The organism is Streptomyces albofaciens JCM 4342 (genome assembly GCF_008634025.1).
Classification (GTDB): domain Bacteria; phylum Actinomycetota; class Actinomycetes; order Streptomycetales; family Streptomycetaceae; genus Streptomyces; species Streptomyces albofaciens.
The window spans coordinates 1345343-1571814 of the sequence record NZ_PDCM01000001.1 but is presented as its reverse complement, the minus strand read 5'-3'; the positions used below and the strand labels follow the sequence as shown (position 1 = coordinate 1571814).

The 226472-nt window shown below is 72.0% G+C and carries 217 protein-coding genes, 5 tRNA genes, 1 pseudogene and 2 riboswitches (2 of these 225 running past the window's edge); of the genes and pseudogenes, 129 read left to right on the top strand and 94 right to left on the bottom strand.

Annotated features, from left to right (window positions below):
• Positions 1 to 497 carry the start of a discoidin domain-containing protein gene (locus tag CP973_RS07300; RefSeq protein WP_150238629.1) on the bottom strand. 2347 nt of this gene lie to the left of the window's left edge, so the window shows 497 of its 2844 coding nt (coding positions 1–497); it begins with the start codon at positions 495 to 497; its stop codon lies beyond the left edge, outside the window.
• Between the two features lie 206 nt (positions 498 to 703).
• Here CP973_RS07300 and CP973_RS07295 point away from each other — a divergent pair, with 206 nt between their 5' ends.
• From CP973_RS07295 to CP973_RS07275, 5 genes are all read left to right on the top strand, one after another.
• Positions 704 to 1531, top strand: a complete 828-nt coding sequence (locus tag CP973_RS07295; RefSeq protein ID WP_150238627.1) for an ATP-binding cassette domain-containing protein — start codon at positions 704 to 706, stop codon at positions 1529 to 1531.
• Positions 1503 to 3746 (top strand): YhgE/Pip domain-containing protein, encoded by a 2244-nt coding sequence (locus tag CP973_RS07290; protein WP_150238625.1) that lies wholly within the window; start codon positions 1503 to 1505, stop codon positions 3744 to 3746. Before CP973_RS07295 ends, CP973_RS07290 begins: the two co-directional genes overlap by 29 nt.
• A gap of 179 nt (positions 3747 to 3925) precedes the next feature.
• On the top strand, positions 3926 to 4531 hold the full coding sequence (locus tag CP973_RS07285) for a TetR/AcrR family transcriptional regulator (protein ID WP_150243233.1): 606 nt from the start codon (positions 3926 to 3928) through the stop codon (positions 4529 to 4531).
• A gap of 138 nt (positions 4532 to 4669) precedes the next feature.
• Positions 4670 to 6415, top strand: a complete 1746-nt coding sequence (locus tag CP973_RS07280; protein WP_150238624.1) for an NAD-dependent malic enzyme — start codon at positions 4670 to 4672, stop codon at positions 6413 to 6415.
• A 512-nt stretch (positions 6416 to 6927) separates the two neighbouring features.
• Entirely contained in the window at positions 6928 to 7947 is a 1020-nt protein-coding gene (locus tag CP973_RS07275) for a nitroreductase/quinone reductase family protein (protein WP_244409313.1), read from the top strand.
• Positions 7948 to 8118: 171 nt separating this feature from the next.
• Here CP973_RS07275 and kdpB read toward each other — a convergent pair whose 3' ends face one another.
• Together kdpB and CP973_RS07260 are read right to left on the bottom strand one after the other, a co-directional pair.
• Positions 8119 to 10365: a potassium-transporting ATPase subunit KdpB gene (gene kdpB, locus CP973_RS07270; protein ID WP_425281942.1), complete on the bottom strand. Its 2247-nt coding sequence runs from the start codon at positions 10363 to 10365 to the stop codon at positions 8119 to 8121.
• 268 nt (positions 10366 to 10633) lie between these two features.
• Positions 10634 to 11617 (bottom strand): DMT family transporter, encoded by a 984-nt coding sequence (locus CP973_RS07260; RefSeq protein WP_244409312.1) that lies wholly within the window; start codon positions 11615 to 11617, stop codon positions 10634 to 10636.
• 401 nt (positions 11618 to 12018) lie between these two features.
• Here CP973_RS07260 and CP973_RS07255 point away from each other — a divergent pair, with 401 nt between their 5' ends.
• From CP973_RS07255 to CP973_RS07225, 7 genes are all read left to right on the top strand, one after another.
• Positions 12019 to 13029, top strand: a complete 1011-nt coding sequence (locus CP973_RS07255; protein ID WP_150238622.1) for a LysR family transcriptional regulator — start codon at positions 12019 to 12021, stop codon at positions 13027 to 13029.
• Between the two features lie 216 nt (positions 13030 to 13245).
• Complete coding sequence (locus CP973_RS07250; RefSeq protein ID WP_167538282.1) at positions 13246 to 13647, top strand: hypothetical protein; 402 nt, start codon at positions 13246 to 13248, stop codon at positions 13645 to 13647.
• 146 nt (positions 13648 to 13793) lie between these two features.
• Positions 13794 to 14291, top strand: a complete 498-nt coding sequence (locus CP973_RS07245) for a hypothetical protein (protein WP_244409311.1) — start codon at positions 13794 to 13796, stop codon at positions 14289 to 14291.
• A gap of 223 nt (positions 14292 to 14514) precedes the next feature.
• On the top strand, positions 14515 to 21069 hold the full coding sequence (locus CP973_RS41365) for a toxin glutamine deamidase domain-containing protein (RefSeq protein ID WP_280119014.1): 6555 nt from the start codon (positions 14515 to 14517) through the stop codon (positions 21067 to 21069).
• A gap of 78 nt (positions 21070 to 21147) precedes the next feature.
• Positions 21148 to 23343, top strand: coding sequence for an SUKH-4 family immunity protein (locus CP973_RS07235; protein ID WP_150238618.1), 2196 nt, complete (start codon positions 21148 to 21150; stop codon positions 23341 to 23343).
• Positions 23344 to 23624: 281 nt separating this feature from the next.
• Complete coding sequence (locus tag CP973_RS07230; protein ID WP_150238616.1) at positions 23625 to 23873, top strand: hypothetical protein; 249 nt, start codon at positions 23625 to 23627, stop codon at positions 23871 to 23873.
• Positions 23863 to 26217, top strand: coding sequence for an SUKH-4 family immunity protein (locus CP973_RS07225; RefSeq protein ID WP_150238614.1), 2355 nt, complete (start codon positions 23863 to 23865; stop codon positions 26215 to 26217). The genes CP973_RS07230 and CP973_RS07225 overlap by 11 nt, the downstream gene beginning before the upstream one ends.
• A 54-nt stretch (positions 26218 to 26271) precedes the next feature.
• Here CP973_RS07225 and speB read toward each other — a convergent pair whose 3' ends face one another.
• Positions 26272 to 27258, bottom strand: coding sequence for an agmatinase (gene speB, locus CP973_RS07220; protein WP_150238612.1), 987 nt, complete (start codon positions 27256 to 27258; stop codon positions 26272 to 26274).
• 112 nt (positions 27259 to 27370) lie between these two features.
• On the opposite strand from speB, the gene CP973_RS07215 reads away from it, so the two are divergent.
• Positions 27371 to 28165, top strand: a complete 795-nt coding sequence (locus tag CP973_RS07215) for a phosphatase (RefSeq protein WP_150238610.1) — start codon at positions 27371 to 27373, stop codon at positions 28163 to 28165.
• A 45-nt stretch (positions 28166 to 28210) separates the two neighbouring features.
• On the opposite strand, the gene CP973_RS07210 is transcribed toward CP973_RS07215, so the two are convergent.
• From CP973_RS07210 to CP973_RS07200, 3 genes are all read right to left on the bottom strand, one after another.
• On the bottom strand, positions 28211 to 29095 hold the full coding sequence (locus tag CP973_RS07210; protein WP_150238608.1) for an acyl-CoA thioesterase: 885 nt from the start codon (positions 29093 to 29095) through the stop codon (positions 28211 to 28213).
• A 70-nt stretch (positions 29096 to 29165) separates the two neighbouring features.
• The gene (locus CP973_RS07205; RefSeq protein WP_150238606.1) at positions 29166 to 30323 is read right to left on the bottom strand and encodes an acyl-CoA dehydrogenase family protein; all 1158 of its coding nucleotides are present in this window, start codon (positions 30321 to 30323) and stop codon (positions 29166 to 29168) included.
• An 80-nt stretch (positions 30324 to 30403) separates the two neighbouring features.
• A complete protein-coding gene (locus tag CP973_RS07200) occupies positions 30404 to 31177 on the bottom strand; it encodes an SACE_7040 family transcriptional regulator (RefSeq protein WP_150238604.1) in 774 nt (257 codons plus the stop codon).
• A 171-nt stretch (positions 31178 to 31348) separates the two neighbouring features.
• Here CP973_RS07200 and CP973_RS07195 point away from each other — a divergent pair, with 171 nt between their 5' ends.
• Genes CP973_RS07195 through CP973_RS07180 form a run of 4 tightly spaced genes read left to right on the top strand, consistent with a single transcriptional unit; the run spans position 31349 to position 37128 of the window.
• A complete protein-coding gene (locus tag CP973_RS07195; protein ID WP_150238602.1) occupies positions 31349 to 32989 on the top strand; it encodes a carboxyl transferase domain-containing protein in 1641 nt (546 codons plus the stop codon).
• Positions 32990 to 33019: 30 nt separating this feature from the next.
• The gene (locus CP973_RS07190) at positions 33020 to 35035 is read left to right on the top strand and encodes an acetyl-CoA carboxylase biotin carboxylase subunit (protein WP_244409310.1); all 2016 of its coding nucleotides are present in this window, start codon (positions 33020 to 33022) and stop codon (positions 35033 to 35035) included.
• Entirely contained in the window at positions 35032 to 35970 is a 939-nt protein-coding gene (locus tag CP973_RS07185; protein WP_150238597.1) for a hydroxymethylglutaryl-CoA lyase, read from the top strand. The genes CP973_RS07190 and CP973_RS07185 overlap by 4 nt, the downstream gene beginning before the upstream one ends.
• 3 nt (positions 35971 to 35973) lie before the next feature.
• Positions 35974 to 37128, top strand: coding sequence for an acyl-CoA dehydrogenase family protein (locus tag CP973_RS07180; RefSeq protein ID WP_150238595.1), 1155 nt, complete (start codon positions 35974 to 35976; stop codon positions 37126 to 37128).
• A gap of 143 nt (positions 37129 to 37271) precedes the next feature.
• Here the strand turns inward: CP973_RS07180 and CP973_RS07175 are convergent, their stop codons facing one another.
• On the bottom strand, positions 37272 to 38885 hold the full coding sequence (locus CP973_RS07175; RefSeq protein WP_167538281.1) for a beta-N-acetylhexosaminidase: 1614 nt from the start codon (positions 38883 to 38885) through the stop codon (positions 37272 to 37274).
• Positions 38886 to 39085: 200 nt separating this feature from the next.
• On the opposite strand from CP973_RS07175, the gene CP973_RS07170 reads away from it, so the two are divergent.
• Both CP973_RS07170 and glmS read left to right on the top strand, forming a co-directional pair.
• The gene (locus tag CP973_RS07170) at positions 39086 to 39361 is read left to right on the top strand and encodes a hypothetical protein (protein WP_003983277.1); all 276 of its coding nucleotides are present in this window, start codon (positions 39086 to 39088) and stop codon (positions 39359 to 39361) included.
• 71 nt (positions 39362 to 39432) lie between these two features.
• Positions 39433 to 41262: a glutamine--fructose-6-phosphate transaminase (isomerizing) gene (glmS, locus tag CP973_RS07165; RefSeq protein ID WP_150238590.1), complete on the top strand. Its 1830-nt coding sequence runs from the start codon at positions 39433 to 39435 to the stop codon at positions 41260 to 41262.
• Positions 41263 to 41953: 691 nt separating this feature from the next.
• On the opposite strand, the gene CP973_RS07160 is transcribed toward glmS, so the two are convergent.
• Complete coding sequence (locus CP973_RS07160; protein WP_030676396.1) at positions 41954 to 42475, bottom strand: universal stress protein; 522 nt, start codon at positions 42473 to 42475, stop codon at positions 41954 to 41956.
• 390 nt (positions 42476 to 42865) lie between these two features.
• Between CP973_RS07160 and CP973_RS07155 the strand changes: the two genes are divergently transcribed.
• From CP973_RS07155 to CP973_RS07135, 5 genes are all read left to right on the top strand, one after another.
• The gene (locus CP973_RS07155) at positions 42866 to 43171 is read left to right on the top strand and encodes a hypothetical protein (RefSeq protein ID WP_150238588.1); all 306 of its coding nucleotides are present in this window, start codon (positions 42866 to 42868) and stop codon (positions 43169 to 43171) included.
• Between the two features lie 348 nt (positions 43172 to 43519).
• Positions 43520 to 45001 carry a GlxA family transcriptional regulator gene (locus CP973_RS07150; protein WP_244409309.1) on the top strand — a complete coding sequence of 494 codons (1482 nt, stop codon included), beginning with the start codon at positions 43520 to 43522 and terminating at the stop codon, positions 44999 to 45001.
• A gap of 5 nt (positions 45002 to 45006) precedes the next feature.
• Positions 45007 to 45615: an oligoribonuclease gene (gene orn, locus CP973_RS07145; RefSeq protein WP_150238586.1), complete on the top strand. Its 609-nt coding sequence runs from the start codon at positions 45007 to 45009 to the stop codon at positions 45613 to 45615.
• A gap of 107 nt (positions 45616 to 45722) precedes the next feature.
• Positions 45723 to 45798, top strand: a tRNA-His gene (locus CP973_RS07140).
• Positions 45799 to 45904: 106 nt separating this feature from the next.
• Positions 45905 to 47176, top strand: coding sequence for a tyrosine-type recombinase/integrase (locus tag CP973_RS07135; protein WP_150238584.1), 1272 nt, complete (start codon positions 45905 to 45907; stop codon positions 47174 to 47176).
• Here CP973_RS07135 and CP973_RS07130 read toward each other — a convergent pair.
• On the bottom strand, positions 47173 to 47418 hold the full coding sequence (locus tag CP973_RS07130) for a hypothetical protein (protein WP_150238582.1): 246 nt from the start codon (positions 47416 to 47418) through the stop codon (positions 47173 to 47175). The genes CP973_RS07135 and CP973_RS07130 overlap by 4 nt on opposite strands.
• A gap of 179 nt (positions 47419 to 47597) precedes the next feature.
• Positions 47598 to 48017 (bottom strand): XRE family transcriptional regulator, encoded by a 420-nt coding sequence (locus CP973_RS07125; RefSeq protein ID WP_150238580.1) that lies wholly within the window; start codon positions 48015 to 48017, stop codon positions 47598 to 47600.
• Between the two features lie 258 nt (positions 48018 to 48275).
• Between CP973_RS07125 and CP973_RS07120 the strand changes: the two genes are divergently transcribed.
• The 18 genes from CP973_RS07120 to CP973_RS07035 all read left to right on the top strand — a co-directional run bounded on the left by CP973_RS07120 (position 48276) and on the right by CP973_RS07035 (position 58313).
• Positions 48276 to 48575 (top strand): XRE family transcriptional regulator, encoded by a 300-nt coding sequence (locus tag CP973_RS07120; RefSeq protein WP_150238578.1) that lies wholly within the window; start codon positions 48276 to 48278, stop codon positions 48573 to 48575.
• Positions 48572 to 48832 carry a helix-turn-helix domain-containing protein gene (locus CP973_RS07115; RefSeq protein WP_150238576.1) on the top strand — a complete coding sequence of 87 codons (261 nt, stop codon included), beginning with the start codon at positions 48572 to 48574 and terminating at the stop codon, positions 48830 to 48832. Before CP973_RS07120 ends, CP973_RS07115 begins: the two co-directional genes overlap by 4 nt.
• A gap of 131 nt (positions 48833 to 48963) precedes the next feature.
• The gene (locus CP973_RS07110; protein ID WP_150238574.1) at positions 48964 to 49581 is read left to right on the top strand and encodes a hypothetical protein; all 618 of its coding nucleotides are present in this window, start codon (positions 48964 to 48966) and stop codon (positions 49579 to 49581) included.
• Positions 49578 to 49847, top strand: coding sequence for a hypothetical protein (locus tag CP973_RS07105; RefSeq protein ID WP_150238572.1), 270 nt, complete (start codon positions 49578 to 49580; stop codon positions 49845 to 49847). The genes CP973_RS07110 and CP973_RS07105 overlap by 4 nt, the downstream gene beginning before the upstream one ends.
• Complete coding sequence (locus tag CP973_RS07100; RefSeq protein ID WP_150238570.1) at positions 49844 to 50041, top strand: hypothetical protein; 198 nt, start codon at positions 49844 to 49846, stop codon at positions 50039 to 50041. The genes CP973_RS07105 and CP973_RS07100 overlap by 4 nt, the downstream gene beginning before the upstream one ends.
• Positions 50038 to 50778, top strand: a complete 741-nt coding sequence (locus tag CP973_RS07095) for a hypothetical protein (protein ID WP_150238568.1) — start codon at positions 50038 to 50040, stop codon at positions 50776 to 50778. The genes CP973_RS07100 and CP973_RS07095 overlap by 4 nt, the downstream gene beginning before the upstream one ends.
• Positions 50771 to 51820 carry a YqaJ viral recombinase family nuclease gene (locus tag CP973_RS07090; RefSeq protein WP_150238566.1) on the top strand — a complete coding sequence of 350 codons (1050 nt, stop codon included), beginning with the start codon at positions 50771 to 50773 and terminating at the stop codon, positions 51818 to 51820. Before CP973_RS07095 ends, CP973_RS07090 begins: the two co-directional genes overlap by 8 nt.
• Complete coding sequence (locus CP973_RS07085) at positions 51817 to 52611, top strand: ERF family protein (protein ID WP_244409308.1); 795 nt, start codon at positions 51817 to 51819, stop codon at positions 52609 to 52611. The genes CP973_RS07090 and CP973_RS07085 overlap by 4 nt, the downstream gene beginning before the upstream one ends.
• A complete protein-coding gene (locus CP973_RS07080; protein WP_150238564.1) occupies positions 52608 to 53327 on the top strand; it encodes a 3'-5' exonuclease in 720 nt (239 codons plus the stop codon). Before CP973_RS07085 ends, CP973_RS07080 begins: the two co-directional genes overlap by 4 nt.
• A complete protein-coding gene (locus CP973_RS07075) occupies positions 53324 to 53590 on the top strand; it encodes a hypothetical protein (protein WP_150238562.1) in 267 nt (88 codons plus the stop codon). Before CP973_RS07080 ends, CP973_RS07075 begins: the two co-directional genes overlap by 4 nt.
• Entirely contained in the window at positions 53587 to 54177 is a 591-nt protein-coding gene (locus tag CP973_RS07070) for a hypothetical protein (RefSeq protein WP_150238560.1), read from the top strand. Before CP973_RS07075 ends, CP973_RS07070 begins: the two co-directional genes overlap by 4 nt.
• The gene (locus CP973_RS07065) at positions 54174 to 54407 is read left to right on the top strand and encodes a hypothetical protein (protein ID WP_150238558.1); all 234 of its coding nucleotides are present in this window, start codon (positions 54174 to 54176) and stop codon (positions 54405 to 54407) included. Before CP973_RS07070 ends, CP973_RS07065 begins: the two co-directional genes overlap by 4 nt.
• Positions 54404 to 54697, top strand: coding sequence for a hypothetical protein (locus CP973_RS07060; protein ID WP_208853142.1), 294 nt, complete (start codon positions 54404 to 54406; stop codon positions 54695 to 54697). The genes CP973_RS07065 and CP973_RS07060 overlap by 4 nt, the downstream gene beginning before the upstream one ends.
• Positions 54697 to 54999, top strand: coding sequence for a hypothetical protein (locus tag CP973_RS07055; protein WP_150238555.1), 303 nt, complete (start codon positions 54697 to 54699; stop codon positions 54997 to 54999). The genes CP973_RS07060 and CP973_RS07055 overlap by 1 nt, the downstream gene beginning before the upstream one ends.
• A gap of 17 nt (positions 55000 to 55016) precedes the next feature.
• A complete protein-coding gene (locus CP973_RS07050) occupies positions 55017 to 56519 on the top strand; it encodes a DnaB-like helicase N-terminal domain-containing protein (RefSeq protein WP_150238552.1) in 1503 nt (500 codons plus the stop codon).
• Between the two features lie 339 nt (positions 56520 to 56858).
• Positions 56859 to 57407: a WhiB family transcriptional regulator gene (locus tag CP973_RS41360; protein WP_150238550.1), complete on the top strand. Its 549-nt coding sequence runs from the start codon at positions 56859 to 56861 to the stop codon at positions 57405 to 57407.
• Between the two features lie 229 nt (positions 57408 to 57636).
• Positions 57637 to 58107: a hypothetical protein gene (locus tag CP973_RS07040; protein WP_150238548.1), complete on the top strand. Its 471-nt coding sequence runs from the start codon at positions 57637 to 57639 to the stop codon at positions 58105 to 58107.
• On the top strand, positions 58104 to 58313 hold the full coding sequence (locus tag CP973_RS07035; RefSeq protein WP_150238546.1) for a hypothetical protein: 210 nt from the start codon (positions 58104 to 58106) through the stop codon (positions 58311 to 58313). Before CP973_RS07040 ends, CP973_RS07035 begins: the two co-directional genes overlap by 4 nt.
• Before the next feature lie 64 nt (positions 58314 to 58377).
• Here CP973_RS07035 and CP973_RS07030 read toward each other — a convergent pair whose 3' ends face one another.
• Positions 58378 to 58821, bottom strand: a complete 444-nt coding sequence (locus CP973_RS07030) for an FxLYD domain-containing protein (protein WP_150238543.1) — start codon at positions 58819 to 58821, stop codon at positions 58378 to 58380.
• Between the two features lie 118 nt (positions 58822 to 58939).
• Here CP973_RS07030 and CP973_RS07025 point away from each other — a divergent pair, with 118 nt between their 5' ends.
• Both CP973_RS07025 and CP973_RS39895 read left to right on the top strand, forming a co-directional pair.
• Positions 58940 to 59242 (top strand): hypothetical protein, encoded by a 303-nt coding sequence (locus CP973_RS07025; RefSeq protein WP_150238541.1) that lies wholly within the window; start codon positions 58940 to 58942, stop codon positions 59240 to 59242.
• A 679-nt stretch (positions 59243 to 59921) separates the two neighbouring features.
• Positions 59922 to 60167 (top strand): helix-turn-helix transcriptional regulator, encoded by a 246-nt coding sequence (locus tag CP973_RS39895; protein WP_167538280.1) that lies wholly within the window; start codon positions 59922 to 59924, stop codon positions 60165 to 60167.
• 8 nt (positions 60168 to 60175) lie between these two features.
• Here CP973_RS39895 and CP973_RS07015 read toward each other — a convergent pair whose 3' ends face one another.
• Both CP973_RS07015 and CP973_RS07010 read right to left on the bottom strand, forming a co-directional pair.
• Complete coding sequence (locus tag CP973_RS07015) at positions 60176 to 60397, bottom strand: hypothetical protein (RefSeq protein ID WP_150238537.1); 222 nt, start codon at positions 60395 to 60397, stop codon at positions 60176 to 60178.
• Between the two features lie 367 nt (positions 60398 to 60764).
• The gene (locus tag CP973_RS07010; protein WP_150238536.1) at positions 60765 to 61010 is read right to left on the bottom strand and encodes a hypothetical protein; all 246 of its coding nucleotides are present in this window, start codon (positions 61008 to 61010) and stop codon (positions 60765 to 60767) included.
• 191 nt (positions 61011 to 61201) lie between these two features.
• Between CP973_RS07010 and CP973_RS07005 the strand changes: the two genes are divergently transcribed.
• The 32 genes from CP973_RS07005 to CP973_RS06850 all read left to right on the top strand — a co-directional run bounded on the left by CP973_RS07005 (position 61202) and on the right by CP973_RS06850 (position 87204).
• The gene (locus tag CP973_RS07005) at positions 61202 to 61381 is read left to right on the top strand and encodes a hypothetical protein (protein WP_150238534.1); all 180 of its coding nucleotides are present in this window, start codon (positions 61202 to 61204) and stop codon (positions 61379 to 61381) included.
• Positions 61378 to 61626, top strand: coding sequence for a hypothetical protein (locus CP973_RS07000; protein WP_150238532.1), 249 nt, complete (start codon positions 61378 to 61380; stop codon positions 61624 to 61626). Before CP973_RS07005 ends, CP973_RS07000 begins: the two co-directional genes overlap by 4 nt.
• A 63-nt stretch (positions 61627 to 61689) precedes the next feature.
• Positions 61690 to 62526: a hypothetical protein gene (locus CP973_RS06995; RefSeq protein ID WP_244409307.1), complete on the top strand. Its 837-nt coding sequence runs from the start codon at positions 61690 to 61692 to the stop codon at positions 62524 to 62526.
• Positions 62527 to 62530: 4 nt separating this feature from the next.
• Positions 62531 to 63208, top strand: coding sequence for a hypothetical protein (locus CP973_RS06990; protein WP_167538279.1), 678 nt, complete (start codon positions 62531 to 62533; stop codon positions 63206 to 63208).
• Entirely contained in the window at positions 63205 to 63717 is a 513-nt protein-coding gene (locus CP973_RS06985; RefSeq protein WP_150238528.1) for a hypothetical protein, read from the top strand. The genes CP973_RS06990 and CP973_RS06985 overlap by 4 nt, the downstream gene beginning before the upstream one ends.
• Positions 63718 to 65256: 1539 nt before the next feature.
• On the top strand, positions 65257 to 65670 hold the full coding sequence (locus CP973_RS06980) for a hypothetical protein (protein ID WP_150238526.1): 414 nt from the start codon (positions 65257 to 65259) through the stop codon (positions 65668 to 65670).
• Entirely contained in the window at positions 65667 to 67019 is a 1353-nt protein-coding gene (locus tag CP973_RS06975) for a phage terminase large subunit family protein (RefSeq protein WP_244409306.1), read from the top strand. The genes CP973_RS06980 and CP973_RS06975 overlap by 4 nt, the downstream gene beginning before the upstream one ends.
• A gap of 8 nt (positions 67020 to 67027) precedes the next feature.
• The gene (locus CP973_RS06970) at positions 67028 to 69334 is read left to right on the top strand and encodes a phage portal protein (RefSeq protein WP_150238524.1); all 2307 of its coding nucleotides are present in this window, start codon (positions 67028 to 67030) and stop codon (positions 69332 to 69334) included.
• 3 nt (positions 69335 to 69337) lie between these two features.
• Positions 69338 to 69634 carry a hypothetical protein gene (locus tag CP973_RS06965; protein WP_244409305.1) on the top strand — a complete coding sequence of 99 codons (297 nt, stop codon included), beginning with the start codon at positions 69338 to 69340 and terminating at the stop codon, positions 69632 to 69634.
• Between the two features lies 1 nt (position 69635).
• Positions 69636 to 69980, top strand: a complete 345-nt coding sequence (locus tag CP973_RS06960; protein ID WP_150238522.1) for a hypothetical protein — start codon at positions 69636 to 69638, stop codon at positions 69978 to 69980.
• On the top strand, positions 69980 to 70621 hold the full coding sequence (locus tag CP973_RS06955; RefSeq protein ID WP_150238520.1) for an HK97 family phage prohead protease: 642 nt from the start codon (positions 69980 to 69982) through the stop codon (positions 70619 to 70621). The genes CP973_RS06960 and CP973_RS06955 overlap by 1 nt, the downstream gene beginning before the upstream one ends.
• Positions 70622 to 70972: 351 nt before the next feature.
• Entirely contained in the window at positions 70973 to 72283 is a 1311-nt protein-coding gene (locus tag CP973_RS06950) for a phage major capsid protein (RefSeq protein WP_208853141.1), read from the top strand.
• Between the two features lie 42 nt (positions 72284 to 72325).
• On the top strand, positions 72326 to 72595 hold the full coding sequence (locus CP973_RS06945) for a hypothetical protein (protein ID WP_150238518.1): 270 nt from the start codon (positions 72326 to 72328) through the stop codon (positions 72593 to 72595).
• 15 nt (positions 72596 to 72610) lie between these two features.
• Entirely contained in the window at positions 72611 to 73279 is a 669-nt protein-coding gene (locus CP973_RS06940; RefSeq protein ID WP_208853140.1) for a hypothetical protein, read from the top strand.
• A complete protein-coding gene (locus tag CP973_RS06935; RefSeq protein WP_150238514.1) occupies positions 73279 to 73731 on the top strand; it encodes an HK97-gp10 family putative phage morphogenesis protein in 453 nt (150 codons plus the stop codon). The genes CP973_RS06940 and CP973_RS06935 overlap by 1 nt, the downstream gene beginning before the upstream one ends.
• Positions 73731 to 74183 (top strand): hypothetical protein, encoded by a 453-nt coding sequence (locus CP973_RS06930; RefSeq protein WP_150238512.1) that lies wholly within the window; start codon positions 73731 to 73733, stop codon positions 74181 to 74183. Before CP973_RS06935 ends, CP973_RS06930 begins: the two co-directional genes overlap by 1 nt.
• Entirely contained in the window at positions 74180 to 74542 is a 363-nt protein-coding gene (locus tag CP973_RS06925; protein WP_150238510.1) for a hypothetical protein, read from the top strand. The genes CP973_RS06930 and CP973_RS06925 overlap by 4 nt, the downstream gene beginning before the upstream one ends.
• A 34-nt stretch (positions 74543 to 74576) precedes the next feature.
• On the top strand, positions 74577 to 75155 hold the full coding sequence (locus tag CP973_RS06920) for a phage tail protein (RefSeq protein ID WP_150238508.1): 579 nt from the start codon (positions 74577 to 74579) through the stop codon (positions 75153 to 75155).
• A gap of 84 nt (positions 75156 to 75239) precedes the next feature.
• Positions 75240 to 75752: a hypothetical protein gene (locus tag CP973_RS06915; protein WP_150238506.1), complete on the top strand. Its 513-nt coding sequence runs from the start codon at positions 75240 to 75242 to the stop codon at positions 75750 to 75752.
• Entirely contained in the window at positions 75725 to 75874 is a 150-nt protein-coding gene (locus tag CP973_RS41355) for a hypothetical protein (RefSeq protein WP_425281992.1), read from the top strand. The genes CP973_RS06915 and CP973_RS41355 overlap by 28 nt, the downstream gene beginning before the upstream one ends.
• A 13-nt stretch (positions 75875 to 75887) precedes the next feature.
• Entirely contained in the window at positions 75888 to 79475 is a 3588-nt protein-coding gene (locus CP973_RS39885) for a hypothetical protein (RefSeq protein ID WP_167538278.1), read from the top strand.
• Between the two features lie 2 nt (positions 79476 to 79477).
• The gene (locus CP973_RS06905) at positions 79478 to 80335 is read left to right on the top strand and encodes a phage tail family protein (protein WP_167538277.1); all 858 of its coding nucleotides are present in this window, start codon (positions 79478 to 79480) and stop codon (positions 80333 to 80335) included.
• Between the two features lie 15 nt (positions 80336 to 80350).
• Positions 80351 to 81391, top strand: a complete 1041-nt coding sequence (locus tag CP973_RS06900; RefSeq protein WP_150238500.1) for a hypothetical protein — start codon at positions 80351 to 80353, stop codon at positions 81389 to 81391.
• Positions 81391 to 82587, top strand: coding sequence for a hypothetical protein (locus CP973_RS06895; RefSeq protein WP_150238498.1), 1197 nt, complete (start codon positions 81391 to 81393; stop codon positions 82585 to 82587). Before CP973_RS06900 ends, CP973_RS06895 begins: the two co-directional genes overlap by 1 nt.
• A gap of 1 nt (position 82588) precedes the next feature.
• Positions 82589 to 83074, top strand: coding sequence for a hypothetical protein (locus CP973_RS06890; RefSeq protein ID WP_150238496.1), 486 nt, complete (start codon positions 82589 to 82591; stop codon positions 83072 to 83074).
• A gap of 11 nt (positions 83075 to 83085) precedes the next feature.
• A complete protein-coding gene (locus CP973_RS06885) occupies positions 83086 to 84009 on the top strand; it encodes a hypothetical protein (RefSeq protein WP_150238494.1) in 924 nt (307 codons plus the stop codon).
• A gap of 62 nt (positions 84010 to 84071) precedes the next feature.
• Positions 84072 to 84320, top strand: coding sequence for a holin (locus CP973_RS06880; RefSeq protein ID WP_150238492.1), 249 nt, complete (start codon positions 84072 to 84074; stop codon positions 84318 to 84320).
• A 9-nt stretch (positions 84321 to 84329) separates the two neighbouring features.
• Positions 84330 to 84596 (top strand): hypothetical protein, encoded by a 267-nt coding sequence (locus CP973_RS06875; protein WP_150238490.1) that lies wholly within the window; start codon positions 84330 to 84332, stop codon positions 84594 to 84596.
• A 111-nt stretch (positions 84597 to 84707) separates the two neighbouring features.
• Entirely contained in the window at positions 84708 to 84914 is a 207-nt protein-coding gene (locus CP973_RS06870; protein ID WP_150238489.1) for a hypothetical protein, read from the top strand.
• A 1-nt stretch (position 84915) separates the two neighbouring features.
• Entirely contained in the window at positions 84916 to 85440 is a 525-nt protein-coding gene (locus tag CP973_RS06865; protein WP_150238486.1) for a DUF6879 family protein, read from the top strand.
• Between the two features lie 10 nt (positions 85441 to 85450).
• Complete coding sequence (locus tag CP973_RS06860; protein WP_150238484.1) at positions 85451 to 86293, top strand: helix-turn-helix domain-containing protein; 843 nt, start codon at positions 85451 to 85453, stop codon at positions 86291 to 86293.
• A 527-nt stretch (positions 86294 to 86820) separates the two neighbouring features.
• Positions 86821 to 87204, top strand: coding sequence for a recombinase family protein (locus CP973_RS06850; RefSeq protein WP_150238480.1), 384 nt, complete (start codon positions 86821 to 86823; stop codon positions 87202 to 87204).
• A gap of 753 nt (positions 87205 to 87957) precedes the next feature.
• Here the strand turns inward: CP973_RS06850 and CP973_RS06845 are convergent.
• Entirely contained in the window at positions 87958 to 88608 is a 651-nt protein-coding gene (locus CP973_RS06845; RefSeq protein WP_150238478.1) for an NAD(P)-dependent oxidoreductase, read from the bottom strand.
• A gap of 124 nt (positions 88609 to 88732) precedes the next feature.
• On the opposite strand from CP973_RS06845, the gene CP973_RS06840 reads away from it, so the two are divergent.
• The 3 genes from CP973_RS06840 (at position 88733) to CP973_RS06830 (ending at position 92616) form a co-directional block, all read left to right on the top strand.
• Complete coding sequence (locus CP973_RS06840) at positions 88733 to 89707, top strand: AraC family transcriptional regulator (RefSeq protein ID WP_150238477.1); 975 nt, start codon at positions 88733 to 88735, stop codon at positions 89705 to 89707.
• 285 nt (positions 89708 to 89992) lie between these two features.
• Positions 89993 to 91147 carry a glycoside hydrolase family 5 protein gene (locus tag CP973_RS06835; protein ID WP_150238475.1) on the top strand — a complete coding sequence of 385 codons (1155 nt, stop codon included), beginning with the start codon at positions 89993 to 89995 and terminating at the stop codon, positions 91145 to 91147.
• A gap of 56 nt (positions 91148 to 91203) precedes the next feature.
• Positions 91204 to 92616 (top strand): glycoside hydrolase family 6 protein, encoded by a 1413-nt coding sequence (locus tag CP973_RS06830; RefSeq protein WP_150238473.1) that lies wholly within the window; start codon positions 91204 to 91206, stop codon positions 92614 to 92616.
• 64 nt (positions 92617 to 92680) lie between these two features.
• Here CP973_RS06830 and CP973_RS06825 read toward each other — a convergent pair whose 3' ends face one another.
• A complete protein-coding gene (locus tag CP973_RS06825; protein ID WP_244409303.1) occupies positions 92681 to 93877 on the bottom strand; it encodes a LacI family DNA-binding transcriptional regulator in 1197 nt (398 codons plus the stop codon).
• A 190-nt stretch (positions 93878 to 94067) separates the two neighbouring features.
• Here CP973_RS06825 and CP973_RS06820 point away from each other — a divergent pair, with 190 nt between their 5' ends.
• The 5 genes from CP973_RS06820 to CP973_RS06800 are packed head-to-tail and all read left to right on the top strand — an operon-like array spanning position 94068 to position 99003.
• Positions 94068 to 95399: an ABC transporter substrate-binding protein gene (locus CP973_RS06820; RefSeq protein ID WP_150238470.1), complete on the top strand. Its 1332-nt coding sequence runs from the start codon at positions 94068 to 94070 to the stop codon at positions 95397 to 95399.
• A gap of 3 nt (positions 95400 to 95402) precedes the next feature.
• A complete protein-coding gene (locus CP973_RS06815; RefSeq protein WP_150238469.1) occupies positions 95403 to 96458 on the top strand; it encodes a carbohydrate ABC transporter permease in 1056 nt (351 codons plus the stop codon).
• Between the two features lie 9 nt (positions 96459 to 96467).
• The gene (locus tag CP973_RS06810) at positions 96468 to 97310 is read left to right on the top strand and encodes a carbohydrate ABC transporter permease (protein WP_150238467.1); all 843 of its coding nucleotides are present in this window, start codon (positions 96468 to 96470) and stop codon (positions 97308 to 97310) included.
• Complete coding sequence (locus tag CP973_RS06805) at positions 97310 to 97534, top strand: hypothetical protein (RefSeq protein ID WP_150238465.1); 225 nt, start codon at positions 97310 to 97312, stop codon at positions 97532 to 97534. The genes CP973_RS06810 and CP973_RS06805 overlap by 1 nt, the downstream gene beginning before the upstream one ends.
• Positions 97535 to 97548: 14 nt before the next feature.
• Positions 97549 to 99003 (top strand): GH1 family beta-glucosidase, encoded by a 1455-nt coding sequence (locus CP973_RS06800; protein WP_150238463.1) that lies wholly within the window; start codon positions 97549 to 97551, stop codon positions 99001 to 99003.
• A 146-nt stretch (positions 99004 to 99149) separates the two neighbouring features.
• On the opposite strand, the gene CP973_RS06795 is transcribed toward CP973_RS06800, so the two are convergent.
• The 3 genes from CP973_RS06795 to CP973_RS06785 all read right to left on the bottom strand — a co-directional run bounded on the left by CP973_RS06795 (position 99150) and on the right by CP973_RS06785 (position 102707).
• Positions 99150 to 100196, bottom strand: a complete 1047-nt coding sequence (locus CP973_RS06795) for a chitinase (protein WP_150238460.1) — start codon at positions 100194 to 100196, stop codon at positions 99150 to 99152.
• 281 nt (positions 100197 to 100477) lie between these two features.
• Positions 100478 to 101920: a sensor histidine kinase gene (locus CP973_RS06790; RefSeq protein ID WP_150238458.1), complete on the bottom strand. Its 1443-nt coding sequence runs from the start codon at positions 101918 to 101920 to the stop codon at positions 100478 to 100480.
• Positions 101921 to 102014: 94 nt separating this feature from the next.
• The gene (locus CP973_RS06785) at positions 102015 to 102707 is read right to left on the bottom strand and encodes a response regulator transcription factor (RefSeq protein WP_150238456.1); all 693 of its coding nucleotides are present in this window, start codon (positions 102705 to 102707) and stop codon (positions 102015 to 102017) included.
• Positions 102708 to 102905: 198 nt separating this feature from the next.
• Here CP973_RS06785 and CP973_RS06780 point away from each other — a divergent pair, with 198 nt between their 5' ends.
• Positions 102906 to 103487 carry a hypothetical protein gene (locus CP973_RS06780; RefSeq protein WP_150238454.1) on the top strand — a complete coding sequence of 194 codons (582 nt, stop codon included), beginning with the start codon at positions 102906 to 102908 and terminating at the stop codon, positions 103485 to 103487.
• Positions 103488 to 103600: 113 nt separating this feature from the next.
• Here CP973_RS06780 and CP973_RS06775 read toward each other — a convergent pair whose 3' ends face one another.
• Both CP973_RS06775 and CP973_RS06770 read right to left on the bottom strand, forming a co-directional pair.
• Positions 103601 to 104467 (bottom strand): spermidine synthase, encoded by an 867-nt coding sequence (locus CP973_RS06775; protein WP_150238452.1) that lies wholly within the window; start codon positions 104465 to 104467, stop codon positions 103601 to 103603.
• Between the two features lie 71 nt (positions 104468 to 104538).
• Positions 104539 to 105099, bottom strand: coding sequence for a hypothetical protein (locus CP973_RS06770; protein ID WP_167538276.1), 561 nt, complete (start codon positions 105097 to 105099; stop codon positions 104539 to 104541).
• A 232-nt stretch (positions 105100 to 105331) separates the two neighbouring features.
• Here CP973_RS06770 and CP973_RS06765 point away from each other — a divergent pair, with 232 nt between their 5' ends.
• Positions 105332 to 106876 (top strand): NsdA family TPR-like regulatory protein, encoded by a 1545-nt coding sequence (locus tag CP973_RS06765; RefSeq protein WP_244409302.1) that lies wholly within the window; start codon positions 105332 to 105334, stop codon positions 106874 to 106876.
• Positions 106877 to 106972: 96 nt separating this feature from the next.
• Here CP973_RS06765 and CP973_RS06760 read toward each other — a convergent pair whose 3' ends face one another.
• The gene (locus CP973_RS06760; RefSeq protein WP_150238450.1) at positions 106973 to 107566 is read right to left on the bottom strand and encodes a histidine phosphatase family protein; all 594 of its coding nucleotides are present in this window, start codon (positions 107564 to 107566) and stop codon (positions 106973 to 106975) included.
• Positions 107567 to 107886: 320 nt separating this feature from the next.
• Between CP973_RS06760 and CP973_RS06755 the strand changes: the two genes are divergently transcribed.
• The 4 genes and pseudogenes from CP973_RS06755 to CP973_RS06740 all read left to right on the top strand — a co-directional run bounded on the left by CP973_RS06755 (position 107887) and on the right by CP973_RS06740 (position 113354).
• Complete coding sequence (locus tag CP973_RS06755) at positions 107887 to 108828, top strand: phosphatase PAP2 family protein (protein ID WP_150238448.1); 942 nt, start codon at positions 107887 to 107889, stop codon at positions 108826 to 108828.
• Positions 108725 to 109906: pseudogene (locus CP973_RS06750) on the top strand (hypothetical protein); the annotation flags it as partial. The gene CP973_RS06755 and the pseudogene CP973_RS06750, both read left to right, overlap by 104 nt.
• Before the next feature lie 356 nt (positions 109907 to 110262).
• Entirely contained in the window at positions 110263 to 111918 is a 1656-nt protein-coding gene (locus CP973_RS39880; protein ID WP_167538275.1) for a hypothetical protein, read from the top strand.
• Positions 111919 to 111995: 77 nt separating this feature from the next.
• On the top strand, positions 111996 to 113354 hold the full coding sequence (locus CP973_RS06740) for an AAA domain-containing protein (RefSeq protein WP_150243210.1): 1359 nt from the start codon (positions 111996 to 111998) through the stop codon (positions 113352 to 113354).
• 95 nt (positions 113355 to 113449) lie between these two features.
• Here CP973_RS06740 and CP973_RS06735 read toward each other — a convergent pair whose 3' ends face one another.
• Positions 113450 to 114559 carry a hypothetical protein gene (locus CP973_RS06735; RefSeq protein WP_150238444.1) on the bottom strand — a complete coding sequence of 370 codons (1110 nt, stop codon included), beginning with the start codon at positions 114557 to 114559 and terminating at the stop codon, positions 113450 to 113452.
• Positions 114560 to 114939: 380 nt separating this feature from the next.
• On the opposite strand from CP973_RS06735, the gene CP973_RS06730 reads away from it, so the two are divergent.
• The 3 genes from CP973_RS06730 to CP973_RS06720 all read left to right on the top strand — a co-directional run bounded on the left by CP973_RS06730 (position 114940) and on the right by CP973_RS06720 (position 116720).
• Positions 114940 to 115326, top strand: a complete 387-nt coding sequence (locus CP973_RS06730) for a hypothetical protein (RefSeq protein WP_208853139.1) — start codon at positions 114940 to 114942, stop codon at positions 115324 to 115326.
• A 420-nt stretch (positions 115327 to 115746) separates the two neighbouring features.
• Positions 115747 to 116505 carry a hypothetical protein gene (locus CP973_RS06725; protein ID WP_150238442.1) on the top strand — a complete coding sequence of 253 codons (759 nt, stop codon included), beginning with the start codon at positions 115747 to 115749 and terminating at the stop codon, positions 116503 to 116505.
• 141 nt (positions 116506 to 116646) lie between these two features.
• Positions 116647 to 116720, top strand: a tRNA-Lys gene (locus tag CP973_RS06720).
• Positions 116721 to 116809: 89 nt separating this feature from the next.
• Here the strand turns inward: CP973_RS06720 and CP973_RS06715 are convergent.
• A complete protein-coding gene (locus CP973_RS06715; RefSeq protein ID WP_150238440.1) occupies positions 116810 to 118060 on the bottom strand; it encodes a M6 family metalloprotease domain-containing protein in 1251 nt (416 codons plus the stop codon).
• A gap of 292 nt (positions 118061 to 118352) precedes the next feature.
• On the opposite strand from CP973_RS06715, the gene CP973_RS06710 reads away from it, so the two are divergent.
• Positions 118353 to 120335 carry a putative bifunctional diguanylate cyclase/phosphodiesterase gene (locus CP973_RS06710; protein WP_425281941.1) on the top strand — a complete coding sequence of 661 codons (1983 nt, stop codon included), beginning with the start codon at positions 118353 to 118355 and terminating at the stop codon, positions 120333 to 120335.
• 114 nt (positions 120336 to 120449) lie between these two features.
• Here the strand turns inward: CP973_RS06710 and CP973_RS06705 are convergent, their stop codons facing one another.
• From CP973_RS06705 to CP973_RS06695, 3 genes are all read right to left on the bottom strand, one after another.
• The gene (locus CP973_RS06705) at positions 120450 to 121595 is read right to left on the bottom strand and encodes an LLM class flavin-dependent oxidoreductase (protein WP_150238438.1); all 1146 of its coding nucleotides are present in this window, start codon (positions 121593 to 121595) and stop codon (positions 120450 to 120452) included.
• Between the two features lie 100 nt (positions 121596 to 121695).
• Entirely contained in the window at positions 121696 to 122436 is a 741-nt protein-coding gene (locus CP973_RS06700) for a maleate cis-trans isomerase family protein (protein ID WP_150238436.1), read from the bottom strand.
• A 132-nt stretch (positions 122437 to 122568) separates the two neighbouring features.
• Positions 122569 to 123498 carry a maleate cis-trans isomerase family protein gene (locus CP973_RS06695; RefSeq protein ID WP_150238434.1) on the bottom strand — a complete coding sequence of 310 codons (930 nt, stop codon included), beginning with the start codon at positions 123496 to 123498 and terminating at the stop codon, positions 122569 to 122571.
• Positions 123499 to 123705: 207 nt separating this feature from the next.
• Here CP973_RS06695 and CP973_RS06690 point away from each other — a divergent pair, with 207 nt between their 5' ends.
• Positions 123706 to 124671 carry a D-2-hydroxyacid dehydrogenase gene (locus tag CP973_RS06690; RefSeq protein ID WP_150238432.1) on the top strand — a complete coding sequence of 322 codons (966 nt, stop codon included), beginning with the start codon at positions 123706 to 123708 and terminating at the stop codon, positions 124669 to 124671.
• Between the two features lie 46 nt (positions 124672 to 124717).
• A complete protein-coding gene (locus CP973_RS06685) occupies positions 124718 to 126142 on the top strand; it encodes an amidase (RefSeq protein WP_150238430.1) in 1425 nt (474 codons plus the stop codon).
• Here CP973_RS06685 and CP973_RS06680 read toward each other — a convergent pair.
• Positions 126123 to 126623 (bottom strand): DUF3830 family protein, encoded by a 501-nt coding sequence (locus CP973_RS06680; protein WP_150238428.1) that lies wholly within the window; start codon positions 126621 to 126623, stop codon positions 126123 to 126125. The genes CP973_RS06685 and CP973_RS06680 overlap by 20 nt on opposite strands.
• 257 nt (positions 126624 to 126880) lie before the next feature.
• On the opposite strand from CP973_RS06680, the gene ehuB reads away from it, so the two are divergent.
• The 6 genes from ehuB to CP973_RS06650 all read left to right on the top strand — a co-directional run bounded on the left by ehuB (position 126881) and on the right by CP973_RS06650 (position 131240).
• Complete coding sequence (ehuB, locus tag CP973_RS06675; RefSeq protein ID WP_150238426.1) at positions 126881 to 127813, top strand: ectoine/hydroxyectoine ABC transporter substrate-binding protein EhuB; 933 nt, start codon at positions 126881 to 126883, stop codon at positions 127811 to 127813.
• Positions 127810 to 128541, top strand: coding sequence for an ectoine/hydroxyectoine ABC transporter permease subunit EhuC (gene ehuC / locus CP973_RS06670; protein ID WP_150238424.1), 732 nt, complete (start codon positions 127810 to 127812; stop codon positions 128539 to 128541). Before ehuB ends, ehuC begins: the two co-directional genes overlap by 4 nt.
• Entirely contained in the window at positions 128538 to 129191 is a 654-nt protein-coding gene (ehuD, locus tag CP973_RS06665; RefSeq protein WP_150238422.1) for an ectoine/hydroxyectoine ABC transporter permease subunit EhuD, read from the top strand. The genes ehuC and ehuD overlap by 4 nt, the downstream gene beginning before the upstream one ends.
• The gene (gene ehuA, locus CP973_RS06660; protein ID WP_003986794.1) at positions 129181 to 129996 is read left to right on the top strand and encodes an ectoine/hydroxyectoine ABC transporter ATP-binding protein EhuA; all 816 of its coding nucleotides are present in this window, start codon (positions 129181 to 129183) and stop codon (positions 129994 to 129996) included. Before ehuD ends, ehuA begins: the two co-directional genes overlap by 11 nt.
• Before the next feature lie 299 nt (positions 129997 to 130295).
• On the top strand, positions 130296 to 131054 hold the full coding sequence (locus CP973_RS06655; protein WP_150238420.1) for an IclR family transcriptional regulator: 759 nt from the start codon (positions 130296 to 130298) through the stop codon (positions 131052 to 131054).
• Between the two features lie 112 nt (positions 131055 to 131166).
• Positions 131167 to 131240: transfer RNA gene (locus CP973_RS06650), tRNA-Lys, on the top strand.
• An 80-nt stretch (positions 131241 to 131320) separates the two neighbouring features.
• Here CP973_RS06650 and CP973_RS06645 read toward each other — a convergent pair.
• The 6 genes from CP973_RS06645 to CP973_RS06620 all read right to left on the bottom strand — a co-directional run bounded on the left by CP973_RS06645 (position 131321) and on the right by CP973_RS06620 (position 138295).
• Entirely contained in the window at positions 131321 to 131908 is a 588-nt protein-coding gene (locus CP973_RS06645) for a lytic polysaccharide monooxygenase auxiliary activity family 9 protein (protein ID WP_150238418.1), read from the bottom strand.
• A gap of 196 nt (positions 131909 to 132104) precedes the next feature.
• Positions 132105 to 132698 (bottom strand): lytic polysaccharide monooxygenase auxiliary activity family 9 protein, encoded by a 594-nt coding sequence (locus CP973_RS06640; protein WP_053695344.1) that lies wholly within the window; start codon positions 132696 to 132698, stop codon positions 132105 to 132107.
• Between the two features lie 246 nt (positions 132699 to 132944).
• The gene (locus CP973_RS41350) at positions 132945 to 134063 is read right to left on the bottom strand and encodes a hypothetical protein (RefSeq protein WP_150238416.1); all 1119 of its coding nucleotides are present in this window, start codon (positions 134061 to 134063) and stop codon (positions 132945 to 132947) included.
• Between the two features lie 45 nt (positions 134064 to 134108).
• Complete coding sequence (locus CP973_RS40360; protein WP_150238414.1) at positions 134109 to 135035, bottom strand: C40 family peptidase; 927 nt, start codon at positions 135033 to 135035, stop codon at positions 134109 to 134111.
• A 96-nt stretch (positions 135036 to 135131) separates the two neighbouring features.
• Positions 135132 to 136610, bottom strand: coding sequence for an SPFH domain-containing protein (locus tag CP973_RS06625; RefSeq protein ID WP_150238412.1), 1479 nt, complete (start codon positions 136608 to 136610; stop codon positions 135132 to 135134).
• 368 nt (positions 136611 to 136978) lie between these two features.
• Positions 136979 to 138295: a peptidoglycan-binding protein gene (locus CP973_RS06620; protein ID WP_150238410.1), complete on the bottom strand. Its 1317-nt coding sequence runs from the start codon at positions 138293 to 138295 to the stop codon at positions 136979 to 136981.
• 332 nt (positions 138296 to 138627) lie between these two features.
• On the opposite strand from CP973_RS06620, the gene CP973_RS06615 reads away from it, so the two are divergent.
• From CP973_RS06615 to glxA, 4 genes are all read left to right on the top strand, one after another.
• Positions 138628 to 138701: transfer RNA gene (locus tag CP973_RS06615), tRNA-Lys, on the top strand.
• A gap of 136 nt (positions 138702 to 138837) precedes the next feature.
• Positions 138838 to 139518 (top strand): FadR/GntR family transcriptional regulator, encoded by a 681-nt coding sequence (locus CP973_RS06610; RefSeq protein ID WP_150238408.1) that lies wholly within the window; start codon positions 138838 to 138840, stop codon positions 139516 to 139518.
• Positions 139519 to 139870: 352 nt separating this feature from the next.
• Positions 139871 to 141910 carry a glycosyltransferase family 2 protein gene (locus CP973_RS06605; RefSeq protein WP_150238406.1) on the top strand — a complete coding sequence of 680 codons (2040 nt, stop codon included), beginning with the start codon at positions 139871 to 139873 and terminating at the stop codon, positions 141908 to 141910.
• Positions 141907 to 143880: a radical copper oxidase GlxA gene (gene glxA, locus CP973_RS06600; protein ID WP_150238404.1), complete on the top strand. Its 1974-nt coding sequence runs from the start codon at positions 141907 to 141909 to the stop codon at positions 143878 to 143880. Before CP973_RS06605 ends, glxA begins: the two co-directional genes overlap by 4 nt.
• A gap of 59 nt (positions 143881 to 143939) precedes the next feature.
• Here glxA and CP973_RS06595 read toward each other — a convergent pair whose 3' ends face one another.
• The 13 genes from CP973_RS06595 to CP973_RS06535 all read right to left on the bottom strand — a co-directional run bounded on the left by CP973_RS06595 (position 143940) and on the right by CP973_RS06535 (position 156702).
• Complete coding sequence (locus CP973_RS06595; protein WP_150238402.1) at positions 143940 to 145007, bottom strand: glycoside hydrolase family 6 protein; 1068 nt, start codon at positions 145005 to 145007, stop codon at positions 143940 to 143942.
• Positions 145008 to 145406: 399 nt separating this feature from the next.
• Positions 145407 to 146120 (bottom strand): class F sortase, encoded by a 714-nt coding sequence (locus CP973_RS06590; RefSeq protein ID WP_150238400.1) that lies wholly within the window; start codon positions 146118 to 146120, stop codon positions 145407 to 145409.
• Positions 146104 to 146844, bottom strand: a complete 741-nt coding sequence (locus CP973_RS39870) for a hypothetical protein (RefSeq protein WP_167538274.1) — start codon at positions 146842 to 146844, stop codon at positions 146104 to 146106. The genes CP973_RS06590 and CP973_RS39870 overlap by 17 nt, the downstream gene beginning before the upstream one ends.
• A gap of 129 nt (positions 146845 to 146973) precedes the next feature.
• A complete protein-coding gene (locus CP973_RS06580) occupies positions 146974 to 147753 on the bottom strand; it encodes an HAD-IIA family hydrolase (protein ID WP_150238398.1) in 780 nt (259 codons plus the stop codon).
• A gap of 177 nt (positions 147754 to 147930) precedes the next feature.
• Positions 147931 to 148995, bottom strand: a complete 1065-nt coding sequence (locus tag CP973_RS06575; RefSeq protein ID WP_150238396.1) for a 2-aminoethylphosphonate ABC transporter substrate-binding protein — start codon at positions 148993 to 148995, stop codon at positions 147931 to 147933.
• A gap of 44 nt (positions 148996 to 149039) precedes the next feature.
• Positions 149040 to 149837 carry an ABC transporter permease gene (locus CP973_RS06570; protein ID WP_150238394.1) on the bottom strand — a complete coding sequence of 266 codons (798 nt, stop codon included), beginning with the start codon at positions 149835 to 149837 and terminating at the stop codon, positions 149040 to 149042.
• Positions 149824 to 150753: a 2-aminoethylphosphonate ABC transporter permease subunit gene (locus tag CP973_RS06565; protein ID WP_244409300.1), complete on the bottom strand. Its 930-nt coding sequence runs from the start codon at positions 150751 to 150753 to the stop codon at positions 149824 to 149826. Before CP973_RS06565 ends, CP973_RS06570 begins: the two co-directional genes overlap by 14 nt.
• Entirely contained in the window at positions 150746 to 151873 is a 1128-nt protein-coding gene (locus CP973_RS06560; protein ID WP_150238392.1) for an ABC transporter ATP-binding protein, read from the bottom strand. The genes CP973_RS06565 and CP973_RS06560 overlap by 8 nt, the downstream gene beginning before the upstream one ends.
• Positions 151870 to 152592, bottom strand: a complete 723-nt coding sequence (locus tag CP973_RS06555; RefSeq protein ID WP_150238390.1) for a phosphonatase-like hydrolase — start codon at positions 152590 to 152592, stop codon at positions 151870 to 151872. Before CP973_RS06555 ends, CP973_RS06560 begins: the two co-directional genes overlap by 4 nt.
• Positions 152593 to 152597: 5 nt before the next feature.
• The gene (locus tag CP973_RS06550) at positions 152598 to 153719 is read right to left on the bottom strand and encodes a TIGR03364 family FAD-dependent oxidoreductase (protein WP_150238388.1); all 1122 of its coding nucleotides are present in this window, start codon (positions 153717 to 153719) and stop codon (positions 152598 to 152600) included.
• Positions 153720 to 153860: 141 nt separating this feature from the next.
• Positions 153861 to 154619 (bottom strand): GntR family transcriptional regulator, encoded by a 759-nt coding sequence (locus CP973_RS06545; protein ID WP_150238386.1) that lies wholly within the window; start codon positions 154617 to 154619, stop codon positions 153861 to 153863.
• A gap of 178 nt (positions 154620 to 154797) precedes the next feature.
• Entirely contained in the window at positions 154798 to 155208 is a 411-nt protein-coding gene (locus CP973_RS06540) for a hypothetical protein (protein WP_150238384.1), read from the bottom strand.
• A 222-nt stretch (positions 155209 to 155430) separates the two neighbouring features.
• Complete coding sequence (locus tag CP973_RS06535) at positions 155431 to 156702, bottom strand: ROK family transcriptional regulator (protein WP_425281940.1); 1272 nt, start codon at positions 156700 to 156702, stop codon at positions 155431 to 155433.
• Between the two features lie 55 nt (positions 156703 to 156757).
• Here CP973_RS06535 and CP973_RS06530 point away from each other — a divergent pair, with 55 nt between their 5' ends.
• Positions 156758 to 157864 carry a Gfo/Idh/MocA family oxidoreductase gene (locus CP973_RS06530; protein WP_150238379.1) on the top strand — a complete coding sequence of 369 codons (1107 nt, stop codon included), beginning with the start codon at positions 156758 to 156760 and terminating at the stop codon, positions 157862 to 157864.
• 5 nt (positions 157865 to 157869) lie between these two features.
• Positions 157870 to 158388, top strand: coding sequence for a heme-degrading domain-containing protein (locus tag CP973_RS06525; RefSeq protein WP_167538422.1), 519 nt, complete (start codon positions 157870 to 157872; stop codon positions 158386 to 158388).
• 36 nt (positions 158389 to 158424) lie between these two features.
• Here CP973_RS06525 and CP973_RS06520 read toward each other — a convergent pair whose 3' ends face one another.
• The 5 genes from CP973_RS06520 to CP973_RS06500 form a co-directional block, all read right to left on the bottom strand.
• Positions 158425 to 160281 (bottom strand): choice-of-anchor A family protein, encoded by a 1857-nt coding sequence (locus tag CP973_RS06520; RefSeq protein ID WP_341874795.1) that lies wholly within the window; start codon positions 160279 to 160281, stop codon positions 158425 to 158427.
• Positions 160282 to 160446: 165 nt separating this feature from the next.
• Complete coding sequence (locus CP973_RS06515) at positions 160447 to 161304, bottom strand: fumarylacetoacetate hydrolase family protein (RefSeq protein WP_150238372.1); 858 nt, start codon at positions 161302 to 161304, stop codon at positions 160447 to 160449.
• A 137-nt stretch (positions 161305 to 161441) separates the two neighbouring features.
• Positions 161442 to 162209, bottom strand: a complete 768-nt coding sequence (locus CP973_RS06510; RefSeq protein ID WP_150238369.1) for a YidC/Oxa1 family membrane protein insertase — start codon at positions 162207 to 162209, stop codon at positions 161442 to 161444.
• Positions 162210 to 162305: 96 nt separating this feature from the next.
• Positions 162306 to 162611 carry a DUF6412 domain-containing protein gene (locus tag CP973_RS06505; RefSeq protein ID WP_150238367.1) on the bottom strand — a complete coding sequence of 102 codons (306 nt, stop codon included), beginning with the start codon at positions 162609 to 162611 and terminating at the stop codon, positions 162306 to 162308.
• Positions 162612 to 162793: 182 nt separating this feature from the next.
• Positions 162794 to 163849: a PucR family transcriptional regulator gene (locus CP973_RS06500; protein WP_150238366.1), complete on the bottom strand. Its 1056-nt coding sequence runs from the start codon at positions 163847 to 163849 to the stop codon at positions 162794 to 162796.
• A 430-nt stretch (positions 163850 to 164279) separates the two neighbouring features.
• Here CP973_RS06500 and CP973_RS06495 point away from each other — a divergent pair, with 430 nt between their 5' ends.
• The 3 genes from CP973_RS06495 (at position 164280) to CP973_RS06485 (ending at position 167825) form a co-directional block, all read left to right on the top strand.
• Positions 164280 to 164936, top strand: a complete 657-nt coding sequence (locus CP973_RS06495) for a hypothetical protein (RefSeq protein WP_150238364.1) — start codon at positions 164280 to 164282, stop codon at positions 164934 to 164936.
• The gene (locus CP973_RS06490) at positions 164933 to 166516 is read left to right on the top strand and encodes an NADH-quinone oxidoreductase subunit NuoF family protein (protein ID WP_150238362.1); all 1584 of its coding nucleotides are present in this window, start codon (positions 164933 to 164935) and stop codon (positions 166514 to 166516) included. Before CP973_RS06495 ends, CP973_RS06490 begins: the two co-directional genes overlap by 4 nt.
• A 217-nt stretch (positions 166517 to 166733) precedes the next feature.
• The gene (locus tag CP973_RS06485; RefSeq protein ID WP_425281991.1) at positions 166734 to 167825 is read left to right on the top strand and encodes an SCO0930 family lipoprotein; all 1092 of its coding nucleotides are present in this window, start codon (positions 166734 to 166736) and stop codon (positions 167823 to 167825) included.
• On the opposite strand, the gene CP973_RS06480 is transcribed toward CP973_RS06485, so the two are convergent.
• From CP973_RS06480 to CP973_RS06465, 4 genes are all read right to left on the bottom strand, one after another.
• Positions 167803 to 169356, bottom strand: coding sequence for a sodium:solute symporter family protein (locus CP973_RS06480; protein WP_150238360.1), 1554 nt, complete (start codon positions 169354 to 169356; stop codon positions 167803 to 167805). The genes CP973_RS06485 and CP973_RS06480 overlap by 23 nt on opposite strands.
• Positions 169353 to 169589: a DUF3311 domain-containing protein gene (locus CP973_RS06475; protein WP_208853138.1), complete on the bottom strand. Its 237-nt coding sequence runs from the start codon at positions 169587 to 169589 to the stop codon at positions 169353 to 169355. The genes CP973_RS06480 and CP973_RS06475 overlap by 4 nt, the downstream gene beginning before the upstream one ends.
• Before the next feature lie 11 nt (positions 169590 to 169600).
• A complete protein-coding gene (locus tag CP973_RS06470; RefSeq protein WP_244409299.1) occupies positions 169601 to 170431 on the bottom strand; it encodes a class E sortase in 831 nt (276 codons plus the stop codon).
• 97 nt (positions 170432 to 170528) lie between these two features.
• Positions 170529 to 171902, bottom strand: a complete 1374-nt coding sequence (locus CP973_RS06465; RefSeq protein WP_425281939.1) for a DUF445 domain-containing protein — start codon at positions 171900 to 171902, stop codon at positions 170529 to 170531.
• A 267-nt stretch (positions 171903 to 172169) separates the two neighbouring features.
• Between CP973_RS06465 and CP973_RS06460 the strand changes: the two genes are divergently transcribed.
• Positions 172170 to 173510 (top strand): SGNH/GDSL hydrolase family protein, encoded by a 1341-nt coding sequence (locus CP973_RS06460; RefSeq protein WP_150238355.1) that lies wholly within the window; start codon positions 172170 to 172172, stop codon positions 173508 to 173510.
• Positions 173511 to 173606: 96 nt separating this feature from the next.
• Here CP973_RS06460 and CP973_RS06455 read toward each other — a convergent pair whose 3' ends face one another.
• From CP973_RS06455 to CP973_RS06440, 4 genes are all read right to left on the bottom strand, one after another.
• Positions 173607 to 174332 carry a DUF1707 SHOCT-like domain-containing protein gene (locus tag CP973_RS06455; RefSeq protein ID WP_150238354.1) on the bottom strand — a complete coding sequence of 242 codons (726 nt, stop codon included), beginning with the start codon at positions 174330 to 174332 and terminating at the stop codon, positions 173607 to 173609.
• Between the two features lie 17 nt (positions 174333 to 174349).
• Positions 174350 to 175390: an ABC transporter ATP-binding protein gene (locus CP973_RS06450; RefSeq protein WP_244409298.1), complete on the bottom strand. Its 1041-nt coding sequence runs from the start codon at positions 175388 to 175390 to the stop codon at positions 174350 to 174352.
• Between the two features lie 8 nt (positions 175391 to 175398).
• A complete protein-coding gene (locus CP973_RS06445; protein ID WP_244409763.1) occupies positions 175399 to 176163 on the bottom strand; it encodes an ABC transporter permease in 765 nt (254 codons plus the stop codon).
• 97 nt (positions 176164 to 176260) lie between these two features.
• A complete protein-coding gene (locus CP973_RS06440) occupies positions 176261 to 177058 on the bottom strand; it encodes an ABC transporter permease (protein ID WP_150238351.1) in 798 nt (265 codons plus the stop codon).
• A gap of 293 nt (positions 177059 to 177351) precedes the next feature.
• On the opposite strand from CP973_RS06440, the gene CP973_RS06435 reads away from it, so the two are divergent.
• Positions 177352 to 179805, top strand: coding sequence for a transglycosylase domain-containing protein (locus CP973_RS06435; protein ID WP_150238349.1), 2454 nt, complete (start codon positions 177352 to 177354; stop codon positions 179803 to 179805).
• 53 nt (positions 179806 to 179858) lie between these two features.
• On the opposite strand, the gene CP973_RS06430 is transcribed toward CP973_RS06435, so the two are convergent.
• From CP973_RS06430 to CP973_RS06420, 3 genes are all read right to left on the bottom strand, one after another.
• The gene (locus tag CP973_RS06430) at positions 179859 to 180179 is read right to left on the bottom strand and encodes a DMT family transporter (RefSeq protein WP_003984882.1); all 321 of its coding nucleotides are present in this window, start codon (positions 180177 to 180179) and stop codon (positions 179859 to 179861) included.
• A gap of 33 nt (positions 180180 to 180212) precedes the next feature.
• Positions 180213 to 180278, bottom strand: a riboswitch (guanidine-III (ykkC-III) riboswitch).
• Between the two features lie 90 nt (positions 180279 to 180368).
• Positions 180369 to 180671: a GroES family chaperonin gene (locus tag CP973_RS06425; RefSeq protein WP_176564603.1), complete on the bottom strand. Its 303-nt coding sequence runs from the start codon at positions 180669 to 180671 to the stop codon at positions 180369 to 180371.
• A gap of 171 nt (positions 180672 to 180842) precedes the next feature.
• Positions 180843 to 181163, bottom strand: coding sequence for a DUF3618 domain-containing protein (locus CP973_RS06420; RefSeq protein ID WP_003984880.1), 321 nt, complete (start codon positions 181161 to 181163; stop codon positions 180843 to 180845).
• 198 nt (positions 181164 to 181361) lie between these two features.
• Here CP973_RS06420 and bcp point away from each other — a divergent pair, with 198 nt between their 5' ends.
• Complete coding sequence (gene bcp / locus CP973_RS06415; RefSeq protein WP_150238346.1) at positions 181362 to 181829, top strand: thioredoxin-dependent thiol peroxidase; 468 nt, start codon at positions 181362 to 181364, stop codon at positions 181827 to 181829.
• A gap of 258 nt (positions 181830 to 182087) precedes the next feature.
• Here bcp and CP973_RS06410 read toward each other — a convergent pair whose 3' ends face one another.
• Both CP973_RS06410 and CP973_RS06405 read right to left on the bottom strand, forming a co-directional pair.
• Positions 182088 to 183401 (bottom strand): sensor histidine kinase, encoded by a 1314-nt coding sequence (locus CP973_RS06410; protein WP_150238344.1) that lies wholly within the window; start codon positions 183399 to 183401, stop codon positions 182088 to 182090.
• A complete protein-coding gene (locus CP973_RS06405; protein ID WP_150238342.1) occupies positions 183401 to 183913 on the bottom strand; it encodes a hypothetical protein in 513 nt (170 codons plus the stop codon). The genes CP973_RS06410 and CP973_RS06405 overlap by 1 nt, the downstream gene beginning before the upstream one ends.
• Before the next feature lie 489 nt (positions 183914 to 184402).
• On the opposite strand from CP973_RS06405, the gene proP reads away from it, so the two are divergent.
• The 4 genes from proP (at position 184403) to CP973_RS06385 (ending at position 187692) form a co-directional block, all read left to right on the top strand.
• A complete protein-coding gene (gene proP / locus CP973_RS06400; RefSeq protein ID WP_150238340.1) occupies positions 184403 to 185941 on the top strand; it encodes a glycine betaine/L-proline transporter ProP in 1539 nt (512 codons plus the stop codon).
• A gap of 287 nt (positions 185942 to 186228) precedes the next feature.
• Positions 186229 to 186741, top strand: a complete 513-nt coding sequence (locus CP973_RS06395) for an HNH endonuclease (protein ID WP_341874794.1) — start codon at positions 186229 to 186231, stop codon at positions 186739 to 186741.
• On the top strand, positions 186738 to 187610 hold the full coding sequence (locus CP973_RS06390; protein ID WP_150238336.1) for an HNH endonuclease signature motif containing protein: 873 nt from the start codon (positions 186738 to 186740) through the stop codon (positions 187608 to 187610). The genes CP973_RS06395 and CP973_RS06390 overlap by 4 nt, the downstream gene beginning before the upstream one ends.
• A 7-nt stretch (positions 187611 to 187617) precedes the next feature.
• Positions 187618 to 187692, top strand: a tRNA-Leu gene (locus CP973_RS06385).
• A gap of 92 nt (positions 187693 to 187784) precedes the next feature.
• On the opposite strand, the gene rdgB is transcribed toward CP973_RS06385, so the two are convergent.
• The 5 genes from rdgB to CP973_RS06360 all read right to left on the bottom strand — a co-directional run bounded on the left by rdgB (position 187785) and on the right by CP973_RS06360 (position 190808).
• Entirely contained in the window at positions 187785 to 188387 is a 603-nt protein-coding gene (gene rdgB, locus CP973_RS06380; RefSeq protein ID WP_150238334.1) for an RdgB/HAM1 family non-canonical purine NTP pyrophosphatase, read from the bottom strand.
• A gap of 217 nt (positions 188388 to 188604) precedes the next feature.
• Positions 188605 to 189015: a hypothetical protein gene (locus tag CP973_RS06375; protein ID WP_150238332.1), complete on the bottom strand. Its 411-nt coding sequence runs from the start codon at positions 189013 to 189015 to the stop codon at positions 188605 to 188607.
• 125 nt (positions 189016 to 189140) lie between these two features.
• Positions 189141 to 189308 (bottom strand): SCO1431 family membrane protein, encoded by a 168-nt coding sequence (locus CP973_RS06370; RefSeq protein ID WP_150238330.1) that lies wholly within the window; start codon positions 189306 to 189308, stop codon positions 189141 to 189143.
• A gap of 135 nt (positions 189309 to 189443) precedes the next feature.
• Positions 189444 to 190175, bottom strand: coding sequence for a ribonuclease PH (gene rph / locus CP973_RS06365; protein ID WP_150238328.1), 732 nt, complete (start codon positions 190173 to 190175; stop codon positions 189444 to 189446).
• 399 nt (positions 190176 to 190574) lie between these two features.
• Positions 190575 to 190808: a PTS sugar transporter subunit IIB gene (locus CP973_RS06360; protein WP_003986022.1), complete on the bottom strand. Its 234-nt coding sequence runs from the start codon at positions 190806 to 190808 to the stop codon at positions 190575 to 190577.
• 225 nt (positions 190809 to 191033) lie between these two features.
• Here CP973_RS06360 and CP973_RS06355 point away from each other — a divergent pair, with 225 nt between their 5' ends.
• Complete coding sequence (locus CP973_RS06355; protein ID WP_150238326.1) at positions 191034 to 192344, top strand: PTS transporter subunit EIIC; 1311 nt, start codon at positions 191034 to 191036, stop codon at positions 192342 to 192344.
• Between the two features lie 240 nt (positions 192345 to 192584).
• Entirely contained in the window at positions 192585 to 193850 is a 1266-nt protein-coding gene (locus CP973_RS06350) for a PTS transporter subunit EIIC (protein WP_150238324.1), read from the top strand.
• Between the two features lie 345 nt (positions 193851 to 194195).
• Here the strand turns inward: CP973_RS06350 and CP973_RS06345 are convergent, their stop codons facing one another.
• The 12 genes from CP973_RS06345 to clpS all read right to left on the bottom strand — a co-directional run bounded on the left by CP973_RS06345 (position 194196) and on the right by clpS (position 204919).
• A complete protein-coding gene (locus tag CP973_RS06345; RefSeq protein ID WP_030602384.1) occupies positions 194196 to 194948 on the bottom strand; it encodes an MBL fold metallo-hydrolase in 753 nt (250 codons plus the stop codon).
• A 677-nt stretch (positions 194949 to 195625) separates the two neighbouring features.
• Complete coding sequence (locus tag CP973_RS06340; RefSeq protein WP_003986028.1) at positions 195626 to 196576, bottom strand: PLP-dependent cysteine synthase family protein; 951 nt, start codon at positions 196574 to 196576, stop codon at positions 195626 to 195628.
• Positions 196576 to 196881 carry a MoaD/ThiS family protein gene (locus tag CP973_RS06335; protein WP_150238322.1) on the bottom strand — a complete coding sequence of 102 codons (306 nt, stop codon included), beginning with the start codon at positions 196879 to 196881 and terminating at the stop codon, positions 196576 to 196578. The genes CP973_RS06340 and CP973_RS06335 overlap by 1 nt, the downstream gene beginning before the upstream one ends.
• Positions 196882 to 197042: 161 nt before the next feature.
• Positions 197043 to 197156 carry a putative leader peptide gene (locus tag CP973_RS41560; protein WP_341874793.1) on the bottom strand — a complete coding sequence of 38 codons (114 nt, stop codon included), beginning with the start codon at positions 197154 to 197156 and terminating at the stop codon, positions 197043 to 197045.
• A 101-nt stretch (positions 197157 to 197257) separates the two neighbouring features.
• Positions 197258 to 198046 carry a (2Fe-2S)-binding protein gene (locus CP973_RS06330; protein ID WP_150238321.1) on the bottom strand — a complete coding sequence of 263 codons (789 nt, stop codon included), beginning with the start codon at positions 198044 to 198046 and terminating at the stop codon, positions 197258 to 197260.
• Positions 198043 to 199035, bottom strand: a complete 993-nt coding sequence (locus tag CP973_RS06325; RefSeq protein ID WP_425281990.1) for an ABC transporter ATP-binding protein — start codon at positions 199033 to 199035, stop codon at positions 198043 to 198045. Before CP973_RS06325 ends, CP973_RS06330 begins: the two co-directional genes overlap by 4 nt.
• A gap of 41 nt (positions 199036 to 199076) precedes the next feature.
• Complete coding sequence (locus CP973_RS06320) at positions 199077 to 200123, bottom strand: FecCD family ABC transporter permease (RefSeq protein ID WP_150238319.1); 1047 nt, start codon at positions 200121 to 200123, stop codon at positions 199077 to 199079.
• A 6-nt stretch (positions 200124 to 200129) separates the two neighbouring features.
• Positions 200130 to 201125, bottom strand: a complete 996-nt coding sequence (locus tag CP973_RS06315; protein ID WP_150238317.1) for an ABC transporter substrate-binding protein — start codon at positions 201123 to 201125, stop codon at positions 200130 to 200132.
• 38 nt (positions 201126 to 201163) lie between these two features.
• Positions 201164 to 201281, bottom strand: a riboswitch (cobalamin riboswitch).
• Between the two features lie 70 nt (positions 201282 to 201351).
• Complete coding sequence (locus CP973_RS06310) at positions 201352 to 201774, bottom strand: M67 family metallopeptidase (RefSeq protein WP_150238315.1); 423 nt, start codon at positions 201772 to 201774, stop codon at positions 201352 to 201354.
• A 114-nt stretch (positions 201775 to 201888) separates the two neighbouring features.
• On the bottom strand, positions 201889 to 203388 hold the full coding sequence (locus CP973_RS06305; protein ID WP_150238313.1) for an amino acid permease: 1500 nt from the start codon (positions 203386 to 203388) through the stop codon (positions 201889 to 201891).
• Positions 203389 to 203948: 560 nt separating this feature from the next.
• Complete coding sequence (locus CP973_RS06300) at positions 203949 to 204560, bottom strand: DUF2017 domain-containing protein (protein ID WP_150238311.1); 612 nt, start codon at positions 204558 to 204560, stop codon at positions 203949 to 203951.
• Positions 204560 to 204919, bottom strand: a complete 360-nt coding sequence (gene clpS / locus CP973_RS06295) for an ATP-dependent Clp protease adapter ClpS (RefSeq protein WP_234317946.1) — start codon at positions 204917 to 204919, stop codon at positions 204560 to 204562. Before clpS ends, CP973_RS06300 begins: the two co-directional genes overlap by 1 nt.
• A gap of 80 nt (positions 204920 to 204999) precedes the next feature.
• On the opposite strand from clpS, the gene CP973_RS06290 reads away from it, so the two are divergent.
• Together CP973_RS06290 and CP973_RS06285 are read left to right on the top strand one after the other, a co-directional pair.
• A complete protein-coding gene (locus CP973_RS06290; RefSeq protein ID WP_150238309.1) occupies positions 205000 to 206328 on the top strand; it encodes a nicotinate phosphoribosyltransferase in 1329 nt (442 codons plus the stop codon).
• Between the two features lie 260 nt (positions 206329 to 206588).
• Positions 206589 to 207185, top strand: coding sequence for an isochorismatase family protein (locus tag CP973_RS06285; RefSeq protein ID WP_150238307.1), 597 nt, complete (start codon positions 206589 to 206591; stop codon positions 207183 to 207185).
• 528 nt (positions 207186 to 207713) lie between these two features.
• Here CP973_RS06285 and CP973_RS40720 read toward each other — a convergent pair.
• Both CP973_RS40720 and CP973_RS06275 read right to left on the bottom strand, forming a co-directional pair.
• Positions 207714 to 208019 carry a hypothetical protein gene (locus CP973_RS40720; protein WP_150238305.1) on the bottom strand — a complete coding sequence of 102 codons (306 nt, stop codon included), beginning with the start codon at positions 208017 to 208019 and terminating at the stop codon, positions 207714 to 207716.
• 121 nt (positions 208020 to 208140) lie between these two features.
• Entirely contained in the window at positions 208141 to 210540 is a 2400-nt protein-coding gene (locus CP973_RS06275; protein WP_150238303.1) for an immune inhibitor A domain-containing protein, read from the bottom strand.
• A gap of 389 nt (positions 210541 to 210929) precedes the next feature.
• On the opposite strand from CP973_RS06275, the gene CP973_RS06270 reads away from it, so the two are divergent.
• Positions 210930 to 211250, top strand: a complete 321-nt coding sequence (locus CP973_RS06270) for a hypothetical protein (protein WP_150238301.1) — start codon at positions 210930 to 210932, stop codon at positions 211248 to 211250.
• 206 nt (positions 211251 to 211456) lie between these two features.
• On the opposite strand, the gene CP973_RS06265 is transcribed toward CP973_RS06270, so the two are convergent.
• Together CP973_RS06265 and CP973_RS06260 are read right to left on the bottom strand one after the other, a co-directional pair.
• Entirely contained in the window at positions 211457 to 212254 is a 798-nt protein-coding gene (locus CP973_RS06265; RefSeq protein ID WP_150238299.1) for an RDD family protein, read from the bottom strand.
• 75 nt (positions 212255 to 212329) lie between these two features.
• Entirely contained in the window at positions 212330 to 213889 is a 1560-nt protein-coding gene (locus tag CP973_RS06260) for an RDD family protein (RefSeq protein ID WP_150238297.1), read from the bottom strand.
• 246 nt (positions 213890 to 214135) lie between these two features.
• Between CP973_RS06260 and CP973_RS06255 the strand changes: the two genes are divergently transcribed.
• On the top strand, positions 214136 to 214612 hold the full coding sequence (locus CP973_RS06255) for an SsgA family sporulation/cell division regulator (protein ID WP_150238295.1): 477 nt from the start codon (positions 214136 to 214138) through the stop codon (positions 214610 to 214612).
• Positions 214613 to 214648: 36 nt separating this feature from the next.
• Here CP973_RS06255 and CP973_RS06250 read toward each other — a convergent pair whose 3' ends face one another.
• The 5 genes from CP973_RS06250 to hppD form a co-directional block, all read right to left on the bottom strand.
• The gene (locus CP973_RS06250) at positions 214649 to 215059 is read right to left on the bottom strand and encodes a VOC family protein (protein ID WP_150238293.1); all 411 of its coding nucleotides are present in this window, start codon (positions 215057 to 215059) and stop codon (positions 214649 to 214651) included.
• A 267-nt stretch (positions 215060 to 215326) separates the two neighbouring features.
• Positions 215327 to 216784, bottom strand: a complete 1458-nt coding sequence (locus CP973_RS06245) for a dihydrolipoyl dehydrogenase family protein (RefSeq protein ID WP_150238291.1) — start codon at positions 216782 to 216784, stop codon at positions 215327 to 215329.
• A 101-nt stretch (positions 216785 to 216885) separates the two neighbouring features.
• Positions 216886 to 217179 carry a ribosomal protein L7/L12 gene (locus CP973_RS06240; protein ID WP_150238289.1) on the bottom strand — a complete coding sequence of 98 codons (294 nt, stop codon included), beginning with the start codon at positions 217177 to 217179 and terminating at the stop codon, positions 216886 to 216888.
• 57 nt (positions 217180 to 217236) lie between these two features.
• Complete coding sequence (locus tag CP973_RS06235; protein ID WP_150238288.1) at positions 217237 to 218601, bottom strand: FAD-binding oxidoreductase; 1365 nt, start codon at positions 218599 to 218601, stop codon at positions 217237 to 217239.
• 189 nt (positions 218602 to 218790) lie between these two features.
• The gene (gene hppD, locus CP973_RS06230) at positions 218791 to 219936 is read right to left on the bottom strand and encodes a 4-hydroxyphenylpyruvate dioxygenase (protein WP_150238286.1); all 1146 of its coding nucleotides are present in this window, start codon (positions 219934 to 219936) and stop codon (positions 218791 to 218793) included.
• Positions 219937 to 220065: 129 nt separating this feature from the next.
• Between hppD and CP973_RS06225 the strand changes: the two genes are divergently transcribed.
• The 5 genes from CP973_RS06225 to CP973_RS06205 are packed head-to-tail and all read left to right on the top strand — an operon-like array spanning position 220066 to position 224339.
• On the top strand, positions 220066 to 220533 hold the full coding sequence (locus CP973_RS06225) for an Lrp/AsnC family transcriptional regulator (protein ID WP_150238284.1): 468 nt from the start codon (positions 220066 to 220068) through the stop codon (positions 220531 to 220533).
• A 15-nt stretch (positions 220534 to 220548) separates the two neighbouring features.
• On the top strand, positions 220549 to 221196 hold the full coding sequence (locus CP973_RS06220; protein ID WP_150238282.1) for an ABC transporter permease: 648 nt from the start codon (positions 220549 to 220551) through the stop codon (positions 221194 to 221196).
• Positions 221189 to 222442 carry a betaine/proline/choline family ABC transporter ATP-binding protein gene (locus CP973_RS06215; RefSeq protein ID WP_150238280.1) on the top strand — a complete coding sequence of 418 codons (1254 nt, stop codon included), beginning with the start codon at positions 221189 to 221191 and terminating at the stop codon, positions 222440 to 222442. The genes CP973_RS06220 and CP973_RS06215 overlap by 8 nt, the downstream gene beginning before the upstream one ends.
• Positions 222439 to 223341 (top strand): ABC transporter permease, encoded by a 903-nt coding sequence (locus CP973_RS06210; protein ID WP_150238278.1) that lies wholly within the window; start codon positions 222439 to 222441, stop codon positions 223339 to 223341. Before CP973_RS06215 ends, CP973_RS06210 begins: the two co-directional genes overlap by 4 nt.
• The gene (locus tag CP973_RS06205) at positions 223338 to 224339 is read left to right on the top strand and encodes a glycine betaine ABC transporter substrate-binding protein (protein ID WP_150238276.1); all 1002 of its coding nucleotides are present in this window, start codon (positions 223338 to 223340) and stop codon (positions 224337 to 224339) included. Before CP973_RS06210 ends, CP973_RS06205 begins: the two co-directional genes overlap by 4 nt.
• Positions 224340 to 224372: 33 nt before the next feature.
• Here the strand turns inward: CP973_RS06205 and CP973_RS06200 are convergent, their stop codons facing one another.
• The 3 genes from CP973_RS06200 to CP973_RS06190 form a co-directional block, all read right to left on the bottom strand.
• Positions 224373 to 225152 (bottom strand): S16 family serine protease, encoded by a 780-nt coding sequence (locus tag CP973_RS06200; protein ID WP_150238274.1) that lies wholly within the window; start codon positions 225150 to 225152, stop codon positions 224373 to 224375.
• 91 nt (positions 225153 to 225243) lie between these two features.
• A complete protein-coding gene (locus tag CP973_RS06195; RefSeq protein WP_030376373.1) occupies positions 225244 to 225885 on the bottom strand; it encodes an IclR family transcriptional regulator in 642 nt (213 codons plus the stop codon).
• 481 nt (positions 225886 to 226366) lie between these two features.
• A protein-coding gene (locus tag CP973_RS06190; RefSeq protein ID WP_150238272.1) for a DEAD/DEAH box helicase crosses the window boundary here: on the bottom strand, positions 226367 to 226472 show its 3' portion. The gene runs 1691 nt beyond the window's last position; 106 of the gene's 1797 nt are visible here — the last part of the coding sequence; its start codon lies beyond the right edge, outside the window; the stop codon is at positions 226367 to 226369.

The window sequence follows — 226472 nt, the reverse complement described above, 5'->3', positions numbered from 1 at the left end:
AGGCCCGTCCAGGTGGGCAGCGCGGCGACGGCCTGGCGGCCCTCCAGCTTCTCGGGACCGCGCGCGTACAGGCCGGACACGAAGGAACCGTCGTAGCGGGGCGTCTTCAGCGGCCAGCCGGTCGTCTCGCCGGGGGCCGTGTATCCGGCGCCGTTGGGGGCTACGCGCTGGCCGAGGTAGCCGTTGCCGACGAAGGCGTGGTGGCCGTCCTTCGGGTCGATACGGGTGGCGGTGGGGGTCCAGCCGCCACCGTCGTCCGCGGCGCCGGGGTCTCCGGTGCCCTTTCCCCGGCCGCCGCTTCGGGACTTCTCCTTGCTGAAACGATCCAGCTCGCGCGGGGCGCAGGAGGCGGCATCCGCGGCGGCTCCGGAGGAGGCCGCAGCCGTGGCCGGGGAGGCATGCCGTACCGGTGTGGAAGCCGCGGCCGATACCGGGGGCAGCGTCGTGACGAGGGTCCCCGCGAGGAGCGGGGCGATCAGTTTGGCCGAGTGAGTCATCGGTCTCCGTCGCAAGTGTCCTCACGGCGCGGACCGGACGCACAGCACCACGGACCACACCGAGAACATCACCAACAAACGCCCCAAAAGCGCCAGGGCGCCCCACCCGCCACATGACGGAGTTCACAGGATCGTGTGCCGATTGGTCAATAGGCCCGTCCATGCGGCACACTTTTAGACTGACCAGTCAGATCAAAGGAGGGGCCGTGGACACCACCCGCCAGGGGGCGGCGGTCAACGCCAGGGGAATCGGAGTGAAGGGCCCACGGGGGTGGGCGTTCAGAGACGTCCACATCACCGCGGAACCGGGTTCACTGATCGCCGTCGAGGGCCCGTCGGGCTCCGGCCGCACCTGTCTCCTGCTGGCGCTCACCGGCCGCATGCAGCTCGCCGAGGGCCACGCCACGGTCGCCGGCTTCCCCCTCCCCAAGCGCATGGGAACGGTGCGCCGCCTGACCGCCATCGCGCACGTCCCCGGAGTCGCCGACCTGGAACCGGCCCTCACCGCGGGGGAACACCTGGAGGAACAGGCCCTGTTGGGCCACCGGGTGGCCGGCTCGCTGGGCGCCCGGCTGCCGTGGGGCCGCCGCTACAAGGAAGCGACACGGGCACGCGTCGACGCCGCGCTGGCGGCCGTCGGCCTCGACCCCACGACGCTGCCGAAGGGACTGCGTACGGCGGTACGCGACATGGAGCGCATCGAGGCGCTGCGGCTGTCCGTCGCGCTGGCCGTCATGCACGGCCCGCGCCTGGTGGCCATCGACGACGTCGACCTCAAACTGTCCGCGGACGAGCGTTCCCAGGTGTGGCAGATGCTGCGGGACCTGGCGCTGAACGGTACGACGGTGGTGGCCGCGGCCAGCACCGCTCCCGGCGACGCGATCGTCGTCCGTACGGCGCCGGCGGCCGCGAAGCCCGACGCCCAGGCGCCCGCCGCCGCGACCCCCACCACTTCGACCACCGGCCAGGCCGGTACGACCGACACCAACGAGGAGGAAGCAGCCCATGCGATCGCCGAAGCTCGCCGCGCTTGAGCTCAAGCGCTTCGGCAGGGGCAAGCTCCCCCGGCTGGGCCTCGTCGCCCTGATGCTGATCCCGCTGCTGTACGGCGCGCTGTACCTGTGCTCGTTCTGGGACCCGTACGCGAACCTGGACAAGATCCCGGTCGCGCTCGTCAACGACGACGAGGGCGCCACCGCCGGTGGCAAGAAGATCCAGGCGGGCGACGAACTCGTCAAGAACGTCAAGGACAGCAACACGTTCAACTGGGAGGAGGTCAGCGCCTCCGACGCCGCGAAGGGCGTCGAGAACGGTACGTACTACCTCTCCCTGACCGTCCCGAAGGACTTCAGCGAGCGGATCGCCTCCAGCTCCGGTGACCACCCGGAGACGGGCGCGCTCCAGGTCCGTACGAACGACGCGAACAACTACATCGTCGGCTCGATCTCCAAGACGATCTTCTCGGAGATCCGCGCGAAGACCTCGGCGAAGTCGTCGCGGGAGTTCTTCGACAAGATCTTCGTGTCGTTCTCGGATCTGCACGACAAGACGCAGCAGGCCGCGGACGGGGCCGGCAAGATCGACAAGGGCCTGGGCGACGCCAAGAAGGGGTCGGACGACCTGTCCGACGGCCTGGGCAAGCTGGACAAGGGTTCAGGTGACGTCAGCAAGGGCGCGGGCACGCTGCACGACAAGGCCGGCGAGCTGAGCAAGGGCGTCGGGGACGTGAACAAGGGTGCCGGGACCCTGAACCAGGGCCTCACCACGGCCAGGTCGAAGGCTCAGCAGCTCAGCGCCGGCGCCGGCCAGGTGGCCGACGGCACGCAGCAGCTCGCCGACAAGGTCAACGGCATCGCCAAGAAGGACCTGCCTTTCCTCAAGGAGCACGGCAAGGAGATCGGCGACAAGGCGAAGTTCGTGGCCGACCTCAGCCAGGCGCTCTACGACGACCTCGGCAAGCTGCCGGGCAACTCGGCCAAGGCCGCCACGCAGGCGCGGAAGAACGCCGACGAGGCCGCGGCCCTGTACCGGGAGCAGTGCGGCGGCGCCGGATCGGGCGCGGACTGCGCCCGGCTGAAGGGCCTGGCGGCCGGTAGCGCCGCAGGCGCCGACGCGGCGGAGAAGGTCAACGACATCATCGCCAGGACGGACCTCCAGCACCTCCGCGACAAACTGCGCGACCTCCACCAGGGGGCGACCCTGGTCGCGCAGAAGGCTCCTGGAATCGCCACCAACGCGGACGCGGCCATCCAGCAGATCAACGCGCTCAACGCCGGTGCGAAGAAGGTCTCCCAGGGCGCCGGTCAGTTCGCCGACGGCATCGGCACGCTGGCCAACGGCTCCGGGAAGCTCGCCGACGGGACCGGGAAGCTCGCCGACGGCAGCCAGAAGCTCACCGACGGCGCGGGCAAGGTCGCCGACGGCGCGGGCAAGGTCCACGAGGGTGTCGGCTCCGCCAAGGACGGCATCGACAAGCTCAGCGGCGGCATCTACAAGCTCAAGGACGGCTCCAACCAGCTCGCCGGCAAGCTGGACAGCGGTGTCGCGCAGATCCCCGACTACGACAAGAAGGACCGCGACGCCCGTACCGACGTCATGTCCAACCCGGTCGAGCTGGCCTCGAAGTCGATGCACAAGGCGCCGAACTACGGCACCGGGCTCGCCCCGTACTTCATTCCGCTGTCCCTGTGGGTCGGCGCGATGGTCGCGTACATGCTGCTCGCGCCGCTCGGCAAGCGGGCGCTCGCCGCGGGGGCGCCGGGCTGGCGGATCGCGCTGGGTTCCTGGCTGCCGGCCTTCGCCATCGGCGTCGTGCAGGTGCTGGCCCTGATGGCCGTCCTGCACTGGGGCCTCGGCCTGGAGATGGAGCGCGCGGGGGCCACCATCGGCTTCCTGCTGCTGGCGACGGCCGCGTTCACCGCGATCATCCAGTTCTTCGGCGCGCAGTTCGGCCCGGCGGGCCGCGTCCTGACGCTGGTCGTGCTGATGCTCCAGCTGACGTCGGCGGGCGGTACGTATCCGGTGCAGACCAGCCCCGGCTTCTTCGGCGCGATCCACCCGTTCCTGCCGATGAGTTACGTGGTGGACGGCCTGCGCCGGCTCATCACGGGCGGTGACCTCGGGATCGTGTGGCAGGGCTCCATCGTCCTGGCCGCGTTCACGGTGGGCGCGCTGGCGCTCACCGCGCTGACCGCGCGCAGCCGGCAGGTCGTACGGATGAAGGACCTGCACCCGGAACTGAGCCTGTGAGCGTGCGAACCGGGCACTCCCGCCGGCACGGGGGCGGCGCCACCAGCGGCGCCGTCCCCGGCCCCGGGGCGCGCGAAGCCGACCACGGGGCGCACGGGGCGGCCTCCGGGCCCCGCGGCACCGCGCACGCCTCCGCTTCCGCTTCCGCTTCCGCTTCCGCTTCCGCTTCCGGTACCGGTCTGCGCCGCGGCGCCACCCGGCGCAAGCTGTTCGACGCGGCGGTCACGCTCATCGCCGAACAGGGCTTCTCCGCCACCACGGTGGACGAGATCGCCGAGCGCGCCGGTGTCGCCAAGGGCACCGTCTACTACAACTTCGCCAGCAAGAACGTCCTCTACGAGGAGCTTCTGCGGGACGGCGTCGACCTGCTCGCCACCTCCCTCCAGGAGGCCGCCGACCGGGCCGTACGCGCGGAAGGCGGCACCCGGGTCGACGCGCTGGACGCGATGATCCGGGCCGGGCTGGACTTCATCGCCGGCTCACCCTCCCTGACCCAGCTGTACGTGGCCGAGCTGTGGCGTACGAACCGGGTCTGGCAGCCGACGCTCCAGTCCGTACGGGGCCGGGCGGTCGCCGTCGTCGAGTCCGTACTGCGGGACGCCGTCGCCGTCGGCGAACTGACCGAGGAACTCGACATCCCCCTGACGGCGTCCGCGCTGCTCGGCATGGTGCTGGTGGCGGCGCTGGACTGGCTGTCGTTCCAGCCGCACCGTTCGGTGGAGGACGTGCACGCCTCCCTGTCCCGTCTGCTCCAGGGCCGGGTCAGCCCCATGCTGCCGAACTAACGCCGCCGCCCGCGTAAGCGCTGGTCAGAGCCCCGTTCCCGTATCCACCGGATGCGGGGGCGGGGCTCTCGCGCGAGACTGGCGAGGAAACGGGGAGACACGTAACGGGGGCGCTGACGGGAAGGGACGTGCGGGCGTATGGGCAGACAACCGCGGCTGCCGTCGGTGATGAGCGATCCGCTGACCAATCGCGGAACGGCCTTCACCGCCGCGGAACGCGACCGCCTCGGCCTCGTCGGCCGACTTCCCGACGCGGTGCTCACTCTGGACCAGCAGGCGCGGCGCGCGTACGAACAGTTGCGGCGTCAGCCCGACGACCTGGCCGCGTACATCAACCTGGAGCAGCTGCACGACCGTAACGAGGTCCTGTACTACCGGCTGCTCACCGATCACCTGACCGAGCTGCTGCCCATCGTCTACGACCCGACCGTGGGCGAGGCGATCAAGACGTACAGCCACGAGTACCGGCGTCCGCGCGGCGTCTTCCTGTCCATCGACCGGCCGCGGGACCTGCGGCGCTCGTTCGAGGAGCTGGAGCTCGGGCCGGACGAGGTGGACCTGGTGGTGGTCACGGACGCCGAGCAGATCCTCGGCATCGGCGACTGGGGCGTGCACGGCATCCAGATCTCCGTGGGCAAGCTGGCGGTCTACACGGCCGCCGCGGGCATCGATCCGGCGCGCTGCCTGGCGGTGGTCCTCGACGTCGGCACGGACAACGAGACGCTGCTCAACGATCCGCTGTATCTGGGCGTACGGCACAGCCGGGCGCGCGGTGAACGCTACGACGCATTCGTCGCCGCGTACCTGGACACGGTATCGACGCTGTACCCGGACGCGCTGCTGCACTTCGAGGACTTCGGCGCGGGCAACGCCCGGCGTTTCCTGGAGCGGTACGGCGAGCGGTACCGGATGTTCAACGACGACATGCAGGGCACCGGCGCGATCACGCTCGCGGCCGTCCGGTCGGCGCTGGACGTCACCGGGGCGCGGTTCGGGGAGCAGCGCGTCGTGGTGTTCGGGGCCGGTACGGCCGGTGTGGGCATCGCCGACCAGCTGCGCGAGGCGATGATCCGCGACGGCCTGGACGAGGACGCGGCGACCCGCCGCTTCTGGCTCGTCGACCGTCCGGGCCTGCTGCTGGACGACATGGACGACCTGCGCGACTACCAGCGTGGTTACGCCCGCCCCAAGAGCGAGGTCGAGGGCTGGGCAGCCGGTGAGGCGGATGAGAGTGGCGAGGGGAGTGACGAGGAGAGTGGTGGAGGCGGGTCAGGCGGGGATACGGGCCGTGCCGCGGACCAGGGGATCGGTCTGCTGACGACCGTACGGAACGTGCGCCCCACCGTCCTCATCGGCACCTCGACCGTACGCGGTGCCTTCACCCGGCAGGTCGTGGAGGAGATGGCACAGCACGTCGAGAGGCCTGTCATTTTCCCACTTTCCAATCCCACCGAGAAGATCGAGGCGATGCCCGCCGACCTGCTGCGCTGGACCGGCGGCAAGGCGCTGACGACGGCGGGCATCCCGGTGGAACCCGTGGAGGTCGACGGCGTACGGCATGTCATCGGCCAGGCCAACAACGCCCTCGTCTACCCGGGGCTGGGGCTGGGCGTGGTGGTGTCGCGTGCCGAGCGGCTGACACCCGGCATGCTGCTGGCCGCCGCCGAAGCGGTGGCGGGTCAGGTGGAAGGCGGCGGCCCCGGGGCGCCGCTGCTGCCGCGGGTGGAGAATCTGCGCGCTTCTTCGGCGGCCGTCGCGGTGGCGGTGGTACGGGCAGCCGTCGGGGAAGGTGTGGCGCGCGTGGCTCCCGACGACGTCGTACAGGCGGTGCAGGACGCGATGTGGCAGCCGGCGTACGGGGAAGCCGCGCGGTCGTCCGGTTGACGGAGCCGTCCCGGTTGACGGAGCTATCCCGGTTAAGGGAACCATCCCGGTTGACGGAGCCATCGCCGAATGGGTCTAATGAGAACGCGTGTGCGCGTGACGTCGGCCAAAGAGAAGTGGGCCGGCCGGCAGTCGGGCGACACACCTTTCCTCAAGGACTTCGCATGAGTTCATATTTCGCGGACTTCCCAGGCCTGGCCTGACATCAGCGGCGGGCAGGCGTAGCGGGCAGGGCGTGATCGGCACGTCCGTATGCCGTTCCTCGTGTTGCTCCAAGGGTTGTTCCGAGTGTTGCGGGCTTTCCGAACGTTTCGGGCCTTGGTAGTTGCTGGTCGGCTGCGGCACAGTTTGCGCCTCTTTCACGTACCTCTTCGCACCTCTACGCGCCTCCACGCCCCTTCCCGCCTCTTCTGGCCTCTTCCCTCTTTCCTTTCACTTTTACCGCGGTGACGACGGCTGCGCCGCCTCGCGGCCGGTCACGCGGATGGCGCTTCACGGAGAGCGATATCAGCATGCCCAATTCCTTCAACCAATCGGTCATCGACGAGTTCCGGGCCAATGCGGGGAAGGTCGGCGGCCCGTTCGAGGGCGGTGACCTGCTCCTGCTGACCACCACCGGCGCGAAGTCGGGCAAGCCGTACACCGTGCCCCTCGGATACGTCCGCGACGGCGACCTCCTGCTGGTCGTCGGTTCCAACCTCGGCGGGCCCCGCCACCCCGACTGGTACCACAACCTGCTCGCGCACCCGCAGGTACGGGTGGAGGTGGGCACCGAGACGTACGAGTCGATCGCGGTGCCGGCTGAAGGCGAGCGCCGGGACCGGCTGTTCGCGCAGGTGGTACGGGCCGTCCCCGGGTACGCCGACTACCAGGCCAAGACCACGCGCACCTTGCCGGTCGTGGTGCTGGAGCCCGCCGAGCCGGAGTACGAGGAGGCGGACGGCGAGGTGCCGCACGAGGTCACCACGCTCGCCGGCAAACTCGTGCAGGTGCATACGTGGTTGCGCGCGCAGTTGCGGCACGTACGCGCCGAGGCCGAGGCCCACCTGGTGGCGCGGGCGGCGCACCAGGGACCGGGGGAACCACCGGCGCCGGGGCTCGGACTCCAGATCCGGCAGCATTGCCTGGCGTTCTGCCGGAGCCTGGAATTCCACCACACCGGCGAGGACGCGCATGTGTTTCCCGCCGTGGGCCGCTACCACCCCGAACTGCGCCCGGCGCTCGACCGGCTGGGGGAGGAACACCGGAAGATCACCCGTATCCAGAACGACTTGCTCGCTCTGCTCGCGGATATCGGAAATACCGACCCGGAACGCTTCCGCACCGAATTGGAGCGGATGTCCGAGGAGTTGCTGGCGCATCTCGCCTATGAGGAGGAGCAGGTGCTTCCGGCCCTGGCGGAGGTTCCCTGGCCGCCGGTGGCGCCGGCGTCGGTGGCGCCGGAGGCATCGGAGCCGTCGGTGGCGTCAGAGCCATCGGCGGCATCAGAGCCATCGGCGGCATCGGAGCCGTCGGCGGCATCGGAAGCGTAGGTCCCGCCGGGTGGGCGTATGCGGTTGAGCTGTGCCGGGCCGGGGCCCGACTGCCCCGGCCCGGCACGGCCGGCCTGGTATGGCCCGGCCTGATCTTGCTCGGTCCGCCCGCCCGATCCCGCTCGGTCCGGCCCCGCCCGATCCCGCTCGGTCCGGTCCGGCCCGGCCCCGTCACATTCCCGGCACCACTTGAAGAACCAAATCGATGAGCTTGATACCGATGAACGGAGCGATCAGCCCGCCCACCCCGTACAGCCCCAGGTTCCGGCGGAGCAGCGCGTGCGCGGAGGTCGGCTGGTAGCGGACGCCGCGCAGGGCCAGCGGGATCAGCGCCACGATGATCAGCGCGTTGAAGATGATGGCCGACGCGATGGCCGAAGTCGGGCTGTGCAGGCCCATGATGTTGAGCGCGCCGAGCCCCGGGTAGACGGCGGAGAACATGGCGGGCACGATCGCGAAGTACTTCGCCACGTCGTTGCAGATGGAGAAAGTCGTCAGCGCACCGCGCGTGATCAGCAGCTGTTTGCCGACGGCGACGATCTCGATGAGTTTGGTCGGGTTGGAGTCCAGGTCCACCATGTTCCCGGCCTCTTTCGCCGCCGAGGTGCCGGTGTTCATGGCCACGCCCACATCCGCCTGGGCGAGGGCGGGCGCGTCGTTCGTCCCGTCGCCCGTCATCGCGACGAGGTTGCCGCCCTCCTGTTCCTGCCGGATGCGCGCCAGCTTCTGTTCGGGCGTGGCCTCCGCGATGTAGTCGTCCACGCCGGCCTCCGCGGCGATGGACCGGGCGGTCAGCGGGTTGTCGCCGGTGACCATCACCGTCTTGATGCCCATGGCCCGCAGTTCTGCGAAGCGGCGCGCGATGCCGTCCTTGACCACGTCCTTGAGGTGTACGGCGCCGAGCACCCGTGCGCCGTGCCGGTCGGCGACCGCCACCAGCAGGGGCGTACCGCCGCCCGCCGCGATGGAGTCCACGATCCAGCCCGCCTCCGGCGGCACCTGACCGCCCAGCCGCGTCACCCAGTCCCGTACCGCTCCGGCCGCGCCCTTACGTACCAGACACCCGCCCGACCAGGCCAGATCGACCCCGCTCATCCGGGTCTGCGCGCTGAACGCCACCCAGCGCGCGGCCCCCATCTCCCCCTCCGTACGGACCCGTACCCCGTATTTCTCCTGCGCCAGCGCCACGATGGACCGGCCCTCCGGTGTTTCGTCGGCGAGGGAGGAGAGCTGGGCCGCGTCGGCGAGCTGGGCGTGCGGAACGCCGTCCAGCGGTACGAAGGAGTCGGCGCGGCGGTTGCCGTACGTGATCGTGCCGGTCTTGTCGAGGAGAAGCGTGTTCACGTCCCCGGCCGCCTCGACGGCCCGGCCGGACAAAGCCAGGACGTTGCGCTGGACGAGCCGGTCCATCCCGGCGATGCCGATCGCCGACAGCAGCGCGCCGATGGTCGTCGGGATGAGGGTGACGAGCAGCGCGACCAGTACGGTCAGCGGCTGGGCGGCGCCCGCGTAACCGGCCATCGGCTGGAGCGAGACCACGGCCAGCAGGAAAACGACGGTGAGCGCGGCAAGCAGGATGTTCAGTGCCAGCTCGTTCGGGGTCTTCTGCCGGGTCGTGCCCTCCACGAGCGCGATCATGCGGTCGAGGAAGGTCCGGCCGGGGCGGGAGGTGATGCGGACGACGATGCGGTCGGACAGCACCGTCGTCCCGCCCGTGACCCCGGAGCGATCACCGCCCGCCTCTCGGATGACCGGGGCCGATTCGCCCGTGATCGCCGACTCGTCGACGGACGCGGCGCCCTGCACCACTTCGCCGTCGCCGGGTACCGTCCCGCCCGCGTCCACGACGACGATGTCGTACGGCTGAAGGTCGGCCGCCGGTACCGTCTCCTCCTCGTACTCCCACTCCCCCATCCCCACGCGCCAGCTGCGCAGTCGGCGCGCGACGGTGTCGCCGCGCGTCCGCCGCAACGTTTCGGCCTGCGCCTTGCCGCGCCCTTCCGCGACCGCTTCGGCCAGGTTCGCGAAGACGACGGTGAGCCAGAGCCAGACGCTGATCGTCCAGGTGAAGACGCTCGCGTCGAGCACGGCCGAGAGCGTGGTGAGCAGCGCGCCGGCGGCCACGACGAGCATGACGGGGTTACGGACGAGCGTCTTCGGGTGCAGCTTGCGGAGGGCGTCCGGGAGGGAGGAGAGGAGGTGGGCGGGGGTTAGGTGGGTGGGGGTCAGGCCGGCGGGAGTGGGGGGCTGGGGGTGGTTTTGGTGGGGCTGGCGGGTGCGGTGGGTCCGGCGGGTTCGGCGGGTTCGGCGGGTTCTATGGGGGTGGTCCTGGTGAAGGGGGCTTCCGTGGGTGGGGGCGGCGGGGTCCGTGGGAGCGGCGGGGACGTTCTGCTGCTGGTCCGGAGCCAGAGGCTGCATCTCGGGGGCTTTCGGGGCGGCGGTCAGGGAGGGAGAGGTAAGGAGGGAGGCGGACTGAGGGAAGGGCACTGAAGGAAGGGGCGCCGAAGGGTGGTGCGCTGAGGGTTGAGAGCGCTGTGGTGAGGGGCCCCGGCGAAGGGCCCCGAGGGAAGAGACGTGGGTGTGCTTCTCCTGTGGATGAGCCCACTCAACCGTTCCTACGCGTCGCGCCGGGCGCCCCTGACACTTTTCTGTCGCCCAATCCGGGCTGTCTTACGGGGCCTTGACGTCAGCCGCGCTCATCGCCACCGCCCGGGCGGGTGTACGAGACGCTGCGCGCGCCCCGCTTCCGTACGGGCGTACGCTCCGCTCCGCGCGCCCGCCGCCTCGATCCACGCCCCACACCCCACACCACCAGGACCACCAGCACGCACCCCGCGAACTGGCTCGCCGTGGGCCGCTCACCGACCGCCATCCCCAGGCTGATGGCCATCACCGGTTGCAGGAGCAGCAGTGCCGCGCCGACGTTGGGCGCCAGGCGCGGGAGCGCCGGCGTCATCACCAACCAGGCCAGTACCTGCCCGACGAGTGCCAGTGTGGTCAGCCACCCCCAGGCGCGCGCGTCGAGGGCGAAGTCGATGCCGGTCCACGCCCCGCCGAGCAGCGCGGCGGCGCCCGCGGCCGCCGCGGTGGACGTGCACACCGGGCCGACCGTATGGCCCTGGCCGCCGCCGAGCCGCATCAGGAAGAGGTAACCCGCGTACCCGAAACCCGCGACCAGGCCGAACGTTGCGCCGGCCACCGGAGCGCTCCCCGTCGCCGGAGCGCCGACGGCTCCGCTGGCCAATGCCACGCCCAGCAGCATGACGGGCGTCGCGACAACGAAGCGTCGCGGTACGGGAGTACGGGTGAACACACGCGCCAGCAGCGGGAAGATCACCACCTGGATGTTGACGACCACGGTGGCGATGGACGCGCCCACGCTGTGGATCGCCGCTGCCCAGAAGACGTAATCGATGCCGAGCAGCACCCCGGCCGCGAGGTCCAGGCGCCGCAGACGCCAGGCCCGCGGCCCGGCCGTGCGCCTTTCCGCGAGCGCCAGCGGCACCAGGACCAGGAGCGCGATGGCGCAACGGAAGAACGCCGCCGTGCCCGCGCTCGTACCGGACAGCTTGACGAACACGGCGGAAGCGGAGATGCAGAGGCTGCCGACGAGCACCATGAGTACGGGCTTTCCGCGGGCGCCGGCGCGGGACGGATGCCCACCGCGCACGCCACCTCCGCGCGGAGCCTCCCCGCTCCCGTCGGCCTTACGTCGAGGATCTTCGCGTCCACCAGCCCTACGCCGGGGGTCACCGCCTCCACCAGCCCTACGCCCAGCGTCGCCGTGTCCACCGGCCCCACTTCGATCGTCGCCCGAAGCTTGCCCGTCGTCGTGGACTTCCTCACCGTCCTGAGCTTCCTCACCGTCCCGGAGTTCCCGGCTGCCCTGGGCGTCTCCACCGTCCCGGGCGTCCCGGGTCTCCCCCTCGCGCCAGGCTTCCCTTTCGTTCCCTCGCAGCATCATGCCTTCACCCTGACTACCCCCACCGCTGAACAAAAGCGACGATCTGTCATCACCATTCGGTGATTCTGCTTATGCGTCGCCGCCCGGTCCGTCGCTAGCCTGACCTGATGATCAACTTGGAACGGCTGCGCGCCCTGGCCGCGGTGGACACGCACGGTTCCATCGCTCGGGCTGCACAGGCCCTGCACATCACGCCGTCCGGCATGAGCCAGCAGCTGAGCAAGCTGGAACGGGAGTGCGGACACCGCCTCACGGAGCCGGAGGGGCGCAGCGTACGGCTGACCCACGCCGGTCGGGTGCTCGCGGAACACGCGGCCGCGGTCATGTCCCAGCTGGCCGCGGCCGAGGACGATCTCGCCGCCCTGAATGACGAAGTTCTCGGCCCGCTTCGAATAGGCGCCATCGGCAGCGCCATACGCACCTTGCTACCCGCCACGTTGGCCACACTGACCACACGTCATCCTCGGCTGGCCCCGACGGTGCGCGACGGCGAGGTGGCCGAACTGCTCCCCGCCCTCCTGCGCGGCGACCTCGACCTGCTCCTCATAGAGAACTGGTCGAACCGGCCGCGGCACCTGCCCGAAGGCGTGGCCGTACGCACGCTCGTCACGGAAGCAGCACGAGTGGCACTCCACGAGGCGCACCCGCTCGGCGACCGTCCCGCCCTCCGTCTCGCCGACCTCGACGGGGTCCCGTGGGCAGCCTGCCCGCCCGGGGCCGAGCCGCGCGAAGCGCTCGTACAGGCCCTGCGTACCTGCGGCGTCGAGCCGGACCTCCGCTACAGCGTCAGCGACCACGTCACCCAGCTCACCCTGGTGGCCGCCGGGCTGACCGCCGCACTCGTCCCCGCCACGGCCCGCCGCCAGGCCCCGCCCGGCGTCCGATTTCTGCCGACCGATCCACCGCTCCGGCGTGATGTCCAGGTGGCCTGGCGCCCGCGTACGGAAACCCCGCCTGTACGCGCGTGCCTGGACGCCCTCACGCACGCACCCGCCCGACTCGGCGATCCGGATCTCGGCCACCCCGCCCCCGCCGAACCACCGCGACCCGAGTCGGCCACCGAGCCCGCTGAATCCGCCGAGCCCGCTCAGCCCGCCGAGTCCGCCGAGCCCGCCTAGTCCGCCTAGCCCGCCTAGTCCGTTGAATACGCCGAGTCCGCTGCCCCCTGGAGCCCCCGACTTCCACGTCGTCGGCTCAGTCATATCCCCCACACAGCCCAAACCTCACCGCCGCCGAGAACCGAACGCACGGAAGCGACGTGGGTTAAGTTGGCCACTGCTGACGCAAACGCCAGCATGTGACCGGCACAACCAACACCTAAGGAGGGGCAATTCATGGCAGATTCCGACATCCCGGGCCATGTTTCCGGCCAGTCGCCCACACCTCCCCCTCCCCCGCCGCCACCTCCGCCCCCGCCGCACGCGGGCCCGGCGGACAACGGGCCGCGACCGATCCCGTCCACCCCGGAGGAAGCGCGGGAAATCGGCCGGCGCCACTTCCCCGAGGTCGGTTCGCCCGGCGGCCCGGCCGGTCTGTTCGTCCACGAATTCGACGTCGGCTACCTCGTACGCGCGAGCTGGCCGGCCCCGACGGACCCGCAGGCGCCACCGGCCGATCCGGGCGGTAGCAGCGTGGCCATCTCCAAGATCAACGGAGATGTGACCTTTCTGCCGAACCATCCCCCGGAGGAGGCCGTGAAGATCTACCACCGGTGGTATCGGCCCAGCACGTCGTGAGGGCAGCGGAGCCTGACAGGGCTGCTGCCGCCCTCCGGCGTCGCACCGTTGTCCGGCCTCGTACGGACCCTTGGCAACATCTAGACTTTGGCATGAACATCTCTTTGGGCAGCACCTGAAGAAGGCACGGACAACTCGGGGGCGTTGTGGGAGCAGGCGGTTTCCAGACCGAGGTGGAGTCCCTGAAGGCGGAGGGCACCAACTTCGTCAAGCTGGGTGAGGACTTCCAGGACTCGGTCAAGCGGCTGATGGACGGGCTGAGCGCGCTGGGCGCGGGCCCGCCGGGGACGCCGCCGGCGGGCGGTGGCCAAAAGGAGCCGGAGAAGTCGTTCGGTGAGCAGTTCATGAGCGGTTTGACGACGTTCGCCAGCAAGGCGGACATGCCGCCGTGGGGCGATGACGAGATCGGTGAGAAGTTCGGCGTCGTCTACGAGGGCGTACGCGACGGCATGTACGAGTCGATGGGCCACCTGTCCTCGAAGCTCCAGGAAATCGGCAAGGCGCTGAACTCCATGTCCCGCAATTACGCGGAGGGCGAGGACTTCAGCGAGTCGCTGATCAAGCAGCACGTGCCCAACCCGCAGGGCTCCGGCGCCTCGTCGGGCAAGCTCATCTCACACCTGGAAAGTCCCAGGACACACTGACCGGTGGGGCCAGCGGCCCCTGGGCGGCGGACGGTTGCGCACGCGCGGGCCACACTCCCGTACGCGGTCGGCCGCCCGCCACCGCCCGGCCGGCCGGCCGCAGCCGTACGGCAGGCGCCGCGCTCCGCCCGACCGCCGGCCACCCACACACCGTCACCACCACCGCCGCCGTCATCGGCGAGCCGTATACGCACGTTCACGGGGGAGTTGCGTCTTGTCTCTCATGCTGCCGGATCCGCTGGAGTGGGTCCTGGACATGCTGGGCTTCAACTGGCCGCATGCCGACGAGGACAAGCTGATCGAGTGCGCTCAGGTCTGGCGTCAGTTCGCCGGTGAGGTCGCCGGTCATCAGGCCCGGGGCGCGAGCGCGGCGGGCAATGTCCTGGCGGCCAACGCCGGGGATGCCGTCGAGGGCTTCAGCAAGACGTGGGAGAAGTTCGCCGACGGCTCCGGCTACTTCGACGATGCCCGTCAGGCCGCCGAGATCATTGCTTTCACCCTGGAGGCGGCCGCGGCGCTGGTCGTCGGCATGAAGATCGCTGTGATCACGCAGCTGGCGATCCTGGCCGCGGAGATCATCGCGGCGCAGGCGGCGGCGCCCTTCACTCTGGGCCTGTCCGAGATCGGGGCGGCGGCGGGCACGGTGGCCACCCGTGAGATCGTGCGGCGCATCCTCAAGGAGGTCGCCAAGCAGCTGCTGGACGCCATTATGGAGGCGGCTAAGGAACCGGTGATCTCCGCGCTGGAGGCCATGGCCTCCGACCTGATCGCCCAGACCGTCAACCAGAACTTCGGTGCCCAGAACGGCTACGACCTGGGCCGCACCACCAAGAAGGGCGTGGAGGCGGGCAAGGACGCCCTGAAGAACACCGGCGAGACCCTCGGCGAATCCCTGCGCGACGGCGCCGGCCACCGCGCCGGTCACCGTGCCCGCCAGGGCCTGGACTCCGCCGCCGGCCACGGCGACCACGGCGGAGGCGGTGGCGGTGGCGGGACGGGCGACGGGGGCGGCTCGGGAGACGGGGGCGGATCGGGCTCCGGCTCCGGTACGGGCACGGGCTCCGGCTCTGGTACGGGTACGGGCTCGGGTAACGGCTCCGGTACGGGCTCGGGTGGCGGCAGCGGCTCGCACTCCGGCGGCGGATCCGATGCGGGCGGCTCCGGCAACGGCGGCAGCGGAACCGGCTCGGGCTCTGGTTCCGGGGCTGGGGCTGGGGCCGACAGCGGTTCCGGTTCCACCTCGCACGCGGGCGCGGGCGCGGGTACCGGCGGAGGCGGCGGCTCCTCCCACACCCCCCGCGCAGGCGAAACCGGCACAGGCACAGGCACGAGTGCGAGTGCGAGTGCGAGTGCGAGTGCGAACGCCGGTACGGACGCGGGCTCCGGCCACACGCCCTCCGCCGCCCCCGACCACTCCACCCCGAGCCCGGACGGCAACCGCGACACCCCCCGCGCCCAGCCCCTGCCGCCCCCGGACCAGCGCTCCCCCTTCGACGCCGGCTTCCAGGGCGGCAACGACCACAACCCCTACAGCGGCACCGACGCCGGAACCCACGCCCCCGACGCCGGAACGTCCGGCTCCCACACCACCCCAGCCGCCGACCACAACACTCCGTCGGACCACATCGGCACCCAGCCGGCGCCGGACACCACCCCTGACTCAGCGCGCCCGAATCCGGACAACAACCCCAACAACATCACCACCCAGCCGACCCCCGATCACACCCCCGACGCGGCCCGTCCCAACCCGGACAACAACCCCAACAACGTCACCACCCAGCCCGCCCCGGACACGACCCCGGACCACGCGCGCCCCGCTCCTGAGTCCGCCAGCACCCACCCGACACCCGGCCCCGGCCCCGCCCCCAGTCCCAGCCCCAACCCCGGCCCGGATTCGATCAGTACTCAGCCGGCGCCCGACACCACCCCGGACTCGGCCCGCCCCGTGCCGGACAATGTCAGCACCCAGCCCGCCCCTGGCCCGTCCCCCGACGCTTCCGCCGCTCCCCAGCAGCACACACCGTCCGTGGACCCCGTGGCAGGCAACCCGCCCGGCAACACCAGCGACGGCACCAACAACGGCGGCAGTTCCGACAGTTCCAGCGGTAGCGGTAGTGGTGGCGGCCGCCCGTCCGTTCCGCATGTGGGCGTCCCCTCGCAGGGCGCACCCGTTCAGCATTCGCCGTCCTCGGGCCAGCCGATCCAGCAGCGCGATCCGGCCCCGGGCGACCCCATGCCGACGGTGGACGAGAGCGACACCTCCGTAAACACCCAGTCGGCCGCCACCATGACCGCGCCCCCGCCGACCCAGCACAGCGCGGACCCCAGCACCAGCACGCCCACCACTGCACAGCAGCCGCAACAGAACACTCCCCAGTCCGCAGGCCCGGCCATGGGCGCCCCAGCCATGCCCCCGCAAGGCGTCACCCCCGGACCGGCCACCACGCCTCCACGCGGCAACACTCCCTCCAACCCCAACCGCCCCACCAATGCCGGCCCCACCACCGGCACCAACCGTCGCCCCGACGGCTCACAGGCGATTCGCGACATCAGCCAGCAGCGTGACCCCGAGCGTCCGGCCTACAACCCGCGCCTGGACGGCCCGCGCCGCGACACGCCGAGCACGCCGCCCGCCGACACCCGCCGCCCGGACGGCTCACAGGCGATCCAGGACCACACACAGCAGCCCCGCCCCGAGCGTCCGCCGCACAACCCCCGCCTCGACGGCCCTGCGCGCCCCAACGACACCAACACCCCCACGCAGTCCCCGTCCCACCCGAACTCCCAGTCCCCCAGCGCCCCACACCCCCACCAGCCCGCTCCGCACCAGCCCGCTCCCCAGCAGCACCCTCACCCACAACAGACCCCGCAACACCAGCAGAACCCGCAACACCAGCAGCAAGTTCCACAACCACAGCCTCCGCACCAGCAGCATCCCTTCCCCCAACAAACCCCGCAGCACGCACAACCGCATACGCAACCGCAGCCTCAGCCGCACCAGCAGCAGAATCCATACGCCCAGCAGCCCGCTCCGCAAACCCAGCCGAACCCGTACCAGCAGCCAGCGCCCCAGCACCAGCCTTACCAGACCACTCCTCAGCACCAGCCACAGCCTCAGCCCCACCAGGCCCAGCCCAACCCGACCCAGCCAACCTTCCAAAACCACTCCACCACTCCCGCACCGCACCAATCCCCCCAAACAGCACAACCCCACCCGCAATCACAACCACACCCACAACCGCACCCTCAGCAGCAGCCGACCCACCAGGTTCCCCAACCGCACCCATTCCCCCACCAAAACCAGCAACAACCGCACCAGCAAGCTCCTCAGCACGCACCCAATCAGCCCCCTGTTCCCCACCAGCCCCCACACCAGGCTCCTGTCCCCCAGGACCCGAACCGCCCGAGCATCCAGCACGTCCGCGCGAGCCTGAATCACGCGCCGAGCGGGCTGTACTCGCCGTACCCGCACGACCAGCAAGCGCTGCTGAACGTGTTCCCGCGCAACCCCGACGGCACCCCGCGCGCGTTCAACGACCCGTTCCAGCCCTGGGCCCAGTACCAGAACGACGGCGGCCCCACCGTGCTCGGCCGCTCCAACAACTGCGCCGACTGCACCCGTTCCTTCATCGAGTCCTGGTACGGCAACCCGCAGGTGTCCGCGGTCCGTACGTACGACCCGGACGGCAAGGGCGGAATCGACCGCGCGTCCGGTGAGCGCGACGGCACCCACAACATCGAGCAGTGGGCGGGCACCCAGTTCCGCAACTCCGGCCCGAACTCCCACGACGCCTACTCCAACATCGCCGACGAACTGCGCCAGGCCGGCCACGGTGCGGCTGCCGCGGTCCTCGTCACCTGGCCCAAGAACCCCGACGGCTCAGGCGGCGGCGCCCACGTGTTCAACGCCGTCAACCACAACGGCCGCGTCATCTGGGTCGACAGCCAGACCGGCGAAATCAGCCAGCAGCCCATCAACACCGCCGCCAACGGCGTCTGGCACCTGACCCTCGACGCCAACCGCAATCCCTACGACCCCACCAAGGCCCAAACCCAAGCCCCACAGCAACAGCAACAGCAACAGCACCCCCAGCCCCAGCCCCAGAACCAGCCCCAGCCCCAGCCCCAGCCCACCCCCCAACAGCAGCCGCAGCCGCAGCCGCAAATCCACCCTCAGCCACAACCCCACCCGCAGCCTCAGCCGCCGCAGCCCAACCCGTACCAGCAGCAGAACCCCTACGCACAGCCCCAACCGAACCCATACCAGCAGCCTCACCAGCCCTATCAACCCCACCAGCCTGGCCCCCAGCACCAACCCCACCAGCCCGGCCCATACCAGCAGCAAGCCCCCTACGCACAGCCGCATCAGCCCAACCCGTACCAACAGCCGACCCCATACCAACAGCCGACCCCATACGCCCAGCCCCACCAACAGCCCGCCCCACAGCAGCACCAGCCCAACCCGTACAGCCAGCAACAGCCACCCCACCAGTACCCGGGCGCGCCCTCCTCCGACGCTCCCGGGCACAACGAGCACGGCGAAAACAACCAGGCTCACCACGACACCCAGCCGGACGCCCCGAACCAGAACGACGCCGACCCCCACCAGCACGCCGAACCCAACCACCACACCACTCCCGACCAACACGCCACTCCCGACCAACACGCCACTCCCGACCACCACACCGACCCAAACCACCAAGCCGGCCCGAATCACCAAGCCGACCCCGCCCACCAAGCCACTCCCGACCACCACACCCCCCCAGACCACGACCACCCCCCGACCCCCACCTCCGAAACCCGCAACCGCGAACGCCCCGGCGGGCTCGACGGTCCCTCCGACGAGCACCAGCAGCGGGTCGATGCGGCGATCCCCCGGGATGAGCACGGCAATCCGGAACCCCACCCGGACCCGAACAGCGGGGACTGGGTCAACCGCATCAACGAACCCGGGCCCGACGCCCCGGGCCGCAACAACAACTGCGTGGACGCCGCGCTCGCCACGGCCGACACGTATTCCGGCAACCCCACCGCCGCCGCTCACCGCACCCCGGACCTCAACTCGGACGGCACTCCGTCCGACCGCGGCGAGCGCAATGGCCGCGACCGTATCGAGAACACGCTCGGCGCGCGCTTCAGCGATTACGGCAACGGCCGCGACGCCTTCAACCGCCTGGAGAACACGCTCCGTCAGGCCGGTCACGGCTCGCAGGCGGTCATCATCACCCAGGACCGCCACGGCCGCGCCCACGCCTGGAACGCCGTCAACCACCAGGGCAAGATCACCTACGTCGACTCCCAGACCGGCCGCCGCAGCGACCAGCCCCTCCACAGCGGCGATCACGGCGTCCACGCCGTTCCCCTCGGCCGCGACCGGCGTCCTGTGAGCCCCGCGGGCGGTGTGCCCGGGAGCGACACGGCCGGTACCCATTCCGGTGGGATCGGGCGCCGGCCGCCGTATGAGCCTGCCGGTACCAAGCACCCCGCTGAGGACGACGGTGACCCGGGGGCCGCCAAGAAGGCGAAGAAGGAAACCGGGCCGCAGAGCGAAGCGGAAAAGCAGGCCGCTCGGGAAAAGCACGTTCAAGAGAACACGAAACCGGACGGTTCCGAGGGGCCCGATCTGGAAAGCCCCCAGGGGCTCGCGCCGGACGACTCGCAGCGGGCCCTGCGCTCCGACGGCAGAAATCCCGTCTTCCGTACCGACACCGAAACGACACACAACAATCTGTCACGGTGGGCCGACCCCGACCATCCGGGTACGGACGAGCACGGGCGCAGTCCGCTCGCCCAAGTCCTGGAACGGACGGCCAGGGAACACGGGCCGGAAGGCCGTACGACCTTCACGCTGGAGGAATTGAACAAGGTCCTGCGGGACCCTGATTTCGCCGACCTCGACCAGGGCCAGCGCACCGCGGTAGTGGCCGCGCTGGCCCGTATGAGCATCTCGTTCCACGAACAGCACGCGGCCACGGTCGACCCCCGGGACGACGACGGCAATCCCATCGGCGATCCGCACCAGCCAGGGCCCGCCATCCGCGAACGGTCGCAATGGCCGCCGGAGCACCGCCAGGGCCTGATGCCCGATATCCGCGGAGCCGGAAAGGGCATCGACGTGGAACGCGTGAACGAGGACAACGCCGAAAAGGGAATCAAGTCGCATTACAAACGTCCGGGCCTCAATGCCCTTCTGGACGCGGCGGGAGACCACCGTCCCGACTTCACCGGGAAGAACTACGCCGTCCTCGAAGTCCAGCGGCCGGACGGCGGCGTGGAGTACATCGTCGATTCCTCCGTACCCGCGGGCGGACACGGATTCGCGCCGGGCCACTCGGAAAAGGTGCTGCTGGAAGAGGTCGATCGCCGGAACGCGTCCGCCGACCCGAACGACCATGTCACGGTGAAAGGTCTGTACACCGAACGGGAGCCGTGCGGAAAGGGCGAGGGGCACGCGAACTGCTCGAACCGGCTGCGTACGCACAAGGCGATGGAAGGCGTTCCCGTCCACTACAGCACCACGTACCGGTCCGATCCGGTGGGTGTGGCCGAACGGCAGAAGATCCGGGACCTTTTCGAGCCTCGCATCCAGGAAATCCGGGACGACGCCTCACTGACGGACAAGCAACGGGAAGACAAGATCGAGCAGGTACGCAAGGAGCGTGACAAGCTGACCGACAAGAAGCGCACCGCACTGGAAAGGGATGTCGCCAATGAATTCAAGAACTACATGAAGGGAATCGGTGACACCTGGGTCAAGGTCATTCCCCAACTACTGTGAGAGTAGCCTGAGGCAGCAGCACGGAAAGCCGGTACGGACAGCTGCGTACCGGCCGGGACGACGACGCACGGAGGACGCATGCCACACGAAGTCACCACCGACACGGTCATCGCCGAGGTGATGTCCTGGTGGGAGGACGACGTGGCCTGGGAGCCGGGTGTGATCGAGGTCGTCGGCACCCGGCGGTCGGGCCGCACCGCGACGTTGCTGCGGCTGGCCGAGGAGGTGCCCGAGGCCGAGGTCGTGGACGCCGAGGGTCTGACGGCCGAGGAGTTGCACGCTGCCGTCCGCGAGGCGGGCGAAATCGACTGGGTGGCCGCGCAGGAGGGCGACTGGTCGGCCGAGGAGGACCGCGACGAGGAGCGGAAACTCGTCGTCATTCTGAACGGCCAGCGCGCGGGGCGTACGCGCTGCTCCTCGCACCCCCGTCGGATCATCGACGGCAACCTGGACGACCTCGCCGCGACCGGCGGGCTGGGCATCGTCATCGAAACGGACGCCGACGACTCGGCGCGATGGGCGGAGTACCTGCCGCGCACCCGGCACCTTCTCGCGCCCACGGCGCACGAGTCAGGTGCGGACTGCGGGCCGGTTGCCGGTTCCCTGGACGCGCCGGAGCTGCGAGCACTGGCTCACGCGGAAACACGTGCGGTGCCGGTAGCCGTCTGGCGCCGGTTGGTGCGCGCATGCGGCGCGGGCGACCGCACCACCGACGAACTGACCGGCTTCGCACAGGAACACGCAGCCCTGGAAGTGCTGACGTCCGGCCTCGTGCGCTTCCGCCAGGAGTCGGACGCAGAGGAATTGCGCGCTGCGCACAGCTCCGCGAGCACGGCCCCTGAACAGCTCGCCGCGGTGCACGGTGAGATCGTGCGGTGGCTGGTGGACGAGGACACGCTCCCCGCCCATCCGCTCGGCTGGCAGGCGGCCGGGGAGATCGGTCTGTACGCGGCGCGGGCACTGCCCGTCCATGCCGTACACGCGCAACGGTTCGGCCTGTTCATCGAGGACGGGAAGCTCGCAGCCAACGTCACTCAGGACGCGCTCCTCGACGCCAACAGCTGCCTGGAGGAGAAGGCGCCGGGCGACAGTGTCGTCTCCGATGCCTTCTTCGCGCATCTCAACGGGGTGACGCCACCCGGTCAGGGCGAGTGGGCGGCATGGCTGCATCTGATGGCCACCGCACGCGGTGACGATACGCTCGCGCACGCGATCGAGAATTCCGGTCTGGACCTTCCCTGGAAGGTACGGTGGGCGGACTGGCGACCGCCGGGCGGTTTCGGGGTCCGGTTCACCGAACCGGGATCGATCGTGAGTCTCGGGGTCGTCCATCGGCGGGACGAGCCGCTCATCGTGGGTTTCGGGCAGTACGACCGGACCCTGCAGGTGTGGCACGCGGCGACCGGCGAACGCGTATGGCCGCAATTCACCGAGGAATTCCCGCAGGAAGTCGCCGAAACCCTCTCCTGGCCGGACGGCCGATCGGCACCACTGACTGCGCAGGCGCTGCGCAAGGCATCACTGTCGTCCGCGCTGCGTGGCCTGAACGAGGACCTGCTCAGTTGCTCCGCCAAGGTCGGCGACCTCGTCGTCCTCGGCGGGCCCGGGGGCGTCATCGCCATCGATCCGGCTCCCGCCTCCGCGGCGCCAGCCGATTCCCTGCCCCTCTCGCCCCTCCGCGACCAACGCGAGGTCTGGGAGTACGACTCCACCGGTAATCCGTCCCCTGAAGCGCCTCTGTCGCGTGCCCTGTTGAACGATCTCTACGGTTCCGACTTCTCCCGGGCCGTTGCCGACGACCAGTTGCCGGACGGGCTGCGGTCGGACGTGGCGCGACGCGTACTGACGGAAATCGGGGTGCCGCCGGTCAACGTCGTAGGCCTACGGCTGGACGCCCTGGGGGACGGACCGCTGCCCTCTGTGCCTTGGCCCGCCGAAGCTCCTGCTCCGGGCCGTTCCGGCCCGTTCTTCCGCCTCGGCCAATGGTGGGGCGGCACGGTCGTCGTCGACGGCGCCGGCGGCGAGGTGCTGCGCACGCCCGCCGAAGACGAACCGGCCGGGTGGAGCCGGGACGTCCTGGTGGCCACCGACCTGGAACGCTTCCTGACCATGGTCCGTTTCTTCACCGTCGGAGCGCACATGCTGAGCCTGAACCGGAACCGTCTGGAGGGAATTCTGCTGCGCGCCCGGATTCAGGGCGGCCTGGAATCCCTGGATCCTGCCGGGGCCAACTCGCCCGCCTGGATGTACGGCATTACTTCGAACGCGTCCTGAGGGCACCCGCTTGCACGGCGCCCACACCGCCGAAGAAACTTTGGCCAATCTCGCATCGCCTACGCACACGGCCGACAAGGGCCCCACCCTTTGTAGGTCCACGAGTTCGACATCGGATTTCTCGTGTACGCCGTACCTCTACCCGGGCCGAAGACGGTGCCGGGGGGGGGAACGGCGGGAGCCCCCATGCCCCTGGGCGTGCGTGGTGGTGGCCAAGGGCACCGACCGCCGCCGACGAAGGGTTGCGGCAGCTCGATGGCCAGAGGTATCGGCGCAGTGCCATGTTCACCGGCTTCGAGCCCTGCGGCACCTCGGATGACCTGGGCGGCGCCGCCTGTGCTCACTACCTCAGTGAGGATCTCGACCGCCCGGACGGCGCCCCACGTATCCCGTGCGGCGAGATGAAGAAACAGGGACTGCTGACCGAGCCGGAAAAGAAGAGTGACATGGAGGTCTCGTATGGCGATGGCGTAATAGCGTTCCCGCGAACGCCCGAAGGAATGAACGGAGTCGAGCGCCGTGTCCCGTGAAGCTGTCACCGCCAGGTTGTCGGAGTGGCTGCGGGTGCCGGACCGGCGCCATCTGACGCTTCCCGTCGCCGGTCCGGTCGGTGCCGGGAAGACGGCGTGCGTGCAAGACGTGACGGAAGCGGCCGGCCGGAGTGAGTTCCCGGTCGTTTCCCATTACGTCGACTGCCGGGGCCGCACCGCGGACGCCGTGGCCACACAGCTCATCGCTTCCTGGGGTTTCGACGAGCGTTTCCTGCGGACGCGCAACGCCCCGCTGGCCGATGCGTTCCGGCAGCGGACCCACGGCGAGGACAGGGTGGTCATCGGGTTCGGCAATGTCCAGTGGGCAGGCGGCACGGCGACATCGACGGAACCTGAGCGGCTGCTGCGGCACGTCATCGTGCCGTTGCTGCGGAACGCCGCCTGCCCCGTCGCCGTACTCGTCGAGACCGACAACGCTCAGGAACGCGTGCCGTTGGCGGCCGTTCTGGGAGGGGAAGGTCTCCCTCCGTTCGAAATGCCGGGGAGCGCCCCATCCGGTCATCATGACCTTCTCGATGCCCTCACCCGCTTTCCGCAGCTGCGAGCCCTGGCCGCGGCCGAGATCCGGGACGTGCCGCTGCCTGCGTGGTCCACGCTGTGCGCGGCGCTCGGACTGCCGGACGAGTCGGCGGATTTGCGGGCCGTGGTGAGTGCCCTGCCCGGGCTCATCACGGTGACGCCCGCCACGGCGCGGACCGGCGACGCCGAAGGAACGGGCGAGAACGCCGCGGCGGAAACAGCCGGAGCGCCACAGGCCGGATTCGGCGCGGACCACGTCGCATCCGCCGTGGACCGCGTCGCATTCGTGACGGACGGCGTACGTCATCTCGTACGTGAGCACCGCCCGTTCAGCTCGGCGGAGCAGGTCCGTATCGCCGACGCTTTGCTGGACCGTTCGCTCCGCCTGCCCGGAGTGTCCACTCCCTGGCGGGGGCACGACTCCGTCGCCTGGTACGCCGCCCACGCGCTTCCTCTGCACTGCGCGGCCGCCGGTACGCTGCCCGACCTGGCCGAAGAACCCGCCTTTCTCGCGAATGCCGACCGGCACGCCCTGCTCACCGGACTGGCCTTCGCGTTTTCCGGCGGAATTCCGCCGAACACTCCCGCGGCCGATGCGCACTACCTGGAGGAAGCCGGCGTCGAACCGGACACTCACGAAGAGTGGGTTTCCTGGCTGCACTGGGCGTCGATGAATCGTGGCGCCACCGACTTCGCCGCCCGTCTTGCGCGTTCGGCCGGTGACCTGCCCTGGCTGACCCGCTGGTCGCGCTGGCGACCGTACGCCTTGTTCGGGCCTTCGGCGGAACACGACGCCGCGCGGGCCGACGAGGCCGTGGTCGGCACCGCGGACGGCACGGACGTGGTCGCCGGGCAACTGATGATCGACGAGGACGACTTCGACGACGAAGCGGACGCGGATGAGTGGGTCGAAGAGCGTCTGTGGAGGCTCGACGACGGCACGCCGGTCGGGGATGCCGTCCGGGTCGCGCTGTACTACGACGATGACGGCGACGTCGAGCACGCCGCCCACCGCGTTTTCGAACCGGTCCAGGTACCGGACGAACTCGACCGGAGCCCCGCGCCCCGGTCCCCTTCCTCTTCGTCCTGTCTGGCCGTGGCCACCGACGGAACGCTGGTCTACGGCGGCCATGGTGGCCTCTACGCCCTCGGCGCGCCCGATCCCCCGCGCGTGACATCAGCACCTCGCTGGCGCTCGCTTCCGCTGCTCAGCGCCCACAACCGGACGTCGGTGTGGCCGATGCCGGCCATCGTCCGCGCGGGACATGAGCCGTCACAGGGTTGGTATGAATCGGCGTTCGGGCAGGGAGCGTGCCGCGTCGTCCCCCGGGCCGGGCTGCCGGCGGGGATCACGCATCCGGACACCGTGCGATTCCTGACCGAGGTGGGACTCCCGGACCTCGGGGGGACGCTCCCGTACGTATCATTCCGCCCGCCCCATGCCCTCGCCGAGGTCACCGGCACCGCCGCACTCCCTCCGGACACGGGTCCGGGACCGCTCTTCACTCTGGGAAAGTGGGTGCGCGCGGGGCTGTTGCTGGACGGTACGTCCGGGCGGGTGCTTACGACGCACACCGAAGGCGCGGTCGCGGAGCATGTTCTCAGCAGCGGATTGCGGCAGCTGTGCACCCTACTGGCCCTGTCCCGGCTGCGGGCGGAGAGCGGTTTCACGGTGTGGGCGGAGGAGCTGGACGCGAAGCGCAGTCTGCGCGCATGGGCGGAGGACATCGACCCGGTCGCCGCTGCGCATCCGCACTGGGCCGCTGTCCTGTCGGGCCAGTGGGACGACCCCGACATGCTGTGAAGCGTGGTACGCCGTGACCGCCCGGCACCCGTCCGGGCGCCGGGCGGCCCGGTTTCACCCCCGCTTCTCCGCTATCTGCCGCGCCATGATCGTCGTAAGTTCGTACGCCGTGTGCGAGGCCGCCACCGAAGTGATCTCGGCGTGGTCGTAGGCGGGGGCCACCTCGACCAGGTCGGCGGAGACGAGGTTGCAGGTGGCGAGGCTGCGGAGAATTTCGAGGAGTTCTCGGGAGGTGAGGCCGCCGGCTTCGGGGGTGCCGGTGCCGGGGGCGTGGGCCGGGTCGAGGACGTCGATGTCGATGGAGATGTACAGGGGGCGGTCGCCGATGCGCTGGCGGAGCTGGTCGGCGATCTCGTCGACGCCGCGGCGCATGACGTCGGCGGACGTGACGATGCCGAAGCCCATCTTCTCGTCGTCGTCGAGGTCCTTCTTGCCGTACAGGGGGCCGCGGGTGCCGACGTGGGAGAGGGCGGAGGTGTCGAGGATGCCTTCCTCGACGGCGCGGCGGAACGGGGTGCCGTGGGTGTACTCGGCGCCGAAGTAGGTGTCCCAGGTGTCCAGGTGGGCGTCGAAGTGGAGCAGGGCGACCGGGCCGTGCTTCTTGGCCATGGAGCGCAGCAGGGGCAGCGCGATGGTGTGGTCGCCGCCGAGCGTCATCAGGCGGGCGCCGGTGTCCAGGAGGTCGTCGGCGGCGGCCTCGATGGTCTCGACGGCCTCGTTGATGTTGAAGGGGTTGGCGGCGATGTCGCCGGCGTCGGCGACCTGTGCGAGCGCGAAGGGGGACGCGTCCTGGGCGGGGTTGTACGGGCGCAGCAGGCGCGACGCCTCGCGGATGGCGTTGCCGCCGAAGCGGGCGCCGGGGCGGTAGGAGACGCCGGTGTCGAAGGGGACGCCGACCACCGCGACGTCGGCCGTGCCGACCTGGTCGAGGCGGGGCAGGCGGGCGAAGGTCGCCGGGCCCGCGTAGCGGGGGACGCGGGAGGAGTCGACGGGGCCGACGGGTTCCTGGGAGGCGCCGGGAGCGGCGGATGCGGTGGTCATGAGGGTGAAGGTAGGGAGCGGGGCCCGGCGTGGCCATGGACATTTGCGGTGATGTGCCGCCGGTCGATGGACATCACGTCCATCGCGGGGTGCTTCAAGGGACAATGACCTCATGCCGATACTGCCGCCTGCTCCCAGCCGCACCGAACTCGTCGACCATCTCGTACGGACCCGGATCGCCGGTGAGGTCGCCACGCCGCGCGAGAACAACCTCGACCACTACCGCAAGCTGGCCAACGGAGACCGTCACTACTGGCTCGGGCTGGAGCTCGGGGACCGCTGGACCGATGAGCAGGACGTGCTCGCGGTGATGGCGGAACGTTGCGGCGTCATTGACGACACCCGCCACCGGATGGGCCAGGACACCATCGACCCCGAGCTGACGGTGGACGCTCTGGAGCGCGCGGCCGCCCGGCTGCGGAAGGCCGCCGCCGGGCGGGAGCGGGTGCTGTTCGCGACCGGGCACCCGGGCGGGCTGCTGGATGTGCACCGGGCCACCGCCGAGGCGCTGCGGGCGCGGGGGTGCGACATCGTCGTCGTACCGGACGGGTTGCAGGCGGACGAGGGCATGGTGTTCCAGTTCGCCGACGTGGCGATGCTGGAGCGCGGCGCGACGCTGTGGCACACCCACTCCCCCGCGCCGATGGCCGCCGTACTGGACGGGCTGGAGCGGGCGGGCCAGGCGCTGCCGGATCTGGTCATGGCCGATCACGGCTGGGCCGGGTGCGCGGGCCAGCGCGGCCTGGACGCGATCGGGTTCGCGGACTGCAACGACCCGGCGCTGTTCCTCGGCGAGGCGGAGGGCACGCTGCAATTGACGATTCCGCTGGACGATCATGTACTGAGCCCGCGGTACTACGACCCGCTGACGGCGTACCTGCTGGACACGGCGGGGCTGCTGGGCTGAGGGCAGCGGCGGCGGCCCTCGGGACGCGCCCGCGCCGCCCCCGCATCACCCCCGCGGCACCCGGATGACCCCCTCCTGGATCACCGACACCACCAGCCGCCCGTCCGCCGTGAAGATACGCCCCTTGCCCAGCCCGCGCCCGCCCTGGGCGGTCGGTGACTCCTGGTCGTACAGGAGCCAGTCGTCGGCCCGGAACGGGCGGTGGAACCACATGGCGTGGTCCAGGCTCGCGCCGACCACGTCGCCGACCGCCCAGCCGCCGCGCCCGTGCGCGAGCAGTACGGAGTCCAGCAGGGTCATGTCGGAGACGTAGGTGACCAGGCAGATGTGCAGCAAGGGCTGGTCGATGGCGCCGTCCAGCTTGCCGTTCGTACGGAACCAGACCTGGGAGCGGGGTTCGCGCGGCTCGCCCGCGGTGCCGAACGGGGGCGCGTCCACGTAGCGCAGGTCGACGGCGGCGCGTGCTTCCAGAAGGCGCTGGACGACGCCCGGTTCGCGGAAGCGGTCGGCGTAGCGGGGCAGCATCTCGGCGGCGGTGGGCAGGGTCAGCGGGTCCGGTGCGTACGGCATCGGCTCCTGGTGTTCCATCCCCTCCTCGTCCACCTGGAAGGAGGCGGAGAGGTGGAAGATCGGCTGGCCGTGCTGGACGGCGACGACGCGGCGGGTGGTGAAGGAGCGGCCGTCGCGGATGCGGTCGACGGTGTAGACGATGGGCGCGCCGGGGTCGCCGGGGCGCAGGAAGTACGCGTGCAGGGAGTGCGGCGGCCGGTCCTCGGGGACCGTGCGCCCGGCGGCGACCAGGGCCTGGGCGGCGACCTGGCCGCCGAAGACCCGGGGCACGACGGACGGGCGGCTGGTGCCGCGGAAGATGTCCTGCTCGACGCGTTCCAGGTCGAGTTGTTCGAGGAGGGCGAGAAGGGCGTCGTTCACGCGCGTACGGCTTTCGTTCGGGCTGCGGCGCGCGGGGCGGGGCACCGGCGCGGCAGCGGGGCGCGAAGGCTCACAGCCCCATGGACTTGGCGATGATGGACCGCATGACCTCGCTGGTGCCGCCGTAGATGCGGGTGACGCGGGTGTCGGCGTACAGGCGGGAGATCGGGTACTCCTGCATGTAGCCGTAGCCGCCGTGCAGCTGGAGGCACTTGTCGATGACGACGGCGGCCCGTTCGGTGGTGAAGAGTTTGGCGGAGGCGGCGTCGGCGGGGGTCAGTTCGCCCGCGTCGTGGGCGTCGAGGGCGCGGTCGACGACGGCCTGCATGGCGTCGACCTCGGCCTTGCAGTCGGCGAGGACGAACTTGGTGTTCTGGAAGGAGGCGACGGACTTGCCGAAGACCTCGCGCTCCTGGACGTACGTGGTGGCGAAGCGGACCGCGGCGGCGGCCTGGGCGTAGGCGCCGACGGCGATGCCGAGACGTTCCTGCGGGAGGTTCCGGCCGAGGTAGGAGAACGCCTTGCCCTCTTCGCCGAGGCGGTCCTCGACGGGCACCTTGACGTCGGTGAAGGAGAGTTCGGCGGTGTCGGAGGTCTTGAGGCCGAGCTTGTCCAGCTTGCGGCCGACGGCGTAGCCCTCGGAGGCGGTGTCGACGACGAGGAGGGTGATGCCGGCCCGGCGGTCCTCGGGGGTGGGAGCAGCGGTACGGGCGCAGACGATGACGCGGTCGGCCAGGACGCCGCCGGTGATGAAGGTCTTGGCGCCGTTGAGGACGTAGTGGGTGCCGTCCTCGGAGAGCCTGGCGGTGGTCTTCATGCCGGCCAGGTCGGAGCCGGTGCCGGGTTCGGTCATGGCGATGGCGGTCATCATGTCGCCGGAGACGAAGGGCGGCAGCCAGCGCCGCTTCTGCTCCTCGGTCGCGTACTTGAGGAAGTACGGCAGGCACAGCGCCGTGTGGACGCCGGAACCGCCGAAGCTGACGCCGGCCCGGGCGCACTCCTCGGTGATGACGGCGTTGAACTTGAAGCTGGTCTGGCCGGCGCCGCCGTACTCCTCGGGGACCTCGATGCCGAAGACGCCCAGTTCGCCGAGCTTCTTGTAGAAGTCGCGGGGGACCTGGCCGGCCTGCATCCACTCGTCGTAGACGGGGACGACCTCGGCGGCGATGAAGGCGCGGATCGTCTCCCGGAACGCTTCGTGATCCTCGTTGAACACCGTACGGCGCATCCGCCGCCTCCTCAGGTCCGCCGGCCGGCCACCGCCGGCCCGTCGACTAAGCGCTTGCTCAGCCGAAAGCTACCCGGCGGTCAGCGAGACTGTCCAGGGGTGTCCGAGGGACCGGAGAAGGCCCCCGCGCCGTGCCGCGCACCGCTCGTGGCGCCCGCGTCGGCCGCCGCGCTCCCGTGCCGCGCACCGCCCGTGGCACCCGCGTCGCCCGCCGCACTCCCGCGCCGCGCACCGCCTGCGTCGCCCGCCGCGCCCCCGTCCCCCGCCAGCGTCGCGAACGCCCCGCGCGCCAACCGGTGCAGCAGCGCCGACATCTCCGTACGGCCCGGGAGCGCGCCGGGGCGGCTGAGGTGCGGGGTCGAGTTGAGCAGGCCGAAGACGGCGTGCACGGAGGCGCGGGCGTCCGCTTCGGCGCACGCCGGGTACACCTCGCGCACCACCTGCACCCACAGCTCCACGTACTCGCGCTGGAGGCGGCGCACCCGCTTGCGGTCGGCCTCGCGCAGCCGGTCCAGTTCGCGGTCGTGGACAGTGATCAGCGGCCGGTCGTCGAGCGCGAAGTCGATGTGCCCGTCGATCAGCGCGTCCAGGACCGCGGCGGGGCTGTCCCCGCCGGACGCGGCCCGGATGCGGCCGCCGTCCAGCAGCCGTTCACTGATGCCGACGAGCAGTTCGGCGAGCATCGCGTCCTTGCCCGCGAAGTGGCGGTACAGGCCCGGCCCGGAGATCCCGACGGCGGCCCCGATCTCGTCCACGCCGACGCCGTGGAACCCGCGCTCGGCGAAGAGCCGGGCGGCCTCCTTGAGGATCTGCTCGCGTCGGCTGGTGGCTGCCGGGGCGTGTGTGCTGCTCATACAACTAATTGTAGACAGGCGGGTTAGTGGTCGTTAACCTGGGAGAAATGAAGTTAACGCCCATTAACCGCGCCGCCGGGCGACCCCCGGCACGCGCGGCAGCCGGACGAGAAAGGCCCTAGCGATGCAGCCGGTGGCGATGGAGCCGACGGAGACGGAGGTCCGATGCTGATGGATCCGAGGGCGAAGGACCCGACGCAGCAGGCACCGGTGCTCGACAGCACGGCCGACCCGGCCTCGGACGCCTGGCGCGCCAACGAGGCCGCCCACCAGGAGCTGGCCGACGACCTGCGCGCCCGCCTCGCCGCGGCCCGCCTCGGCGGCGGCGAGAAGGCCCGCGCCCGGCACACGGCGCGCGGCAAGCTGCTGCCCCGCGACCGGGTGGACGCGCTGCTGGACCCCGGCTCGCCGTTCCTGGAGGTCGCGCCGCTGGCCGCGGAGGGGATGTACGGCGGTGCCGCGCCCGCCGCGGGCGTGATCGCGGGCGTCGGCCGGGTCTCCGGCCGCGAGACGGTGATCGTCGCCAACGACGCCACCGTCAAGGGCGGCACGTACTACCCGATGACCGTCAAGAAGCACCTGCGCGCCCAGGAGATCGCCCTGGAGAACCGCCTGCCGTGCCTCTACCTGGTCGACTCGGGCGGCGCCTTCCTGCCGATGCAGGACGAGGTCTTCCCCGACCGGGAGCACTTCGGGCGGATCTTCTACAACCAGGCGCGGATGTCCGGCGCCGGCATTCCGCAGATCGCGGCGGTGCTCGGCTCCTGCACGGCGGGCGGCGCGTACGTCCCGGCGATGAGCGACGAGGCCGTGATCGTACGGAACCAGGGCACGATCTTCCTGGGCGGGCCGCCGCTGGTGAAGGCCGCCACCGGCGAGGTCGTCACGGCCGAGGAGCTGGGCGGCGGCGAGGTGCACTCCCGTACGTCCGGCGTCACCGACCACCTCGCCGAGGACGACGAGCACGCGCTGCGCATCGTGCGCACGATCGTCTCCACGCTCGGCGGCCGCGGCCCGCTGCCCTGGACGGTGCGGCCCGCCGAGGAGCCCAAGCTCGACCCGGCCGGGCTGTACGGCGTGGTGCCCGTCGACTCCCGTACGCCCTACGACGTACGGGAGGTCATCGCGCGCGTCGTGGACGGCTCCCGCTTCGCCGAGTTCAAGGCCGAGTACGGCACGACGCTGGTCACCGGCTTCGCGCACATCCACGGCCACCCGGTCGGCATCGTCGCCAACAACGGCATCCTGTTCTCCGAGTCCGCCCAGAAGGGCGCCCACTTCATCGAGCTGTGCGACCAGCGCGGCATCCCGCTGGTGTTCCTCCAGAACATCTCCGGCTTCATGGTCGGCCGCGACTACGAGGCCGGCGGCATCGCCAAGCACGGCGCGAAGATGGTCACGGCGGTGGCGTGCACCCGGGTGCCCAAGCTGACCGTCGTCATCGGCGGCTCGTACGGCGCGGGCAACTACTCGATGTGCGGCCGGGCCTATTCGCCCCGCTTCCTGTGGATGTGGCCGAACGCCAAGATCTCGGTGATGGGCGGCGAGCAGGCCGCGTCCGTCCTCGCGACCGTCAAGCGCGACCAGTTGGAGGCGCGCGGCGAGGAGTGGAGCGCCGAGGAGGAGGCCGCCTTCAAGGCGCCGGTGCGCGAGCAGTACGAGACGCAGGGCAACGCCTACTACGCGACCGCGCGCCTGTGGGACGACGGGGTCATCGACCCGCTGGACACCCGCCGGGTGCTGGGCCTGGCGCTGACCGCCTGCGGCAACGCGCCGCTGGGCGAGCCGGGCTACGGCGTCTTCCGGATGTGAGGGGTGCGGGAAGTGAAGGAACAGATGAGCATGTTCGACACCGTGCTGGTCGCCAACCGGGGCGAGATCGCGGTCCGCGTCATCCGGACGCTGCGCGCGCTCGGCATCCGCTCGGTCGCCGTCTTCAGCGACGCGGACGCCGACGCCCGGCACGTCCGCGAGGCCGACACGGCCGTACGGATCGGCCCGCCGCCCGCCGCCGAGAGCTATCTGGACGCGAGCCGCCTGATCGAGGCGGCGCGGCGCAGCGGTGCGCAGGCCGTGCATCCGGGCTACGGCTTCCTCGCCGAGAACACCGGGTTCGCGGCGGCCTGCGCCGACGCCGGGCTGGTCTTCATCGGGCCGTCCGCCGAGGCCATCGAGCTGATGGGGGACAAGATCCGCGCCAAGGAGACGGTGCGGGCGGCCGGTGTGCCGGTCGTGCCCGGCTCCTCCGGGAGCGGACTGACCGATGCCCAACTGGCCGACGCGGCGCGCGAGATCGGGATGCCGGTGCTGTTGAAGCCGTCCGCGGGCGGCGGCGGCAAGGGCATGCGTCTGGTGCGGGACGAGGCGCTGCTCGCCGACGAGATCGCCGCCGCGCGGCGGGAGGCGCGGGGCTCGTTCGGCGACGACACGCTGCTGGTCGAGCGCTGGGTGGACCGCCCCCGGCACATCGAGATCCAGGTCCTCGCGGACGCGCACGGCAACGTCGTCCACCTCGGCGAGCGCGAGTGCTCGCTCCAGCGCCGCCACCAGAAGGTGATCGAGGAGGCGCCGTCCGTCCTGCTGGACGAGGCGACGCGGGCCGCGATGGGCGAGGCCGCCGTCCAGGCCGCGCGCTCGTGCGGCTACCGGGGCGCGGGCACGGTCGAGTTCATCGTGCCGGGCGACGACCCCGCCTCGTACTACTTCATGGAGATGAACACCCGCCTCCAGGTCGAGCACCCGGTCACCGAGTACGTCACCGGCCTCGACCTGGTCGAGTGGCAGCTGCGCATCGCCGCCGGGGAGCCGCTGGCGTTCGGGCAGGACGACGTCCGGCTGACCGGGCACGCCGTCGAGGCCCGGATCTGCGCCGAGACGGTGTCGGTGAAGGAGGGCGCGCGCGGCTTCCTGCCCTCCGGCGGCACGGTCCTGGCGCTCGCCGAGCCGCGGGGCGACGGGGTGCGCACGGACTCCGGCCTGTCCGAGGGCACGGAGGTCGGGAGCCTGTACGACCCGATGCTCTCGAAGGTGATCGCGTACGGCCCGGACCGCGCGACCGCCCTGCGCAAGCTGCGCGCCGCGCTCGCCGAAACGGTTGTGCTCGGCGTGCCGACCAACACCGGCTTCCTGCGCCGGCTGCTGGCCCACCCGGCCGTCGCGGCGGGCGAGCTGGACACCGGGCTGGTCGAGCGCGAGATGGACGCGCTGGTACCGCGGGAGGTGCCGGCCGAGGTGTACGCGGCGGCCGCGGCCGTACGGAACGCGGCGCTGGAGCCGGTGCCGGACGGCGGCTGGGTGGACCCGTTCTCCGTACCGGACGGCTGGCGGATCGGCGGCCGTACGGTGCCCACGGCGCACTGGGTCAAGGTCCCGGGTCACGACCCGGTGCGGGCCACCGGCACCGGACACGTCACGGCCGATGCGGTCCGCGTCACCGTGGACGGCGTCGTGCACACCTTCCGCCGGGCCGGCGACTGGCTCGGCCGGGACGGCGACGCCTGGCACGTGAGCGACCACGACCCGGTCGCGGACACCCTGCGCGGCGCCGCCGGGGCGCACGGCATGGACGCGCTGACCGCGCCGATGCCCGGCACCGTCACCGTCGTGAAGGTGGCCGTCGGCGACGAAGTGGCCGCCGGGCAGGGGCTGCTGGTCGTCGAGGCCATGAAGATGGAACACGTCATCTCCGCGCCGCACGCCGGCACGGTCAGCGAGCTGGGCGTGTCCCCCGGCAGCACGGTCGCCATGGACCAGGTGCTCGCCGTCGTCGATCCGGACGCGTCCGCCGGGCCGGACGCGTCCGGCCCGCAGGCCGCGGACGGGCAGGCGGCCGCCCCGACCGAGGAGGCAACGGCATGACCGCTTCCGGACTCCCCATGACCGTCCCGGCACCGGGCCTGCCCGCCCGGGTCCGTATCCATGAGGTCGGCGCCCGCGACGGCCTCCAGAACGAGTCGGCCGTCGTCCCCACCGAGGTCAAGGCCGAATTCATCCGGCGCCTCGCCGGGGCCGGGCTGGGCACCGTGGAGGCGACCAGCTTCGTGCACCCCAAGTGGGTGCCGCAGCTGGCCGACGCCGAACAGCTCTACCCGATGCTGGACGGCCTCGGCGTACATCTGCCGGTCCTGGTGCCCAACGACCGCGGACTGGACCGCGCGCTGGCCCTCGGCGCCCGCCGTATCGCGGTCTTCGGCAGCGCCACCGAGTCGTTCGCCAAGGCCAACCTCAACCGCACGGTCGAGGAATCGCTCGCCATGTTCACGCCCGTGGTCGCCCGCGCGAAGGAGGAGCGGGCGCACGTCCGCGGCTACCTCTCCATGTGCTTCGGCGACCCGTGGGAGGGCCCGGTGCCCGTCGCACAGGTCGTACGGGTCTGCCGCGCCCTGCTCGACATGGGCTGTGACGAACTGAGCCTCGGCGACACCATCGGCGTCGCCACCCCCGGGCACGTACAGGCGCTGCTCGCCGCGCTGAACGAGGCGGGCGTGCCCACCGACCGCCTCGGCGTGCACTTCCACGACACCTACGGCCAGGCGCTGGCCAACACCCTCGCCGCGCTCCAGCACGGCGTCACCACCGTCGACGCGTCGGCGGGCGGCCTCGGCGGCTGCCCGTACGCCAAGAGCGCCACCGGCAACCTCGCCACCGAAGACCTGGTGTGGATGCTGCACGGCCTCGGCATCGAGACCGGGGTCGACCTGGGCCGGCTCACCGCCACAAGCGTGTGGATGGCCGAACAGCTGGGCCGTCCGAGCCCGTCCCGCACCGTCCGCGCCCTCTCCCACAAGGAGTGAACGATGTCCCTGGATCACCGCCTGTCCCCCGAACTGGAAGAGCTGCGGCGCACGGTGGAGGCGTTCGCCCATGACGTCGTCGCCCCCAAGATCGGCGAGTTCTACGAGCACCACGAGTTCCCGTACGAGATCGTGCGGGAGATGGGCCGCATGGGCCTGTTCGGCCTGCCGTTCCCCGAGGAGTACGGCGGCATGGGCGGCGACTACCTCGCCCTCGGCATCGCCCTGGAGGAGCTGGCCCGGGTCGACTCGTCCGTGGCGATCACCCTGGAGGCGGCCGTCTCGCTCGGCGCCATGCCGATCTACCACTTCGGCACCGAGGAGCAGAAGCGCGAGTGGCTGCCCCGGATGTGTACCGGTGAGGTGCTGGGCGCTTTCGGCCTGACCGAGCCGGACGGCGGCTCGGACGCGGGCGCCACCCGCACCACCGCCGTACGGGACGGTGACGAGTGGGTGATCAACGGCACCAAGTGCTTCATCACGAACTCCGGCACCGACATCACCGGCCTGGTCACGGTCACCGCCGTCACCGGCCGCAAGGACGACGGCAGCCCGCTGATCTCCTCGATCATCGTGCCGTCCGGCACCCCGGGCTTCACCGTCGCCGCCCCGTACTCGAAGGTCGGCTGGAACGCCTCGGACACCCGGGAGCTGTCCTTCTCCGACGTACGGGTCCCGGTGGGCAACCTGGTCGGCACGGAGGGCCGCGGCTACGCCCAGTTCCTGCGCATCCTGGACGAGGGCCGGATCGCCATCGCGGCGCTGGCCACCGGCCTCGCGCAGGGCTGTGTGGACGAGTCCGTCCGGTACGCCAAGGAGCGGCACGCCTTCGGGCGGCCGATCGGCCACAACCAGGCCATCCAGTTCAAGCTGGCCGACATGGAGATGCGGGCGCACACCTCCCGGCTGGCCTGGCGCGACGCCGCGTCCCGGCTGGTGCACGGCGAGCCGTTCAAGAAGGTGGCGGCGCTCGCCAAGCTGTACTCCTCCGAGATCGCGGTGGACAACGCCCGCGAGGCCACCCAGATCCACGGCGGCTACGGCTTCATGAACGAGTACCCGGTCGCCCGTATGTGGCGCGACTCCAAGATCCTGGAGATCGGCGAGGGGACGAGCGAGGTGCAGCGGCTGCTGATCGCGCGGGAGCTGGGGGTGTAGGCGTCCGCGCCGGCCGTCGCGTACGGCGTTCCCGTATGCGCGCGGCCCTCTCGTACGGCGTTCCCGTACACGCACGGCCTTCCCGTACGGCACGGGGCGGGCCCGGGGATCCGGGCCCGCCCTTCTGTCGTGGCGCCGTCAGCTCACTTCTTTCCCCACGGCACCTGCGGGGACCTGTAGTAGTCGAAGCCCATGGCCTCCCAGCGGGGCGCCTGGGCGGCCAGCCGGTACTTGTAGGTGTCCCAGTCGTGGGTGGACCGCGGTGACCAGCCCAGCTCGGCGATGCCGGGCATCCGCGGGAAGGTCATGTAGTCCAGGTGCTGGTTGGTGGACAGGGTCTCCGTCCAGATGGGCGCCTCCACACCCATGATCGACTTCTGCGGCGCGCCCTTGAGGTACGTCCCGGGGTCCCAGTCGTAGGACCGCTGGACCTCGACGTACCCGGCCCACGCCTTACCCAGCTTGGTGTCCTTGGTGTACTTCATGTCGAGGTACGAGCGGTCGGCCGGCGACAGGATCAGACCGGTGCCCTTCCGGGCCGCCGCCACGACCTGCTCCCGCTCCTTGGCGGGGGTCTTGTCGTAGCCCCAGTACTGCACCGCGGCGCCCTTGGCCGGGGTCACGGCGGTCATCTGGTGCCACCCTATGACCTTCTTCTTGTACTTGGTCACCAGCGGCTGGACCTTGTTCATGAAGGTCACGTAGTCGGCGTGGCTGGTGGAGTAGGCCTCGTCACCGCCGATGTGCAGGTACCGGCCCGGGGTCAGCGCCGCGGTCTCGCGGAAGACGTCGTCCAGGAACTCGTACGTGATCTTCTTGGGCACGCACAGCGAGCTGAAGCCGACCTCGATGCCGGTGTAGATCGGAGGCGCGATGTTGTTGCAGTTCAGCTGTGCGTACGAGGCGAGCGCGGCCTGGGTGTGCCCCGGGGTGTCGATCTCGGGGATGACCTCCATGTAGCGGCTGGCGGCGTACCGCAGGATCTCGCGGTACTGGGCCTTCGTGTAGTAGCCGCCGGGGCCGCCGCCGACCTGCGTGCTGCCGCCGTAGGTGGCGAGCCGCGGCCAGGAGTTGATCTGGAGCCGCCAGCCCTGGTCGTCGGTGAGGTGCAGATGCAGCTTGTTGTACTTGTACAGCGCCAGCTGATCGATGTAACGCTTCAGCTGTTCGACCGTGAAGAAGTGCCGTCCGACATCGATCATTCCGCCGCGGTAGCCGTAGCGCGGGGTGTCGGTGATGGTGCCGCCGGCGACCTTCCAGGGGCTGTGCTGTGTGCTGCGCTTCTCGACGGACGGCGGCAGCAGCTGGCGCAGCGTCTGTACGCCGTGGAAGAGCCCGGCGGGCCGGGCCGCGGTGATCGTCACGGCGTGCCGGTCCGAGGTGAGGCGGTAGCCCTCGGCGCCCAGCTTCGCGGTGTCCTTGCCGCCGAGCCGCAGCACGATGCCGTCCCGGCCGTCCTTGCCCGTGACGGGCAGGGGGTAGCCGGTGGACGGCCGCAGCACGTCCGCCAGGTAGCCGGCCACCCGCCGGACCTCACCCGAGGCGCCGGGCACCCGGATCCGCGTCCGGTCACCGAGGGTGTAGGGCTCCTTACCCGGTTTGACCGAGGCGGGCGCCGGGATGACCTGGTCGAGGGCTATGGGCTTGGCATGGCGGGCGGCCTGGCCGTCGGGGCCGCCCGCGGGCCGCGCTCCGGCCGTGGACAGGCCGGCCGCCGCGACCAGCAGCAGCGAGCAGAACAGTCTGCGTCGTCTCACGAGGTTCCCTTCGGTGGGCTCGTCGTGCAGGGCCGTGCGTGGTCGTGCGTGGCATGGAGCAACCGAACGTCAACATTGAGTACCGCTGACCCCCGTGGTGGTCAAGGTGCGGACCACGTCTGGCGTCATCCGGCGTGTCGCTTGCCCGATATCGGGCAGATTTCTTGCTTTCATCGGAGCGACCCATCAGTATTCATCGGGTGCTCGATCGCCGTTCGCCTCATGAGGACCTCATCGACCACCTGGTGCGCAGCACGCCGCTACAGCGCGGCGAGGCCGCCCGGGTGGTGCTCGACGTCCTCGCGTACTTCGACGAGACGACCGAGGACTACGTCCGCAGACGCCATCGGGAGCTGCAGTCGCAGGGGCTGCGCAACGACGCGATCTTCGAACGGATCGGGCAGGAGCTGCCGCACCGCGCGGTGTGCCCGCCCACCCTCTCGGCGCGCCAGCTGCGCCGCCTCGTCTACGGCTGACCCGGCCGAGCACCCGGCACGTGCCGCATCGCGTGCCACCTGTCCAACTGCCTGACCGAAGGGGTCACTTCATGTGCGGGATCGTCGGCTACATCGGTAAGCGGGACGTGGCTCCGCTGCTCCTGGAAGGACTGCAGCGCCTGGAGTACCGCGGGTACGACTCCGCCGGTATCGCCATCCACGCCAAGGGCACCGGCAAGGCCGCCGGCGGCCTGAAGACCGCCAAGGCCAAGGGCCGCGTCCGCGAGCTGGAGTCCCGCCTGCCCAAGCGCTTCGCGGGCACCGCCGGCATCGCCCACACCCGCTGGGCCACCCACGGCGCGCCGACCGACGAGAACGCGCACCCGCACGTGGACACCGAGGGCAAGGTCGCCGTCGTCCACAACGGCATCATCGACAACGCCGACGAGCTGCGCGCCAAGCTCACCGCGGACGGCGTGGAGTTCGCCTCGGAGACCGACACCGAGGTGCTGGCCCACCTGATCGGCCGCTCCCAGGCGCCGACCCTGGAGGAGCAGGTCCGCGAGGCCCTGCGGGTCATCGAGGGCACGTACGGCATCGCCGTGCTGCACGCCGACTTCCCCGAGCGCATCGTCGTCGCCCGCAACGGCTCGCCGGTCGTCCTCGGCATCGGCGAGAAGGAGATGTTCGTCTCCTCCGACGTCGCCGCGCTGGTCTCGCACACCCGCCAGGTCGTCACCCTCGACGACGGCGAGATGGCCACCATCAAGGCCGACGACTACCGCACCTACACCACCGAGGGCTCGCACACCTCCGCGCAGCCGACCACGGTGGAGTGGGAGGCCGAGTCGTACGACATGGGCGGCCACGACACGTACATGCACAAGGAGATCTGCGAGCAGGCCGACGCCGTCGACCGCGTGCTGCGCGGCCGGATCGACGACCGCTTCTCCACCGTGCACCTGGGCGGCCTGAACCTGGACCCGCGCGAGGCGCGCGCCATCCGCCGGGTGAAGATCCTGGGCTGCGGCACCTCGTACCACGCGGGCCAGATCGGCGCGCAGATGATCGAGGAGCTGGCCCGTATCCCCTCGGACGCCGAGCCGGCCTCCGAGTTCCGCTACCGCAACCCGGTCGTGGACCCCGACACCCTCTACATCGCGGTCTCCCAGTCCGGTGAGACCTACGACGTGCTGGCGGCCGTGCAGGAGCTCAAGCGCAAGGGCGCGCGCGTCCTGGGCGTGGTGAACGTGGTCGGCTCGGCGATCGCCCGGGAGACCCACGGCGGTGTGTACGTGCACGCCGGGCCCGAGGTCTGCGTGGTCTCCACCAAGTGCTTCACCAACACCGTGGTCGCCTTCGGCCTGCTCGCGCTGCACCTGGGCCGCATCCGCGACCTGTCCGTCGCCGACGGCAAGCGGATCATCGAGGGCCTGCGCAAGCTGCCCGGCCAGATCCAGGAGATCCTGGAGCTGGAGGACGAGGTCAAGCAGCTGGCGGCGGAGTACGCGGACGCCAGGTCGATGATGTTCATCGGCCGGGTGCGCGGCTACCCGGTGGCCCGCGAGGCCTCCCTCAAGCTCAAGGAGATCTCCTACATCCACGCCGAGGCGTACCCGGCGTCCGAGCTCAAGCACGGTCCGCTGGCGCTGATCGAGCCGGCCATGCCGACCGTGGCGATCGTCCCGGACGACGACCTGCTGGAGAAGAACCGCGCCGCGATGGAGGAGATCAAGGCCCGCAGCGGCCGCATCCTCGCCGTCGCGCACCAGAAGCAGGACAAGGCCGACCACACCATCGTCGTGCCGAAGAACGAGAACGAGCTGGACCCGATCCTGATGGGCATCCCGCTCCAGCTGCTGGCCTACCACGTGGCCCTGGCCATGGGCCGGGACATCGACAAGCCGCGCAACCTGGCGAAGTCGGTCACGGTCGAGTAGGCGATCGACGGCGAGCGGATCGCTCATGGGCGGTGGTCGCCCTGGGCGGGAGCTCGCTCGGGCGAGCAGTCGCCCGACGGACCGCGGGGGTCCTGTCCACCTCCGCGGTCACGGGCGTTCGTCCGGGGGAACGGGCGGCCTACGGGGGGCTGCCCGGACGGACGGTACGTCCTTTCGAGGGGGCGGGAGGCGGGGCCCCGCGCGTGCCACCATACGCGCGGGGCCCCGCCTCCCCTGTTGCCGGCGTCGCCCTTACGCCGGCGGTGGCCGCCTTCCCGGGAACCGTCACCTCCCGGGCGGCAGCACGTGCTCGACGGGCGTCTCGGCGGGCGGTCGGTGACGCGGTGACCGCCCGGCCGTTCACGCTCCGTTCGCGTCCCACTTGATCGGATTTCTACCCTCCACAACCCCGCAATCCACCTCTACGGGCCAGTAGATATGCCGACTGCCCAGGAACACGCGGCTGGTGACGCTCCCTCACCTCACGTCTCACGAGGTCGCGCGCCCACGGGGGCGGGTGCGGCGCGTACGCCGCACGAACACGGAGCGCACAGGCCGGGGCGGGCGGGACGCGGCAGGGCCGCAGGCCGTACGGGGGCGCGCACGCCGCGCGCGGACGAGCCACACGGGCCGTGCGGGGACGGTACGCGCCGGGCGCCCGGTCCGGGGCCGGGCCGGGCAGGGGGTCCGGTCAGGGAATGACGACCACGGGCCGCTGCGCCCGCCGGGCCAGCCGGCCCGCCACCGAGCCGAAGATCCGGCCCACGATGCCGTGCGTCGAGCCGACCACGATCGCGTCGGCCTCGTACTCCTGCCCGACCTCCTCCAGCTCGTGGCAGATGTCGCCACCGCGCTCCACGAGGATCCAGGGGATCTCCGCGAGATGGTCGGCACAGGCCAGCTCCAGGCCCAGCACTTCTGTACGGTGGTCCGGCACGTCCACGAAGACCGGGGGCTCACAGCCCGCCCAGACCGTCGTGGGCAGCCGGTTGGCCACATGGACGATGATCAGGCCCGACGCCGAGCGCCGCGCCATACCGATTGCATACGCCAACGCCCGCTCACTCGACATCGAGCCGTCGAAGCCGACCACGACACCGTGCCGGAAGGCGGGATCGCAGGAATGACGTGTCTCTTCCGCCGCTCGGAGGTCCGCCATCGGATCGGCGACCTGCTTGCGGTCCGCGGGTTCGGGGATTTCGTGACCGGCCATGGCTGTCTCGGCGAAGGAGGTCCTTGCGGAGGGGCGGACGGGGAGCGGCGATTGACTTGATCCGGCAGTTGACTGAGCTGGCTTGATCGAGAGGTCGGCCCCATAGTTCAAAGGGGAACAACACGACCGGGAATCATCTTCCCAATGCCTTTCCCCAAGAGTACGGCGCCAGTCCCCCGCTGCACAGGGCCCGACGCGGACGGCGGACCCCGGTGACGGGGTGGGCCCCCGCGGCCACACGGGGCGGGGTGCCCCTCGAACGTGTCCCCGGAGCATGCCGGAGCGTGGCCCGGATGGCAATGCCCCGGCCTGCCCCCGTACGTACCCCTCGCGGTGACTCACGGGCCCCGCAGCCGTTGTAGTACCTGCCTTGCATGGAGGGAGCAGACCGTGCCCGGTCCGTCGAACACATCAGCCGATCCGGTGAGCGATCTCGTCCGCTGGGCGGCGTTCAGCTGCGCCCTGGTACCGCTCGTCCTCGTACTGTGCGGCGCGTCCGCCGCCGGGGCCGCCGGCGCCGCCGTGGGGCTGGGGACGGTGACCTGCGCGTGCCGGGCGCTGCTGCGCCAGTCCGAGCGCACCGCGGCCCGGCCGTCCTCGGACGAGATCGCCCCGCACCGCGGCCGGCACAGCCGTACCGGCACCGGAGCCCACCGGGGCGGGAGGCGCTCCGACGGGCGTACGCCGGAGGAATGACGCGCTCGCAAGCCTGCCCAGGGTCGTTTTCGGCCAACTTCGGGTTGAAGTGCATCCCTTGGCGAAAGCGACCCGCAACCTGGGCCTGAGCTGGGAGGAAAGGACCGCCGGGCACGGTTGTGCCCTACGGCTTACGGGCAGAGGCGAGAGGCGTACTTCCCAGCAGGCCCGACGAGTGGAACGCTTCGTGATCGAATGCTTCGCGCCAAGTTGCCATGTCGACATACGAGCGGGTGGTGAACTTGGCACTCCATCCTCACGGGACGCAGTAGATTCGATCTTGGCAATCACGGCGGGGGAACAGTGCAGGACCGAGAGGGCGAGACGACCGAGGGGGGCTTAAGTGCCATGAGCCAGGACTCCGCTGCCGTACCAGATGCCGCACGCAAGCTCGCCGCCCGACGACGCCGCGAAATAGTCGCGGTGCTCCTCTTCAGTGGCGGCCCGATTTTCGAGAGCTCCATTCCGCTCTCGGTCTTCGGCATCGACCGCCAGGACGCGGGTGTTCCGCGGTACCGACTACTTGTGTGCGCGGGCGAAGACGCGCCTTTGCGCACCACCGGGGGGCTCGAACTGTCGGCCCCCTACGGGCTGGAGGCGATCGCCCGCGCGGGCACGGTCGTCGTACCGGCCTGGCGGTCCATCACACAGGCACCACCCCCGGCCGCGCTGGACGCGCTGCGCCGGGCGCACGAAGAAGGGGCCCGCATCGTCGGACTCTGCACGGGGGCCTTCGTGCTCGCCGCCGCAGGGCTCCTCGACGGGCGGCCCGCGACCACCCACTGGATGTACGCGCCGACGCTCGCCAAGCGTTACCCGTCCGTCCATGTCGATCCCCGCGAGCTCTTCGTCGACGACGGCGACGTGCTGACCAGCGCGGGGACCGCCGCCGGCATCGACCTGTGCCTGCACATCGTCCGTACCGACCACGGGGCGGACGCGGCCAACGCGCTCGCCCGGCGGCTGGTGGTCCCGCCCCGGCGCACCGCGTCGGACCTGGGGCACCAGAGGTACCTGGACAGGTCATTACCGGAGGAGATCGGCGCGGACCCGCTCGCCGAGGTCGTGGCCTGGGCGCTGGAGCACCTCCACGAGCAGTTCGACGTGGAGACGCTGGCGGCCCGCGCGTACATGAGCCGCCGTACCTTCGACCGCCGCTTCCGGTCCCTGACCGGGAGCGCGCCCCTGCAATGGCTGATCACCCAGCGCGTCCTCCAGGCGCAGCGGCTGCTGGAGACCTCGGACTACTCCGTGGACGAGGTCGCCGGACGCTGCGGCTTCCGGTCGCCGGTCGCCCTGCGCGGCCACTTCCGGAGGCAGTTGGGTGCTTCACCCGCGGCCTACCGCGCGGCCTACCGCGCGCGCCGGCCGCAGAACGGGGTACCCGAGCAGGTCGGCCGGGCGGACCGGCCGGAGCGCGGTGAGCGGCCCGGTGCCGGCGCGGACCGGTTCGCCGCCGCCGCGGCGGGCCATCTGCAAGGGGGCCACGGCCAGCTGCACCACAGCCAGGCGTCGCACACGCAAGGGGGGCTCGGTCCCGGCGGTCACACGCAGGGGCATCCCCAGGGCGGGCACGGTCCGGGCGGTCACCCGCAAGGCGGTCACACGGGCGGGCTCGGCGGTCCGGGCGGGCACGGGTCGGGCGGCCAGCCGGGGCACAGTACGGCGGGCCACACCCAGCCGGTGCACAGCCAGGCCACCGCGCTCGCGCCGACGGAGCAGGGCAAACCGGAATCCGACGCCTACTCGCCCCGGCTTCCGGACCAGCCCGCCGGACGGCCCGGTGGCCGCCCGGTGCTGCCCAGCCAGCGGGAGCGCCCCGTAGGGTGAGACGTATGAACGATCGCATGGTGTGGATCGACTGCGAGATGACCGGGCTCTCGCTGGCGAACGACGCGCTCATCGAGGTGGCCGCCCTGGTCACCGACTCGGAGCTGAATGTCCTGGGCGACGGGGTGGACATCGTGATCCGCCCCCCGGCCGAGGCCCTGACCACCATGCCCGAGGTCGTGCGCCAGATGCACACCTCCTCCGGGCTGCTGGCCGAGCTGGACAGCGGCACCACCCTGGAGGACGCACAGGAACAGGTGCTCCAGTACATCAAGCAGCACGTACCGGAACCCGGCCGGGCACCCCTGTGCGGCAACTCCGTCGGCACCGACCGGGGCTTCCTGCTCCGCGACATGCCGAAGCTGGAGAGCCACCTGCACTACCGGATCGTGGATGTGTCGTCCGTGAAGGAGCTGGCCCGGCGCTGGTATCCGAGGGCGTACTTCAACAGTCCGGAGAAGAACGGGAACCACCGGGCGCTGGCGGACATCCGTGAATCCATCGCGGAACTCCGCTACTACCGGGAGGCGGTCTTCGTGCCGCAGCCCGGCCCGGACTCGGAGACCGCGAAGGAGATCGCGGCGCGGCACGTGCTGCCCGCGGACCAGGAGTGACGCAGCTCGCTCCCGGCTGAGCCGAAGCCGGGAGCGAGCACCCCTGAAGACCCTGTACACTTTTTCTCAGCCGGTGGGGAACAAGACACCACACAGCACCGGTCATGGTGGGTATAGCTCAGCTGGTAGAGCACCTGGTTGTGGTCCAGGATGTCGCGGGTTCAAGTCCCGTTACTCACCCCAAACGATCAAGGCCCGACCTGCGAAAGTAGGCCGGGCCTTGGTCGTTCTCGCATTCACGGGAACACCACGGGAACACAACCGCCCCGAACAGCCGTACATTCACCGCATGGCGAGCATCGTGGAACGCCCCAAGAAGGGCGGCACCATCACGTACCAGGTGAAGTGGCGCAAGGGCGGCGCACGCGGGGCCCCTGGCCAGTCGGAGAAGTTCAGCGACCCCGAGAGCGCCAAGACCTTCAAGAAGCTCGTAGACGCCCACGGGCAGCACTGGCCGCCCGGCTGGGTCCGCGGCAAGGGATTCGTCGAGCCAGACACCCACCCCAATGACGTGCCGTGGGTCACATGGGCGGAGCGGTACGTCGACCGTCTAACCGGGATCGACGATCGAACCCGGGACGACTACCGCCGCGAGATCCGTATCCACCTGTCGCTGCTACAGCACACGCAGCATTCCGGCGAGGTGGTGCCGGCGACGGTCTGCAACGTGACGGCGGACGACGTGGCCGACTGGGTCCGCGCCGAGGAGAAAGGCGCGCCGAACCCGGCCGACCTCTCAAAGTGGGAGCGGAGGCCGGCCGACCCGAAGAGTGTCCGGAATCGACACGGTCTGATGTTCTGCGCGTTCCAAGCTGCGGTAGGGGCGAAGCCTCCACTGCGCGCCGACAACCCATGCAAGGGCACCCGCCTCCCCAGGGTCGACGATCACGTCGACGAGGAGATGTGCTTCCTGGAGCGCGACGAGTACCAGCGCATAGCCGCGGAGATCACCGACCCGGACGCGCGGGACCTCGCCGACTGGCTCGTCGGCACGGGGATGCGGTGGGGTGAGGCGACCGCGCTACAGGTCCGCGATCTCAACCTGTCCTCCTCCCCGCCCACAGCCACGATCCACCGAGCGTGGAAGAAGGCAGAGAAGGGCAGCGGCAGGGGCAACGCGTTCTACCTCGGCCCGCCCAAGACCAAGAAGGCCCGCCGAGTCATCGCTCTCACGGCCGCGCAAGCGGAGACGGCCCGGCGGCTGACCGCGGGCCAGCCGCCCGAAGGGTTCGTGTTCCGGGCGGCGATGGGCGGCGCGTGGCGGCACGCCAATTTCTACAACCGGAAGTGGCTGCCGGCGGTGAAGGCTGCCGTTGCCAAGGGCCTGCCCCGGCGGCCCCGGTTGCACGACCTCCGGCATACGCACGTGGCGTGGCTGATCGCCGCGCGGATTCCGCTTCCGGCGATCCAGGTCCGGTTGGGGCATGAGTCGATCAGTACGACCGTGGACCGGTACGGGCACCTGGTGCGCGAACTGGACGACGAGATCACTGCCGCCGTCGAGGCTGCGCTCACGGTGCCGGCGCCCGCACCGGCTTTCACGGTCGTGCCTGCGGTTTAGGAAGCGGCCCGGTGGGGCGGTTCCTGTTGGTCGCCGCCCCACCGCTGCCCCCAGAGGCCGTGTCCGACGAGGTGCCGTAGCTGCTGGTTGGCCACCTCGACGGCTTCACTGGTGATGTGCCCGGGCGCGAAAGCCCAGATCAATTCGCCCTCGCGCTCGAAGAGGCAGACGATCTCCCCCTCGGGCACGAGGGGCGATATTACGACGCGCACGTTCGGATTACTGCTGACACGGTCAGTCACAAGACCCCCTACGCCGCGGGCACTACCGGCCAAAATGGATCACTAGTTCGATCGGGCCGGATGTGCAGGCTATCGAACCATCACGCCCCCCAGGCGAAAGAATCATGGTGCCATTTCGGACAGGACTCAACTAGTCCCCAGACCCGAACATGACTCTAAGTAGCGGCCGTGGCCAAAGATCACTGTTCGCCGCGTGGCGCGCTTTCGAACGCAGCGAGGAGCCGGGCAAGTTGATCACGCTGCTCGGGCGTCAACCGCTCGGCGTGCGCGATGAGCGCTCGCGCCTCACCTGACTCACTCCACACGGAAGTGATCCCGAGGAACTGCGCGCCGGCCGCATCCTGAAGGCGGCCGAGCGGAAGATCGAGGACGGCGGAGAGAGCGGTCAGTTCGGGAACTTGAGGGGGAATCACCGGCTTCCGCTTCTCAAGCCTGTCCAACCAGCCGCGCTTGATGACCGGCTTCCCGTCCGGGCCCACATTGCCGGGGTGCTCCTCGACGGCCCGCAGGCTCATCCGGAGTTCGGCACGGCGGTTCCGCACCAGGTCGGACAGATCCGTCCGCGTGTAGGTGTCGTCCTGTTCGACCATGGTGGTCATCCTGCCACTCCGTGTGGGGTCGGGTGTGCTCGGGGTGTCCATGTTGCCGCTGATGATTCCGTGACATTTTGGCAGGTCACCGCGCAGCGCTGACTCACCATCTGGACAGAGTGTCCACGCCGAAGGGCGGCGCATGGTAGGGCACGCCGGGAAATTGACCTGAAGAAAACACCTTGTCCATCTGCATGGACAAGATGTCCATGGTGTGCGATGCTCGTCATGTCCAAACAGATGGACACCACGCCCTAGGAGGTGGACATGACCTCGCGTGACCCCCTGTACCGGCTGCTGGACTCCGACCTGCTGCGGCGCCTCATGCAGCGCACCGGTAGCGGGCAGCGCATCACCGTCCGTGAGCTGGCTATGCGTAGCGGATGTGCCAGGGGCACCGTCGGCAACCTGCTGAGCGGCGTCCAGGGGTGCGTACCGGGCCCCGTGGCTCACGCGCTGAGCGCCGCGATCGGTGTGGACGTGCTCGTCCTCTTCGCGCCGGTCGGGCGGTCTGTCCCGGTACCGGCTACCGAGAACGCGCCATCGGCCGTACGAGCTGCGGTATGAGCAGGCGCCTTTACACGTACCCCGAGGCTGCGGAAGCGCTCCGCGTCTCGGAGCGCTGGCTGCGCCGCAACATCAACGACCTTCCGCACAGCCGCAAAGGCAGGGCCGTGACCTTCACGGACGACGACCTCGACCGCATCGACGCGATGTTCCACCACGAGCCCACGGCCGGCCCCCTCGCGGTCGTCCCGTCGGCTCCGTCGTCGCCCGCGGCGCACCCACTGGCCGCGTTGAAGCCGCTTCCGGCTCGTCGCTGATCTTTCCCGCGATGTGAGTCGGGGCCGCTCCGGATGCACCCCGGGCGCGACCCCTCCGGCTCACCTCACCACTCACAGAAATGAGGCTCCCCGTGAGCACACACCTTACTGATCGCCCGCCGATTTCCAGCTTGGCAGCGGCCCGCGACAACGAGATCGCCCTCGAAGCGCTGCTCTCGCGGTCGTCGCTGCCCGCTCCCACGATCGTGCCCTCCGCCGAGGCGGTGCGCGTGGTCGTGGCCGACCCCGATGACCTGTCGATGTGGCACGAGGAGTTGGGCGGCGAGATCCACATCGGTCCCTCGGTTGAGGGCTCCGCCGTGTGGACGCTGCACACGTCGCTGCCACGCCCGCACGCCCGGCCGGTCCCGGTGCTGGTGTCGGTCGTGGTGGTGGATGGCGAGGCCATCATGGACGACCTCCGCGCGGCGGTGGTGTCGGACGTGTCCCAGCCCGTGTCAGGGCCGTTCCGTATCTCCGTCGAGCGCATCCCCACCGGCGTGACGCTGGACCTGCGCCCCTTCGTCGAGGCCGTGCTCGTCGAGGTGTTCACCGAGCACCCCGACGCGGTCGCGGACATCCTCGACGAGCAGGCCGACGCCCGGCCGTACGACGGTCACCGGCCCGAGTCCCTGCTCGTCGAGCGGCTGCTCGCCGAGGTGTCCACGCGCGTCCCGGTGTACGGGCAGCAGTGCCTCGCGCTGGCGGAGAGCATCCGGGCTGCGGCCGGTCTGCGAGGTGCCGCATGAGCGACCTCAACGCCGTGCGGCGGGCAGCCCGCAAAGCCCTGCTCGCCGAGACCGGCACCGAAGCACCGAAGTGGCGGCAGGTACACACCGACGTGTGCGAGGAGCCGGACGCCATCGGCCCCGTTTGCACGGACGAGGGCCACGATGCGGATGACCCCAGTGCATACGGTTGCTGCCCCGAGCCTGTGATCGAAGTGGAGTCGCCCGCGATCGGCGCCTACCTCGTCGCGCTGCTCAACGCGGACCGTGAAGGTGGTGCCGCGTGAGTGCTCGTACCTACCGCGACGGTGAGCACACCATGTGCGGGCACTGCAACCTGATCTTCGAGACGCTGACGGCCGAGGACGCGCACGCGTACCCGGACCTGCGGGCGGAGTTCAAGGTCGGTGAGCCGTTGTGCTGCGAGCGTGCGGCGGCGGACTGGCGGGCCGAGCGTGGCCGGTCGGGCGGTGCCGAGTGAGCGCCCGTGACGAGATCCGCCGGTACGTATCCCTGCTCGGGGACTCGTGGACACCGCGCAAGACGACGGACGCGCGGGTGGAGCAGGTGTACGCCGCCGTCCGCGCTGAGGTGCTGCGCGATGTCGCCGCCCGGTTCAAGGCGGCGTGCCCGGACAGTGGGGCCGAAGTGGTCTTCGACCTGTGCCGGTGTGACAGCGCGGACATCCTCCGCCGCATGGCCGACGAGGCCGGGAAGGACACCCGCAAGGGCGAGTCCACCCGGCTGGCGCTCTGCACGTGCGGCCACTCCCGGCACGACGGTCCGTGCGGAGACCCCACGACGGCGTGCGGATGCCAGCACTTCGAAGCCGTCGGAAGCGAGGACACCCGCACGCCGGGCGAGTCCACCCGCGCCGCGATCGTCGCCGAGCGCGACGCGCAGATCATCGCGTGGCTCGTGAAGAAGGCGCGCGAGTGCCGGGCGACCCGCGGTCGCAAGTACGCAGAGCAGGCCGACGTGATCGCGCAGCTCGCATCCAAGGTCGCGCGGGGCGCGGTCCGGCCGAACAACCTCGGGCTGCCGTGGCAACGCGCCGTCGACGGCCTCAACGCCCTCGTCGACGCGGGCATCCCGGTGCACATCGATCCGGACGGCCACATCGCCAACCCCGCCGGGGACGAGCACATCGAGTGGGACCGCGAGGCCCGGCGGTGGCGGCTCGTGCACGATGACGAGGGTGGTGACGCGGATGCCTGAGACCGCGCAGGCCGGGGCCACCACGGCCCCGGCCGCCGGTCGGCGGATCACCCCGACCGGCCGCCTCATCCTCTCCGCCGACGCCGACCGCACCGCATGGCTTACCGCCCGCCGCGGCGGCCTCGGCTCCTCCGACATCGCCGCCATCCTCGGCATCTCCCGCCACGGCAACGCTCTGTCCGTCTACTACGACAAGACGGGCGGCCTGCCGCTGGAGAGCGACGACTCCGAAGCCGCGCTGTGGGGCCGGATCGACGAGGAGGGCATCGCCCGCGAGTGGGCCCGCCGCAACCGCAGCGTGGTCCGCCGCGTCGGCCTCGTCGCCAACATCGACCGCCCGTGGCAGATGTGCACCCTCGACCGCCGCGTCCTCGGATGCCCCATCGCCGACGGCCGCGAGCGGTGCGCCGTCGAGATCAAGTGCCGCGACAAGATGAAGGCCGGGCAGTTCCGCAAGGGCGTCGCGGACGACGTGCTCGCCCAAGTCCTGTGGCAGGCCGACGTGTGCGGCTTCGATCACATCCACGTGGCCGTACGCCTCGGTGGCAACGACTACCGGCAGTTCGTCGTGCGCACCGCCGACCACGGCGACCTGATCGACGACCTGCGCGCCGCCGGCGCCCGTGCCTGGGAGCAGATCCAGACCCGGCGCCCGCCGGTCCTCGCCGACGACGCCGACCCCGATGTCCTGCTCGACCTGTACGACCGGCTGCACCCGGACCGGTCCGGCGCCGTCGACATCACCCGCGATGTCGACACGCAGGACGCGGTGGCGGACTACCTCGACGCGCACAACGACGAGGTCGAGGCCAAGGCCCGGAAGAAGACGGCCAAGGCCCGCATCCTCGGCGCGCTCGGCGACGCCGCCGGGGCGGTCGTCCTCGACCGGACCTTCGTCCGCATCGACGAGACCAGCCGCCAGCACTGCAACTTCGAGCGGCTGGCCGAGCGCTGGCCCGAGGCGTACGCCGACTGCGTCGAGGACCGCGTCAGCCGCCGCCTGACCATCCCCCGCGTGATCCGTGAGGAGCACAACGCATGACCACTCTCGCTGAGCGCGCGGCGGCTGCGGCCGGCCGCGCCACCGACGCCCCGTCGGGCCCGTCCGACGACGCGTCGTCGACGCCCGTCGAGCCGTACGTCCCGGCGCCGGACCCGATGGCCGACTACGAACCGGGCGACGGCGATCCGGAGATGGTGCCCGTGCACATCGCGTGGCTCCGCGTCCGCCGCGAGATCCGCGCGATCGCCAAGAAGGAGCAGTACAACGGCGGCGGCACCCGCTTCAACTTCCGCGGCGTCGACACCGTCGTACAGCACTTCGGCCCCGTGACGCTGAAGCACGGCATCAACATCTTCCCCGTCGACGTGGACGCGGAGCACCGCGACACCACCTCGGCCAAGGGCAGCAAGATGCGGGAGTGCACCGTGACCGTGTCGTGGATGGTCATGGGCCCGAAGGGCGACACGCTGCCCGCTCTGTTGAAGACCCGCGGTGAGGCGCTGGACTCTGCGGACAAGGGCACCGCCAAGGCGCAGTCCGTCGCGTTGCGTGTGCTGCTTCTGACCGGCGGCCTCACGCCCACCCACGACAAGGACCCCGACGCCTCGTACGTCGAGCGCGGCAACGAGGCACCCGCCCGCTCCGCGGAGTCCTACCGCGACGAACTCCTCGACCCGAAGACCAGTCCTGCCCGCATCCAGCAGATCGGGTACGAGCTGTCCAACCTCCGCATGATGGGCGCCAAGGTCACCAACGAGACCGGCGAGAGCGAGACCCTCGACTCGCTCGGCCGCCGCGTCTACGCCGAGCGCACCGGCGGTGGCGCATGAGCTGGCACCTCTGCCGCATGTGCGGCTTCGACCTGGAGACCACCGGCCCCGACCCCGAGACCGCCCGCATCGTCACCGCCTGCGTCGTCCAGTGCGGCGCCGGCCTGCCCACCCAGTCCGCCACATGGCTGACCGACGTGGACGGGCACGAGATCCCCGACGAGGCCGCCGCCATCCACGGCGTCACCACCGAGAAGGCCCGCGCCGAGGGCATCGACCTGCGCGAGGCCGTCGAGCAGATCCTCGGCGCGCTCCGACAGGTGGTGCTCTCCGGCGTACCGGTCGTCGCGATGAACGCCCGTTATGACCTGACCGTGTTGGACCGCGAGGCGCGCCGGTACGGCATGGCGCCCCTGACCGACTGCGCAGCGGAAATACGGGTGGTCGACCCGTTCGTCATCGACAAGCAGGTCGACCGCTACCGCCGCGGCAGCCGCAAGTTGACCGCCCTGTGCGAGCACTACGAGGTACGCCTCGACGGAGCACACACCGCCGACGCCGACGCCATCGCCGCGTGCCGCGTCGCCTGGCGACAGGCCACCCGGTACGCACAGCTCACCGCCATGAGCCTCGACGAGCTGCACACGGCACAGATCGCGTGGGCCGCCGAACAGGCCGCGTCGCTGGAGGCGTACTTCCGCCGCAAGGACCCGGCCGCGGTCGTCGAGGGCGCGTGGCCCGTCGTCCCGCACCAGCGCGCGGGAGGCAACCAGTGATCACCGCCATCGCTGCTGGCCTCGCCGCGTTCCCGGGCGTGGTGTTCGCCGTCCTCGTCGACCGCGTCCTCCGGCCGGCGCCCGCCGCGCCGGTCCGGGCCGCGCACGCCCGCGCCATCGCGGCGCGGTTCGAGGAGATCCCGCCCGGCGCCCGGTGGCTCGCCTGCGACACCACTACCTGCGGCCACCTCGCCGTTCGGCACGTGCCGGATGGCGGCGGCTACCGCTGCACCGGGTGCGACACGTTCAAGGGGGCGCAGTGACCACGCTGTTCGAAGCCGCCCCGGCCGCCACCACGGCGGCCGGGCCCCGGCCACGCCTCTATCGCGTCGCCGGACTCGACATCAGCCTCACCGGCACCGGCATCGCCACCGCCGGCGGCACCGCCCGCGTCCCCACCAAGGGCCGCCGCCGCGACTCGATCGCCGACCGGCACGCCCGCCTGCGCTACATCACCACCCGCGTCCTCGACGAAGTCGGCACCGTCGACCTCGCGTGCGTCGAGGGCCCGTCCCACGCGTCCATGGGGCAGGCCGGGCACCACGACCTGTCCGGGCTGTGGTGGCGGATCGTCGGCGCGCTCGTCGAGCGGGAGATCCCTGTCGCGGTGATCCCGCCCATGTCCCGCGCCAAGTACGCGACCGGCAAGGGCAACAGCAGGAAGGCCGTCGTCCTCGACGCCGCGCAGCGCCGGTACGGCGCCATCCTCCCGAGCGACGACGAGGCCGACGCGCTCATCCTCCGCGCCATGGGCTTGCACCACCTCGGCCAGCCGTTGGCGGAGGTGCCGGACGGGCACCGCGCGGCGCTCGCCGGGTGCCAGTGGCCCGACCTCGGGCCGATCCCGTGAGCACGGTGATGGGCGCGCTGTTCGTCGACCTCGGCGAGGGCCGCGAGGACAAGCGCACCGGCCGCATCCGCTGGGCCCGGCCGCCGCGGGCCCGGTACGAGTGCCTGCTCTGCCACACCACCGAGGGCCCCGTCACCGGCCCCGCGGCCGCGGCCAGGTTCGTCGCCGCCATCCGCACCACCCACCCCACCCGATGCATCACCGCACACGAAGGAGCACGCGCCGCATGATCAGTATCAAGATCGACAGTAAAGTCCTCGCCGACGTAGAGCAGGCCATCCGCCCCCACGCCAAGGACCTGTTCGACAACCTCGGCACCGCCCGCATGGCCATCGTCGAACTCGCCTCCGTTGAGCGGACCGAGCAGGGGCCCGACGAGGACAAGGACGACATCGTCAAGGTCCGCATCGTCGACATCGAGATCGCGGGCGACGAGTTCACGGACGAGAAGTTGCGCCAGCAGGCCAGCGCGATGTACCGGCAGCGCAGCGCCGAGGGCACGCTCGACGAGGTCGCCTGATGGCCGGGCGCGCGGCAGCCGACGGCACCCCCCAGTGCCCCGCCTGCCGCGCGCCCATCCTCCGCCAGCTCGTCGGCCACCGAGCCGCGCTCACCGTCACCGCCGACCTGACGCCCCTCACCCCCGCCGAACAGGCCGCCGCCCGCACCCCGAACCGCCTGATCTGGTGTCTCGTCCAGCGCCCCCACACTCCGCCCCGGCTCCGCTGGATCGACCGCTGGCACCCCGCCGACTGCCCCCACCCGCACGTCACCGAGCACCACTGCCCCGGCACCCGCCCGGCCGCCGACACGCTGTTCTGAGCACAAGGAGAACGCCTGTGGACACCGTCCGCCACATCCCACGCCCCACGGCGGACGACCGCACGCCTCCGCACGCCCTAGAGGCCGAGGAGTACGTCACGGGCGTCATCATGCACTCCGCCGAGGCGTACAACGACTGCGCCGAGATCATCACCCGCGACGACCTGTACACGCAGGCACACCGGCTGATCTGGGACGTGGTCGGCGGCCTCGTCGCCGAGGGCAAGACGCCGCACCCCGTGCACGTCAAGGCCGAGATCGAACGACTCGGCAGGCTCCGGGAAGTCGGCGGCGGCCACATCATCGACCGCCTCGGCGTCAACACCATCACCGCACCGATGGCCCCCTCGTTCGCCGAGGAGATCCGCGAGGCCGCCCGCCTGCGCCGCATCGACGAGTTCGCGATCCGGCTGCGCTCCGGCGTCATCGAGCGCGCCGACCCCGACACCCTCGAACAGCAGATCGTCGGGTACCTCCAACAGCAACGCGCCACCACCAGCGACCCGCTCGGCGAACGCTTCCGCCCCGGCGGATCGTTCATCCTCGACCGGCCCGACACCGTCCCCGCCCTCTGGGGCGACGGCGAACAGGTCATATGGGCCGAGTCCGAGGCGCTGCTCATCGCGGGCCCGGCCGGCGTCGGAAAGACCACCCTCGCCCAACAGGTCATCCTCGCGGCCATCGGCGTCCATCACGGTCGCGTCCTCGGCCTGCCTGTACGCCGCTTCAAGCGGGTTCTCTACCTCGCGTCCGACCGGCCGCAGCAGGCCGCCCGGTCCATGGCCCGCATGGTCACGCCCGAGGACCGCGACGCCCTCGACGAACATCTCGTGTTCTGGCCCGGCCCGCCGCCGGCCGACTTCATCAAAGACCCCGGCATCCTGCTGCGCCTGTGCCAGGCCGCCGGAGCCGACGCCGTGTGCCTGGACTCCCTCAAGGACATGGCCGGTGAACTCGCCTCCGAGGAAGGCGGTCAGGCCATCAACACTGCGATCCAGCGGACCTTGGTCGAGGGCATCGAGGTCATCGGCCTGCACCACCACCGCAAGCAGAGCGGCGGTAAGGACTCCGGCAAGGAGCCGACCAGCCTTGACGAGCTGTACGGCTCCACCTGGATCACCGCGGGCGCCGGGTCCGTCATCAGCCTCCACGGCGCCGCAGGCGAGCCCATCGTCAGCCTGCGCCACCTGAAGCAACCCGCCGCCGAGTGCGGCCCGTGGAAGCTCAAGCACGACCACCCCCGCGGCCGTACCGAGGTCTGGCACCAGGTCGACGTACTCGGCATGCTCCGCGCCGCCGGGTCGGCCGGCGTGACCCCCGCCGCGCTCGCCGTGAACCTCTACCCCAACCCGAAGTCCAAGCCGACCACTTCGGAGATCGAGAAGGCCCGGCGCCGCCTCGACCAGTACGTCGAGCAGGGCCTCGCCGTCATGCGCAAGACCGGCAAAAGCCGCACCGCACCCGTCGCGTACTTCGCGGCGTTCAACGAGCAGGGAGAGCTGCCCGATGCCGACGAGTAAGGACCATCGCAGCTTCACGCACCTGTTCACGCGCTTCACGTTGATCATGCTGCGGAATGCTTCACGCCTGCTTCACGCACTTCACGTCGATCAAGACCCGCGCAGGTCACAGCTTCACGCCACCCTTCACGCCGCTTCACGCGATCACGCAAGTGCAAGCTTCACGCGCCGCTTCACGCTTCTCTTCACGCGCTTCACGTTGATCAAGGAAACCGCAGGTCACAGCTTCACGCTCGCTTCACGCACCGCTTCACGCTCCCCCTCCCCCCTACGGGGGGAGAGGGGGAGCACCCCAACCACCCCACCAACAACGCACCGCGCCCGAGGAGGACTGACCCCATGACCACCACCGCCCTCGGCCGCACCCGGCCCCTCTGCTCCTACGACGACCCCGAACTCTGGTACTCCCCCCACCCCGACGAGCGCGCCCTCGCCAAGTCCATGTGCCTGCGCTGCCCGCTTCGCCGCGCCTGCCTCGCCGCTGCCCTCGACCGCGCCGAGCGGTACGGCGTGTGGGGCGGCCTGGATGCGTCCGAGCGCCGGTGGCTCGCCGCGGATGACGCGCGGTGGGTGGACGACGAGGGCCGCCTCCGCCTCGCCTGCGGCACCGAGCCCGCCCTCCGCGCGCACGGCCGCTACGGCGAGACGTGCGAGACGTGCACGGCCGCCCATGCCGCACGCGTCGAGGCCCGGCGTCGGGCGCAGTTGGCCGCGGCGCACGCGGCCGGCGGGACCGAGACCGGCTACGTCGTCCACCGCCGCCTCGGCGAGACGGTGTGCCCCCGGTGTCTGGCCGCGCACCGGCGTGCGTCGGTGGAGCACCGTCGGCGGAAGGCCGCCCGCGCGGCGCTGGCCGCGGACCCGGCGCGGCTGGCGGTGGCGTCGTGAACGCCCTCCGCGCCGCTGTACGCGCCGTGGCGCGGCTCGGTGGACACAAGGCCCGTAGTGAGGCGCGTGAGGCCGCTGTGCGCGCCGAGAGAGACGCGCGCCCCCGCCGCCCCGCCGAGGCCGCGCCCATCTTCGCCGCGTGCTGCGAGACCTGGTGGCTCACCGCCGGCCGCGACCACGACCGGGCGTGCCGGAACGCACCCACTCGATCAGGCACCAGCCCACTGACATGAACCCCACCCAGACCGACGCAACCGCCACCGACTCACCCCACGGATCACCAGACACCCACCGCCGATACGCCACCACGGCCACCCAGCAGACGACCGCCGCGACCGCCGCGTACACCCACCGTCGAGACATACCCGCCGACTACCCGCGAAGGGACACCACCGTGCCCACTGACCCCGCCCGCGAGATTGCCCGCGCCGTCGACCGATTGACGACGCAGGTCAGACGCCTCGCCGACACTATGGCGACGCCCACCGACGACGGGCCGACGACGCCCGACCCGGGCCCGGACCCTGCCGGCCACGAGTTCCGCGACGCGCTGCTGGTGCTCCTGTCCCGCGCCGCCCGCGGCGTCCTCACCCCCGACGAGGGCCCGCTCCTCCGGCAGCACGTCGAGCACCTGCTCCGTGAGCGCGACCAACTCGCCGCCTCGGCCGCGGCCATCAGCACAGAAGGGCCTCATCGATGACCTACCGCCTGTCTACCTACCGCCCATCCACCGCCCGCATCCGTCGGGCCGAGCGTGAACGCGCCGAACTCGCCGCAGTCATCGACCGAGTACGCGCTCTGCTCCCCGAGGACCCAGCCGACGACGCCACCCACCTCGGCATCCGGCCCTCCCTTCTCCGCGCCGCCCTCGACGGACCCGCCGACGAGACCACTGACAAGCATTGACCGTGGGGCAGCACGGCGCCCCGCCAGCCACCCGGCCGACGGGGCGCAGCCACGCCCGCACGCATCACAGCGAGTACCGCTGCACGTCCGCCACACGGCACTTGACCGAGCCGGACGCCTTCACAAAGCCCTGCGCAGTCGCCCGCGCATTCTGCCCCGCGGCGAGCTTGTTCTCCGCCGCCACACCCGTACCGATCCGCGTACCGGACGCGTCCACGAACTCGACCGTGACCATGTAGCTGAACTGCCGCTCAGCCCGGTTCGTGATCAACAGCTTCGCCGACGGCCACCCCGTCGCGCCGTCCACCGAGCACCCGGTGACCTTCACGTCGTCCTCCGCCTCACCGCCCGACGCAGCCTTGCTCGGCGACTCCGCAGCCTCCGACGCTGCCTCCTTCGGCGCCGCACTCGCAGGCGCCGGCGTCGCCTCGTACCGCGGCACCCCCATGCAGCCGGTGAGCGCCACCGCGCCCACGATCAGACCGGCTGCGGCGAAACGTATGCGCATGATCCCCCCACGGGACGCTAGTTGAGGACGCAAACGTACGAGCCGGACACGCGCTCGTGGGAGTAGCGTGGCGATCCTGTGACCATTCCGCAGCCGACCACACGAGGAGAATGGGCGCATGGCTCAGGACGGCACCCGTAAGGCCACGGTCAACGCCTGGCAGGAGGAGAGCGGTGGCTGGCTGCGCGCCGCCGTTGAGCACGACAAGGGGTACGGGCGACTTTCGGCGGGCCCCCACTTCGCGGCCGGCGCCCACGCGGCAGGCACGGCAGCGGCCGTGCAGTGGGTCGAGGAACGATACGGCCCCGAGGCAGCCGAGGAGATCGCGGCCCACATCACGAAGGTGATGTCCGCCGCCGTGCAAGGGCCGCTGGACTGGATCCGCCTCAACAGGCAACTGAACCACCCACCCCAGAGCTGACGGCCGCGACCTTGCGCGGGTTCATCGTGCGCGTCCCCTCACGCCCGCAGCCTCAGTCTCGGCAGCAGCCAGCAGAGCAAGAACGGCATGCGTCTCCCCCGCCTCCGCATGATGCACAGCACGGTCGAGAACGGCCTGGAGGGCCGCGTCGGCCACACCACCGCGGGCAGCGATACGGAGACGAGCCTGCCAGTCATCGGCCGCCGGCCGCGGGACGCCGACGGGGATACCGCCGAGGCACATCCATCCGGTCAGGTGCGACACGATGATCTCGGCGTGCGGCCGGTAGTCGTGCACCGTCCCGCAGGCAGGGTGTTCCCCGTCGAGGGGCAGGCGGCGGAGACCGTCGGGGTAGTGCCAGTAGGTACGGTGCCGTCGGCACGTGTAGATCTGCCAGGTGGGAGCGCCCTTGCGGGGGCGGCGAGTGGTGTAGGTGGAGGGCTCGGAGCATGCGGTGACCTGTCGTAAGTGCATGACGGCAGCCTCTCAACGGGTCGGCCTGGCGTCCGTTCCGCAGGCCCACACCGAGCGTGACCTACCCCACAAGGTGCACGGCCTCGCCGCCTGGCGGAGAGGTCCGCGCCGCGTCAAGAAAGCCGCAGAAATGCCAGTCTCTAGGAGGGCGGGCCGCACTCCCGTACCGTCAGGCACGCCACACCTGACCGCAGAGGGGGAAGCCATGAGCGAAGATCAGGGCACCACATCGCCGGTCGCCCTGCTGACTCGTGGGCAGTGCAGCTACGTGAACCATTTCGCGCTCGGCGAGTCCGTAGAAGAGATCGCACAGGGGCGCGACGTATCCCGTGCCACGGTTCTGGAGATGCGCCGAAAGATCATGAAGCGCCTCGGCCTCACCTCTCTCGATCAGTTTGAGGCATTCGCACAGCGATACGGTGACGAGGCGTGGGAGAGGACGTATCAGTAGCCGCCTGCTCAGCTCGCCTCGTCGCCGCCCCAGTCGTCCGGGCCACCGCCGCGCCACTCGATCAGCTCCGGATCATCCGGCCGGACCGCACCCTCGTCGAGGCCCGCGCGGCGCAGGAACTCGACCACGTCACGCCAGCCGTACGCGAGCCCCAAGATCGTCCCCTCGACCGACACGCGCCGGCCGCCGGTCGGGGACGGTGGATGCACGATCACGGGCGGTACGGCCATGCATCCAGCGTGCGCCGGGAGCGCCGGAAGCGCATGCTGAGCATGGAGGCGAGGGACATGCCGACATATGCGTATGAGCAGACATGGAGCTTCCCTGAGACCAGCGAACTCGGTCCGCTGATGATCCGCAGTACGAGCGAAGCGTCCAGTCCGGATGCGCTCGCTGAGCGCCTACGCCAGGAAGAGGAGGACTGGCAGGCTAACCAAGCAGACGACGATGCGATCGCCGCGCAATATGGGTGGCCCGCACGTAGAAGAGCAACCGGAAGACTGACCCGGATTTGCGTCTGGTCAACAAGCACGTTCGAAGGTGCAGCGGACCTGCAACTCGCTCTTTAGCGACGGCGCGGGCAACCGTCGATGGCCGCTACTTGCCGCGCGCGATCTGCCCGGCCCGATCCCCGCTGGTCTCGATCTGCTCGCCGATCTCGTCGTACGTCCGGCCCTCCCGATGCGCGGCGATGACCGCGTGCTGACGAATCTCCCTGACGAGTGAGTGCAACTCCGGCCACTCCCGGAGCAGTTTCGATGTCTCGCGTGCCCGCTGGATCGGGTCACTGATCGCCTCCAGTGCCCGTACAGCTTCGCGCACCGCGTCCGCCTCACCCGCCATGATCAGCACCTCCCGACCGGAGAGTAAGGCTGCACAGCACGGCAAACGAGGGGTACCCTTCGGAAAACGAGGGGTACCCCTCGCCGCGTCATGACGGGCCTCCGACGCCCGTCGACGCCCCTAAAACAAGATCGGCCCCCGGCGGTGTGGCTGCACTACCGGGGGCCTGACCACAGGAGAGGTGAGTCTCCATGGCTGAGCAGCAGCCTACCCACGCCCCGGACGGCGAGGCAGAGGCCCGCGTCCGCCGCCTCCAGGCCGAGGCCGCCGAGGCTTACGCCCACCACCAGGACCCGGCCACGACCGCAGCGGCCCGCGACCAGTCCGCCATCGCCCGCGCCCACGGCAACGAGAGCGGCGGCAACCGATGATCCACGCCGTCTTCAGCCCCACTCGCCGCATCCTCCGCGCCTTCAACGACGACGACCACGACACCGACAGTCGCATCCTCGCCGAGCGGGCCCTGGCGAAGAGCTACGGACGCGTACCCGGCGCCTACGTCGACGCCGTCTGCCCGATGCATCGTGAGCCGCGCTCCGACTGCGAGCCGTGCGAAACGCAGATGACCTGCCCGGATTGTGACTGGCCCGAGTACACCTGCGCTCGCCACCGCTGACCTCCGAGAGGCCGGGCCTGCACGTTGTCTGCGCGCCCGGCCGCCCCGTGACTGGAGCACTTCGTGAAACTGCACCGCCGCATCTGGCGCCGCTTCCGCAACCGATGCACCACGCCGCTCGCCCCGTCCAGTGCCCGCATCCCTTGGTGGGCATCGCTGTTCACCGACGCCGGCCGCCCCATCGTCACCGTCCTCGTCATGGTCATGTGCGCCCCCGGCGAGCACCACCTCGGCGTACTCGCCGGATGGGACACCCGCCTCGCATGGGGCATGGCCTCCGTCCTCGCCGCCTACGCGGGCATCGCCGCGGTGGTCGCGTCGCGCCGGCCGAAGGGCGCGCCGGGCAAGACGAGCGCGGTCGTCGGGGCGTGGCTGGCGCTCGGCGCCGCCATGGCCGCACAGCCTGTGTCGCATCTGTTCGTGACCGGGCACTGGTCCGCCGAGCCCCACGCTCCCGCGTGGCTCGTCGTGGTCGTCTCATGCGTGCCGCCGCTCGTCCTCGGTCACCTGCTGCACCTCGCCGCGACGCCCGTCGCGGCCCCGTCGACCAGCGTCGACACCGAGCAGGACACCCCCGTCGTCGAGCGCACTGACGAGGAGACGACCACCCCGGCACCGGCCGTACCGTCGGCCGAAGCAGCGCCCGCGCCGCAGCTGCCGCCCGCCGAGCCGGTCCGGCCGCCGATCGCCTACCGCGACCCGCGGTGCGCCGCCATTCGACCGCTCTACGACGGCGGCACTCGGCCCGGCACCGCCGCCATGCGCGATGCGCTGGAGGCCGCCGGTTACGGACGCGTCGGCGACTCCACGATCCGCGGCGTGATCCGTGCCGAGGTCGAGGAGCACGAGCCGCAGCTCGCCACCTACCCGCCGGCGCTCCCCGCAGCGCACACCGCCTGACGCCGTGACCGCTCCCGGCGCCGACGAGCTGCGGATGCGCTACCTGCTTCGCCGCCTTGGCGTCGGGCCCGACGCTTCACCTGAGGACCCCATGCCCGAGAACACCTCCCAGTCGCGGCCGGTCACACCGACCCGCGTCATCCCGGCCGGGCAGCCGTGGCCGCCCGTCGCCCGGCCCTTACCGCCCGGACCGCCCGGCCCGGGCGCCGTACCGCCGTGGCGAACCGCGCCCGCGGCCCCTCCGCCACCGCCCCCGCCGGTCGTCCCGCCGCGCACGTACCCGTGGCCCGACCCGCCGCCGCCCGGCCCGATCGAGGTCCGCGTCACCGTCGACCTCGTACGGCCGCCCGAGCCCGAGCCGGAATCGCGGAGGTGGGACTGGCTCACCTCGCGCCTGCGCCCGTGGGCGTCGCTGATCTCCGGCGTCATCGTCCTCGGCCCGTGGTTCGACGGGCGCAGCATGACCGGCGCGTGGTCCGCGACGCTGCACGAAGCGCGCACCGAAGCCGGGCTCCTGCCCGCCTACCTGATCGCTCTCGCCGGCGGCGCCCTCGCCTTCCTCGCCGACTACCGTCGCCCGCGCTGGTGGACTCGCGGTGCACTCATGATCGGCCTCGTCGGCGGCACCGGCGCCATGGGCTGGTACGACCCCGTGACTCTGCTGACAGGGGTACGCCCGTGAACACCGCTACGTCCCTTAGCCTCGGCGGTCTGGCCCTTTCCCTTGTCATCGCCTACGCCAACTTGTGGCCCTGGTGGAAGTCGGGCCACGACCCGAAGAAACTGATCCCGTTCGGGGAAGGGCTCGCCCTCGGCAGCGTGTCGACCATCTGCGCCGGCGGCCTCCTCGGCTGGCTCGCCGGATGCTCCGCAGGCGCCGGCAACACCGTCGGCAACAAGACGCTCAGCGGCGTGACCGGCGTCCAGGGCGGTGCCGCGCTCGGCCGCGGCGACCTCGGCCACCTCACACCGGAAGGCGCCGTCGTCGTCCTGCTGATGACCGTGGGCGTCGTCATCGCGTGGAAGGCCGCGGGGAAGAACGACAAGAAGCGCATTGCCGGGGGCGCCTTCGTCGGCACCACCCTGTGCCTCACCGCCGGCGCGGCCAACCTGCTCGGCTTCCTGCCCGAAGCGATCAACGCCATCGGGCAGCAGGGCCGCGCCACGCTGGAGGGGGCGGGCATCCTGTGAAGCGCCTCCGTCTCCTCGGTGATCGACTCTGGTACGGGTCGATCATCGTCGCCCGACGCCGGGCCGTCGCCCTCGCCGCATGGGTTCGCGCCTCGCCCACCAGCCGTGGCCGCGGCGTACGCCTCGCGCTGCTGCTCGCCGCCGGATGGGTCGCGGTACGCACTGCCCGCGCCATGCCATCCCTGCTGTGGATCGCCACCGCCGCGTGGCTCTGGGCTGCCCACCGCGCCGGCCGCGGACGCCTCGTTGCCCCCGCCGAAGCACCTGTCGAGGAGGCCCCCGCAGACGCTTCCGAGGGGTCCGCGGAGGACGCCTTTCGCACCCTCGTCTGGGACGCCATCGGGGACCGCCAAGGAGTGCACCTGCGGGACCTCCTCGCCCTCCTGCACCGGGCCGGTCAGCACCCCGAGTGGGAGGTGTCCGATCTGCGGTCGGTGTGCACCCGGCTGGGCATCCCCGTGCGGGATCGCGTGAGGGTGCGTGGGCGGGGCGTCACGGTGGGCGTGCACCGGGCTGATCTGGCCCCGGCCGAGGCCCCTTCTAGCCCCTCTCCCGAGAGCGGCCCCGCAGGGGCGTCCGGGCCCGGACTACACGCGGCGTGACCTGCGGAACTACGCCTTAACCACACTCCAACTACGGGGCCGACTACGGGCCCAACTACAGCCCCGGGGCGGCCGTCTGCTGCCAGGCGACCCGGCCGCCCCGGGCCCATCCCGGTCACGAGACAGGAGCGCCAGCATGGCACTGAACCACGACATGCCCATCCGCGATGAGAAGCGCAGTAGCGAGGAACCACAGCATGCACGGCACTACGCGGCCAGTACAGGCGGATGGACTAAGCCAGTGAGTAACCCCAAAAGTGAAGGGGATAGTCAGCGCCAAAGCCTTAATTAAACAGTGGTGTTAAGTGGCAAGCAGTGCACTTCGGAGTGCGCTACGGTGATGTCACATGCGTTGTTGAACACCTAGGTAGTAGCCAACATGGGCACCAGTAGTCCAAAGGTGTAACTATCTGTGTTCACCAACGCAGGAAGCCCGCCTCCAGTGGGCAAACCGGAGACGGGCCGAGTAGTACAGCTCAGAGCCCGGCCGTCCTCAATCCGGCCGGGCTCTGTGAGCTACAGCCGACAACGGCGGGTTGCTGCCACCTACTGCTGGCAGCGCTGCACTACATCAACGACAAGCAGCGACAGTACGGGCCACCAATCCACGATGGCCTGCACCCACTTCTGTCGGCGCCGATGGCATCGACAATCGCAGTCGTCGTCCACTTACACCACCTCCTCGTCCCTGAGACCCGGTCGGGTCACGGTCGCCCGCGTTGGTGGCGCGGGCTCACCAGCCGTTTTGCGACTGGCTAGTTGAGGTGGGACGAGGCGGAGCAGGATCAGCATATGGGACCGGCCGGGTCACGGATGCACACTCTCGTATATCCGTGTCGCTCTGCGCGCCGAGGCCCTTGCTGTGCTGCGAATGACACCACCCAAGATCCCAGCCCGAAGAAAGTTCGTACCCTCCCCACCAGGGAGGCGAGTGGACATGGCCACGAAGATCAACACCGACATAGCAACGGCACGCGAACAGCAGGTCATCGACATGCGCGTCCGCCGCCGCATGCAGTTCCGCGAGATCGCCGCAGAGCTGGGCATCAACGTCAAGAGCGCCCACGAGGCGTGGAAGCGCGGGATGCGCCGCTGGGCCGAAGCCGCCGCCGAGCAGCGCGACGCCGAGATCGGCCGCCAACTCGCCACCCTGGAGGCGCTGCTCGACGGGCTCATGCCCAAGGCCGTCACCGGGGACGCCCGCGCCGCCGAGGTCATCATCAAGGCCCTCGACCGGCACGCCCGGCTCCTCGGCCTCGACGCCCCCGTCAAGGTCGACGCCAAGCTGACCGACGCGCTCACCGCGGAAGTCGAAGCGCTGGCCGACGAGATCGCCGAGCGGGCCCGGTGAGCAGCCTCACCGCCGAGCAGCGGGCGCGGCTGGAGCGCATGAGCCCGGCCGCGCTCCGTGCCCTGCGCGACCGCCTCGCCGCCCGCCTGTGGCAAGACCGGTGGGACTCGTGGACACCGTACGAGTGGCAGGTCCCCCCGGCCGAGATCGAGACGCACGGCATGTGGCTTCAGCTCGGCGGGCGCGGCACCGGCAAGACCGACGGCTGCGCCCGGTACGCCGTTGCGCACGTCAACGGCCCGCCGTGTGACGAGCGCGTCCCCGGCGGCCACCGGCTCAGCATCATCGCTCCGACGCAAGGTGACGCCGTCGAGTCCGCCGTCAACGGGCCCTCCGGCATTCGCGCGCACGACCCGCGCGTCGTCGTCCGTACGACCGTCGGCGGCACCCACGTGCGGTGGCCATCCGGCGCCGAAGCGAAGCTGTTCGGAGCCCACTCGCCGGACGACATCGAGCGCCTGCGCTCCGGCGGTAACAGGTGCTTGGTCTGGCTGGAGGAGGCTGCCGCGATGCGGCGCCTCGGCGACGCCCTCGTCCACTCCGCGATGGGCCTGCGCCTCGGGCCCCGGCCCCACTACATCGCGTCGACCACGCCGAAGCCGCGCCGGGAGATCCGCGACCTGATCGCCCGTGCCGACGTGCACCTGACCCGTGGCCGGACCCGCGACGCCATCCACCTGCCCGCCCTCATGCGGTCGAAGCTGATCGCGCAGTACGCCGGCACCCGATTGGAGCGCCAAGAGCTGGACGGTGAACTGATCAGCGACGTGGAAGGCGCGCTCTGGTCGTGGGGCCTGCTCGACGCGACCCGTGTCGGCGCGGTGCCGGACACCGCCCGCCTCGTCGTCGCCGTCGACCCGGCGGCCACCTCGCACGACGAGTCCGACGAGATGGGCATCATCGTGGCTGGCCTGTCCCGGCAATACATCCCGGACCTGAACGGAATGGTGAGGCCGCACGGGTACGTGATCGATGACCTGTCCGGCCGGATGCCGCCAATCGACGCTGCTCGACGGGCCGTCGAGGCGTACCACGCCCACCGGGCGGACGCGATCGTCGCCGAGGTGAACAACGGCGGCGAGTGGATCGGGACCGTGGTACGGCAGGTCGACCCGACGGTCAACTACCGCACGGTCACGGCCAGCCGTGGGAAGGCCACGCGCGCCGAGCCGGTCGCCGCCCTCTTCGAGCAGCGCGCCGCCCACATCGTCGGCAGCTTCCCTGAGCTGGAGGAACAGCTCACCACCTGGGTACCGGGCGACGACTCCCCGGACCGGCTCGACGCCCTCGTCTGGGCCCTCACCGATCTCATGCTCGCCCCCGCGGGCAACCTCGCCGCGGTCGCATAGGAGGACCAGTGGGACGACTCAGAGACGCGCTCGACGTGGCGCGCGGCCGGCGCTCCGTCAGCAGTCTCGACCAGCTGCGGGACCGCCGCCCCATCACCGTGGCCAGCATCGGCGGGCAGCAGTCCCTCACTCTCGACCTCGACGCCGAGGCTCGTGGGTACGCGCACAGCGCGGTGGCGTACCGATGCGTAGCGGCCATCGCTGACAACGGCAGCAGCGTGCCGCTGGTGGTGCGGCGCCCGGACGGCGAGGCCATCGAGGGCCACGAGGTCACGCACCTGTTCAACAAGCGGCCGAACCCGCAGATGAGTGCCCGCGCCTTCAAGTCGATCATCTTGCAGCAAGGGGAGTTGGCCGGGCAAAGCTTCGTGTGGCTCGACCGCGGCGAGACCGGGCTCGGCCCGATCGCCGAGGCGCACCCGGTATACGACGACGTGCAGGTCGTGGTGAACAAGCCCATCGCGCAGCGACCGACGACCGCCGACATCGTGGGCTTCGTGATCAACCGGGCCGACGGCGCCCGCGTCCCTGTGCTGCCCGACGAGATGCTGTGGCTCCGGTATCCGCACCCGTTCGACCCGCTCGGCTGCCTCGCCCCGTGGAAGGCCGCACGGCACGTGGTGGACATGGACGCGTACGCCCGCGAGTGGCAGCGCCGCTCCTACGCCAACGGCGCGTCCCCGTCGGGTGTGCTGTACCTCGGAGATCAGACAGAGCAGCAGTTCGCGCAGAGCCGCGCGTCGTGGCGGGCCTCGATGCAGGGGCCGGAGAATGCCGGCAAGACACTGCTCGTCGCCTCGCCGCCGGGGTCGCAGGGCAAGGGCATCGAGTACGTCCGGGTGGGCCTGACCACGGAGGAGATGGACTACCTCGAATCCCGCATGGCCAACAGTGCGGAAGTGATGTTGGCGTTCGGGGTGCCACACGACTACCTCGCCGCGGGTACGACGTACGAGAACCGCGCCGCGGCCCGCAGCACGCTGTGGTCCGACACGATCAAACCGAAGCTGGAGATCATCGGCTCCGAGATCGACCGCATCTTGCTGCCCTCGGACAGTGAAGAGGCCGAGTTCGATCTGTCCGGTGTCGAGGCTCTGCAAGAGGCGCAGGACTCGAAGGCGAACCGGGCTCGCGCGAGCATGTACGCGGACATCACGACCGTGGACGAGGCGCGGGCCGTCCTCGGTTACGACCCGCTCCCCGGCGGGATCGGCGGCCACACCCTGACGCCGTACCGTGCCCAGTTCGCGCCCGTGCAGGGGCAGACCAGCGGGGACGACGTACGGTCGTGGGACGCGGACTTCTCCCGCCTGCCCAGCCCGGACGTGGACACCATCGTCGCGCGGGCCGTCGAGACGACGCTCTCCCGCCTGCTGGGAAAGACGCAGGTAGACGACCCGTCGGCGCCCGTCCGGCGTGAGCTGACGCGCGCGGACGACGGCCCGTCGTCGCCGTCGCTAGCGGAGATCGCCGAGGCGTACGAGGCGCTGGAGGCGGCCGGCCGGTCGGCGGTGCGGGCCCTCGCGCGGGAGCAGCGGGAACGTGTGCTGCGGGACTTCGATCGGCTGATGAAGAAGCCGCAGCGCTCCACCGACTGGCTCGCCGAGGTGCGCGCGGAGGCGTGCGCGCTGGCCCGCGAGGACACCGTCCGCCTCGCGCCGCCGGACCCCGAGGCGACCACCGCGGACCGGATGACGGACCTCGATATCGCCGTCGGCCCGGAGGGCTGGGAGCAGCGGATCAAGGTCCGCGATCTGTTCGACGGCGGGTACTGGCGACGCCGGACGCGAGAGGTGCTGCGACCGTTCGTCGAGCGGGCATGGCGCCGCGGCGGCGCCACGATCACCGCCTCGTTCGACCTCGACGAACCCGCCGTCGCCGAAGCCCTGGACGACCGCATCGACGAGCTGGCCGGCCGCGTGACCGCGACGACCGAGGCCGTGCTCCGGTCGCAGCTCCTCGCGTACGGCGTGGCCGAGGGCGAGTCGGTGCCCGAGCTGCGGGCTCGGATTCAGAAGGTGTTCACCGACCTCAGCGACTACCGAGCGACGATGATCGCTCGGACCGAGTCGGTCGGCGGGTACAACGCCGCGTCGCACATGGCCGCGCTGGATGCCGGTGCTGTGCGTAAGACGTGGCTGGCCACGGCCGACGCGCGTACCCGCGAGACGCACCGCGAGGAGAACGGCCGCAGCGTCGCCCTGAACAAGCGCTTCGCCTTGACCAAGAGCAGGTGGCCTGCGGACCCGACGGCGCCCGCGTCGCAGGCGATCCAGTGCAGGTGTGCTCTCACCTTCCAGTTCGAGGAGGACTGACCTATGCCCCGACGCAAGAAGACACCGAAGCTGACGTTGGAAGACATCGGCTACATGGGGCCGCCGCCCGTCCCCGCCCCTCGCCTGTTCACGCTGGAGCGTGACCGAGACCTGAGCGGCATCTCAGGGACCGGCACCGTGGCCGATGGTGTCGTGTGGCCGGACGGCACCGTGTCGATCCGGTGGCGCGGCGACCGTCCGTCGACCGTGACCTGGGGTTCCCTTGAAGACGCCGAATACGTCCATGGGCATGGCGGCGCTACCCGCTTCGTGTGGGACGACCGCACCGAGGAGGATTGACGTGGCGACGCTGCTGCGTGGTGAGGTCCGCGCGATCCTCCAGCCCGCCGGACACGCCCAATACAGGGGCGCCTACTGCCCGCCCGGCGTGCCGTTCGCCCAGGTGCGAAGGGGCCCGTTCGACGGCAAGACAGACATCGCAGTCCGCCCGGACCCGGACGGCGAACTGCCCCGGCACATGACGTTCGGCGGCGGCTCCGTCGTCTACGAGTACGACGGCCGGGACAAGAGCGGCCGGGCGGTGTACCGGTACGCGCCGCGCCTCTCCCCGGCGCACCAGGAAGTCATGAAGGGCGTGGCCGAGGTCTACGCCGAGCACGCGCTCAAGCAGGCCGGAGGCCAGTGATGACCGAGATCGAATTCCGCGCGGCCGTCGACATCGACCTCCGCGCCGCCGACGCTGACGACGGCACGTTCGAGGGGCTGGCCTGCCGGTACGGCGTGGTCGATAGCTACGGCACCACCTTCCATCAGCGGGTGTTCCGTAAGGGCCTCAAGGGGCAGTACGCCATGCTGTTCATGCACTCCCCGATGCAGCCCGTCGGCACCTTCACCGCCGAGGAGCGCGACGACGGCCTGTACATCTCCGGCCGGTACGACGACACGGCCGCCGGCCGCGACGCACGCACCATGGCCCGCAGCGGCTCGGCGCCGGAGTTGTCCGTGGGTTTCGTGCGTACGGACCTGCCCGACTGGGACAAGCTCGCCGAGATGGATGACGACAAGCGCCGCGACGTGATGGAGAACATCCGGTCGGCCCGGCTCGTCGAGGTCAGCCAGATCACCGCGCGCATGGCCGCGGTGCCCGGCTCGAAGCTGAAGACGGTCCGCTCGGCGCTCGGCGCCTTGTACGAGGACATCGACGCCCCCGCTCCCTCTCTCGACGAGCAGGTCCGCGCCGACCGCGATCGGGTGGTCGAGGAGCAGCGCCGGGCCCGACAGCGGCGGGCGGCGGCGCTGCGTCTCGCCACGGTGGGAGGTGCGTGATGGCGCGGCGGTTCACGAGCAAGGCGCAGTGGCGCATGGCGTTTGCGAGGAAGCTGCCGTTCGCCCGGCGGTGGGCGCACCGCAACCAGCGCTCCGCCCCGTACCGGTCGCTGCCGCGGCACCACCGCGGGGCGCGACGACGCAGGTAGACGCCCGTCGTCGCCGCGAATGACACCACCCCCCACCGCGGTACGCGACATGTGATCTACCCTCGCCGCATTGATCCGGGCCGCCTGTACCGGACGTGAAAGCCACAGGCTTGCCGGGCGCGATCCACCGGCCGTGAAAGACGGACGCAGACCCCAGACATCTGGGCGGCTGCGACCCGCCCACGGACCGGAAGGCACCGCGATGAGCACACGCGCGAAGCCCATCGGTCGCCGCCGCGACGGACGACCGATCTACCCCATCAAGGGCGCGGCCCCGACCCTCACCGAACAGCGCGACGAGATCGTCCGCCTCCTCCAGGACGACTCGTACGAGGGCGACCTCGACGAGCTGATGAAGCGCGCCGACGACATCGCCGCGAAGATCGAGCAGGCCAACAACCGGGAGTCCCGGCTGCGGGCCCTGCGCGCCGCCGCTCTCCCCGCCGGCGACCCCGACCCGCAGCCGCAGCACCGCCGCACCGAGCCGGGCCAGCAGCCCGACGACCAAGGCCGCGAACACCCGGTCAGCGTGGCCGAGGCGTTCGTACGCTCCGAGGCGCTGCGCGCCTTCCGTGAGCGCGGCCTGCGCGGCGAGTCCAGCGCCGTCACCTACGACTACCGCGACGCACCGACCGGAACGGTCACCACCGGCAACGGCGTGCCAGCCGTCCCGCAGCGCGTCCCCGGCCAGATCCCGGTCAACCCCGACTTCCCGCTCCTGATCGCCAACCTGCTCGACCGGCAGACCAGCAGCGGCAACACGCTGGAGTACGTACGCGACACGACCGGACCGGTCGCCGGTACCGGCACGTGGAACAAGGCCACTGTCGTGCCCGAGGGGACGATGAAGCCTCAGTCGGGCCCGTTCTCCTGGGACCTGATCACCACGTCGCTCAAGACGTGTGCGCACTGGGTGCCGATCACCCGGCAGGCCGCGGACGACGACGGTCAGATGATGGGTTACATCCAGGGCCGGTTGACGTACGGCCTGGAGTACAACAGGGATCGCCAGATCCTCAACGGCAACGGCACCAGCGAGATGCAGGGCATTCTGACCACGCCCGGCATCGGCACGTACCGACCCGGCGTCGGGTCGACGGACGCCAAATTGATCACCGTCCGCAAGGCCAGGACTCAGGCCGAACTGGCGCTGTACCCGCCGGACTCGGTCGTGATGAACCCGCTCGACTGGCAGGACATCCAGCTGGACGAGGACCGCAACGGTCAGTTCCGGGTGATCACGTCCGTCACGGACCCGAGCGCGCCGCTGCGTCTGTGGGGGCTGACCGTCGTCACCTCCGTCTCGATGGCCGCCGGCACCGCGTTGCTTGGCGGCTTCCGCACCGGGGCCACGCTGTGGGAGCGGCAGGGGATCACGATCCTGATGTCCGACTCGCACGCGGACCTGTTCCTCGCGAACACGCTGGTCATCCTCGCCGAGTGCCGCGCGAACGTCGCCGTCCACACCCCGCGCGCGTTCGTGAAAATCACCTTCGCCGCCGCCACCGCCTGACGCGCTGGCCCCACCCACCACGACACCGTGAGGAGGCCAGCGATGGCCGCACGCAAGAACCCCGACGAGCAGCCGACCCCGGCGGCCGTCGTCCGCACGCAGGAGTACGCCGCCGGCGTCGGCTGGGAAGTCGGCCAGTCCGCGCCGGACGACGCGTACCGCGCGCTCGACGACCACAGTGCGCCGACCGGACCGGTCGTCCACTCCCACCCCGGTGGCCATGCCCGGCTGATCGTCGCCAAGGGCGCCACGGTCACCGAGGGCGCCCGGCGCGAGCTGGACGCCGCCGACACCGAGCAGGCCGAGGGCTGATCGGTGTACTGCTCCGTGGCACAGGCGCGCACCGCGGGGTGCACCGGGTCGGACCCGGAGGTCACCGCGTGGATCACGGCTGCCATGGAGCGGATCACCGCGTACACGCAGCAGGCGTTCGAGCCCACTGTGATGGCGGTGGTCGCGGACGTGGCGCCGGGAGGCTTGGTGCTCCTCCCGCGCCGCGTCCGCACGGTCACCACCGTGATGCCCGTCTGCGACGGGTACGAACGCCCGTCGATCCCGGCGTCGGCGTACCGCGTCACCTCATCTGACGTGCTCGGACAGGTCGACGCCGTACACCTGGCATGGGTCGGCTGGGACGACCTGATCGCCGGAGCCGAGTCGTGGTCCGGTGGGTGGTCCGCGCTGTTCGAGGGCTGGGGTGTGGAACAGGTCCGCGTCGAGGGGGAGTACGGCTACGCCTCCGTACCGCCCACGGTCATGCAAGCCACCGCGCTCCTCGCCGCGCACATCCAGGCGCAGGCCGCGCCGTCCGATGCCGACGCTGCCCGCGATCCGCGGCTCGATGTGGACGACGAGGGCAACAACGTCCACATCGAGGACGAGTCAGCGGCGGAGACGCCCGTCGTCTCGGCTGCCGCGTCGACCGGATCGACACAGGTAGACGCCCTCCTCGCGCCCTACCTCAACAGCGGCTCGCTGGTCTTGGGGGGCGTGTGATGGCCCGGTACTTCGACACGTCCGCGTCCGCCCGAATCAACACCCGTGCGTACGAGCGGGGACTCAGGCGCTACCTCGGCCGCATGTCCGACGACGTGCGGAAGGCTGTCGAGCGCACGGGCACCGATGTGCAGAACGAGGCCCGGCGCCTCGCGCCGGTCGACACCGGGCGGCTCCGCTCCTCCATCGTCGCGCGGCAGACCGGCGGCGGTCGCCGCGTCGGCTACGAGGTCGGCACGAACGTGGGCTACGCGGCGGCGGTCGAGTACGGGACAGCGCCGCACGTCATCGTGCCGAAGAACCGCAAGGCTCTGTACTGGCCTGGCGCGGCGCACCCGGTCGGCAAGGTCAACCACCCCGGCACCGCCGCCCGCCCCTTCCTGCGGCCGGCGATCGAGCGCACCGACTTCTTCTTCCGCTTCCACATGGCCGGCATCCGGGGAGGCCGCTGATGGCTGCGTCCACCTCCAGCGCCATCAAGGCGTACGTGGAATCGCTCGGCTCTGGCGTGCCCGTCTTCCGTGACGGGCCGCGGCCGGGGCAGGCCGAGCCGTACATCGTCGTCCAGGAGGCGGTGAGCGTGGGCCTCGACCCGGTGGCGCGCGGCGACTTCGGCGATCCGAACGCCGAGATCAACATCATCGAGATCGCGAGCGTCGATCTCATCCAGCGGGCCCGTGTCAAGACCGGCGCACGCACCGCCAAGGTCACCGAGCGGTACGGCCTCGCCGAATCCCTCGCCCACGCGCTGCACGGCTGCCGCCTCCCCGCCCACCCCGCACCCGTGCACGGCGTACGCGTGACCAGCCTCGACCGCTTCCCGATCTCCGACAACCGCGTCCGCCACTCGATCACCGTCGAGATCCGGCGCGGCCTGCTCTCCGCCGAGGTGACCCCCGCATGAGCGCCACCTACATCCCCCTCGACCGCGCCGAGGTCGTCCTCTGCCTCGACCGGCGCATCCCCGCGCAGCCCGGCCGGCCAATGGTCCGCGTCCCGGCGGACGCCGAGGTGCAGACCGGCGGCGTCGCCGTGCACCGCGTCGAGGGCCAGCCCGGATACCTCTACTACCTGCTCGACGGCTGCATCTACGAGCAGGACGCCGGCCGCCTGGACGACCTCCCCGAGCAGATCCCCGGCGCCGTGCTGACGGTCGTGCCGGGCGACATCCCGCCGGACCGGCCGCCGTCGACCACCCCGGATTTCCCGTGGGACCCGCCGGTGCCGCCGGAGGGCGACGCCACGACCACCCCCGCCGAGTAAGGGCCGGACCCCGGCACCAGGAAGGACACCCACCATGCCGATCAGCCGAGTGACCAAGCTCTACGCGGTCGAGGACGCAAAAATCTTCCCGCTGCTCTCCGACCCCGCTGGCGGCACGCCGTCGTACGGGGCAGGCATCGACGTGCCCGGCATCAAGGAGATGGAGATCTCCGGCGATGTCGAGGTCAAGGAACTGCGCGGCGACAACGGCCTGTTGGACAGCGACGCAGCGATCTCGAACGTTACGGTCAAGTACCCGCACGCGAAGCTCAGCTTCGATGTGCTGGTGGCGCTCATGTCCAGCACCGTCACCGACTCCGGGACCACCCCGTCGCAGAAGTCGCGGTGGCTGATGAAGCAGGGCGCCAAGCCCCTCCCGTACAAGATCGAGGGCAAGACGCCCGTAAGCGGCGGCGACATCATCGGCGGTGACGTGCACTTCAGCCTCTTCAAGTGCGTCATGTCGTCGTTCCCCGGCCTCGGGTTCGCCGAGGAGGACTACCGCGCCATCGAGAACGAGGCCCGGTGCGTGCCGCTGGCCAGCACGGGTGAGTGGGTCGACGCGGTGATCAACGAGACCGCGACGCCCATCGTCACCGCCGCCACCCCGTGACCGCCGGGCGGGCCGCTCCGTCGCCGCCCGCCCGGCCCCGCTCATCCGCAGGCCGAAACCCGGCACTGACCCCAGGGACCCACCATGACCACTGGCCTTGACCTGCTCGCCGAGGGCGGCACCATCACCCTCACCGACGGCACCACCGTCGGCCTGCGCTACAGCATGCGCGCCCTGGCCCTCCTCGAAGCCCGCTTTGGCAGCGTCGCCGCTGTACAGGGCGCCATCGACAGCACGGGCAAAGGCGCCGCGTTCGGTCCGCTCATCCAGATCATCGGCGCCGCAGCGATCGGCCCCGGCGGATTCGAGCCGCACATCCGGGAACACCAGGACGCCAAGGGCAACCGCAAGATCAGCGACATCGTGTTCCGTCGCCGCAGCGACGGCGTTGACCTCGCCGATCTGCTGCACCCCGGCCGTCTCGACGAGTACACGGCAGCATTCACGGCCGCCCTTGAAAAGGCCCTCCAGAGCCAGGGAAACGGCGGGGCGGCGCCAAGCGCCGCGACTCCGATGACGACCGTTTCCCCTGGGCTGACCTCTATTACCTCGCCGTCGGTGCCCTCCACATTCAGCCCGACGCCTTCTGGGACATGACGCTGCACCAGCTCCTGACGCTGGCCGACCAGCACCGCGCCGCGCACCGCGGCAGCGATGACCGTCCCACCCCGTCCGACGGCAGCTCCCTTGTGGGGCTGGCCATGATGCGCCGCGCCTGAGAGGAGGACCGCGATGGCGGCTGAGGAGATCAACCTCCCCAACTTGATCAGCCACCTGGAGGTGAACCTCCAGAACACCTCTGGCGTCATCGCGGACGCCGCCCGGCAAGGGTCCTCCGTCGGAGCCGCGCTCGGCTCCTCCCTGCAAGAGGTGCTGCGGGCGCAGCTCGCGGACCTGCCCGAGGTGGAACTCGACGCCGACTCCAGCGAGCTGGACCGGGACCTCGTCCGCGTGCGCCGCGATCTCCAGCGGCTTGCCGACGAGCGCATCGGCGTCGACATCTCCATCGAGGACGCGCTCCGGCGGATGGCCGAGTTGGAGCCGCACCTCGAACGCCTCTCGCAGCAGCACCCGAGCATCGTGGTCCGGGGCGTCATCGGCGGCGCCCTCGCCGATTTCGCCGAGGTCCGCGAGGCAGCGCGGGCGGTCGACGGCACCGACATTGAGATCGACGCCCACGTCGACACGCACAACAGCGAGGCGACCACTGAGCGGCTGCGCGGCGCGTTGTCCCGGCTCGGCGCCATGGGCAGCACCATCGCCGGTCTGGGCGCCTCGTTCTTCAAGGTCTCGGCGGCGGTGGGCGCCGTCATGCCGCTCGTCGGTGGTCTGGCCGCGACGCTGGCCAGCATCGCGCCGGCCGCCGGTGTCGGGGCGACGGGCCTGCTTGCGCTGGTGACCCTGGTGGGCACCATCAAGATCGCGTTGTCCGGTGTAGGCGAAGCGATCAAGGCCGCGTTCGACCCGTCGAAACCGGAGGCGTACGCCGAGGCGCTGAAGAAGCTCAGCCCCAATGCACGATCGTTTGTTCAGCAGATCCGGTCCATGTCGCCCGAGCTGGACAAGATCAAGCGCAGCGTGCAGGACCGCGTATTCGCGGGGCTGGATACGCAGCTCAAGGCGACGGCAGCGTCCACCCTGCCTGTGTTCCGGCAGGCGCTCACCTCGTCGGCCACGACGCTCAACCAGATGGCCAGCGGGGTCCTGACGACCGCGCGGCACCTCGGCCAGTCCGGCACGCTCGGCGCCGCACTCAAGGGCGCGACGGCTGGCCTCAGCGGATTCTCCAAGCTGCCGTCGGTGCTGGTGCAAGGGCTGGTGCAGGTCGGTGCTGCGGCGGCGCCCGCCTTCAAGCGCCTCGGTGCCGCTGCATCGTCCGGTCTCGGTTCCCTCTCGCAGAAGATGGACGCCGCGTTCAAGAGCGGCGCGATGCGGCAGGCCATCGAGCAGGCGATCAGCCTGGTCAAGCAGTTGATCCAGGTGGCGGGCAACATCGCGTCGATCTTCGCGAGTGTCTTCCAGGCTGCGCAGGTCAGCGGCGGCGGGTTCGTCGGGATGCTCCAGACGATCACCGGTCACATGCGGCAGGCGTTCGCGTCGCCGGAGATGCAGGCCGGTCTCCGGGCCCTGTTCACCACGATGGCGCAGCTCGCCCATACGGCCGGGCCGCTGCTCGCGCAGGCCCTCGGTGTCGTCGGGCAGGTGCTCGCCAAGCTCGGTCCGCCTGCACAGACCTTGATCCGCGCGCTCGGCACGGCGCTTCAGCCCGTGATCCGCGCGCTCGGCCCCGTGCTCACGCAGGCGGCGGGTGCGGTCGGCCAGCTCGTCGTCGCCTGCGCGCCGCTGATCACCGCCGTGGGGCAGATCGTCGCCGCGATCTTGCCTGCGCTCGGCCCGGTCTTCGGCGCCTTCAGCAAGATCTTCGCCGCGCTGGCCCCGATCATCACACAGATCGCGTCGGGCATCTCCGCGTACCTGTCACCAGTCCTCTCGGGTCTCGCACAGGTGATCGGTCAACTGATCAGCGGGTACGCCGATCAGCTCGTCGTCATCCTCCGAAGTCTCGCTCCCCTCGCGCCGCAGATCGCCGCGGCGATGGGCGCCATGGGTCAGGCCATAGGGCAGGTGCTCGTAGCCGTCGCTCCGCTGCTACCGGCGATCATGCAGCTCGGCACGCAACTGCTGGCCAGCCTGCTGCCCGCGGTGATCCCGCTGATCCAACCCCTGCTGCGCATCGCCACCGTGATGATCCAGTTCGCGGCGGTCGCCATCCGGCAGTACGCGATCCCCGCGATCCAAGGGCTCATTGGTTTCATCCGCGGCCTACAGGCAGGCTTCGCCCCCGGCATCGCCGCGGTGCGCTGGCTCGTCAACGGCATCAGCAAGCCGTTCGAGTGGCTGTACGACCACCTTGTCGGGCACAGCGTCATCCCCGACATGGTCCGCGGCATCGTCTCGTGGCTCGCCGGACTGCCCGGCAAGGCGATCAACGCGCTTGCCTCCCTCCCGGGCTCGCTGGGGCGGAAAGCGGCCGAGGCCGCCCGAAACTTCCGGTCCTCCATCGAGTCGGGCGTCAGCACCGCGGTGGGGTGGCTGCGGGGTCTGCCCGGCCGCGCGATCTCCGCGCTCGGTGACCTCGGCGGCGTCCTGCGCGGTGCTGGCGCGTCGCTCGTCGGTGGGCTGGTCCGTGGCATCGAGTCAGCGATTGGCCGCGTACGGTCGGTCCTTGGCCGCCTCACTGCGATGATCCCGGACTGGAAGGGGCCGAGGCGTCGGGATGCCTCGCTGCTGACGCCGGCCGGTAAGAGCATTATCGGCGGCCTCGTCTCCGGGATCACCGCGTCGACATCCTCCCTGAAGTCGAAGTTGGCGCAGGTCACGACGCTGATCGAGCGCGCGATCGACATCAACGCGAGCAACAGGCGCAAGCGGGGCGGCCTCTCGTCGCTGCTCTCGCGGGTCAAGAAGGACAACGCCGCACTAGTCAGCCTCGCTGCACGGCGTGACGCTGTAGCAAAGCGCCTGTCGGACGCGACGAAGAAGCTGAACGACCTCAAGGCCGAGCGGAACAAGGCAGCGACCGAGGCGGCGAACAAGGCACTCGGTGAGGCGAACATCGTCACCGGCCACGAGCAGACGAACAGCGTCGCAGCGATCACTGTCGGGCTTCAGCAGTCCCTCGCCAAGACGCAGCGCTTCGCCGACACCCTCGCCGCCCTGAAGAAGAAGGGTGTACGCGGCGACATCCTCCAGCAGATCGCCGATGCCGGAGTCGCCGGAGGATCGGCCACCGCCGACGCCCTCAACCGCGCCACCCCGGCCGAGTTGAAGCGGATCAACGACCTTCAGGCGAAGCTCACCAGCGCCGCGAACAAGGTCGGGTCGACCGTCGCCGACCAGATGTACGGCTCCGGCATCCGCGCTGCTCAGGGCCTCGTGAACGGTATCAAGATCTCACAGAAGGCCATCGAGGCGCAGATGATCCGCATCGCCAAAGGGATGCAGGGCGCCATCAAGAAGGCGCTCGGCATCCGGTCGCCCTCGAAGGTCTTCGCGGAGATCGGGCGGCAGACCGGCGAGGGCCTGCGCCGCGGCATGCTCGCCACGACCGGCGCCGTCGCGGCCGCATCCGCCGCGATGGCCGGTGCCGCGACCGGCGCCGCCCGCGCTGCGACGGCCGTTCCGGCGCCGGGCGCGCTGGCCGCCGCGGTGCCAGCCACCGGGCCGACGAACAACACCTTCAACCTCTACAGCACCGACGCCACGCCGGACGGCATCCTGCGCGCCCTGTCGTGGGCTGGCCTCGTAGGGAGGCGGTGACCGTGCCCTCGTCCGAGGCCATCGGCCGTATCCAGTGGGGCGACTTGGTGTTCGGCCCCGGCACGCCGTACGGCGTCGAGGCCCTGCTCGGCATCGACGACCTGCCGGACGTACGCGGCGACGACACCGACCGCCCGGCGCAGCACGGGACCTACTCGGGCCCGGACTTCACCGGGGCCCGTGTGATCCAACTCGGCCTGGCCATCCGCGGCGACGACCCGACGCACCTCCGCGCGCTGAAAGTCGCGTTGCGCGCCGCGACGCAGCCCGGCCAGACGCCGGCGCCGCTCCAGCTGCTCGACTGGGACCTCCTCGCGTACGGCAAGGTCAGGAAGCGCAGCATCCCGTACGACGCCCATTACCTGTGGCGTGTCGGTGAGGCCGCCATCGAGTGGTACTGCCCCGACCCTCGCCTGTACGGGCTGACAGAGCGGACCGCCGCGACGACCGCGTACAGCCCGTCGGCCGGCCGCCGGTACCCGCTGAAGTACCCGCGGTCGTACGGCGCCGCCGGGTCGGCGGGACGGATCACGGCGATCAACGGCGGCAGCAGCGACGCGTACCCGGTGCTGCGGATCGACGGGCCCGTCGCCGCTCCGGTCATCGAGCACGCCGGCGGGACCCTGACCTTCACGGCCGCGGCCGTGCTGCGGCAGGGCGAGTACTTGGTGATCGACACCCGTACCCGCGCGGTGCTGCTCATGGGCAGCGCGCCGCGCCGCGACTGGGTGCAGGGCAAGTCGCGGTGGCCGGTCCTGCCGCCTGGCCCGAGTGACATCGCCTTTCGTGGCGCGGCTCTGCCGGGCGCGCCTGGTCAGTCCGCTCTCCTCACCGTCACGTGGCGCGATACGAGCCTTTGAGAAAGGAGGCCAGCGATGGCCGAAGTGAATCCGCCCTCTTGGGCTCAGGCGGGCGAGTATCCGGCCCGCAATGACAGGCTGGGCGCCATCTCGGCGATGCTGTGCTATCCCGGTTTCGCCGCCGATGAGGCGGCGCCACTGCGCATTCGGCAGGGTGTGAAGCCGAGTTACCAGAACTACCAGTTGAAAGTCCGGCCAACTCCCACGCCCACCATGTCCGTCATTGTGAGCGCCGGGTACTGCTGGATCGACAACCACGACTTGAGCGGCTTCGGCGCGTACTGCTGCGTCAACGACGCCGACGAGACACTGACGATCGCGCCCGCCGGTGGCGCCGGGCAGTACCGCAAGGACGCCGTCATCGCGTCGGTGTACGACTCCGAGACGAGCGGCAGCGTCACGGAATGGCGACTGGAGGTAATCCAGGGTGCATACGCGGCATCGGCTGGAGCAGCACAGATCCCGTCGACTCCCGCCTCCGCGCTGATTCTCGGCGTGGTCTCGGTTGGTCCGGGCCAGACGACTGTGACGGCCGCGTCGATCTCCGACATCCGGAACTTCTCCGTGGCTGCGGGCGGCATTCTCCCGGTCGGATCGAGCATCAGCCTGCCGCGACCACATCCGGGTCAGGTCATGTACCACACGGATACCGACGCCTTCCAGTACGGCCGCGCCGATGGGTCCGTCGCCACCCTCCACAGGGACACCGGATGGCTCACGCTTCCACTCCCGAGCGGGTACACGTCTTTCTCCACCAACTCGTATCCGGTGCAGATCAGGAAGGTAAGGGATCAGGTTTTCTTGCGTGGTCGCATGACTCGCACGGCAGGCACGATCCCTGATCAGACAACGTTTGCTGCCTGGATTCCTGCCGATTACCGTCCGCGTCAGTCGGCCACCTCCTATCAAGATGTGACGGCCGTCTGCGGGGCGGGCGGCACGGCTCCGTCTGGTCTGCTGCGGTGCGAGATCGTGGGAAATGGCGACTTCCGCCTCTCGGGAGCCGTCAGCTCTTCGTGGGTGGGCTTCCCGTCTACGTCGTGGTGGGCCGACTGATGCCCGAGGAACTGACCGAATGGCTCAGCCCTGACGCTGCGGCCACGCACACGTACACGTACCTGTTCTGCGACCTGCGCACAGACACGGTGCTCGCCGAGCTGCCGCTCCGGGACGTGAAGCACAGTACGGAGCTGAACGGGATCGGCACCCTGTCGGCCGTCGTGCCGTACAACGCTGACACGTTTCCGCTTGACCCGGACACGGCCACCCGGCCCGGCCGGACGGCGGTGTATGTCGACCGGGACGGCGTCATCATGTGGGGCGGCATCATCTGGGTCCGGGATCGCGCCGAGGGCGGGAAGCAGATTCGAGCCGCCGAGTTCCTGTCTTACTACCAACGGCGCTTCGTGAAGAAGACCCTTTCGACTGACCCGTCGGTGCTGCTTGACGCGCGGTATGTGCCCGACGGGCAGAAGCTTTATCCCGATCAGCGGTTCATTGTCTGGTCCCTGCTGCGGTATGCCGAGACGCAGGTAGGGGGCAACATCGGGGTGGACATTCTCAGCATGGTGCCCGAGCCGAACACCGGAGTCTTCCCGACGGTCACGTATTTCGGGTACGAGCGTCCCGCCATCTACGACTGCATCGCCGCGTTGGCGAAAGCCGATAATGGCTTCGACTTCGGAATCGATGTGCGCTGGACGCAGCCCGGCAACAACGAACCACCGCAGAGAGTGCGGGAAATGAAGGTCTGGTACCCGCGGCGTGGCCGCCAGTCGGCGGCGGAGAGCGGGCTGGTGTTTTCCAACGGTGGGCCCCAGCCCAGCATCCTGAGCCACGACTGGCCGGAGAACGGCGTCGAGTTGGCCACCGAGGTGAGCGCGCTCGGCGCCGGGAACGGCGAGGCCAAGCTCGTAGCCGTGCAGCAGGCCGCCGACCTGATCGCGGCCGGGTACCCACTGATCGAAGCCGTCACGACGTACTCGGACGTGGTCGAACAAACGCGACTGGACGCGACGGCACGGGCCGACCTCGCGGCGCGGACACAGGCCGACGTGCAGCCGTCGTTCGAGGTGATGGCGGACGCCGACCCCGTATACGGGAGCTACGCCGTCGGCGACGTGGCGCGGTTCGTGATCGAGCCGGACGAGCAGAGCCCGGCCGGCCGGTCGGCGGAGCTGCGCATCTTGTCCATCGAGGCGACGGCCGGCGCGGGGGCCGAGCGCGTGACGCTGAAGTGCGGGGCGGTGTGAGATGCCGCAGTACGCGAAGCAGCGAGATCCGATGGAGCGGCTGGCGATCCTGGAGGAGCGGCTGGCGCAGCTCGAACGGGTAGGGCGGACCACGTCGGAGATTCCGTTCTTCCCGACCGCCGCGCATGGGCTGTTCTGGGAGGACACGACAGCGTTCTCCACCACGTGGGAGACGATCATCACCCCGCGCGCCGCCGTGGTGTCCCTCGGCTTGGTGTTCATCGGCGACCTTGTCGGCAGCACGTACACGGGCGGCGCGTGGCAGGTCGGCCTCAACGATGGCAGCGCCATCGTCGGCAGCGGCTCGATTCCCGCGTCCGCGACATACGCCCTGCCGACGGTGTCCATCGATCTCGGCCCGTACCGCGGCGCCCCCGATCTCAAGATCCAGATTCAGACGCGCCGGACTTCGGGCGCTACGACCGGCGGGCGGTACGGCGGCGGCGGGGCTATCGGGTCCGCGCCGCGCTTCGCCCGGCAGCTCTGAGAGGAATCACCATGGCCAAGTCGGGACCCCAGCGATACCCCGGCGCATCGACGGCGTACTGGTACCAGGGCCGGTACGGCGGCGACGCGATGGAGAGCAACACGGTCGTCTGGCACACGACCGAGGGCACCAGCGTGCCGACGTACGACGGTGGGTCGTCCGCCCCGAACTTCACCGCCGCGCCCGACTGGTCGGCGAAGCGGCTGCGGTGGTACCAGCACTTCGACTTCGACACGTCCTCTCGCGCGCTGGTCAACCGCCGTGGCGGGGTGGAGACGAACACCTTGAACGCCGCACAGGTGGAGATCGTCGGCACGTGCGACCCGGCCACCCACCGCAGGTGGGGCAGCACACCGCACCTCTACACGCCGGAGCTGCCCGCCTGGGTGATCCGGGACCTCGGCGCCTTCGCGCGGTGGGCGCACGACCAGCACGGCGTGCCCCTGACCTGCGGCGTGCAGTGGCGGGCGTACCCCGGCTCGTACGGCGCGAGCAGCGTCCGCATGAGCTACGCCGCGTGGAACGGCTACCGCGGGCACTGCGGGCACCAGCACGTGCCCGAGAACGATCACGGCGACCCGGGCGATTTCCCGATGGGCGCCATCCTCATCGCCGCCAAGGGCGGCCCGACCCCGGAGGACGACGTGTCCCTCACCCCCCAGCAGGCCCAGCAGCTCGCCGAGATCCATCGAGAGCGCGCGATAGCGCCGTGGACGTACAAGGGCACCGACGAGCCGCGCGACGCCTACGCCTACCTCCGCGACACCAGCGCCGCCGTCAAGGCGGTCGACGCCAAGGTCACCAACCTCAAGCCCATCGACCTCACCGACGAGCAGATGACCAAGCTCGCCGAGAAGGTGGCCAGTGCGCCCGGCCTCGCTGCCACGATCGCCGAGGCGGTCGCCCAGAAGATCGCGGACCGTCTCGCCGAGTGACCGTTTCGCGGCCGCTCTCAAGACCATCACCGACCAGCTCACCGTCCCCTGAGAGGAACACCATGAACACTGCCGCCTTCTGGCGCGCGACCTTCGAGCGCGTCATCAGGACGTTTGCTCAGTCCCTGCTCGCCGTCCTCGGCGCCGGCGCGACCGGTGTCATCGACGCCCCGTGGCTCGGTGCTCTGTCGGCCGCCGGCCTCGCCGCGGTCCTGGCCCTGCTCACCGCCGTAGCCGGTAGCGGCGGCAGCACGGTCGGGCCCGGCATCACGGAGTCCGCGGTCGACCGCACGCCGAGACTCATCCCGTAGGAGGTGCTGATGACGACGCATCCGTCGCCGTCCGATCCGGCGGCCGTGGCGGTCGAGCTGGAACGGCTGAGGTCGTCCGTCGACGTGGGGTTCGCCCGCGTCGACGGGTCGCTGGCTCTGCTGGTGCAGCGCTCCGACCAGACCGACCGGCAGCTCGCCGACCACGAGCAGCGCCTCGACGCGCTGGAGCGGAGCCGCTGGCCGCTGCCGTCGCTCGCGGTGCTGGTGTCGGTGGTCGGGGCAGCCGTGACGATCTGGACCGCGGCCGGCCGCTGACGATGCCCCGCCCCTGCTCAGGCTAGGGGCGGGGCACACTGTTGCCCTGTGGTGTTTCTCGTCGTTGCAGCTACGGTGCTCGGGTTGGCGCCCCTGCTACCAGGAGGACTCATGCGACAGTTGCGGTTCATCGGCAGCACCTCGGACAAGACCGGCTGTCCCGCGATTTTCGAGGACGAGCAGACCGGTGAGATCGTCATCCAAGGAGTCGAGGTCACGGACTCGGACACACGCACGCAGATGTACGGGTACAGCCCCGGCGAGACACTGATCGTCGTGCCGCGTGAACTGATCACGCGATTCGCCCCGAGGAGCTGAGTTGCCGGACCTCGTCCCATTCACCGAAGTAACGTCGCTATTCGACGACTTCGAGCACACAGCTTGGCGCCTCGAATCCCGTCGCAGCTACGACTCCGACCGCCAGACCGAGGAATACCGGGCCTTCTTCAAAGGGCAGCCGGTCGAGGAAGACCTCACCGATCCCTATTACGTGGCACGCCGTCAACAGGCAGACGAGGGGAAGCGATTCGAGCGCGTTCGGGTCGTGGACCAGCCGCCGACGGAAGGGCAGCGGTACCTGCTGCATCGGGCGCGCTTCAACATCGCTGCGGGAGAGGACATCCGCCACCTCACCCGTACGACCGCAGAGCGCATTGGCCTACCCGAGCAGGACTTCTGGCTGTTCGACTCGCGCGTCCTGATCATCATGCACTTCGACGAGTCGGACCGGATGCTCGGTGTTGAGCGGACGGAAGACCCGGCCAGAGTGGTGGAGGCGTGCCAGATACGCGATGCTGCGTGGCACCATGCGGTGCGTCACGCGGACTTCCACCCGGGCGGGTAGCTTCCAGTGTGTGAGCACTGACTACCAGCAAGCGCGAATCGTCCTCGGTGCGCGGCTGCGCGAGCTGCGCATCGAGGCCCGGCTCACCGTGCGGGAGCTGGCGGAACGCTGCGAGTGGGCACCGTCAAAAGTATCGAAGCTGGAGAACGGCAAGCAGACCGCCAAGGTCACCGACCTCGAACAGTGGGCCGAGGGGGTCGGCCAGCCCGCCGCGGCGGCCGAGCTGAAAGGCCGGCTGCGCGGACTGGAGTCAACGTACCGGTCGTGGCGCCGGCAACTGGCGGGCGGGCACCGGGCCGTGCAGGACTCCATCGGGCGCCAGCACGAGAAGACTCGCATGTTCCAGGGCTTCACCGGATCTGTGATCCCGGGACTTTTCCAGACGCCGGATTACGCACGCCACGTCCTCACGCGATACGCCCACCTTCACGGTGCGGTACGCGACATTGAGGCGGGGGTGCAATCCCGAATGCGTCGGCAAGAAGGCTTGTACCTCCCGGGGAAGAAATACCGCGTGCTGGTGTGGGAGGCGGCTCTGCATGTACGCATCTGTCCAATCGATGTACTGCGTGCCCAGCTTGACCGACTCATGTCGGTGAATGGATTGACTGGTGTATCGCTCGGGATCGTGCCGCTCGCTGCCAACGTGGACATAGCGGCCGGTGACGACTTCTGGATTCATGACGGGCGCCTGGTCATTGCCGAGTCGTGGCACGCCGAGATGTGGCTCGACTCGGCGGAGGATGTGGCCCTGTACCTCAAGGTGTGGGACACGCTCGATTCGGCTGCGGTGTACGGGCAGCCTGCGCACCGGCTCATCAGCCGTGCTCGTGCGTCACTCGACCTCAGATGAGAAACAGCGGGCAACTGGTCGGGGCAGGTTCGAAACAACGAGAAACACCGCCGACATCGAGAAACACACCTGCCTACTGTCCCTCGTATGGCAAAGACGGACCGTGCCGGAACCGCTTGGCTCGCGCAGAACAGTGATCGACCCGCAGCCGTACGGGCTCAGTGGGCAGCAGATGACCTGGCCCGTGTCCGCTCGGACGTGTGGCGCGTCGTCGAGGCTGACTTGATGCGGTCCATCGACGCCATGCGCCCGCTTGGCCGCACCGGGGCACTGGGCCCTGTCCTTGTCTGTACCGAGACCCGGCGGGCGTGGTGGCTCACTGGCCTTGGTGCCGAGGACCACCTCGACGACCTGCCCGCGCTCACCGTCCGGCCGGCTCGATGGCCGCTGCTCTGCCCTCAGGTGGGGCGCAGCGCGTACGGCCGCGGGTGGCTGGAGGCGCCAGACGGTAGCGGGACCCTCACCGACCCTGTCGCGCTCGGCGCCGCGTTCGGCCCCGGCAGCACACTCTCCGCGGAGGCATTCCGATGACCACCCCGCCGCCCCTTGCGTTCATCTACGACCGCAACGCCACGCGGTCCAGCGCCTACCTCGACATGCGCCTCGACGGCTGCCGCAACTACGCCACGGGGAAAGGCTGGACGATCGCCGACCATTGGGTCGACCGCGGAGACGACGCGCTCACCGACACCCGCCCGCAGCTCTCGGCCCTCTTGGAGATCATGCGCATGGAGGCTCGCATCCGGCCGGTGATCTGCCTCGTGCATTCGTGGGGGCGTCTCGCGGCCGACCCCGAGCAGCGTATTGCCTTTCAGCAGAGAGTCGCGCAGGCCGGCGGTTTCTGCGCGACGACGTTCGACGAGTCCGACGAGCGAGCCCACGCCGCGCTTGTCGGCCGCGGCGATGCGTGATCGTCGGCTCCTGGTGGCGTACGTCGTCGTGCTGGCCGCGCTGATGCTGACCCTCGCCGTCGGTATCAGCCTCGACTGCTGACCCACCCACAGCCCCCGTGCCGCTCACATCACCACGACGGCGGCACGGAAGGCGGGCGACGAGTCCGGGAACCGTCGGCCCGCGGCGGCTGCCCGGCACCGTCTCGCCGGGCAGCCGCCCCCCGCTCCCACGCCGAGTGAGTTCGCCCCATGGAACGGCGTGGGAAGGCGGGCCGGTCGTGAGTACGCGCGGCCGGCCCGCCGCCCCCCATGAGCGGCGCCTCCGAGGTACAGCCCCCCAGGCTCCTCGGTGGTTGCCGGTTGGGCCCTCGACTTCACAGTCGGGGGCCCTCCTCGTGCGCCCGCACATGGCGGATAGCGGCTTTGCTACTCGCCGCTGGAGTGGTTTCGGATGATCGTGCTCTCATGTGTTCCCGTGGGAGCACGGACCGGCATTCTGGAGTGTGCAACAGCGAGAAGTAGCGAGCATTGGTAAGGAGATGTCCTAGTTCGCGGTGTCACAGCAGGTCACAGTATGGTTAAAAAACTGGTTCAAGTCCCGTTACTCACCCCAACGAGTAGGGCCCCCGGACGTGAAAGCGTCCGGGGGCCCTAGTCGTTGGGGCGGTGGGCGCCGGCGGCTCCGCCGGGCGGGCGGCGGGCCGTGATGCCGGTGCGCGCCGCCCTGCGGGCCGCGCGGCCCCGTGCGGGCCCCCGCGGCCCTGTGTGGACTCAGTAGCCGACCGTGAAGCGCTCCCCGACGTGCCGCGGCCGCTCGGCCTCGTCCAGGAGGGCGACGGCGTAGTCCTCGGCGGAGATCCGGCTGGTGCCGTCCGCGTCGGCGACCAGGTCGTCCAGGGCGGTGCGGTAGCTGCCCGTACGCTCGCCGGGCTCGATCAGGGCGGCCGGGCTCAGGTTGGTCCAGCGCACGTCCGTGACGGTGCGGTAGAAGTCCAGCGCGTCGCCGTGCGCGTGCATGATCTGGAGCAGGAACTCCGGCAGCCCCTCCGCGTCCCAGACCTGCTTGCCGTCGGGCGTGCGCAGCGAGCCGGCGCCGCCCACCGCGATCAGCCGGGGCGCGGCCTCGCCGAGGGTGCGCAGCCCTGCGACCAGGGCCTCGGCGGCGGGCTTGATCGTGGCGATGTGACCGGGGCCGTCGCCCCCGCCCACCGCGCTGACCAGCACGTCCTGGCCCTGGGCCACGGCCGCGACGGAGCCGGGGTCGAGGATGTCGCCGGTGACCACGGTCAGGTTCGGGTCGGTCTTGGTGATCTTCGCGGGGTCGCGGACGACGGCGGTGACCTGGTGGCCGCGGCGCAGCGCCTCGTCGAGGACGCGGCTGCCGATGGTGCCGTTGGCTCCGAAAATGGCGATCTTGGACATGTCGGTACTCCCTGTGCCCCTGCCGGGGCCTGCTGTGGCTTTTCCTTTTCCGTCATCAGCCGCGCTGACGTCTTCTACGCTAGGGGTACTAGCGGGACATACCGGGGTAGGCACGGGACCGTCGATGGTGAAAAAACGACACGCTGCGCAGGACGCCGGGGAGAGCATCCCGGCGGTCGCTTTCACGGCGCCCGCCGGGCGGCCCGCCGGGGTGGAGGTGCTGACGCTCGCCGAGCTGCGCGGGCGCGCCGACGCCTGCGCCCTCGCCGTACCGCACCGCCCGGACTTCCACCATCTCCTCGTGGTGGACGAGGGGCGGCTCCGGCACACGGTGGACTTCCGAAAGTATGAGCTGTCCGTGAATGACTGGATGTGGGTGCGTCCAGGGCAGGTGCATCACTTCGGCGACCTGTCCGGGGTAGAGGGCCGGCTGGTGCTGTTCGAATCCGGCTTCCTCGATCCGGCGACGGCGGCCGCGGCCCGCCTGGAGGACTGGTTCGGCCCGGCGGTCCACCACCCGGAGGGCGAGCAGGCGCGCGCGGTGGACTGTGCGCTGCGTCACCTCCACCAGGAATTCGGGGCGCTGCGCGGGCTGCCTCTGGAGGTGCACATCGAGGTGCTGCGGCACCTGCTGGCCGTACTGGTCCTGCGGGCCTCCCGGCTGTCCGCGCCCGCCGGGGGCGGCGAGGCGCGGGGCGGCGCCGGGCGCGGCGGGGCCGTACGCGGTGGCGGCGGGGGCCGGGCGCCGGACGGGGACGGTGTCTGCGAGGCGAGCGAGACGTTCCTGCGCTTCCGTGACGCGGTGGAGCGCGGCTTCACCCGCAGCCGCCGCGTCGAGGACTACGCGCGACAGCTCGGCTACTCGCCCCGCACCCTCTCGCGCGCGACGGCCGCCGCCGCCGGCGTGGGCGCGAAGGAGTTCATCGACCGCCGCGTGGTGCTGGAGGCCAAGCGGCTGCTGGCGCACGGCGACCAGACCGCCGCCCGCATCGCCGTCCGCCTCGGCTTCGCCGACGCCGCGAACTTCGCCAAGTTCTTCCAGCACCGCACGGGCAGTACGCCGATCTCCTTCCGTACGGAGGTGCGCGGCCCGGCGTGACCGCGCGTCCGCAGGAGGGCCGGACGCGGAGGGGGCCGGATGCGCGGGCCGGGTGCGGGGGCGTTTCAGGGGAACCAGTGGGAGCGCTCCCAAGGATTGGGCCGGACGGGCACGCCGTCAAGAGGGGGCGCCCACGCGGCCGACGCGGCAGTTGAGGGACGAGATTCCGCAACTACGTTGTGAATCATGGGCAGTTGACACTAGCCTCCGTCAGACCAGTGGGAGCGATTCCATTCGTCGCGGGCCGCGCGAGCGGTCTCCGCGCACGCATCCGAGGAGTCGCTCATGCGCAGACCGTACGAGCCGGGCTTCGCACGCCGGCGCCTACGCCTGTACGCCCTGGCGGTGGCCGCGGTGCTCGCCCTTCCGGGCGCGTCACCGCCCGCTCCCGCCCCGGCCGCCGCTCCCGTGGCGGCGCCGCCGCAGCTGCACGTCGCGGGCAACCGCCTCGTCGACCGCGACGGCACGGCGCACCGCCTGCTCGGGGTGAACCGTTCCGGCGCCGAGTTCGCGTGCGTACAGGGCCGGGGCGTCTTCGACGGCCCGGCGGACGACGCGTCCGTCGCGGCCATCGCGGGCTGGCGGGCCAACGCCGTCCGCGTCCCGCTCAACGAGGAGTGCTGGCTGGGCACGCCCAACATCGACCCCCGCTACGGAGGCGCCGCCTACACCTCCGCGATCCGCGACTACGTCCGGCGGCTCACCGCCCACGGCCTGACACCCGTCCTCGAACTGCACTGGAGCCACGGCCGCTACACCGGCCCCTCGGCCGGCTGCGCCGACGAGCACGCGAGCTGCCAGAAACCCATGCCCGGCCGGCGCTACTCCCCCGCCTTCTGGTCCTCGGTCGCCGCCACCTTCAAGAACACGCCCGAGGTGGTCTTCGACCTGTTCAACGAGCCGTACCCGGACCGCGCGACGCCGGACACCGAGCGGGCCTGGGCATGCTGGCGGGACGGCGGGACCTGCCCCGGCATCGGCTACGAGGTCGCCGGGATGCAGACGCTGATGGACGCCGTACGGGCCACCGGCGCCCGCAACCTCGTCCTGGTGGGCGGCCTGGCGTACGCCAACGACCTCGGCCGGTGGACCGCGTACGCGCCGAGGGACCCGGCGGGCAACCTCGCCGCCGCCTGGCACGCGTACAACTTCAACGCCTGCGCCGACGAGGGCTGCTGGTCCCGCACGCTGGGGCCGGTCGCCGACCGCGTGCCGCTGGTCGCGGGCGAGATCGGCGAGAACACCTGCGCCCACGCCTTCTCCGACCGCGTCATGCGGTGGCTGGACGGCCGCGGCGCGTCATACCTGGGCTGGACCTGGAACACCTGGGACTGCGCCGCGGGGCCTGCCCTGATCCGGGACTACGGGGGGACGCCGACGGCGTACGGGGCGGGGCTGCGGGACCACCTGCGGGCGCTCAGCCGGCACGCGGCTTCCTGAACCTTCCCGAACCGGTACGGCACGTCATCTCACCACCGAGAAAGGACGACCTGCTCATGAGACGCACCGCTGAACAGCTTCCCGTACGAGAGCACGGGCACCACCGTTCCCGGACCGCCCGCCACCGCGGCCGTGCCGCCGCGCTCGCGGCGTGTGCGGTGCTGGCCGCCGCCGGGGCTGCCGGCACCTCGCCCGGCTCCGCCCACGCGGCGCCGGCCGCGCGCGTCGACAACCCGTACGCGGGCGCCGGGGTCTACGTGAACCCGGAGTGGTCGGCGAAGGCGGCGGCCGAGCCGGGCGGCGGCAAGGTCGCCGGGCAGCCGACCGGCATCTGGCTCGACCGGATCGCGGCGATCAACGGGACCGGCGGCACGATGGGGCTGCGCGGCCACCTGGACGCCGCGCTGCGCCAGGCGGCGGGCAGACCGTTCGTCGTCCAGCTGGTGATCTACAACCTGCCCGGCCGGGACTGCGCGGCGCTCGCCTCCAACGGCGAGCTGGGCCCGACGGAGATCGACGCGTACAAGACCCGCTACATCGACCCGATCGCGGCGGTCCTCGCCGACCCGAAGTACGCGTCGCTGCGGATCGTGACGACCATCGAGGTCGACTCGCTGCCCAACCTGGTCACCAACACCGGCGGGCGGCCCACCGCCACCCCGGAGTGCAACGCCATGCTCGCCAACGGCAACTACGTCAAGGGCGTCGGCTACGCGCTCAACAAGCTGGGCGCGGTGCCCAACGTCTACAACTACGTGGACGCCGGGCACCACGGCTGGATCGGCTGGGACGACAACTTCGGCGCCTCCGCGCGGCTGCTGCACCAGGCGGCCACGGCCGAGGGCAGCACGGTCGACAAGGTGCACGGGTTCATCACCAACACCGCCAACTACAGCGCCTTGAAGGAGGAGAACTTCGCGATCGGGGACAACGTGGCGGGCCGGTCGGTGCGGGAGTCGAAGTGGGTGGACTGGAACCGCTACACCGACGAGCTGTCGTTCGCCCAGGCGTTCCGGCAGGAGGCGGTGCGGGCCGGGTTCCGCCCGGACGTGGGGATGCTGATCGACACCTCGCGCAACGGCTGGGGCGGCAGCGCGCGGCCCGCCGGTCCCGGGCCGCGCACGAGCGTGGACGCGTATGTGGACGGGGGCCGGTACGACCGCCGTCTGCACGTCGGCAACTGGTGCAACCAGGCCGGGGCCGGGCTGGGCGAGCGCCCGAAGACGGCGCCGGCGGCGGGGATCGACGCGTACGTGTGGATGAAGCCGCCGGGCCAGTCGGACGGGTCGAGCACGGCGATCCCGAACAACGAGGGCAAGGGCTTCGACCGGATGTGCGACCCGACGTATGAGGGCAATCCGCGCAACAACTACCACCGCTCGGGGGCGCTGCCCGACGCGCCGCTGTCCGGGCACTGGTTCCCGGCGCAGTTCCGCGAGCTGCTGAAGAACGCGTATCCGGCGCTGTAGGAGCCGGGCGGCGCGGGGCGGGTACGTACGAGACCGTACGCGGGCGCCCCGCCCTGCGCCGCCTCTATGACGACGCCCGGCGCACCAGCTCCGTGGGGAGCACCAGATGGGCGCCGGACGGGGGCGCCGCGGCGCGCGGGCCCGGTACGCCACCGCTCGCGCTCTCACTGCTCGTGCTCCGTCTACTCGTGCTCCGTCTACTCGTGCTCCCGCTGCTCGCGCTCCGACTGTTCGCGCTCCCGCTGCTGATGCTCCGGCCGCCGGTGCCCTCGATGGTCTCGGTGCCCGCGCCCCCGGTGATCTGCGCCATCAGCAGCCGTGCCATCGCCCGCCCCATCTCCTCGATCGGCTGGCGCACGCTGGTCAGCGCGGGGTCCATGTGGCGGGCGATGGCGGAGTCGTCGAAGCCGACCAGGGCCACGTCGTCCGGGATGCGGCGGCCCGCCGCGCGCAGCTCCTGCCGGGCGCCGGCGGCCATCACGTCGGAGGCGCAGAAGACGGCGTCCAGCGCGGGGCGGCGGGCGAGGAGTTCGCGCATGGCGCGCCGTCCGCCCTCCTCGGTGAAGTCGCCGTGCGCGACGAGCGCGGCATCCTCGGGGTGGCCGGCGGCGCGTACGGCCCGACGGTAGCCGTCGAGGCGGCAGTGGGCCGCGTACATGTCTGGTGGCCCGGCGATGGTGGCGACCTGGCGCCGGCCGCGGCCGATGAGGTGCTCCAGCGCGCTCTGGGCGCCGCCGGTGTTGTCGGAATCCACGAACGGGACCGTTTCCCCGGCCGAGCGGCGGCCGCTGAGGACGGTCGGGATCGCCATCCGTTCCAGCAGGTCGGGCAGCGGGTCATCGCCGTGCACCGAGACCAGGAGCACGCCGTCCACGCGGTGCGCCGCGAGGTAGTCGGCGAAGCGGCGCCGCTCCTTGGACGTACGGATGAGAGTCAGCAGCAATTGCATGTCGTGGTCCGCGAGTCCGGCGCTGACGCCGCGGATGATGCCGGAGAAGTACGGTTCGGCGAAGAGCCGGGTCTCGGCCTCCGGGACGACCAGGGCGACCGTGTCGGCGCGGCGGCCCGCCAGGGCGCGGGCGGCGCGGTCGGGTACGTAGCCGAGGTCGGCGACGGCCTGCTGCACCAGGGTGCGGGTGCGTTCGCTGACCCGGGGCGAGCCGTTGATCACGCGGGAGGCCGTGCCGCGGCCGACGCCCGCGCGCGCGGCGACCTCTTCGAGCGTGGGCCGGCCGCCTCCGCGCCGTCCGCCTGGTGTCATGACCGCCTCCCCCTGCCGCCCTGGCCGTACATTCAACAACGAGGCGGGCCACCGGTGTTGATGCGCTATGCCTTGACACGCCCGCCGTGGAACGGCGACCCTTCACCTCATCACGTCTGGGAGCGCTCCCACAGTACTGGACACGCCACATCCCGCACGCACGGTCGGCAGGGCACCAGGAGGAGACGCCATGCGCACGACGATTCGCGGCACCCGGCACCGAGCGGTGGCCCTGCTGGCCGCCGCCGCACTCGGAGCCGTACTGCTCGGCGGCTGTGCCGAGGACAGCGAGCACCCCGGCGCGGCCGGGTCGCCGGGCGCGGACGCCGGGAAGACCACCCTGACGGTCGGTGTCTTCGGCGTCTTCGGATACAAGCAGGCCGGACTCTACGACGCGTACATGAAGCTGCACCCGGACATCCGGATCAAAGAGACCTCGATCGAGCGGAACGAGAACTACTACCCGCAGCTGCTCACCCACCTGAGCACCGGCAGCGGGCTCGCCGACATCCAGGCGGTCGAGGTCAACAACATCGCCGAGGTCACCGCGACACAGGCGGGCAAGCTCGTCGATCTCTCGAAGGCGCCGGGTGTACGGAAGGACGACTTCATTCCTTGGAAGTGGGCGCAGGCCACGGACAAGAACGGCAAGACCGTGGGCCTGGGGACGGATATCGGGCCGATGGCCGTCTGCTACCGCAAGGACCTCTTCGCCAAGGCCGGGCTCCCCACCGACCGCGACGCGGTGGCCGCGCTCTGGGCGGGTGACTGGGGCAAGTACCTCGACGTGGGCGAGCATTACCGGGCCAAGGCCCCGGCGGGCACGGCCTTCGTGGACTCCGCCTCCGGCGTCTACAACGCGGTGATCTCCAGCAGCGCCGAGCGCTACTACGACCGCGGCGGCAAGCTGGTCTACAAGGACAGCCCGTCGGTACGGCAGGCGTGGGACGCGGCGATGCGGGCGGCGACGGGCAAGCTGACCGCCCGGCTCCAGCAGTTCCAGAAGTCCTGGGACCAGGCGTTCGCCAACGGCCGCTTCGCGACCGTGTCCTGTCCGCCGTGGATGCTCGGCTACATCAAGGAGAAGTCCGGGGACCAGGGCCGCGATGTCTGGGACGTGGCCGCCGCGCCGAAGCCGGGCAACTGGGGCGGCTCCTTCCTGGCCGTGCCGGAAGCGGGGCGGCACAAGAGCGAGGCGGCCAAGCTGGCGGCCTGGCTGACCGCGCCCGAACAGCAGGCGAAGCTCTTCACGAAGCAGGCCAGCTTCCCGAGCGCGCGGGCGGCGTACGGCCTGCCGGCGGTGGCGGGCGCGAAACACCCGTACTTCGGTGACGCGCCGATCGGCAAGATCTTCGCCGCGGCGGCCGAGGGCATCCCGAACCAGGTGCTCGGCCCGAAGGACCTCACCGTCAACCAGAACATCACCGACGTCGGGGTGCTCCAGGTCGACCAGCAGGGCAAGACGCCCGAGCAGGGCTGGCGGGCCGCGGTCGAGTCGATCGACAACGCGCTGGACCAGTGAGCCGTGGCCGGCCGCACCCCACGCTCCGCGCCCTCGGCCGCGACACCGGCCCCGGACCCGGCGGCCACCGGCTCGTCCGGCCGGGCCGGTGCCGACCCCGGCCCCGGGCCCGCGGGCGGCACCGGCAGGACCGCCGCCGACCGCGCCCGGGAGCGGCGCAGCCGCCGTTACCGCCGGGACCTGCGCTGGAGCCCGTACGCCTTCATCGCCCCCTTCTTCCTCTTCTTCGCCGCCTTCGGGCTCTTCCCCCTGCTCTATACGGGGTGGGCCGCGCTGCACCGCGTGGAGCTGACCGCGCCCACCGACATGGAGTGGGCCGGGCTGCGCAACTTCACCCGGCTGCTCGGCGACGACTTCTTCTGGAACGCGCTGGGCAACACCTTCGTCATCGGGGTGATCTCCACCGTCCCGCAGCTGCTGATGGCGCTGGGCATCGCGCACCTGCTCAACTACCGGCTGCGCGGCTCCACGTTCTTCCGCGTCGCGCTGCTCACCCCCTACGCGACCTCGGTGGCCGCCGCGACGCTCGTGTTCGTGCTGCTCTTCGGGCGCGACTACGGGCTGGTCAACTGGCTGCTGAGCACGGTCGGCATCGACGGCCCGGACTGGGAGAACGGCTCCTGGAGCGCCAAGCTGGCGGTCTCCACCATCGTCATCTGGCGGTGGACGGGCTACAACGCGCTGATCTACCTCGCCGCCATGCAGGCCATCCCGCACGATCTGTACGAGTCCGCGGCGCTCGACGGGGCCTCGCGGTGGCAGCAGTTCCGGTACGTCACCGTACCGTCGCTGCGGCCGACGATCCTGTTCACCTGCGTCGTCTCGACGATCGGGGCCATGCAACTCTTCGGCGAGCCGCTGCTGTTCAGCGGCAGCGCCGGGGCCACCGGCGGCGCGGACCACCAGTACCAGACGCTGGGGCTGTATCTGTACGAGCAGGGGTGGGTGAACCTCCATCTCGGCCGGGCCTCGGCCATCGCCTGGACGATGTTCCTGATCCTGCTGGTCATCGCCGCGGTCAACGCGCTGATCGCCCGCCGGCTGCGGTCGGACGACTGAGGAGGAGCCATGACAGCCCGACGCGCCGGCCGGCAGCTGCACGGCGGCAAGGTGACCTACGCGGTGCTGATCCTTTTCACCGCGGGCTCGCTCTTCCCGCTGCTGTGGACCGCCGTCGCCGCCTCCCGCAACAACACCCGGCTCGCCCAGACGCCGCCGCCGTTCTGGTTCGGCGGGAACCTGCTGAAGAACCTGGGTACGGCATGGACCGACGCCAACATGGGCACCGCGCTGCTGAACACCACGGTGGTCGCGACGACGGTCGCGGCGGGCACGGTGATCTTCTCGACCGTGGCCGGGTTCGCGTTCGCCAAGCTGCGCTTCCGGGCGAAGCGGCTGCTGCTGTTGCTCGTGATCGGGACGATGATGGTGCCGCCGCAGCTCGGGGTCGTGCCGCTGTTCATGACCATCGCCGAGCTGGAGTGGACCGACCATCTCCAGGCCGTCATCCTGCCCACGCTCGTCAGCGCCTTCGGTGTCTTCTTCATGCGGCAGTACCTGCTCCAGGCGCTGCCCACCGAGCTGATCGAGGCGGCGCGCACGGACGGCGCGAACAGCTGGCGCGTCGTGTGGCACATCGTCTTCCCGGCCGCCCGGCCGGCGATGGCCGTCCTGGGGCTGCTCACCTTCGTCCAGGCGTGGAACGACTTCTTCTGGCCGATCATCGCGCTCACCCAGAACGGCAGCCCGACCGTGCAGGTCGCGCTCACCGGCCTGGGCCGCGGCTTCATCCCCGACCAGTCCGTGATCATGGCGGGCGCGCTGCTCGGCACGCTGCCGCTGCTCGTCGCGTTCGTCCTGTTCGGCAAGCAGATCGTCGGGGGGATCATGCAGGGAGCGGTCAAAGGCTGATGGGTGAACCGCCCTCGCCGCGCGCCCCGTGGCCTGTACGGGCCGCCGTACGCACCGCGGCACGGGACGCCGTACGCATCGCCGTACGGAAGTCCGTACGGCGACCCGTACGCATCGCCGTACGGTCCCGGCCGCCCCCGAGAACAGCTCGCACCGCACGCACCGCACGCACCACTCGCGCCACGCGCTCCGTACGGCCCGTGCCGTGCGCCGCGCCCTCGTGAACGGGAGTACCGCCATGTCCAGCCCCCTTCGTTTTCCGCCCGGCTTCCTCTGGGGCGCGGCCACCTCCGCCTACCAGGTCGAGGGCGCCGCCCGGGAGGGCGGCCGCACCCCGTCGATCTGGGACACCTTCAGCCACACCCCCGGCAAGGTCGCCGGCGGCGACACCGGTGATGTCGCCGTCGACCACTTCCACCGGCGCCACGAGGACGTGGAGCTGATGGCCGCCCTGGGTCTCGGCGCCTACCGCTTCTCCGTCTCGTGGTCGCGGGTGCAGCCGACCGGCCGCGGGCCCGCCGTGCAGCGCGGGCTCGACTTCTACCGCCGGCTCGTCGACGACCTGCTCGCCCACGGCATCCGGCCGGTGCTCACGCTCTACCACTGGGACCTGCCGCAGGAACTGGAGGCCGACATCCACGGCGGCTCCGCCTCGGGAGGCGGCTGGCCGCACCGGGACACCGCACAGCGCTTCGCCGACTACGCGGCGATCGTGGCGGAGGCGCTCGGCGACCGCGTCGAGTGGTGGACCACCCTCAACGAGCCGTGGTGCAGCGCGTTCCTCGGCTACGGATCAGGGGTGCACGCGCCCGGCCGCAGCGACCCGGTGGCCGCGCTGCGCGCCGCACACCACCTGAACCTCGCGCACGGTCTCGCCGCCCAGGCGCTGCGCGCCGCGCTGCCCGCCCGCGGCCAGGTCATGATCAGCCTCAACCCGGCGGCCGTGCGGGCCCGTTCCCGTACGCCCGAGGACCTGGACGCCCAGCGGCGGATCGACGCCCTGGCGACGCGTATCTTCACCGGGCCCCTGCTGCGCGGCGCGTACCCCGCCGATCTCCTCGCGGACACCGCGCACCTCACCGACTGGAGCTTCGTCCGCGATGGTGACCTCACCGTCATCAAGCACCCCCTCGACGCGCTGGGCATCAACTACTACACACCCACAGTGGTATCAGCCGGCACTGACAACGCCCCGCCGCCGCGGCACGACGGCCACGGCGCGGGCGCCCGTCCGCCCTGGCCGGGCGCCGAGCGGGTGGCCTTCCACCAGCCGCCCGGCGACCGGACGGCGATGGGCTGGTCCGTCGATCCGACCGGCCTGTACGACCTGCTCATGCGGATGCGCCGGGAGGCCCCCGGCCTGCCCCTGTACATCACCGAGAACGGCGCGGCGTACGAGGACCGGCCGGACGCCGAGGGCGCGGTGCACGACCCGGAGCGCATCGCCTACCTGCACGCCCACCTCGCCGCCGCGCACCGCGCCCTGACCGACGGCGCCGACCTGCGGGGCTACTTCCTGTGGTCGCTGATGGACAACTTCGAATGGGCGTACGGGTACGGCAAGCGCTTCGGCGCGGTGTACGTGGACTTCACGACCCAGGCCCGTACGCCCAAGGCCAGCGGCCACTGGTACGCGAACGTCGCGCGCACCAACGAACTGCCCGCCTTGAGCCCCGAGGTGGCCGCTCCGTGAAGCACGCGAACCGTCCGGTCCATGAGAGTGGCGAAACCGTCCCCTCCATGACAGCGACGAAACCAGCCGCTCCATGAGTACGGCGGGACACAGCGGTGGGGGGTGGCCGCTGTGTCCCGCCCGGGGGGTGGCTCGGTTGGTGCCGGTCAGCCCTGGTACGCGCCGAACGCCTTGGTGAAGTCGAGCGGGCTCTGCGCGATGGAGCTGCACGTCGGCTGGGCGGAGTTCTGCGGGCCGCCCGGGCACGCCTTGTCCCGCGTCGAGGACCACATCGACAGCCAGGCGAGGTGCTTGGACTGCGCGAACGCGACCAGTTCCCTGGCGTCCTCGACCTTGAAGATTTCCTTCTGCACGTCGTTGACGCCGATCATCGGGGTCACGGCGACGGCCTTCCAGGCGGCCGCGTCACCGAGGCCGAGCGTCTTCTTGAGCTGCCCCTGGGTGGCGGTGGCCGCCTGGATGGCGTACTTGCCCATGTCACCGTCGTACGAGGCGCCGTAGTCCATCGCCATGATGTTGACGGCGGAGATCTTCACGCCGTGCTTCCTGGCATCGGCCACCAGGTTCACGCCGTCCCGGGTGAGGCCCTCGGGCATGACCGGCAGCGTGAAGGAGACGTCCAGGCCCGGGTGCTTCTTCTGGAGCTGCGCGATGGCCTGCGCCCGGCGGGTGTTGGCGGCTGCGTCCGGCAGCGCGCCGCCCTCGATGTCGAAGTCGACCTTCTTCAGCGCGAACCGGTCGATGACCTTGCCGTACGCGGCGGCCAGCTCGTTCACCGACTTGCAGGCCAGGCCCAGCTCGGAGCCGTTGGCGCCGCCGAAGGAGACCCGCACGTCGCCGCCGGCCTTGCGCAGCGCGGGGATCTGCTTGGCCACCGCGTCGTCGCCCAGTCCGCCCGAGCCGCCCCACTTCGGGGTGCAGCCGCCGCCGGACGTGACGAAGGCCAGGGTGAAGGTCTTCACACCGGTCTTCTTCGCGGTGTCGGCCATGCCGTACGGGGGATACAGGGACGTGTCGATGTACGGCGAGAAGGCGGCGCCCGCCTTGGCCGCGGCGCCGGCCGCCGGGGCCTTGGTGGCCAGCGCCGAACCGGCGACCGCGAAACCGCCGCCCGCCGCCAGCGCGGCCGCCGCGACCGTACCGATCAGCTTGGCCTTGCGGCTCTTGCGACGGCGGTGTGCCGAGGAACTCATGTCGTGCCTGCCTGTTCGTCATGGGGGGGGACGGAGGTGCGGTGGTGCTGTGGTGCGTCCCGCACGCTAGCGATCAGGAAACGGACAAATGCCGGTTACAGTGCGGCAGATGGAAGCCTTATGGCGCTCTTAAGGGACCGAAAGGGAGCGGTTAAGCGCGAAAGCCGATCGGTCGCCCAACAGCCCGGTTCCGGCACCTCGCTCCCCGCCCCGCTCGCCGTCCTGCTTCTCGCCGCGCTCCCCTCTCACTCCCCGCACGCGCTCCCCGACTCGCTCCCGTCTCACTCCCCGCCCTGGCTCCCCGCGCGTCCCGCCGCCCGGCGTCCCCGCGAGCGGCCCAGGCGCCGTCCCAGCCGACGGCGCAACCGGTGCCCCGTGTGCCGTCGCCGCCCCCCGCGCGCCCTCCGGGCGCCGTCCAGCGCCAGCCACACCCGTACCTCCGTGCCGCCCAGTACGGACCGGCCGATGCGTACGTCACCGCCGGTCGTCTCCGCCAGCCGCCGCACGATGTCCAGGCCCAGCCCCGTGGAACCGTCCCCGCCGTCGCCGTGCCCGCGCCGCAGGGCCGCGTCCGGGTCGGCGATGCCCGGGCCGGCGTCCGAGACCAGCACGATCACCGCGTCCTCGGCGTTGTGCACGTCCACCGCGAAGGCGGTGCCCTCGGGGGTGTGGCGGAAGACGTTGCCGAGCATCGCGTCCAGCGCGGCGGCCAGATCGGGGCGCGCGACGGGGACGCGCACGGGACGGTCCGCGCCCGCGACGCGCACCGTGCGCCCCTCGTCCTCCGCGAGCGCCGACCAGAAGTCCATCCGCTCCCGGATCACCTCGGCCGCGTCGCAGCCGGCCGCGGCGGCGGCCTGCTGGGCGTGCGCCTTCTGCTGGCGCGCGGTCCGGATGATCTGGTCGACCTCGCGCTCCAGCTGGGCGACCGCCTCCCGGGTCTGCTCGGCCGCCGGGCCCTCGCCCAGCGAGGCGGCGTTCAGGCGCAGCACGGTCAGCGGGGTGCGCAGGCGGTGCGACAGGTCGGCGGCCAGCTCCCGTTCGTTGGCCAGGAGCTGGACGACCTGGTCCGCCATCGCGTTGAAAGCGGCGGCGGCCGAGCGCAGTTCCTTGGGGCCGTCCTCCCGTACGCGGACGCCCAGCTTGCCCCTGCCCAGGTCGTGGGCGGCACCGGCGAGCCGTTCGGCGGGCCGCACCATACGGGTGCCCAGGCGGTCGGCGACGGCGACCGAGCCGACGATCAGCGCCAGGCCCACGCCCGCGAGCAGCGCCCAGGACGTGCCGACGCCGTTGGTGAGCGCCGCGTCCGGCACATACACCTCGACCACCGCGATGCCCGAGGCCACGGCGGTGGGCTGGAGCAGCACGGAGCCGCCGGGCGCGGGCGCGATGGAGGCGCGGCCGAGGCCGACGGCGGCCTCGACGTCCGCGGGCCGGGCCCGCCGGGAGCCGATCTCGGCGGGCCGGCCGCCCTTCTCGGCCGCCGGTACGTGCACGCCGATGTACCCGCCGGACCCGCTCTCCGCGCTGGCGACGGCGCGTTCCAGCTGGGTGTGGTCGGTGGTGATGGCCAGGACGGGGCCGATGGTGGCCGCCTGCCGTTCGGCGTTGGAGAACGCGCGGTCCTTGGCCATCTCCTTGACGACGAGCCCGAGCGGTACGGCGAAGGCCACCACGACCATCACAGTGACGGCCAGACAGACCTTGACCAGGGCCCATCTCACGGTGCGAGCTCCCGCGAGTACGCCGGGCGGCCCCCGTTCCGCGCGGGTGGCTCCGGCGCGCGCGCCGCCCGGCCGCGCCCGCTCCGGGCGCGCGTCACAGCGGGGGCTCCAGCTTCACGCCGACTCCGCGCAGGGTGTGCAGGTACCGGGGCCGCGCGGCCGTTTCGCCCAGTTTGCGGCGCAGCCAGGAGAGGTGGACGTCGATGGTCTGGTCGTCGCCGTACGACTGCTGCCAGACCTCGGCGAGGAGTTCCCGGCGGGGTACGACGACGCCCGGGCGGCCCGCGAGGAAGGCGAGCAGGTCGAACTCGCGGCGCGTCAGGTCGAGGGCGACTCCGTCGAGTTCGGCCTGGCGGCGCAGCGGGTCGATGCTGAGGCCGCCCACCTGGAGCACCCGGGAGGGCGGTTCGCCGCCCGCGGCGGCGCCCCGGGAGCGGCGCAGCACGGCGGCCATCCGGGCGGAGAGGTGTTCCACCGAGAACGGCTTGGTCAGGTAGTCGTCGGCGCCGTCGTTCAGCAGCCGGACGATCTCGGCCTCGTCGTCCCGCGCCGTCGCGATGATCACGGGTACGTCGGTGATTCCGCGCAGCATCTTCAGGGCCTCGGCCCCGTCCAGGTCGGGCAGGCCGAGGTCCAGGATGACGACGTCGAAGCCGACGTGGGCCACCTCGCGCAGCGCCTCAAGAGCCGTACCGACGCTGCGTACCGTGTGGGACGCCTCGGTCAGGTGCCGGATGAGGGCCGAGCGCACGAACTGGTCGTCCTCGACCACGAGCACACTTGCCATGGGCGGCACCGTACGCCATCAGCGTGCTTTTCTTTACGCGAGGTTGACGCGGCAGGCGGCCGCTCCGGCCCTCTTTCGGCCGGTCTCGACCGCTGTCCCCGGCCCGTCCCGGATCGTCCCCGCCCCACCGGCTATGTCCCGCTCGTACCGGGCCCTCGCCCTCCGCCGGGTCCCGGCCGGTGGTGCAGTATGGGCCAGATGCGCAGAGGACTGGTTCACACGGCGGCCTGGACGATGGCGACGGGCGCCGCCGTCACACTGTCGTGGTTCGGCGTGCACACCGTGCTGGCCGGTACGGCGTACGACCCGCCGCGCGCGCTCCCGCTCTCCGACCACGCGCCGTCCGCACACCCCGAAACCGACGGCGGGATCTCGCCCCGCGCCTCCTCCACGCACCGGCCCAAGCCCTCCGGTTCGCCCTCCGCCCGCCCCGGATCCTCCGGAAAGCCGGCCGCCCCCTCCAAGGAGTCCGGCGGCAGCGGTACGGGAAGCGGCGGAAAAGGTACGGGCAGCGGCCCGCACCCGCCCGGCGGCGACACCCCGGCCACCACGAGCGGCACGGTCAAGAGCTTCGACACCGCGGGCGGCCGGGTGGTCCTCGACATGGGCACCCGCTCGGCCGAGTTGGTGTCGGCCACTCCGGACGCGGGCTGGCAGATGCAGGTGTGGCAGCAGAACGAGTGGATCCGGGTCGACTTCTCCGGCGGTACGGGGCGTACGTCGGTCTTCTGCACCTGGAACGGCCACCCGCCGCTGGTCCAGACGGACACCCACGCCTGAACCGCGCCGCGTTGGCCGCCGCCGTGAAGCAGGCCCACCTTGAGGCTGCCGGCAACGGGCTCCTCTGAAGGCTGCCGTAAGCAGGCCCGTCCGAAAGCCGGCGTAACGCGGGCTTACTTGAAGACGGCGGGCGGCGGGGACGGCGAGTCCACCGCGGTCGCGTCCGTCACCGGCTGCGCGCCACCGGTGAAGTCCAGCAGCGCGCGCCCGTGTTCGACGCGCCCCTGCTGCGGGTCGGTCGCGGCCCGCCGGGTCAGCTCGGCGACGGGGAGTTCCCCGGTGGCGGCGAGCAGGACGGCGTTGCCGAAGCGCTTGCCTCTCAGGACGGCCGGGTCAGCGGTCAGGCACAGTTCGGGGAAGACCGTACGGACGGTGGCGATCTGCGCCCGTACGAAGGCCAGCGGCGGACCGTCCGTGAGGTTGGCCGCGTACCAGCCGCCGGGCCGCAGCGCCCGCGCGACCTCTGCCGCGAACTCGGCACTGGTCAGGTGCGCCGGGGTGCGGGCGCCGCGGAAGACATCCGCGATCACGAGGTCCGCCCAGCCGTCCGCGATCTTCGCGAGCCCCGCGCGGGCGTCCGCGCCGCGCACCCTGATCCGCCACGCGCTGTCCAGCGGCAGCTCCCGGCGGACGAGTTGGACCAGGGGCGCGTCGATCTCCACGGCCTGCTGGGTCGAGCGGGGGCGGGTGGCCGCGACGTAGCGCGCCATGGTCAGCGCGCCGCCGCCCAGGTGCACGACCTGGAGGGGCCTGCCGGGCGGCGCGGCGAGGTCGACGATGTGGCCGAGCCGGCGCTGGTACGCGAAGTCCAGGTACGTCGGGTCGTCCAGGTCAACGTGCGACTGCGGGGCGCCGTCGAGGAGCAGCGTCCAGCCGCGCGGCCGGTCACGGTCGGGGCGCAGCTCGGCGACACCGCCGTCCACGGTTTCCACCACGGGCTCGGGACCCGTACGGGACCGGCCGCGCCTGCTCTTCGCCATGCCTCCAGTATGCCGCGTATGCGCAGGTCAGCATGGGGCCGGTGGGGACTGCGGGCGCACCGGCGGCAGGCTCAGCGGCAGCGGTCGACGGCCTCGATGGTGCGGGCCGCCTCGCCGAGGGCCTCACGCAGGACGACAGGGTCGGTGGCCGTGCCGCACGCGCCGTCCGGGGAGACCAGCCAGTCGGTGCCCGCGACGGGCGGCTCCACAGGGGCGCCGTCGGCGGGCCGTGCGCCGTCCGTGGGCACCTCGCGCCCGAACGTCTGCGTACACGCGCTGCCCGGCAGGTCCCAGCCGTCGGCCGTGCCCGGCGGCACCAGGAAGCCCAGGGTGTCGCACGCGCCGTCGTGCAGGACCGGGCCGACGCCGGCGCGCAGCCGCAGGATGTCGACCGCCTCCAGGCCCTGGCGGGCGGGCACGGTCACCAGATCGCAGGTCCGCGGCGCCTCGGGGAGCACGCTGCGCTCCGCGGAGGGCCAGCGCCGGTCCACGGCGGGTGAACCGTGGCCCGGCGCCCGGCCGTTCGGGTGCGCCGCGCGGCCGCTGCGCGCGCTGCCGCCGTGCGCCGCACCGGCGGCACCCGGCTCGCCGCCGACGGCAGTCCTGACCTTGGCCACGCCGGTCTCCCGCACGCAAACCCCTCCTCCGCACGCGCCGCTCCCTTTACGCGCTGTTCAACGTCCGGACACGTCGACGGCTACGGCGGCGGGACACCGCAATGAATGGCACTTCATGGCGGATCGTGCGTGAGATATCCGGTTTGTAGCCAAACTCTGCGTGTCGATGAGGTCACAGCTAGTACGGTTCGTTCCGCCGCACCGCCAGGCCGCGGCACCGCCACGGAGATGGCACGGAGGATCTGCCATGGCGCCGCAGCCAGCGGGACCAGCGTCGTCCCGGCCTGTCCCCGCTCAGCCGAACCACGCCTTCCGCCAGTTGCGCGGGCGCCTCTCACCGGGCGAGTTCGCGGCGGCGGTACGCCGCGCCGCCCGCGAGATCGGGGAACAGGTCGCGTGCGACGCCCGGTACGTGGGCCGTGTCGAGGCCGGGGAGATCCGCTGCCCGAACTACGCCTACGAACGGGTCTTCCGCCACATGTTCCCCGGGCTCACGCTCGCGGACATGGGGTTCGCGCCGCGCGAGACGGTGCGCGGGCGGCGGCCCCGTACGGCCGCGAACGGCGGCGCACCGGGATCCGGAGGCCCTACAGGCGCCGGGCCCGGCCCCGGCGCCTCCGACATGTGCACCGAGACCGGCAAGGAGAGCGACGTGCAGCGTCGCACGTTCATCACCGGCGGCCCGGCCGCCGCCCTGGGGCTCGCCGCGCTGCCCCCGTTCGCCCCGGAGGCCGCCGCCGGTCCCCGCGTACCGGCCGGCCGTCCGGCGGGCGGCCCCGGGCGGGCCGGTGCGGCCGAGGCCGCGGCGGTCGAGGAGGCGGTGCGCCGCATCCGGCTGCTGGACGACCGGCACGGCGGGGAGGGCCTGTACCGGCGCGCCGCGCAGCCGCTGCGCACCGCGTACGAACTGCTGGACGCCGAGGTGCACCGCCGGTCCGTGAGCGACCGCCTGCACGCGGGCGCGGGTGAGCTGGCCATCTCCGTCGGCTGGCTGGCGCACGACTCGGGCCGGTTCGGCGACGCGCGTTCGCACTACGCCGAGGCGCTGGCCACCGCCCGGGTCGCCGGCGACGCCGCCCTGGAGGCGCACGCGTTCTGCAACACGTCCTTCCTGGCGCGCGACGCGCACCGCCCCCGGGAGGCCGTCCGCGCGGCGCAGGCCGGACAACTGGCCGCCCGAGGCCTGGGATCGCCGCGTCTGCTGTCGCTCCTGGCGCTGCGCGAGGCGGGCGGCTGGGCGGGGCTGGGCGACCGCCGGAGCTGTGAGCGGGCGCTGCTGCGGGCACAGCGGCTGTTCGCCGAGGGCCCGTCCGACGACGATCCCGAGTGGATGTCCTTCTACGGTGAGGCGGAGCTGGCGGGCCTGGAGGCGCAGTGCTGGTCGGCGCTGGGCGAACAGGAGCGCGCGGCGACGCTCGCGCGCCGGGCGGTGGCGCTCCAGCACGCGCACTTCACGCGCAACATCGCCCTGTTCACCGCGGAGCTGGCGGGCGACCTGGCGCTCAGCCGGGCGCCCGAGGAGGCCGCGACGGCCGGGACGCGGGCGCTGGCACTCCTGGAGGACGTCCGGTCGGCCCGCATCCGGACGATGCTGGACGCGACGGCGCGGGCGCTGCGGCCGTACCGGGGCGCCTCGGGAAGCACGGCCGACAAGGTGGCCGCCTTCCTGGACCGGCACGCGGCCACCCGGTCGTCGGCCTCTCGGGAAACGGTCCGGCAGGGGGCGCGGCGGACGGGCGGTGCGCTGCCGGAACAGCGGGGGGACGGAGCGGCCGGGGCGTACACGGCGTGAGGGCGGGGCGTGCGGTGGGGCGGTCGCGCCCGGCCGCACGCCGCGCTCCGGCAGCTCGGCGGGGCCGGCCAGGTGGCCGGTGACCGCTCGGCCGGGTCAGCCCAGGTGGCCGGTGTCGTTCCAGCGCTCGATCGCCGGTTCCCCGTAGGCCCAGCCCAGCACCGACAGGGACGTCGGCTCCAGGCGGATGCGGGCGGCGAAGGAGACGTCCAGGCCGAGCCAGCGGGCGCCCAGGGAGCGCAGGATGTGGCCGTGCGCGAAGACCAGCACGTCGCGGTCGGCCGAGCGCGCCCACGCCACGATCTCGTCGGCCCGCGCCGCGACCTCGGCCAGCGTCTCGCCCTCGGGGACGCCGTCGCGCCAGATGAACCAGTCCGGGCGGCCGGCCTTGATCTCGGCGGGCGTCAGGCCCTCGTACGCGCCGTAGTCGACCTCCATCAGCGCGTCCCAGTCCTGTGCGCGGTCGCCGAAGCCGGCCAGCTGGCAGGTCTCCTTGGCGCGCACCAGGGGGCTGGTGCGGACCTCGACGTCCGGCAGGCCGTTCCAGGGGGCGCGGTGCAGCCGCTCGCCCAGGAGCTTGGCGCCGCGGCGGCCCTCCTCCAGGAGCGGAATGTCCGTACGGCCGGTGTGCTTGCCGGACAGGGACCATTCCGTCTGCCCGTGCCGGGCCAGCAGAATGCGCGGTGCCATGGGGATTACCTCTGGCCGATCGCTCGGCTCTTCCGTGCTCGGAGCCCCATCGGAGCTCGGTTTTGCTCGACTGTCGCTCGACTTTTTCGCGCTCGTTGATCGACTTTTGTCGCTTTCCGGCGCTCTCCGTCCGTTCCATCATCGCGCACCGGCCCGCGGCGCCGGTCCCGGCCCCTCCCGTTCCGCGACAGCGAGCTATACAGCGTACGGTGGAGGGTCGGCGTTTTCGCGCCGGCGGGTGCCGCACCGCACCGCGCACCCCTCGCACCCGGCCCGGTGACCGATCCGCCACGGGCCACGCACGTTGGAGATCGACCAGGATGGACGCCGCAGCGCGCCGCCCCGCGGCGGCCGGCAGCCGGCCGCGGTGGTGGACGGAACTGCCACTGCTCGCCCTCGTGTACGCGGCCTACTCCGCGGGCCGGCTCGTGGCCCGGGGTGACGTGCACGCCGCCACCGGGCACGGAGAGACGATCCTGCGGTGGGAGGAGCTGCTCCGGATCGATCCGGAGCGCGCGCTGAACCGTCTCTTCACCTCCACGCCCGCCCTCGGCATACCCGCCGACTTCGCGTACGCCTCGCTGCACTACCTGGTCACGCCCGCCGTCCTGATATGGCTGTGGCACCGGCGTCCCGCGCACTACCGGACGCTGCGGACGTGGCTCATGCTGGCCACGCTCATCGGGCTGATCGGTTTCACGCTGCTGCCGACCGCGCCGCCGCGCCTGCTGGACACGGGCAGCGGGTTCGCGGACACCATGGCGCGGTTCTCCTCGTACGGCTGGTGGGGCGACGACGCGAGCGCGCCGCGCGGGCTCGGCGGCATGACGAACCAGTTCGCGGCGATGCCCAGCCTCCACGTGGGGTGGGCGCTGTGGTGCGGGGCGGTCCTATGGAAGCACGGCCGGTCGCGGGCGACGCGGGCCCTCGCGGTGGCGTATCCGCTGGTCATCGTCCTGGTGGTGATGGGCACGGCCAACCACTACCTGCTCGACGCGCTCGCCGGTACGGCCGTGATGGGGCTGGGCCTGCTGCTGACGCGCCCGGCGCTGCGGCTCGCGGAACGGGTGCGCGGGACGGGGGCCGAGGGCGGTTCCGTGTCGGCCGGGGCGGCGGGCACGCCCGCGGATGTCAGTGGCGGATGCGAGACTTCCGCGGGTGAACGTATTCCGCGACAGCCGACCCGCCGCGGCCGACCGACCGCCGCGGCAGCCGCCTCCGCTGCCGCAGCCGACGACAGGGCTGCGGCAGCGGCTCGGTGAGCTGCGCGGCCCCGGCGTGCGGCCGCGGCCGCTGGACGCCCGGGCGCTCGCCGCGCTGGCCGCCAACCCGGGCTGCCGCCGCCGTTCCCTGCTGGACGGCGCCGGGATCGACAAGGCGGCGCTCGCGAGCGCCCTCGGTTCGCCGGCACCCTTCGGGCAGTCGCAGTTCGCCCTGGCCCGGGGCAATTCGTTCGAAGCCCGGGTGAAGGCGGACGACGGCGCGGACCTGATGCGCCTGCTGCACGAGCGCATGGATGCCGGCGCGGCGGCGCCCGAGCCCGGCGGGGTCGCCGTCCCCGACCTGTCCGCCGCCGGTCCCGAGGGGCGTGCCGCCCGTACGGCTCTGGCCCTGCGCGAGGCCACCACCGCCGGCGGCTGGACACTCCTGGACCACCCGATGCTCACCCTGGAGGTGGCCGGGTCGCCCGCCTACCTGGAGCCGGACGCGGTCGTGGTGCATCCGGACGGCGGCTGGACGGTCGTGGAGATCAAGTCGTTCCCGATGATCGACGGTGCCGCCGACCCCGCAAAGGTGGGCGCCGCGGCCCGGCAGTCCGCGGTGTACGTCCTGGCCCTGGAGCGGGTGGCCGCCCAGGTGGCCGCCGCGACCGGCCGTACGGTGCCGGTGCGCGACCGGGTGCTGCTGGTCTGCCCGAAGGACTTCGCGAACCTCCCCACCGCCGAGGCCGTCGACATCCGCAAACAACTGGCGACGACCAGGCGCCAGTTGCGGCGCCTGACCAGGGTCGAGGAGATCGCCGGACAGCTCCCGCCCGGCACCACCTTCGACCTCCGGCTCGCGGACGACGGCAGGACGGTGACGCGCTCCGCCGAAGAGCTGGCGGAGGCGGTGGACGCGGTCGACGCGGCGTACGCGCCGGAGTGCCTGGCCGCCTGCGAGCTGGCCTTCCACTGCCGTGGGCGGGCGCGCGCGGCAGGCGCGGTGGAGTCGCTGGGCCGCGGGGTGCGCGGCGAGCTGGGCGGGCTGCGTACGGTCGCGGAGGTGCTGGCGGCGGCGGGTGCGGAGTGCGGGGCGGGTGCGGACGGTCGTACGGGTGGGGGCGGTCGTGCGGGTGCGGATGGGCGTACGGGTGCGGACGGCCATACGGGTGCGGATGGGCGTACGGGTGCGGAGGGCCGTCCCGGCGCGGATGGCCATGCAAGTGCGGACGACCGTACGGATGACGAGCGTACGGGTGCGGATACGGGCGGCCAGGCGCGTACGGACGGCGGGGCGGGCACGCCCGGTCTCCCGAGTGCAGGCTCCCCGGGCTCCCCCGACGCCCCCGACGCTCCGGACGCATTCGATGCCCTCGGTGCCCTCGGTGCCCTCGACATCCTCGACGCCCCCGCCGCCGAGGCCCTGCGCCGTGCGGCCGCCCTCCGGGCCGAGGCCCTGGCCGCGGCCCGACGTACCCGCGCGGAGGAGGCCACATGTCGTTGATCGAAGTCCTCGCCAGGATGGAGGCCGCGGCGGCGGGTCGGGCGCAGCCGCTGGCCACGGTCCGGCACCGGCATCTGTCCGAACGGCCGCTGGTCTTCGTGCCGTTGACGACCGCGGGCGAGGCGGGCGCTCCGCTGGGCGCGCTGGTCGGCACCGACCGCGAGAAGCCGCTGCTGCTCGCCGTGCCCCAGCCGCGCGACCGCGACCTGCGGTTCGCCTTCCTCGCCGAGCTGGCCGAGACCGTCCTGCCGTACGTGGACGGTTACGCGGACACCGTCGAGCTGGAAGAGCGCAAGGAGACCGACCCCGAGACCGGCAAGAAGGTCCCGGTCGAGGTCGAGCTGTGCACGGACGCGCCGCAGGTGATCGTGCCGAGCGCGGCGGGCGTGGAGTACGTACGCCTGTTGGGCCGGTCCATGCGCTTCCGGCGGACCGCCGAGCAGGAGCCGGACACCCCGCATCCGGCACCGCCCCATGTGCCGCTGCTCGGCCGCTGGTTCACGCACTTCGGCGAGCGGGCCCGGGTGCCGGGCGCGAGCCTGCTGCTGCCGATGACCGGGCTGCTCGCGCGCCACTGGGCGACCGGCCAGAGCAACCTGGAAGATCAGCACCTGGGCGCGCTGCTGGCCTGGATAGACCCGCCGGAGGGCGAGCACGGCGCGGTGGCCGCGGAGCGCGCCGAGACCGCGCGGGACGCGGCCGGCCAGCTGCTGTGCCCGCCGGCCGGTCCCGCCACGGACCCGGCCTTCGACAACAAGCGCCTCGCCCCGGCGATGGCCCGTTACGACGCCGGGGTGCCCGGTGCCGAGGACGAGATCCGCGATCTGGTGGAGAGCCAGCTGCGCCCCACCTGGGACGCCGTGTGGCGGGGCGTCGACCTGCTGCGGGCCCTGCCGGAGGGTGCCCGGGTGGCCGGCCGCTGGAAGCGCGACCGCTGGTCGTACACCTCCCACCGCGACCGGGTACGGGCCGGTGAGCCGCCGCAGCCTAAACGGGACGACGCGATCACGGCCGCGCAGAAGCTGTCCTCCCGGGAGACCGCCCAGGCACAGCTGGACGCCCAGGAGGCGCTGGACGACCCGCTGGTCATGGCGGCGCGGCGGCTCGCCGGTGAGGCGCTGGTGGGCGAGGTGACCGGGGTCGAGATGGCGTATTCGCAGGGCAAGCGGCCGATGCCGCGCCCGCTGGTGACGCTGTGGACGGACGACCGGCCGCAGCTGGCCGAGGGCGACAAGCTGTACCGCCCGCTGCCGGACGGGAAGAGCCAGCCGGCGGAGTTCGTCGCGTACACGGCGGACGGGCCGCCGGGCGGTCCGAGCGAGTCGGGCGGTCCGAGCAAGCCGGGCGGTCCGAGCGAGCCGGGCAGGCCGGACGAGCCGAGCGAGCCGGGCAGGCCGGACGGGCCGATCGGGCTGGTCGTGCGGCTGACCGGTGGCATGGGGCGTGGCAAGACCCCGGAACCCGGGTCGGTTCCCGAGCCCGGTGACCAGGTGTGCTGGACCCTGTTCGAACACCAGCCGCGGGGCGGTCCGGAGCTGCCCGACCCCGAGGACACCCCGTGGACGCACGGCGGCCCGCCCGCCGCCGACGCCGGCGCCCCGCCCGTGGACCTGCCCGATCCCGTCACCGCGGAGGACTTCCTGTGACCGAGGCCCCTTCCGCCTCCGAGACCCCTTCCGCCCCCAAGGCCCCTTCCGCCTCCAAAGCGCCCGCCTCCCCCGAGGTGCCCGCCGCCCGGCGGCCGGACGGCGCCGCGGCCTTCGACCCCGGCGCGGCGGCGGCCGAGGCCACCGACGCGGTCGTGCACAGCACGCTGCACGGCTCGCACCGCGGCGTCGTCGTGGACTCGCCGCCCGGCGCGGGCAAGTCCACGCTGGTGGTGCGGGCGGCCCGCGAACTGGCCGCGGCCGGACGCCCGTTGATGATCGTCGCGCAGACCAACGCACAGGTGGACGACCTCGTCCTGCGCATCGCCGAGAAGGACCCGGAGCTGCCGGTGGGACGGCTGCACAGCAGTGAGCCGGGCGCGTTCGACCCGGCGCTCGCGGAGCTGCCCGCCGTCCGTACGTCCGCCAAGATCACCGATTTGGCCGGGCTGGACATCGTCGTCTCGACGGCCGCCAAGTGGGCGTACACGAAGGTGGACGAGCCGTGGCAGCACGCCATCGTGGACGAGGCGTACCAGATGCGCTCGGACGCGCTGCTCGCCGTGGGCGGGCTGTTCGAACGAGCGCTGTTCGTGGGCGATCCGGGGCAGCTGGACCCGTTCAGCGTAGTGGGCGCGGACCAGTGGGCCGGGCTGGCCTACGACCCGTCGGCCAGCGCCGTGACGACCCTGCTGGCGCACAACCCCGGCCTGCCGCAGCACCGGCTGCCGGTGTCGTGGCGGCTGCCCGCCTCCGCCGCGCGGCTGGTCTCCGACGCGTTCTACCCGTACACGCCGTTCCGCAGCGGCACGGACCACGGCGACCGCCGGCTGGCCTTCGGGGTGCCCTCGGACGGCTCGGGCGTGGACCGGGTCCTGGACGAGGCCGCCGAGTCCGGCTGGGGCCTGCTCGAACTGCCCGCCCGGCACACCCCGCGCACGGACCCGGAGGCGGTGCACGCCATCGCGCAGGTGGTACGGCGGCTGCTGGACCGGGGCGGCGCGGCGACCAGCGAGCGCTCCCCCGATCCCGCGCCGCTGACCGCCGACCGGATCGCGGTCGGCACGGCGCACCGCGACCAGGCGGCGGCGGTGCGGACCGCGCTGGCCGGACTCGGCGTCAACGGCGTGGCGGTGGACACCGCCAACCGCCTCCAGGGCCGGGAGTTCGACGTCACGGTCTTCCTCCACCCGCTCTCCGGCCGCCCCGACGCGACCGCCTTCCACCTGGAGACCGGCCGGCTGTGCGTCCTCGCCTCCCGGCACCGGCACGCCTGCATCGTCGTCTGCCGGGCGGGCGTCGCGGAGCTGCTGGACGAACACCCGTCGGCGGAACCGGTCCAACTGGGCGTCACGGTCAAGTTCCCGGACGGCTGGGAGGCCAACCACGCGGTGCTGGCGCACCTGAACGAGCATCGGGTGGCGTGGCGGCCGTGACCGGGGCGTTGTATCCCTCGCTTGGCCCGGCCGGTGGACGTTGCCCCGGCCGGCAGCCCTCGGCATGCCCGTCGTGACCGACGACGCGCCGCCGCCTAGGCGAGAACGCGGGATCCGTCCCGCGTGACGTTGTCGAGGATCGTGCGCATCCACGGGCTGCGTACGGCCGGTAGCCGGACCAAGGTGTGCTGGAACGTTCCCCGGTCGGCCTGGAACAGGTAATGGGGGCGCGGCGGGAGCGGGTCGTCGCGGAGGACGTCTTGAGGCAGGCCGCCTGACGTGGGAACCGGCGAGTAGGGCTGGGGAGAGACCAGCCACAGCCACACCCCCAGCGGCAGGGGCACCGGGTACGCCGCCGATGTGGCCGGGCCGGCGGGGGTCCAGGTCCGGCCCGTCTGGGGGTGGACCGGTACGAGGAGGATGTCAACGCCCGCCTCGGGGAGAGGTTGTCCCGGCCCGGCCAGGACGGCGCGCCGCGTCGGCGGGCCCGCGGGCAGCAGGGTGTCGAGGGCGCGTTGGAACACGTCCGCGGTGAGACCGTCGGGGACCTTCACCGGCTGCCCTTCGGAGGCCACCAGCAGGTGGGCGAGCGCCTGGCCGGCCGCCGCCTCCCAACGCGGACTCCACGACCAGAAGTGGCTCTGCCCGAGCCGTCCTCCCCATGTGGCAATCGGCTCGAACGGAGGCGTGCCCTCCCCCCGCTCTGCGAGCACCATCCAGGAGAACGGCGCGGCCTGGGCACCGTCGACGAGTACGCGGCGCACGGCGTCCGGACTGAGCAGTACCGCCTGCCAGAGCGAGCAGTCGTCGACCCTGGTCGCCACGGACAGGTCGCATGCTTCGCAGGCCATGTTGGGCCCGTCGGCTCCGTCGAGGCCACAGCAGGCACCGCTGCGCTTCTCGGGGACGATGCGGGTCCCGCGGATATCACCGGGCGCGGTGACGATCGCCCCGGGCGTGCCGTCGGACAGGCCGTGGACCGGCGCGTAGATGCCGCGCGCCGCCGCCTCGCCCGGCTCGATCTCGTCCCACATGCGCCACGGCCCTCCCCAGGGTTCCGGGTCCACGGCGAACGTCCCCGGCTCCATGAGCACCGGGAGCTGGATCCCGTTCCCGTACTTCTGACGGGCATGGGCCGGAAGGGACACCTGGGACAAGGGAACGGTCAGTTCGGCATCGCACCGCGCACAAACGAAAACGTACAAAGGCCCTCTCCATAGGGAACACCCGCATCGTCGCAGCTCGACGGCGGCCCACCAACGTGTTTTGGCATCCGTGACGGACTCCGGCACGGAGCCTGAACGCAGCGTGGGCGAAGGCCGGCCGCCGTTTCCGACGAACCCGAGCGGCTCGGTCCGGAAAGGCTGCCGTCGTCGCCGGAACCAGCCGACCCGGCAGCGCTCGCTGCCCAGCACGGCGCACTTTCGCCCTCGCGCGCGGCGTACGGTCGTACGGTGGCGGTGCAAGGCGCATCGTCAGGCGCGCGTCGGGTGATGCGCCGTGCCCGGCCGGACGGGCGCGTCCCCGGGCGCACTTGCGCGGCGCGGGACAATGGAACGCGGCACACGATCCAGGAGGTACGTACATGTCCGAGCCGCAACCGGCTCCCGACCCGCGCGGGACGGCCTCGGCGCCCCGGCGCCTGAAACCGGCTCCGCTGCTCTTCGAGCCTCCGGAGGCCACGTCCGACCCCGAGCACTTCTTCGACCTGGAGTCCATCGAGGACCCCAAGGAACTGCTCGCCCGCGCCACGGAGCTGACGCTCGCCTTCCGCGCGGCGGCGGACCGGGCCACGGAGTTCCAGGCGATGGCGGCGGCCCAGCTCGCCGACCCCAAGCGCTTCGACCGGCTGCCGCTCGCCGTGATCGCGGAGCGCGCCGACTGGACCGAGGACTACGCCGCGAAGATGGTCGAGTTCGGCCGCGGCCTGCTGCGCAGCAGCGGCGGCAACCGCCTCGACCCGACGGACTGAGAACCGGCAACCGGCCGGAACCGGGGAGCCGGCACCCGGCCGGAACCGAGAGCCGGCACCCGGCCGACTCCGAGCACCGGTACTCGACCGGGAGCTGGTATCCGACCGGGAGCTGGTATCCGATCGGGAGCCTGTACCCGATCGGTCGGAAACCGGTAGTGACCCGGAAGGGCCCGGAAGCCGGTACCGCCCCGGACGCGATACCGCCCCGGGCTCCCATACCGACCCGGACGCCCACACCGCCCCGAACGCCGATACCCCATCAACACACCCCCGGACCTGCCCGGCCCATGATCGCCCCTATTGATCATGGGCCACTGGCATATGCAGGCGCGGAAACATACCCCACACCGCCCCGTCCTGTCCCGATTTCAGCCATTCCGCAGAAACGGAACACCGCCTACCGGTAGACCTGGGCCCATGAGCGACTGGCCCTTCGAGCACCCCCGCCGTCCCGCCTCCGCCACGTTCCACGCCGCGTCGTACGTCACCCTCGCCGGCGCCGACTGGCTCGCCTCCGCCGACCCGTGCCCGGAGAGCGTGCACGCCCGCTGGGCGGCCTGCCCGGACGCGCCGAGCACGCTCCCGTGCGGCACCGTCTTCGACGTGATCAACGCGCCCGCGCTCTTCGGCCGCGACCTGGTGGACCGGTTATGGACCGCGGGGCCCGGGTCCGGGCCCGTCGCCACCCACCGCGGCCGCATCCTGCTGTTCGCCGAGCCCGGTACGGCCCGGCGGCTGCCCGCCCTGCTCGGCTGGGAGGAGTGGTCCGGCTCCGTACCGCCGCTGCTCTGCCACGGCGCCGGCGACGCGGTGACCGTCCCGCCCCTCTTCCCGTACCGCCCCCAGCGGCCCGACCCGCCGTACGACTCCCCCGACACCCTCTCCGGCGCCCTCTCCGGCACTCCCACCGGCACCGCCGCCCCGGAGACCGGTCACCTGGGAGCCGATCACCCGGAGACCGATGATCTGGCGGCCGACCCCCCGGAGGCCGATCCCCCACACCCCCTCCCCCCGGACGCCACCTCCCGCTGGCTGGTCGCCCCCGACGTACGCCATCCGTGGCTCCCCGGCCCCGGCACGCTGCTCTGGGCCTGCATACGCGCTGCCCGCCGCGTCCACACCGGCGGAACCGAACCCGCGGCCGACACGCCCGGCAGCTCCGCGCCGGCCCTGTGACCAGCGCCACCACCACCGTGGCGCCCCTCGGCACCGCCCCGGAGGGCCCGCCGCACCCCGCTCACGCCCGTACGGCACCGGCCCCGCTGAATCGATTTTTGCGCGACCCGATCAGGATGCTAATGTTTTCCACGTCAGCAGGCGCCGCTAGCTCAGTTGGTTAGAGCAGCTGACTCTTAATCAGCGGGTCCGGGGTTCGAGTCCCTGGCGGCGCACCGACAGAAGAAGGCCCCCACCTCGGTGGGGGCCTTCTTCGTGCGCTCGCGGGCCCGCGCTCGCGGGCCTGCGCTCGCGGGCCACGGCCTCAGCTCCGCCCGACCTTGACCGTCCAGTCCCCCGCGGACGACCGCCCGTACACCTGTACCCGCACCCCGTCCTCCGCGACCTCCAGGCTCTCCCCCTCGCCGAGCGGCGCATCAGCGAGCTGCGGGTAGACGGAAGTCCCCCAACACGCCTCGGTACCGGGGTGGCCGTCCAGGACCTCCACCGGACCGCTCCCGGACGCGGCCTCGCTGCGTACGCGGTAGACCAGCACGCCCTCGGCGCACACGTCGCGGTCGTTGCCCACCGCGCCGCGCGCCTCGACGGCCAGCGCGCTGCGCGGCCCGGTGCGCACCACCAGCAGCCGCGACCGCCGCTCGTCGCCCGGCTCCATGGGAGCCGACAGGGGCCGCAGCGCGTGGACGGCGTCGCGCCGCTCCCTGGTCAGGGAGACGCACGTCACCTGGCGGCCGCGCAGCCAGCCGAGCTTCCACTTGTGCCAGCCGAAGGGGTCGGGGGCCAGCCCGAACTGGCTGCCCATGAGATCCCAGTCGCCGACGTACGTGTCCCAGTCGCCCTTGCCGTCCCGGGGCCGGTGGTAGAGGTCCGGCAGGTCGAAGACGTGGCCGGTCTCGTGGGCGAGCACGTTGCGGTCCGGCGGGCTCTGCTCGAAGACGGTGACGAACCGGCTCAGGTCCGCGTCGTCGGCGTGCAGCGGCCGGTCGAGGTTGACGACCTTGGTGGCGTCGGAGTCGACGCCCGGCGCGTCCGGGTCGGCGACGAGGTAGACCACGTCGTAACGGCTGAAGTCCACCGTGCCGTCGGCGGCGGCGACGGCGTCGCGCAGGTAGGCGCCGCGGCGGTCGGCGTCCCAGTCCCGTCGTATGCCGTACGAGCCGGAGATCTGCGGCATCCGCACCCAGCGGCGCTGGATGTCGGGGCGCAGCGCGAAGCGGCCGTACGAGGCGCGCTCGAAGAAGCGGGAGGTGGAGGGGAAGTAGTCGGCGGCCAGCTCGCCGGGGTCGGCGACCGGTTCGGAGTCCGGGAAGGACAGGAAGACCATGACGGCGTCGAGGGTGCGCACGGGCCGGGGATAGGCCCGGTTCCAGGTGTCCAGCCCCTCGGAGTGGTGGGCGTCGGTACGGGCCAGCGCGCAGGGCAAGGCCCCCTCGGACGCGGTGGCGGGGCCCGTGATGACGGAGGTGGCTATGACCGCGCTGAGAGAGGTGGCCACCGCGGCCACCCGGCGCAGTACGTGGCGGTCGACCTCCGGAGGTTGCTGGGCGCGCGGCACATCGACCTCCCAGTACGGATTCGGGGCACCTTCACCACTTTGTGGCGATTCGCCGTTATCCGTCCTGTTCCGGGGCCCCAGACGAGTGACCGGCTCAACTCCCCGCCCCGTAACGGAAAGTCACTATCGATCGTTGACCGGATACGCATGAACACAGCCGGAAGGAAATGGCCAAAGTTCCGCCATGGGTGCCGATGATCACGGTTACGTCGCTGGATAGGCCCTTGCGCCAGCCTCTATGATCGCCACACTTTCCAGCGCGGATTCCCCCCTCCATCACGAGACAAGCGCCATGCGGGAGCGAGCAGTGAGCGGATACCCCGGCGGCACGGGCCGCGCGCCCGGAACGACGCTCTCCGCGGTGACGGAGCGTAATGAACCGACCAATGAACCGGCCGCGGGCCAGGACGACGCGTCCGGCCCCGCACATACCGTCGGCGCCGACACGGCCGACGGCCCCGCCAGGCCCGGCGGGCGGCCCGGTCCGCACGGCGAGCGGGCCGCGCGCGGACGCGGCGAGCCGGACGCCGGCGACGGCTCCGCGGCCTCGCTGCGCGACTACCGCGCCGCCTTCCAGGCCGCCCACGTCCCGCTGGCCGTACTGAACCGCGACGGCCTGGTCCTCGCGGCCAACCCCGCCTTCGGCGAACTGGTCGGCGCGGCACCGGACGACCTGGTCGCGGCGACCGCCGCAGACCTGACCGAACTGGGCACCGACCCGCGGATCTGGGCCGCCTACCGGGAGGTGCTGCGCGGGCACAGCGACCGGCTGCGCTGCACACGGCGCCTGAAACATCCCGACGGGCAGTTCCTGTGGGCCGAGGTGACGGTCGAACCGCTGCCGGACGAGGACTGCGTCCTGCTGTCCGTGGCGGACATCAGCGACCGGCACGACCTGCTGGCCCGGCTGCGCCACCTCCAGATGCACGACCCGGTGACCCGGTTGCCCAACCGCGCGCTGTTCTTCGAGCGGCTGGCGGGCGCGCTGGAGTCGGCCGCCTTCGAACAGCACGGTACGGGCCGGGTCGGCCTGTGCTACCTCGACCTGGACGGCTTCAAGGCCGTCAACGACACCCTCGGCCACCGGGTCGGCGACCGGCTGCTGAGCGCGGTGGCCCAGCGCCTGACGCACTGCGCCGAGAACCCGGACGGGCGCGGCGCGGTGCGCGGCGGGCACGGCGGGCACCTGGTGGCGCGGCTCGGCGGTGACGAGTTCGCGCTCCTGGTGGAGGACTCGGCCGGCACCGAGCAGCTCGCCGAGCTGGCCCAGCGGGTGCTGGACGCGCTGCAGCGGCCGTTCGACCTGGCCGGGCAGCGGCTGTCGGTCTCCGCGAGCATCGGCGTCGTGGAGCGCGCGGCGACCGGCACCACCGCCACCGGCCTGATGCAGGCCGCGGACACCACGCTCTACTGGGCGAAGGAGGACGGCAAGGCCCGCTGGACGCTCTTCGACCCCGAGCGCAACGCCCACCGGATGACGCGCCAGGCCCTGTCCAGCACGCTGCGCCCGGCGGTGGACCGCGGCGAGTTCACGCTGGAGTACCAGCCATTGGTCGGGCTCGGCGACGGGCGCGCGAAGGGCGTCGAGGCGCTGGTGCGCTGGCGGCACCCGCAGTTCGGCACACTGTCGCCGAATCGGTTCATCGGATTGGCGGAGGAGAACGGCTCGATCGTCGAGCTGGGCCGCTGGGTGCTGGCCCGCGCCTGCCGCCAGGCCCGCGCTTGGCAGCTGGCCCGCCCCGGCGCCGAACCGCTGTTCGTCAGCGTGAACGTCGCCGTACGGCAGATGTGGGACTCCGACCTGGTCGCGGACGTGGCGGGGATCCTCGCCGAGACCGGGCTGCCGCCGGCCCTGCTCCAGCTGGAGCTGACCGAGTCGGCCGTGATGGGCTCGGCCGGGCGCCCGCTCCAGGCGCTCCAGGCGCTCAGCGAGATGGGCGTGCGGATCGCCATCGACGACTTCGGGACCGGGTACTCGAACCTCGCCTACCTCAGCCGGCTGCCGGTCTCCGTCCTGAAGCTGGACGGCTCCTTCGTCCGCGGCTTCCGCTCGCAGGAGCACCCGAACCCGGCGGACGAGACGATCGTCGAGGCCCTGGTGTCGCTGGCGCACCGGCTGGGCCTGACGGTCACCGCGGAGTGCGTGGAGAGCGCCGAGCAGGCGGAACGGTTGCGCCGTATCGGCTGCGACACCGGGCAGGGGTGGCTGTACTCCCGCCCGGTGCCCCCGGACCGGGTGTGCGATCTGCTGGGGGCGGCGCGGCCCGGCGCGTAACGGTGTTCGCGGGGGCGGGCGGACCGGCGCGCTCCCCCGCCCGCTCCATCGCATCCGCCCCCGCTCCGACGCATCCGCCCCGCTCCGGCACGCCCGCCCGTAGGGCAGCCCCTCTTACGCCTCCGGCAGCCCGTAGGCGTCCGCGATCAGCTCGTACGAGCGCAGCCGGGCGTCGCCGCCGTGCGCGTTGGCCGTGATCATCAGCTCGTCGGCGCCGGTGCGCTCGGCCAGGGCGTCCAGGCCGGTGCGTACCGCGTCGGGGGTGCCGTGGACGACGTTGGACAGCCAGTTGTCGACGAAGTCGCGCTCCATCTCGCTGAAGGGGTACGCCGCGGCCTCCTCCGGGCCGGGGATCAGCCCCGGGCGCCCGGTGCGCAGCCGGATCATGGACAGCGCGCCGGTGAGGACCTGGCGGTACGCCTCCTTCTCGTCCTCGGCGGCGAGCGCGCCGACGCCGATCAGGGCGTACGGCGCGTCCAGGACCGCCGAGGGCCGGAAGGACTCGCGGTACAGGTCCAGCGCGGGGATGGTGTTCGCCGCGGAGAAGTGGTGGGCGAAGGCGAAGGGCAGGCCCAGGCGGCCGGCCAGCTGGGCGCTGAAGCCGGAGGAGCCGAGCAGCCACAGCGGCGGCCGGTGCGCCGACTGCACCCCGCCCGGGGAGGTGGCCTGGACCGGGCCGGGGACCGCGTGGATGCGGCTGTACGGGTGCCCGTCCGGGAAGTCGTCGTCCAGGAAGCGGGTCAGTTCGGCGAGCTGCTGGGGAAATTCGTCGGCGCCTTCGCGGAGGCGGTCCGTACGGCGCAGTGCCGCGGCGGTGGCGCCGTCGGTGCCGGGCGCCCGGCCGAGGCCCAGGTCCACCCGGCCGGGGGCCATCGCCTCCAGCGTGCCGAACTGCTCGGCGATCACCAGCGGGGCGTGGTTGGGCAGCATGACGCCGCCGGAGCCCAGCCGGATGCGGTCGGTGTGCGCGGCCAGGTGGGCCAGCAGCACCGCGGGGGACGAGGAGGCCACGCCGGGCATCGAGTGGTGCTCGGCGACCCAGTAGCGGTGGAAGCCGCGGCGCTCCGCCGTGCGGGCGATGCCGACGGCGGTGCGTACGGCCTCGGAGGCGGTGTGCCCGGCGCCCACGGTCACCAGGTCGAGCACGGACAGCGGCACCGGCGCGGTGCCCCGGGCGATGCCCCGGATCCCGTCTCCCGGTGTCCCCTCGGTGCCCCGGTTCTCGTCGGTGCCCCGGATCTCGTCGTGGTCGCCGCTCACGGTGCGGGCCCTCCTCGCGTCGCTGGTCTGCCGCGAGAACAACCGGAGAGATTCTCCGGTTATTCCCGGGCGCGCGAGGAAGGCCCTCGGCCGCCCGCCGTCACCCCACGGCGGACGGCACCGGCGCCCCGGCGAACAGCGTGCCCAGCGCCGGGCACACGACCGTACGGTCCAGCAGCCGCAGGCCTTCCCAGGCGGTGACCTGGTTGGCGGTGAGCACCGGCTTGCCCAGCGCCGCCTCGACGTCGGGGAGGTGGGCGGCGGTGTGCAGGGCGGTGTCGGGGAGCAGCACCGCCTCGGCGTCGGGGTGGTCCCCGGTGCGGGCGAGCAGCAGGACCTCCTCAAGACCCCAGGTGCCGACCTCGGCGGCGGTGATGATCCCGCTGCCGCGCGTCGAGACGACGTCCGTACCCGCGGACTTCAGGAAGGCCCGGAAGCGCTCGGCCACGTCGTCGGGGTAGGTGGCGGCGATGGCCACCCGTTCCGCGCCCAGGGCCCGGACGGCGTGCGCGAAGGCGAAGGACGTACTGGAGGCGGGCAGGCCGGCGGTGGCCGACAGCTCGCGCACCTGCTCGTGGGCGCCCTCCCAGCCGAAGACGAAGCTGGCGCTGGTGCAGGCCCAGACGACGGCCTCGGCGCCGCGCCTCTTCAGTTCGCCGACGCCGGCGGCGAGGCGGGCGGCGGAGCCCATCTCCAGCAGGGCGTCGACACGGTGGGCGTCCTCGCCGATGTCGGTGTGGACGAGCGGCAGGCTCAGGCCGTTGCCGAGGAGGGTCTCCAGCCGGGGGTAGTCGTCCTCGGCGGAGTGGCCGGGGTAGAGGAAGCCGACCGTGGATGCCATACGGGTCTCCTGACTGAGGGGGTGCGGGTGGGGGTGGGTGCTGCGGCGCGCGCGCCGTCACGGGCTCACGTGCGCCGGGTGCGCGAAGGGGCACGCAGGGGGCGGCATCCGCCGGGAAGCCGCCCGCGGGTCTCAGACCGGCGTCGCCGGGCCGGGGTCCTCCGGGGGATGAAAGGGCGGTACGTCCCGTCCGTCGGCCGGCCCGTCCTCCGGCGAAGGGACCGCCGACCCGGCGAACGCGGCCTCGGGAGGGCCGCCGCGCCTCGGTATCCCGGCCCCTTCCTCCGGGGCCCAGGAGGCGGTCATGGCGGCCGGTCCGCGTCTGGCGACCGGGTCCACCAGCGCCTGGTACGGGCCGATCGCGTCGGCCCCGATGGCCCGCAGCGAGGCCCACATCGTGACCTGGTTGGCCGACAGGACCGGCATCCGCAGCTCGGCCTCCAGCTGCGGGATGACGTCGTACGTCGGCAGGTTCGTGCAGCTGATGAACAGGGCGTCGGCGGCGCCGACGACGGCCTGGCGGGCCATGTCGACGACGTCCCGGTACGGCACCTTCCAGATGTGCCGGGTCAGTCCGAGGTAGGCGCGGCCGGTGACGGTGACGCCGGCCTCCCGCAGATAGTCCTCCAGGGAGTCGGTCACCGATTTGGTGTACGGGGTGACGACCGCGATCCGCCGTGCGCCGATCTCGCACAGCGCCTGGAGGAGCGCGCCGGAGGTGGTGAGCGCGGGGCGCCGTTCCCCCGCCTGGGTCATGGCGGCACACATGGCGCGCTCGCCCGCCACGCCGCCGACGAAGCTGCCCGAGGTGCAGGCGTACGAGACGACCTGCGGCGATACGGCGCACAGCGCCTGGACGGCGGCGTGCAGCGTCTCGTGTTCACTGACGAGGCGGGCCAGGTCGAGGCTCACCTCGACCGGTACGAAAGGGGTTCGGGTGAGGTGGAGGGACACATCGTCGGGGACCCAGCGCCACAGCTCGCGGTCCAGGGCGAAGTCGAACGGAGCGACGACACCCACACCGAGCTGAGGCTTCGGTCCCCCCAGAAATGAGACGTCCATGATGCCCCCAGAAGAGCGAAGGGCTGGTAAGGGCAAGGCCATTGGCCAGGGGTTTGATGCGACCGGCACAAGCCGGGGACGTCGGGACAGAGCCGTTGTTGACACGGTAGTTACGACTTCTTAGCGTGGTCAATCCTCGCATCTCAGGCATCTGTCGGCGCCTCTTGTCAGTTAAAGGGGCTTACGTTTCAGAACGGTTTCTGGCCTATGTCCGAAAGCACCGTCCTTGTCCTTGGCTCCGACCCGCCTCCGAAGCTGGACCGGCTCACCGGCCGCGCCCGGCTGGTGTACGCCGACGACACCACCCTGGCCGACCAACTTCCCACCGCCGACGTGGTGTTGGCCTGGGACTTCACCTCCGACGCGATCCGGAAGGCCTGGCCGGGCGGCGGCCCGCGACCCGTTTGGGTGCACACCGCGAGCGCGGGCGTGGACCGGCTGATGTGCCCGGAGCTGATCGCGGACGAGACCCTGGTGACCAACGCGCGCGGCGTCTTCGAGCAGCCGATCGCCGAGTACGTCGCCGGCCTGGTGATCGCCATGGCCAAGGACTTCTACGGAAGTTGGGAGCTCCAGCGGCAGCGGCGCTGGCGGCACCGGGAGACACTGCGGGTGGCGGGCAGCCGCGCCGTCGTGGTGGGCGCCGGGCCGATCGGCCGGGCCATCGGACGCATGCTGCTGGCACTGGGTGTCAGGGTCGAGCTGGTCGGGCGGCGGGAGCGCACAGACGATCCTGACTTCGGCCGGGTGCACCCGAGCGCTGCCCTGAACGGGCTGCTGGGCACGGCCGACTGGGTGGTGTGCGCGGCGCCGCTGACGGCGGAGACCCGCGGCATGTTCGACCGGGCCGCCTTCGGCCGCATGCGGCAGCGGGCCCGGTTCATCAACGTGGGCCGCGGACCGCTCGTCGTCGAGGCCGACCTGGTGGCCGCGCTGCGCGAGTGGCGGATCGCGGCGGCGGCGCTGGACGTCTTCGAGCACGAGCCGCTGACCGCGGACAGCCCCCTGTGGGACGTGCCGCACCTGATCGTCTCGCCGCACATGAGCGGCGACACGCTGGGCTGGCGGGACGCGCTGGCCGAGCAGTTCGCGGACAACTTCGACCGGTGGGCGGCGGGCGAGCCGCTCACCAATGTGGTGGACAAACGGCTGGGGTACGTACCGGGCTCCTGATCTTCCGGGACCGTGGGAGGCCGGGTGTTCACGAAGGGAGGTCGGGATGGCCGAGGTGACGGAGCTGGCGGACTGCACGGCGGAGCGGCTGGTCGCGGGGTACGCGGCGGGCGAGTTCTCGCCGGTCGAGGCGGTGCGGGCGGTGATCGAGCGGGCCGGTTGGGCGCAGCGGCGGGTGAACGCCTTCACCCGCATCGACGCGGAGGAGGCGCTGACCGCGGCGAAGGAGTCCGCCGAGCGCTGGCGGTCCGGGCGGCCCGCCGGGCTGGTGGACGGCGTGCCGGTCACGGTCAAGGACCTGCTGCTGACCCGCGGCGCGCCGACGCTGCGCGGGTCGCGCACGGTGCGCGAGGAGGGGGCGGTCTGGGACGCGGACGCGCCGTCGGTGGCGCGGCTGCGTGAGCACGGCGCGGTCTTCGTGGGCAAGACGACCACGCCCGAGTTCGGGTGGAAGGGCGTCACGGACAGCCCGCGGCACGGGGTGACGGGCAATCCGTACGACCCGTCCCGGACCGCGGGCGGGTCCAGCGGCGGCAGCGCGGCGGCCGTGGCGCTCGGTGCCGGGCCGCTGAGCCTGGGCACGGACGGCGGCGGGTCGGTCCGCATCCCCGGCTCCTTCTGCGGGATCTTCGCGCTGAAGCCGACGTACGGGCGGGTGCCGCTGTTCCCGGCGAGCCCGTTCGGGACGCTGGCGCACGTCGGGCCGATGACCCGGGACGCGGCCGACGCGGCGCTGCTGATGGATGTGATCACCGGCTCGGACTGGCGGGACTGGTCGCAGCTCGCGCCGCCCGCCGGCTCCTTCCGGGAGGAGCTGACGCGGCCGGTGGCCGGGCTGCGGGTGGCCTACAGCCCGTCGCTGGGCTGGGACGTGCCGGTACGGCCGGAGGTCGCCGCGGCGGTACGGCGCGCCGTGGACCGGCTGGCCGCGCTGGGCGCCGAGGTCGAGGAGGCGGACCCGGGCATCGCGGACCCGGTGGAGGAGTTCCACACGCTGTGGTTCAGCGGCGCGGCCCGGGTGGTGCAGCACCTGAGCCACGCGCAGCGCGAGCTGCTCGACCCGGGGCTGAAGGAGATCTGCGCGGAGGGCGCGCGGCGCAGCGCGCTGGACTATCTGGCGGCGGTGGACGTGCGGATGGCGCTGGGCCTGGCGATGGGCCGCTTCCACAGCACGTACGACCTGCTGGTGACGCCGACCGAGCCGATCACCGCCTTCGAGGCCGGGGCCGAGGTGCCGGCCGGGTCGGGGCACACCCGCTGGACGGGCTGGACGCCGTTCACGTACCCGTTCAACATGACGCAGCAGCCCGCCGCGACCGTGCCGTGTGGCGTGGACGGGGACGGGCTGCCGATCGGGGTGCAGCTGGTGGGTGCGCGGCACGCCGACGCGCTGGTCCTGCGCGCCGCGCACGCCCTCTACGCCTCGGGGGCCGCGGAGCTGCCCGCTCCTCCTACGCCCGGCGGAAGTTGAGGGTCTCCCCCAGGGCACCGGCGCGCCACAGGTCCTGGCAGGCGTCGGCCATCCGGTCCAGGCCGTCCACCACCGAGCCCCACACGATGCCCGGCACCCAGCCCGCGTCACCGTTGATCAGCAGGTTGTTGCGTTCGTAGAAGAGCGCGAGGTCGACGACGGTGGCCCGGCCCTGGTGCTTGGCCTCCCGCTCGTAGCCGTACGAGGCGGTGCCCAACTGCGTGTCGCTGAAGGTGAAGTAGCACAGGTCGCCGGGGATGGGCGTGATGGTCGGGTTCTCCAGAGGGGGTTCCTCCGGGGCGAACGGCGGGACGAGGGCGTAGATCTCGTTGCGGGCGTACTTGGCGTGGTAGACGTCGCCGCCGAGCGGCAGCGCGTTCCAGACGGCTTCGCAGGTGACCGGCGCGCGGTCGTCGAGCAGCTTGGCCGTGCAGCTCACGCCCCGCTTGTCGAGGGAGACTTCGATGAAACGGTCGACCATTTTGCCTCCTTACGGTGCTTTGCGGACCCATGGTGGACCAGCGGACGGCGCGATGCACACCAGGGCGGCGGCGCGCCGCGCGGCACCGGAGGAACCCGGGCCGTGGGCGTGAACAAGCCATAGCGGAAGGGGAGTTACCACCTCCGAACGCGTGTCGCAGGCACGCATGACCGGCATGCGGCACGGTCCCGCACCGCTTCCGTCAAGGGCCGGAAACGATGGGCATATTTTCAACGCGTTCGGGTAATGGCGCGCCCATGGCTCCACCACAGGGGAACAGCTCAGGAAGAAACGCATCAGGGTTCCGCCGCCGCTCGCTGCTTGCAGGAGCGGCGGCGCTGGGTTTGACGGGAGCATTCGGAGCGGCCGCCACCGGTTGCTCGCGCGTGGACATCACCGGGGCTACGGACGGGGGACACCTACTCAATGATCTTCGCAGCAGGAAAGTCGTACGGATGGGCATCGCCAGCGAGCCGCCGTACGCGTCGATCAACGACCAGGGCGAGCTGACCGGCGAGGCACCCGCCGTCGCCAAGACGATCTTCCAGCGGCTGGGGGTGCAGCGCTTCGAACCGGTGCCGGTCGAGTTCCAGGCGCTCGTGCCAGGCCTGCACTCCTTCCAGTACGACGTGATCGTGGCCGGCATGTTCATCAACAAGGCGCGCTGCCAGGCCGTCCTGTTCTCCGACCCGGACTACGAGTCGAAGGACGGCTTCCTCGTGCCGAAGGGCAATCCGAAGAAGATCGCCTCCTACGAGGACGTGGCCAGGGGCGGCCTCCGGATGGGCACCGGCATCGGGTACGCGGAGATCGACTACGCGGTCGGCAACGGCGTCGCCAAGGGGAAGATCCAGACGTACGGCGACCAGATCGCCGGCATGGAGGCGCTGGAGGCGGACCGCATCGACTGCTTCGCCGGCACCGCGCTGACCATGATGGAGGCGCTGAAGACCGGCAAGCACCCCAAGGTGGAGATGACCCGCCCCTTCACGCCGGTGGTGGACGGCAAGCCGCAGCGGGACGGCGGCGGTTACGGCTTCCGGATCGGCGAGACCGAGCTGCGCGACGCCTTCAACCGTGAGCTGCACAAGATGAAGAAGAGCGGCGAACTCCTGCGCATCGCCCGGCCCTTCGGGTTCACCGAGGAGTTCATGACCGACCTCACGGCGAAGGAGCTCTGTGCCCGGTGACCGGAGCGTTGTGGGAACTGTTCTTCAAGGGCGTGTGGATCACCGTCCAGCTGATGGTCTACAGCGCCGCGCTGGCCGCCGTCGTCGCCTTCGGCATCGGCCTGGCCCGCACGTCCCGGCTGTGGATCGTGCGCTTCCTGTCCGGGGTCTACGTGGAGTTCTTCCGCGGCACCTCGGCGCTGGTCCTGATGTTCTGGCTGTTCTTCGCGCTCCCGCTGCTGGGCTGGCAGCTCGCCGGCATGTGGGCGGGCACCCTGGCCCTCGGGCTGTCGTACGGGGCGTACGGCTCCGAGGTGGTGCGCGGCGCCGTCCAGGCGGTGGCACCCGCCCAGCGTGAGGCGGCCATCGCGCTGAGCTTCACCCCCTGGCAGCGGCTGCGGAAGGTGATCCTGCCGCAGGCCGTGCCGGAGATGCTGCCGCCGTTCAACAACCTGCTGATCGAGCTGCTCAAGGGCACGGCCCTGGCCTCGCTGCTGTCGATCGGGGAGCTGACCTTCCAGGCCAAGCTGGCCCGGCTCTCCACGGGCCAGAGCGCCCAGGTCTACGGGATCATCCTGGTCCTCTACTTCGTGATCGCGTTCGTGGTGACCCGGATCATGCGCCTCCTGGAGCGCCGGGCCAAGGCGTCGATCGGCCGCGCGCCGGAGAGGTCCGGCTGGTTCTCGCGCCGGCTGCCGATCGGCGGGCAGGGCCCCCAGGTGATCACCGCCCCCGGAGGTAAGCCATGAACAACTGGTCGTGGGAGTACGTCGGCGACATCCTGCCCGACCTGCTCCAGGGGCTGTGGATCACCGTGCAGGCGACGCTGTACGGCTCGCTGGTGGCGTTCGCGCTCGGCCTGGTGTGGGCCCTGCTGCTGCGCTCCCCCAGCCGCTGGGTGACCTGGCCGGTCAGCGTCGTCGTGGAGTTCGTCCGCAACACGCCGCTGCTGGTGCAGCTGTTCTTCCTCTTCTTCGTGCTGCCGGGCTGGGGCCTGGCCTTTCCGGCGCTGGCCACCGGCGTCATCGGCCTCGGGCTGCACTACTCGACGTACACCGCCGAGGTCTACCGGGCGGGCATCGACGGCGTACCGGAGGGCCAGTGGGAGGCGGCGACCGCGCTCAGCCTGCCGCGGCGGCGCACCTGGACCTCGGTGATCCTGCCGCAGGCCTTCCGCCGGGTGGTCCCGGCGCTCGGCAACTACGTCATCGCGATGTTCAAGGACACCCCGATGCTGGCCGCGATCACCGTCGCGGAAATGCTCTTCCGGGCGAACAGCATCGGCGCGACCACCTTCGACTACATGGAGCCGATCACGGTCGTCGGCGTCCTGTTCGTCGTGATCTCGTACCCCACCTCTCTTCTCCTGCGAGCCCTGGAGCGTCGCCTTGTCCGATGACAGCACTCCCAAGAAGGCCACCGTCGGCACCGCGGAGGACGGCCCCGAGCTGGTCCGTTTCGACCGGGTCAGCAAGCGCTTCGGCGCGCACACCGTCCTGGACTCGCTGGACATGACGGTCTACTCCGGCAAGCACGTCACGCTGATCGGTCCTTCCGGGTCCGGCAAGACGACGATCCTGCGCCTGCTGATGACGCTGCTGAAGCCGGATGAGGGCACGATCAAGGTCGGGGACGCCTATCTGACCCACGAGGAGAAGAACGGCGAGCTCGTGCCGGCGGGCGAGAAGCACTGCCGGGAGGTCCGCAAGAACATCGGCATGGTCTTCCAGCAGTTCAACCTCTTCCCCAACATGAAGGTGCTGCGCAACATCACCGAGGCGCCGGTGCACGTCCTGGGCCTGGACAAGGCGGCCGCCGAGGAGCGGGCCCGCGGGCTGCTGGACCTGGTCGGGCTGACGCAGCACATCGACAAGTACCCGTCCCAGCTCTCCGGCGGCCAGCAGCAGCGGGTGGCCATCGCGCGCGCCCTGGCGATGCGGCCGCAGGTGCTGCTGCTGGACGAGGTGACCAGCGCGCTCGACCCGGAGCTGGTGGCCGGCGTCCTGGACGTCCTGCGCGACATCGCGCACACCACCGACATCACGATGCTCATCGTCACGCACGAGATGAACTTCGCGCGGGACATCTCCGACTGCGTGATGATGTTCGACCAGGGACGGGTGATCGAGTTCGGGACGCCGGAGAAGATCTTCAGTGAGCCGGAGAACGACCGTACGCGCGAGTTCCTGAGCGCGGTCCTCTGAGGGAGCGGTCCGCCGCGGCGCGGCGCCCGGACCCGGCCGCGGCCGTCCGCCGGGCACCCGCCCGGCGGCGCGACCGGCCGCCCGAAGCCCCGGTGTGACCCGGACATATGCCAGAGGAACGCTCTCCTGTACAGGCGAGCGGCAGGGTCCCCTTTTCGGTCAAGACCCCCTCCTGCGGACGGCTTTGGCCGCTATCGTGGTACGAGCCCCGCTGCCCGCGATCGGCCGGTAATGTTCGATGGTCGTGACCGCCAGCGACGGCAGCGACGCAAACGGTCACAACCTGCTAGGGGGACACCGTGGCGCTGAAGCCCGAGCCGACCGCGCCGTTCCACTCGGTGCAGTACGCCCTCCGCGTGCTCGAAACCATCGCCCGGCACGCCGACGGCGTGACGGACGTGCAGATCGCCCGCGAGACCGGCCTGCCGACCGGGCACCTCGCCCACATGCTGGCGATGCTGCGCCGCGAGGGCTATGTCGCGCAGGTCGCCGACGGCGCGTACGTCGTCGGCGAGTCCCTCATACTGCTCGGCTCGGTCGGCGACCGCGAGTCGGCGCTGCGGGACAAGCTCCAGCGCACGCTCGTCGAGCTGCGCGACTCGGTCGGCGCGGCGGTCTACATCAGCCGCTACATCGACGGCGAGGTCAAGATCCTCCACTACGCCGACGGCCCCCGCGCCCCCAAGGTCAACGAGTGGGCGGAATTCCGCCGTACGGCACATGCCAGCGCGGTCGGGAAGTGCCTACTGGCGCAGCTGGACCACGACGGCCGGATGGACCACCTCTCCCGCCACAAGACCGCCCGGCTCACCTCCCGGACGATCACCAACGAGAAGGTGCTCTTCCACAAGCTGGACAGCCAGCCGCCCACGGTCCCGATGCTGGACCTCCAGGAGTACGCCGTCGGCACGGTGTGCGCGGCGGCGCCGATCACGGCGGGCGCCACGGTCGGCTGTCTGGCCCTGTCCATGCCGCTGGAGCACGCCCACCGACTGCGGCAGGCCGCCGACGCGCTGAACCGGCGGGCCGCTCCGGTACTGCTGTCCCTGTCGCTCTGAGCCCGGGCGCCGCGGGCGCGGAGCGGGGCTCCGGCAGGCCCGCGCGGGGGCCCGGCCCGGGAGGTGGTCATCAGCACCCCTCGGGACCAGGTAGTATTTACTTCGTCAGCGAGCGCCGCTAGCTCAGTTGGTTAGAGCAGCTGACTCTTAATCAGCGGGTCCGGGGTTCGAGTCCCTGGCGGCGCACCTGAGAATGGGCCTCTCGGAGCACAGCTCCGAGAGGCCCATTCATGTTTCCGGGGCCGGTCATCCGCCCGCCGTCTCGCTCAGTACTCCACGTCCGAGCAGGCGTAGAAGGCGTTGGCGGTGTCGGCGATCGTCCAGACGCCGACGATCAGGTGCCTGCCGGTCTTCCCGCCGGGCAGCGTGCCCTGGTGGGTGTAGGTGGTCGGCGGCTGCTGACCGTTGTAGGGGACGGTCAGGAACGGAGTGGGCTCCAGGTCCGCCCGGGTCACGGGGCGGCCGGGGTTCCAGCCGTTCTTGGTGATGTAGTAGCGGAAGTCCGTGGTGCGGTGCGGGGCGGTGAAGCGCCAGCGGAAGGTGTACGAGCCCGCGCTCACCTTGGTGGCGGGCCACTGGCCGCCGCGCGGGTCGTCCAGTTCCTTGAACCGGCTGTTGCCGCCGGCGCAGATCCGGCCGTCGGCGGGTCCGCCGTTCGGGAAGCCCTTGGGGCCCTCGACGCTCTGCGGCTCCCACTGGATGGCGCCGCAGTTCTTCACCGTGCCGTTGGCGCACAGTTTCTGTCTGCTGATGGGGGCGTCGGTGTAGCCGTGGCTGCCGGCGCCGCCGGTCGACAGGACCGTCGCGCCGATGATGCCCAGTCCGACGACGGCCGCGCTGATCCTTTTGCGCATGCTTCGCTCCCGGAATGAGGGGGTTTCCTGCGAGCTGAGTGCACTGCGGTCCAGACCAACCAGCAGAATATTCCGGCCGGACGGTGCTGCCTAGGGGAGCGGAGCGGACGGATCGGCGGCCGTATGGGGCCGGGCCGTGGGGTCGGGGCCTCCCCGGGGGAAGGACGGGGAGGCCCGTGGGGGGCTCCGGCGCCGGTTACGAGAGGTTGACGTCGGAGCAGGCGTAGAACGCGTTACCGGTGTCGGCGATGTTCCAGACGCCCAGGATGATGTGGTGGCCGTGCTTCTGGGTGGGCACCGTGCCCTGGTGCTGCACGGTCGCGGCCGGCTGCCGCCCGCCCATCGGGACCGTCACGAACGGCTCCGGTTCGAGGTCGGCCCGGGTGAGCGGCTTGCTCGGGTCGTAGCCGTCCTTGGTGATGTAGTAGCGGAAGTCCGTGGTGGCGTGCCGCGCGGTCAGCCGCCACTGGAAGGTGTAGCCCTGGCCGCCCTTGAGGCTGGTGGCGGGCCACTTGCCGCCGCGCGGGTCGTCCAGCTCCTTGAACCCGCTGTTGCCGCCGGAACATATCCTGCCGTCGGCGGGGCCCGCGGCCGGGAAGCCCTTGGGGCCCTCGACGCTCTGCGGCTCGTACTGGATCGCGCCGCAGTTCTTGACCGTTCCCTTGGCGCAGAGCGCCTGGCGGCTGGGGGGCTGGTCGCTGTAGCCGTGGCTGGACGCACTGCTGGTGGCGAACAGGGAGACTCCGACGACGCCGAGACCGACCACGGCAGCGCTGAGCTTTTTGCGCATGCTTGCTCCTGAAGAACGAGGGGGGTGTTCCATGAGCTGCTGTCTTGCGTGCTGTGCGGTCTAGACCAACGGGAAGACTAGTGACGCCGCATGGACATGTCCAGACCAATAACAAGCGGACGGTCGGTTTACGGTTGCGCACAACCGGCCCAACGGTCCCCCGCGCACGGCCCGCCACCGGGCCCCGATCGCGCCACAGCACGGCCGGTCAGCCACGGCCGGAACACCCCCTCCCGAACCCCCGGATCAGGCCACCGCCGTCAGCGGTCCCCCGGCCGGTCGGGCGGCGCACCGCACCAGGCCCGCGTACGTACGCCGCAGCGCGATCAGCGATACCCGCGCCTCCCGGAAGACCGCGGCGTCCGGGCCGCCCCGGTGGGCGAGGGTGCGCACGGGCACGCAGTGCCGCTCCAACGCGCTCAGCCAGGCGCGGTTCCGGGCCGGCAGATGGCGGCGCAGCTGGTGCCGTCCGGTGTCGCCCGCCCGACGTCCGCCCATGCCGAGCACCGCGTCCGCCGCCTGGAAGACCGGCGGATCCAGCGCCCCCAGACCGGCGAGTTCGGCGAGCACCGTCCCCTGCCACTCCGGTTCCGGGGCCGCCCGCAGCGCCGCCGCCTCCGACTGGAGCTGGGCGCGCAGCGCGTGCTGCACCCGGACCAGGCGGCGCAGCGCCGTCCCGGTGGACGCGTCCCCGGGGTCCCGTCCGGCGAGCGTTCCGGCCAGCCGGAACAGCCAGATGCCGTGCGCCTCCAGCCGCGTACTGGCCAGCATCAGCCGGTCCAGCCGGCCGAGCGGCCGCCCCTCCGGCGACCAGCTCACGACGGGGACGAGGGGTTCGGTACGGGCGAGCTGGTCGATGGGCAGGTGGCGGCGCGGCTTGCGCTCCGGCGCCCAGTTCAGCAGCGCGAGCGTGGGCAGCGCCACGAACTGCTGGTGGCCGACGCGGTGCGCGACGGCCGACCACAGGTCGAGGAACGCCGGGTCCGCGGCGTGCCGGGACCCGGGCGCGAGCGGGTCCAGGCCGCTCCAGCCGCAGGCCGCCGCGATCACCGCGACCCGCAGAGACGCGGCGTCGGCGTTGCGCGGCGACAGGCGGGAGACGCGCTGCCGCAGCGCCGTCAGCATGCCCTCCCGCCCCGCGTCGGCGACCAGGGCGCGGGCGGCGCCCCGGTCCGGGGCGGTGGCGATGGCCCCGGCCAGCTCGCTCAGCCACGCCCAGGTCCCGCCCATGGTCCGGACGGGTGGCCGGGCGGGCAGGAAGCCGTGGACCAGCGGGTCGGGTATCGGCGCGGGTATGTCGGCGGCGGGGTCGGCGGTCGGTTCGGCGGGCGGGGCCAGGACGGTGGTGGGGGCGGTCGGCGCCATGACGAGCGGCCTTTCTTCAGGGGCGGGTCTGCGCGTACGGCGGGGTCAGCCGACCCGCCCGTACAAGGTGGGGCGGTAGGCGGCGAAGGACGAGACCCGGACCGCCCGCCCGGGCCGGGGTGCCTCCAGGTACTGGCCGCCGCCGAGGTAGACCGCCACGTGGTGGATGCCGGAGGCGGAGCCGTTGGACGACCAGAAGACCAGGTCGCCGCGGCGCAGCTGGTCGCGTGAGAGGGGCGTCGAGGCGCGGTACTGGGCGTCGGCGACCCGCGGCAGCGAGATGCCCGCGCGCTGGTACGCCTGCTGGACCAGGCCGGAGCAGTCGAAGGCGGACGGGCCGTTGCCGCCCCACGCGTAGGGCTTGCCGAGCTGGGCCATCGCCCACTGGACGGCGGCCTCGGTGCCGAACCGGGTGGGGGTGCCCTGGCTGCTGCGCGAACTCTGTTCCGTACGGGTGCGCGCGCCACCCGTCCCGCCCGACGCGCCGGTACGGGCTTCGTAGCGCTCCCGGTGGCTGGTCCACCACCAGCTGCCGTTCTGCCGGTACCAGTACACCCGGTCGGTCGCGTCCCAGCCGGACCGGCCGCGGAAGGTGGGACGGGGATTGTGGCCACGCGCGGGCGCGGCGGAGGACCCGTTCGAGGCGGACGCCGTTCCGGTCCCGCTGCCCGAACCGCCCGCATACCGCCGGTACTTCTCGTAGTGGCTGGTCCACCGCCACCAGCCGGTGGCGTCCTTGTACCAGTACTTCGAGCCGTCCCAGCCCGCGTGCCGGGGTGCCGGTTCGGCGCTCGCCACGCCGGCCGCGGCGCCGACCAGCGTCACCGCGCCCACCGCCGCCGCGACGGCGCCGCGCACCGTGCACCGCGGCAGGCTGCCGCCGTGGCGCGCGGCGGACTCGACCGCGGCCCCGGCGCAGAAGGCGCACCCGCACCCATCCGTTATGTCTTCGACGAACTCCGGTGTCCGCATGTCCTGCCTGCCTCTCCGCTCGTGTTCCGCTCCGGTCGGCCGCTCTCGTCGGTTCTGGTCGGTTCTCGTCGGTTCCGGTTGGTTCTGGTCGGTTGGTCAGCTCTTGGCGGCGGCGTTGCCGCGCGCCGTGTAGAACGCCACGGTCAGGTCTTTGACCAGGGCTTTTCGCTCGTAGTCGTCCAGTTCGACCAGCCCTCTGCTGGTCAGCCGGTGCACCGTGTCGTCGACCGCGTCCACGACCGAGGTCAGCACGCTGTCGCGGTGCTTGGCGTCGATCGCCGCGATCTGCCGCCGCTGCATCGCGGCCGCCACCTCCGGCGCGTACTCGATCCGGGTCGGCTGCACGGAGAACACCTCGATGCCGACCGGGCGGCAGTCCGCCGCCAGGGCCCGGGTGAGGGCCTCGCCGACCGCCTCCGCGTTCCGCAGCGTCGGCGTCTCCTCGTGGAAGGCGTCGGCGGGCAGTTGGGAGAGCACCCGCGCCATCGCCGCCTCCACCTGTTCGCGCAGGTAGGCGGTGTGGTCCCGGACCGCGAGCAGCGCCCGGGCGGTGTCCCTGACCCGCCAGACGACGAGCACCACGACCCGCAGCTGGATGCCCTGCGCGTCGACCGCGGGCATCGCCTCGCTGCGCCAGTGCCGCAGCCGTACGTCCACCCGGCGGCGCAGCACCAGGGGGCTGATCCACACCAGGCCGGTACGGCGCACACTGCCGCGGTAGCGCCCGAAGAGGCTGAGCACCCAGGCGCTGCCGACCCGCCCGCGGGCCAGCCCGCCGAACGCGCACAGCGCGAGCACTCCGCCGAGCCCGGCCACCGCCCATTCCCACGGCCGCGGGGCGGGGCTGATGGCGATGTCCAGGCCCAGGGCCCGTACGACGGAGGCGGGCAGGAGGCCGCGCCACCACAGGAACGCCACGGAGGCGGCGATGGCCAGCAGTCCGACGAACACGGCCAGCCAGCCGGACAGGGAGAAGCCGCGGCGCTCGGCCACGCCGGGGTCCTCCTCGGGGGCGCGCCGCTCGGCCGTTCCGGAGAACTCGCGGAACCACGCGGGGCGGCCGGGCGCCGTGCCGGAGTCCGCTTTCCGGTCGCCGCCGGTGCCGGGTGCGCCGTCGGTACGGAAGCGGCTGCCCGCGTCGACCACGCCGAGGGCGCCGTCGAGCGCGGCGCGTTCCGCGGTGTCCAGCAGGCCGGTCGCGGCGGTGATGCCCGCCACGGCGGCGTCCGCCGGGGTGACCCGGGCGGACGCGGGGGCCGCGAGCGGAGCCCGTACCGGCGGCTGCTCGGCGGTGTCGACGTCGTCGGGATCCTCGGGGCCGTCGGACGCCACGGCGGCCGGCGCGTGTGCGGCGGCCGGGCCGTCCGTACCGTCCGGTGCCTTGGCGTCGTCCGGCGCCTCGGCTCCCTTCGCCGCCTTCGACTCCTTCGCCTCTCCCGGCTTCCCCGTCTCCGCTCCCGGCTCCGCCTCCGGCTCGGCGCGGAAGAGCATGTCCATGGGGATGCCGTCGCCGTACCGCGCGGAGCGGGCACGCGCGGTCCAGAGGGAGGGCTGGGCCGTGGTGCGGCGCTTCACGTCTGCACCTGACCCGGGGTCAGGAGCGGACTCGGGCACAGCTGATCCGGCATCAACAGCCCGCTCCGCCGCCGCCCCGGAACCGCCCTCCGGGCCCGTCTCCGGCATCCCACCGCGCGTTGCCGGCTCCCCCGCGCCCCCGCCCTCCCCCACCTCGCGCGCCGTCCCGTCAGGACCGCCCGAACCGCCCGTCCCGTCCGGACCCCCCGTCCCGTCCGGACCGCTCGTCCCGTCCGAACCGCTCGTCCCGTCCGAACCGTCCGCCCCGTCCAGGCCGTCCGGCCCGTCCGCCGGCTCGCTCCGCGCCCCGCCCGCCGTCCCGTTCCTGGTGTCCGCTGTCGTGGTCTTCGTCGCCATCGTGCGCTCCGTCATCGGAAGAGTCGCCGCCATGTCTCGGGGCCGGGGTAGCCGTCGGCGTCCCGGCCGGTCCAGCCCTGGGCCCGCTGGAACGCCTCGACGTTGCGGCGGTCCGCCTCCGTCCACCGGGGTCCGGGGCCGGAGGTGTAGTACGTGCCGAAACCTTTGGCCACCAGCCGCTTCCCGATGCTGGTGACGTAACCGTTGGACTGGCCGGGCCGGAACCAGCCGGTGCCCGGGAAGGCCGTGCCGCCACCGTCGGGCGGGCCGCCGCCGATGTCCCGGCCCACGCCGTTGACCAGGTACGACCAGGTCGCCGGGCCTGGAATGCCGTCCGCCTCGGCGCCGGTCCAGCCCTGGGCCCGCTGGAACGCCTCGGTGGCCCGGCGGTCCGCGGCGGTCCAGCGCGGCCCCGGTCCGGAGGTGTAGAACCGGCCGCCGCCGCGGGCGACGAGCATCCGGCCCAGCCGGGTGACATACGCGTTGTCGGCGCCCGGCCCGAAATACCCGGCGCCGGGGAAAGCCGCTGTCCCGGTGTCCGTGCCGCCGCCCGGAGTGCCGCCGCCGGCCAGCCCGCGGTAGCGATAGGCGACGTACCGCGTGGAATTGCTCCAGTAGGCGTACGGGGTGGGCCGTTTCACCGCGTGCGGCCGGGTCTGCTCGTACGCGATGTAGTGCGTACGGGAGGAATCGGTCCAGCCGCCGAAAAGGGTGACGTGGGAGCCCGCCCCCGGATTCGCCGGGTTGTGGAACAGCAGCATGTCGCCGGGCCGCAATTCGCTCTTCGATATGCGGGTGCCGTACTGGGCGAGGCTTCCGGTCCACTGGTTGCCGCCGAGGTTCCAGGCCATCGAGATGAATCCGGAACAGTCCTGGCGGTAGCCGTCCGACCAGTAGCGATGCATGTCGTAGGGGACCTTGGCGCTGATCCAGCGCTGGGCCCGCGCGATGATCTGGTCCCGGGTGAGGGTCCGGAGGGTGTGCGCCGCCGCGGTGACGCCGCGCCCGGTGCCCGTTCCCCCGTACAGCCCGCCGACCTGGCCTTGCGGGGTTGTGGCACGGATCACGCCGGTCCGTCCGGGGGCACCGGCCGGGCCCGCGGCGCCTGGGGCGTCGAGCGCCACGGCGAGCCCGGCACCGGAAACGCCGCTGCTCAGGACGGTTCCGGCGGTCGCGACGAGGACCAGGGCGCGGCGGGCGCCGTGCGCGCCGGGGTGACCGCCGTCCCGGACGGCCGGGACGCGCTGGAGCGCGCGCCGCCCCTGGACGCAGCCGCCGCAGGAGCAGCTGTCCGCGGGGTCGAATTCCACGAATCCCGGCACTGCCATTTCAGTTCCCCTCCAGGCCCGTTCCGTTCCCGTTCGCCTTCGCACCTGCCACAGCTTCTCAACTGGCAGGAGATACCGCATGTTGACGGGGCAACTGATGATCTTGTACCACGAATCGATACTCACAGACCAAAACGGGCGCGCGAAACGGCGAAGGTCCCGAGATCGCGGGACTTCCGCCCCGGCGCCCCAGGGGATTCCGGCCCGGCGGCCCCGTCCCGCGAATCCCCCGGAAAGACGGTGACGCGGGTCACACATTCGGCCGGTCCGGACGGCCGGGCGGGTGGTCGGGAGCACCCCCGGAGTTCGTGTAAAGTTTTCTTCGTCAGCGCGCGCCGCTAGCTCAGTTGGTTAGAGCAGCTGACTCTTAATCAGCGGGTCCGGGGTTCGAGTCCCTGGCGGCGCACGTCACACCGAGGCCTCTCGCAGCAGCGAGGGGCCTCGGTGCTTTGCGTTCCGCCCGGCCGGCGCGGCCCGCCGCCTTGCGGCGCCGGGCCGGTGGCTCGCTGGTCAAAACGGTGATCGGGGTGCACAGTCGCACAATGGCGCGCGACATCCAGGAGCGGATCAAGAAACTCATCATCGACCGGCGGCTGGCCCCCGGCGCCCCGCTGCCCACCGAGACGGAGCTGATGGCGCTGCTCGGGGTCAGCCGGAACTCCGTGCGCGAGGCCCTCAAGGCGCTCCAGGCGATGGGCATCGTGGAGATCCGGCACGGCTTCGGCACCTACGTCGGGCCGATGTCGATGGCCCCGATGACCGAGGGGCTGGCCTTCCGTACGGTGGCCGGCCACTACCGCGGCGAGGACAGCCTGCTCCAGCTGCTGGAGCTGCGCGAGGCGGTGGAGACCGGGCTCGTCGCGCGGCTGGCGGGCCAGGTGCCCGAGGCGGACCTCGCGGAGCTGGACGAGCTGGTGGCGCGGATGGCGGCGGAGGCGGCGGACGGCGCGGTGCGCGCCGACACCGACCGGGCCTTTCACGCGGCGCTCTACCGCGGGCTCGGCAACCGGTTGCTGAGCGAGGTGCTGGACGCCTTCTGGGAAGCGTTCCACCGGGTCCGTACGGATCTGGCCGGGCTGGGGGCCGACCCCCGGGTGACCCACCGCCAGCACGCGGACATCCTCGCGGCGGTACGGGGCGGTGACGCCCAGCGCGCTGAGCAGGCCGTACGCCGCCATTTCGACAACATCCGCCAACGGCTGCGCAGTTCAGGGCCGAAGTAATGCCCCCTGCGACCCAACCCGTCCATCAATGCACTTACATGCCCGGTAAACTCCTCGTTTCACCCTTGCGATCAAGATTGAGGTCCGGGACCCTGACGGGATACTGGAGCCCAACTGAGCCTGTGCGCGCTCAAGTTGGGTGACACACCGGTTGCGATGAGTGTGGGAGTGGGGACCCCGCTGCATGAAATGCGAATGCAAACGGGAATCATGCAACCGGAAGACGGCCGTCCTACGTCCATGTCGTAGGCGGCCGACACCATTTGCGCCCGGGTCGGTCGAGGGGGACCGGAGGACTCGGGCCAGGAGAAGACGGGCACGCAGCCAGCATGCGTGCCGGGGGGATGGACTCATGACGTCGCCGCCTACCGGCGCCCGGCAGGAGCACCAGTACGACCCGTCCGCGACCACGCGCCTGCGTGTGCCGCGCCAGCACTGGCCGCGCCGGCCGCAGCGCAAGCCGCTGCCGCGCTACGACTACGAGCACTACAGCCGCCTCGCCGGGCCGCTCACCCAGCCGGACCCGGGCAAGCCCTACAAGGTGCGCTACCGCAGCCTGCTGGCGGACGAACCGCACCGAATACGCGCGGCGTTGCTGCTCGGCGCCGCTCCCCTGCTCTCGCTCGGCCTGCTCGCCTGGCTGATGCAGCCGGCCCACTGGACCGAACGCGACCACCCCGCCTACGACTTCCTGCCGGTCCTGGACATCGTCATGCTGGTCTCGATCGGGCTGATCGAGTTCTTCCGCTGCATGAACGTGCTGTCCAACGCCCACGCCACCCTGGTGGCCCGCGACCCCATCCCGGTCGTCCCCGAACACGGCACCCGCGTCGCCTTCCTGACCTCCTTCGTGCCCGGCAAGGAGCCGCTGGAGATGGTGACGAAGACGCTGGAGGCGGCCGTCAAGGTGCGCCACCGCGGCCTGCTGCACGTCTGGCTCCTCGACGAGGGCGACGATCCGGACGTCAAGGCCGTCTGCGAGCGCCTGGGCGTGCACCACTTCACGCGCAAGGGCATCCCGCAGTGGAACCGGAAGAAGGGCCCGCACCGCGCGAAGACCAAGCACGGCAACTACAACGCCTGGCTCCAGGCGTACGGTGACTCCTACGACTTCTTCGCCTCCGTCGACACCGACCACGTGCCGCTGCCCAACTACCTGGAGCGGATGCTCGGTTTCTTCCGCGACCCGAACGTCGGCTTCGTCATCGGCCCGCAGGTGTACGGCAATTACGACACGTTCGTCACCAAGGCGGCAGAGTCGCAGCAGTTCCTCTTTCACGCGCTGATCCAGCGGGCCGGCAACCGCTACGGCGCGCCCATGTTCGTCGGCACCTCCAACGCCGTGCGCATCAAGGCCCTGAAGCAGATCGGCGGCCTGTACGACTCGATCACCGAGGACATGGCGACGGGCTTCGAGATGCACCGGCACCGCAATCCGGAGACCGGCAAGAAGTGGCGCTCGGTCTACACCCCGGACGTGCTCGCGGTCGGTGAGGGGCCCACCGCCTGGACGGACTTCTTCACCCAGCAGCTGCGCTGGTCGCGCGGGACGTACGAGACGCTGCTCAAGCAGTTCTGGAAGGCGCCCTTCACGCTGCCGCCGGGCACCTTCTTCAACTACACGATGATGGTCATCTTCTACCCGATGTCCGCCATGAACTGGATTCTGGCGGCGCTCAGTTGCGCGCTGTTCCTGGGCCTGGGCGCCTCGGGCGTGCAGATCGACCCGTCGGTGTGGATGATGCTCTACGGCAACGCCTCGGCGCTCCAGATCGGGCTGTACGTCTGGAACCGCCGCCACAACGTCTCGCCGCACGAGCCGGAGGGCTCCGGCGGGGTGGCCGGCATGGTGATGTCCGCGCTCTCCGCGCCGATCTACGCCCGCTCGCTGTTCGACGCGGCGCTGCGCCGCAAGAGCAAGTTCGTGGTCACGCCCAAGGGCGACTCCTCCAGCCCGGACACCCTCTTCGGCACGTTCCGGGTACACCTCTTCTTCATCCTGGTCTTCGGCGGGTCGCTGGGCGCCTCGTTCTACTTCGGGCACAGCCACCCGGCGATGGTCACCTGGGCCTCGCTCGCGCTGCTGATCACCGCGGCGCCGATCTTCGCCTGGCGCTGGGGCATCCGGCAGGACAGGCGCAAGAAGACCGGCGGGGACTCCGCCGGGCCGGGCGGCGGGCCGCAGCAGGCACCGCATCCGCAGCGGCAGCCCAGCTGGGCCGCCGGTGACGGCACCGGCGGAGCCGTGGCCCTGCCGGGCACCTCCTCGTCCGGCACCTCGACACCGGGCGGCCGGGCCGGGCCCGCCGGATACGGCGCTCCCGGTGACCGGGGCCGCCGCGGCGCCGCCGACCAGACCGCCCAGATCGCCCTTGGGGGACGTCACCCATGAAATACCGTCCGAGCCGGCGCACCCGCAGAGTCGCGATCGGTGCGGCGGTGGTGCTCGCACTGGCGGGGATGAACGGGCCGGCCCTGTTCGGGTTCGTCTCGGACCAGTACCACCAGTACAAGATCAATCAGCCGGAGTACAAGGCGGCCAACGGCCACTGGGACGTGGTCGACGTACCGCCCGAGTACAAGATCAACACGATTCACGCCGCGCTGCTGCACACCGGCAAGGTGCTGCTGGTCGCCGGGTCCGGGAACAACGCCAAGAACTTCGCGGCGAAGTCCTTCCGTACGGTCCTGTGGGACCCGGTGAAGAACACCTTCAAGAACATCCCCACCCCGAAGGACCTCTTCTGCGCCGGTCACACCCAGCTGCCGGACGGCAAGCTGCTGGTGGCCGGCGGCACCCAGCGCTACGAGAAGCTCGGCGGCGACGTGAAGAAGGCCGGCGGGCTGATGATCGTCTACAACGAGAACCCGGACGCGCCGAAGACCTTCCCGGCCGGGACGCTGTTCACCGGCAAGCAGAACGGCAAGACGTTCCAGTCCAAGGACCCGATCGTGGTGCCGCGCGCCAAGAAGAAGACCGACCCGAGGACCGGCAAGGTCACGGTCACCCACAGCGAGGCTCGGGTCTACGTGGAGGCGCTCAAGGAGGGCCGCCAGTACTCCACCGGCGCCCAGGACAACTACCGTATCCACGGCCTGACCGGCGCCGACGCCCGGAACCTCTACGGCATCGCGCAGAAGCTGTCCTTCGACAAGAAGGACTTCCAGGGGATCAAGGACTCGTTCGAGTTCGACCCGGTGGCCGAGCGCTACATCCCCGTCGACCCGATGAACGAGGCCCGCTGGTACCCGACGCTGACCAGCCTGGAGGACGGCAAGGTGCTGTCCACCTCCGGGCTCGACGAGATCGGGCAGGTCGTCCCGGGCAAGCAGGAGATCTACGACCCGAAGACGAAGAAGTGGACCTACCTGCCCAAGCAGCGCTTCTTCCCGACCTACCCCGCGCTCTTCCTCACCGACAAGGGGCGGCTGCTCTACACCGGCTCCAACGCCGGGTACGGGCCCGACAACGTCGGGCGCACCCCCGGCATCTGGGACCTGAAGACCAACAAGTTCCAGGTCATCCCCGGCATGAGCGACCCGGACGTGCTGGAGACCTCGATGTCCGTGCTGCTGCCGCCCGCGCAGGACCAGCGGTACATGGTGCTGGGCGGCGGCGGGGTCGGCGAGGACCCGAAGGCGACCGACAAGACCCGGCTGGTGGATCTGCACGCCGCCGAGCCGCGCTTCAAGGACGGCCCGCCGCTGTACGCGAAGGCGCGCTACCCGAGCAGTGTGATCCTGCCCGACGACACGGTCCTGACCACCAACGGCTCGGGCGACTACCGCGGGCGCAGCGACAGCAACATCCTCAAGGCCGAGCTGTACGACCCGAAGGCCAACACCTCGCGGCCGGTGGCCGATCCGCTGGTGGGGCGCAACTACCACTCCGGCGCGCTGCTGCTGCCGGACGGCCGGGTGATGACGTTCGGCTCCGACTCGCTCTTCGCCGACAAGGACAACACCAAGCCCGGCGTCTTCCAGCAGCAGATCGACATCTGGACGCCGCCGTACCTCTACCGGGACTCCCGGCCGGAGCTGACGGATCCCGGGCCGAAGACGGTGCCGCTGGGCGGCACGGCCACGTACCGGACCAAGCACGCCTCCTCGATCAAGAAGATGCGGCTGCTGCGGCCGGGTTCGTTCACCCACGTCACCAACATCGAACAGCGGTCGATCGCACTGGACTTCAAGACGACCAAGGACGGTGTCACGGTCACGCTGCCGAAGGACCCGACGCTGGTGCCGCCCGGCTGGTACATGCTCAACGCCGTGGACGACCAGGGCACGCCGTCCAAGGCGGTCTGGGTGAAGGTCCCGACGGCGACCAAGGCGCAGCTGAAGGGGCTGGGCCTGAACTGAGACGGCCGCGGGGTGCTCCGCGAGGTCGCGGAGCACCCCGCGGTCGCCCGCCGTCTCCGCTACTTCGTATTGCGGGCCAGGTCCAGCGCGTAACTGGGCCACCAGTCGCCCGCCTTGGGCCCGCCCTTGCACGTGCCGTCCGACTCGCCGGGCCGCTTGATCCACAGGTAGGCGTCCACGAGGGGGTCGCCGGTGCGGGTCGTGGGAGTGGCGCCCAGGGCGCGGCCGCTCGGGTTGCACCAGTTCTCGTGGTCGTCGCCGCCGGGTGCCGGGCCGTTGCCGTTGCGGCTGGTGTCGATGACGAAGTGCTTGCCGCCGACCATCGAGGACAGCCGCTTGCCGTACTTCTTGTTCTCCTCGGTGGTCTGGAAGTTGGAGATGTTGAGCGCGAAGCCGTCGGCCTTGTCGATGCCGGCCCGCTTCAGCGGCTCCACCATCCGGCCCGGGTCCTTGATCCAGTGCGGGTTGCCGGCGTCGAGGTAGACCTTGGTGTGCGGCAGGGCCTTGAGCTTGCCGACGGCCTCCGTCAGCAGGGCGTAGCGCTCCTCGTGGAACTGCTCGGGGGTGCACTTGTCCTCGATGTGCGGCAGCGCGTCCGGCTCCAGGACGACCGTGGCCGGGCGGTCGCCGATGCCCTTGAGCACGCCATCCAGCCAGGCGCGGTACGCGTTGCCGTCCGCGGCGCCGCCCTTGGAGTAGCTGCCGCAGTCGCGGTGCGGGATGTTGTAGAGGACGAGCAGGGCCTCGCGGCCGGCCTTGGCGGCGGCCTCCGTGAAGCCGCGGGCCTCCCCCTGCGGGTTGTCGGCACCGATCCATTCGGCCACCGGCTGCGCCGCTATCTTGTCGATCTCGCGCGCTTCGTCGTCCTTGCCTTCCTTGGCGTACGCGGCGGCCTGCCGGGCCGCCTTGCCGTCCGGGTTGACCCAGTACGGCACCGTGGACTTGGGCTGCTGCCCGGGCCTGGCCCCTGCCTTCCCCTCCCCCTCGCCGTCGTCGGACGACGAGAAGCATCCGGACACCAGCAGCAGCGCCCCCAGCGCCGATGCCGCGCCGAACGCGCCGCGCCGACGGGCGGCGCGGCGCTCACCCGGGGGGCCGCCCCCGGATCCCCGCACGTTGCCGTACATCCACTCCCCCCTCGGAGCACGGGACAAGACCGGTCGAATCCATCCTGGCACACGCCCCTCAGCCGCAGGCGAGCCCGTGGACAACCTGTTACGCCCCGGGCTCCCCGGCCGAAAATCGCCGCGCGGCCCGGTTCGGGGCCCAACTGCCCCTAGGCGGCCGGGTGGAGCCGTCCTACAGTGAACCCAGTGTGAACTTCTCGTTGGTCACCTGGCCCCAGCCCCTGGTCGGGCCCGTGCACGCGCCTGAGCGCAGGCGCCCACGCACCTCCCGCCGGCGGCAGGGCAACTCCCGCAGTCCTGACACCCCGGCGGTCGAGGACCGGCCGGTCGGCGGTTCAGGGGGAGCGAGCCGCCGGCCGGGCACGGTCGGGCTCCCGGGCACCGTCCCCGCCCGGCACCTCAACTCCCGGGTGCGGGCGTCACCTTGGTGAGATACGCGTGCACGACGACGTTGGCGGTGTAGGCGTCCCGCTCCCGGTCGAAGGAGCCCGCGCAGGTGATCAGGCGCAGTTCCGCGCGCCCGGGCACGTGCGCGCCGTAGACCTTCCGCGGCACGAACCGCCGCCGGTCGTAGATCTTCACGTCCTCGACCGTGAACCGGGCGGTGCTGCCGTCCGCCCTGCGCACATCCACCGGCCGGCCCGGCTTGAGGCTGCCGAGGCGGTGGAAGACGGCGCGCCGGTCGGTCGTGTCGACATGGCCGACCAGCACCGCGGCGCCCGCCGTGCCCGGCTGCGGCCCCTCGGCGTACCAGCCGACGAGCCCGGGGGTGCGGTACGGCGGCGCCTCCACCGCGCCGGTCGCGTCCAGCCCGGTCTTCACCACACCGGCCCGTACGCCCAGCGCGCCGATCACCACCTCGGCGGGGCGGCCCTCCGGGGCGGTGGCCAGCGGGGCGTGCGCGGCGGGCAGTTCCTGTCCCAGCGGGCGGCCGACGGCCGCCACGTCGCCGGTGGTGGGCCCCTTCGCCAGGTCACCGCCGTCGGTCAGGTCCCGTCCCCACAGCCACAGGCCCAGCAGCAGCGCCGCCCAGGCCACCCCGGCGGCCATCCGTCCGTGTCCCTGGCCGTGCGCGGGGCGGCCCGCCAGGTGGTCGTCATCCGGCATCGCCATCGTCCGATCCCTTGCGCCGGCGCCGCATCCGCAGCACCTGTCCGGTGAGCGCGAGCGCCGCGCCCCCTGCCAGCACCAGTCCCACCGCGTACACGCCGTCGCCGTCGTGGCCCGCGGCCGCCGTCCGCACCAGCGCGGCCCGCGACTCCTTCGCGGGCGGCACGGCCCGGTGCCCGGCGGCCGGGTGCGCGGCCATGCCTCCGCCTCCGGCCCGTACGGGGGCGGACGGCGTGGCGGGCGGTTCCGCGGAGGCGCCGGAGGTCTGGGCGGCGAGCGGCGCGACCGCGAGGTCCCCGCCGTCTTCTCCCGCGGCCGCCGAATCCGCGGCCTGCCCGCTCACGTCCTCATCGCCCGCGGCACGCGCCGGAGCGGGTACGACTTCGAACGCGCCGGTGGCCCGCGCGCCCTCCCCGTCGCACCGGACGGAGACGGTGTACGCGCCGGGGTCCGCCGTCGAGCGCACCCGCGCGTCGCCCACCAGCCCCGCGGCGACCCGCGCCAACGGCACCGCGTCGACGAAGGCCTCCGAGGTGGCGTGGCCGGTACGGCCCGGACAGCCGGTGACCTGGAGGACCGTGTCGGTGCCCGGGGCGACGGCGGACGGGGTGACCGCGACGGTGCCGGCCGCACCGCCCGGCGCCCGGGCCGCGGCGGCGAACACGGGCCCCGGAGTCAGCACCGTGACCGCGAGGGCGGCACAGAGAGTGAATCCCGGTGAGCGCATGGTGAACCTCCGAACACTTCCGAAGGTCCGTCCGGCGGCGCGGTCCCGCATCCGGTGGGGGCCGGTACTGCGCCGTCCGGGTGAGCGGCCGGGCCTGGGCGGTATGCGCCGGGCCCGGGCCGCGCCGGGCTACACCAGGTCGACGAGGTCCGCGATGGAGTCCACGACCCGCGACGGCCGGAACGGGTGGCGCTCGATGTCGTTCTTGCCGGTCAGCCCGGTGAGCACCAGGAACGTCTCCATGCCCGCCTCCAGTCCGGCCAGCACGTCGGTGTCCATCCGGTCGCCGATCATCGCGGAGGTCTCGCTGTGCGCGCCGATGACGTTCAGGCCGTGCCGCATCATCAGCGGGTTGGGCTTGCCGACGAAGTACGGCTCCACGCCCGTCGCCTTGGTGATCAGCGCGGCCACCGAGCCGGTGGCGGGCAGCGCGCCGTCCGCCGAGGGGCCGGTCTCGTCCGGGTTGGTGGCGATGAACCGGGCGCCGTCGTTGATCAGCCGGATGGCCTTGGTGAGCGCCTCGAAGCTGTAGGTGCGGGTCTCTCCGAGCACCACGTAGTCGGGCTCGTGGTCGGTGAGCACGTACCCGATGTCGTGCAGGGCGGTGGTCAGGCCCGCCTCGCCGATGACGTACGCGGTGCCGGACGGCCGCTGCTCGTCCAGGAACTGGGCGGTGGCCAGGGCTGAGGTCCAGATGGACTCCCAGGGCACGTCCAGTCCGATCCGGCTCAGCCGGGCGTGCAGGTCGCGCGGGGTGTAGATGGAGTTGTTGGTCAGGACGAGGAAGGGCTTGCCCGATTCGCGCAGCCGCTTGATGAAGGCGTCCGCACCGGGCACCGGGATGCCCTCGTGCATCAGCACCCCGTCCATGTCCGTCAGCCATGACTCGATCGGCTTGCGCTCTGCCACTGCCGGTCTCCCGCCGTGCGTGTCTGCCAGGGGCGCCGGCCGTGCCCGCGCCGTCGCGGGGCCCCGTACGCCCCGCCCGTCACCCCGGGTGACCTGCGTCTCGTACGTACGGCCGACGCCCCCAGCCTAAGTCAGCCACCGCGGTCCCGAACCTGCCGGAGGCCGCCGGCGCGGTGGTCAGCTCCCCGTCGCCGTCTTCCAGGCGTCCAGATAGGCGGCCAGGTTCTTGTCGATGTCGTTCCAGTCCGGGCGGAAGATCTCGACTCCTCGCATGATCCGGGCGAGTTCGGTGGCGTTGCGGTCGGTGGCCTTGATGTCCGTACGGGCGGCGAAGCCACCGCCGGCCGCGGAGACCTGCCGCTGCACTTCGGGCGAGAGCAGGTGGTCGAGGAACTTCTTGGCCTGGGCCGGGTGCGGGGCGTTCTTGACCAGGCCGGCCGCGTACGGCAGCGCGAAGGTGGACGGCCTGGCACCGGGCCCGGCCGCCGGGAAGAAGATGCCCTGGTTCGGCATGGACTTCGTGTTGGCGTAGTTCATCTGCACATCGCCGTTGGCGACGAGGAGCTCCCCCTTGTCGACCTTGGGTGCCAGCTGGCCGGTCGACGAGGACGGGCCGACGTTGTTGGCCTGGAGCTTCTTGAGGAATTCCATGGCCGGGCCCTGGCCGCCGAAGTCGTGCAGGGCCTGGACGACGACGGCGGTGCCGTCCCCGGCGACGCCCGGCGTGGAGTACTGGAGCTTGTCCTTGAAGCGGGCGTCCGTCAGGTCCTGCCAGGTGCGGGGTGCCTCCTTGAGCTGCCGCTTGTTGTAGATGAAGCAGAAGTAGTTGTTGACGACGGCGGTCCATTTGCCGTCCGGGTCCTTGTTCGCGGCGGCGACCTGTTCGGAGCCCTTGGGGCGGTAGGTCTCCAGCAGGCCCTTGCCGTCGGCCTGCTGGATGAACGGGGGCAGGGTGACGACGATGTCGGCCTTGGTGTTGGCCCTCTCGCGGGCCAGCCGCTGAACGGCGGCGCCGGACCCGCTCTCGACGAGGTTGACCTTGATGCCGGTCTTCTTCTCGTAGTCCTTGAAGACCCGGTCGTAGAAGCCGTCGCCCCGCTCGCCGCGCAGGCCGTCGGCGCTGTAGACGGTGATTTCCTTCGCGTCGGCGCCGGCGCGGGAGGCGCCGCCGCAGCCGGTCAGGGCGGCGGCGAGGAGCAGGGCGCCGCAGAGGGCGGCGGTCGGCTTGAGGGGGCTGCGCATGACGTGGCGTCACTCCTTGGCAGGGGGTGGGGTGAGGGGGTGCGTCAGCGGTACGAGGCTTTGGTGCGGATGCGGGAGACGGCGAGCAGGACGAGCAGCGTGGCGGCCATCAGCACCACCGCGAGCGCGGCGCCGGCGAACAGCGCGCCCCGGTCGGTGGCGGCGAAGACCCGTACCGGCAGCGGCAGCCAGTCCGGCGGGTAGAGCATCATCGTGGCGCTCAGCTCGCCCATGGACAGCGCGAAGCACAGGCCCGCGGCGGCGGTCAGGGACGGCAGCAGGAGGGGCAGTTTCACGCGCCACAGGACGTAGGCGGGGCGCGCGCCGAGGCCGGCGGCGCTCTGCTCGTACGCCGGGTCCAGGCGGTCCAGCGCGGCCGTGACGGACTGGTGGGCGAACGCGGTGACCAGGACCGTGTGCGCGATGACGACGATCTGCGGGGTGCCGTTCAGCAGCAGCGGCGGCTGCGAGAACGCGACCAGCAGCGACAGGCCCACGACGACGGACGGCACCGCGACCGGCAGCATGAAGAGCGCGTCCAGCACCTTGCGGGCGCGCGGCCGCAGCCGTTGCGCGGCCAGCGCGGCCCAGGTGCCGGCGGCCAGCGCGAGCAGGCTCGCGGTGACGGCCGTGACCAGGCTGGTGACCAGCGCCCGCAGGGAGTCGCCCTGGGTGATGTCCCGGTAGTGCGCGAGCGTCGGGCCGGACGGCAGCGCCCCGCTCCAGCTGCTCGCGAAGGACGCCGCGACGATCACCAGCAGCGGGAGCGCGAAGACCGGCAGGAAGAGGACGAAGAACAGGGCCCAGACGGCCCGGCGGGCGCCTTTGCTATGCACGAGCACGGTGCCGGTCACCTCCCGTGGACGGCGTACGCGTCCCGCCCGCCCGTGCGGCCACGGTCCGGTACAGGCCGTAGAGGGCCAGGGACAGCACGATGTTGACGACGGCGACGACGCACGCCCCCGTGTAGTCGCCGTCCAGGATGGCCTTCGTGTAGACGAGCACCGGCAGGGTGACCACGTCCTTGGCGCCGGTGAACAGCACGATCCCGAACTCGTTGAGCGTCAGCACCAGGACGAGGGCGCCGCCCGCCGCCAGCGAGGGCAGTGCCTCGGGCCAGATCACCTTCCGTACGATCCGGGCCGGCCGGGCGCCGAGCGAGGCGGCGGCCTCCAGCTGGCCGGACTCGACCTGGGAGAAGGCGGCGAGCAGCGGGCGCATCACGAAGGGCGTGAAGTAGGTGATCTCGGCGAGCAGCACGCCCCAGGGGGTGCGCAGGAAGTCGAAGGGCCCGCTCGCGGCGCCGGTGGCGTCCGTCCACAGGCCGTTGGCCAGACCGGCCGTGCCGTAGACGAAGAGCAGGGCGAGGGTGATCAGGAAGGACGGGAAGGCGAGGAAGACGTCGATGAAGCGGCTGAGGGCCCGGCTGCCGGGGAACGGCACGAACGCGATCACCAGGGCGAGGGCGAAGCCGAGGAGCAGGCAGCCGGCGGTGGCGCCGAGGGCGAGCAGCACGGTGTTCCCGAGCGCGTCACGGAAGGACGCTTGGGCGAAGACCTGCGCGTACGGGGCGGTGGACAGCGGTCCGCCCTCGTCCTGCGTGAAGGACTGCCGTACGACCAGGACCAGCGGGTGGAGGAAGACGAGCCCGAGGGCGAGGAGCGGGGGAAGAACCCACAGGGCCGACGACGCCCTCCGCTGCGCTCTTCCGTGCCGGGCCCCGGCCGGCCGCGGCGCGAGCGCGCCCGGGCTACTCATCGCCCCTGCTCCCCGCTCCGGCCGGGAGCAGCACCGCGTCCTCGGCGGCGAAGTGCAGCACGACATCGCTGCCCGGCTCCGGCGGCGTCCGCAGTTCGCGCAGATCGGCCATGACGCGGTGCCCGGCCACGTCCGCGTACACCCGGTGGGTCGCGCCGCGCCACTGCACCTCGGTGACACGGCCGTGCAGCGCGTTGGGTCCGTCGCCGAGGCCGACCAGGTGCGGGCGTACGCAGAGCGTGGCGGAGGCGCCGGGCGCCGCGCCCCCGGCGGATGTGACGGCCAGCCGCGTGCCGGCGAAGTCGGCCGTGCCGTCCGGGCCCGCGGTCACCGGCAGGAGGTTGGCGTTGCCGACGAAGGAGGCGGTGAACTCGGTGCGCGGGCGGCGGTAGAGGTCCTGTGGCGTGCCGCAGTCGCGCAGCCGCGCCCGGTCCATGACGGCGATGCGGTCCGCCAGCGTCAGCGCCTCCAACTGGTCGTGGGTGACGTACAGCACCGACACGTCGGGCAACTCCCGGTGCAGGCGCGCCAGTTCGGCGAGCATGCCGGAGCGCAGCCGGGCGTCGAGGGCCGACAGGGGCTCGTCCAGGAGGAGCACGCCGGGGCGGATGGCCAGCGCCCGCGCGATGGCGACGCGCTGCTGCTGCCCGCCGGACAGTTCGCGCGGATAGCGCCGGGCGTACGCGGCCATGCCGGTCATCTCCAGCACCTCGGTCACCCGCGCGGCCGTCTCGGCACGCGACGCGGTGCGCCCGCGCCGCGCCTTGAGGCCGAAGGCGACGTTGTCCTCGACGCGCAGGTGCGGGAAGAGGGCGTACTGCTGGACGACCATCCCGATGCCGCGCCGGTACGGGGGCAGCCCGGTGACGTCCCGGCCGCCGATCAGCACCCGCCCGGCACACGGCCGGACGAATCCGGCGACCGCCCGCAGCGCGGTGGTCTTGCCCGACCCGGAAGGGCCGAGCAGCGCCATCACCTCGCCCGGTTCGACGGTCAGGTCGAAGGAGTCCAGGACGACGTTCCCGCCGTACGCGACGGAGACGTTGTCGAAGCGGATGCCGGAGGGGGCGGCGGGGGCGGCGGGGGCGGCGGGGCGGACCGTTTCGGCGGGCGCGCTCATGAGGGCCGCTCCGGCCGCGGGCCGTCGAGCAGGGCGGGCAGCTCGGCCACCGAACCGAGGACGTGGGTGGCGCCCGCCGCGCGCAGCGCCGCCTCGTCATGGGCGCCGGTCAGCACCCCGGCGACGACACAGGCGCCCGCGCGGCGCCCGGAGAGCATGTCGTACGAGGTGTCCCCGGCCACCGCGACCTGCCGTACGGAGTCGGCCGCGCCGGTCCGCAGCAGCGCCGTCAGCACCAGGTCCGGGTACGGCCGTCCGCGGCCGCCCGCGTCGGCCGGGCACAGGGTCAGCGCCGCCAGGTCCCGCCAGCCGAGCGCGTCCAGGATCGCGTCCTGGGTGACCCGGGCGAAGCCGGTGGTCAGCACGACCGTGCGGCCCGCGGCCCGCAGGGCCTCGATGGCCTCCCGGGCGCCGGGCACGGGCGCGATCCGCCCGCCGTCGACCAGTTCCCCGTACGCCTCCTCGAAGGCGGCGTTGGCGCGCCGGGCCCGTTCCTCGTCCCCGTACAGGTGCCGGAAGACGGAGATCTTGGACTCGCCCATGGTGGCGCGGACGTACGCCAGCTGCTCGGCGTGCTCGGCGCTGCCCGGTACGACGCCGAGCCGCCCGGCGGCGGCGCCGAACGCCTGCTCCACCAGCCCGCCGTCGGCGACCGTGGTCCCCGCCATGTCGAGGACGACGAGGGAGACCGGCGCGTCCTCCGCATAGATGTCGTGCACGGCCCTCACCAGCCCAGTTCGTTCGCGGTGTCCTCGGCCAGCGCCGGGGAGCAGGTCATGCCGCGCCCGCCGGGTCCGGTGACCAGCCAGACGCCGTCCCGCACCCGCTGCCGGTGCACGACGCGCGAGGGGTCGGTGCACTGCGCGTACACCCCGGCCCAGCGGCGGCGCACGGCGGGCAGCGGGCGGCCGAGCAGCGCCTCCACGACCGAGGTCAGGTGTTCGTAGGGGTCCTCGACGACGTCGAACCCGAAGGGCGTCGCGTATGCGTGGGTGTCGCCGATCGTCAGGCCGCCGTCGGCGCGCTGCACCATCAGCAGCTGCATCCGGTGCTCGGCCGCGACCGGCGGCTGCGGCCGCGCGGCGGCCAGCGCGTCCAGCTCCGGCCCCGCGTAGGCCGGGTAGTAGCGGAAGCTGTCCGCGTCGGCGACGGAGGTGGTCAGGGTCTCGCCGAGCGGCGCGGTCTGCATCATCTGGAGGCGGACCCGGCGCACCGGCAGGCCGGGCGCCAGTTCCCGCACCAGGCCGCCGAGCCAGGCGCCGGTGCACAGCACGACGGCGTCGCCCTCGTGGAGGCCGCCGTGGTCGTCGCGGACGGCCCGCTCGCCGACGACATCGCGTACCTCGCGCCCGCCGAGGAAGGTGTAGCGACCGGACGCCGACAGTGCTTCCCGCAGCGCCCGCTGAGCGGTGCGCGGCTCGACCGCGGCGTCCCGCTCGCACCAGAGCGCACCGGTGAACTCCCCGCGCAGGGCGGGGTTGAGGGCCCGGACCTCGTCGGCGCCGAGCAGCTCGTATCCGCGGGACGCCGCGTCGGGGCGGCGGACGGCCGCCTCGGCGACGGCGCGTTCGGCCGCGTCGCGTACGACGGTGAGCGAACCGTTGGCGCGGAAGCCGAGCCGGGGCACCCGCTCGCCGATCCGCTCCCACAGGACGCGGGCCCGCAACGCGGTGTCCAGCTCCGCGCCGCCGGCCCGGCCGCCGACCCAGACCAGTCCGAAATTGCGCACCGAGGCCCCGCGCGCCTCGGTCTCCCGCTCGATGTGCACGACCTCGTGGCCGCGCTCGACCGCTTGCCAGGCGTGCAGGGTTCCCAGCACACCCGCTCCGACAACTATGACTCGCATGCCGGGAACGGTCGTGGGGGCGGGTGGCGTGCGGCGGTCCGGGAGGGGACGGGGTGGTGAACGGGGCCGCAAGTTTGGCCTAGACCCGTTACCTTGCCGTGATCACAGCGGCGAGTCGTCGCGCTGCCGTCCCCTTCCGGATCAGCCGCCCAGGTGGGTCGTGAAGGAGAACCGGTCCCCCCGGTAGAGCGAACGCACCCGCTCCAGCGGCAGGCCCCGGGTGTCCCGCGAGAGACGGTGGATCAAGAGCATCGGCAGGGCGCCCGGAGTGCCGATCAGCAGGGCTTCGCGCGGGGTGGCCAGTACGGTCTCCAGGCGTTCGTCCGCGTCCCCGAAGCCGATGCCCAGGCGCTCGTGGAGGTAGGCGTAGAAGGAGGAGTCGGGCTCGAACTCCGCGTCCAGGCGCGGCACGCGGGCCACGGCGACGTACGTGCTCTCCAGGCCGACCCGTTCGTCGTCCGCGAGCAGCACGCGCTCCATGTGCCAGACCTCGTCACCGACTTGCAGGCCCAGTTCACCGGCCAGCTTCTCCGGCGCGGGGAAGCGGTCCAGGCCGACCAGATGGCGGCCCGGCCGGCGGCCCTGTTTCCGCACGCCCTCGGTGTAACTCGCCAGGGACAGCGGCTGTTCCAGCTTCGGGCCCGCGACGACGGTGCCGCGCCCCAGGCGCCGCAGCCGCCCCTCCAGGTGCAGTTCGCGGAGCGCCTGGCGCAGCGTCTCCCGGGACACCTCGAAGCGCAGGGCCAGTTCGCGTTCGGTCGGCAGCGCCTCGCCCTCGCCCAGTTCGCCGAGCAGCGTCTCCAATCGGACCTTGGCCGCGTAGTACTTGGGGATGCGTCCGTGCTCGGGGATGCCGGAGCGGATCGGTGCGCCAGGTTCCTGGCCGTTCGGGTAGTCCACCGGGCGATCCTCGCACCCCGGGTACGGCCGGAGGTTACGCGTTGCCGTCGGGAAGGGGGCTCGCGGGTGTCCTGCTCGGCGCACGGCCGGAGTGCCGTTCAGCGCGCGACCGTAGTGCCGCTCGGCGCACGGCCGGTGCCCTGGCCGGCGTGTGGCCGGCGTGTGGCCGGTGTCCCGGTCAGCGCCGTCGGAGGCGGCGGGCGGCCGCCAGGAGGAGGACGCCCGCGGCCAGGAGCACCAGGGCGACGGCACCGATACGGGTGACGCCGGCGGCTCCGGTGTCCGCGAGGTGGTGGGGCGGACGGCGCGGGCGGGTGGGCGTACGGTCGGCCGCCGTGTGACCAGCCGTGCGGTCGGCTGTGCGAGCAGCCGTACGGCCGGCTGTGCGGTCGGCCGTCTGATCAGCCGTACGGCCGGCTGTGCGGTCAGTCCCGCTCGCCGCCGGGGGCCACTCGGCCGCCGCCCGCGCACCCATCCGGTGGCCGGGGCCCTCAGCTGCGGTCGCGGGCGGGCACGTCAGGGATACGGCGGCCAGCAGCGCGGCCGAGACGGCGGCGCGCGTCGGCGCGCGGAGCGGGCGCACGGGCATGACGGACCTCCCTGCTCGCCCGGCGCGGACGGGCGGCCCGGACCGGACCGTTCGTATCTCGTATGACCGGTCGTTCCCGGACCTTGCCACGGGCGTGCGCCACCCGGGCCCCGACGCCCCCGGTACGCGCGTCCGATCGCCCGAATGCCGCGCGTTCAGCGCAGCCCCGGACGACGGAAACCCATGCCTCGGCGCAGCCCCCGGACGACGAAAGCCCCCGCCTCAGCGCAATTCCGTCGCCGCGCCGCCCCCGAACGGCGTACCCGCCGCGCCACCCCCGAACGGCGTCCCCGGCGCGCCGAACAGCGGCGCGAGGACGAGTTGCGCCGCGCCGTCCGCCACCGCCTGCGCGCCCCCTTCCGCCACGGCCACCGGGATCGCGGGCGTACCGCCGTCGCCTCGGATGCCGGCCTGTTCGGCCAGGGCTCCGGCCACGCCGCGTACGTACGTGTCGGGACGCGCCAGCACCGTACGGCCGCCGAGCAGCACCCGGTCGATGTCGAGGAGTTCCACGAGGTTGGCCGCGCCGACGCCCAGGATGCGCGCCGCCTCGGCGGGCTCGCCGCGTGCCGCCCGGTCGAGGCACAGCGCCTCGACGCAGCCGCGCTTTCCGCACCCGCAGCGCGGGCCGTCCAGTTGCAGCACCTGGTGCCCGAACTCCCCCGCGCCGGTCCGGGCCCCCCGGTACAGCGCACCGCCGAGCACCAGGCCGGCGCCCAGCCCCGTACCGAGGTGGAGGTACGCGAACGAACCGCGCCCGTCCGGCTCGCGCCGGGCCAGACCGAGGGCGGCGGCGTTGGTGTCCTTGTCCAGGACGACCGGCAGGCCGAGCCGTCCGGCGAGCGCGTCGCGCAGCGGGAAGCCGTCCCAGTCCGGGAAGCCGGTGACCCGTCGCAGCACCCCGGCCGTATGGTCCAGCGGCCCGGGGCAGGCGGCACCGACGCCCAGGACACGGGACGAGCGGGCCTCGTCCGGCAGCGCAGCGAGCTGCCCGGCCACCGTGTCCAGCACGGCGGACGCGCCCGCGCCCAGGTCGAGCGGGGCGGTCCGCGCGGCGACGGTGCGGCCCGCGAGGTCGGCGAGGACGGCGGTCAGCTCGTCGCGGTCCAGGTGCAGCCCGATCGCGTACCGGGCCTCGGGCACCAGACGCAGCACCGTGGGCGGCTTGCCGCCGGTGGAGGCGCGCCGGCCCGCCTCGGCGACCAGCCCGGCCGCCCGCAGCCGGGCGAGGATCTTGCTGACGGCCTGCGGCGTCAGTCCGGTGTGCGCGGCCAGCTCCAGGCGGCTGACGCCCGCCGGACCGGCCGACCGCAGCAGCCCCAGCACCAGGGCGGTGTTGTGGCCGCGCAGGGCGGACAGCCCGGCTCCGCCACCGGACACCCCGACTCCGCCACCGGGCAGCCCGGCTCCGCCGCCCGGTGGCGCGGGGGCCGGTGCGGTGGCGCGTTCGGTGGCGTGCGCGGCGACACGTTCTTCGGAGTCGTGGCTGGTCACCCGTCCATTGTCCGTATTGCTTGCACTTTGGCAACAGCGTTGCTTAAGTGGACGCATGAACGACTCTCCCGGCACACCCCTGCGCGTCGGCCTGATCGGCTACGGTCTCGCCGGCTCGGTCTTCCACGCCCCGCTGATCGCCGCCACCGGCGGCCTGGTGCTGGACACCGTCTCCACCGGCAGCCCGGACCGGCAGGCACAGGCCCGCGCCGAGCACCCCCAGGTCCGCACGGTCGCCACCCCCGACGAGGTGCTGGCCCGCGCCGGCGAACTGGACCTGGTCGTCATCGCCTCCCCCAACAAGACCCACGTCGCGCTCGCCACCGCGGCGCTGGAGGCCGGACTGCCGGTGGTCGTCGACAAGCCGCTCTCCGGGACGGCCGCCGAGGCCGAGCGGCTGGCCGCCCTCGCGGACGACCGCGGTCTGCTGCTCTCCGTCTTCCAGAACCGCCGCTGGGACAACGACTTCCGCACGGTGCGGAAGCTGATCACCGAGGGCGCGCTCGGCGACGTGCTGCGCTTCGAGTCGCGCTTCGAACGCTGGCGGCCGAAACCGAAGGGCGGCTGGCGCGAGTCCGGCGACCCGGCCGAGATCGGCGGGCTGCTGTACGACCTGGGCAGCCACGTCGCCGACCAGGCACTCGCCCTCTTCGGGCCGGTCACCCACGTCTACGCCGAGTCCGACGTGCGCCGCCCGGGCGCCGAGGCCGACGACGACACGTTCCTCGCGCTCACCCACGCCGGCGGCGTCCGCTCGCACCTGTGGGTGAGCGCGACCACCGCCCAGCTCGGTCCGCGCTTCCGCGTGCTGGGCAGCCGGGCGGGCTATGTGAAGTACGGGCTGGACCCGCAGGAAGCGGCGCTGCGCGAGGGCCGGCGGCCCGGCGAGGACCCGGCCGGATGGGGCACGGAACCCGAGGCGTCGTGGGGCCGGCTCGGCGCCGGGGAGTCCCCGCTGACCGGCGGCGGCGCCCCCGTACCGACCCTGCCCGGCGACTACCCCGCGTACTACGCCGCCGTCGCGGAGGCCCTGCGCACCGGCGGCCGTCCGCCGGTGAGCGCCCGGGAAGCGGCGGCCACACTGCGCGTCCTGGAAGCGGCGAAGGCATCGGCGGCCGAGGGCCGCACGGTCCGGATCGAGGAGACCGAGGAGTCGGCATGAGCGGCATGAACGGCACGGGTGTGCTGAACGGCACCGACGAGCGGGAGGCGGCGCGCCACCAGGTCCGCGAACTGGAGGAGCAGGAACGCCGCCTGGTCCTGGACCGCTTCGGCAACGAGGACGCGTGGCGGCTCGGCTGCCTGCTGACGGACCTGGCGCGCGAGCGCGGCGCGGCCGTGACGGTGGACATCCGGCGCGGCGGGCAGCAGCTGTTCCACTGCGCGCTGCCCGGTACGTCGGCGGACAACGACGCGTGGATCGAGCGCAAGTGCCGCGTCGTGGAGCGGTACGCGGAGTCGTCGTACCTGGTGGGCGCCCGTTTCCGCGCCAAGGGCCGGACCTTCGAGGAATCCTCCCGCCTCGACCCGGACCGCTACGCCGCACACGGCGGCGCCTTCCCCGTACGGCTGCGCGGTACGGGAGTCGTCGGCACGGTCGCGGTCTCCGGCCTCCCCCAGGGCGACGACCACGCGCTGGTGGTCGACGCCCTGGTGCGCTACATCGAGCAGCACCCAGAGGGCTGACGGCTCGTCAGTCCGAGCGGCGCCGGGTGCGGATGATCAGTACGAGCACCACACCGCTGATGACGGTGGCCACCGCCGCCCCGATGAACAACGGATCCCGGAACCCGCTGCCACTGTGCGCCAGCTGATCCCCGCCGTCGGTGGAGGTGGGGGCGGGGCTGGGCAGGGGGGTGTGGGAGGAGTGGGTGGGAGTGGGAGTGGGAGTAAGGGTGGGGCGGGGGTGTGAGTTGAGGTCGGGGTTGGCGTCGGCTCGGGGGAGGTCGGGTCCGGGGTCGGGTCCGTGGGGCCCGGGGTCGGCTCCGTGGGGCCCGGAGTCGGCTCCGTCGGGCCGGGGGTCGGGTCCGTCGGGTCCGGGGTCGGGTCCGTCGGGCCCGGAGTCGGCTCCGTCGGCGACGGGGTCGGCTCGGTCGGGGTTGGGATCGGCTCGGTCGGACTCGGTGAGGGGACCGTCGGGCTCGGTGACGGCTCGGTCGGGCTCGGAGTCGGCTCCGTGGGCGACGGGCTGGGCTCGGTCGGCGACGGAGTCGGCTCCGTGGGCGACGGGCTGGGCTCGGTCGGCGACGGAGTCGGCTCCGTGGGCGACGGGCTGGGCTCGGTCGGCGACGGAGTCGGCTCCGTGGGCGACGGCGACGGCTCCGTGGGCGAAGGCGACGGCTCCGTGGGCGAAGGCGACGGTTCGGTCGGTGACGGACTCGGCTCGGTCGGACTCGGTGACGGCTCCGTGGGACTCGGTGACGGTTCCGTCGGCGACGGGCTGGGCTCGGTCGGCGACGGACTCGGCTCGGTCGGCGACGGCGACGGCTCCGTAGGACTCGGCGACGGGGTCGGCTCCGTAGGACTGGGCGACGGACTGGCCGTCGGGCTGGGCGTCGGGGTCTGCTCCCGGCAGTCCGGCAGGTCGCCGTCGAACGGATAGCTGTGCATCTCGGAGCCGGACGTCGAGGTGTGCACCAGCGAACCGACCGTGAAGAACCGGCCGTTCATGCCCGGTACCGACACCGTCGTCGTACTGCCCTGCTTGCCGACCAGCACACTCCCCTGGAACTGCGCGCTGCCCTTGAACTCGACCGTGTTCGCGTCCGGGAAGTTCCACAGCAGCCGCTGGCGGATGCCGCGCGGCTGGAGGTCGTGTCCGATGTACGTGTTGATCGTACGGGCGTCCCCGAGCATGTTGACCAGGACGGTCGCGCCCTCCGGGATTCCGGTGAAGGTGATGCCCTGGGCGCCGCCGTTGCGTCCCGCCAGGTCGAAGTCGACGTTGAAGACCTGGAGGGCGGACCTGCCGTCCCCGGTGAAGACCGTCGAGTAGCCCTGGTTGACGGCGGTGCCGGTGGCGGGCCGCGGCCCGTTCCCGGTCCGCGCGTAGCACCGGCTGCTCGCCGTGAGGTCGGGCACCAGCCTGCGGTACGGGTCGGCGGCGCCGGGCCGCTGGTCGGCCTGGGGAATCACGGTGCCGGTGAGCCGGCCCTCGTAGGCGACGACGCCGTGGGTGCTGCCCTCCTCGGCGAGCAGCCGCTGCCCGGGGGCGATGGTGACGTCGCCGCCCACGGTCAGGAAGTCGGAGCCGTTGGGCGGCGGCACCCGGGAACCCACCGCGATACCCACGTTGTAGACGCCGGACCCGCCGGTCTTGTTCATCTCGAAACCGCCGAGCGTGACGACCTTCCCTTCGGCCTCCGCCGCCGAGCCGCCGACGCGGAAGTCGCCGCCGACGAAGATGTTGAGGTTCTCGTCCCGGCCGGCCACCGGTCCGTTGTTCGGATCGTCGTACGAGGACGGGCAGCCGTCCCCCAGGCACGGGCCGAGCCCGTCGGGCAGCGGGGCCGCGAAGCCGAACGCCGCGAACAGGCCGAGGAGCACGGCGGCGACGGCTCCCAGTGCAGCGGCACCCACCACATGGGACCGTTTTGTCTTTTTTGCAGGCATATACACACTATGTGCGTAGAGAGGCCGGGCGGCCGGTCGGCCCGCGCACCCGTACGGCGAGTCCCCCTGTCCAGCCGACAGTCGCACCGCCGCCAGCCGACCGCCCCGCCGTCACCCAGGCCTGAGGCCCCGTCAGGCCGCCTTCAGCTCCTGCCGCTGCCGCCCCAGGCCGTCGATCTCCAGCTCCACCACGTCACCGGCGCGCAGGTACGGCTTCGGCTCGGGGCAGCCCATCGCCACACCCGCCGGGGTGCCGGTGTTGATGACGTCGCCCGGGTACAGGGTCATGAACCGGCTGAGGTAGCGGACGACTTCGGCCACCGGGAAGATCTGCTCGGCGGTCGTGCCGTCCTGCCGCAGCGTGCCGTTGACCCACAGCCGTACGCCCAGCACCTGCGGGTCGGGCACCTCGTCGGCGGTCACCAGCCACGGGCCCAGCGGGTTGAACGTCTCGCAGTTCTTGCCCTTGTCCCACTGGCCGCCGCGCTCGATCTGGAACTCGCGCTCGGAGACGTCGTGCGCGATCGTGTAGCCGGCGACGGCGGCGCGGGCCTCGTCGTCGGTCTCCAGATAGCGCGCGGTCCGGCCGATGACGACGGCCAGTTCGGCCTCCCAGTCGGTCTTCACGCTGCCGCGCGGCACCAGCACCGGGTCGTACGGGCCGACGACCGTGTCGGGCGCCTTCATGAAGACGATCGGTTCGGCCGGTACGGCGGCGCCGGTCTCGCGGGCGTGGTCGTGGTAGTTCAGCCCGATGCACACGACCTTGCCGATCCGGGCGACGGGCGGGCCGGTGCGCAGCCCGGCCGGGTCCAGGCGCGGCAGCACTCCGGCGGCGGCCGCGGCCCGTATCCGCGTGCGGGCCGGGGCGTCCGCCAGCAGAGCACCGTCGATGTCCGTGACCAGCGACGACAGGTCGCGCAGGGCGCCCTCCTCGTCGAGCAGCGCCGGGCGTTCCGCCCCCACCGGACCGACACGCAGCAGCTTCATCGGTACAACTCCCGTGGTCGAAGGGTCGGTCCGGGAGGGCTCTCCCGGACCGGCCGATGGGGACGGCCATCGAGCGATTCGGACGATCGTCCAAGAACGGCGTCCGCTCCGCAAGACCCGGTTCACGTACTGGACCGTTACCCGGCGGTACGGGCCGGGGCCGCGCCCCCCTTCTCCGGCGTACGGTCCGCGCCACCGCCCCGGTGCAGCAGCGCCCGCTCGCACGCCGTCCACGCCGTGGTCGTCGCCAGGTAGAGCGCCGCCGCCAGCGGCAGCACCGCGACGCTGATCAGCGTCCCGAAGGACAGCAGCGGCATGATCTTGAGCATGCCGCCGAGACCGGGCACCGCACCGTCGGCAGCCGGTCCCCCCTCGGCACTCCGCGCCATCGTCGTACGCGCCCGCCGGTAGTTCCAGAAGGCGACCGCCGCGGCCAGGCCGAACAGCGCGAGGTACACCAGCCCGTGCGGCCCGAACGGCCCGCCGTCCGCGAGGGCCTGCGACCAGTGGCCGCCGAGCGGCGCGCCCAGCAGCGTGTGCCCGAGCAGGCCGCTGCCGTCGTCGGTGAACAGGTGGTACATGAGGAAGAAGACGGGGAGTTGCAGGAGCGCCGGCAGGCAGCCGGCCAGCGGTGAGGAGCCGGTCTCGGCGTAGAGCGCGAGCGTCGCCTCGCGCAGCCGTTCCGGGTCCTTGGCGTACTTGCGCCGCAGCTCGGCCAGGCGCGGGGCGTGCGCGGCGCGGGTCTTCTCGCCGCGGGCGGCGGCGCGGGCGAGCGGGTGCAGGGCGGCGCGTACGCACAGGGTGAAGAGGATGATCGCGGCGGCCGTCGCGGAGCCGCCGAAGAGCGGTTCGATGAGGTCGGCGGCCTGGGTCAGCGCGCTGCCCAGGGTGGAGAAAACGGACATGGGTGAGCCCTCCACGGGTCTCGTCGTGCCGGGGAAGAGGTCGGCGTGACGAGCCGCGCGGGCCGGAGCCCCCGCACGGGTGCGAGGTGGAAGCGCCTACGCGGCCGTCGGGAGGGAACGGCCGGGTGCCCTGGGCCGCGGACGGCCGGCGGCGTCGGGATCGCGCTGTGGCAGGAAGGCCGTACGGCGTTCCCGGTCGCGCAGGGCGGTGCGGACGCGGCCCGGCGGTTCGGGCCGGGCGAGTACGGCGGCCAGGAAGGCGCGGCACAGCAGCAGCACGGCGGCGGTGGTCGCGGCGGCGGCGAACGCGGGGGCCAGCCCGCTCTGGGCGAGCAGGAATCCGGAGAGCAGGAAGAAGAGCGCGCCCACGTACAGCCGCCAGGCGTCGGCGCAGCGCTGCATGTGTGCACTCCTTTCCGTGAGCCGTACCGGTCGTACCAGTTCTACTAGCCGCACCGGTTCTGCTGGTCGCATCGGTCCTGCCAGCCGTACCACCGGTGTCCGCCCCAGCGTAACCGCAGCGGCGGCGGGCGGAGCGGCGGCCCCGGAGGGGAGCCCGGGGCCGCCGCGGTCGGGGTGCGCCGTCACAGCCCGTTGACCCGGGCCTCCCGGGCCATGCCCAGCGGGCGGATGGTGGAGGCGACGGCCCGCGCCCGGCGCCCGGCCCGTGAGCGGTAGCGCCGTACGTGGGCCATCAGACGGCGGCTGCGCAGCGCCATCTCCAGCTCGAAGCGGGTGCGCGGATCGCGCAGCGCGGGTCCGAAGAGCTTCTCGATCTGCCGCAGGCGGTAGCGCACCGTCTGCGGATGCACCTGGAGCACCTTCGCCGCCTCCGGCGCGCCACCGCCTTCCAGCCAGGCCAGCAGGGTGACCTCCAGCCGCTCGCTCTGTCGCGGGGTCAGGTCGTCCAGCGGGCTCAGCCAGCGCGAGGACAGCGCCCGGGCCAGCGATTCGTCCTGGAGGAGGAGCAGCGCCGAGAGGTGGTCGTCGACGAAGGCCGGGCGCGTGTCGGGGCCGCCGCGGCCGGGCGAGAGGGCCAGCAGAGCGCGCGCCCAGCGCAGCGAGGAGGAGGTGTCACCGGCCGGTACGGCGTGGCCGACCGCCGCCGCCCGCCCCTTGAGCGCGGCCTCCAGGCGGGCCCGGGTCTGCGTACCGGGATCGGGCACGAGCAGGCAGGTGTCGCCGTCCACCGTGCCGATCAGGGCGTCCCCGAGGGCGGCGGCCAGCTGGGGCGCTTCGGCGGGCGAGGCGAGGGCGATGGCCTGGACGAAGGCCGGTACGGGCCAGCCGGCGCAGCGGGCCACCTCGCAGAGGGCGACATCGGAGACGTCCTTGGTGCCGCAGAGCGCGGCGAACAGTTCGCGGCGGGCGGGCGCGACCGGCAGCGGGGTGACGACGAGGTCCTTGGGGCGCCGGGCGCGTTCCGCGGTCTCCTGGTAGCCGAGCGCCACCAGCATGGCCTGTTCCACTGCCCAGCGGGCCTCTTCGGCGCCCATTTCCGCGAGAAGTGCGGAAAAGGCGGGAAAGCCGCTCCGCAGCTCCTCGGTCACCTTCCCGGCGAGCGCCGGGAGTTCCTTCTTCAGAACGCGGGTCCATTCACCGCGGGGGCGTGACCAGATGCGGGTCAGGAGATCACACATCGCTACCTCGTTCCTGGCGTGATGCGGAGGGATTGCGGCCCTGCTGCCCGGCGGCACGGTGCGGACGCGCTCCGGGCGGTGGTCCTGCTTGGAGGGGCACCATCCGGAGTTACCCGCCGTAACTTCGATGCCGGTGCAGGAATTTGTCACAGCGCGATAAACCGCAGGACGCCCCGGCGGCCTTCCGTGATGCTGCTGCACACCCCGATCACCGCCGTTCGGTACCCGCCTTTGCGCACCCGGCGGGACCCGGTCACGGAAACGGAAAACCATGGCGAATTCCGCGGTGAATCGCGCAGGCGTGGACCGGTCACGGCCTGAGCGGCGCACGCGGCACCTCACCGCCCCCGGCCGCATTCCGCGCTTCCCCTTCCCTTCCCCCTCCCCCTCTCCTTCCCCTCCTCATGCTGCCCCTCCTCAAGGAGGCCCGATGCCCGCTTCCCGTCTGCGGACCGTTCTGCGCCCGGCGCTGCCGGCCGTCGTGCTCCTCTTCCTGGCCGTGGCCACCCGTGCCGGCGCGCCCCGACGCGCCCTGGACTTCCTGGACTTCGGCGCCGGCGTGCTCGCGCTGGTCTCGCTGACCGGCACCGTGCTGTGGGGCCTGGCCGCCACCGACCGGATGCTGCTGCACTCCGGCCACCGGCTGGTCGCCCAGGCCGTGCACCGCGGCACCGGTGTCGCGGGACTCGGCTTCCTCGCCCTGCACATCGGGGTGAAGGTCGCCCGCGGCCGGACCAGCGGCGCTGCCGCCGCGGTGCCGTTCGCCGACGGCGGCCGCCCGCTGCTCATCGGCCTCGGCACACTGGCGGGCTACCTGTTCCTCGCGGCGGCGGTGACGGGCGCGGTGCGCGGCGCGTTCACCTCGCGGCGCGGGTCGCGGTGGTGGCGGCTGCTGCACATGGGCGCGTACGCGGCGTGGTGCGCGGCGCTGGTGCACGGGCTGAAGTCGGGCCGACCGGCGGCTGATTGGGCGACGGCTGCCTACCTGCTGTGTGTGGCGGGCGTCGCGGTGGTGCTCGTGTTGCGGGTGCGGATGTCGCGGGTGCGGATGTCGCGGCAGGCCCAGGCACCGGGCGGCCGGTCATGACGTACCGCCATGTGCTGCCCGCCGCAGGACGCACACCCGCCGTACCGACGCTCGCCACGCTCGGGCCGCCCCGGTTGCTGGCCGGGCTGGACGGGACGGAACGGCTGGACCGGGTCGCGCACCTGGCCCGGCACGGCAGCCCGCCCGACCTGTCCGCGAGCGAACTGGTGGCGCTGGCCGAGGACACCGGTCTGCGCGGCCGCGGCGGCGCGGGCTTCCCTTTCGCGCGCAAGCTGAGCGCCGTACTGGAGGCGCGGCGGCGCGCGGACGGGCGTGCCGCCGTGGTCGTCAACGGGAGTGAGGGCGAGCCCGGTTGCCTCAAGGACACGGCGCTGCTGCTGTACGCGCCGCATCTGGTGCTGGACGGGGCGCTGCTGGCCGCGCGGGCGCTCGGCGCCGAGGAGGTCGCGGTCGGGGTGACGCGCGCGGACGTGGCCCGCTCGGTGCGCCGGGCGATCGCCGAACGCGGTCCGCTGTCCACGCCGGTGCGGGCACAGCTGCTGACGGAACGCTTCGTCACCGGCGAGGGCACCGCGCTCACCGACGGCCTCAGCCGGGGCCCCGGCCTGCCCTCGGGCCGCAAGGTCCGCTCCAGCGAGCGCGGCCTGAACGGCCTGCCGACCCTGCTGTCCAACACCGAGACGTACGCCCAGCTCGCCGTCGCCGCCCGGCTCGGCGCCCTCGGTTACCGCAACACCGGCGACCCCGCCGAGCCCGGCACCGTCCTGCTGACCGTGGCCGGGGAGCGGGTCGTGGAAGCGCCGACCGGGGTGCCGCTCGCCCGCGTACTGGCCCTGTGCGGGCTCTCCCCCGGCCGGGGCGTGCTCATCGGCGGCTACCACGGCACCTGGCTGCCGCCGTCCGCCGCCGCCACAGCCGTCCTCACCCGCGAGGCCCTGGCCGCATACGGCGCGGTGCTCGGGGCGGGCGCGGTTCTGCCGCTGCCGGAGGTGACCTGCCCGGCGGGCGAGACCGTACGGGTCGCGCGCTGGATGGCGGCCGAGTCCGCCGGGCAGTGCGGGCCTTGCGTGCTGGGCCTGCCCGCGCTTGCCGATGCTCTTGGCCAGGCGGTGAGCGGCGGCGGACAGCGCGCGCTGGATGCCGTACGGGCCCGGATGCGGGCCGTGGAACGGCGCGGTGCGTGCAGCCATCCCGACGGCACCGCCCGCTTCGTCGCCTCGGCACTGGCCGCCTTCCCCGAGGAGTTCGCCGGGCACGCGCGCGGTGCCGGGTGCGGCCGTCCGGTGCTCGGCGTACTGCCGGTGACCGGCGAGGAGGCGGACGGCGGTGGCCCGCCCGGAACCGGCGGTGGGCGGCACGCCGGTGGCCACGCGGCGACGCCCGCTCCCCGGTCCCCGGCGCCCCGGTCCCCCGCGCCCGATCAGCGGCTGCTCGTGGACTGGACGCTGTGCCAGGGCCACGGCCTGTGCGCCGACCTCGTACCCGGCATGGTCCGGCTAGGCGCCGACGGCTACCCGGAGCGCGCCACCATGCCGCTGCCCGCCCGGATGCGCCGCCGCGCGCAGCTCGCGGTGCGCCGCTGCCCGGCGCTGGCGCTGCGCATCCAAGGCGCCGGATGACCGGAACGGGAGCGCGACAGGCACCACTTCGGCGCGGTTTCTGTCCTCCGACTGTTCCCCGACTGTTCCCCGACTGTCCTCCGATGACAACTTCCGCCCCGCCTGAACACCGTCCTCCCACCCCTCGTACCCCGCAGACAGCACACCCCCGTACCTCGAAGGAGGCCCCGTGCGCACCTCGAAGGAGACCCTCATGCGTACCTCGAAGGAGACCCCCGTGCACCAGCAAGCACCCACCGGCGCGGCCACCCCGCACCCCGTCCGCACCCTGCGCCCCGTCCGCACCCTGCGCCCCGTCCGCTCCCTGCACCCTGTCCGCCGCCCCGACACCCAGCGGCGGCACGCCGCGCTCGCCGTGACGGCCGCCGCCGTCATGGCGCTCACCGCCGCCTGCGGCTCCGGCGGCGGCACCAACGCCGCGCCGGTGGCCAACGACAAGGTCCAGTCGACCAGCGGCGGTTCCTCCGGATACGGCTACGGCTCCGGCGGCAGCGGTTCCGGCGCGGACAAGAGCCAGGCCGGCGGCGACGGCTACGGCTCGTCCGATGGCAGCAGCCGGCCCGCCGCCCAGGGCGCCCCCGCCGGGACCCTCGCCCTGCGCCAGTCCCCCGAGCTGGGCCCGGTCGTCACCGACAGCAAGGGCATGACCCTCTACCGCTTCGACAAGGACACCGCCAAGCCGCCCAACTCCGCCTGCTCCGGCGCCTGCGCGACCACCTGGCCCCCGGTACCCGCCGACGACACCGCCGCCGCCTCCGGCATGGCCGCGAGCGCCCTCGGCTCGGTCACCCGCGCCGACGGCAGCAAGCAGCTCACGATCAACGGCTGGCCGGCGTACCGCTACGCCAAGGACACCGCCCCCGGCGACACCAAGGGCCACGGCGTCGGCGGCACCTGGAACGCGTTCGCGCCCGACGGCAAGAAGGCCACCGCCGGGCCCGCCGCCGATGTCTCCGTCTTCGACCAGCCCGAGCTGGGCAAACTGCTCGTCGACAAGGAGGGCCGGACGGTCTACCGCTTCAACAAGGACAGCGCCTGGCCGATGAGGTTCGGGTGCAACGGCGCCTGCCTGGACACGTGGAAACCCGTCGCGCCCGCCGACAAGAGCAAGCTGGAGGGCGTCCCCGCCAAGCTGATCAGCACCGTCACCCGCCCCGACGGCACCAAGCAGCTGGCCGTCGACTGCTGGCCGGTCTACACCTTCAGCGGCGACAAGCAGCCCGGGGACGTCAAGGGGCAGGGGAAGATGGGCACCTGGTTCGCCGTCTCCCCGGAGGGCAAGAAGATCACCTCGCCGGCGACGGGCTGACCTCCGCCGCGCCGTCCCCCGGCGTGCCGTCCGCACCCGGGCCGTCGTCCCCCGTATCCAGGTCCGACGCCAGCACCTCGGCGTCCGGCCGGTCGTCCACGGGCCGCGGCCCCAGCCAGGTCACCGCGAGCGCCACCACCAGGTTCACCGCCAGCGCCACGATCCCCGCGTTCATGCCGCCCACCGGGTCGTGCTCGGTGAAGACCAGTCCGCAGACCACCACAAGGCCCACGGCCAGTCCGGCGACCGCCCCGTACAGCGTCAGCCGCCGCCACACCAGCCCCAGCAGAATCATCGGGACCAGCTGCGCCATTCCCTCGTACGAGATCAGCGAGAGCCGCACCAGGGTGTTCGGCGCGGTGTACGTCAGCAGCAGCGCCAGCGCTCCCGCCACCACGACCACCACCTGCGACCACAGCTTCTGGCGGTTCGCCAGCCGGGGCACCGCGCCCAGCACGCTCCTCCCCCACATCGTGCCGATGACCAGCATGAACACGGCCATCGGCACGATGGAGGAGAGCGCCGCCGCGACACCGGTCACGCCCACCAGCCAGGCCGGCAGCGAGTCCACCACCAGCTTGAACAGCGCCAGATTGGAGTCCGCGCCGGTCAGCCCCGGCACCACGAACAGGGCCGCCATGCCCAGCAGCATCGGCACGAACAGCAGCACGTTGTAGAACGGCAGCAGCACCGCGTTGCGCCGCAGGGCGTCGGCGCTGCGCGCGCCCAGGTAGCCCGCGACGGTCGTCGGGAAGATGACGACGGTGAGGGAGTTGAGGAGGGAGGTGGTGATGAACCAGCCCTGGTCCAGGCCGCCGGACGCGTGGCCGGGGAAGGTCAGCCACTGCGGCTTCTCGGCGACGATCCGGTCCAGGAACGGCCCGTACCCGCCGAAGTAGTGCTGCGGTACGTAGACGGCGAGGAAGGCGAGGGTCGCGATGACCAGGACGTCCTTGAGGACCGACACCCACGCGCTGCCGCGCAGCCCGCTGACCACGACGAAGAGCGTGGTGACCGCGAAGCCGATGAAGTACGCCCAGTTCAGGCTGATCGCGCCGTAGGAGATGGTCGTCACGACCACGCCCATGCCGGTGATCTGGAGCTGGATGTACGGCAGCAGGCAGACCGTCGCGAGGATCGCCACCGCCGTGCCCAGCCAGCGCCGCCCGTAGCGGTGCGCCACCAGGTCGGTGATGCCGACCAGGCCGTGCCGGCGCGCGTACGACCAGAGCATCGGGCCGACCACGAAGCCGATCGCGTAGCCGCAGGACATGTACGCCAGGACGTAGAGGACCGGGGCGCCGAAGTTGTAGCCCCAGCCCGCCGCGCCCAGATAGCTGAAGCTGGTGTAGCTCTCGCCCGCCATCAGCACCCAGATGAAGACCGTGCCGAGGCTGCGGCCGCCCACCGACCACTCGGCCAGCCCGCCCCTGCCCTTGCCGCGTCCGCCGCCGCGCACCGCCAGCAGGCCCAGGGCCAGCGTCAGCACCATGAACGCGGCGAAGATGGAGGTGGCGATCGTCGCGTTCACGCCGTGCCCCGCTCTCCGGCCGGTGCCCCGGCCGCCCGTCGCGCGGCCCGCTTCCGGTCGCCGCGCCAGGCCAGCCACACCGCGGCGGGCGTCAGCAGGGTCGCGAGCAGCATCCAGAAGACGAGGAAGGGCAGCCCGAGGACGGTCGGCGTCACGCGGTTCACCAGCGGCAGCGCGCCGAGGTAGAGCACGTGGGGGACCAGGAGCCACAGCAGCGTGGGACGTTTCAGCACAGCCGGAGAGCCTATCGGGGCAGCGCGCCCGTCAGACGGCCCCACACCACCAGCCGGTACGCCGAGGAGTACTCCGGCGTACAGGTCGTCAGCGTCAGGTAGGCGCCCGGTTCGGTGTAGCGGTACCCCGGACGGGCAGTGCTGTACGGGACGGGCGCGGTGACCGTGCCGTCGGAGGGCGTGGTGCGCGGCAGGGTCCGGTCGACCGCGTACGTGTAGCGGACGGCCGCGGTGACCACCTCGACCGTGTCGCCGGGCCGCAGCCGGTCGAGGCGGCGGAACGGTTCGCCGTGCGTGTTGCGGTGCCCGGCCAGCGCGAAGTTGCCCTGCTCGCCGGGCTGGGCGGTGTGCGCGTAGTGGCCCGCGTAGCCCTTGTTCAGGACGGCGGTCCTGCTGGTGCCCTCGGCGACGGGGACGGTCAGGCCCAGGCGCGGGATGCGCAGGACCGCGTACGCGGCGTCCGGGCGGGGGCGCGGCGGCGGGGCCTGTTCCAGGGTGCTGCGGAATTCCTGGCTCATGCGGACGCCGTGCCGCTCCGGTTCCGGGTGCGGTGTCGATTCCGGTTCCGGCTCCGTGGACGGCTGCGGTTCCGGGGCGACGGTGCCGGGCCGCGGTGCGGCGGACGGCGCGCGCCGGGCGTCCCACTGCCGCTCCAGCCGGGAGACCTGGTCGCGGGCGCTCGCCTGTGCCTGCCGGTTGGTCCAGTACAGCTGGTGTACGACCAGCAGCAGCACGAGCACGCCGAACGTCACCGCCAGCTCCGCGCCCGCCCACAGCACCCGTACGGCGGGCGGCCGTCGCCGTCGCTGTCCCTGCACCACCACCGGTATCCGCTCGCGCACGCGGGCACGGTAGGGCCTGCGGCGGGAGACTTCCAGAGGCGGCGCCCGCGCTCTGCCCCGGTGCCCGCGCCCCGCGTTCCCGCGAACGCCCCGCGCGCTATCCGCCCAGCAGCCGCGACACCGTGTAGATGCACAGCCCGGCGAGCGCGCCGACGACCGTGCCGTTGATCCGGATGAACTGGAGGTCGCGCCCGATGTGCGCCTCGATCTTCTTCGAGGTGTGCTCGGCGTCCCAGCTCGCCACGGTGTCGGTGATCAGGGAGGTGATCTCGTCGCGGTAGGTCGTCACGACGTGTACCGCGGCGCCCTCCAGCCAGCGGTCCACCTTGCCCTGGATCCGCCCGTCCCCGGCCATCCGCTGCCCCAGCGACAGCAGCGCCGCCCGGGTGCGCTGCCGCAGCTCGCTGTTCTCGTCCTCCGCCGCCGCCACGATCATGGTGCGGACCGAGCTCCACGCCGAGGCGATCAGGTCCTGCACCTCACCGCGCCCCAGCACCTCCGACTTCAGGCGCTCGACCCGCTCACGGGTGTCGGTGTCGGACTGGAGGTCGCTCGCGAAATCCCTGAGGAAACGGTCCACCGCGCCGCGCGCCGGGTGCTCGGGCATGTCCCGCATCTCGGTGACGAACCGCATCAGCTCCTTGTAGACCCGCTCGCCCACCTTGCGGTCCACGAAGCGCGGCGTCCAGCCGGGCGCGCCGCCGGAGACCGCCGTCATCACCGAGTCGCTGTGCGCGGCCAGCCAGTCGTGGGCCCGTACGCAGACCAGGTCCACCACCCGCCGGTGGCCGCCGTCCGCGACGACCTTCTCCAGCATCTTGCCCAGGCCCGGCGCCACCTCCTGCGCGTCGGCGCGCCGGGTGATCGCCTCGCCGACCACCGCCTGCACATCGGAGTCGCGCAGCACGGTCAGCGCGCCGCGCAGTGCGGTGGACAGCTCCGCCGTCACCCGGTCGGCGTTCTTCGGCTCGGCGAGCCAGGCGCCCAGCCGGCGGCCGATGCCGACCTTGCGCAGCCGCTGCCGCACCACCTCGCCGGACAGGAAGTTCTCGCCGACGAAGTCGCCGAGGCTCACGCCCAGCTGGTCCTTCTTCGTCGGGATGATCGCGGTGTGCGGGATGGGCAGCCCCAGCGGGCGCTTGAACAGGGCGGTCACCGCGAACCAGTCGGCCAGCGCGCCGACCATGCCGGCCTCGGCCGCCGCCGCCACATAGCCCGCCCAGCCGCCCGCCCCGGCGGCCTTCGCCCAGGTGGCGAGGGCGTAGACCAGGGCGACGCCGACCAGCAGACAGGTCGCCAGGGTCTTCATGCGCCGCACGCCGCGCCGTTTCGCCTCGTCGGCGGGGCTGTACGGGAAGCCGCCGGGCGGTACCGGGCCGCGGACCCGGCCGCCGCCCGCGTGCGCGCCGCCGGACGGTGTCCCGCCCGCTCCCGCGGCCGTATCCGCGCCGGGAATCACGTCCGTCTTCATCCGTTCCATCCGTTCCATCCGCTCGCACCCGATCGGACCGTACGTATCGGCGGGTGCCCCGCTCCGTGCCGGTACGTGCGTTCAACTGTGTCCTACTCCGGCCGCGCACCACGAGTTCCCGCGTCCGGCCCGCCGGGGTCCGGGCCGCCGGGCGGACCGGCGTGCCCGCGTGGCAGCATGAAGGGCGGCCGGACCACGCCGCCGATACACGCTGCCCTGTACCCGCCCGGAGCACCCCGTTCCGCGTCCTCCAGGAGACCGTGCCGCATGTCCACCAGAGGGGGCTCGTCCCTCAGCGGGCGCCTGTCCGCCAGAAGGGTCCGTGCCCTGACCGCCGGGCTGGCGGTGCTGGTCGCGCTCATCACCGCCGTGGTCCTGTTCGTCCCGGGCGGCGACGGCGAGGGGGCTTCCGAGGACGGCAGACCGGGGCCCGCCGCCGACCGGTGGGCCGGTACGTGGTCGGCCGCCGCCGCGGCCGTCGAGCCCGGCAACCACGACGGCTACGCGGGGACGTCCATCCGCAACGTGGTGCACACCAGCATCGGCGGCACCAGCGCCCGTATCCACCTCTCCAACCTCTTCGGCACCCGCCCGCTGACCATCGGCCACGCCTCCCTCGCCCGCGCCGCCGGGCCGGGCACCCCGGCCGCCGCGCCCGGCAGCCTGCGCCGCCTGACCTTCTCGGGGCGGCCCGGCGTGACCGTCCCGGCGGGCGGCGCGGTCACCAGCGACCCGGTCCGGCTGACCGTGCCGCCCGCCGCCGACCTGCTGGTCACCACCTACTCCCCCGCCCCCTCCGGCCCCGTCACCTTCCACCCGCACGCCCGCCAGACCTCCTACCTGGCGCCCGGCGACCGGGCCGCGGACCCCACCGGCGGCGCCTATACGAAGAAGGTCACCTCCTGGCGCTATCTGACCGGCGTGGACGTGCGCGGCCCGCACACCGACGGCACCGTCGTCGCCATCGGCGACTCGATCACCGACGGCAACACCTCCACCCCGGACGCCAACCACCGCTGGCCGGACTTCCTCGCGGCCCGGCTGCGCACCGAGCCGGGCGCGCCCCGTTACGGCGTCCTCAACCAGGGCATCAGCGGCAACCGCCTGCTGACCGACGGCAGCCGCTGGTCGGTCAGTGCCGGGCCGAGCGTGCTGTCGCGGCTGGAGCGTGATGTGCTCTCCCGCGCGGGAGCGCGGTCGGTGATCGTGGAGATCGGCCTCAACGACCTGTTCAAGTCACCGCGCCGGCTCGACCCGGAGGAACTGGCCGACGGCATGCGGCAGATCGAGCGCCGAGCGCGGGCGCGCGGCATCCAGGTCATCGGCAGCACCCTCACCCCGTTCGGCGGACACCGCGGCCATCAGGCGCGGCTCGACTCCGTACGGCAGGCGCTCAACGCGAAGATCCGCGCCGGGGAGGTCTACGAGCGGTACGTGGACTTCGACAAGGCACTCCGCGACCCGGGGGACCCGCTGCGGCTGCGGCCCGCCTACGACTCGGGCGACCACCTGCACCCGAGCGACGCGGGCTACCGGGCGATGGCCGCGGCGGTGGACGTGCGGCAGCTCAGGGGACAGCCGAAGGGACGGGAACCGGGGGCGCCGTGAGCCGTCCGCCGGAACCGGAGGCGCCGTGGACCATCCGCGGGCATCCGCGACCCCGTAAGCCGCCCGCCGCCCCGCAGCGTCGTGAGCCGTCCGCCCTCAGTCCAGTTCCTTGCGCAGCCGGCCCGGCACCTCGCGCCGGTACGGCTCCCGCGGGAGCGCCGAGTCCGCCCGGCGTTCACGCTCCCGCTCGCGCTCCAGCCTCAGCCGCTCCTTCTCCTTCTTGGACATCTTGCGCCGGACCCCGACGCCGGCCATCATCGCGAACCCCGTGATCTTCACCCGCGGTGCGCCCGGCTCCCCCGGCTCGCCGTCGCCGTTGTCGAAGCCGCCCATGAAGCCCCAGCCCGTCACCTGCACCTCGACGCCCGGCGGCACCACGACCTCGATGCCGCCCATCAGCGCGAAGCAGCGCACCGTGACCTCGCCGGCCTCGAAGTTGGCGTCCCGCAGGTCGATCTCGCCACCTGCCTGGAACACCCCGGCGGTGAAGACCCGGGGCACCGTCCAGCGCCCCTTGCGCGAGAAGCCGCTCCAGAAGGCGAAGGCCTTGCGGGAACTCGGCTCGCCGCCGATCCGCTCCCGCCAGGGAAGGACCCCGGACGTGCCGGGGCGCGCGATCGCCGCCCGGTCGTCGTGCGGCTGCGGCAGGTCCGCGACCAGCGGCTTCAGCGCGCCGACCGTGCGCGCCTGGTACGCCGCGGTCAGCCGCTCGTCGAACTCCGCCATCTCCAGGCGCCCTTCGGCGAGGGCCTCGCGCAGGATCTCGGCGACCCGCTCGCGGTCGGCGTCCGAAGCGCGCAGATCGGGGAGTTCGTCAGTCATACGGACAGATTAATGCCTCACGGCGCGGCCCTGTCCGCGTACATCCGGGAGATGACGTCCTCGATGTCCGGCTCCCGCACCGACAGGTCCACCAGCGGATAGCGCTCCGCCACCGCCGAGACGACCGGCGCCGCGCTCTGCGCCGCCGGAAAGGCCAGCCACTGCCGCGGGCCCTCCACCTTGACCGTACGGGCACCGGGCACGCCCTCGATCGGCGGCAGTTCCCGTTCCAGGTCCACCACCAGGGTCCGCTCGCTGCGCCCCACCGCGTGCAGCCCGTCCAGGCCGCCGTCGTACACCAGCCGCCCGTGGTCGATGACCATCACCCGGCGGCACAACTGCTCGATGTCGGTGAGGTCGTGGGTGGTCAGCAGGACGGTCGTGCCGTGCTCCGCGTTGACCTCGCGCAGGAAGCCGCGGACCTTCGCCTTGCTGATGACGTCCAGGCCGATGGTCGGCTCGTCGAGGTAGAGCACCTCCGGGTCGTGCAGCAGCGCCGCCGCGATGTCGCCGCGCATCCGCTGGCCGAGCGAGAGCTGACGCACCGGCACCGGCAACAGCGGCCCGAGGTCGAGCAGTTCGACGCAGCGCTCCAGGTTGCGGCGGTAGACGGCCTCCGGAACCCGGTACATCCGCCGCACCAGCTCGTAGGAGTCCCGCAGCGGCAGGTCCCACCACAGCGTCGTCCGCTGCCCGAACACCACCCCGATGCGGCGCGCGAGCCGGGTGCGTTCGCGGGCGGGGTCGATGCCCGCCACCCGCAGCCGGCCGCCGCTGGGCACCAGGATGCCGGTGAGCATCTTGACGGTGGTGGACTTTCCCGCGCCGTTCGGGCCGATGTAGCCGACCATCGCGCCGCGCGGCACGCTGAAGCTGATGCCGTCGACGGCCCGCACCTCTTCGCGCACCCGCCGCAGCCGCCCCGCCTTGCGCCGTACGTGGAAGACCTTCTCGACGCGGTCCAGTTCGATGAAGCCGTCCTCCCCGCGGCGCTCCGCTCCGTCCCGCTCCACCCCGCGCCCGGCGCCCGGCGCCGCGTCCTGTGTACCGACCCGCATGCCGTCCCTCAGCTCCCCGTGCTCCGGTAGTTGCGCAGGCCCGCCCGCCAGGCCAGCCACGCCAGTACGCACATCAGCGCCGCCACCGCGGGCCCGAGGAAGTCCACCCAGCCCGGCAGCCCGAGCGGGTCGTCGCGGCCCAGCAGGCGCAGCGCGGGCAGCCAGTTGACGAAGGCGAGCGGTACGACGAAGGTGACGCCGCGCACCAGGTCCTTGGCGAAGACGGTGGGCGGGTACTGGAGCATCGTCGTCCCGCCGTAGGTGAACGAGTTCTGGACCTCGGCGGCGTCCTGGGCGACGAACTGGAACGCGGCGCCGACGGTGAAGACCGCCGCGAAGATCACCGCGCCGCACAGCAGCATGAGCGGCACCAGCAGCACCTTGCCCGGCGTCCAGGCCACCTCCACCCGGGTCAGCGACCAGCCCAGCACCAGCGCCGCCTGGGTGATCCGGCCGAGCCGGCGCAGCGCGAAGCGGTCCGCCGCGACCTGCGCGAAGACCGGTACGGGGCGCACCAGCAGGACGTCCGTCGTGCCGTCGCGGACCCGGGCGCCGAGCCGGTCCATGCTGCCCAGCACCAGGTCCGCCAGGCCGAGGGCGGCGCCGGACGTGCCGTACAGGAACGCCACCTCGGGCAGCGTGAAGCCGCCGAGGACGGTGATGTGCGAGAACATCAGCAAGATGGCCAGGAAGTCCAGGGCGGTGGCGGCGAAGTTGCCGAGCGCGGTCAGCAGGAAGGACGCCCGGTAGGCGAGCGTGGAGCGTACCCACATCGCCACGATCAGCCGGTACGCCCGCAGCCCGTCGCCCGTCCGTACGGCCGCCGCCCCGGCCCGTACCCGTACGGCCGCCACGGCGCGCCCCCGCTCCTCAGCCACCCTGCACCACGACCTTCCGCGTCGCCACGGACTGCGCCAGCCGCCCGGCCGCGAGCAGCACCGCCGCCCACCCCGCCTGGAAGGCCAGCGCCCGCGCGGCATCGGCGCCGTCGTGCACACCGAGCAGGACGTCGGCGGGCACCTGGAGCATCGACGACCAGGGCAGCAGCCGTACGGCCTCGCCGAAGCCGCCGGGGAAGACGTTCAGCGGCAGCACCATGCCCGAGAAGAACATGCACAGCAGCCCGGCGACCATGGACACGCCCGCGCCGTCCAGCAGCCAGAAGGACGTCAGCGCCACGAGGTAGCGCAGCGCGAAGCCGACGACCACACCGAGCGCCACCGACACCAGGAACAGCAGCCAGGTCACCGGCGAGGCGGGCAGCGCGTGCGGGAAGGCGAGGGTGCCCACCGCCATCGGCACCAGGCCCCGGCCGATCAGCTGGAAGGCGGCCCGCCCGAGGTCCGCGGCCAGCCACCACAGCTGGAGGTCGGCGGGCCGGTGCAGGTCGACGGCGATGTCCCCGCTGCGGATGCGGTCCTGGAGCTCGTCCATGCCGCCGCCGATCAGCAGCCCGGTGGCGGCCAGCAGCGCCTGGCCGGTCCAGACGAAGGTCAGGGCCTGCGGCAGGTCGTAGCCGCCGAGACGGGGGCGTTCGGTCCACAGGGCGATGTAGGTGTAGGCGAGGATGAAGCCGAAGACGGTGTTGGTGAATACACCTGAGGCGGTGGCGATACGGTAGGTGGCGTAGCGCCGGAAGCTCCTGGCCGCGACGGCGGCGTACAACACGTCCCGTGCCTCCCGTACCTGACCGCGCGCCGGTCCGGCGCGAGCACCGGAGCCTAGTCCGGCGGCGAGCACCCGGCCACGCATTTATTCACCCGTTCCGGTGAGCCGGGCGCCCCATTCGGCCGGTCACGGAGCGGTCACAGGTGCGCGCCGCCCCTCGTGACCGAAGGGCATGATGCGAGAGTTTCGTATCGGGCGACAGTTCCTTTTCCGGCTATGGGCGCGATTCGCCCGACACGTCACCGATCCGTCGCGGCACAACCGTCGGCGGCGGCCGAGGAGTCCTTACAGACATGAGCGACGATCCGCAGCAGGACGGCAAGGCCGGCTCCCGCGTTCCGAGGTGGGCCGCGCGCTCCAAGGTGCCCCCGGCCGGCGGCGACGGCCCGGAGGGCGCGGGGCCCGGAGCCGGCCCCGGTCCCGGACCCGGCGGGAAAGGCGGCAAGTCCCGCCCCAGGCGCACGGGCTGGCGGCGCGTCATCCCCACCTGGCGGATGGTGCTCGGCGGCTTCCTGCTCATCCTGCTGCTGATCGCGGGCGGCCTGATCGCCGGTTACGTCCTCGTCCCCATCCCCGCCGCCAACCAGGCCGCGCAGGCGCAGAGCAACGTCTACCTCTACGCGGACGGCAGCCAGATCGCCCGCGACGGCAAGGTCAACCGCGAGAACGTCCCGCTCAGCCAAGTACCCAAGACCACCCAGGAAGCCGTACTGGCCGCCGAGGACCGCGACTTCTACTCGGAGTCCGCCGTCGACCCGGGCGCCATGCTGCGCGCCGCCTGGAACACCGTCACCGGCAAGGGCAAGCAGTCCGGTTCCACCATCACCCAGCAGTACGTGAAGAACTACTACCTCGGGCAGGAGCAGACCCTCACCCGCAAGGCCAAGGAGTTCTTCATCGCGATCAAACTGGACCGCGAGCGCAGCAAGTCCGAGATCCTGGAGGGCTACCTCAACTCCAGCTACTACGGCCGCAACGCGTACGGCATCCAGGCCGCCGCGCAGGCGTACTACAGCAAGAACTCCGACCAGCTCACCACCGCCGAGGGCGCCTACCTCGCCACCCTCCTCAACGCGCCCAGCGCGTACGACGTCGCCGCCCACCCGGAGAACCGGCAGCGCGCCCTGGACCGCTGGAACTACGTCCTGGACGGCATGGTCAAGAAGAAGTGGATCAGCGAGTCCGAACGGGCGACGCTGAAGTTCCCCGCGCCGGGCAAGGCCAAGCCGCCCACCGGCCTGTCCGGGCAGCGCGGCTACCTCGTCGAGGCGGTCCGCGACTACCTGACCAAGAACGACATCATCGACGACCGGACGCTGGCCGCCGGCGGCTACCGCATCACCACCACCATCGACAAGAAGCGGCAGGACGCGCTGGTCAAAGCGGTGGACGAGCGGCTGATGGACGAGCTGGGCAACTCCAGGGCGGACCGGTACGTACGCGCCGGAGGCACCTCCATCGACCCCGCCACCGGCAACGTCGTCGCCATGTACGGCGGCATCGACTACGCCAAGCAGTACGTCAACAGCGCCACCCGCCGCGACTACCAGGTCGGCTCGATCTTCAAGCCGATCGTCTTCGCGTCGGCGGTCGCCAACGAGTCGGTCACCCAGGACGGCCGCCGGATCACCCCGAACACCGTCTACGACGGCACCAACAAGCGCGAGGCCGTCAGCAACGGCCGGGGCACCGGCTTCGCCCCCGGGAACGAGGACGGCCGCTCCTACGGCCCGATCACCGTCTCCACCGCCACCGACAAGTCCGTCAACGCCGTCTACGCGCAGATGGGCGTGGACGTGGGCCCGAAGAAGGTCAAGGAGACCGCCATCGACCTCGGCGTCCCCAAGGACACGCCGAGCCTCGGCTCCTCCCAGGGCGCCATCTCGCTCGGCACCGCAACGCCCAGCGTGCTGGACATGACGCAGGTGTACGCGACGCTCGCCAACCACGGCAAGCAGCGCGCGTACAGCCTCGTCGGCAAGGCCACCAAGGGCGGCGAGACCGTCGAGCTGCCGGACCGCGGCGAGAAGACCGCGGTGCCGCGCAACGCCGCGGACACCACCACCTCGATCCTGCGCAGCGTCATCGAGAGCCCCGGCGGCACCGGCGCCGAGGCCCGCGCCGCCGGGCGGCCCGCGGCCGGCAAGACCGGCACCGCGGAGGAGGACCGGGCCGCCTGGTTCGCGGGCTACACGCCCGAGCTGGCCACCGTCGTCGCCGTCCTGGGCCAGGACCCGGACACCGGCGCGCAGAAGCCGCTGTACGGCGCCGCGGGCCTGCCCCGCATCAACGGCGGCGGCTTCCCCGCCCAGATCTGGGCCCAGTACACGGCCGACGCCCTGAAGGGGAAGCCGGTCAAGGACTTCGACCTGGAGCTGGAGGCGGGCGCGGACCAGCCGCCCTCCCAGGAGCCGAGCGCGTCCGGCGCGTCGTCGAGCAGCAGCGCCGCGTCCCCGACCGACAGCGCCCCGCCGACGGGCCCCACCGGCGAACCGCCGACCAGCCGCCCCACCACGGCCCCCGGCCCCAGCTTCCCGACGTACCCGACCCACGAGCCGACGACCGGCCCCACCGAGGACTGGCCCACCGTGGAACCGCCCACCGGCGGCATCGACGGCGGGACGGTCGGCGGCCCGGGCGGCGTCGGCGGCGGCCGGGGCGGGATCGGCGGCGGGGTCGGCGGGGACGGGAGCATGACCGGGTACGGCGGGAATTTCGGGGGCTGGGACAACTTCCCGGGGACGTGACGCGGGCGGGCACGGGGGCGCGGGCGGGCGCGGGGCGCGGGCGCGCCCCGGCCTCAGTGGCCCGAGGTCGCCTTCAGGCCCACCACCGCCACCAGCAGCAGACAGATGAAGAAGATCCGTGCGGCGGTGGCGGGCTCGCCGAGCACCAGCATGCCCACGATCGCGGCGCCCGCCGCGCCGATACCGACCCATACGCCGTACGCGGTACCGATCGGCAGCGTCCGGGCGGCGTACGAGAGCAGCAGCATGCTGGCGACGATGCCCGCGCCCGTGAAGACGCTGGGCCACAGCCGGGTGAACCCCTCGGTGAACTTCATGCCGATCGACCAGCCGACCTCCAGCAGGCCGGCGACGACGAGCAGGATCCATGCCATGACGGCACCTCCGTGGAAACGAGCTTCTACAGGGGTGCGTCGTCTTGTCGTGACCCGGTACGGCGCGTCTCGTCGGGATGCTTCCGACCCTAGCAAAAGACGTACAAAACGGGCGGTGACGCTGGTCACCGCCCGCCGTTCTCCGTACGGCCGTACCACTACGGGTACGGCCCGCTCCGGCTCCGGGCTCTACAGGTACAGCCCCGTCGCGTCCTCGGCGCCCTCCAGGCGCTCCGCCGCCACCGCGTGCAGATCGCGCTCGCGCATCAGGACGTACGCGACGCCGCGCACCTCGACCTCGGCCCGGTCCTCCGGGTCGTACAGCACCCGGTCACCGGGCTCCACGGTCCGTACGTTCTGACCCACCGCGACCACCTCGGCCCAGGCCAGGCGGCGGCCGACGGCCGCGGTCGCCGGAATGACGATGCCGCCGCTGGAACGGCGCTCGCCCTCGGCGATGTCGGTACGGACCAGCACCCGGTCGTGCAGCATCCGGATGGGCAGCTTGTCGTGGGTGTCCTTGGCGTTATTCGGGCTCACGGCAAGACGGTACCTGCCCGCGGGACCGGACAGCGCACGCACCGGGGCCGGGCCGGGGACCGGCGGTACCCAGAGCCCCGGGAACGGCGGCGCCCGGAACCCGGGGCCGACGGGCCCGGAGCCCTAGGAGCGGCGGCGCTTCGAGCCCACCACCAGGAGTCCGACGACGGCCACACCGATCATCGCCAGCGGCACCACCCGCTCCAGGCGGGGCGCACCGTCCTCCGACACGAGCTGGGCGCGGATGTCCGAGACCGCGCGGTTGGCGGCCACATAGGCCCGCCCCGCCGTACGGTCCACGGCCGCCGCCGTCTTCGCCTTGGCGTCCCCCATGATCGTCTTCGGGTGCAGCCGCACGCCGATCTCGTCCAGCGTCACGGCGAGCTCCTGCCGCCTGCGGACGATGTCCTTCTCGATCTGCGCAGGGGTCCTGGCCTCCGACACCGCGCTGCCTCCGGTCGTCTCGATCCGTCTTCCGTGCGGACAGTCTGTCAGCCCACCGGCCCCGGCGCCCCACAGCACCCCCTTTTCGGGCGGCTCAGTAACCTCGGGATGTAGCGAAAACGGGAGCGCGACCCGCTCGCGCACCCGTTCCCGTACGCGATCACCGCGTGCCGCCCCACCCACGCCCCAAGGAGAGCCATGAGCGAGCGACTGCAGCCCGGCGACACCGCCCCCGCCTTCACCCTCCCCGACGCGGACGGCAAGGAGGTCTCGCTCGCCGACCACAAGGGCCGCAAGGTCATCGTGTACTTCTACCCGGCCGCGCTGACCCCCGGCTGCACCAAGCAGGCCTGCGACTTCACCGACAACCTCGACTTCCTGGCCGGCCACGGCTACGACGTCATCGGCATCTCCCCCGACAAGCCGGAGAAGCTCGCGAAGTTCCGCGAGAAGGAGGAGCTGTCGGTCACGCTGCTCGGCGACCCCGAGAAGAAGGTCCTGGAGGCGTACGGCGCCTTCGGCGAGAAGAAGCTGTACGGCAAGGTCGTGACCGGGGTCATCCGCTCCACCGTGATCGTCGACGAGGAGGGCAAGGTCGAGCGCGCGCTGTACAACGTGAAGGCCACCGGCCACGTCGCCAAGATCATCAAGGATCTGGGGCTTTAAGGGGGCGTTGGGCCGGATGGGGGGTGCTTCCGGTCCGGGGGCCGGGTGCTTCCGGACCGGAGGCCGGGTGCTTCCGGACCGGAGGCCGGGTGCTTCCGGACCGGGGGCCGGGTGCTTCCGGACCGGGGGCTGATTGCCGGGGGCGCGAGACGGGTGCTGAGGGCGCCCGTCGGCCCGCGGCGACCGCCCGGCCTGCGGCGACCGCCCGGCCCACGGCTACCGCCCGGCGCGGCGCCCGGCCGCCGGAAAACCCTCGCCCTACGGGGCCGCCACCGCTCCCCGCTCCCCCACCGGCTCGGGCGCGGCTTCCGTTCCGGCCGGCTCCGGCAGCTCCAGTACCGCTTCCGCCCCGCCGCCCTCGGCCGCGCCGAAGAGCAGCCGGCCGCCCAGCACCTCCGCCTGGCCGGCCGCGATCGTCAGCCCCAGGCCGTGACCGGTACCGCGTTCGGGTGCCGCCGTACGGAAGCGGCGCGGCCCCTCCGCGCACAGCTCCGGCGGGTAGCCCGGCCCGTGGTCGCGCACGACGATCCGCGTGCCGTCGACCCGTACCTCCACCGGCGGCCTGCCGTGCTTGACCGCGTTGGCCAGCAGGTTCACCAGCACCCGTTCCACCCGGCGCCGGTCGGTCTCCACCACCCGCGCCGGACCCGCCACGACGACCTCGACCCCCTCGATGCCGCGCACCCGCTCCGCCCGGCCCACGATCCCGCGCACCAGCGACGGCAGGTCCACCGCGTCCAGCTGCGCCGACTCCACGCCCGCGTCCAGCCGGGACACCTCCAGCAGGTCCTCGACCAGGTTCCGCATGGTCTGCGCCCGGTCCCGTACCAGCTCGACGGCGCGCTCGTGCGGCAGCAGCTCGGCCGCCGCGACCAGCCCGGCCACCGGCGTACGCAGTTCATGCGCCACGTCCGCGGTGAACTTGCGCTCCGCCTCCACCCGCGCCGCCAGCGACGTCGCCATGTGATGCACCGAACGGCCCAGCTCGGCCACCTCGTCCCGGCCGGACGCGGCCAGCGCCTCGGCGTCCGGCGGCTCGCCCGCCGCGATCCGGCGCGCCGCCGCGGCACTGAGCCGCAGCCGCCGGGACAGCCGCTGCGAGACGAACCACGACACACCGGCCATCAGCACCACCGTGCCGATGCCCGCGATCAGCAGCGCCCGGTCCAGCGCCTCCTGGGCCGGGTCGTTGTCCGGGAACGCCGCCGACACCGACAGCGTCCGCGGCAGCGCGCCGGTCCCGGAACCGCCGTCGGCGACCCCGCCGCCCACACCGGTGGCCGCCCACACCCGCGGGTCCTCGCCCTGGCTCCGGTACGTACCGGACTTGCCGTCGAGGACCGCGGCGCGCAGCGGAGCCGGCAGCGTCGCGTCGTCCAGCTGGGCGCCCAGCGCCAGCGTGCCGTCCCGCTCGTAGATCTGCAGCGCCGAGCTGAGCCGGTCGTCCTGATAGGAGCGCGCCGCCCGCTCCCGCTCCGCGTCCGCGATGTGGTGCACCGCGAACCCCAGCACCACCACCGCCAGCGCCGTCACACACGAAATGGCCAGGGCGATCCGGCCTCGGATGCCCATCACGCGAGGTTGTACATCTCCGTCGAGTCACCGAGCGGCGTCGAGCCCTCGTAGGTGACCTCCAGCCCCGTGAACGCCCGCGCGCCGTCCACCGTCTTCGCCCCGTACAGCCGGAACGTCGCCGGGAACCCGGCGTCCGTGCCCGCCCCGGCGGCGGCCTTCTCGACCTGCACCACGCCCTTGCCCTCGGCCTCCGCGGCGCCGTACCGCTCCCAGGTGATGCCGGTCGCCACCATGGCGGCGTCCGCGCACGTCAGCGTGATGACCTTCGGCTTGATCTCCGGCTCGCCGAACCCGCAGTCGCGCACCCCCGGCAGCCCGCCGGTCGCCTTCGCCGAGCCCTTCACGTCACGCACCGCGGACGTCTTCGGCGCCGCGTCCACCGCCGACGCGCGGTCCGCCGCCTGGCTGAACCACACACCGGCCGCCGCCAGGGCGGTGACCGCGGCGAAGGTCGCCAGGGCGGTGCGCCCGCTGAACCGGCGGGCGCCTTCGCGGTCGCGGTCGGTCATGAACTTCTCCTTCCGGGGCAGCGGCCCCGCGCCGGCGCAGAACGGGCCACCGCGGCCGAACGCGTCACGCGCGCGCGAAACGGGGGACACATACGCGAGGTGTCCGCAGAGCGAACGGTTCGGAGCATAAGGGCGGTTTCGATACCCGTAACTTTCCCCTCCCCGCCACACAGGCTGATTGCCCGGACGCTGCGGTGACCACTCGGCTTTGTACCAGTCCTGTAACAGCGGCCGTCGCACCCCTGGTGAGAACCAGCCCGAAACCGGGAGAAACCGCTGCGCCGGACGGCGCATGTCACGTGACGTACATCGCGTTGTGGGGTCAGAGTGGTTTGAGTCGCGCTCCAGTGCGCAGGCGCACCTGTCGTACGACCACCTTCGGGTGATCATGACGGCCGCCGACGGCCGAGCCGGCCGAGAGGCCGCCCACGACAGCTGCGACCCCCTGCCGCGCATCGAGCGCGCTGACCGACCGAGAGGACTCGACTCGTGCCGACCGGCAGCACCGAAGCCGAACCCGCGACCGACCGGGACCCGGAGGCGTTCAAACGCCACAGAAACCTCTTCCGGGCCGTCGCCCGCCGCCGCAACCCCCGGCTGCGGCGCACCGACATCACGGTGACCGACGAGCGCGTCGTCAAACGCGCCGTGAAGGCCGCCGCGCTCGGAAACGCCATGGAATGGTTCGACTTCGGCATCTACAGCTACCTCGCGGTCACCATCGGCAAGGTGTTCTTCCCGGGCGGCAGCGACACGGTCAGCCTGCTGTCCTCGTTCGCCACCTTCGCCGTCGCCTTCCTCGTGCGTCCCATCGGCGGCGCGTTCTTCGGGCCGCTCGGCGACCGTATCGGCCGCAAGAAGGTCCTCGCACTCACCATGATCATGATGGCCGCGGGCACCCTGTGCATCGGCCTGATCCCTTCCTACGCCACCATCGGCCTGTGGTCCCCCATCCTGCTGATCGTCTTCCGTATGATCCAGGGCTTCTCCACCGGCGGTGAGTACGGCGGCGCCTCGACGTTCATCGCCGAGTACGCGCCCGACAAGAAGCGCGGCTTCTTCGGCAGCTTCCTGGAGATGGGCACCCTGGCCGGCTACACCGGCGCCGCCGGCCTGGTCCTGATCCTCAACACCACGCTCGGCGGCGAGACCATGCACGACTGGGGCTGGCGCATCCCGTTCCTGGTCGCCGGGCCGCTCGGCCTGGTCGGTCTCTACCTGCGGATGAAGCTTGACGAGACCCCCGCCTTCCAGAAGCTGGAAGCCGCCCAGACCCACAACGGCGAAGCGACCGTCACCGAGACGGAGTCCGAGTTCTCCCACCTCTCCGAGAACGCCCCCAAGAAGAAGCTCAGCGAGATCTTCGCGCAGCAGTGGCCCATGCTGATCCTGTGCATCGCCCTCGTCGGCGCGTACAACATCTGCCACTACATGCTGCTCTCCTACATGCCGACCTACCTGACCGACACCCTCCACTACGACGAGGCGCACGGTCTGCTGATCGTCATCGGCACCATGGTCGTCCTGATGTGCATCATCAGCTCCGTCGGCAAGCTCAACGACCGCTTCGGCCGCAAGCCCCTGCTCATGACCGGCATGCTGGGCTTCTTCCTCCTCTCCGTCCCCGCGTTCCTGCTGGTCAAGGCGGGCAGCCTGGCCGCGATCATCCCCGGCATGCTGATCCTGGGCCTCTGCCTGGTCTGCCTCCTGGGCACCATGTCCGCCGCCCTGCCGGCCCTCTTCCCCACCAGCGTCCGCTACGGCTCCCTGTCCATCGGCTACAACCTCGCCGTCTCCCTCTTCGGCGGCACCACCCCCCTGGTCATCACCGCCCTCATGGACGCCGCCGGCGGCAACGACATGGTCCCCGCGTACTACGCGATGGCCGCCGCCCTGGTAGGCGCCATCGCCGTGGCCTGCATGAAGGAAACCGCCCAGCAGCCCCTGGAAGGCTCCCCGCCCGCCGTGGCCACCAAGGAGGAAGCCGTGGAGATCGTTACGGCGCAGTCGCCGGATCCTCGGTTCTGATACGCCCCGCAGAGCTTTCGCACCGCGGCCTTCGCCCTTTGCCGGGCGGGGGCCGCGGTCGTTTTTTGGGCTGGGTGGCGTAACTGGGCGGGGAGGTGGTCGTTGAAGTGTTCGAAGGCGCTACTCGCGCCCGAGAAGCGTTATCGGGGGAATCGGGGGCCATGGGAAGGAAATACACGCGCGAGTTGCTCATCGAGGCCGCGCGCGCTTCGAGTTCGTACGCGGAAGCCGCACGCCACTGCGGAAGCACTCCGACACGCAGCGTCCGGTGCTACATCAGCCGTCGGATGGCCGAAGAGGGCATCGACACCGCGCACTTCACGTCCGGGGCCGTCCGCCACTCCGAGACCGCGCTCCGCGAGGCGGTGGCCCTGTCCCACAGCACCGCCGAGGTCGTACGCCGCCTCGGCATCCACCCCGTGGGCGGCAACCAGGCCCACATCGCCCGCCGGATTTCCGAACTGGGCCTGTGCACGGACCACTTCACGTCCGCACGTCCCAGACGGCCGCAGCGCCCGGTCGCCGACCGGCTGGTCCTGGGGTCACCGTCCGAGGGCCGGTTGCCCGGCAACCGGCTGCGCAGAGCCCTGCTGCTCCGGGGAGTGCGGGAGCGGTGCGCGATGTGCGGCACGGGCCCGGTGTGGAACGGGCGGCCCCTGCGCCTGGAGGTCGATCACCGCAACGGCGACTGGTGGGACAACCGCCCGGCCAACCTGCGCCTCCTGTGCCCCAACTGCCATGCCGTCACGGACACCTACCGCGGCCGCAAACGGCGCGAGCCGCACAGGCGCCTGCCGTGACGGCCCGCCGGCGGTACACCCGCGAGCTGCTCGCCCGTACGGCCGCGGTGTCCACCGGCCCGGTGGACATGCTCCGCCGCCTGGGCACGCCTCCGGGCAGCGCCACTCTCCGCTATCTGCGCCGCCGCCTGGCGCACTACGGCATCGACACCACGCATTTCGCTCCGGAAGAGTTGCCTCGGCGGCCACCGCAGACGTACACCAAGGAGCGCCTGGAGGAAGCCACCGCAGAGGCGCGCAGCATTCGGGACGTCCTGGAGCACCTGGGCGTCCCACCGTACGACAGCGCCTACAGCCACATCCGCGAGAAGCTGACGCGCTTCGGTATCAGCACGGCGCATTTCGCCGGGCGCGGCGCCCGCGGAGAGCTGTTGCCGCGCGACGAACTCACCGCCGCCGTGGCCGGTTCGAGAAGCCGGGCCGCGACACTCCGGCTGCTCGGCCGCCCCGTCACCACCGCCTCCCGGCGGCTCCTGGACCGGAGCGTCACGGCCTACGGTCTGTCGACCGCGCACTTCACCGGACAGGGCCACGGCCGCGGCCGTCCCTCCCCGGCCCGCAGACCCGCCGACGACATCCTCCGGCGCCGGGCGCCGGGCTCCCGCCGGACGAAGACGTCCCTGCTGCGCCGCGCCTTGGACGACAGGGCGGTTCCCCGGCTGTGCGGCGCCTGCGGTCTGGGCGACTCCTGGCAGGGCAAGCGGCTGGTCCTGGAGATCGACCACATCAACGGGGACCCGCTCGACGACCGGATCGGGAACCTGCGCTATCTGTGCCCCTCGTGCCACAGCCAGACCCGCACGTTCGGGCGGCGGACCGCCCGAACCCAAGATCCCCTGACGGCCGCGCGACCGGGCACAGTACAGTAGGCGCCGCGGGCCCGTACCCCAGCTGGCCAGAGGGCGCCGGTTTAGGTCCGGTGTGTCGTGGGTTCGAGTCCCACCGGGCCCACAGCATGAAGCAGCCGTCTCCTTCCGCGGAAGGAGACGGCTGCTTCATGTGTACGGCCGGCAGCCGGGCTGTGCACGGCCGCCCGCCCGCACTCAGCCCAACAACTCCCGCACCACCGGTACCAGCTCCCGGAACGCCTTGCCGCGGTGGCTGATGGCGTTCTTCTCGTCGGCGGTGAGTTCGGCGCAGGTGCGGGTTTCGCCGAGGGGCTGGAGGATCGGGTCGTAGCCGAAGCCGCCGGTGCCCGCGGGGGTGTGGCGGAGGGTGCCTTCGAGGCGGCCCTCGACGACGCGTTCCGTGCCGTCGGGCAGGGCGAGCGCCGCGGCGCACGCGAAGTGCGCCGCGCGGTGGCCGTCGGCGATGTCGGAGAGCTGGGCGAGGAGCAGGTCGAGGTTGGCCTGGTCGTCGCCGTGCCGGCCCGACCAGCGGGCCGAGAAGATGCCGGGCGCGCCGCCCAGGACCTCGACGCACAGCCCGGAGTCGTCGGCGACGGCCGGGTGGCCGGTGGCCCGGGCCAGGGCGTGGGCCTTGAGGAGGGCGTTCTCGGCGAAGGTGACGCCGGTTTCCTTGACGTCGGGGACGTCCGGGTAGGCGTCGGCGCCGACCAGTTCGACGTCGAGGTCGGCGGCGGCGAGGATGGCGCGGAGTTCGGTGATTTTGCCGGCGTTGCGGGTGGCGAGGATCAGGCGCTTCATAGGCCCCGATTATCCAGGCACGTGAACCCCGATTATCCAGGCACGCGAACCCCGGATATCCAGGCGCGCAGGTCCCGGGCTCGACCCGGCGCACGGGGCTTGGGTTCAGGCCTGGGCTCAGGCCTGAACCCAAGCTCAGGTTGTGGCCCCGCCCCGTCGGTTGTGGCCCCGCCCCGTCCCACTCCCTGGCCCCAGACCCGGCGCACCGCCCCCGCGGCTATCCCGGCGTGCAGGTCTTGGTGAGCGAGGCGGCCGTGTCCTTGAGCCCGTCGAGGTCGGGGACCTTGCCGTCGCGTACCGCGTCGTCGGCCTTGTCCAGTGCCTTGGTCAGGTCGGTGAGCGCCTTCTGGACGTCCGGGTCGTCCGTGGACTCCTGGATCTTGCCGAGGTCCTTGTTCAGCCGGTCGACGGCGCGCTGGGCGGCCTGCGGGCTGTCGGCCGCGTTGTCCAGGTCCTGCCGGAGCGAGTCCAGGTCGTTGGCGAAGGTGGTGGCGATCTTGGCGCAGCCGACGGCCTTCTCGACCGTTCCGCAGGCGGTGAGCAGGGACGCGGCCAGCGCGGCCGTGGCCAGCGCGGCGGCGGTGGTCGTCGTGGAGCGGCGGGATGCGGTGCGGCGGCGTACGGCCATGGAACGGTCCTCCCCTGGGTGTGCCGAGCGCGGATGGTGCGTCGGTACCAGGGATAACGCCGCCGGACCGGATTTGGTTGACAGGGGCGCGGCAAGAAGTGGGGGCGGGGCGGGCGCCCCGGCCGTCAGACCAGGCCGGTCTGGGTGAGCAGCATGGCCAGGACGACGACGAGCGTCCAGCCGACGATGTGCTCCAGCAGGCTGGAGTCGTCCTTGGGGCCGCCGGTGCTGGTCCGGGCCCCGGTGGCGGCGGACGCCGTGGCGGTGGTGGCGGTGGCAGCGGAAGTGGTCATGGGTCCACGGTGCGCGGCCGGTCGCCGGATTCCTAGAGACGCAGATCCCACGAGGGAAAGGTCACAGGGCCGGCGGCGCCGGGTCGGGCAGCGGCGCGCGCCGGTCCACCGTCGCGGACCGGCGCGGGCCTGGCTTCACCGCGTGCGGGCGAGGGCCTCGCGCTGGGCGGCGTCCAGCCCGGCGCAGCCTGCGACGGCCAGGTCGAGGAGGGCGTTGAGCTCGTCGCGGGCGAAGGGCTCGGCCTCGGCGGTGCCCTGGACCTCGACGAAGCGGCCGTCGCCGGTGCAGACGACGTTCATGTCGGTCTCAGCGCGCACGTCCTCCTCGTAGCAGAGGTCGAGCATCGGTACGCCGCCGACGATGCCGACGCTGACGGCGGAGACGGTGCCGATGAGCGGCTGCCGCCCTGCCTTGATCGTCTTCTTGGCCTGGGCCCAGGAGACGGCGTCGGCCAGCGCGACGTACGCGCCGGTGATGGCGGCGGTGCGGGTGCCGCCGTCGGCCTGGAGGACGTCGCAGTCCAGGACGATGGTGTTCTCGCCGAGCGCCTTGAAGTCGATGACGGCGCGCAGCGAGCGGCCGATGAGGCGGGAGATCTCGTGCGTCCGGCCGCCGATCTTGCCGCGGACGGACTCGCGGTCGCCGCGGGTGTTCGTGGAGCGCGGCAGCATCGCGTACTCGGCGGTGACCCAGCCTTCGCCGCTGCCCTTGCGCCAGCGCGGGACGCCCTCGGTGAGGGAGGCGGTGCAGAAGACCTTGGTGTCGCCGAAGGAGATCAGTACGGAGCCTTCGGCGTGCTTGCTCCAGCCGCGTTCCAGGGTGACGGGGCGGAGCTGGTCGGGGGTGCGGCCGTCGATACGAGACATGGCTCCGACCCTATCGGCTCCGTAGAGGGGGCGGTTCCGGTTCGGTCGGGATCGCGGTGGGGGCTGTTCGCCTGCGTACCGCTGTAACGCCGCACCGCCGTATCGCTGCTGTACCGCTGTACCGCTGTACCGCCGTACCGGCACCCGTATCGGCGTCGCGCGCCCCGTGGCGCCGCGCCCCGTACTGCCACATCCCCGTACCGCCGCACCCGTGCCGCGCATGCCGTACCGCCACACCCACGCCGCGCATCCCGTAGCGCCGCGTCCCGTACGGCCGCACCCGCACCGCCGCGCACCCCGCGCCACCCCGCCCGCCACACGTCCCTACACACGCCGGGGCCCCGGCCCGCCGCCTTCACGGCGCGGACCGGAGCCCCGGACGGAGAGCGCTTCAGCGGCTCACATCATGTCTTCGATCTCGGCGGCGATCGGGTCCGCGTCGGTGCCGATGACGACCTGGATGGCGGTGCCCATCTTCACGACGCCGTGCGCGCCGGCGGCCTTCAGCGCGGCCTCGTCGACCAGCGAGGGGTCGGCGACCTCGGTGCGGAGGCGGGTGATGCAGCCCTCGACCTCCTCGATGTTGTCGAGTCCGCCGAGCCCGGCGACGATCTTCTCAGCCTTGCTGGCCATGTCCACTCCTGCTTGTCTCGGCCACCGGCGGCGGTGCCGCTCGGTGATCACACGGTAACGCACGTTCAGCCCAGTTACCCGGGCGCATGTCCGCCGTCTGGCGAAAGATGGCGACCACCCGGCAGCGCTTTCCGGGGCCCGAAACGCACCACAAATGGTCTACACCACAAGTATGCGGCACGTACCGAGCCGGCCCGCTGCGGGCCGGGGGCCGAAAGGACGCGGATGAGCTCGAACGCGGCGGCGGCATCGCGGAAGAAGCGGTCGGCGGGCCTTTTCCAGGGTCTGCAGAAGATGGGGCGCAGCCTTCAGCTTCCCATCGCGGTCCTGCCCGCCGCGGGCATCCTCAACCGGCTCGGCCAGCCGGACGTCTTCGGCACGGACGGCCTGGGCTGGCAGGACGTGGCGAAGGTGTTCGCGGGCGCGGGCGGCGCGCTGCTGGACTCCTCGCTCGGCCTGCCGCTGCTGTTCTGCGTCGGCGTGGCGATCGGTATGGCGAAGAAGGCGGACGGGTCGACAGCGTTGGCCGCGGTGGTGGGCTTCCTCGTCTACTACTCGGTGCTGCACCAGTTCCCGCAGGACTGCGCGACGGGCTCCGCGTACGCCACGGCCGGGCAGTGGAGCGGTGTGTGCGTGGACGGCGGCGGCAAGGCGACGCCGGCGAACTTCCAGAACCCGGGGGTCTTCGGCGGCATCGTGATGGGCTTCTTCGCCGCCTGGATCTGGCAGCGCTACCACCGGGTGAAGCTGGTGGACTGGCTGGGCTTCTTCAACGGGCGCCGGCTGGTGCCGATCATCATGGCGTTCGTCGGGCTGGCCTTCGCCGCGCTGTGCCTGTGGGTCTGGCCGCCCATCGGTGACGCGCTGACCAGCTTCAGCAGGTGGCTGACGGATCTGGGCGCCACCGGTTCGGGCATCTTCGGCGTCGCCAACCGGGCACTGCTGGTGATCGGGATGCACCAGTTCCTGAATACGTTCATGTGGTTCCAGTTCGGCGATTTCACCAAGCCGGACGGTACGTCGGTGCACGGCGACATCAACCGTTTCCTGGCGGGCGACCCGACGGCCGGGCAGTTCACCACCGGTTTCTTCCCGATCATGATGTTCGCGCTGCCGGCCGCGGCGCTGGCGATCACCCACTGCGCCAAGCCGCACCGCCGCAAGGAGATCGGCGGTCTGATGCTGTCAGTGGGCCTGACCTCCTTCGTCACCGGCGTGACCGAGCCGATCGAGTACTCGTTCCTGTTCATCGCACCGGTGCTGTACGCGCTGCACGCCGTGCTGACCGGGGTCTCGATGGCGGTGAGCTGGGCGCTGGGCGTCAAGGACGGCTTCAGTTTCTCGGCCGGTCTGATCGACTACGTGATCAACTGGGGGCTGGCCACCAAACCGTGGATGATCATTCCGATCGGGCTGTGCTTCGCGGTCGTCTATTACGTGCTCTTCCGCTTCGTGATCACCAAGTTCGACCTGCACACTCCGGGCCGCGAACCGGAGGAAGTGGAAGAGGAACTGGAGCAGCAGAATCTGAAGTGAGCGGACCGGGCGGGAGCCGGGACCCGCCCCCTGTGGACGGGCCCGTACGGCCCTGTCCGGAGGGCCCTCAAGTCGATGGACTTGAGGGCCGCTTGGTCCGTGATCTAAACGTTGAGGAAGAACGGATTCCTTTATGTGTGGGCGACATGCTAAGAATGGTCTAAACCACTGAGTGGTGTAGACCAAGCCAGCGGGCCTCCCCCCTGTTCTCCGAGAGCCCGCCTCCCCAGGAGGAATCCGATGAGTTCGGCCACCGCTACGGCGGCTCCCGACAAGAAGCGTGGCTCCGGCGCCATGGCCGTCGCCCAGCGCATCGGTCGCAGCCTCATGCTGCCGATCGCGACGCTGCCCGCCGCGGCGCTCATGGTCCGGCTCGGCCAGTCGGACATGCTCGGCAAGGAGTCGTTCCCCGCGTTCCTGAACAAGATCGCGGAGTTCATGGCCGCCGGTGGCGGTGCGCTCCTGGACAACATGCCGCTGCTGTTCGCCGTCGGTATCGCCATCGGCTTCGCCAAGAAGGCGGACGGCTCGACCGGCCTGGCCGCCGTCGTCGGCTACCTGGTCTTCAGCAAGGTGCTGGCGACGTTCGGCGACGACAGCCTCCCCAAGATCGCCAAGGTGGTCGACGGGAAGATAGTCCAGGAGGCCGCGCCCGCCGACGCCAAGGTGCTCGGCGGCGTGGTGATGGGCATCGTGGTGGCCCTGATCTACCAGCGCTACAGCCGCAAGAAGCTGCCGGACTGGCTCGGCTTCTTCAGCGGCCGCCGCCTGGTCCCGATCCTGTCGTCCTTCGCGGGCCTGATCATCGGCATCGTCTTCGGCTACATCTGGCCGGTCCTGGGCACCGGTCTGCACAGCTTCGGTGAGTGGCTGGTCGGCTCCGGCGCGGTCGGCGCGGGCATCTTCGGCGTCGCCAACCGCGGTCTGATCGCGGTCGGCATGCACCACCTGCTGAACTCCTTCCCCTGGTTCCAGGCCGGTGACTACCACGGCAAGCACGGTGACATCGCCCGCTTCCTGGAGGGCGACCCGAGCGCCGGCCAGTTCATGACCGGCTTCTTCCCGATCATGATGTTCGCGCTGCCCGCCGCCTGCCTGGCGATCGTGCACTGCGCCCGCCCCGAGCGCCGCAAGGTCGTCGGCGGCATGATGTTCTCGCTCGCGCTCACCGCCTTCGTGACCGGCGTGACCGAGCCGATCGAGTTCACGTTCATGTTCATCGCCCCGGTGCTGTACGCGATCCACGCCGTACTGACCGGTGTCTCGATGGCGCTGACCTGGGCGCTGGGCATGAAGGACGGCTTCGGCTTCTCGGCCGGCGCGATCGACTACGTGCTGAACCTGGGCATCGCGACCAAACCGTGGATGCTGGCCCTGGTGGGCCTGTGCTTCGCGGCCCTGTACTACGTGATCTTCCGGTTCGCGATCATCAAGTTCAACCTCAAGACGCCGGGCCGCGAGAGCGACGAGGAACTCGCCGAACTGCAGAAGGCCGAGGGCAAGTAGGCCCCGGCCGACGGCCCGGAAAACGCCCTGGGCGCGCCGGGTGCCCCGAGCGGGCCGGGCGGGCCGGGCGGGCCGGGCGGGCCGGGCGCCCCAAGCGGAACCGGCGTCCCGAGTGCCCCGGGCACACCGAGCGCACCGAAGGCCCCCGCGACCACACTGGTCGCGGGGGCCTTGTGCATGCCGTCGGCCGGTGGCCACCAGTACGCATCGGCACCGGAGCGCACCGGCCATCGAAGCGCATTGGCACCGGAGCGCACCCGCCATCGAAGCGAGCCGGCCATCGGAACGCACCGGCCACCGAAGCGCGCCGGCCATCAGGGCGCGCCCCTCGGCGCCCCGCCCGGCTCAGATCTCGTAAACCGCCCCCGCCTTGGCGACCTCGACCGGGCCCTCGAAGACCTCCTGCGCGTCCCGCAGGTTGATGCCGGGGTCGGTCCACGGCGGAATGTGGGTCAGGACCAGCCGTCCCGCGCGGGCGCGCGCGGCGTGCGCGCCCGCCTCCCGCCCGTTGAGGTGCAGGTCCGGGATGTCCTCCTTGCCGTGCGTGAAAGATGCCTCGCACAGGAAGAAGTCGGTGCCGTCGGCGAGGCCGTCCAGGGCGTCGCAGACCCCGGTGTCGCCGGAGTACGTCAGCGACTTGCCGTCGTGCTCGATACGGAAGCCGAACGCCTCGACGGGGTGGCTGACCAGGTCGGCGCGGACGGTGAAGGGGCCGACGGTGAAGGTGCCCGGCGTCAGCGTGCGGAAGTCGAAGACCTCGCTCATCGCCTGGTCGGTCGGCAGGTCCGCGTGCGCGGCGGTCAGCCGCCGCTCGGTGCCGGCCGGCCCGTACACGGGCATCGGCGCGCACCGGCCGCCGTCGGGCCGGTAGTAACGCACGACGAAGTAGCCGCACAGGTCGATGCAGTGATCGGCGTGCAGGTGCGACAGGAGAACGGCGTCGAGGTCGTAGAGACCGCAGTGGCGCTGCAGCTCGCCCAGGGCGCCGTTGCCCATGTCGATCAGCAGCCTGAAGCCGTCGGCCTCCAGGAGATAGCTCGAACAGGCCGATTCCGTGGAAGGGAACGACCCCGAGCAACCGACGACAGTGAGCTTCATGCGGGCGTGAACCTCCGTGGCTGGGGGCGGAGCGGCGGGTCCATGCGGGGCTACGACGGGGGCGTGCACAGGTCCCCGCCGGCCTCGCCCGGCGGCGTCCATGCCGGGTCCGAGCGGTCATTACGGTGCCCACGAGGGTAAGGCGCGAAAGGGCCGGTGGCTCCTCCGGCGGGGCGAGCTGTGGGCGGAATCACCAGTCCGGGTGGGTGTGTACAGGACCGGGCTCCCTTCCTGTGGTTCCCCGGTGCCGTACGCCTACACGACGGCGCCGGACGCCCGGTACGGCCCGGCCGGTGGCCCCGCCCACGGGCCGAGGCGCGCGGGACGCGCGGGGACGGTGAGGCGCTCGGGGGCGCGCGCTTTTGGCCAAGAGCGTGGAGCGTACGCCCCTACGTGCTTCAGTACGCGCCCCGGCGGTGCCGCCGGAGCCGCGATCCGTACGGGTGGAGTCGATCCGTACGGTCGGAGCCGTGATCCGTACGGTCGGAGCCACGCCCGTACCGCCGAAGCCACACCCCGTACAGCAGGAGCCCCGCCCCGTACCGCAGGAGCCCCGCCCCGTACGGCATGAAGGCCCGGTCCCGGAGGACCGGACCCCTGGTCTCAGCGCGTCCGCGTCTCGCCCGGAGCTACCGCGTCACGCCCGGAACGTCCGCGTCGCGCCCGGAACTACCGCGTCACGCCCAGAGCTGCCCGTGCAGCGTTTCGATGGCGGCCTCGGTGGACTCGGCGGTGTAGACGCCGGTGGAGAGGTACTTCCAGCCGCCGTCGGCGACGACGAAGGCGATGTCGGCGGGCTGTCCGGCCTTGACCGCCTTGCGGGCCACGCCGATCGCGGCGTGCAGGGCGGCGCCCGTCGAGACGCCCGCGAAGATGCCCTCCTCGGCGAGGAGTTCGCGGGTGCGGCGCACGGCGTCCTCGGAGCCGACGGAGAACCGGGTGGTGAGCACCGACTCGTCGTACAGCTCGGGCACGAAGCCCTCGTCGAGGTTGCGCAGCCCGTAGACCACGTCGTCGTAGCGCGGCTCGGCGGCGACGATCTGTACGCCGGGGACGTGCTCGCGCAGATAGCGGCCGACGCCCATGAGCGTGCCGGTGGTGCCCAGGCCCGCCACGAAGTGGGTGATGGACGGCAGGTCGGCGAGGATCTCCGGGCCGGTGGTGGCGTAGTGGGCACCGGCGTTGTCGGGGTTGCCGTACTGGTAGAGCATCACCCAGTCGGGGTGCTCGGCGGCCAGTTCCTTGGCGACCCGTACGGCCGTGTTGGAGCCGCCCGCAGCGGGCGACGAGATGATCTCGGCGCCCCACATGGCGAGCAGTTCGCGCCGTTCGGAGGAGGTGTTCTCCGGCATGACGCAGACGATCCGGTAGCCCTTGAGCTTGGCCGCCATCGCCAGCGAGATGCCGGTGTTGCCCGAAGTGGGCTCCAGGATCGTGCAGCCGGGGGTGAGCCGGCCGTCCTTCTCGGCCTGCTCGATCATGTGGAGCGCGGGGCGGTCCTTGACCGAGCCGGTCGGGTTGCGGTCCTCCAGCTTGGCCCAGATGCGGACGTCGGCGGAGGGCGACAGCCGCGGCAGGCGGACCAGCGGGGTGTTGCCGACCGCCGCCAGCGGCGAGTCGTACCGCATCAGCGCTGGTCCCGGGGGTCGTCGGACATGCCCGAGCCGCCGGCCACGGCCGGGAGGATGGTGACGCTGTCGCCGTCGCTGAGCTTGGTGGAGATGCCCTCCAGGAAGCGCACGTCCTCGTCGTTGAGGTAGACGTTCACGAAGCGGCGCAGCTGGCCGCCGTCGACGAGGCGCTCACGGATGCCGGTGTGGCGGCTCTCCAGGTCGGCGAAGAGGTCGGCGAGCGTGTCCCCGCTGCCCTCGACGGCCTTCTGGCCGTCGGTGTAGGTGCGGAGGATGGTCGGGATACGGACCTCGATGGCCATGAGTGCTCCTGTGGGAGGGCGGGGCGTGCGGGATGGGCGTGCGCGCGGCGCAGGCTCGGGCGTGCGTCGCGGATGGCGCTGTGCGGGAGAGCGCGGATGGGCGCACAGGCACGTAGGCGTGCCGCGCGCCGCGGCCGCCGCGCGGCCGGTGTCCGGCGGCGTCAGGCGACAGCGCGCTTCGGACAGATGGCGCTGGCTAGGCGGCACAGGTCGACGTGCAGCCGCGCCACAAGCAACATGCCCGGCGTCTTCTCGCTCACGTCGTGGAAAACCATGCGGTCATCGTATCGATTCCCGGTCCGGCTACTGGAACCTCGTCTTGCGATCCGGACGGTTGCCGCACACCTGGTGGGACGCCGCGCGACCGGAGTACGGATCAGGAGCGCCCCTCGTACGCCGCGATACGGGCTTCCCTGCTGGTCAGGCAGCAGCTGGCACAGCGTACGGCTTCGGCGCTCGTATGGAAGAGGCAGCAGGTCCGGCGGAGGTACACCAGACGCCGGGTACCGTCGGACCGTGTGACGGTGGCCACATCGCCCAGTGCGGCGAGTCCGCCGGGCGCGCCGTCCAGGAAGGCGGACCAGCGGCGGGCCAGCAGTTCCGGGGCTGCGCGGGAGGCGCCGAGGGCGGTCGCGCAGCCGTGCGCCACTCCCCCGCGCAACTGCCGCAGCCCGGCCCGGGTGCGCTCCCGCAGAGCGTCGGCCAGGGGGAGCAAATGCTGGGTGAGGACGGCGTGTTGGACCGTGGTCTCACGCTCGTCCGGCCCGTCCGCCTCATCCAGCATGCGGAACGCCCGCAGCCGCACCTCCGCGATGCCGTGCCCGGGGTCCGGCCGCAGCCACACGTTCCCGGGCCGCACGTCCAGAACGCGCCCGGTCAGCGCCCAGTGCAGCACGGCCGCCGCCGTCACCCGGCCCGCGTAGACCGCGATGAGGGTGAGGGCGGCGGCGTGGGCGGTGCGGTGGCCGCTGCCGCGGTGTTCGGTGTCCAGCAGGTGGGACAGTTCCGGGCCGTACGGGTCGAGCAGGCGGTCGGCGGCGAGCCAGCCGGGCGCGCCGGGCGGCGGGGCGCCGAGCCCGAGGCGGTAGCGGGGGCCGTGCGCGGCGAGGGCGGCGAGGGCGGCGAGCGGGCCGTCCTGGGCGGCCGCCTCCCCCTGCGCGCTCACCGCCGCACCTCCTCGGCAGCGTCCCCGTCCGCACCCTCGCCCGCGTCCGCCTCCACTTCCACTTCCGCATCCGCATCCGCATCCGCACCCGCACCCGCACCCGCACCCGCACCCGCACCCGGCGGCAGATACACCACCGTCGGCGCCCCCGTCACCGGATGCACGCCGACCTCCGCCGCCACCCCGTACACGTCGGCCAGCAGCTCGGGTGTGAGGATCTCGTGCGGCGTGCCGTGGGCGACGACGCGGCCGGCGCGCAGCACGTACAGGCGGTCGCAGTAGTACGCGGCGAGGTTGAGGTCGTGTAGCGCGAGCAGGGCGCTGGTGCCGAGGCCGGTCACGAGGGAGAGGACGTCGAGCTGGTAGCGGATGTCGAGGTGGTTGGTCGGCTCGTCGAGGACGAGCAGCGACGGCTGCTGCACGAGGGCCCGCGCGACCAGGACGCGCTGCCGCTCGCCGCCCGAGAGCGCGGCGAAGGAACGGTCGTGCAGCGCCGCGGCGCCCACCCGGGCCAGCGCCTGGTCGACGAGCGCGGCATCGGCCGCCGAGTCGGTCTCCCAGAAGCGCTTGTGCGGGGAGCGGCCCATGGCGACGATCTCGCGCACGGTCAGTTCGAACGCGGCGCCGCCGTCCTGCGGGACGGTGGCGATGCGCCGGGCCCGCTCCTTGGCGGAGAACCCGGCCAGGTCCCGCCCGTCGAGGGTGAGCCGGCCGTGGGTGGGGGCGAGGGTGCCGTAGACGCAGCGCAGCAGGGTGGTCTTGCCGCTGCCGTTGGGGCCGACGAGGCCCACCGTCTCCCCGGGGCCGACGTACAGATCGGCGCCGTCGACCAGGTGGCGGCCGTCGATGCCGTACGACAGGCCCTCGGCCCGCAGCTCGGCGGGGGCGGGCGCGGGGCCGGGCCCGGGTACGGAGACGGGGACGGGGGCGGGAACCGCGTCCGTGGTCCGGCCACTCACCTGGTGCCCCGTGCTCCGGTGCTCCGCCATCCGGTGCTCCGCCATCCGGTGCTCCGTCATCCGGTGCTCCGTCATCCGGTGCTCCCTTCCGTACGTGTCGTGCGGCGCAGCAGCCACAGGAAGAACGGTCCGCCGGCCAGCGCCGTGATCACCCCGACCGGGATCTCCTGGGAGCCCGCGACCGTACGGGCCAGCAGGTCGGCGAGGACGACGAAGACCGCGCCCGCCAGCGCCGCGACGGGCAGCAGGGCGCGGTGCGAGGCGCCGACGAGCATCCGTACGGCGTGCGGCACCATCAGGCCGACGAAGCCGATCGAGCCGCTGGCCGCCACGAGCACGCCGGTGACCAGCGACGCGAGGACGAAGACGGCGGCGCGGAAGCGGCCGGTGTCCAGGCCGAGGACGGTGGCGCCCTCCTCCCCCACCAGCAGCAGGTCCAGCGGCCGGGCGAGGGTGAGCAGCAGCGCGAGCCCGGCGAGCAGGACGGCGGCGGGCAGCCACAGCGTGTTCCAGCGGGCCTGGCCGAGGCCGCCGAGCGTCCAGAACATGATCGCCCGCAGGTGCTCGGCCTCGGCCGCGGTGACCAGGACGAGGCTGGTGAGCGCGGACAGGATGTACTGCACCGCGACGCCGGCCAGCACCAGCCGCCCGGTGGTCATGGTGCCGCCGCGCCGCGCCATCGCGTACACGGCGATCAGCGCGGCGAGCGAGCCCACGAAGGCGCCCAGCGGCATGGAGACGGTGGTGGCCACGCCGCTGCCGACGCCCAGCACGACGACCATGACGGCGCCGGTCGAGGCCCCCGAGGAGACGCCGAGCAGGAACGGGTCGGCGAGCGGGTTGCGGACCAGCGCCTGGAGGACGGTGCCGAGGACGGCCAGCCCCGCGCCGACGACGGCGCCGAGCAGCACGCGCGGCAGCCGGACGTCGAGCACGATGGTCGGGTACGGGCCGGGCGGCGCGTCCCCGGACAGGATGCGCAGCACGTCGCCGGGCGGGATGTTGACGGAGCCGAGGACGAGGCCGGCCAGCCCCGCCGCGAGCAGCGCGGCGAGCAGGACGGCCAGTACGAGGGTGTAGCGCAGCCGGCGCGGCGGCGGCGCGGTCTCGCAGGTCACCGCGGGCTACTTGAAGGCGTCCGGGTGCAGCTGTCCGGCCAGCGACCGGACCGCGTCCGGCACGCGCACGCCGAGCACCGCGCTGGACAGTGGCAGCACCGCGAACCGCTTGTTCTTGACGGCCGGTACGTCCTGGAGCGCCGGGTCGTCCAGCAGCCGCTTCTTCTTCGCCTCGACGGTGGTGCCGCCGTAGTCGTAGATCACGATGATCTCGGGCTTGCGGTCGACGATCTGCTCCCAGGACACGTCGGTGAAGGTCCGGCCCTGGTCCGCGAAGACGTTGCGGCCGCCGGCGAGGGAGATGATCTCGTTGCCGATGCCCTTGCCGCCCGCGGTGTGCACGGCGGTGTCGCCGCTGTCGTAGACGAAGACGGGGACCGGGGCGACGCCCTTGAGCTTGTCCTTGGTGGCGTCGATCGTCGTCTCGGCCTTCTTGACCAGGGCCTCGGCCCGGTCCCGTACGCCGAAGGTCGCGCCGACCTCGCGGATCTCCTGGGCGAGCTGCTGCACGCCGGTCTTGCCCTGGGAGCAGTACTCGATGTTCAGGCGGGTCTTGATGCCGGACTTCTCCAGGGCCGCCCGCTCGCGGCCCTCGCCCTTGTCGAAGGCGCTGGCGTACCCGCCGTAGACGAAGTCGGGGTTGGCGCCGAGCAGCGTCTCGTACGACGGGTACTCCTTGGCGAGTACCTTGACGCTCTTGTAGTCCTTCTCGTACTGCGGCAGCACCTTGTCGTCGAGATAGGCGGTGCCCGCGAGCCGGTCCTTGAGGCCGAGGGCGAGCATGATCTCGGTGGTGTGCTGGTTCATGGTCACCGCGCGCCGCGGCGGTGCCTGGAAGGTGGTGCGTACGCCGCAGTTGGTGACGGTGTACGGGAAGCCGGCCGCCTTGGTCCCGGCCCCGTCGGGCGCCTTGCCGTCGTCGCCGCCGCTGCCGCAGGCGGCGAGCGGCAGCAGGACCGCCGCCGGGATGAGCGCGCGCAGGGCGCGATGGGACCTGGACATGGCCGTGCCTCCTCCGGGGGATCCGCGTCCCCTGGTCGGTGTGCTGAGGGCGGCAGGTCAGTTCCTGGCTCCCGGGCCGTACGGCGGCCCGGTCACAGTGGCGGGACCGTCCCGGATTCGCACCGGGTTCCTGGGTCCTGCCGCCCGAGGGTGATGCGGCACAGTGTGTCAGGTGCGCGGACGGCGCCCGCCGCCGCGGTGGTCCGTACGGCTCGCCGGCCCGGCGTCAGTACGCGTCGACGACCTCGACGTCTTCCTCCGTGACCACTCCGTCCACGATCCGGAACGAGCGGAACTGGAAGGGGCCCGCGTCGTCGGTGTCGGCGGTGGAGACCAGGACGTAGTGCGCGCCGGGCTCGTTCGCGTAGGAGATGTCCGTACGGGACGGGTAGGCCTCGGTCGCGGTGTGCGAGTGGTAGATGATCACCGGTTCCTCGTCCCGGTCGTCCAGCTCGCGGTAGAGCTTGAGCAGGTCCTGGGAGTCGAACTCGTAGAAGGTGGGCGAGCGGGCGGCGTTGAGCATCGGGATGAACCGCTCGGCGCGTCCGCTGCCGGCCGGGCCCGCGACCATGCCGCACGCTTCGTCCGGGTGGTCCTTGCGGGCGTGTTCCACGATCTGGTCGTACAGGGCCTTGGTAAGGGTCAGCATGGGGCCAAGAATAAGCAGGCGGGCCGACCCGTACCGGAGGTCGGTACGGATCGGCCCGCATGCTGGACAGCGGCCTCGGCGGCCCGTCGGGACGGGCCGTCCTCGGCCCTGTCCTCAGCCCTTCGTGGCGCCCTTCGCGGTGCCCTTTCCGCCGTCCCGCGCGGTCGCATCCGCCCCCACAGCGGTAGCGGCCGACCGGGCGAACGACTCCGGGTTGCGCGCCTTGAGCACCAGGTAGCTGACGCCCAGGACCAGCGCCCAGAACGGTGCCGCGTACAGCGAGACCCGGGCGTCCGGGTCCACCCCCATCATCACGATGACCATGCCGATGAAGGCCAGCGCGAAGATCGAGGTGTACGGGGCGCCGGGCGCCTTGAACTCGGACTGCGGCAGCTCGCCGCGGTTGGCCTTGGCCCGGTAGCGCAGCTGGGACAGCAGGATCATGATCCAGGCCCACATACCGGAGATCGTCGCGAAGGAGACCACCAGGTCGAACGCCTTGCCCGGCCACTGGTAGTTGATCCACACGCCGAACAGCATCATCGCGACGGAGACACCGGTGCCCCAGGTCGGCAGGCCGTTCTTGCTCAGGCGGGTGAACAGCTTCGGCCCCTGGCCGTTGAGCGCCAGGTCGCGCAGCATCCGGCCGGTCGAGTACATGCCGGAGTTGGCCGAGGACAGCGCCGCCGTCAGTACGACGAAGTTGACGATGGCCGCGCCGGCCGGCAGGCCGATCTGCTGGAAGGCCGCGACGAACGGGCTCACGCCCGGCTTGAAGACGGTCCAGCTGACGACGGACAGGATGATGATCAGCGCGCCGATGTAGAAGAGGCCGATGCGCCACGGCACGGTGTTGATCGCCTTGGGCAGGACCTTCTTCGGGTTGGTGGCCTCGCCCGCGGTGACACCGACGAGTTCGACCGCCAGGAAGGCGAACATCACGATCTGGAGGGTCATCAGCGTGCCGCCGATGCCCTTCGGGAAGAATCCGCCGTCCGACCACAGGAGGGTGAAGGAAGCGGTGTCACCGGCGTCGGAGAAACCGAGAGTGATCACACCGAGGCCGATGAGGATCATGCCGATGATCGCGGTGACCTTGACCATCGAGAACCAGAACTCCAGCTCACCGAAGAGCTTCACGGAGATCAGATTGATTCCGAACAGGGCCACCGTGAAGACCAGGGCGGACGCCCACTGGGGTATTCCCTTGTTCCAGTACTGCACATAGGTGGCAGCTGCAGTCACTTCGGTGATGCCGGTGACCACCCAGAACAGCCAGTACGTCCAGCCGGTCACGAAGCCCATGAACGGGCCGAGGAATTCGCGGGCGTATTCCGAGAAGGAGCCCGACACCGGGCGGTACATGAGCAGCTCGCCCAGGGCCCGCATGATGCAGAAGATGACCAGGCCCACGATGGCGTAGGCCAGGATGATGCTGGGTCCTGCCTTCGAGATCGCCTTGCCCGCCCCGAGGAACAGGCCGGTTCCGATGGCGCCACCAATGGCGATCATCTGGATCTGCCGGTTTCCCAGCCCCCGCTGGTAACCCTCTTCGGCGGCAGATCCCGCGGCATCGCTGCCGTCGAGTTTCTTTTCGACCTGCACAGAGGTCATGAGTGGTGCGCCCTTCTCCATTCCGACCCGGTCTGTCCGGATCGGGTTCCGATCCCCCCGGATGGAGTTCCTGCACGCCGACGGTCGGTCGGCCAAGCGCTCCCGGAGCAACAGGGGTGGCGTCACTCACGGCAGGTCGTGAACATCTATCACGGCCTCGCACACCTCTACCAGTGATGTCACGAAGCCGAGCACAAGAAAAGTAGGATAAATGCTGGAAAGGGCCGGTGGGTAGTCAGGGCCGGTGACGCGATCGTTATCCGGATTTGAGCGTCCGTTGAGCGGTGGCGTGATCCGGGCGCCCGGGCCACGCCGTACGGGTCGCGCCGGGGACGCGGAACGGCCCCGATGCCAGACGCGGCACGGGTCGGACGCGCGGCGACGGCGCCCGGGGACGGCCCGCCGAGGGCCCCGCTCCGTCCGGCGGACGGGCCCGGTCACCGCACCGGGAGCGACGAAAATCACCGGCCGGGAGGGCGGGCGCGGAACGCCGTCACCACGCCGAGCGCGAAGCGGACCACCGGCCCGCTTCCGTAACCCGACCCGCTTCCGCCCCTCCCTCAGGCCGTCAACGTCTCGATCAGGCTCTCCTGGAGGCCGCCCAGCCACAGGTACGCCATCACCATCGGCTTGCGCGGGTCGCTGTCCGGCAGACGGAACAGCTCACCGCTCTCGTCCTCGTCGGTGACCTCCAGGCGGGTGCCGATGGCCAGCCGGAGGTCGTTCAGGGCGCCCAGCCACTGCCGCGACTCATCCGGCTTCAGGCGCAGTACGGCGCCGTCCACGGCCCCTTCCCCGCCCTTACCGCCGACGGGGCCGAGCGCGTCCAGGGCCCGTACGACGGCGAGCGCGTCCTCGCGCTTGCGGGCGCGCAGATCGTTCTCCGTGTAGCGGCGGAACTCGGCGGCGGCGGCGTGCGTGGCGTCGTCCGGCACCTCGTCCGGGCCGCCGTACGCGTTCGGGAAGAGCCGGGCCAGCGCCGGGTCGGAGGGCGGCTCGCTGGGGCCGTCCGTGAACAGCGCGGCGAGCGGGTCCGCGCCCTCGGGCGCCTCCTCGCCCGGTCCGATCAGCTCCATGAGCTGGACGGCGAGGCTGCGCAGGATGGAGATCTCGACCTCGTCGAGGGGGGCGGCCGCGCCACCGCCGGGCAGGGGTTCGAAGTGTCCGGCCATCAGCGGTCCTGGGTGAGGGTCGCCCACAGGCCGTAGCCGTGCATCGCTTGCACGTCGCGCTCCATTTCCTCGCGGGTGCCGCTGGAGACCACCGCCCGCCCCTTGTGGTGGACATCGAGCATGAGCTGCTTGGCCTTGCCCTTCGAGTAGCCGAAGTACGTCTCGAAGACGTACGCCACGTAGCTCATGAGGTTGACGGGGTCGTTGTGGACCACCGTGACCCAGGGCACGTCCGGGTCCGGCACCTCGGAGGGTGCCTCGCTGGACTCCGGGCGTTCGATCTCCACGGGGGCGCTGAGCGCGCAGCGCGTCGATCGAAGGGCGATGGTGGCAGACGGGTCGGCGCTCACGGTGTCCATGCTGCCACCCGTGGTGGGGCATCGCACAAACGGCCCGGGGAAATCGTCAGAGTGACGAGTATGGGAGGTAGCATCTCACCATGAACACAGCAGACCTGGGGCTGCCGGTGGCCGTGCCGTCGACTGCGCTCTTCACCGACCAGTACGAACTCACCATGCTGCAGGCCGCGCTGCGGTCCGGGACCGCCGACCGCCGCTCGGTCTTCGAGGTCTTCACCCGGCGCCTGCCCGAAGGACGCCGCTACGGAGTCGTCGCCGGAACCGGCCGGGTCCTGGACGCGGTGGAGAACTTCCGCTTCGACGAAACGATTCTCGGCTTCCTGCGCGACCGCGGCATCCTCGATGGCCCCACCCTGGACTGGCTGGCCGACTACCGCTTCCGCGGCGACATCTGGGGCTACCCGGAGGGCGAGGTCTACTTCCCCGGCTCGCCGATCATGCGGGTGGAGGGCACCTTCGCCGAGGCGGTCCTCCTGGAGACGGTGATCCTCTCCATCCTCAACCACGACTCCGCGGTCGCCGCCGCCGCGTCCCGGATGGCCGTCGCGGCCGGCGACCGGCCACTGATCGAGATGGGCGCCCGCCGCACGCACGAGCTCGCGGCGGTCGCCGCCGCCCGGTCCGCCTACGTGGGCGGCTTCCACTCCACGTCCGACCTGGCGGCCGGGTTCCGCTACAACATCCCCACCGTCGGCACCAGCGCCCACTCCTTCACCCTGCTGCACGACAGCGAGCGGGACGCGTTCCAGGCACAGGTCGACTCGCTCGGCGGCGGTACGACCCTGCTCGTAGACACGTACGACGTCACCGAAGCGGTCCGGACGGCCGTGGAGGTCGCCGGTCCCGGCCTCGGTGCCGTACGCGTCGACTCCGGCGACCTGCTGCTGCTCGCCCACCGGGTGCGCCAGCAGCTGGACGAGCTGGGCGCCCGCGACACGAAAATCGTCGTGACCAGCGACCTGGACGAGTACGCCATCGCCTCGCTCGCGGCGGCGCCGGTCGACGCGTACGGCGTGGGCACCCAGCTGGTCACCGGCAGCGGGCACCCCACCGCCTCGATGGTCTACAAGCTCGTCGCCCGCGCCGAGAGCGACGCGCCGGACGCGCCGCTGCGGCCGGTCGCGAAGAAGTCCATGGGCGGCAAGGCGTCGCTCGGCGGCCGCAAGTGGGCCGCGCGCCGCCTCGACGAGCACGGCGTCGCCGAGGCCGAGGTCGTCGGCACCGGCCCGGTACCGCCGGAACTCTCCGGCCGCCTGCTGCCGGTGCCGCTGGTCCGCGGCGGTGAGGTGGTCGCGCGTGAGCCGCTGGACGCGGCGCGGGAGCGGCATATCGCGGCGCGGGACGGGTTGCCGATGTCCGCGACGCAGTTGTCGCGGGGGGAGGCGGTGTTGCCGACCGAGCAGGTGTAGTCCGCACGGTGCGGTGCCCGCTGGCGCGGGCGGTCGGCCGGGTTCTGGTCCGCCGTGCCCGCTGGCTCGGGCGGTCGGCCGGGTCCTGGTCCGCCGTGCCCGCTGGCGCGGGCGGTCGGCCGGGTCCTGGTCCGCCAGGGCGGTGTTCGGCGGGCCGTGTGTGCTCCCAGTGCCCACTCCCCCTCGGCGCGGAGAGTGGCTACCCTCGGTCACACCGCTCCGCGCCCCCTCCAACCCCTCCCAGCCGGAAGGCTCGCACCATGCACCGGGCATTGATCGTCGTAGACGTGCAGAACGATTTCTGCGAGGGCGGCAGCCTCGCCGTGGCAGGAGGTGCGGATGTGGCCGCCGCCATCACCGACCTGGTGGGGCAGGCGGCGGGCAGCGGCTACCGGCACATCGTGGCGACCCGCGACCACCACATCGACCCCGGCGACCACTTCTCGGCCCGCCCGGACTACGAGACGTCCTGGCCCCCGCATTGCGTCGCCGGCACGGAGGGCAGCGGCTTCCACCCGAACTTCGCGCCGGCGCTCGCGTCCGGGGCGGTGGACGCGGTCTTCTCCAAGGGTTCGCACTCTGCCGCTTACAGCGGCTTCGAGGGCGAGGACGAGAACGGCCGCCCTCTGGCGGACTGGCTGCATGGTCACGGGGTGACCGAGGTGGACGTGGTCGGGCTGGCCACGGACCACTGCGTGCGGGCCACGGCGCTGGATGCGGTGCGGGAGGGGTTCCGTACGCGGGTGCTGCTCGGCCTTACGGCCGGGGTGGCGCCGGGGACCACGGAGGCCGCGCTGGAACGGATGCGGAGCGCCGGCGTCGAGCTGACCGGGAAGCCGGTGGTTATCGCTGTGTGAGGGGTGCGGTTTGCCTGGTGGGGGTGCGGGTGCTGCGCGGGCTGTCCGGTGGGTGGGGGCTCGGGGCCCCGCAGGGGTCACTCCTCGGCGCCGGGAGTCAACCGTGTGGTCATTCGTAACCGGGGTCTCGGTCGTCCTGCGGGGAGACCCCTACGTGTCCCCGAGCCCGCGCCGTTCGCGGCTTTCCCGCCACCGTGGCTGGGAACTGCACAAACAACCCCGGCCGACCGCTCACGCGGCCCGCTGACGCCCGGCCTGCGCCGACGCACCGCGAGCGTGACCACAGGGTGGGCGCGCACCAAGGTCATCTTTTCCCTCCCCCCACCGGCCCGCACTCGCCAAACCGGCGGGAGGGGGTGTGCAGGGGGACACTCCCCGCAGGACGACCGTAGCCCCGGTTACGGATACAAACTGGTTCACTCCAGGCGCCGAGGAGATGGCCCCCTGCGCACCCCCGCCCCACAAACAAAGCAAACGCGCATCCGCGCGAAGCGCGGGCCCGGTACCCCCCACCCGCCGCGCCAGCGGCTATCGGCACCGCAATAGCGCCCGTATCGGATGCCAAGACTCCGTATCGTCCTCCGGCGTCTCACGCCACACCAGCCCGTCCGGGTGATGCAGGACAGCCGTGACCTCGTCCGGAGTCGGTGGCTCCGTGTTACCGCGTAGATACACCGCCCGGAGCCCCAGGTTCCGCAACCGCGTCAGCGCACGCTGGCGGTTCGCGGCGTGTACGAGCACCCGTACGCGGTGCCCGGTACGGCCCGGTCTGGGCAACGCGAGGGCGACCACCACGCTTCCGCCGGGAAGCCTGATGAAGCCTCCTCCAGTCATGGGCATGCATTCCCCGTAAGACTCGATGTCAACAAGAACTCGCAGGATGCATCTAAACGCGATCGGCCGCCGCCCGCTAGGGGGCGACGGCCGACCGGCTTATGACCTGCGGTTTTGCTGATTACTTGGTGGAGGGGCCCACCTGGAGAAGCACCGTGGAGCCGTTCCAGGCCTCCGCGACGACCTTGATCCGGGTGTTGGTGTCAGCAACGATCACGCCACCGGTCGGGTTCGACTCGTCGTAGTAGTCGCCCTTGCGGTCGTCGAAGACGGTCACGCCGGGCTTCGACGAGATCTTGGTGACCTTGCCGTCCTTGTGGAGCGTCAGCGCATCCGTGCGGTGCGCGGTGAAGGTCGAGTCGTAGCTCTGGAAGCGGTTGCGCATCAGCTTGCCGTCCGACCACTTCTCGGCCTTCGGGTGGGCGTCGACCGGGAGGATCTGCCCGTAACCCGGGTGCTGGCCGACGTTGTTGTCGGGCTGCGACGTGTCCCACAGCCAGACCAGGACGCCGTTCTGGTACGGGAAGTGCTCGACCCACTGGGGGCGGGTGGACGCCCAGCCGAAGTTGTACGGGCCGGTCTGGAGGGTCTTGTCGTACGAGACGTACTGGCGGTTCTCGGCGATGTAGTAGCGCGGGTAGTCCTTGGTGAAGGACGCGCCGATGCGCGAGAAGCCCTTGGCCGTCCAGCCGTTGTCACCGGCCTCGGCGCCATCCGTGAAGAGCGCCGTGCCGTCGGCGGTCACCGAGATCGCGTCGGCGGCGAAGCCCTTCTGGGCCGCCCCGCCGTCCGTCTGGTAGCGGAAGCGCAGGTCGATCTTCTTGCCGGCGTAGGCGTCGAGCGGGAAGACCAGGTCCTTGTAGGAGTCCGAGGTGCCGGTGAGCGCGGGCTTGTCGCTGCCGTCGCGGGGGATCGCCTTGCCGTCGGCGGTGCCGTCCAGCGGCGTGTAGTTGGCGCCGCCGTCCGTGGAGACCTCGGCGTACGCGTAGTCGTAGTTCTGCTCGATGTCCCACCAGCCCTTGAGCGTCAGGGCGGCGCTCTTCTTGCCGGTGAGGTCCACGGAGCGGGTGAGGGTGTTCTTCAGGTCGTTGCCCATGCCGCTCCACCACTGCTGGGTGCCTTCGGCGGGCTTGACGACGTCGGTGCGGACCGACTTGGCGGGCAGTTCGACCACCACGGCCTGCTTGTTCCTGGTGTTGTACTCGGCGACGCCGAGCATGTGGGTGGACTTGGTGGCCGCCTTCGCCTTGGCGTAGTTCAGCCAGCCGAGCTGGAGCTTGTCCCAGGCGCTCATGTCGCCGGGGAGGTCGCCTATGGAGTCCTTGCCGCGGCCGAGCCAGGAGCCGCCGGACATCAGCGACCAGGAGTCGACGGAGGATTCACCGGTGCCGGTGGTGTCGTACTCGTCCGGCAGGCCGAGGTCGTGGGCGTACTCGTGGGCGAAGACGCCCAGGCCGCCGTTCTCGGGCTGCATCGTGTAGTCACCGACCCAGACACCGGTGTTGCCTATCTGGGTGCCGCCGGCCTTGTTGCCGGCGGGGCCGGTGTGGCCGGAGTCGCTGCCGTACGCGTACCAGCGGTGCGCCCAGATGGCGTCCTTGCCCTGCGCGCCGCCGCCCGCGGACTCGTCCTCGCCGGCGTGCACGATCTGGAAGTGGTCGATGTAGCCGTCGGGCTCGTTGAAGTTGCCGTCGCCGTCGTGGTCGTAGCGGTCCCACTGGTCGTACTTGGCGAGGTCGGCCTTGATCTGGGCGTCGGTGCGGCCCTTGGCCTTCTGGTCCTCGGCCCAGCGGTTGACGCCGTCGCGGATCAGGTCCCAGGCGCTGGGGCAGTTGGTGGAGCCGCAGTAGTTGGACCCGTAACGGGCCTCGTTCCAGTCGACCTTGACCCAGTCGGAGACCTCGCCGTCGACCGAGTAGCGGCCCGAGGACTGCTTCTCGTAGTACTTGGCCAGGGACTCCTTGTCCTTGTCGTGCGAGAAGTAGAGATCCTGGAAGTGCCGGCGGTTGTAGTCCTTCTGCCAGGCGGTGGAGTTGTCGTTGCGGCGGTCGGGCTGCGCGATGGTGTTGTGCGCGGGTCCGGCCGTGCCGCCGTACTTCTTCACCGGGGGCTTGGGGCCGTCACCGTCCGGGTCGTACATCGTGGTGTCGTCGACCTTGTCGCCGAACTCGACCAGGATGGTGAAGATCTTGTCGGTCTTCTCGCGGGCGAGTTCGACGTACTTGCCGCCGTTCAGCTTCACGACCTGCGAGCCGCCGCGCCGGGTGGGCTTGGCGTCGCCGGATATGACCTGCTGGAGCGCTTCCTTGCGCTGTGCCGCCTGCTGGTCGCTGAACGGCCCCTTCAGGTCGTGGTCGACGGCCTGCTTGGCGGGGGACCCCGGGTCCTGCCGCTGGACGGCGAGCGGCCCGTGGCCGTCGTCGGCCTGCGCCGGCGCGCCGGAAGACAGGGCGGCCGCCCCGATCGCGGCGGCGGCGGTGACCAGGGCGGCCGGTCTGAACGCCCGTCTCTTGGCTCTCACTTGGCGCATTCCTCCCCATGGGAAATGGTCGCTGGATGCCAGCATTTGACCGGAAGGGGAAGGGAAAAGACAGACCTTGACTTGGTCACGACAGAGAAGTACGGTTTTCGACCCTCAGGTTGCGGCTATCGGACATCTCCGTGCACGTTCCCGTGCGTACCCGCACTCCCCCCGGCGGCTCCCCCGCGACGCGCTCCCACACCCCAATCAACCCCCCGATCAGGGACGTTCAAACTCCGGATGAATCCGTGCGCCCCTCGTGCTCCGGAACCGTGGGTTAGGTCACGCTTACCGCCAGTTCCGCTCGGGCAGTAAGGACCGTAGAGTCATTTGACGGCGCGCGCCCCTGTCGACCACACCCCTGCCGACCTCTTGAGGACGGATCCGCCATGCCTCGTCCGACTGCCGCACAGCTCGCCTACGGTTCGGCCACCGTCGTCTTCTCGACCCTCGCCATGCTGCTGCTCTCACAGACACGGACCGGCGCCGGCATCGCGGTCATCGCCGTCGCCGCATTGGCCCTCGGCCTGCTGGTCGCCATGACGGCGCCGGGGCCGGGGGCCTTTCACGTGACGCGGCGTAGGGCCCGGCGCGCGACCGCGGACGAGCACCTGCCGTCCACCACCGCTACGGCTGCCGCGCGCCTGCCGCGTCAGCGCACCCATGCGGGCGTCTCCTCCAAGGCACGCGTCAGCGAGCACTCCCGTTAGTCACCCGTCCGTGGCTGGTGGACGCGCGTAGGCGGCCGGGCACCGCTCGGAAGAGGGGTGCGCCGACCGCCGGTTGACGCGCCGGAGCCGCCGTGGGACCGGGACGCCCGGACACCGCCGGAGCACGGCCGGACCGCCGGAGCACGGCCGGACCGCCGGCCCCGGCCGGGCCGCGGCGCCGTCGCCGGGCCACGGCCGCCGGTCCGTCAGGCGGCGGAGACCACCACGGTCTTCGCCGCCTTGTCGTGCAGGCACTGCTGGTACGGCTTGTCCCAGGTGCACCACAGGATGTTGACGAGCCAGAAGACGAAGCCGCAGCACGGCACGATCTCCGGGAGCGTGTAGACCACCGCCCGCACCCACCCCGCCTGCCCGGCCGGCACCGCGCCGTTCTCCAGCATCCCCACCCGGATCTTCATCACCATCTTGCCGACGGTCTGGCCGCGGCTGGTGAGCATCAGGCCCTCGTAGACGAGGTAGGCCAGCATCGTGACGCCGGAGACCCACGCCTGCCGGCCGGTCTGCGTGCTGTCCGTCGACCAGTAGTCGAAGCCGCCGACGATCGCGCTCATGATCAGGCCGACCGGTACGCAGACGATGATCCAGTCGATGATGCGGGCCACCAGCCGGCGGCCCCGGTTCGCCAGCGGCGGCATCCCGGCGAGCGGATCGGCTGCACCGTACTGGTCGCCGTAGGGGTTCCCGCCGTACGGGTCGCCGCCGTAAGGGTCGCCGCCGTACGGGGGCGGGGGCATCCCGCCGGGCGGCGGGCCGCTGCCGGGCGGCGGGCCGCTTCCAGGGGGCGGGCCGCCACCGTACGGATCCCCGCCGGGGGGCTGTTCACCGTACGGCGTGGAGTTGGCCGGCCGGTCGTACGGGGAGCCCTCCGCCGGGCGGCCGCCGTACGGAGAGCCGCCCGCCGGAGGTTCCTGCGGCCTCTTCAGGAACGGGTCGTCCTCCGGCGGTTCGCCGCCGGAGCCGGGCCTGGGCTGGTCGGTGCTCATGGCCCGAGTCGAACCCGGGCCGCGCGGCTCCGCATCCGGCGAGGGCCGGGCGGGTGACGCGGCCGGGCGGGCGGCCTACTCCCCGGCCTTCTCGGCGACGAACGTCCGCGCGAGCTTGTCGTGCCAGCACTGCCGCCACGGGCGGTCGAACAGGCACCACACCGCGTTGACGACCCCGACCGCCAGGACGCCGAGCACCCCGTACACCAGCCACCGCTTGAGCACGGCGGACAGCGGCGGGGTGTCGTGCCCCTCGATGTCCAGCACCCGCACACCGCACACCTTCTTGCCGAGCGTGTGGCCCCACTTGGCGGTGGGCAGCACCTCGTACAGACCGCCGCCGATGAGCAGCACGGCGAGCACGATGGCCAGGTAGGGGCCGGTCGTGCCGTCCAGCAGGTAGACCGTGACCTCGCGGCCGGACTGCTTGGCGGCCTCCACCTTGGCGTCGATGTGGTCGGTGGCCGGGCCCCACAGCGGTACGGCGGCGGCGCCGGTGATGACGGCCAGGACGAGCGTGTCGATCAGACGGGCGGCGAACCGGCGGCCCAGGGAGGCCGGGCGGCCCTGCGCCTGCGCCGCGGCGAACGGGTCCGCGGTCGGCGGCTTCCAGGGCACGACGCCCTCCGCCGCCCCGCCGTCCTGCTGCGGCGGGAAGCCGGAGAAGGGGGGCGCGGGCTGGGCCTGCGGCGCGGGCTGCGGCGGCGCCTGACGGACCGGCGCGTGCGGCGCCGGTGGCTGCTGGGGCTGCTGCGCCTGGTGGGGCGGGAACGGCTGGTGCGGGGCGGGCGGCGCGGCGGGCGCGGGTCCGGACTGCGGCTGTACGGGCCCCTGGGGCGCCTGCTGGGCCGGTCCCGGGGCGGCGGCGGCCGGACCGCCGGGGCCGGGCTGCGCAGGCCCCTGCCGCGGTCCTGGGGCGGCCGGCGGCTGCTGCGCTCCGGTGGACGGCAGCGGCTGCGGAGCCGTGCTGCCGGGCGCGGGCGACGACGGTGCGGGCGACGACGGCGCGGGGCCGGGCTGCGGCGCCACCCGGAACGCCATCGTGTCGCTCTTGCCGCCCGCGTTCGCCTCGGGGCGCACGGCGCGGATCGTGGTCGTACCGTGATCGCGGCGCGGCCCCTCCTCGTCCCGTACGGCGCGGATGGTGACCGTACCGTCGGAGCGCGGAGTGCCCTCGCCCGCAACCGGTGTCGCGGCCGGGGCTGCGGCCTCGTCCCGCTGCTGCGGCAGTCCGGACTGCCGTTCCTCGGGCGAGCCCCAGGCGATACGGCTGTCCTGCTGCTGATCGCCGAAGCCGTTCTGCCGGGCCGTGTCGGCCTGCCAGGCGGAGGCCGGGGCGCCCGTACCGGAAGCGGCGTCCGCCCCGGACGGCCCGTCGGGTTCCCCGTCGTCGTCGAGGAAGACCGGGCCGGTCTCCTCCACGGCGGGGGTGGGGGCCGGCGCGGGCGCGGGGGCCTGAGCTGCGGCGCCGGGCGGCGGTGCGGGCAGCGCCTCGCCCTCGGCGGGCGCCGGGCGGCTGGTGCCCGGCACCCATGCGGCACCGTTCCAGTACCGGATGTAGCCGGGGATGGACGGGTCCGGGTAGAAGCCTGGCGTGGGGCTGCCGCCGGCGGATCCTGAGGAAGGGGCGCTCATGTCCGAATTCCCGTATCTGTTCTCGGCCTGGTGTGGTGGGTGGGGCATGTGCAGTCTGCCGCAACGCAGCGTCCACATCTATCAGACGGAGGGTCGGGCCGGGCGTCCCGGCCGGGCGGGACCACCTGGAAGAGGCCCGCGAAAAAAGTTGTGCGAAGTCGCGTAATGGTCCGGGCGCCGCGGCCTCTATCCAAGTACGGGCCTCGTCCCATGGGCCCGCAGCAGGTACAGAGAGAGGCGGACCGCATGCACACCGTGGTGGAACGAGAACTGGAGCTGGGTCTGGTCCTGTCGCCGGAGCGCAGCATTCCCGTACCGGCCCGGCTGACCTACCGCACGGACGACCCCTACGCCATCCACGTGACCTTCCACATCGGCTCGGACTCCCCCGTCAACTGGACGTTCGCCCGCGAGCTGCTCGTGGAGGGGGTGTTCCGGCCGTGCGGCCACGGCGACGTGCGGGTGTGGCCCACGAAGGTGGACGGACGGAACCTGGTCTGCATGGCGCTCAGCTCCCCGGACGGCGACGCGCTGCTGGAGGCGCCGGCCGCGGCGGTCTCGGCGTGGCTGGAGCGCACACTGCGGGTCGTCCCGCCGGGGTCCGAGCACGAGCACCTGGGGCTGGACAAAGGGCTGAGCGCGCTGTTCGCGATGGCGCCGCGGGACGACCTGTGGCGGTCCGGCCCGTGGCCGTCCGACGAGTCGCCGGAGGCCGGTGCGTGACGCCGGGCCGTGCGGTCCGGGCCGGACGTACCCGCGTCAGGACGCCGCGGTACCGAGGTCCGCCAGGGTGTGCTTGCGGGTCAGGAACTCGATGGCGTGGCCGTCCGGGTCGCTGACGTAGACCCCGCGCCCGCCGGCGAGGTGGTTGATCTCCTGCGGCTTGCGGTGGTACGGGTCCGCCCAGTACGGCAGTTCGCGCTCCTGGATACGGGCGAAGATCGCGTCGAACTCCTCCTCGGAGACCCGGAAGGCGAGGTGCTGGCGCACGATCGCGTCCGGCTCGACGACATGCTCGGCGTAGTCGATGGTCAGGCCGTCCGCGGCCTGTACGGCGGCGAATGGGCCGAAGCCGGTGGGCTCGTCCAGCCCGGCCAGCTCCGCCAGGAAGCGGGCGGACGCGAACTTGTCGGTGGCGTGGACGACGGTGTGGTCGAGGTGTACGGACACGGTGGGCCTCCTGCGAAGGTCGGTGTGTTCAGGTCCGTTGAGCTCTGGCACTCCTGACCGTAGGACGGCGCCCCGCGCGCGGGTATCGGGAATCCGACCTACGCCGCCGGACCGGCCGCCACCGGTCCGACGCCCTCCGCCCCTGGACCGGTGGCGTCCCGCCCGACGGTCTCCGCCGCCGGACCGGATGCCGCCGGACCGGATGCCGCCGGACCGGATGCCGCCGGTCCGGATGCGGCCGGTCCGTACACGGCCGGTCCGCTGTGCTCAACCGCGGTACGTCTCCAGCAGCCGCAGCCACACCTCGCTGATCGTCGGGTACGAGGGGACCGCGTGCCACAGGCGGGCGAGGGGGACCTCGCCCGCCACCGCGACGGTCGCCGAGTGGAGGAGTTCACCCACCGCGGGGCCGACGAAGGTGGCGCCGAGGAGGACTTCGCGGTCCAGGTCGACGATCATGCGGGCGCGGCCGCGGTAGCCGTCGGCGTAGAGGCCGGCGCCCGCGACGGCGCCGAGGTCGTGGTCGACGACGCGGGTGCGGTGACCGGCGCGTTCGGCGTCGGCCGCGGTCAGGCCGACCGAGGCGACCTCGGGGTCGGTGAAGACGACCTGCGGTACGGCGGCGAGGTCGGCGGTCGCGGCGTGCGCGCCCCAGCGGCCGGTGTCCAGGTCCGTGGTGCCCCGGGCGCGGGCCGCGATGGCGGCGCCCGCGATACGGGCCTGGTACTTGCCCTGGTGGGTGAGCAGCGCGCGGTGGTTGACGTCGCCGACGCCGTACAGCCAGCCGTCCGCCACGTCCCGTACCCGGCAGGTGTCGTCCACCTCCAGCCACGAGCCGGGCTCCAGGCCCACCGTCTCCAGGCCGATGTCGTCGGTGCGCGGCGCGCGGCCGGTGGCGAACAGGACCTCGTCGGCGACGAGCTGCTCGCCGCCGTCCAGGACGACCGTGGCGGGCCCGTTGGGCATCTCGCGCCGTACCGCGGTCACCGAGACACCGGTGCGGACGGCGGTGCCCGCCCCGGTCAGCGCCTCGGCGACCAGTTCGCCCGCGAAGGGCTCCATCTTGGGCAGCAGTCCGCCGCCGCGCACCAGGAGGGTGACGGCGGAGCCCAGGGCCTGCCAGGCGGTGGCCATTTCGACGCCGACGACGCCGCCGCCGACCACGGCCAGGCGCGGCGGCACGGACCGTGCGCTGGTCACCTCGCGGCTGGTCCAGGGGCGGGCCGCGGTGAGTCCGGGCAGGTCGGGGAGGACGGCGCGGCTGCCGGTGCACACGGCGACGGCGTGCCGGGCGGTCAGCACGCGCTCGCCGCCGTCCGCGCCGGTGGCCACCACCACGCGCCGGGGACCGTCGAGGCGGGCCTTGCCGCGTACGAAGTCGATGCCCGCCGAGTCCAGCCACCGGACCTGGCCGTCGTCCTTCCAGTGGGAGGCGTAGGCGTCGCGGTGCGCGAGCACCGCCTTGGTGTCCAGCGGCGCGGAAGCGGCCTGGCGCAGGCCGGGCACGCGGCGCGCGTCGGCGCGGGCGGTGACCGGGCGCAGCAGCGCCTTGCTGGGCATGCAGGCCCAGTACGAGCACTCGCCGCCGACCAGCTCGCTCTCCACGATCACCGCGCTCAGGCCGAGCGCGTGGGCCCGGTCGGCCACGTTCTCGCCGGTCGGCCCGGCGCCCAGCACGATGACGTCGTACGTGTCCCGGCCTGCGGTGTCCGTGGTGCTCGGCATCGTCATCGCTCCCTGCGTCGGCGTCGCGGCGGTCGGGTCCATCCTGGTGCCGGACGCCCGGCCCGGCCACACGTATCGGGGCATTCGCGGGCGGTGCCCGCTCAGCCCTCCCGGCGCTCCACGGCCTCCTTGGCCTCCGCCAGTCCGGCGCCGGTCAGCTCCCGGTAGCGCTTGATCGCCTGTATCTTCCGGCCCTTGAGCAGCAGCGCGTCGATCTCCGCCATGCCCTCGGGGCCGGTCTCCTCGATGCCCAGGTGTTCCATGATCAGGTCGAGCTTGCGGTCGATGCGCCGGAGCCGGCGGTCGAGGGTCTTGTGGCGCGCGTCCCCGGCGGAGGTGAGGACGACGATGACGACGACGGCCGCGGCGACGGCCGTCCAGAGTTCGGAGTTCATGGGCCTGACCTTAAAAGGTCCCGCCCCTGAAAGGTCCCGCCCCCCGGAAGGTCCCGCTCAGAACAGCTTCCCCGGGTTGAGCAGCCCCAGCGGGTCGAAGACCGCCTTGATGCCACGGTGCATCTCCAGGCCCACCGGGCCCAGCTCGCGGGCCAGCCACTCCTTCTTCAGGACGCCGACGCCGTGCTCGCCGGTGATCGTGCCGCCCAGTTCCAGGCCGAGCGCCATGATCTCGTCGAAGGACTCGCGGGCGCGCCGGGACTCGTCGGGGTCGGCCGGGTCGAAGCAGACGGTGGGGTGGGTGTTGCCGTCGCCCGCGTGGGCGCAGACGCCGATGGTCAGGCCGTACTTCTCGGCGATGGCGGCGGTGCCGTCGAGCATCGCGGCGAGCTGGGAGCGCGGTACGCACACGTCGTCGATCATCGTGGCGGACTTGACGCGTTCCAGGGCGGTCAGGGTCAGCCGCCGGGCCTGGAGGAGCAGGTCGGACTCGGCCGGGGTGTCGGCCGGTACGACGTCGGTGGCCCCGGCGGCCGTGCACAGCGCGCCGACGGCGGCGAGGTCGGCGGCCGGGTCGGGGGTGTCGAAGGCGGCCAGCAGGAGCGCTTCGGTGCTCTCGGGCAGGCCCATGTGGGTCATCGCGTTGACGGCGCGGACGCTCGTACGGTCCATGAGTTCGAGCAGCGCGGGGGCGTGGCCGCGGGCCATGATCTCGCAGACGGCCTCGCACGCGGCCGCGGTGGAGGGGAACTCGGCGGCGAGCGCGAGCTGCTGGGGCGGTTCGGGCTTGAGGGCGAGCACGGCGCGTACGACGATGCCGAGGCTGCCCTCGGAGCCGACGAACAGGCGGGTGAGGTCGTAGCCCGCCACGCCCTTGGCGGTGCGCCGGCCGGTCTTCAGCAGCCGTCCGTCGGCGAGGACGACGTCCAGGCCGAGGACGTATTCGGCGGTGACGCCGTACTTGACGCAGCACAGGCCGCCGGAGGCGGTGCCGATGTTGCCGCCGATGGAGCACTCCTCCCAGCTGGAGGGGTCCGGCGGGTAGTAGAGGCCGTGTGCGTTGACGGCGCGGGAGAGCACCGCGTTGATCACGCCGGGCTCGACGACCGCGATCCGGTCGACGGGGTTGATCTCGATGATCCGGTCCATCTTGACCAGGGAGAGCACGACGCAGCCGTCGGAGGCGTTGGCGGCGCCCGAGAGGCCCGTGCGGGCCCCCTGCGGTACGACCGGGACGCGCAGCGCGGTGGCGGTGCGCATCACGTGCTGGACCTGCTCGACCGTACGCGGCAGGACGACCACGGCCGGGCGGCCGGCCTCGCAGAAGCTCGCCATGTCGTGGGCGTAGGCGCCGGTGACATCCGGGTCGGTGAGGATCGCTTCCGCGGGGAGGCCGTCGCGCAGGCGTGCGATGAGGTCCATACCGCCAGCCTCCCATCCGTGGGCCGTACACGGAAGATCCCCTCCCGCACCCGGGCGCGGTGCCCGGGTGCGGGAGCGCCGCTCCCCGCGGGAAGGGCCGCGGCCCCGCCGGGTCAGGTCCGGCGGGGCCGCGGGGTGGGGGGTGGCGTTCAGGGGGCCCGGGAGGGCGGGCCGGCCGCGGGCCGGCGGTCAGAGGTTGCCGCGCCGCTCCTGCTCCCGCTCGATCGCCTCGAAGAGGGCCTTGAAGTTGCCCTTGCCGAAGCCCATCGAGCCGTGCCGCTCGATCAGTTCGAAGAAGACGGTGGGGCGGTCCTGGACGGGCTTGGTGAAGATCTGCAACAGGTAGCCGTCCTCGTCCCGGTCGACGAGGATCTTCAGCTCGCGCAGCGTCTCGACCGGGACGCGGGTCTCGCCCGCCCACTCGCCGAGGGTGTCGTAGTAGGAGTCCGGGGTGTCCAGGAACTCGACGCCGGCCGCGCGCATGGCCCGGACGCTGGCGACGATGTCGTTGGTGGCCAGGGCGATGTGCTGGCAGCCGGGGCCGCCGTAGAACTCCAGGTATTCGTCGATCTGCGACTTCTTCTTGGCGATGGCCGGCTCGTTGAGCGGGAACTTCACCTTGCGGGTGCCGTCCGCGACCACCTTCGACATCAGCGCGCTGTATTCGGTGGCGATGTCCGAGCCGACGAACTCCTTCATGTTCGTGAAGCCCATGACGTTGTTGTAGAAGGCCACCCACTCGTCCATCTTGCCGAGTTCGACGTTGCCGACGCAGTGGTCGATGGCCTGGAAGCGGCGCTTCCCGGGCTCGACGATCGGCTCGGCGGCGACGTAGCCGGGCAGGTAGGGGCCTTCGTAATCGGTGCGCTCGACCAGGGTGTGCCGGGTCTTGCCGTACGTGGCGATGGAGGCGCGCACGACGACGCCGTGCTCGTCCTTGGTCTCGTACGGCTCCTCTATGCCGGTGGCGCCGTGCTCCAGGGCGTAGGCGTAGGCGGCGCGCGCGTCCGGCACCTCTATGGCGAGGTCGATGACGCCGTCACCGTGCGCGGCGACGTGGTCGGCCAGGAAGCGGCCCCAGTCGGTCGTCGGCTTGATGACGGAGGTGAAGACGAAGCGGGCGCTGCCGGATTCGAGCACGTAACTGGCGGTCTCACGGCTGCCGTTCTCCGGTCCGGAGTAGGCGACGCGCTTCATGCCGAAGGCGGTGGCGTAGTAGTGCGCTGCCTGCTTGGCGTTGCCGACGGCGAAGACGACCGCGTCCATCCCCTTGACCGGGAAGGGATCGGCCTGCCGCGCACTCGTGGGGGTGGTGTGGTCCGTGGTCTGAGTCATGGCGGCAGGCTCTCCCCGGTCCACAAGATGCGCAATAGTTTGCGCGTTCACTGGGCAATATGCACAGCGAGTCGCGAGATTCACCGGACGATTCGTACATGATGACCATCAATTTCGGAGGCAACGGCCGTGGCGATCGATCATTTGGACGGCAGGCTGCTGGAGCTGCTCGCCGAGGAACCGCGCATCGGCGTGCTGGAGGCGTCGCGCCGGCTCGGGGTGGCGCGCGGGACGGCGCAGGCGCGCCTGGACCGGCTTCAGTCGAACGGAGTGATCCGGGGATTCGGGCCCGACGTGGACCCCGCGGCGCTGGGCTATCCGGTCACCGCGTTCGCGACGCTGGAGATCAAACAGGGCCAAGGGGCCGACGTACGCGCGCACTTGGCGTCCGTACCGGAAGTGCTTGAGCTGCATACAACGACGGGACATGGGGACATGCTGTGCAGGCTCGTTGCCCGTTCGAACGCCGACTTGCAGCGGGTCATCGACCTGGTTGTGGGTTTTGATGGCATCATGCGGGCTTCCACCGCCATTGTCATGGAGAACCCGGTTCCGTTGCGCATCATCCCGCTGGTCAAGCAAGCCGCGGGGCACTGACCGAGGAGGGCGCGTGTGAGCTTCTGGGAGTACCTCGGCAGCCGGCACACCCAGCTGCTGACGGACACGTTTCAGCACGCCGGCGCCGTCCTCCAGTGCATGGTGCTGGCCACCGTGCTCGGGGTGCTGCTCGGCGTCGCCACCTACCGCAGCGAGTGGGCCGGGAACCTGGCCACCGCCACCACCGCGACCATCCTGACGGTGCCCTCGCTGGCCCTGATCGGCCTGCTGGTGCCGATCGTCGGCCTCGGCGTGGCGCCGACCGTCATCGCCCTGACGCTGTACGGGCTGCTGCCGGTGGTGCGCAACGCCGTCGTCGGCCTGCGCGGTGTCGACCCCGCGCTGATCGACGCCGCCAGGGGCATCGGGATGTCCCGTACGGCCCGGCTGCTGCGGGTCGAGCTGCCGCTGGCCTGGCCGCCGATCCTGACCGGCATCCGGGTTTCCACCCAGATGCTGATGGGCATCGCGGCCGTCGCCGCCTACGCCTCGGGCCCGGGGCTGGGCAACGAGATCTTTCGCGGCATCTCGTCGCTGGGCAGCGCCAACGCGCTCAACCAGGTGCTGTCCGGGACGCTCGGCATCGTCGTGCTGGCCCTGCTCTTCGACGCCGCGTACGTACTGATCGGACGCCTGACCATTCCCAGGGGGATCCGTGCCTGAGACCACCGCATCCGGCGCCGGCATCGCGCTGGAGCACCTGACCAAGCGGTACCCGGGCAGTCCGGCGCCCGCGGTCGACGACGTGAGCATGGAGATCAAGCCGGGCGAGACGGTGATCCTCGTCGGGCCCTCGGGGTGCGGCAAGTCCACCACCCTGAAGATGATCAACCGGCTGATCGAGCCCACCTCCGGGACCATCCGGATCGGTGACGAGGACGTGACCGGCATCGACCCGGTCGGGCTGCGCCGCAAGGTCGGCTACGCGATCCAGTCGTCCGGCCTGTTCCCGCACATGACCGTCGCGCAGAACATCGCCCTCGTACCGAAGATGATCGGCTGGAAGAAGGCGAAGGTGAACAGCCGCGTCGAGGAGATGCTCGACCTGGTCGGCCTGGACCCGCGCGAGTTCCACGGCCGCTACCCGCGGCAGCTGTCCGGCGGCCAGCAGCAGCGCGTCGGCGTGGCGCGGGCGCTGGCCGCCGACCCGCCGGTCCTGCTGATGGACGAGCCGTTCGGCGCGGTGGACCCGATCACCCGCGACCACCTCCAGGACGAGCTGATCCGGCTCCAGCACGAGCTGCGCAAGACGATCGTCTTCGTCACCCACGACTTCGACGAGGCGATCAAGCTGGGCGACCGGATCGCGGTGCTGCGCGAGCACTCGCACATCGCCCAGTTCGACACCCCCGAGGCCATCCTCACCAACCCCGCCGACGACTTCGTCTCCGGCTTCGTGGGCGCGGGCGCGGCCCTCAAGCGCCTGAACCTCACCCGCGTACGGGACGTGGGCGTGGTCGACTTCCCCACCGCCTCCGTGGAGGACCCGCTCCAGTCGATCTTCGACCTGCTGCGCTCCGGCACCACCAACGAGGTGCTGCTGCTGGACAGACACCGGCGCCCGTACAAGTGGCTGCGCCGCGGCGACCTGATGCGCGCCAAAGGCTCGCTGGCCCGCGCCGGCACGCTCGTGCACGACACGGTCACCCGCGACGCGACGCTGCGCGACGCGCTGGAGGCGGTGCTGACCGACAACGCGGGCCGGGTCGCGGTGACCGGGCGGCGCGGCGCGTACATCGGCGTGGTGGACATGGAGACGCTGATGAACAACGTCCACGACCTGCTGGAAGCGGACCGGCTGGACGCCCTGGAGCACCGGCACGAGCTGGAGGAGCAGCGCTCCCGGCAGACCCGGCTGGCCCAGGAGGGCGTCGATCCGGCGGGCGGCGCGCACGGGGTCAAGGCGTGAGCCCCCGGGACGGACGCCGGCCGCCGAGGGGCGAGCGGCCGGCGGGCGAGCACGAGGTGCGCGGCGTACGGTTCCGCGACGAGGCCGCGGCCGCCGGGGAGCGCGGGCCGCTCCTGACGGCCGAGCCGGAGCCCCCGGCGCCGGCCGCCCGGCCGCCGCGCCGGATCACCTGGAAGAAGGTGGTCACGGTGCCCGCCGTGCTGGCGGCGGTGCTGCTCGCCACCTGGCTGTGGTTCCGCGGTACGGACCTGGACTCGATCGCGCACCAGGCGGTGGACGGCGGCAAGGTGTGGCTCGCGCTGCGCCAGCACCTCCAGCTGACCGCCGTGTCGACCTTCTTCGTACTGGTCATCGCGCTGCCGCTGGGCGTCGCGCTGACCCGCGCCGGGCTGCGCCGGGCCGCGCCGGCCGCGGTCGCGGCGGCCAACCTGGGGCAGGCGGTGCCCGCCCTGGGCCTGCTGGTGCTGCTGGTCATCTGGCTCGGCATCGGCCCCGAGGCCGCCGTCATCGGCATGGTCCTGTACGCCGTGCTGCCGGTGCTGGCCAACACCATCGCGGGCCTGAAGGCCATCGACCCGACCCTGACCGAGGCCGCCCGCGGCATCGGCATGTCGGCGGCCGGCGTGCTGGGCAGGGTCGAACTCCCGCTGGCGGTGCCGCTGATCCTGGCGGGCGTGCGCAACGCGCTGGTCCTGAACGTGGGCACCGCGACGCTGGCCACCTTCGGCGGTGGCGGCGGACTCGGCGACCTGATCTCGGCGGGCATCATCACCCAGCGCATGCCGGTGCTGGTGCTCGGTTCCGTCCTGACGGTGGTGCTGGCGCTGCTCGTGGACTGGCTGGCGTCCCTCGTGGAACTGCTGCTGCGCCCGCGCGGGCTGGAGGTGGGGGAGGAATGACCTCAGGAGCACGGCGATGGCGCCGTACCGTACCGGCCGCGGCCGGGTGCCTGCTGCTGGCCGCGGCCGGGCCGGTCGGCTGCGGCCTGGTCAGCGGCAGCCCGATGAGCGACGACGTACGGCCCGGCACGGTCGGCCGGGGGCTGCCGCTGAAGGGCGCCGAGCTGACCGTGACCTCGAAGGAGTTCACCGAGAACATCATCCTCGGCCAGATCATGGGCCTGGCCTTCAAGGCGGCCGGTGCCACGGTCGTGGACAAGACCAACATCCAGGGCACCATCGGCGCCCGCGAGGCGGTCAAGTCCGGTACGGCGGACGGCATGTACGAGTACACCGGCACCGGCTGGATCACCCACCTCGGCCACGAGAAGCCCATCGCGGACCCGCGGAAGCAGTGGGAGGCGGTCCGCGACGGCGACCGGGCCAACGGCGTGGAGTGGCTGCCGCAGTCGAAGCTCAACAACACGTACGCGCTGGCGCTCAACGCCGCACACCACAAGCGGTACGGGGCCGAGACGCTCTCGGACGTCGCCGAGCTGTCCCGCAAGGACCCGAGCGCGGTCACGCTGTGCGCGGAGGCCGAGTTCTCCGCCCGCAACGACGGCCTGCCGGGCATGACCAAGGCGTACGGCATGGACATCCCGGCCGGCAACATCAGGAAGATGAGCAGCGGCGTCGTCTACACCCAGGTGGCCGAGGGCCGGGCCTGCGCCTTCGGCGAGGTCTACACGACCGACGGCCGGATCAAGGCGATGGGCCTGCACGTCCTCAAGGACGACAAGCACTTCTTCCCCAACTACAACGCGGCGCCCGAGATGAACGCGGCGACGATGAGGAAGTATCCGCAGATCGCGGACATCCTGGCGCCGGTCACCAAGGCGCTGGACAACGCCGTCGCGCAGTCGCTGAACGCGAAGGTGGACGTGGAGGGGCAGGACCCCCGCGAGGTCGCCAAGGACTGGATGATCGAGAAGGGGTTCATCGAGGACGGGGACTGAGGCGCCGGGTCCGGGGCCTTCGCGCGGCCGCGCTCAGCAGCTGGGGACCGTACCGCCGGACTTCAGCGCCTTGAGCGCGTCCACCGTGCCGGAGAGCGTGGTGACGGGGATCAGCCGCATGCCCTCCGGCAGCTCGGCCTGCGCGTCCTTGCACTCCGACTTGGGGACGAGGAAGACCTTGGCGCCGTCCCGGCCCGAGGCCTGCGTCTTCAGGGCCACCCCGCCGACCGCGCCGACCTTGCCGTCCGCGGTGATCGTTCCGGTGCCCGCGATCTTCTGCCCGCCGGTCAGGTCGCCGCCCTCGCCGTCCCCGGCCAGCTTGTCGATGATGCCCAGCGAGAACAGCAGGCCCGCGCTGGGCCCGCCGATCGTGCCCAGGTCCAGCTTGACCCGCACGTCCTTGTCGCTCTTGTGCAGGTAGTTCAGGGCGGCCTTGGTGGCGACGTCCTGGGAGGAGCGCATGTCCTTCAGGTTGTGCTCCACGGCCTTCTCCGCGGTGTCGCCGACCGGGTAGACCGACTCGACCGGCATCACGGCCTGGTCCGTACGGAACCAGCCCCTGATGATGTCGGGCAGCCGCACCGAGGCGTCCGGGCCGGTCGCCACGATCGCCGCCATCCGCAGCTGGCCGCTGGTCTCGCGGGTCGGCGCGCCGCTGATCGTGATCACCTGTTTGCCCTTGTGCTTGCCGAGCACGTCCGCCGTGTCACCGGGGAAGGCGACCGAGAACGGCAGCGGCGCGAAGGCCGCGGTGGCGAGGAGCGCGAGGACGAGGGCGGTGCAGATCCCGAGGGCGCGAGTGCGAGAAGACACCCCGCCACCCTAGATGACCTGTGCACCGGGCCGGTCACCACGGGGCGGCGGCGTCCGGTACGGCCTGCCGGGCACCGCCGGGAGCCCGCGTCTAACGCAGCGCTTCGGACACCTCGCGGGCCGCCTCGACCACTCTGGGCCCGACCCGCTCCGGCACCGTGTCGGCGAGCATCACCACGCCGACGCTGCCCTCGATGCCGCTGACCCCGAGCAGCGGGGCCGCCGCGCCGCTCGCGCCCGCCTCCAACTCGCCGTGGGTCAGGGCCAGTCCGGCGTCCTCGATATGGCCCTGGCGGGCCTTGAGTATCGCCCGTCCGGCCGCACCCCGGTCCAGCGGATGCCGGAAACCCGCGCGGTAGGCGACGTGGTAGTCGGTCCAGGACGGCTCGACGACGGCCACGGCCAGCGCTTCCGTACCGTCCACGAGCGTGAGGTGGGCGGTGGCGCCGATGTCCTCGGCCAGCGCGCGCAGGGCGGGCAGCGCCGCCTCGCGCACCAGCGGATGCACCTGGCGGCCCAGGCGCAGCACGCCCAGGCCCACCCGGGCCCGGCCGCCGATGTCACGGCGTACCAGGGCGTGCTGCTCCAGTGTGGCGAGCAGGCGGTAGACCACGGTCCGGTTGACCCCCAGTTTGGTGGACAGCTCCGTGACGGTCAGGCCGTGGTCGGTGTCGGCGAGCAGTTTGAGGACGCGCAGTCCTCGGTCGAGCGTCTGAGAGGTCTCCGCGGTCACGACGCCCCCTCCTCGGGTGAGTGGCGGCTCATGGCGGGATGCGCTGCCGGTCCCGGGGCAGCGCGCGCAAAGAGGCCGCCGGCCGCATGGCACCGGCTGCGCTCCGCGGCGGCGCTGCCACGGGGCGTGTGCGTGACCGGGACAGTAGCGAGCCGGTCCGGTCAGCGGAAGAGTCCGTCCAGAATCCGGTCTTCCGTGACCGGTATTCCCTGAAGATCCTCCGGGCGCGGTGGGGCGCCGGGGGCGGGCACCCTTTCGGCCTGGGTCACAACACCCGCACGTCCGGCCACGGCCCGCGCGACCAGCTACGGCCTGCACGCCCGGTCACGGACCCGCACGCCCGGCCACAGACCCGCGCAACCGGCCACGGCGCGCAGGCCCGGCCACAAACACGACGGCGGGGCGGCACACGGCCGGTCGCCGTACGCTGCCCCGCCCCGCCGGAAGGCCGCGGCCCGAACCGGTGTCCGGGCCGGTCACCTCACTTCATGCGCGTGGCCCACTCCCGTACCTTCTTGATCCGCTCGTTGAGCTGCCCGGCGGTGGCCTCCGCGCTCGGCGGGCCGCCGCACACCCGGCGCAGCTCG

What these genes read in the sequence shown, in the direction of transcription:
- CP973_RS06490 (WP_150238362.1), top strand. Translation starts at nt 164,933, where the DNA reads ATGACGTACCGCCATGTGCTGCCCGCCGCAGGACGCACACCCGCCGTA.
- CP973_RS06560 (WP_150238392.1), bottom strand. Translation starts at nt 151,873, where the DNA reads ATGAGCGCGCCCGCCGAAACGGTCCGCCCCGCCGCCCCCGCCGCCCCC.
- CP973_RS06360 (WP_003986022.1), bottom strand. Translation starts at nt 190,808, where the DNA reads ATGGCCAGCAAGGCTGAGAAGATCGTCGCCGGGCTCGGCGGACTCGAC.
- CP973_RS39870 (WP_167538274.1), bottom strand. Translation starts at nt 146,844, where the DNA reads ATGCGCTCACCGGGATTCACTCTCTGTGCCGCCCTCGCGGTCACGGTG.
- CP973_RS06505 (WP_150238367.1), bottom strand. Translation starts at nt 162,611, where the DNA reads ATGCAGCGCTGCGCCGACGCCTGGCGGCTGTACGTGGGCGCGCTCTTC.
- CP973_RS07060 (WP_208853142.1), top strand. Translation starts at nt 54,404, where the DNA reads ATGATCAGTATCAAGATCGACAGTAAAGTCCTCGCCGACGTAGAGCAG.
- CP973_RS39885 (WP_167538278.1), top strand. Translation starts at nt 75,888, where the DNA reads ATGGCGGCTGAGGAGATCAACCTCCCCAACTTGATCAGCCACCTGGAG.
- CP973_RS06710 (WP_425281941.1), top strand. Translation starts at nt 118,353, where the DNA reads ATGCGGGAGCGAGCAGTGAGCGGATACCCCGGCGGCACGGGCCGCGCG.
- CP973_RS07040 (WP_150238548.1), top strand. Translation starts at nt 57,637, where the DNA reads ATGAACCCCACCCAGACCGACGCAACCGCCACCGACTCACCCCACGGA.
- CP973_RS06955 (WP_150238520.1), top strand. Translation starts at nt 69,980, where the DNA reads ATGACCGAGATCGAATTCCGCGCGGCCGTCGACATCGACCTCCGCGCC.
- CP973_RS06935 (WP_150238514.1), top strand. Translation starts at nt 73,279, where the DNA reads ATGGCCCGGTACTTCGACACGTCCGCGTCCGCCCGAATCAACACCCGT.
- CP973_RS06965 (WP_244409305.1), top strand. Translation starts at nt 69,338, where the DNA reads ATGCCCCGACGCAAGAAGACACCGAAGCTGACGTTGGAAGACATCGGC.
- CP973_RS07200 (WP_150238604.1), bottom strand. Translation starts at nt 31,177, where the DNA reads ATGAGCAGCACACACGCCCCGGCAGCCACCAGCCGACGCGAGCAGATC.
- CP973_RS06870 (WP_150238489.1), top strand. Translation starts at nt 84,708, where the DNA reads ATGCGACAGTTGCGGTTCATCGGCAGCACCTCGGACAAGACCGGCTGT.
- CP973_RS06925 (WP_150238510.1), top strand. Translation starts at nt 74,180, where the DNA reads ATGAGCGCCACCTACATCCCCCTCGACCGCGCCGAGGTCGTCCTCTGC.
- CP973_RS06270 (WP_150238301.1), top strand. Translation starts at nt 210,930, where the DNA reads ATGCCTCGTCCGACTGCCGCACAGCTCGCCTACGGTTCGGCCACCGTC.
- CP973_RS07190 (WP_244409310.1), top strand. Translation starts at nt 33,020, where the DNA reads ATGTTCGACACCGTGCTGGTCGCCAACCGGGGCGAGATCGCGGTCCGC.
- CP973_RS06540 (WP_150238384.1), bottom strand. Translation starts at nt 155,208, where the DNA reads ATGCCCGTGCGCCCGCTCCGCGCGCCGACGCGCGCCGCCGTCTCGGCC.
- CP973_RS06310 (WP_150238315.1), bottom strand. Translation starts at nt 201,774, where the DNA reads ATGCTGACCCTTACCAAGGCCCTGTACGACCAGATCGTGGAACACGCC.
- CP973_RS06340 (WP_003986028.1), bottom strand. Translation starts at nt 196,576, where the DNA reads ATGCGGTACGACTCGCCGCTGGCGGCGGTCGGCAACACCCCGCTGGTC.
- CP973_RS06820 (WP_150238470.1), top strand. Translation starts at nt 94,068, where the DNA reads ATGCGCACGACGATTCGCGGCACCCGGCACCGAGCGGTGGCCCTGCTG.
- CP973_RS07250 (WP_167538282.1), top strand. Translation starts at nt 13,246, where the DNA reads ATGGCAGATTCCGACATCCCGGGCCATGTTTCCGGCCAGTCGCCCACA.
- CP973_RS06895 (WP_150238498.1), top strand. Translation starts at nt 81,391, where the DNA reads ATGCCCGAGGAACTGACCGAATGGCTCAGCCCTGACGCTGCGGCCACG.
- CP973_RS06690 (WP_150238432.1), top strand. Translation starts at nt 123,706, where the DNA reads ATGTCCGAAAGCACCGTCCTTGTCCTTGGCTCCGACCCGCCTCCGAAG.
- CP973_RS06460 (WP_150238355.1), top strand. Translation starts at nt 172,170, where the DNA reads ATGTCCACCAGAGGGGGCTCGTCCCTCAGCGGGCGCCTGTCCGCCAGA.
- CP973_RS06730 (WP_208853139.1), top strand. Translation starts at nt 114,940, where the DNA reads ATGTCCGAGCCGCAACCGGCTCCCGACCCGCGCGGGACGGCCTCGGCG.
- kdpB (WP_425281942.1), bottom strand. Translation starts at nt 10,365, where the DNA reads ATGCAGCCTCTGGCTCCGGACCAGCAGCAGAACGTCCCCGCCGCTCCC.
- CP973_RS06920 (WP_150238508.1), top strand. Translation starts at nt 74,577, where the DNA reads ATGCCGATCAGCCGAGTGACCAAGCTCTACGCGGTCGAGGACGCAAAA.
- CP973_RS06795 (WP_150238460.1), bottom strand. Translation starts at nt 100,196, where the DNA reads ATGAGTTCCTCGGCACACCGCCGTCGCAAGAGCCGCAAGGCCAAGCTG.
- CP973_RS06375 (WP_150238332.1), bottom strand. Translation starts at nt 189,015, where the DNA reads ATGGCCGTACGCCGCCGCACCGCATCCCGCCGCTCCACGACGACCACC.
- CP973_RS06930 (WP_150238512.1), top strand. Translation starts at nt 73,731, where the DNA reads ATGGCTGCGTCCACCTCCAGCGCCATCAAGGCGTACGTGGAATCGCTC.
- CP973_RS07010 (WP_150238536.1), bottom strand. Translation starts at nt 61,010, where the DNA reads ATGGCGGGTGAGGCGGACGCGGTGCGCGAAGCTGTACGGGCACTGGAG.
- CP973_RS07030 (WP_150238543.1), bottom strand. Translation starts at nt 58,821, where the DNA reads ATGCGCATACGTTTCGCCGCAGCCGGTCTGATCGTGGGCGCGGTGGCG.
- CP973_RS07120 (WP_150238578.1), top strand. Translation starts at nt 48,276, where the DNA reads ATGACCTCGCGTGACCCCCTGTACCGGCTGCTGGACTCCGACCTGCTG.
- CP973_RS06885 (WP_150238494.1), top strand. Translation starts at nt 83,086, where the DNA reads ATGGCCAAGTCGGGACCCCAGCGATACCCCGGCGCATCGACGGCGTAC.
- CP973_RS06700 (WP_150238436.1), bottom strand. Translation starts at nt 122,436, where the DNA reads ATGGCATCCACGGTCGGCTTCCTCTACCCCGGCCACTCCGCCGAGGAC.
- CP973_RS07160 (WP_030676396.1), bottom strand. Translation starts at nt 42,475, where the DNA reads ATGGCCGGTCACGAAATCCCCGAACCCGCGGACCGCAAGCAGGTCGCC.
- CP973_RS07255 (WP_150238622.1), top strand. Translation starts at nt 12,019, where the DNA reads ATGATCAACTTGGAACGGCTGCGCGCCCTGGCCGCGGTGGACACGCAC.
- CP973_RS06680 (WP_150238428.1), bottom strand. Translation starts at nt 126,623, where the DNA reads ATGGTCGACCGTTTCATCGAAGTCTCCCTCGACAAGCGGGGCGTGAGC.
- CP973_RS06945 (WP_150238518.1), top strand. Translation starts at nt 72,326, where the DNA reads ATGGCCGCACGCAAGAACCCCGACGAGCAGCCGACCCCGGCGGCCGTC.
- CP973_RS06800 (WP_150238463.1), top strand. Translation starts at nt 97,549, where the DNA reads ATGTCCAGCCCCCTTCGTTTTCCGCCCGGCTTCCTCTGGGGCGCGGCC.
- CP973_RS06890 (WP_150238496.1), top strand. Translation starts at nt 82,589, where the DNA reads ATGCCGCAGTACGCGAAGCAGCGAGATCCGATGGAGCGGCTGGCGATC.
- CP973_RS41360 (WP_150238550.1), top strand. Translation starts at nt 56,859, where the DNA reads ATGACCACCACCGCCCTCGGCCGCACCCGGCCCCTCTGCTCCTACGAC.
- CP973_RS06405 (WP_150238342.1), bottom strand. Translation starts at nt 183,913, where the DNA reads ATGACCGACCGCGACCGCGAAGGCGCCCGCCGGTTCAGCGGGCGCACC.
- clpS (WP_234317946.1), bottom strand. Translation starts at nt 204,919, where the DNA reads ATGGACACCGTGAGCGCCGACCCGTCTGCCACCATCGCCCTTCGATCG.
- CP973_RS06370 (WP_150238330.1), bottom strand. Translation starts at nt 189,308, where the DNA reads ATGACCACTTCCGCTGCCACCGCCACCACCGCCACGGCGTCCGCCGCC.
- CP973_RS07035 (WP_150238546.1), top strand. Translation starts at nt 58,104, where the DNA reads ATGACCTACCGCCTGTCTACCTACCGCCCATCCACCGCCCGCATCCGT.
- CP973_RS06450 (WP_244409298.1), bottom strand. Translation starts at nt 175,390, where the DNA reads ATGCGGGTCGGTACACAGGACGCGGCGCCGGGCGCCGGGCGCGGGGTG.
- CP973_RS06840 (WP_150238477.1), top strand. Translation starts at nt 88,733, where the DNA reads ATGGTGAAAAAACGACACGCTGCGCAGGACGCCGGGGAGAGCATCCCG.
- CP973_RS06425 (WP_176564603.1), bottom strand. Translation starts at nt 180,671, where the DNA reads ATGCTGCACGACCGGGTGCTGGTCCGTACCGACATCGCCGAGGGCGAG.
- CP973_RS06290 (WP_150238309.1), top strand. Translation starts at nt 205,000, where the DNA reads ATGAACACAGCAGACCTGGGGCTGCCGGTGGCCGTGCCGTCGACTGCG.
- CP973_RS06685 (WP_150238430.1), top strand. Translation starts at nt 124,718, where the DNA reads ATGGCCGAGGTGACGGAGCTGGCGGACTGCACGGCGGAGCGGCTGGTC.
- CP973_RS06590 (WP_150238400.1), bottom strand. Translation starts at nt 146,120, where the DNA reads ATGGCGATGCCGGATGACGACCACCTGGCGGGCCGCCCCGCGCACGGC.
- CP973_RS06465 (WP_425281939.1), bottom strand. Translation starts at nt 171,902, where the DNA reads ATGAAGACGGACGTGATTCCCGGCGCGGATACGGCCGCGGGAGCGGGC.
- CP973_RS07125 (WP_150238580.1), bottom strand. Translation starts at nt 48,017, where the DNA reads ATGACCACCATGGTCGAACAGGACGACACCTACACGCGGACGGATCTG.
- CP973_RS06980 (WP_150238526.1), top strand. Translation starts at nt 65,257, where the DNA reads ATGGCCACGAAGATCAACACCGACATAGCAACGGCACGCGAACAGCAG.
- CP973_RS06285 (WP_150238307.1), top strand. Translation starts at nt 206,589, where the DNA reads ATGCACCGGGCATTGATCGTCGTAGACGTGCAGAACGATTTCTGCGAG.
- CP973_RS06645 (WP_150238418.1), bottom strand. Translation starts at nt 131,908, where the DNA reads ATGCGCAAAAGGATCAGCGCGGCCGTCGTCGGACTGGGCATCATCGGC.
- CP973_RS06695 (WP_150238434.1), bottom strand. Translation starts at nt 123,498, where the DNA reads ATGGACGTCTCATTTCTGGGGGGACCGAAGCCTCAGCTCGGTGTGGGT.
- CP973_RS41365 (WP_280119014.1), top strand. Translation starts at nt 14,515, where the DNA reads ATGCTGCCGGATCCGCTGGAGTGGGTCCTGGACATGCTGGGCTTCAAC.
- CP973_RS06605 (WP_150238406.1), top strand. Translation starts at nt 139,871, where the DNA reads ATGACGTCGCCGCCTACCGGCGCCCGGCAGGAGCACCAGTACGACCCG.
- CP973_RS06495 (WP_150238364.1), top strand. Translation starts at nt 164,280, where the DNA reads ATGCCCGCTTCCCGTCTGCGGACCGTTCTGCGCCCGGCGCTGCCGGCC.
- CP973_RS06525 (WP_167538422.1), top strand. Translation starts at nt 157,870, where the DNA reads ATGAACGGCACGGGTGTGCTGAACGGCACCGACGAGCGGGAGGCGGCG.
- CP973_RS06725 (WP_150238442.1), top strand. Translation starts at nt 115,747, where the DNA reads ATGAGCGACTGGCCCTTCGAGCACCCCCGCCGTCCCGCCTCCGCCACG.
- CP973_RS06265 (WP_150238299.1), bottom strand. Translation starts at nt 212,254, where the DNA reads ATGAGCACCGACCAGCCCAGGCCCGGCTCCGGCGGCGAACCGCCGGAG.
- bcp (WP_150238346.1), top strand. Translation starts at nt 181,362, where the DNA reads ATGAGCGAGCGACTGCAGCCCGGCGACACCGCCCCCGCCTTCACCCTC.
- CP973_RS06395 (WP_341874794.1), top strand. Translation starts at nt 186,229, where the DNA reads ATGGCCGAAGAGGGCATCGACACCGCGCACTTCACGTCCGGGGCCGTC.
- orn (WP_150238586.1), top strand. Translation starts at nt 45,007, where the DNA reads ATGAACGATCGCATGGTGTGGATCGACTGCGAGATGACCGGGCTCTCG.
- CP973_RS06240 (WP_150238289.1), bottom strand. Translation starts at nt 217,179, where the DNA reads ATGAACTCCGAACTCTGGACGGCCGTCGCCGCGGCCGTCGTCGTCATC.
- CP973_RS07055 (WP_150238555.1), top strand. Translation starts at nt 54,697, where the DNA reads ATGGCCGGGCGCGCGGCAGCCGACGGCACCCCCCAGTGCCCCGCCTGC.
- CP973_RS06550 (WP_150238388.1), bottom strand. Translation starts at nt 153,719, where the DNA reads ATGCGAGTCATAGTTGTCGGAGCGGGTGTGCTGGGAACCCTGCACGCC.
- glmS (WP_150238590.1), top strand. Translation starts at nt 39,433, where the DNA reads ATGTGCGGGATCGTCGGCTACATCGGTAAGCGGGACGTGGCTCCGCTG.
- CP973_RS06205 (WP_150238276.1), top strand. Translation starts at nt 223,338, where the DNA reads ATGACCTCAGGAGCACGGCGATGGCGCCGTACCGTACCGGCCGCGGCC.
- CP973_RS06305 (WP_150238313.1), bottom strand. Translation starts at nt 203,388, where the DNA reads ATGACCTCTGTGCAGGTCGAAAAGAAACTCGACGGCAGCGATGCCGCG.
- CP973_RS40360 (WP_150238414.1), bottom strand. Translation starts at nt 135,035, where the DNA reads ATGCGGACACCGGAGTTCGTCGAAGACATAACGGATGGGTGCGGGTGC.
- CP973_RS07080 (WP_150238564.1), top strand. Translation starts at nt 52,608, where the DNA reads ATGAGCTGGCACCTCTGCCGCATGTGCGGCTTCGACCTGGAGACCACC.
- CP973_RS06455 (WP_150238354.1), bottom strand. Translation starts at nt 174,332, where the DNA reads ATGACTGACGAACTCCCCGATCTGCGCGCTTCGGACGCCGACCGCGAG.
- CP973_RS06565 (WP_244409300.1), bottom strand. Translation starts at nt 150,753, where the DNA reads ATGAGTAGCCCGGGCGCGCTCGCGCCGCGGCCGGCCGGGGCCCGGCAC.
- CP973_RS07185 (WP_150238597.1), top strand. Translation starts at nt 35,032, where the DNA reads ATGACCGCTTCCGGACTCCCCATGACCGTCCCGGCACCGGGCCTGCCC.
- CP973_RS06355 (WP_150238326.1), top strand. Translation starts at nt 191,034, where the DNA reads ATGAGCTCGAACGCGGCGGCGGCATCGCGGAAGAAGCGGTCGGCGGGC.
- CP973_RS06500 (WP_150238366.1), bottom strand. Translation starts at nt 163,849, where the DNA reads ATGTGTGATCTCCTGACCCGCATCTGGTCACGCCCCCGCGGTGAATGG.
- CP973_RS06430 (WP_003984882.1), bottom strand. Translation starts at nt 180,179, where the DNA reads ATGGCATGGATCCTGCTCGTCGTCGCCGGCCTGCTGGAGGTCGGCTGG.
- CP973_RS06830 (WP_150238473.1), top strand. Translation starts at nt 91,204, where the DNA reads ATGAGACGCACCGCTGAACAGCTTCCCGTACGAGAGCACGGGCACCAC.
- CP973_RS39895 (WP_167538280.1), top strand. Translation starts at nt 59,922, where the DNA reads ATGAGCGAAGATCAGGGCACCACATCGCCGGTCGCCCTGCTGACTCGT.
- CP973_RS06515 (WP_150238372.1), bottom strand. Translation starts at nt 161,304, where the DNA reads ATGAAGCTGCTGCGTGTCGGTCCGGTGGGGGCGGAACGCCCGGCGCTG.
- CP973_RS06850 (WP_150238480.1), top strand. Translation starts at nt 86,821, where the DNA reads ATGACCACCCCGCCGCCCCTTGCGTTCATCTACGACCGCAACGCCACG.
- CP973_RS06345 (WP_030602384.1), bottom strand. Translation starts at nt 194,948, where the DNA reads ATGAAGCTCACTGTCGTCGGTTGCTCGGGGTCGTTCCCTTCCACGGAA.
- CP973_RS07280 (WP_150238624.1), top strand. Translation starts at nt 4,670, where the DNA reads ATGGGCAGACAACCGCGGCTGCCGTCGGTGATGAGCGATCCGCTGACC.
- CP973_RS06255 (WP_150238295.1), top strand. Translation starts at nt 214,136, where the DNA reads ATGCACACCGTGGTGGAACGAGAACTGGAGCTGGGTCTGGTCCTGTCG.
- CP973_RS07085 (WP_244409308.1), top strand. Translation starts at nt 51,817, where the DNA reads ATGACCACTCTCGCTGAGCGCGCGGCGGCTGCGGCCGGCCGCGCCACC.
- CP973_RS06245 (WP_150238291.1), bottom strand. Translation starts at nt 216,784, where the DNA reads ATGCCGAGCACCACGGACACCGCAGGCCGGGACACGTACGACGTCATC.
- CP973_RS07105 (WP_150238572.1), top strand. Translation starts at nt 49,578, where the DNA reads ATGAGCGACCTCAACGCCGTGCGGCGGGCAGCCCGCAAAGCCCTGCTC.
- CP973_RS06785 (WP_150238456.1), bottom strand. Translation starts at nt 102,707, where the DNA reads ATGGCAAGTGTGCTCGTGGTCGAGGACGACCAGTTCGTGCGCTCGGCC.
- CP973_RS07135 (WP_150238584.1), top strand. Translation starts at nt 45,905, where the DNA reads ATGGCGAGCATCGTGGAACGCCCCAAGAAGGGCGGCACCATCACGTAC.
- CP973_RS06325 (WP_425281990.1), bottom strand. Translation starts at nt 199,035, where the DNA reads ATGGCGGAGCACCGGAGCACGGGGCACCAGGTGAGTGGCCGGACCACG.
- CP973_RS06805 (WP_150238465.1), top strand. Translation starts at nt 97,310, where the DNA reads ATGGGTGAACCGCCCTCGCCGCGCGCCCCGTGGCCTGTACGGGCCGCC.
- CP973_RS06530 (WP_150238379.1), top strand. Translation starts at nt 156,758, where the DNA reads ATGAACGACTCTCCCGGCACACCCCTGCGCGTCGGCCTGATCGGCTAC.
- CP973_RS07195 (WP_150238602.1), top strand. Translation starts at nt 31,349, where the DNA reads ATGGATCCGAGGGCGAAGGACCCGACGCAGCAGGCACCGGTGCTCGAC.
- CP973_RS07215 (WP_150238610.1), top strand. Translation starts at nt 27,371, where the DNA reads ATGCCGATACTGCCGCCTGCTCCCAGCCGCACCGAACTCGTCGACCAT.
- CP973_RS06915 (WP_150238506.1), top strand. Translation starts at nt 75,240, where the DNA reads ATGACCACTGGCCTTGACCTGCTCGCCGAGGGCGGCACCATCACCCTC.
- CP973_RS06825 (WP_244409303.1), bottom strand. Translation starts at nt 93,877, where the DNA reads ATGACACCAGGCGGACGGCGCGGAGGCGGCCGGCCCACGCTCGAAGAG.
- CP973_RS06875 (WP_150238490.1), top strand. Translation starts at nt 84,330, where the DNA reads ATGACGACGCATCCGTCGCCGTCCGATCCGGCGGCCGTGGCGGTCGAG.
- CP973_RS06575 (WP_150238396.1), bottom strand. Translation starts at nt 148,995, where the DNA reads ATGCGCAGCCCCCTCAAGCCGACCGCCGCCCTCTGCGGCGCCCTGCTC.
- CP973_RS06300 (WP_150238311.1), bottom strand. Translation starts at nt 204,560, where the DNA reads ATGGCCGGACACTTCGAACCCCTGCCCGGCGGTGGCGCGGCCGCCCCC.
- CP973_RS06835 (WP_150238475.1), top strand. Translation starts at nt 89,993, where the DNA reads ATGCGCAGACCGTACGAGCCGGGCTTCGCACGCCGGCGCCTACGCCTG.
- CP973_RS06810 (WP_150238467.1), top strand. Translation starts at nt 96,468, where the DNA reads ATGACAGCCCGACGCGCCGGCCGGCAGCTGCACGGCGGCAAGGTGACC.
- ehuD (WP_150238422.1), top strand. Translation starts at nt 128,538, where the DNA reads ATGAACAACTGGTCGTGGGAGTACGTCGGCGACATCCTGCCCGACCTG.
- CP973_RS06315 (WP_150238317.1), bottom strand. Translation starts at nt 201,125, where the DNA reads ATGTCCAGGTCCCATCGCGCCCTGCGCGCGCTCATCCCGGCGGCGGTC.
- CP973_RS40720 (WP_150238305.1), bottom strand. Translation starts at nt 208,019, where the DNA reads ATGACTGGAGGAGGCTTCATCAGGCTTCCCGGCGGAAGCGTGGTGGTC.
- CP973_RS06260 (WP_150238297.1), bottom strand. Translation starts at nt 213,889, where the DNA reads ATGAGCGCCCCTTCCTCAGGATCCGCCGGCGGCAGCCCCACGCCAGGC.
- CP973_RS06880 (WP_150238492.1), top strand. Translation starts at nt 84,072, where the DNA reads ATGAACACTGCCGCCTTCTGGCGCGCGACCTTCGAGCGCGTCATCAGG.
- rdgB (WP_150238334.1), bottom strand. Translation starts at nt 188,387, where the DNA reads ATGAAGCGCCTGATCCTCGCCACCCGCAACGCCGGCAAAATCACCGAA.
- ehuB (WP_150238426.1), top strand. Translation starts at nt 126,881, where the DNA reads ATGGCTCCACCACAGGGGAACAGCTCAGGAAGAAACGCATCAGGGTTC.
- CP973_RS06510 (WP_150238369.1), bottom strand. Translation starts at nt 162,209, where the DNA reads ATGTCCGTTTTCTCCACCCTGGGCAGCGCGCTGACCCAGGCCGCCGAC.
- CP973_RS41560 (WP_341874793.1), bottom strand. Translation starts at nt 197,156, where the DNA reads ATGGTTTTCCACGACGTGAGCGAGAAGACGCCGGGCATGTTGCTTGTG.
- CP973_RS07005 (WP_150238534.1), top strand. Translation starts at nt 61,202, where the DNA reads ATGGCTGAGCAGCAGCCTACCCACGCCCCGGACGGCGAGGCAGAGGCC.
- CP973_RS06410 (WP_150238344.1), bottom strand. Translation starts at nt 183,401, where the DNA reads ATGGGCATCCGAGGCCGGATCGCCCTGGCCATTTCGTGTGTGACGGCG.
- CP973_RS06775 (WP_150238452.1), bottom strand. Translation starts at nt 104,467, where the DNA reads ATGGCGAAGAGCAGGCGCGGCCGGTCCCGTACGGGTCCCGAGCCCGTG.
- CP973_RS41350 (WP_150238416.1), bottom strand. Translation starts at nt 134,063, where the DNA reads ATGGCGCCGACCGCCCCCACCACCGTCCTGGCCCCGCCCGCCGAACCG.
- CP973_RS07150 (WP_244409309.1), top strand. Translation starts at nt 43,520, where the DNA reads ATGAGCCAGGACTCCGCTGCCGTACCAGATGCCGCACGCAAGCTCGCC.
- CP973_RS06755 (WP_150238448.1), top strand. Translation starts at nt 107,887, where the DNA reads ATGGACGCCGCAGCGCGCCGCCCCGCGGCGGCCGGCAGCCGGCCGCGG.
- hppD (WP_150238286.1), bottom strand. Translation starts at nt 219,936, where the DNA reads ATGACTCAGACCACGGACCACACCACCCCCACGAGTGCGCGGCAGGCC.
- CP973_RS07235 (WP_150238618.1), top strand. Translation starts at nt 21,148, where the DNA reads ATGCCACACGAAGTCACCACCGACACGGTCATCGCCGAGGTGATGTCC.
- CP973_RS39880 (WP_167538275.1), top strand. Translation starts at nt 110,263, where the DNA reads ATGTCGTTGATCGAAGTCCTCGCCAGGATGGAGGCCGCGGCGGCGGGT.
- CP973_RS07180 (WP_150238595.1), top strand. Translation starts at nt 35,974, where the DNA reads ATGTCCCTGGATCACCGCCTGTCCCCCGAACTGGAAGAGCTGCGGCGC.
- CP973_RS06235 (WP_150238288.1), bottom strand. Translation starts at nt 218,601, where the DNA reads ATGGACCTCATCGCACGCCTGCGCGACGGCCTCCCCGCGGAAGCGATC.
- CP973_RS07275 (WP_244409313.1), top strand. Translation starts at nt 6,928, where the DNA reads ATGCCCAATTCCTTCAACCAATCGGTCATCGACGAGTTCCGGGCCAAT.
- CP973_RS07025 (WP_150238541.1), top strand. Translation starts at nt 58,940, where the DNA reads ATGGCTCAGGACGGCACCCGTAAGGCCACGGTCAACGCCTGGCAGGAG.
- CP973_RS06900 (WP_150238500.1), top strand. Translation starts at nt 80,351, where the DNA reads ATGGCCGAAGTGAATCCGCCCTCTTGGGCTCAGGCGGGCGAGTATCCG.
- CP973_RS06845 (WP_150238478.1), bottom strand. Translation starts at nt 88,608, where the DNA reads ATGTCCAAGATCGCCATTTTCGGAGCCAACGGCACCATCGGCAGCCGC.
- CP973_RS06445 (WP_244409763.1), bottom strand. Translation starts at nt 176,163, where the DNA reads ATGTGGGTACGCTCCACGCTCGCCTACCGGGCGTCCTTCCTGCTGACC.
- CP973_RS07000 (WP_150238532.1), top strand. Translation starts at nt 61,378, where the DNA reads ATGATCCACGCCGTCTTCAGCCCCACTCGCCGCATCCTCCGCGCCTTC.
- CP973_RS06950 (WP_208853141.1), top strand. Translation starts at nt 70,973, where the DNA reads ATGAGCACACGCGCGAAGCCCATCGGTCGCCGCCGCGACGGACGACCG.
- CP973_RS07205 (WP_150238606.1), bottom strand. Translation starts at nt 30,323, where the DNA reads ATGCGCCGTACGGTGTTCAACGAGGATCACGAAGCGTTCCGGGAGACG.
- CP973_RS06435 (WP_150238349.1), top strand. Translation starts at nt 177,352, where the DNA reads ATGAGCGACGATCCGCAGCAGGACGGCAAGGCCGGCTCCCGCGTTCCG.
- CP973_RS06765 (WP_244409302.1), top strand. Translation starts at nt 105,332, where the DNA reads ATGGCGCCGCAGCCAGCGGGACCAGCGTCGTCCCGGCCTGTCCCCGCT.
- rph (WP_150238328.1), bottom strand. Translation starts at nt 190,175, where the DNA reads ATGTCTCGTATCGACGGCCGCACCCCCGACCAGCTCCGCCCCGTCACC.
- CP973_RS07090 (WP_150238566.1), top strand. Translation starts at nt 50,771, where the DNA reads ATGCCTGAGACCGCGCAGGCCGGGGCCACCACGGCCCCGGCCGCCGGT.
- CP973_RS06640 (WP_053695344.1), bottom strand. Translation starts at nt 132,698, where the DNA reads ATGCGCAAAAAGCTCAGCGCTGCCGTGGTCGGTCTCGGCGTCGTCGGA.
- glxA (WP_150238404.1), top strand. Translation starts at nt 141,907, where the DNA reads ATGAAATACCGTCCGAGCCGGCGCACCCGCAGAGTCGCGATCGGTGCG.
- CP973_RS06595 (WP_150238402.1), bottom strand. Translation starts at nt 145,007, where the DNA reads ATGTACGGCAACGTGCGGGGATCCGGGGGCGGCCCCCCGGGTGAGCGC.
- CP973_RS06760 (WP_150238450.1), bottom strand. Translation starts at nt 107,566, where the DNA reads ATGGCACCGCGCATTCTGCTGGCCCGGCACGGGCAGACGGAATGGTCC.
- CP973_RS07015 (WP_150238537.1), bottom strand. Translation starts at nt 60,397, where the DNA reads ATGGCCGTACCGCCCGTGATCGTGCATCCACCGTCCCCGACCGGCGGC.
- CP973_RS07290 (WP_150238625.1), top strand. Translation starts at nt 1,503, where the DNA reads ATGCGATCGCCGAAGCTCGCCGCGCTTGAGCTCAAGCGCTTCGGCAGG.
- CP973_RS06780 (WP_150238454.1), top strand. Translation starts at nt 102,906, where the DNA reads ATGCGCAGAGGACTGGTTCACACGGCGGCCTGGACGATGGCGACGGGC.
- CP973_RS06620 (WP_150238410.1), bottom strand. Translation starts at nt 138,295, where the DNA reads ATGGCAGTGCCGGGATTCGTGGAATTCGACCCCGCGGACAGCTGCTCC.
- CP973_RS07230 (WP_150238616.1), top strand. Translation starts at nt 23,625, where the DNA reads ATGTTCACCGGCTTCGAGCCCTGCGGCACCTCGGATGACCTGGGCGGC.
- CP973_RS07115 (WP_150238576.1), top strand. Translation starts at nt 48,572, where the DNA reads ATGAGCAGGCGCCTTTACACGTACCCCGAGGCTGCGGAAGCGCTCCGC.
- speB (WP_150238612.1), bottom strand. Translation starts at nt 27,258, where the DNA reads ATGACCACCGCATCCGCCGCTCCCGGCGCCTCCCAGGAACCCGTCGGC.
- CP973_RS06335 (WP_150238322.1), bottom strand. Translation starts at nt 196,881, where the DNA reads ATGGCCATCGAGGTCCGTATCCCGACCATCCTCCGCACCTACACCGAC.
- CP973_RS06610 (WP_150238408.1), top strand. Translation starts at nt 138,838, where the DNA reads ATGGCGCGCGACATCCAGGAGCGGATCAAGAAACTCATCATCGACCGG.
- CP973_RS06350 (WP_150238324.1), top strand. Translation starts at nt 192,585, where the DNA reads ATGAGTTCGGCCACCGCTACGGCGGCTCCCGACAAGAAGCGTGGCTCC.